This window comes from Sphingopyxis macrogoltabida (assembly GCF_001307295.1).
Classification (GTDB): domain Bacteria; phylum Pseudomonadota; class Alphaproteobacteria; order Sphingomonadales; family Sphingomonadaceae; genus Sphingopyxis; species Sphingopyxis macrogoltabida_B.
The window spans coordinates 2437888-2668573 of the sequence record NZ_CP012700.1 but is presented as its reverse complement, the minus strand read 5'-3'; the positions used below and the strand labels follow the sequence as shown (position 1 = coordinate 2668573).

209 protein-coding genes, 3 tRNA genes, 1 other RNA gene, 1 pseudogene and 2 riboswitches (2 of these 216 running past the window's edge) are annotated in these 230686 nt (G+C 65.8%); of the genes and pseudogenes, 126 read left to right on the top strand and 88 right to left on the bottom strand.

The features are described from left to right. The 28 genes from AN936_RS12550 to AN936_RS12415 all read left to right on the top strand — a co-directional run. Positions 1-285: the final stretch of a hypothetical protein gene (locus AN936_RS12550; RefSeq protein ID WP_054588459.1), read on the top strand. The gene continues 324 nt to the left of window position 1, outside the view; 285 of the gene's 609 nt are visible here — the last part of the coding sequence; its start codon lies beyond the left edge, outside the window; the stop codon is at positions 283-285. A gap of 6 nt (positions 286-291) precedes the next feature. After that, positions 292-1986, top strand: a complete 1695-nt coding sequence (locus AN936_RS12545) for a peptidoglycan D,D-transpeptidase FtsI family protein (protein ID WP_054588458.1) — start codon at positions 292-294, stop codon at positions 1984-1986. After that, entirely contained in the window at positions 1986-3425 is a 1440-nt protein-coding gene (locus tag AN936_RS12540; protein ID WP_054588457.1) for a UDP-N-acetylmuramoyl-L-alanyl-D-glutamate--2,6-diaminopimelate ligase, read from the top strand. The genes AN936_RS12545 and AN936_RS12540 overlap by 1 nt, the downstream gene beginning before the upstream one ends. Beyond that, entirely contained in the window at positions 3422-4798 is a 1377-nt protein-coding gene (locus AN936_RS12535) for a UDP-N-acetylmuramoyl-tripeptide--D-alanyl-D-alanine ligase (protein WP_054588456.1), read from the top strand. The genes AN936_RS12540 and AN936_RS12535 overlap by 4 nt, the downstream gene beginning before the upstream one ends. Next, entirely contained in the window at positions 4798-5868 is a 1071-nt protein-coding gene (gene mraY, locus AN936_RS12530; protein WP_054588455.1) for a phospho-N-acetylmuramoyl-pentapeptide-transferase, read from the top strand. The genes AN936_RS12535 and mraY overlap by 1 nt, the downstream gene beginning before the upstream one ends. Beyond that, positions 5865-7169, top strand: coding sequence for a UDP-N-acetylmuramoyl-L-alanine--D-glutamate ligase (gene murD, locus AN936_RS12525; protein WP_054588454.1), 1305 nt, complete (start codon positions 5865-5867; stop codon positions 7167-7169). The genes mraY and murD overlap by 4 nt, the downstream gene beginning before the upstream one ends. 133 nt (positions 7170-7302) lie before the next feature. Continuing rightward, a complete protein-coding gene (locus tag AN936_RS12520; protein WP_173585657.1) occupies positions 7303-8541 on the top strand; it encodes an FtsW/RodA/SpoVE family cell cycle protein in 1239 nt (412 codons plus the stop codon). 10 nt (positions 8542-8551) lie between these two features. After that, positions 8552-9736, top strand: a complete 1185-nt coding sequence (murG, locus tag AN936_RS12515; RefSeq protein WP_054588452.1) for an undecaprenyldiphospho-muramoylpentapeptide beta-N-acetylglucosaminyltransferase — start codon at positions 8552-8554, stop codon at positions 9734-9736. After that, positions 9736-11166, top strand: a complete 1431-nt coding sequence (gene murC / locus AN936_RS12510) for a UDP-N-acetylmuramate--L-alanine ligase (RefSeq protein ID WP_054588451.1) — start codon at positions 9736-9738, stop codon at positions 11164-11166. Before murG ends, murC begins: the two co-directional genes overlap by 1 nt. Continuing rightward, the gene (gene murB / locus AN936_RS12505) at positions 11163-12095 is read left to right on the top strand and encodes a UDP-N-acetylmuramate dehydrogenase (protein WP_054588450.1); all 933 of its coding nucleotides are present in this window, start codon (positions 11163-11165) and stop codon (positions 12093-12095) included. The genes murC and murB overlap by 4 nt, the downstream gene beginning before the upstream one ends. Next, entirely contained in the window at positions 12092-13018 is a 927-nt protein-coding gene (locus AN936_RS12500; RefSeq protein ID WP_054588449.1) for a D-alanine--D-alanine ligase, read from the top strand. Before murB ends, AN936_RS12500 begins: the two co-directional genes overlap by 4 nt. Beyond that, on the top strand, positions 13015-13956 hold the full coding sequence (locus AN936_RS12495) for a cell division protein FtsQ/DivIB (RefSeq protein WP_054588448.1): 942 nt from the start codon (positions 13015-13017) through the stop codon (positions 13954-13956). Before AN936_RS12500 ends, AN936_RS12495 begins: the two co-directional genes overlap by 4 nt. Positions 13957-13960: 4 nt before the next feature. Then, complete coding sequence (gene ftsA, locus AN936_RS12490; protein WP_054588447.1) at positions 13961-15217, top strand: cell division protein FtsA; 1257 nt, start codon at positions 13961-13963, stop codon at positions 15215-15217. Between the two features lie 152 nt (positions 15218-15369). Next, positions 15370-16830 carry a cell division protein FtsZ gene (ftsZ, locus tag AN936_RS12485; protein WP_054588446.1) on the top strand — a complete coding sequence of 487 codons (1461 nt, stop codon included), beginning with the start codon at positions 15370-15372 and terminating at the stop codon, positions 16828-16830. A gap of 99 nt (positions 16831-16929) precedes the next feature. After that, positions 16930-18753, top strand: a complete 1824-nt coding sequence (locus tag AN936_RS25825; RefSeq protein WP_261340007.1) for a tetratricopeptide repeat protein — start codon at positions 16930-16932, stop codon at positions 18751-18753. Next, positions 18750-19922: a deoxyguanosinetriphosphate triphosphohydrolase gene (locus tag AN936_RS12475; RefSeq protein WP_054588445.1), complete on the top strand. Its 1173-nt coding sequence runs from the start codon at positions 18750-18752 to the stop codon at positions 19920-19922. Before AN936_RS25825 ends, AN936_RS12475 begins: the two co-directional genes overlap by 4 nt. Next, a complete protein-coding gene (locus AN936_RS12470) occupies positions 19915-20562 on the top strand; it encodes an NAD-dependent epimerase/dehydratase family protein (RefSeq protein WP_054588444.1) in 648 nt (215 codons plus the stop codon). The genes AN936_RS12475 and AN936_RS12470 overlap by 8 nt, the downstream gene beginning before the upstream one ends. Before the next feature lie 58 nt (positions 20563-20620). Then, positions 20621-20719, top strand: a riboswitch (glycine riboswitch). Continuing rightward, positions 20720-20834, top strand: a riboswitch (glycine riboswitch). Between the two features lie 54 nt (positions 20835-20888). After that, a complete protein-coding gene (gcvT, locus tag AN936_RS12465; protein WP_054590271.1) occupies positions 20889-22025 on the top strand; it encodes a glycine cleavage system aminomethyltransferase GcvT in 1137 nt (378 codons plus the stop codon). A 3-nt stretch (positions 22026-22028) separates the two neighbouring features. After that, entirely contained in the window at positions 22029-22400 is a 372-nt protein-coding gene (gene gcvH, locus AN936_RS12460; RefSeq protein ID WP_054588443.1) for a glycine cleavage system protein GcvH, read from the top strand. Between the two features lie 37 nt (positions 22401-22437). Continuing rightward, positions 22438-23256 carry a glycosyltransferase family 2 protein gene (locus tag AN936_RS12455; protein WP_234715551.1) on the top strand — a complete coding sequence of 273 codons (819 nt, stop codon included), beginning with the start codon at positions 22438-22440 and terminating at the stop codon, positions 23254-23256. Between the two features lie 3 nt (positions 23257-23259). Continuing rightward, on the top strand, positions 23260-24618 hold the full coding sequence (gene gcvPA / locus AN936_RS12450; protein WP_054588442.1) for an aminomethyl-transferring glycine dehydrogenase subunit GcvPA: 1359 nt from the start codon (positions 23260-23262) through the stop codon (positions 24616-24618). A 32-nt stretch (positions 24619-24650) separates the two neighbouring features. Beyond that, entirely contained in the window at positions 24651-26210 is a 1560-nt protein-coding gene (gene gcvPB, locus AN936_RS12445) for an aminomethyl-transferring glycine dehydrogenase subunit GcvPB (protein ID WP_054590269.1), read from the top strand. 40 nt (positions 26211-26250) lie between these two features. Next, on the top strand, positions 26251-27165 hold the full coding sequence (locus AN936_RS12440) for a hypothetical protein (protein WP_149037657.1): 915 nt from the start codon (positions 26251-26253) through the stop codon (positions 27163-27165). A 36-nt stretch (positions 27166-27201) separates the two neighbouring features. Continuing rightward, positions 27202-27552 (top strand): hypothetical protein, encoded by a 351-nt coding sequence (locus AN936_RS12435; RefSeq protein WP_149037656.1) that lies wholly within the window; start codon positions 27202-27204, stop codon positions 27550-27552. 18 nt (positions 27553-27570) lie between these two features. Further along, positions 27571-28020 carry an ABA4-like family protein gene (locus AN936_RS12430; RefSeq protein WP_054588439.1) on the top strand — a complete coding sequence of 150 codons (450 nt, stop codon included), beginning with the start codon at positions 27571-27573 and terminating at the stop codon, positions 28018-28020. Further along, positions 28017-28652, top strand: a complete 636-nt coding sequence (locus AN936_RS12425) for a DUF938 domain-containing protein (RefSeq protein WP_054588438.1) — start codon at positions 28017-28019, stop codon at positions 28650-28652. The genes AN936_RS12430 and AN936_RS12425 overlap by 4 nt, the downstream gene beginning before the upstream one ends. A gap of 101 nt (positions 28653-28753) precedes the next feature. After that, positions 28754-30313, top strand: coding sequence for a fatty acid--CoA ligase (locus AN936_RS12420; protein ID WP_054588437.1), 1560 nt, complete (start codon positions 28754-28756; stop codon positions 30311-30313). Further along, on the top strand, positions 30310-30726 hold the full coding sequence (locus AN936_RS12415) for a GFA family protein (protein WP_054588436.1): 417 nt from the start codon (positions 30310-30312) through the stop codon (positions 30724-30726). The genes AN936_RS12420 and AN936_RS12415 overlap by 4 nt, the downstream gene beginning before the upstream one ends. Positions 30727-30744: 18 nt before the next feature. Here the strand turns inward: AN936_RS12415 and AN936_RS12410 are convergent, their stop codons facing one another. From AN936_RS12410 to hutI, 6 genes are all read right to left on the bottom strand, one after another. After that, complete coding sequence (locus tag AN936_RS12410) at positions 30745-32547, bottom strand: diguanylate cyclase (RefSeq protein ID WP_054588435.1); 1803 nt, start codon at positions 32545-32547, stop codon at positions 30745-30747. Between the two features lie 107 nt (positions 32548-32654). Then, positions 32655-33218: a HutD family protein gene (locus AN936_RS12405; RefSeq protein WP_054588434.1), complete on the bottom strand. Its 564-nt coding sequence runs from the start codon at positions 33216-33218 to the stop codon at positions 32655-32657. After that, on the bottom strand, positions 33215-34885 hold the full coding sequence (hutU, locus tag AN936_RS12400) for a urocanate hydratase (RefSeq protein WP_054588433.1): 1671 nt from the start codon (positions 34883-34885) through the stop codon (positions 33215-33217). Before hutU ends, AN936_RS12405 begins: the two co-directional genes overlap by 4 nt. Next, positions 34882-35688 (bottom strand): N-formylglutamate deformylase, encoded by an 807-nt coding sequence (gene hutG / locus AN936_RS12395; protein ID WP_054588432.1) that lies wholly within the window; start codon positions 35686-35688, stop codon positions 34882-34884. The genes hutU and hutG overlap by 4 nt, the downstream gene beginning before the upstream one ends. After that, the gene (gene hutH / locus AN936_RS12390; protein WP_054588431.1) at positions 35685-37214 is read right to left on the bottom strand and encodes a histidine ammonia-lyase; all 1530 of its coding nucleotides are present in this window, start codon (positions 37212-37214) and stop codon (positions 35685-35687) included. Before hutH ends, hutG begins: the two co-directional genes overlap by 4 nt. Continuing rightward, positions 37211-38410, bottom strand: coding sequence for an imidazolonepropionase (hutI, locus tag AN936_RS12385; protein ID WP_054588430.1), 1200 nt, complete (start codon positions 38408-38410; stop codon positions 37211-37213). The genes hutH and hutI overlap by 4 nt, the downstream gene beginning before the upstream one ends. 82 nt (positions 38411-38492) lie before the next feature. Here hutI and AN936_RS12380 point away from each other — a divergent pair, with 82 nt between their 5' ends. Next, positions 38493-39875, top strand: a complete 1383-nt coding sequence (locus AN936_RS12380; protein WP_054588429.1) for a formimidoylglutamate deiminase — start codon at positions 38493-38495, stop codon at positions 39873-39875. Beyond that, on the top strand, positions 39872-40582 hold the full coding sequence (hutC, locus tag AN936_RS12375; protein WP_054588428.1) for a histidine utilization repressor: 711 nt from the start codon (positions 39872-39874) through the stop codon (positions 40580-40582). Before AN936_RS12380 ends, hutC begins: the two co-directional genes overlap by 4 nt. Positions 40583-40584: 2 nt before the next feature. On the opposite strand, the gene fdhD is transcribed toward hutC, so the two are convergent. From fdhD to AN936_RS12335, 8 genes are all read right to left on the bottom strand, one after another. Further along, positions 40585-41361, bottom strand: a complete 777-nt coding sequence (gene fdhD, locus AN936_RS12370; protein WP_054590268.1) for a formate dehydrogenase accessory sulfurtransferase FdhD — start codon at positions 41359-41361, stop codon at positions 40585-40587. Between the two features lie 5 nt (positions 41362-41366). Then, complete coding sequence (locus AN936_RS12365) at positions 41367-41609, bottom strand: formate dehydrogenase subunit delta (protein ID WP_234715550.1); 243 nt, start codon at positions 41607-41609, stop codon at positions 41367-41369. After that, on the bottom strand, positions 41609-44455 hold the full coding sequence (gene fdhF / locus AN936_RS12360) for a formate dehydrogenase subunit alpha (RefSeq protein ID WP_054588426.1): 2847 nt from the start codon (positions 44453-44455) through the stop codon (positions 41609-41611). The genes AN936_RS12365 and fdhF overlap by 1 nt, the downstream gene beginning before the upstream one ends. A 4-nt stretch (positions 44456-44459) precedes the next feature. Beyond that, the gene (locus AN936_RS12355; RefSeq protein ID WP_054588425.1) at positions 44460-46055 is read right to left on the bottom strand and encodes an NADH-ubiquinone oxidoreductase-F iron-sulfur binding region domain-containing protein; all 1596 of its coding nucleotides are present in this window, start codon (positions 46053-46055) and stop codon (positions 44460-44462) included. Further along, the gene (locus tag AN936_RS12350) at positions 46052-46519 is read right to left on the bottom strand and encodes a formate dehydrogenase subunit gamma (RefSeq protein WP_054590267.1); all 468 of its coding nucleotides are present in this window, start codon (positions 46517-46519) and stop codon (positions 46052-46054) included. Before AN936_RS12350 ends, AN936_RS12355 begins: the two co-directional genes overlap by 4 nt. A 214-nt stretch (positions 46520-46733) precedes the next feature. Next, a complete protein-coding gene (locus AN936_RS12345) occupies positions 46734-47636 on the bottom strand; it encodes a LysR family transcriptional regulator (RefSeq protein ID WP_054588424.1) in 903 nt (300 codons plus the stop codon). Positions 47637-47654: 18 nt separating this feature from the next. Next, positions 47655-47906, bottom strand: coding sequence for a hypothetical protein (locus AN936_RS12340; protein WP_054588423.1), 252 nt, complete (start codon positions 47904-47906; stop codon positions 47655-47657). After that, positions 47906-48958 carry a Glu/Leu/Phe/Val dehydrogenase family protein gene (locus AN936_RS12335; protein WP_054588422.1) on the bottom strand — a complete coding sequence of 351 codons (1053 nt, stop codon included), beginning with the start codon at positions 48956-48958 and terminating at the stop codon, positions 47906-47908. The genes AN936_RS12340 and AN936_RS12335 overlap by 1 nt, the downstream gene beginning before the upstream one ends. A 125-nt stretch (positions 48959-49083) precedes the next feature. Here AN936_RS12335 and AN936_RS12330 point away from each other — a divergent pair, with 125 nt between their 5' ends. The 8 genes from AN936_RS12330 to AN936_RS12295 all read left to right on the top strand — a co-directional run bounded on the left by AN936_RS12330 (position 49084) and on the right by AN936_RS12295 (position 58527). Continuing rightward, complete coding sequence (locus AN936_RS12330) at positions 49084-49548, top strand: Lrp/AsnC family transcriptional regulator (protein ID WP_054588421.1); 465 nt, start codon at positions 49084-49086, stop codon at positions 49546-49548. 96 nt (positions 49549-49644) lie between these two features. Further along, positions 49645-51123, top strand: coding sequence for a carboxylesterase/lipase family protein (locus tag AN936_RS12325; protein WP_173585656.1), 1479 nt, complete (start codon positions 49645-49647; stop codon positions 51121-51123). A 4-nt stretch (positions 51124-51127) separates the two neighbouring features. Then, positions 51128-51901, top strand: coding sequence for an SDR family NAD(P)-dependent oxidoreductase (locus tag AN936_RS12320; protein WP_054588419.1), 774 nt, complete (start codon positions 51128-51130; stop codon positions 51899-51901). A gap of 189 nt (positions 51902-52090) precedes the next feature. Further along, positions 52091-54268: a TonB-dependent receptor gene (locus tag AN936_RS12315; protein WP_054588418.1), complete on the top strand. Its 2178-nt coding sequence runs from the start codon at positions 52091-52093 to the stop codon at positions 54266-54268. A 2-nt stretch (positions 54269-54270) separates the two neighbouring features. Beyond that, positions 54271-55674, top strand: coding sequence for an FAD-binding oxidoreductase (locus AN936_RS12310; protein WP_054588417.1), 1404 nt, complete (start codon positions 54271-54273; stop codon positions 55672-55674). Further along, positions 55674-56996, top strand: a complete 1323-nt coding sequence (locus AN936_RS12305; protein WP_054588416.1) for an MFS transporter — start codon at positions 55674-55676, stop codon at positions 56994-56996. The genes AN936_RS12310 and AN936_RS12305 overlap by 1 nt, the downstream gene beginning before the upstream one ends. Before the next feature lie 50 nt (positions 56997-57046). Further along, positions 57047-57802 (top strand): helix-turn-helix domain-containing protein, encoded by a 756-nt coding sequence (locus AN936_RS12300; RefSeq protein ID WP_234715549.1) that lies wholly within the window; start codon positions 57047-57049, stop codon positions 57800-57802. After that, complete coding sequence (locus AN936_RS12295; protein ID WP_054588415.1) at positions 57799-58527, top strand: FadR/GntR family transcriptional regulator; 729 nt, start codon at positions 57799-57801, stop codon at positions 58525-58527. The genes AN936_RS12300 and AN936_RS12295 overlap by 4 nt, the downstream gene beginning before the upstream one ends. Positions 58528-58601: 74 nt before the next feature. Here the strand turns inward: AN936_RS12295 and AN936_RS12290 are convergent, their stop codons facing one another. Together AN936_RS12290 and AN936_RS12285 are read right to left on the bottom strand one after the other, a co-directional pair. Then, positions 58602-60317, bottom strand: a complete 1716-nt coding sequence (locus AN936_RS12290) for a sulfatase-like hydrolase/transferase (protein ID WP_054588414.1) — start codon at positions 60315-60317, stop codon at positions 58602-58604. A 69-nt stretch (positions 60318-60386) separates the two neighbouring features. Further along, positions 60387-62657, bottom strand: a complete 2271-nt coding sequence (locus tag AN936_RS12285) for a TonB-dependent receptor (RefSeq protein ID WP_054588413.1) — start codon at positions 62655-62657, stop codon at positions 60387-60389. 471 nt (positions 62658-63128) lie between these two features. On the opposite strand from AN936_RS12285, the gene leuC reads away from it, so the two are divergent. Then, positions 63129-64547: a 3-isopropylmalate dehydratase large subunit gene (leuC, locus tag AN936_RS12280; protein ID WP_054588412.1), complete on the top strand. Its 1419-nt coding sequence runs from the start codon at positions 63129-63131 to the stop codon at positions 64545-64547. Here leuC and leuD read toward each other — a convergent pair. Continuing rightward, the gene (gene leuD / locus AN936_RS12275) at positions 64544-65131 is read right to left on the bottom strand and encodes a 3-isopropylmalate dehydratase small subunit (RefSeq protein ID WP_054588411.1); all 588 of its coding nucleotides are present in this window, start codon (positions 65129-65131) and stop codon (positions 64544-64546) included. The two genes, leuC and leuD, sit on opposite strands and share 4 nt — an antisense overlap. Before the next feature lie 199 nt (positions 65132-65330). On the opposite strand from leuD, the gene AN936_RS12270 reads away from it, so the two are divergent. Further along, positions 65331-65837, top strand: a complete 507-nt coding sequence (locus AN936_RS12270) for a MarR family winged helix-turn-helix transcriptional regulator (protein ID WP_054588410.1) — start codon at positions 65331-65333, stop codon at positions 65835-65837. 191 nt (positions 65838-66028) lie between these two features. Here the strand turns inward: AN936_RS12270 and AN936_RS12265 are convergent, their stop codons facing one another. Continuing rightward, entirely contained in the window at positions 66029-68395 is a 2367-nt protein-coding gene (locus AN936_RS12265) for a TonB-dependent receptor (RefSeq protein ID WP_158500083.1), read from the bottom strand. Between the two features lie 199 nt (positions 68396-68594). Between AN936_RS12265 and AN936_RS12260 the strand changes: the two genes are divergently transcribed. The 5 genes from AN936_RS12260 (at position 68595) to rpoC (ending at position 79174) form a co-directional block, all read left to right on the top strand. Further along, positions 68595-69221: a TetR/AcrR family transcriptional regulator gene (locus AN936_RS12260; RefSeq protein ID WP_054588408.1), complete on the top strand. Its 627-nt coding sequence runs from the start codon at positions 68595-68597 to the stop codon at positions 69219-69221. A 56-nt stretch (positions 69222-69277) separates the two neighbouring features. Beyond that, positions 69278-69946: a DUF4197 domain-containing protein gene (locus tag AN936_RS12255; protein WP_054588407.1), complete on the top strand. Its 669-nt coding sequence runs from the start codon at positions 69278-69280 to the stop codon at positions 69944-69946. Between the two features lie 66 nt (positions 69947-70012). After that, the gene (locus tag AN936_RS12250) at positions 70013-70387 is read left to right on the top strand and encodes a hypothetical protein (protein ID WP_054588406.1); all 375 of its coding nucleotides are present in this window, start codon (positions 70013-70015) and stop codon (positions 70385-70387) included. Between the two features lie 273 nt (positions 70388-70660). Beyond that, complete coding sequence (rpoB, locus tag AN936_RS12245; protein WP_054588405.1) at positions 70661-74839, top strand: DNA-directed RNA polymerase subunit beta; 4179 nt, start codon at positions 70661-70663, stop codon at positions 74837-74839. Positions 74840-74890: 51 nt separating this feature from the next. After that, complete coding sequence (rpoC, locus tag AN936_RS12240) at positions 74891-79174, top strand: DNA-directed RNA polymerase subunit beta' (protein WP_054588404.1); 4284 nt, start codon at positions 74891-74893, stop codon at positions 79172-79174. A 103-nt stretch (positions 79175-79277) separates the two neighbouring features. Here rpoC and AN936_RS12235 read toward each other — a convergent pair whose 3' ends face one another. After that, positions 79278-80000: a helix-turn-helix transcriptional regulator gene (locus tag AN936_RS12235; RefSeq protein ID WP_054588403.1), complete on the bottom strand. Its 723-nt coding sequence runs from the start codon at positions 79998-80000 to the stop codon at positions 79278-79280. Between the two features lie 94 nt (positions 80001-80094). Between AN936_RS12235 and AN936_RS12230 the strand changes: the two genes are divergently transcribed. Beyond that, positions 80095-80493: a VOC family protein gene (locus AN936_RS12230; protein ID WP_054588402.1), complete on the top strand. Its 399-nt coding sequence runs from the start codon at positions 80095-80097 to the stop codon at positions 80491-80493. A gap of 142 nt (positions 80494-80635) precedes the next feature. On the opposite strand, the gene AN936_RS12225 is transcribed toward AN936_RS12230, so the two are convergent. Together AN936_RS12225 and AN936_RS25755 are read right to left on the bottom strand one after the other, a co-directional pair. Beyond that, positions 80636-80815, bottom strand: a complete 180-nt coding sequence (locus AN936_RS12225) for a PspC domain-containing protein (RefSeq protein ID WP_054588401.1) — start codon at positions 80813-80815, stop codon at positions 80636-80638. Between the two features lie 59 nt (positions 80816-80874). Next, positions 80875-81003: a hypothetical protein gene (locus AN936_RS25755; RefSeq protein ID WP_257719779.1), complete on the bottom strand. Its 129-nt coding sequence runs from the start codon at positions 81001-81003 to the stop codon at positions 80875-80877. Between the two features lie 242 nt (positions 81004-81245). On the opposite strand from AN936_RS25755, the gene recF reads away from it, so the two are divergent. Together recF and AN936_RS12215 are read left to right on the top strand one after the other, a co-directional pair. Then, a complete protein-coding gene (gene recF, locus AN936_RS12220) occupies positions 81246-82355 on the top strand; it encodes a DNA replication/repair protein RecF (protein WP_054588400.1) in 1110 nt (369 codons plus the stop codon). Between the two features lie 76 nt (positions 82356-82431). Beyond that, positions 82432-83727 carry an Hsp70 family protein gene (locus tag AN936_RS12215; protein WP_054588399.1) on the top strand — a complete coding sequence of 432 codons (1296 nt, stop codon included), beginning with the start codon at positions 82432-82434 and terminating at the stop codon, positions 83725-83727. Here the strand turns inward: AN936_RS12215 and AN936_RS12210 are convergent, their stop codons facing one another. Continuing rightward, positions 83728-84345: a glutathione S-transferase family protein gene (locus AN936_RS12210; protein WP_054588398.1), complete on the bottom strand. Its 618-nt coding sequence runs from the start codon at positions 84343-84345 to the stop codon at positions 83728-83730. After that, on the bottom strand, positions 84342-85274 hold the full coding sequence (locus AN936_RS12205; RefSeq protein ID WP_054590265.1) for a DMT family transporter: 933 nt from the start codon (positions 85272-85274) through the stop codon (positions 84342-84344). The genes AN936_RS12210 and AN936_RS12205 overlap by 4 nt, the downstream gene beginning before the upstream one ends. A 108-nt stretch (positions 85275-85382) precedes the next feature. Here AN936_RS12205 and AN936_RS12200 point away from each other — a divergent pair. Next, positions 85383-85458 (top strand) — tRNA-Trp (locus tag AN936_RS12200). A gap of 172 nt (positions 85459-85630) precedes the next feature. Here AN936_RS12200 and AN936_RS12195 read toward each other — a convergent pair. From AN936_RS12195 to AN936_RS12170, 6 genes are all read right to left on the bottom strand, one after another. Then, entirely contained in the window at positions 85631-86221 is a 591-nt protein-coding gene (locus AN936_RS12195) for a discoidin domain-containing protein (RefSeq protein WP_054588397.1), read from the bottom strand. Positions 86222-86254: 33 nt separating this feature from the next. Continuing rightward, positions 86255-87523 (bottom strand): M24 family metallopeptidase, encoded by a 1269-nt coding sequence (locus AN936_RS12190; RefSeq protein WP_054588396.1) that lies wholly within the window; start codon positions 87521-87523, stop codon positions 86255-86257. Between the two features lie 26 nt (positions 87524-87549). Continuing rightward, a complete protein-coding gene (locus AN936_RS12185; RefSeq protein WP_054588395.1) occupies positions 87550-89808 on the bottom strand; it encodes a TonB-dependent receptor in 2259 nt (752 codons plus the stop codon). A gap of 62 nt (positions 89809-89870) precedes the next feature. Next, positions 89871-90656, bottom strand: coding sequence for a 2OG-Fe(II) oxygenase (locus tag AN936_RS12180; protein ID WP_054588394.1), 786 nt, complete (start codon positions 90654-90656; stop codon positions 89871-89873). A 113-nt stretch (positions 90657-90769) separates the two neighbouring features. After that, on the bottom strand, positions 90770-91894 hold the full coding sequence (locus tag AN936_RS12175) for an MFS transporter (protein ID WP_158500082.1): 1125 nt from the start codon (positions 91892-91894) through the stop codon (positions 90770-90772). 29 nt (positions 91895-91923) lie between these two features. Continuing rightward, entirely contained in the window at positions 91924-93153 is a 1230-nt protein-coding gene (locus tag AN936_RS12170) for a metal-dependent hydrolase family protein (RefSeq protein WP_084758309.1), read from the bottom strand. A 117-nt stretch (positions 93154-93270) separates the two neighbouring features. Here AN936_RS12170 and AN936_RS12165 point away from each other — a divergent pair, with 117 nt between their 5' ends. Next, entirely contained in the window at positions 93271-94197 is a 927-nt protein-coding gene (locus AN936_RS12165) for a LysR substrate-binding domain-containing protein (RefSeq protein WP_158500081.1), read from the top strand. Here the strand turns inward: AN936_RS12165 and AN936_RS12160 are convergent. Continuing rightward, on the bottom strand, positions 94187-95092 hold the full coding sequence (locus AN936_RS12160; protein WP_054588390.1) for an alpha/beta fold hydrolase: 906 nt from the start codon (positions 95090-95092) through the stop codon (positions 94187-94189). The genes AN936_RS12165 and AN936_RS12160 overlap by 11 nt on opposite strands. Before the next feature lie 293 nt (positions 95093-95385). On the opposite strand from AN936_RS12160, the gene AN936_RS12155 reads away from it, so the two are divergent. Next, positions 95386-96168, top strand: a complete 783-nt coding sequence (locus AN936_RS12155; protein WP_054588389.1) for an SDR family NAD(P)-dependent oxidoreductase — start codon at positions 95386-95388, stop codon at positions 96166-96168. A 28-nt stretch (positions 96169-96196) separates the two neighbouring features. On the opposite strand, the gene AN936_RS12150 is transcribed toward AN936_RS12155, so the two are convergent. From AN936_RS12150 to arsC, 6 genes are all read right to left on the bottom strand, one after another. Continuing rightward, the gene (locus AN936_RS12150; protein ID WP_201782915.1) at positions 96197-97402 is read right to left on the bottom strand and encodes a serine hydrolase domain-containing protein; all 1206 of its coding nucleotides are present in this window, start codon (positions 97400-97402) and stop codon (positions 96197-96199) included. 38 nt (positions 97403-97440) lie between these two features. Next, positions 97441-98649, bottom strand: coding sequence for an ABC transporter permease (locus AN936_RS12145; protein WP_054588388.1), 1209 nt, complete (start codon positions 98647-98649; stop codon positions 97441-97443). Further along, a complete protein-coding gene (locus AN936_RS12140) occupies positions 98646-99368 on the bottom strand; it encodes an ABC transporter ATP-binding protein (RefSeq protein ID WP_054590263.1) in 723 nt (240 codons plus the stop codon). The genes AN936_RS12145 and AN936_RS12140 overlap by 4 nt, the downstream gene beginning before the upstream one ends. Positions 99369-99372: 4 nt before the next feature. Beyond that, complete coding sequence (locus AN936_RS12135; protein WP_054588387.1) at positions 99373-100779, bottom strand: efflux RND transporter periplasmic adaptor subunit; 1407 nt, start codon at positions 100777-100779, stop codon at positions 99373-99375. Next, on the bottom strand, positions 100776-102182 hold the full coding sequence (locus AN936_RS12130; RefSeq protein WP_084758305.1) for an efflux transporter outer membrane subunit: 1407 nt from the start codon (positions 102180-102182) through the stop codon (positions 100776-100778). Before AN936_RS12130 ends, AN936_RS12135 begins: the two co-directional genes overlap by 4 nt. A gap of 112 nt (positions 102183-102294) precedes the next feature. After that, positions 102295-102639 carry an arsenate reductase (glutaredoxin) gene (gene arsC, locus AN936_RS12125; RefSeq protein ID WP_054588386.1) on the bottom strand — a complete coding sequence of 115 codons (345 nt, stop codon included), beginning with the start codon at positions 102637-102639 and terminating at the stop codon, positions 102295-102297. 270 nt (positions 102640-102909) lie between these two features. On the opposite strand from arsC, the gene AN936_RS12120 reads away from it, so the two are divergent. Further along, positions 102910-103593, top strand: a complete 684-nt coding sequence (locus tag AN936_RS12120; protein ID WP_234715548.1) for a murein L,D-transpeptidase catalytic domain family protein — start codon at positions 102910-102912, stop codon at positions 103591-103593. 172 nt (positions 103594-103765) lie between these two features. Here AN936_RS12120 and AN936_RS12115 read toward each other — a convergent pair whose 3' ends face one another. The 4 genes from AN936_RS12115 to AN936_RS12100 all read right to left on the bottom strand — a co-directional run bounded on the left by AN936_RS12115 (position 103766) and on the right by AN936_RS12100 (position 107733). Further along, positions 103766-105121: a L,D-transpeptidase family protein gene (locus AN936_RS12115; protein WP_054588384.1), complete on the bottom strand. Its 1356-nt coding sequence runs from the start codon at positions 105119-105121 to the stop codon at positions 103766-103768. A gap of 233 nt (positions 105122-105354) precedes the next feature. Beyond that, on the bottom strand, positions 105355-106716 hold the full coding sequence (gene accC / locus AN936_RS12110; protein WP_054588383.1) for an acetyl-CoA carboxylase biotin carboxylase subunit: 1362 nt from the start codon (positions 106714-106716) through the stop codon (positions 105355-105357). 8 nt (positions 106717-106724) lie between these two features. Then, positions 106725-107210: an acetyl-CoA carboxylase biotin carboxyl carrier protein gene (gene accB, locus AN936_RS12105; RefSeq protein WP_054588382.1), complete on the bottom strand. Its 486-nt coding sequence runs from the start codon at positions 107208-107210 to the stop codon at positions 106725-106727. 70 nt (positions 107211-107280) lie between these two features. Beyond that, entirely contained in the window at positions 107281-107733 is a 453-nt protein-coding gene (locus AN936_RS12100) for a type II 3-dehydroquinate dehydratase (RefSeq protein ID WP_054588381.1), read from the bottom strand. An 82-nt stretch (positions 107734-107815) separates the two neighbouring features. On the opposite strand from AN936_RS12100, the pseudogene thiS reads away from it, so the two are divergent. Next, a pseudogene (thiS, locus tag AN936_RS12090) lies at positions 107816-108791 on the top strand (sulfur carrier protein ThiS). A gap of 245 nt (positions 108792-109036) precedes the next feature. Next, positions 109037-109612, top strand: a complete 576-nt coding sequence (locus tag AN936_RS12085) for an NADPH-dependent FMN reductase (RefSeq protein ID WP_054588379.1) — start codon at positions 109037-109039, stop codon at positions 109610-109612. On the opposite strand, the gene AN936_RS12080 is transcribed toward AN936_RS12085, so the two are convergent. Continuing rightward, the gene (locus tag AN936_RS12080) at positions 109609-110043 is read right to left on the bottom strand and encodes a MarR family winged helix-turn-helix transcriptional regulator (RefSeq protein ID WP_054588378.1); all 435 of its coding nucleotides are present in this window, start codon (positions 110041-110043) and stop codon (positions 109609-109611) included. The two genes, AN936_RS12085 and AN936_RS12080, sit on opposite strands and share 4 nt — an antisense overlap. A gap of 153 nt (positions 110044-110196) precedes the next feature. Between AN936_RS12080 and AN936_RS12075 the strand changes: the two genes are divergently transcribed. From AN936_RS12075 to AN936_RS12050, 6 genes are all read left to right on the top strand, one after another. Further along, positions 110197-111831 (top strand): long-chain-fatty-acid--CoA ligase, encoded by a 1635-nt coding sequence (locus AN936_RS12075; protein WP_054588377.1) that lies wholly within the window; start codon positions 110197-110199, stop codon positions 111829-111831. Positions 111832-111951: 120 nt separating this feature from the next. Beyond that, a complete protein-coding gene (locus AN936_RS12070; protein WP_234715547.1) occupies positions 111952-113085 on the top strand; it encodes a lysophospholipase in 1134 nt (377 codons plus the stop codon). 1 nt (position 113086) lies between these two features. Further along, positions 113087-114067 (top strand): phosphotransferase family protein, encoded by a 981-nt coding sequence (locus AN936_RS12065; protein WP_054588376.1) that lies wholly within the window; start codon positions 113087-113089, stop codon positions 114065-114067. Next, a complete protein-coding gene (gene eno, locus AN936_RS12060; protein WP_054588375.1) occupies positions 114064-115362 on the top strand; it encodes a phosphopyruvate hydratase in 1299 nt (432 codons plus the stop codon). Before AN936_RS12065 ends, eno begins: the two co-directional genes overlap by 4 nt. After that, a complete protein-coding gene (locus AN936_RS12055) occupies positions 115359-116279 on the top strand; it encodes an NAD(P)-dependent oxidoreductase (RefSeq protein ID WP_054588374.1) in 921 nt (306 codons plus the stop codon). Before eno ends, AN936_RS12055 begins: the two co-directional genes overlap by 4 nt. After that, a complete protein-coding gene (locus tag AN936_RS12050; RefSeq protein ID WP_054588373.1) occupies positions 116279-116971 on the top strand; it encodes an alpha/beta fold hydrolase in 693 nt (230 codons plus the stop codon). Before AN936_RS12055 ends, AN936_RS12050 begins: the two co-directional genes overlap by 1 nt. 69 nt (positions 116972-117040) lie before the next feature. Here AN936_RS12050 and AN936_RS12045 read toward each other — a convergent pair whose 3' ends face one another. After that, entirely contained in the window at positions 117041-118075 is a 1035-nt protein-coding gene (locus AN936_RS12045) for a 5-methyltetrahydropteroyltriglutamate--homocysteine methyltransferase (protein WP_420496844.1), read from the bottom strand. A gap of 115 nt (positions 118076-118190) precedes the next feature. On the opposite strand from AN936_RS12045, the gene AN936_RS12040 reads away from it, so the two are divergent. Further along, positions 118191-119756 carry a long-chain-fatty-acid--CoA ligase gene (locus tag AN936_RS12040; protein ID WP_054588372.1) on the top strand — a complete coding sequence of 522 codons (1566 nt, stop codon included), beginning with the start codon at positions 118191-118193 and terminating at the stop codon, positions 119754-119756. A 12-nt stretch (positions 119757-119768) separates the two neighbouring features. Here the strand turns inward: AN936_RS12040 and AN936_RS12035 are convergent, their stop codons facing one another. The 8 genes from AN936_RS12035 to AN936_RS12000 all read right to left on the bottom strand — a co-directional run bounded on the left by AN936_RS12035 (position 119769) and on the right by AN936_RS12000 (position 125981). After that, complete coding sequence (locus AN936_RS12035; protein WP_054588371.1) at positions 119769-120401, bottom strand: glutathione S-transferase family protein; 633 nt, start codon at positions 120399-120401, stop codon at positions 119769-119771. A gap of 122 nt (positions 120402-120523) precedes the next feature. After that, complete coding sequence (locus AN936_RS12030) at positions 120524-121117, bottom strand: VOC family protein (protein WP_084758304.1); 594 nt, start codon at positions 121115-121117, stop codon at positions 120524-120526. A 24-nt stretch (positions 121118-121141) separates the two neighbouring features. Then, entirely contained in the window at positions 121142-121759 is a 618-nt protein-coding gene (locus tag AN936_RS12025; protein ID WP_054590258.1) for a glutathione S-transferase family protein, read from the bottom strand. Between the two features lie 63 nt (positions 121760-121822). Then, the gene (locus tag AN936_RS12020) at positions 121823-122737 is read right to left on the bottom strand and encodes an SMP-30/gluconolactonase/LRE family protein (protein WP_054588369.1); all 915 of its coding nucleotides are present in this window, start codon (positions 122735-122737) and stop codon (positions 121823-121825) included. Further along, entirely contained in the window at positions 122737-123384 is a 648-nt protein-coding gene (locus AN936_RS12015; protein WP_054588368.1) for a carboxymuconolactone decarboxylase family protein, read from the bottom strand. Before AN936_RS12015 ends, AN936_RS12020 begins: the two co-directional genes overlap by 1 nt. A 10-nt stretch (positions 123385-123394) precedes the next feature. Beyond that, positions 123395-123790: a nuclear transport factor 2 family protein gene (locus AN936_RS12010; RefSeq protein WP_054588367.1), complete on the bottom strand. Its 396-nt coding sequence runs from the start codon at positions 123788-123790 to the stop codon at positions 123395-123397. A gap of 11 nt (positions 123791-123801) precedes the next feature. Then, positions 123802-124689 (bottom strand): SDR family NAD(P)-dependent oxidoreductase, encoded by an 888-nt coding sequence (locus AN936_RS12005; RefSeq protein WP_054588366.1) that lies wholly within the window; start codon positions 124687-124689, stop codon positions 123802-123804. Further along, entirely contained in the window at positions 124686-125981 is a 1296-nt protein-coding gene (locus AN936_RS12000; RefSeq protein ID WP_054588365.1) for a spinster family MFS transporter, read from the bottom strand. Before AN936_RS12000 ends, AN936_RS12005 begins: the two co-directional genes overlap by 4 nt. 108 nt (positions 125982-126089) lie before the next feature. Between AN936_RS12000 and AN936_RS11995 the strand changes: the two genes are divergently transcribed. Continuing rightward, positions 126090-126857 (top strand): SDR family NAD(P)-dependent oxidoreductase, encoded by a 768-nt coding sequence (locus AN936_RS11995; RefSeq protein WP_054588364.1) that lies wholly within the window; start codon positions 126090-126092, stop codon positions 126855-126857. On the opposite strand, the gene AN936_RS11990 is transcribed toward AN936_RS11995, so the two are convergent. Genes AN936_RS11990 through AN936_RS11980 form a run of 3 tightly spaced genes read right to left on the bottom strand, consistent with a single transcriptional unit; the run spans position 126854 to position 130355 of the window. Then, the gene (locus AN936_RS11990) at positions 126854-127564 is read right to left on the bottom strand and encodes a glutathione binding-like protein (protein WP_054588363.1); all 711 of its coding nucleotides are present in this window, start codon (positions 127562-127564) and stop codon (positions 126854-126856) included. The two genes, AN936_RS11995 and AN936_RS11990, sit on opposite strands and share 4 nt — an antisense overlap. Further along, positions 127561-128058: a nuclear transport factor 2 family protein gene (locus AN936_RS11985; protein WP_054588362.1), complete on the bottom strand. Its 498-nt coding sequence runs from the start codon at positions 128056-128058 to the stop codon at positions 127561-127563. The genes AN936_RS11990 and AN936_RS11985 overlap by 4 nt, the downstream gene beginning before the upstream one ends. Beyond that, a complete protein-coding gene (locus AN936_RS11980) occupies positions 128058-130355 on the bottom strand; it encodes a TonB-dependent receptor (RefSeq protein WP_054588361.1) in 2298 nt (765 codons plus the stop codon). Before AN936_RS11980 ends, AN936_RS11985 begins: the two co-directional genes overlap by 1 nt. 123 nt (positions 130356-130478) lie before the next feature. Between AN936_RS11980 and AN936_RS11975 the strand changes: the two genes are divergently transcribed. Continuing rightward, complete coding sequence (locus AN936_RS11975; protein WP_054588360.1) at positions 130479-130985, top strand: DUF3237 domain-containing protein; 507 nt, start codon at positions 130479-130481, stop codon at positions 130983-130985. 1 nt (position 130986) lies between these two features. Further along, on the top strand, positions 130987-131712 hold the full coding sequence (locus AN936_RS11970) for a glutathione binding-like protein (protein ID WP_054588359.1): 726 nt from the start codon (positions 130987-130989) through the stop codon (positions 131710-131712). Positions 131713-131906: 194 nt separating this feature from the next. Here AN936_RS11970 and AN936_RS11965 read toward each other — a convergent pair whose 3' ends face one another. Both AN936_RS11965 and AN936_RS11960 read right to left on the bottom strand, forming a co-directional pair. Continuing rightward, complete coding sequence (locus AN936_RS11965; RefSeq protein ID WP_054588358.1) at positions 131907-132611, bottom strand: glutathione S-transferase family protein; 705 nt, start codon at positions 132609-132611, stop codon at positions 131907-131909. A 4-nt stretch (positions 132612-132615) separates the two neighbouring features. Further along, positions 132616-133773 (bottom strand): CaiB/BaiF CoA transferase family protein, encoded by a 1158-nt coding sequence (locus tag AN936_RS11960; RefSeq protein WP_054588357.1) that lies wholly within the window; start codon positions 133771-133773, stop codon positions 132616-132618. 136 nt (positions 133774-133909) lie between these two features. Between AN936_RS11960 and AN936_RS11955 the strand changes: the two genes are divergently transcribed. Further along, entirely contained in the window at positions 133910-134812 is a 903-nt protein-coding gene (locus tag AN936_RS11955; RefSeq protein WP_054588356.1) for a hydroxymethylglutaryl-CoA lyase, read from the top strand. Here AN936_RS11955 and mobA read toward each other — a convergent pair. The 3 genes from mobA to AN936_RS11940 are packed head-to-tail and all read right to left on the bottom strand — an operon-like array spanning position 134809 to position 137622. Further along, on the bottom strand, positions 134809-135345 hold the full coding sequence (mobA, locus tag AN936_RS11950) for a molybdenum cofactor guanylyltransferase (protein ID WP_054588355.1): 537 nt from the start codon (positions 135343-135345) through the stop codon (positions 134809-134811). The genes AN936_RS11955 and mobA overlap by 4 nt on opposite strands. After that, positions 135342-136580 carry an MFS transporter gene (locus tag AN936_RS11945; RefSeq protein ID WP_173585632.1) on the bottom strand — a complete coding sequence of 413 codons (1239 nt, stop codon included), beginning with the start codon at positions 136578-136580 and terminating at the stop codon, positions 135342-135344. The genes mobA and AN936_RS11945 overlap by 4 nt, the downstream gene beginning before the upstream one ends. 10 nt (positions 136581-136590) lie before the next feature. Further along, a complete protein-coding gene (locus AN936_RS11940; RefSeq protein ID WP_054588353.1) occupies positions 136591-137622 on the bottom strand; it encodes an AraC family transcriptional regulator in 1032 nt (343 codons plus the stop codon). Between the two features lie 97 nt (positions 137623-137719). Here AN936_RS11940 and AN936_RS11935 point away from each other — a divergent pair, with 97 nt between their 5' ends. From AN936_RS11935 to AN936_RS11925, 3 genes are read left to right on the top strand one after another with little or no spacing between them, the layout of a single operon-like run. Next, on the top strand, positions 137720-139225 hold the full coding sequence (locus tag AN936_RS11935) for a 4-hydroxyphenylacetate 3-hydroxylase family protein (RefSeq protein ID WP_054588352.1): 1506 nt from the start codon (positions 137720-137722) through the stop codon (positions 139223-139225). A gap of 26 nt (positions 139226-139251) precedes the next feature. Then, on the top strand, positions 139252-139929 hold the full coding sequence (locus AN936_RS11930; protein WP_054588351.1) for an alpha/beta fold hydrolase: 678 nt from the start codon (positions 139252-139254) through the stop codon (positions 139927-139929). After that, positions 139926-140354, top strand: a complete 429-nt coding sequence (locus AN936_RS11925) for an acyl-CoA thioesterase (RefSeq protein WP_054588350.1) — start codon at positions 139926-139928, stop codon at positions 140352-140354. Before AN936_RS11930 ends, AN936_RS11925 begins: the two co-directional genes overlap by 4 nt. On the opposite strand, the gene AN936_RS11920 is transcribed toward AN936_RS11925, so the two are convergent. The 7 genes from AN936_RS11920 to AN936_RS11890 form a co-directional block, all read right to left on the bottom strand. Then, on the bottom strand, positions 140351-141103 hold the full coding sequence (locus AN936_RS11920; RefSeq protein WP_054588349.1) for an RES family NAD+ phosphorylase: 753 nt from the start codon (positions 141101-141103) through the stop codon (positions 140351-140353). The two genes, AN936_RS11925 and AN936_RS11920, sit on opposite strands and share 4 nt — an antisense overlap. Further along, positions 141075-141449, bottom strand: coding sequence for an MbcA/ParS/Xre antitoxin family protein (locus AN936_RS11915; RefSeq protein ID WP_054590257.1), 375 nt, complete (start codon positions 141447-141449; stop codon positions 141075-141077). Before AN936_RS11915 ends, AN936_RS11920 begins: the two co-directional genes overlap by 29 nt. Before the next feature lie 71 nt (positions 141450-141520). Beyond that, positions 141521-142687, bottom strand: a complete 1167-nt coding sequence (locus AN936_RS11910) for a thiolase family protein (RefSeq protein ID WP_054588348.1) — start codon at positions 142685-142687, stop codon at positions 141521-141523. 1 nt (position 142688) lies between these two features. Further along, positions 142689-143918, bottom strand: coding sequence for an acetyl-CoA acetyltransferase (locus tag AN936_RS11905; RefSeq protein WP_054588347.1), 1230 nt, complete (start codon positions 143916-143918; stop codon positions 142689-142691). Between the two features lies 1 nt (position 143919). Then, complete coding sequence (locus AN936_RS11900) at positions 143920-145611, bottom strand: class I adenylate-forming enzyme family protein (protein ID WP_054588346.1); 1692 nt, start codon at positions 145609-145611, stop codon at positions 143920-143922. A 1-nt stretch (position 145612) separates the two neighbouring features. Continuing rightward, positions 145613-147109 carry a carotenoid oxygenase family protein gene (locus AN936_RS11895; RefSeq protein WP_054588345.1) on the bottom strand — a complete coding sequence of 499 codons (1497 nt, stop codon included), beginning with the start codon at positions 147107-147109 and terminating at the stop codon, positions 145613-145615. Next, on the bottom strand, positions 147106-148008 hold the full coding sequence (locus AN936_RS11890; RefSeq protein ID WP_234715546.1) for an NAD(P)H-dependent flavin oxidoreductase: 903 nt from the start codon (positions 148006-148008) through the stop codon (positions 147106-147108). Before AN936_RS11890 ends, AN936_RS11895 begins: the two co-directional genes overlap by 4 nt. Before the next feature lie 180 nt (positions 148009-148188). Here AN936_RS11890 and AN936_RS11885 point away from each other — a divergent pair, with 180 nt between their 5' ends. The 5 genes from AN936_RS11885 (at position 148189) to AN936_RS11865 (ending at position 154900) form a co-directional block, all read left to right on the top strand. After that, positions 148189-150477 (top strand): TonB-dependent receptor, encoded by a 2289-nt coding sequence (locus AN936_RS11885; protein ID WP_234715545.1) that lies wholly within the window; start codon positions 148189-148191, stop codon positions 150475-150477. A gap of 104 nt (positions 150478-150581) precedes the next feature. Next, positions 150582-151514: a winged helix-turn-helix transcriptional regulator gene (locus AN936_RS11880; RefSeq protein ID WP_054590256.1), complete on the top strand. Its 933-nt coding sequence runs from the start codon at positions 150582-150584 to the stop codon at positions 151512-151514. A 171-nt stretch (positions 151515-151685) separates the two neighbouring features. Beyond that, positions 151686-153143: an IMP dehydrogenase gene (guaB, locus tag AN936_RS11875; RefSeq protein WP_054588342.1), complete on the top strand. Its 1458-nt coding sequence runs from the start codon at positions 151686-151688 to the stop codon at positions 153141-153143. A 9-nt stretch (positions 153144-153152) separates the two neighbouring features. Then, complete coding sequence (locus AN936_RS11870) at positions 153153-154343, top strand: RsmB/NOP family class I SAM-dependent RNA methyltransferase (protein WP_054588341.1); 1191 nt, start codon at positions 153153-153155, stop codon at positions 154341-154343. 32 nt (positions 154344-154375) lie between these two features. Next, positions 154376-154900, top strand: a complete 525-nt coding sequence (locus AN936_RS11865) for a tetratricopeptide repeat protein (protein WP_054590255.1) — start codon at positions 154376-154378, stop codon at positions 154898-154900. A 4-nt stretch (positions 154901-154904) separates the two neighbouring features. On the opposite strand, the gene rsmA is transcribed toward AN936_RS11865, so the two are convergent. From rsmA to AN936_RS11845, 4 genes are all read right to left on the bottom strand, one after another. Further along, positions 154905-155741, bottom strand: coding sequence for a 16S rRNA (adenine(1518)-N(6)/adenine(1519)-N(6))-dimethyltransferase RsmA (rsmA, locus tag AN936_RS11860; RefSeq protein WP_234715544.1), 837 nt, complete (start codon positions 155739-155741; stop codon positions 154905-154907). After that, positions 155738-156757 (bottom strand): 4-hydroxythreonine-4-phosphate dehydrogenase PdxA, encoded by a 1020-nt coding sequence (pdxA, locus tag AN936_RS11855; protein WP_054588340.1) that lies wholly within the window; start codon positions 156755-156757, stop codon positions 155738-155740. Before pdxA ends, rsmA begins: the two co-directional genes overlap by 4 nt. Then, positions 156757-158097 carry a peptidylprolyl isomerase gene (locus tag AN936_RS11850; RefSeq protein ID WP_084758301.1) on the bottom strand — a complete coding sequence of 447 codons (1341 nt, stop codon included), beginning with the start codon at positions 158095-158097 and terminating at the stop codon, positions 156757-156759. Before AN936_RS11850 ends, pdxA begins: the two co-directional genes overlap by 1 nt. Before the next feature lie 134 nt (positions 158098-158231). Then, on the bottom strand, positions 158232-160532 hold the full coding sequence (locus AN936_RS11845; protein WP_054588338.1) for an LPS-assembly protein LptD: 2301 nt from the start codon (positions 160530-160532) through the stop codon (positions 158232-158234). Positions 160533-160662: 130 nt separating this feature from the next. On the opposite strand from AN936_RS11845, the gene AN936_RS11840 reads away from it, so the two are divergent. From AN936_RS11840 to AN936_RS11825, 4 genes are all read left to right on the top strand, one after another. After that, complete coding sequence (locus tag AN936_RS11840; protein WP_054588337.1) at positions 160663-162132, top strand: leucyl aminopeptidase; 1470 nt, start codon at positions 160663-160665, stop codon at positions 162130-162132. A gap of 18 nt (positions 162133-162150) precedes the next feature. After that, positions 162151-162600: a DNA polymerase III subunit chi gene (locus AN936_RS11835; protein WP_054588336.1), complete on the top strand. Its 450-nt coding sequence runs from the start codon at positions 162151-162153 to the stop codon at positions 162598-162600. Between the two features lie 85 nt (positions 162601-162685). Next, a complete protein-coding gene (gene ndk / locus AN936_RS11830) occupies positions 162686-163108 on the top strand; it encodes a nucleoside-diphosphate kinase (protein ID WP_054588335.1) in 423 nt (140 codons plus the stop codon). Between the two features lie 85 nt (positions 163109-163193). Beyond that, positions 163194-163826, top strand: coding sequence for a M23 family metallopeptidase (locus tag AN936_RS11825; protein ID WP_054588334.1), 633 nt, complete (start codon positions 163194-163196; stop codon positions 163824-163826). 14 nt (positions 163827-163840) lie between these two features. Here AN936_RS11825 and cls read toward each other — a convergent pair whose 3' ends face one another. From cls to purM, 3 genes are read right to left on the bottom strand one after another with little or no spacing between them, the layout of a single operon-like run. Then, a complete protein-coding gene (gene cls, locus AN936_RS11820; protein ID WP_054588333.1) occupies positions 163841-165286 on the bottom strand; it encodes a cardiolipin synthase in 1446 nt (481 codons plus the stop codon). Positions 165287-165339: 53 nt separating this feature from the next. Beyond that, positions 165340-166290, bottom strand: a complete 951-nt coding sequence (gene purN / locus AN936_RS11815) for a phosphoribosylglycinamide formyltransferase (protein ID WP_054588332.1) — start codon at positions 166288-166290, stop codon at positions 165340-165342. After that, complete coding sequence (purM, locus tag AN936_RS11810) at positions 166283-167389, bottom strand: phosphoribosylformylglycinamidine cyclo-ligase (protein WP_054588331.1); 1107 nt, start codon at positions 167387-167389, stop codon at positions 166283-166285. The genes purN and purM overlap by 8 nt, the downstream gene beginning before the upstream one ends. Positions 167390-167474: 85 nt before the next feature. Between purM and AN936_RS11805 the strand changes: the two genes are divergently transcribed. Genes AN936_RS11805 through AN936_RS11790 form a run of 4 tightly spaced genes read left to right on the top strand, consistent with a single transcriptional unit; the run spans position 167475 to position 173056 of the window. Then, a complete protein-coding gene (locus AN936_RS11805) occupies positions 167475-168746 on the top strand; it encodes a hypothetical protein (RefSeq protein ID WP_054588330.1) in 1272 nt (423 codons plus the stop codon). Then, on the top strand, positions 168746-169402 hold the full coding sequence (locus tag AN936_RS11800) for an HdaA/DnaA family protein (RefSeq protein ID WP_054588329.1): 657 nt from the start codon (positions 168746-168748) through the stop codon (positions 169400-169402). Before AN936_RS11805 ends, AN936_RS11800 begins: the two co-directional genes overlap by 1 nt. Further along, on the top strand, positions 169393-171561 hold the full coding sequence (locus tag AN936_RS11795) for an RNA degradosome polyphosphate kinase (protein ID WP_234715542.1): 2169 nt from the start codon (positions 169393-169395) through the stop codon (positions 171559-171561). Before AN936_RS11800 ends, AN936_RS11795 begins: the two co-directional genes overlap by 10 nt. 10 nt (positions 171562-171571) lie before the next feature. After that, on the top strand, positions 171572-173056 hold the full coding sequence (locus AN936_RS11790) for a Ppx/GppA family phosphatase (protein WP_054588328.1): 1485 nt from the start codon (positions 171572-171574) through the stop codon (positions 173054-173056). Here the strand turns inward: AN936_RS11790 and rnd are convergent. Next, the gene (gene rnd, locus AN936_RS11785; protein WP_054590252.1) at positions 173053-174267 is read right to left on the bottom strand and encodes a ribonuclease D; all 1215 of its coding nucleotides are present in this window, start codon (positions 174265-174267) and stop codon (positions 173053-173055) included. The genes AN936_RS11790 and rnd overlap by 4 nt on opposite strands. A 109-nt stretch (positions 174268-174376) precedes the next feature. Between rnd and AN936_RS25070 the strand changes: the two genes are divergently transcribed. From AN936_RS25070 to AN936_RS11750, 7 genes are all read left to right on the top strand, one after another. Next, positions 174377-174706, top strand: a complete 330-nt coding sequence (locus AN936_RS25070; RefSeq protein ID WP_054588327.1) for a hypothetical protein — start codon at positions 174377-174379, stop codon at positions 174704-174706. Beyond that, positions 174706-176217, top strand: coding sequence for an FAD-binding protein (locus tag AN936_RS11775; protein WP_054588326.1), 1512 nt, complete (start codon positions 174706-174708; stop codon positions 176215-176217). Before AN936_RS25070 ends, AN936_RS11775 begins: the two co-directional genes overlap by 1 nt. A gap of 102 nt (positions 176218-176319) precedes the next feature. After that, a complete protein-coding gene (gene aspS / locus AN936_RS11770; RefSeq protein ID WP_054588325.1) occupies positions 176320-178110 on the top strand; it encodes an aspartate--tRNA ligase in 1791 nt (596 codons plus the stop codon). A gap of 3 nt (positions 178111-178113) precedes the next feature. Further along, positions 178114-178992, top strand: coding sequence for an alpha/beta fold hydrolase (locus tag AN936_RS11765; RefSeq protein WP_054588324.1), 879 nt, complete (start codon positions 178114-178116; stop codon positions 178990-178992). Positions 178993-179066: 74 nt separating this feature from the next. Continuing rightward, the gene (locus AN936_RS11760) at positions 179067-180005 is read left to right on the top strand and encodes a hypothetical protein (protein ID WP_054588323.1); all 939 of its coding nucleotides are present in this window, start codon (positions 179067-179069) and stop codon (positions 180003-180005) included. 84 nt (positions 180006-180089) lie between these two features. Next, a complete protein-coding gene (locus AN936_RS11755; RefSeq protein ID WP_054588322.1) occupies positions 180090-180875 on the top strand; it encodes a polyphosphate kinase 2 family protein in 786 nt (261 codons plus the stop codon). A 54-nt stretch (positions 180876-180929) separates the two neighbouring features. Beyond that, on the top strand, positions 180930-181466 hold the full coding sequence (locus tag AN936_RS11750; protein ID WP_054588321.1) for a J domain-containing protein: 537 nt from the start codon (positions 180930-180932) through the stop codon (positions 181464-181466). A 159-nt stretch (positions 181467-181625) separates the two neighbouring features. On the opposite strand, the gene mtgA is transcribed toward AN936_RS11750, so the two are convergent. The 4 genes from mtgA to AN936_RS11730 all read right to left on the bottom strand — a co-directional run bounded on the left by mtgA (position 181626) and on the right by AN936_RS11730 (position 185498). After that, positions 181626-182336, bottom strand: a complete 711-nt coding sequence (mtgA, locus tag AN936_RS11745; protein ID WP_054588320.1) for a monofunctional biosynthetic peptidoglycan transglycosylase — start codon at positions 182334-182336, stop codon at positions 181626-181628. A gap of 31 nt (positions 182337-182367) precedes the next feature. Beyond that, complete coding sequence (locus AN936_RS11740; protein WP_054588319.1) at positions 182368-183504, bottom strand: M23 family metallopeptidase; 1137 nt, start codon at positions 183502-183504, stop codon at positions 182368-182370. A gap of 53 nt (positions 183505-183557) precedes the next feature. Then, on the bottom strand, positions 183558-184460 hold the full coding sequence (gene rpoH, locus AN936_RS11735) for an RNA polymerase sigma factor RpoH (protein ID WP_054588318.1): 903 nt from the start codon (positions 184458-184460) through the stop codon (positions 183558-183560). A gap of 81 nt (positions 184461-184541) precedes the next feature. After that, positions 184542-185498: an RluA family pseudouridine synthase gene (locus AN936_RS11730; RefSeq protein WP_054588317.1), complete on the bottom strand. Its 957-nt coding sequence runs from the start codon at positions 185496-185498 to the stop codon at positions 184542-184544. A gap of 239 nt (positions 185499-185737) precedes the next feature. Here AN936_RS11730 and AN936_RS11725 point away from each other — a divergent pair, with 239 nt between their 5' ends. The 9 genes from AN936_RS11725 to AN936_RS25250 all read left to right on the top strand — a co-directional run bounded on the left by AN936_RS11725 (position 185738) and on the right by AN936_RS25250 (position 193160). After that, positions 185738-186379 (top strand): histidine phosphotransferase family protein, encoded by a 642-nt coding sequence (locus tag AN936_RS11725; RefSeq protein WP_054588316.1) that lies wholly within the window; start codon positions 185738-185740, stop codon positions 186377-186379. 112 nt (positions 186380-186491) lie between these two features. Continuing rightward, complete coding sequence (locus tag AN936_RS11720) at positions 186492-188882, top strand: chemotaxis protein CheA (protein ID WP_054588315.1); 2391 nt, start codon at positions 186492-186494, stop codon at positions 188880-188882. Continuing rightward, positions 188879-189316, top strand: a complete 438-nt coding sequence (locus AN936_RS11715; protein ID WP_054588314.1) for a chemotaxis protein CheW — start codon at positions 188879-188881, stop codon at positions 189314-189316. The genes AN936_RS11720 and AN936_RS11715 overlap by 4 nt, the downstream gene beginning before the upstream one ends. Before the next feature lie 86 nt (positions 189317-189402). Then, positions 189403-189777 carry a response regulator gene (locus AN936_RS11710; protein ID WP_054588313.1) on the top strand — a complete coding sequence of 125 codons (375 nt, stop codon included), beginning with the start codon at positions 189403-189405 and terminating at the stop codon, positions 189775-189777. Positions 189778-189785: 8 nt separating this feature from the next. Continuing rightward, positions 189786-190898 (top strand): chemotaxis-specific protein-glutamate methyltransferase CheB, encoded by a 1113-nt coding sequence (gene cheB, locus AN936_RS11705; RefSeq protein WP_054588312.1) that lies wholly within the window; start codon positions 189786-189788, stop codon positions 190896-190898. Then, positions 190895-191752 (top strand): CheR family methyltransferase, encoded by an 858-nt coding sequence (locus tag AN936_RS11700; RefSeq protein ID WP_054588311.1) that lies wholly within the window; start codon positions 190895-190897, stop codon positions 191750-191752. The genes cheB and AN936_RS11700 overlap by 4 nt, the downstream gene beginning before the upstream one ends. A 66-nt stretch (positions 191753-191818) precedes the next feature. Next, on the top strand, positions 191819-192508 hold the full coding sequence (locus AN936_RS11695; RefSeq protein ID WP_054588310.1) for an N-acetylmuramoyl-L-alanine amidase: 690 nt from the start codon (positions 191819-191821) through the stop codon (positions 192506-192508). Between the two features lie 38 nt (positions 192509-192546). Then, positions 192547-192931: RNase P RNA component class A (gene rnpB / locus AN936_RS22260), an RNA gene on the top strand. A 73-nt stretch (positions 192932-193004) separates the two neighbouring features. Beyond that, positions 193005-193160: a hypothetical protein gene (locus AN936_RS25250; RefSeq protein ID WP_173585655.1), complete on the top strand. Its 156-nt coding sequence runs from the start codon at positions 193005-193007 to the stop codon at positions 193158-193160. A 9-nt stretch (positions 193161-193169) separates the two neighbouring features. Here the strand turns inward: AN936_RS25250 and AN936_RS11690 are convergent, their stop codons facing one another. The 3 genes from AN936_RS11690 to AN936_RS11680 all read right to left on the bottom strand — a co-directional run bounded on the left by AN936_RS11690 (position 193170) and on the right by AN936_RS11680 (position 196465). Next, positions 193170-193814 (bottom strand): hypothetical protein, encoded by a 645-nt coding sequence (locus AN936_RS11690; RefSeq protein ID WP_054588309.1) that lies wholly within the window; start codon positions 193812-193814, stop codon positions 193170-193172. Positions 193815-193942: 128 nt separating this feature from the next. Continuing rightward, positions 193943-194431 carry a transcription elongation factor GreB gene (gene greB, locus AN936_RS11685; RefSeq protein ID WP_054588308.1) on the bottom strand — a complete coding sequence of 163 codons (489 nt, stop codon included), beginning with the start codon at positions 194429-194431 and terminating at the stop codon, positions 193943-193945. Between the two features lie 6 nt (positions 194432-194437). Continuing rightward, positions 194438-196465 carry a lytic transglycosylase domain-containing protein gene (locus tag AN936_RS11680; RefSeq protein WP_054588307.1) on the bottom strand — a complete coding sequence of 676 codons (2028 nt, stop codon included), beginning with the start codon at positions 196463-196465 and terminating at the stop codon, positions 194438-194440. Between the two features lie 101 nt (positions 196466-196566). Here AN936_RS11680 and dapA point away from each other — a divergent pair, with 101 nt between their 5' ends. The 13 genes from dapA (at position 196567) to AN936_RS11615 (ending at position 211055) form a co-directional block, all read left to right on the top strand. Next, positions 196567-197442 (top strand): 4-hydroxy-tetrahydrodipicolinate synthase, encoded by an 876-nt coding sequence (gene dapA, locus AN936_RS11675; protein ID WP_054588306.1) that lies wholly within the window; start codon positions 196567-196569, stop codon positions 197440-197442. 9 nt (positions 197443-197451) lie between these two features. Next, positions 197452-197937: an SsrA-binding protein SmpB gene (smpB, locus tag AN936_RS11670; RefSeq protein WP_054588305.1), complete on the top strand. Its 486-nt coding sequence runs from the start codon at positions 197452-197454 to the stop codon at positions 197935-197937. Beyond that, a complete protein-coding gene (locus AN936_RS11665; RefSeq protein ID WP_084758297.1) occupies positions 197934-198563 on the top strand; it encodes a DUF2062 domain-containing protein in 630 nt (209 codons plus the stop codon). The genes smpB and AN936_RS11665 overlap by 4 nt, the downstream gene beginning before the upstream one ends. Before the next feature lie 126 nt (positions 198564-198689). Next, positions 198690-200729, top strand: a complete 2040-nt coding sequence (locus tag AN936_RS11660; RefSeq protein WP_054588304.1) for a M13 family metallopeptidase — start codon at positions 198690-198692, stop codon at positions 200727-200729. Positions 200730-200855: 126 nt separating this feature from the next. After that, positions 200856-203201 carry a response regulator gene (locus tag AN936_RS11655; RefSeq protein ID WP_054590250.1) on the top strand — a complete coding sequence of 782 codons (2346 nt, stop codon included), beginning with the start codon at positions 200856-200858 and terminating at the stop codon, positions 203199-203201. Continuing rightward, positions 203191-203544, top strand: a complete 354-nt coding sequence (locus tag AN936_RS11650; protein ID WP_054588303.1) for a response regulator — start codon at positions 203191-203193, stop codon at positions 203542-203544. Before AN936_RS11655 ends, AN936_RS11650 begins: the two co-directional genes overlap by 11 nt. 113 nt (positions 203545-203657) lie before the next feature. Next, a complete protein-coding gene (recA, locus tag AN936_RS11645; protein ID WP_054588302.1) occupies positions 203658-204737 on the top strand; it encodes a recombinase RecA in 1080 nt (359 codons plus the stop codon). A 255-nt stretch (positions 204738-204992) separates the two neighbouring features. Continuing rightward, on the top strand, positions 204993-205808 hold the full coding sequence (locus AN936_RS11640) for an agmatinase family protein (RefSeq protein WP_054588301.1): 816 nt from the start codon (positions 204993-204995) through the stop codon (positions 205806-205808). Positions 205809-205828: 20 nt separating this feature from the next. Next, the gene (locus AN936_RS11635; protein ID WP_054588300.1) at positions 205829-206455 is read left to right on the top strand and encodes a glutathione S-transferase family protein; all 627 of its coding nucleotides are present in this window, start codon (positions 205829-205831) and stop codon (positions 206453-206455) included. Beyond that, positions 206445-207032, top strand: a complete 588-nt coding sequence (locus tag AN936_RS11630) for a hypothetical protein (protein ID WP_054588299.1) — start codon at positions 206445-206447, stop codon at positions 207030-207032. Before AN936_RS11635 ends, AN936_RS11630 begins: the two co-directional genes overlap by 11 nt. A 91-nt stretch (positions 207033-207123) precedes the next feature. Then, positions 207124-207864, top strand: coding sequence for a hypothetical protein (locus tag AN936_RS11625; RefSeq protein WP_054588298.1), 741 nt, complete (start codon positions 207124-207126; stop codon positions 207862-207864). A gap of 63 nt (positions 207865-207927) precedes the next feature. Further along, positions 207928-210582, top strand: a complete 2655-nt coding sequence (alaS, locus tag AN936_RS11620) for an alanine--tRNA ligase (RefSeq protein WP_054588297.1) — start codon at positions 207928-207930, stop codon at positions 210580-210582. Continuing rightward, positions 210579-211055 carry an SRPBCC family protein gene (locus AN936_RS11615; protein ID WP_054588296.1) on the top strand — a complete coding sequence of 159 codons (477 nt, stop codon included), beginning with the start codon at positions 210579-210581 and terminating at the stop codon, positions 211053-211055. The genes alaS and AN936_RS11615 overlap by 4 nt, the downstream gene beginning before the upstream one ends. A 114-nt stretch (positions 211056-211169) precedes the next feature. Here the strand turns inward: AN936_RS11615 and AN936_RS11610 are convergent, their stop codons facing one another. Together AN936_RS11610 and AN936_RS11605 are read right to left on the bottom strand one after the other, a co-directional pair. Beyond that, positions 211170-211583: a holin family protein gene (locus tag AN936_RS11610; protein ID WP_054588295.1), complete on the bottom strand. Its 414-nt coding sequence runs from the start codon at positions 211581-211583 to the stop codon at positions 211170-211172. Between the two features lie 58 nt (positions 211584-211641). After that, positions 211642-212217 carry a glycoside hydrolase family 108 protein gene (locus AN936_RS11605; protein WP_054588294.1) on the bottom strand — a complete coding sequence of 192 codons (576 nt, stop codon included), beginning with the start codon at positions 212215-212217 and terminating at the stop codon, positions 211642-211644. A gap of 73 nt (positions 212218-212290) precedes the next feature. On the opposite strand from AN936_RS11605, the gene AN936_RS11600 reads away from it, so the two are divergent. Together AN936_RS11600 and AN936_RS11595 are read left to right on the top strand one after the other, a co-directional pair. Continuing rightward, on the top strand, positions 212291-213268 hold the full coding sequence (locus AN936_RS11600) for an NADPH:quinone oxidoreductase family protein (RefSeq protein ID WP_054588293.1): 978 nt from the start codon (positions 212291-212293) through the stop codon (positions 213266-213268). A 98-nt stretch (positions 213269-213366) separates the two neighbouring features. Further along, a complete protein-coding gene (locus AN936_RS11595) occupies positions 213367-213684 on the top strand; it encodes an EF-hand domain-containing protein (protein ID WP_054588292.1) in 318 nt (105 codons plus the stop codon). A gap of 38 nt (positions 213685-213722) precedes the next feature. Here the strand turns inward: AN936_RS11595 and AN936_RS11590 are convergent, their stop codons facing one another. Next, positions 213723-214466: a TSUP family transporter gene (locus AN936_RS11590; RefSeq protein WP_054590249.1), complete on the bottom strand. Its 744-nt coding sequence runs from the start codon at positions 214464-214466 to the stop codon at positions 213723-213725. A 78-nt stretch (positions 214467-214544) separates the two neighbouring features. Continuing rightward, a tRNA-Pro gene (locus tag AN936_RS11585) sits at positions 214545-214621 on the bottom strand. A gap of 273 nt (positions 214622-214894) precedes the next feature. Here AN936_RS11585 and yajC point away from each other — a divergent pair. From yajC to secF, 3 genes are read left to right on the top strand one after another with little or no spacing between them, the layout of a single operon-like run. After that, the gene (gene yajC, locus AN936_RS11580) at positions 214895-215224 is read left to right on the top strand and encodes a preprotein translocase subunit YajC (RefSeq protein WP_054588291.1); all 330 of its coding nucleotides are present in this window, start codon (positions 214895-214897) and stop codon (positions 215222-215224) included. A gap of 50 nt (positions 215225-215274) precedes the next feature. Then, a complete protein-coding gene (secD, locus tag AN936_RS11575) occupies positions 215275-216888 on the top strand; it encodes a protein translocase subunit SecD (RefSeq protein ID WP_054588290.1) in 1614 nt (537 codons plus the stop codon). Positions 216889-216901: 13 nt separating this feature from the next. Beyond that, entirely contained in the window at positions 216902-217882 is a 981-nt protein-coding gene (gene secF / locus AN936_RS11570; RefSeq protein ID WP_054588289.1) for a protein translocase subunit SecF, read from the top strand. Here secF and AN936_RS11565 read toward each other — a convergent pair. Beyond that, entirely contained in the window at positions 217879-219045 is a 1167-nt protein-coding gene (locus tag AN936_RS11565) for a glycosyltransferase (protein WP_054588288.1), read from the bottom strand. The two genes, secF and AN936_RS11565, sit on opposite strands and share 4 nt — an antisense overlap. 34 nt (positions 219046-219079) lie before the next feature. After that, positions 219080-219640 (bottom strand): helix-turn-helix domain-containing protein, encoded by a 561-nt coding sequence (locus AN936_RS11560; RefSeq protein WP_054588287.1) that lies wholly within the window; start codon positions 219638-219640, stop codon positions 219080-219082. A gap of 163 nt (positions 219641-219803) precedes the next feature. Here AN936_RS11560 and AN936_RS11555 point away from each other — a divergent pair, with 163 nt between their 5' ends. Continuing rightward, positions 219804-220211 (top strand): DUF6456 domain-containing protein, encoded by a 408-nt coding sequence (locus AN936_RS11555; RefSeq protein WP_149037785.1) that lies wholly within the window; start codon positions 219804-219806, stop codon positions 220209-220211. Between the two features lie 176 nt (positions 220212-220387). On the opposite strand, the gene AN936_RS11550 is transcribed toward AN936_RS11555, so the two are convergent. Continuing rightward, positions 220388-222163 carry an ABC-F family ATP-binding cassette domain-containing protein gene (locus AN936_RS11550; protein WP_054588285.1) on the bottom strand — a complete coding sequence of 592 codons (1776 nt, stop codon included), beginning with the start codon at positions 222161-222163 and terminating at the stop codon, positions 220388-220390. A 400-nt stretch (positions 222164-222563) separates the two neighbouring features. Here AN936_RS11550 and AN936_RS11545 point away from each other — a divergent pair, with 400 nt between their 5' ends. Then, a complete protein-coding gene (locus AN936_RS11545; RefSeq protein ID WP_084758295.1) occupies positions 222564-223310 on the top strand; it encodes an SIMPL domain-containing protein in 747 nt (248 codons plus the stop codon). 106 nt (positions 223311-223416) lie between these two features. Here the strand turns inward: AN936_RS11545 and AN936_RS11540 are convergent, their stop codons facing one another. Next, the gene (locus AN936_RS11540; protein WP_054588284.1) at positions 223417-224097 is read right to left on the bottom strand and encodes a prolyl hydroxylase family protein; all 681 of its coding nucleotides are present in this window, start codon (positions 224095-224097) and stop codon (positions 223417-223419) included. Between the two features lie 114 nt (positions 224098-224211). On the opposite strand from AN936_RS11540, the gene AN936_RS11535 reads away from it, so the two are divergent. The 9 genes from AN936_RS11535 to AN936_RS11500 all read left to right on the top strand — a co-directional run. Continuing rightward, positions 224212-224288, top strand: a tRNA-His gene (locus tag AN936_RS11535). A 96-nt stretch (positions 224289-224384) separates the two neighbouring features. Continuing rightward, a complete protein-coding gene (locus tag AN936_RS11530; RefSeq protein ID WP_054588283.1) occupies positions 224385-225437 on the top strand; it encodes a Glu/Leu/Phe/Val family dehydrogenase in 1053 nt (350 codons plus the stop codon). A gap of 147 nt (positions 225438-225584) precedes the next feature. Continuing rightward, positions 225585-225938 carry a YbaN family protein gene (locus AN936_RS11525; protein WP_054588282.1) on the top strand — a complete coding sequence of 118 codons (354 nt, stop codon included), beginning with the start codon at positions 225585-225587 and terminating at the stop codon, positions 225936-225938. 326 nt (positions 225939-226264) lie between these two features. Next, complete coding sequence (ccmC, locus tag AN936_RS11520) at positions 226265-227005, top strand: heme ABC transporter permease CcmC (RefSeq protein WP_054588281.1); 741 nt, start codon at positions 226265-226267, stop codon at positions 227003-227005. Then, complete coding sequence (locus AN936_RS25245; RefSeq protein ID WP_173585654.1) at positions 227002-227157, top strand: hypothetical protein; 156 nt, start codon at positions 227002-227004, stop codon at positions 227155-227157. Before ccmC ends, AN936_RS25245 begins: the two co-directional genes overlap by 4 nt. Next, positions 227154-227591 (top strand): cytochrome c maturation protein CcmE, encoded by a 438-nt coding sequence (ccmE, locus tag AN936_RS11515; protein WP_054588280.1) that lies wholly within the window; start codon positions 227154-227156, stop codon positions 227589-227591. The genes AN936_RS25245 and ccmE overlap by 4 nt, the downstream gene beginning before the upstream one ends. Further along, positions 227588-229546: a heme lyase CcmF/NrfE family subunit gene (locus AN936_RS11510; protein ID WP_054588279.1), complete on the top strand. Its 1959-nt coding sequence runs from the start codon at positions 227588-227590 to the stop codon at positions 229544-229546. The genes ccmE and AN936_RS11510 overlap by 4 nt, the downstream gene beginning before the upstream one ends. A gap of 273 nt (positions 229547-229819) precedes the next feature. Beyond that, complete coding sequence (locus AN936_RS11505) at positions 229820-230350, top strand: DsbE family thiol:disulfide interchange protein (protein ID WP_054588278.1); 531 nt, start codon at positions 229820-229822, stop codon at positions 230348-230350. Between the two features lie 14 nt (positions 230351-230364). Continuing rightward, positions 230365-230686, top strand: the 5' portion of a protein-coding gene (locus tag AN936_RS11500; protein ID WP_054588277.1) for a cytochrome c-type biogenesis protein. 92 nt of this gene lie beyond the right edge of the window; 322 of the gene's 414 nt are visible here — the first part of the coding sequence; its start codon is at positions 230365-230367; its stop codon lies beyond the right edge, outside the window.

Here is a 230686-nt window from a genome sequence, read left to right as displayed (position 1 = left end):
GCGCCGGTGCTGATGGCGATGGTCAGCCCCGTTGGCACGCCGGCAGTTGGCACACCGGCAAAGGCCGAAACGAAGCCCGAAGCGGTCAAGGCGTCGGCCGCGAAGCCCGTGCAGCTCGCGCAGGCCGATATTCGCGGCGACGACGTACGCAGCGACGCGGCGCCGCGCCTCGCGCCGACCCGCCGCCGCGAACAGCTCAAGATGATCGAGGACCAGCTCCTCGCCGAATCGACGCTCGCGGACCTCAAGCGCGCCGCGGCGCGCGAAGCGATGGGAGGGCAGTAAGCCGCAATGAACACGCTGGTCGTCCGTCCGGCCCGGGTACGTACCGCGGGGGTGCGGCAGCAGATATTGCTGACCGCGCAGCAGCGACTGATGATCCTGATGCTGCTGTTCATGGCGGCATTTTTTCTCGTGTCGATGCGCCTGCTCTATTTCGCGGTTTTCGATACGTCGACCGGCCGCGGATCCGGGTCGTCGGCGTTCGTGCCTGCGCGCGCCGATATCGTCGATCGCAACGGCGTGCCGCTCGCGCGCACGATCGATGGCTATTCGATCCGCGTCGTTCCGGAAAAGCTGCTCAACAACCGGCAATATCTCGCCGACGAGCTGGTCAAGATCTTCCCCGACACGCCGCGTGAGGAATTTCTCGCCAAGCTCAGCGGGCCGCGCCCGACCTATATTCGCCGCCGTGCGCTGCCCGATCAGGTCGCTGCGGTGAACGCGATCGGCGATGTCGGCTTCGACTTTCCGCGCGAAAAGGAACGCCTCTATCCGCAGCTTTCGCTGGCGGCGCACGTCCTGGGCTTCACCAATGCCGAAGGACATGGGGTTACCGGGGTCGAAGGCGCGTTCGACGATCGCCTCGTCAACAAGGCGACGCGCGGCGAACCGATGGCGCTGTCGATCGACGCGCGCGTGCAGGGCGTGCTCGAAAGCGAACTCGGCAATGCGGTGACCAATCTCGAGGCGATCGGCGGCGCGGGGATCATTCTCGACGTGCATTCGGGCGAAGTGCTCGCCATGGCGTCGCTGCCGACGTTCAACCCGAACAAACTGACCGGCAGCGATCCCATGACGCGGCGCAACGCCGTGACCTATAATCTTTACGAGCTCGGTTCGACCTTCAAGCCGCTGACCATCGGCGCCGCGATCGACAATGGCGTCGTGACGAGCATGGCCAAGCGCTATGACGCGACCAAGCCGCTCGCCATCGCCGGTTTCAAGATCCGCGATTCGCACAGCATGGGCCGCTGGCTCAACGTGCCCGAAACGCTGATCCACAGCTCGAACATCGTCACCGCACAGATCGGCGACCAGCTTGGCCGCGAGAAGATGGAGCATCTGTTCCGCGATCTCGAATTCGACGGCCGGCCGCATATCGAACTCAAGGAACGCGCCTTTCCGCTCTGGCCCAAGGACTGGGGCCGCGTCACGACGATGACGGCAAGCTATGGCCATGGCATCGCGGTCACGCCGCTGCACCTCGCCAGCGCCTATGCCGCACTGGTTAACGGCGGCATCTGGCGCCCGGCGACGCTGATGAAGCTCGGCGACAAGGCGCCGCCCCAGGGGCGCCGCGTCTTCAAGGCGTCGACGAGCGCGCGGATGCGCCAGCTCCTTCGCCTGATCGTCTCCGACGGCACCGGGCGCCAGGCCGACGCGCCGGGTTTCCGGGTCGGCGGCAAGACGGGCAGCGCCGAAAAGCCGGGCGTCGGCGGCTATAACCGTACGTCGGTCGTTGCGACCTTTGCAGCCGCCTTCCCGATGGACAATCCGCGCTATGTCGTGCTCGCGATGATCGACGAGCCCAAGGGCAATGCCTTCAGTTCGGGTCAGCGCACCGCGGGCTATACTGCGGCGCCGGTCGTCAAGAAGGTCGTCATGCGCGCCGGGCCGATGCTTGGCGTCTTCCCCGACGAAACGCGCGACGTCGACGTGTCCGAACTCACCCCCTTGCTGTGGAAAAACGGGGAAAAGGAGTAATGCGTCTGGCGGCGCTGCTCGACGATCAAAGGCTGGCAGGCGCCGACCCGGTGGTGACCGGGCTCGCCATCGACCATCGCAAGGTCGCGCCGGGAACGATCTTCGGCGCATTTGTCGGCGAAAAGTTCAACGGCGAGAATTTCATTGCAGAGGCGATTGCGGCGGGGGCGATTGCGGTCGTCGCGCGGCCCGAAGCCAAGGTCGATGGCGCGGTGCATGTCGCCGACGCGAATCCGCGCCGCGCCTTTGCGCATATCGCCGCGCGCTTCTTCCATCGCTTTCCCGCGACCTGCGTTGCGGTGACGGGCACCAACGGCAAGACCTCGACCGTCGAGATGACGCGCCAGTTGTGGCGGATGGCCGGATTCAACGCCGCATCGATCGGGACGCTCGGTATCACGACGTCGCAGGACAGCGCCTCCACCGGGCTGACGACCCCCGACATCGTGACCTTCCTCGGCAATATGGCGGGCCTCGCGGCCGAAGGCGTGACGCACGCGGCGTTCGAGGCATCGAGCCATGGCCTCGACCAGTATCGCACCGAGGGATTGAAGGTGAAGGCGGCGGCTTTCACCAACCTCAGCCACGACCATCTCGATTACCATGGCACGATGGAGGCCTATCTCGCCGCCAAGCTGCGGCTGTTCGCCGAAGTCGTCGAGGCAGATGGAACCGCAGTGGTGTGGGCCGACGACATATATTCGCCGGCGGTAATCGATGCGGTGAAAGCGCGCGGCGTGCGGCTGGTGACGGTGGGGGCAGGAGGTGCGGATCTGCGCCTCGTCTCGCGTGAGCCGACGCAACTGGGACAATCGCTGGTGATTGCGGCCGGAGACGCGACCTGGAAGGTCGATCTGCCGCTGATCGGGGCCTATCAGGTGGCCAATGCACTGGTGTCGGCAGGGCTGGTCATCGCAACGGGCGGCGATGTCGGCCAGACGCTGGCCAATCTCGCGCGCCTCCAGCCGGTGCGCGGGCGCCTCGAACGCGCTGCGATTACCAAGGCCGGCGCGCCCGTGTATATCGACTATGCCCACACGCCGGACGCCATCGAAGCGGCGCTCGACGCGCTGCGGCCGCATGCGGCAGGGCGGCTGATCCTCGTTTTCGGCGCAGGCGGCGACCGCGATCAGGCCAAGCGGCCGGAGATGGGGCGGGTTGCCGCCGCCAAGGCCGACCTTGCGATCGTCACTGACGACAATCCGCGCGGGGAGGATGCCGCGCTGATCCGCGCCGCGATTGCCGAGGGTGCGCCCAATGCGCAGAATATCGGTGACCGCCGCGCCGCGATTGCTGCGGCCATCGCGGAGGCTGGCGCCGAAGATATCGTCTGCATTGCAGGCAAGGGGCACGAGCAGGGCCAGATTGTGGGTCGCGGCGACGCGATGCGCGTCATCCCGTTCGACGACGTCGCGGTCGCGCGCGAGGAGGCGGCATGAACCCGCTGTGGACCGCGCGCGCCATCGCTTCGGCCACCGGCGGCGACGCCAGCGCCGATTTCACCGTGCAGGGCGTCGCTTTCGATTCGCGCGAGGTGACGAAGGGCGATCTCTTCATCGCGATGAAGGGCGAGTTCGCCGACGGGCACCAGTTCATCGACAAGGCAATCGCGGCGGGCGCGGCCGGCATCGTCTGCGAAACGGCGATCGACCATCCGCACGTCCGCGTCGCCGACAGCGCCGCCGCGCTGGACGCGCTGGGCATTGCGTCGCGCGCGCGCAGTCACGGCCGGATCATTGGCGTTACCGGGTCGGCGGGCAAGACCGGGACCAAGGAAGCCTTGTTCGCCGCGTTCGACCGTTTCCGCCCCGGCAAGGCGCACCGCTCGGTCAAAAGTTACAACAACCATGTCGGCGTGCCGCTCAGCCTGGCACGCATGCCCTCGACCGCCGATTATGGCGTGTTCGAAATGGGGATGAACCATGCCGGCGAACTCGCCGCGCTGACCCGGATGGTCCGTCCGCACGTCGCCATCGTCACCACCATCGCCCCCGCACACATGGAATTTTTCGGCAGCGAGGAAGCGATCGCCGACGCGAAGGGCGAGATTTTCGAGGGGCTCGAGCCCGGCGGCACGGCGATCGTGCCGTTCGACAGTCCGCATTATGCGCGGCTGCGCGCCAAGGCCGAGCGGCACGCGGCGCACGTCGTGAGCTTCGGCCTCGGCGACGGCGCCGACGTGCGCGCGGTCGATTGGCTGTCCGATGGGCAGGGCGGTTCGCTGGTAACGGCACAGGTGCAGGATGCGCTCCTCTGTTTTACTATTGCGCAGGCGGGCGCGCATTGGGTTTCGAACGCGCTTGCGGTGCTCGCTGCCGTAAAAGCCGTCGGCGGCGACCTGCCTGCTGCGGGACTGGCCTTCGCCGAGATGGCGGGGCTCGCAGGACGTGGGGCGCGGCATCGGGTCGGGGTTTCCGGCGGCGATATCCTCGTCATCGACGAAAGCTATAATGCCAACCCGGCCTCGATGGCGGCGACCATAGAGCAGTTCGGCAGCGAATCCGCCGGGCGCCGCGTCGCGATATTGGGCGCGATGCGCGAACTCGGTGCGGGCAGCGAAGCCTATCATGCGGCGCTTGCCGCTCCGCTCGTCGCGGCCGGGGTGCAGTTTGCCTTGCTCGTCGGCGAAGAGATGGCGCCGCTCGCCAAAGCGCTTGAGGGGCGCATCGATTTCGCGCATGTGGCCGACCACAAAGCCGCCAAGGAGCGGCTGGGCGAATTGATCCGCGCCGGCGACGCCGTGCTGGTCAAGGGGTCGAACAGCGTTGGCCTGTCGCATATCGTGACGGCGCTGACCAACGGGGATTATTGATGTTATACTGGCTGGCGGAATGGCTTGGCTTTCCGGGGGTGCTCAACCTCATTCGCTATCTGAGCTTCCGGTCGGGCGCTGCGGTTGCAACCGCGCTGATCATCGGCCTGTGGATCGGCCCGCGTTTCATCCTGATGCTGCGCATGCGGCAGGGCAAGGGTCAGCCGATCCGCGACGACGGCCCGCAAAGCCATCTCGCGAAGAAGGGCACGCCGACGATGGGCGGGCTGATGATCCTGATTTCGCTGATGATCTCCGCGCTCTTGTGGATGGATCTGTCGAATCGTTTCGTCTGGGCGTGCCTGTTCGTGACCGGCGGTTTCGCGATCGTCGGTTTTCTCGACGATTATGACAAGGTGACCAAGTCGAGCCACCGCGGCATTCCGGGGCGCGTGCGGTTGCTGATCGAGTTCGTGATCGCCGGGGTCGCGGTGCTGCTGATCGTTTCGCGCACCGGTACCGACCTGTATCTCCCGTTTTTCAGCGACGTCTATATTCCGCTCGGGCCCTTCTATTATGTCTTTGCCATGGTGCTGATCGTCGGTTTCGGCAATGCGGTGAACCTGACCGACGGGCTCGACGGGCTCGCGACCTTCCCGGTGATCATCGCCAGCCTGGCGTTTCTGGTCATCGTCTATCTGTCGGGTAACGTGAAGTTCGCCGAATATCTGGGCATCCCGCATGTGCCGGGCGCCGGCGAGCTGGCGATCTTCGCCGCCGCGATCATCGGTGCCTGTCTGGCCTTTCTGTGGTTCAATGCGCCCCCCGCCGCGGTGTTCATGGGCGACACCGGCAGCCTTGCGCTCGGCGGCGCGCTGGCAACGATCGCGGTGACCGCGCAGCATGAACTCGTGCTCGTCATCATCGGCGGGCTGTTCGTGGTCGAGGCGCTGTCGGTGATCATCCAGGTCTTCTGGTACAAGCGCACCGGCAAGCGGGTGTTTCGCATGGCGCCGATCCATCACCATTTCGAACAGCTCGGCTGGCCCGAATCCACCGTCGTCATCCGTTTCTGGATCGTCTCGATCGTCCTCGCGCTCGCAGGGCTCGCGACCTTGAAGCTGCGGTGATCGTCTCGCGCGCCTTTGCCGGCCGCCGCTATGCGGTGCTGGGACTGGCGCGCTCGGGTCTGGCGACCGTCGAGGCGCTCGTCGCCAGCGGTGCGGGCGTTACCGCGTGGGACGACCGCGAGGCCGCGCGCGACGAGGCGATGGCGCTGAACGCCGACATCGGCGACCCGCTGGCGGTTGACCTGATCGGGTTCGCGGGCGTCGTCGTGTCGCCGGGCGTACCGCTCAACCGCCATCCGATCGTCGCGCACGCGCGCGAGGCGCATGTGCCGGTGATCGGCGATATCGAATTGTTCGCCGAAGCGCGCGCCGACCTGCCGCCGCACAAGGTCGTCGGCATCACCGGCACCAATGGCAAGTCGACGGTCACCGCGCTCGTTACCCATATGCTCGAAAGCGCGGGTATCCCCACGCTGATGGGCGGCAATATCGGCCTGCCGATCCTGTCGCGCGATCCGCTGCCCGAAGGCGGGGTCTATGTGCTCGAACTGTCGAGCTACCAGATCGACCTGTCGCACAGCCTCGCCTGCGACGTCGCGGTGCTGACCAATATCACTCCCGACCATCTCGACCGTTATGATGGTTTCGAGGGCTATGCCGCGTCGAAGGCGCGGCTGTTCGGGCTGCAGCATCGCGATCAGGTTTCGATTGTCGCGGTCGATGACGGCCCGTCGAAAGCGATCGCCAGCCGTATCAACCACCGCCTCCATCGAGTTTCCGGCAAGGATATCGATCCCGCCGACCAGGCCCGCTGGCCCGCGCTGCAGGGGCCGCACAATGCCCAGAATGCGGTGTGTGCGATCGCGGTGTGCCGCGTGCTGGGATTGAACGACGAACAGATCGAACGCGGCCTCGCGACGTACAAGGCGCTGCCGCATCGCATGGAATTGGTCGGCGAAGCCGCTGGCGCCCGCTGGTACAACGACAGCAAGGCGACCAACGCGGCTTCCGCTGCACCGGCGCTCGCGGCTTTCCCGCCGGCGCCGGACCAGCGTTTGCACTGGATTGCCGGGGGACAGGCTAAAGGCGATGGGCTGGAGGCCTGTCGTCCCTGGTTCGGGCATGTCAAATGCGCCTATCTGATCGGCGAGGCGATGGAGCCGTTCGCGGCCGAAATCGGCGATGCCATCCCGGTAGACCGGTCGGGCGACCTTGCGACCGCCGTCGCGCATGCCGCCGCGGCGGCGGGGCCCGGCGATATCGTCCTGCTGTCGCCGGCCTGTGCGTCGTTCGACCAGTTCAAGGATTATGAGCAGCGCGGCGATGTTTTTCGTGGGCTGGTCAAGGGGCTCGGCACATGATGCTCCTCCACCCCCGTTCGCGTCGAGCGAAGTCGAGACGCCCATCGGCCGTGTGCGCCTTCGGGGCATCTCGACTTCGCTCGATGCGAGCGGAAGAGGGGAAACGCCGTTTGACGCTGCCAGGATTTGGGGCATGAGCGGGGGAATGGACAATATGGACGCGACGTCGGAACGGCCGGTCATCGCCACAACCCGCACCGTCAAGCGCCGCGGGCCGCGGCTCAGCCGCGCCGACCGCACGCCGCTGGGGCTGTGGTTCTGGGAAATCGACCGCGTGCTGTTGTTGCTGGTGTCGATGCTGATCGCCGTCGGGCTGGTCGCGGTCGCTGCGGCATCGCCGGTCGCGGCACAGAAATTGTCCACGACAACTGCCAGCCTCGACCCGCTCTATTATTTCTATCGCCAATTGATGTGGGTGATGGTCGGCGTCCCCGTCATGCTTGCCGTGTCGATGCTGCCGAAGCCGCAGGCGCGGCGCTTTGCCATCTACGGTACGGTGGTCTTCCTCGTGCTGTTGTTCCTCGTCCCGCTCGTCGGCACGTCGGTCAACGGCGCGCAGCGCTGGCTCGGCAGCGGAGTGCTTCGCCTCCAGCCGTCGGAATTCCTGAAACCCTTCTTTGCGGTGTCGCTCGCGTGGATCCTTTCGCTGCGGCTGCATGACCAGAGCCTGCCGGTGGTGCCGCTCTCCTTCGTGCTGACCGGGGTGATTGCGTTACTGCTGATGGGGCAGCCCGATCTTGGCCAGACGATCATCTTCGCCGCGACGTGGTTCGTGCTGGTGCTCGTCGCCGGCCTGTCGATGCGGATCATGGGGATGCTTGCGGGGGCCGGCCTCGCCGGCATCGTGCTCGCCTATTTCTTCTATCCGGTCGCGCAGCAGCGGATCAACATCTGGCTGTTCGCGGAGGGCGACAGCTTTCAGGTCGACAAGGCGCATGCGACGCTGACCGCGGGCGGGCTGATCGGCACCGGTCCCGGCGCGGGGCTTGCGAAGTTCCAGCTCCCCGAAGCGCACACCGACTATATCTTCTCGGTCATCGGCGAGGAATTCGGAATGATCGCGTGCATCGCGATCGCGATCCTCTATCTCGCGATCATCGTCCGCGTTCTCGTCCGCCTGCTCGACGAGGAAGACAGCTTCCTGATCCTCGCGGTCGCGGGGCTGATCGCACAGTTCGGTGGGCAGGCGACGATCAACATGGCGGTGAACACCCAGCTCTTTCCGTCGAAAGGCATGACCCTGCCGTTCATCAGCTATGGCGGCTCTTCGTTCCTCGCGCTGTCGATGGGCATGGGTTTGCTCTTGTCGCTGACCCGGCGAAACCCCTATGCGGCGCGGGTATCGATGACCCGCAACTGGAACAAAAGATGAGCGCCCAAACATGACAGCAACGCGCCACTTCCTGCTCGCCGCCGGCGGGACGGGGGGACATATGCTGCCTGCCTACGCCCTTGCCGGCGAATTGATCGCGCGCGGCCACCGCGTGGCGCTGGTCAGCGACGATCGCGGGCTGAAAATTCCGGGCGCTCCCGCCGAACTGGAAACGCATGTCCTTCCTGCCGGCCGGGTCTCCGGCGGCCCCGTCGGCTGGCTGAAGGCGGCGCTGGCGATCCGCAAGGGGCGCCGCATGGCCATCGACCTGATCGGTGAATTCGATCCGGCGGTCGTCGTCGGCTTCGGCGGCTATCCCTCGCTCCCCAGCCTGCTCGCAGCGGGCGCGACGCGGCGGCCGCGCGTGCTGCACGAACAGAATGCGGTGCTTGGCCGAGTCAACCGGATGATGGCGCCGCGCGTCGACGCGGTCGCGGTCGCCTATCGCAATATCCAGCGTTTTCCGGCGGGACATGAGGCCAAGCTGCACATCACCGGCAACCCGGTGCGCGACGAGATTATCGCGATCCGCGACGACGGCTTCCCGCCGCTGCCCGAGGACGGCATATTCCGCCTACTCGTAGTCGGGGGCAGTCTCGGGGCGACGGTGCTGAGCGAGGTCGTTCCCGCCGCGATCGCGATGTTGCCGCGCGCGCTGCTCGACCGGTTGCAGGTCGTCCAGCAGTGCCGCGAGAACGATCTGGAGACGGTGCGCGCCAAATATGCCGAACTGGGCGTGGCCGCCGAATGCGCTTCGTACATCACCGATTTCCCCGAGCGGCTGCGCTGGGCGCATCTGGTCATCGCGCGCGCGGGCGCGTCGACGGTCGCCGAACTCGCCTGCGCCGGCCGGCCGGCGATCTTCGTTCCCTATCCGCACGCGATGGACGATCACCAGACCTATAATGTCGTCGACATGGTCGAGGCGGGCGGCGCGATCGCCTTTGCGCAAGGCGATTTCAAGGCCGGCGAGGTCGCCAAGCACATCCAGCGCATGGCGCTTGAACCCGGTGCGCTGGAAGATGCGGCCGAACGCGCTGCAAGCTGCGGCTTGCCCGATGCGACGCCCGACCTTGCCGACCTTGTCGAATCGCTCGCCGCGCCGCCGATGATGGACGTCATCCGCGTCGGCGCATCGTCGCGTAGCGCCGCGGTCGCCGCCGGTGTCGCCGCCACGCGCGCGGGAGGCGAATGATGCGCGGCGTTGCGACCGACATCGGCACCATCCATTTCATCGGCATCGGCGGGATCGGCATGTCGGGCATCGCCGAGGTGATGCACAACCTCGGCTATCAGGTGCAGGGCAGCGATATCGCCGACAGCTATGTCGTCGAGGGCCTCAGGAAACGCGGGATCAAGGTCGCGATCGGGCACGAGGCATCGAACGTCGACGGCGTAGCGGTGGTGGTCACCTCGACCGCGGTCAAGCGCGGCAATCCCGAAGTCGAGGCCGCGCTCGCACACCGCATTCCGCTGGTTCGCCGCGCCGAGATGCTCGCCGAACTGATGCGGCTCAAATCGACGGTCGCGATCGCGGGGACGCACGGCAAGACGACGACGACGAGCCTTGTCGCGGCGCTGCTCGACGCGGGCGGGATCGACCCCACGGTGATCAACGGCGGCATCATCAACAATTACGGGTCGAACGCGCGCCTCGGCGCCAGCGACTGGATGGTGGTCGAGGCCGACGAGAGCGACGGCAGCTTCCTGCGCCTCGACGGGACGATCGCGGTCGTCACCAACATCGATCCCGAACATCTCGACCATTATGGCAGCTTCGACGCGATCAAGGACGCTTTCGTCGAGTTTATCGAGAATGTGCCCTTCTATGGCGCCGCGATGCTCTGTCTCGATCATCCCGAGGTGCAGGCGATCATCCCGCGCATCCGCGACCGCCGCATCGTCACCTATGGCTTTTCCGCTCAGGCCGACGTGCGCGGTACCAATGTGACGCCGGGGCCCGACGGCAACCGCTTCGACGTCGTCGTGCGCGACCGCGACGGTAACAGCCGGACGATCGAGGCCATTCACCTGCCGATGTCGGGCCGCCACAATGTCCAGAATGCGCTCGCGGCGATCGCGGTCGCGCTGCACATGGGGGTTTCGGACGACAAGATCGCTTCGGGCTTCAAGGGCTTTGCCGGGGTCAAACGCCGCTTCACCAAGGTCGGCGAGATCGTGACCGGGGAGGGTGTCGTCACCGTCATCGACGACTACGGACACCATCCGGTCGAGATCCGTGCCGTGCTGTCGGCGGCGCGCGAGGGCGCCGGGGCCGGACGCGTCGTTGCCGTGGTCCAGCCGCACCGTTTCACCCGGCTGCGCGACCATATGGACGATTTCCAGCAGGCGTTTAACGACGCCGACATGGTGCTGGCGCTGCCGGTCTATGCGGCGGGCGAAAGCGCGATCGACGGCGTCTCGTCGGATGAGCTGGTGCAGGGGCTGCGCGATCGCGGGCACCGGCAGGCCAATGTCGTCGCCGACGCGGGTGCGCTTGCCGCGAGCATCGCCGCGAGCATCAAGGCCGGCGATCTTGGCGCGGGCGATATGGTGATCTGTCTCGGCGCGGGGGATATTACGAAGATGGCTGCGGGTCTCGCCGCGGCGGTCGAGGCGGCATGAGCGTCGCCGAGACTCTTCCCGCCGTGCGCGGCAAGCTGACGGCACAGGCGCCGCTGGCACCGCTCGTCTGGTTCAAGTCGGGCGGCCCCGCCGACTGGCTGCTCGAGCCGAAGGATGCCGACGATCTTGCCGATTTTCTGCGCGATCTCGACCCCGCGATCCCGGTGATGGCGCTGGGCCTCGGGTCGAACCTGATCGTTCGCGACGGCGGCTTTCCGGGCGTCGTCGTCCGGCTCGGCAAGGCGTTCGCTAAGGTCGAGGCGATCGATGCGACGACCTTGCGCTGCGGCGGCGGCGCGTCGGGCATCCTCGTTTCATCGACCGCGCGCGACTCGGGCATCGCAGGGATGGAGTTCCTGCGCTCGATCCCCGGCACCGTCGGCGGTTTTGTCCGCATGAACGGCGGCGCCTATGGCGGCGAGGTCAAGGATATCCTGATCGATTGCGACGTCGTGCTGCGTTCGGGCGAGCAGCGGACGCTGCCGCTTGCCGACCTCGGCTACACCTATCGCCACAGCGAATTGCCCGAGGGCGCGGTTGTGATCGGCGCGACCTTCCGCGGCCGCCCCGGCGAGCCTGCCGCTATTCAGGCCGAAATGGACCGCATCTCGGCGAGCCGCGAGGCGTCGCAGCCGCTGCGCTCGAAAACCGGCGGCTCGACCTTCAAGAACCCTGACGGGCACAAAGCGTGGCAGCTTGTCGACGAGGCCGGTTGTCGCGGCTTTGCCGTCGGCGGGGCGCAGGTCAGCGAAAAGCACACCAATTTCCTCATCAACACGGGTGAGGCGACGAGCGCCGATATCGAGGCGCTCGGCGAGGAAGTCCGCCGCCGCGTCAAAGCGAAGAGCGGCATCGAACTGCAATGGGAGATTCAGCGCGTAGGCATCTTTGCCGGAGCGCCAAAGGAGAATGTGGGAGTGGCGAAGTGAGCCGGGGTCCGTGGCATGTGGCTGTCCTGATGGGCGGCTGGTCGGCAGAGCGCGAAGTGTCGCTGATGAGCGGCAAAGGCGTTGCCGACGCACTCGAAAGTCGCGGCCACAAGGTCACGCGCATCGACATGGACCGCGACGTCGCTTTGCGGCTGGCCGAGGCGAAACCCGACGTCGTGTTCAATGCGCTCCACGGCGTCCCGGGCGAGGACGGAACGGTGCAGGGCATGCTCGACCTGATGGGGCTCAAATATACCCACAGCGGGCTCGTCACCTCGGTGATCGCGATCGACAAGGAATTGACGAAGCAGGCGCTCGTCCCGCATGGTATCCCCATGCCGACGGGGACGATGGTCGACAGTGAAAGCCTCTTCTCGATCGACCCGCTGCCGCGCCCCTATGTTCTGAAGCCGGTCAACGAAGGCTCTTCGGTCGGCGTCGCGATCGTCCGGGACGACAGCAATTACGGCAACCCGATCGCGCGCGACGCCGTCGGGCCGTGGCAGGAATTCGACCGCCTGCTCGCCGAACCCTTCATCAAGGGGCGCGAACTGACCGTCGCGGTGCTCGCCGATACGCCACTCGCCGTCACCGAATTGCGGGTGAAGTCGGGCTTCTATAACTATGACGCCAAATATACCGACGGCCTGACCGAGCATGTGTGCCCGGCGGACGTGCCCGAAGATGTCGCGCAGCGGATGAAGGACCTCGCGCTGCAGGCGCATCGTCTGCTCGGCTGCAAGGGCGCGTCGCGCTCCGACTTCCGCTGGGACGACGAACATGGCCTCGCGGGTATCTTTCTGCTCGAGGTCAATACCCAGCCCGGCATGACGCCGCTCAGTCTGGTGCCCGAACAGGGGCGCGCCGTCGGCATGGATTATGCCGAACTCGTCGAACGCATCGTGGGGGAAGCGTTGTCATGAGCAGTACGAAGATCAAGCGCGCCAAGGCGCCGCCACGGCGACCGGCGCGCGCGCCGAAGAAGCGCAAGACGATCAAGACCTCGCGCGTCAACGCGCTGATCAATGCGCTGCCGGTCAGCCCGCAGCGGCTGCAGAAAATCGCCAACTGGACGATCGGGCTCAGCCTCGCCGCAGTGCTCGGCCTTGCCGCGCATGCGACCGGGGTGACGGCGAAGGTCAATGAGGAATGGGCGCAGGCGGTCGGCCGCGTCGGCTTCCAGGTCAAAAAGGTAGAGGTTGTCGGCGCCGACCGCATCGACCGGCTGAAGGTTTATGACATCGCGCTGGCGCAAAGGGACCGCTCGATGGCGGCGGTCGATATCGCCGAAGTGCGCCACGATCTGATGCGCTATGGCTGGATCAAGGATGCGCGCGTGTCGCGGCGGCTTCCCGACACGCTGGTCGTCGATATCGTCGAACGCACCCCGGCGGCGATCTGGCAGCATAACAACCGGCTGTCGCTGATCGACGAAAAGGGTGTCGTGCTCGAACCCGTATCGGTCGCGACGATGCCCGACCTGCCGCTGGTCATCGGGCCGAAGGCGAACCAGCGTTCGCAGGATCTCGACCGGTTGCTGGCCGAAGCGAGCAGCCTCAAGGAATTGCTCGCGGGGGCGACCTGGGTCGGCAATCGCCGCTGGGACCTCCGCTTCCGCAGCGGCGAAACGCTGTCGCTCCCTGAGGGCGAGACCGAAGCGAAGGCGGCGCTGGCGAAGTTCGCGCATATGGACGGCGCCAACCGCCTGCTCGGGCGCGGCATATTGCGTTTCGACATGCGCGATCCCGAACGGTTCGTGCTACGCCTGCCGCACGAAGGACAGGTGGCGCCCGCGAAGCTCGACGATGCGCGCGCCGCGGTCGATGCCGTCGCCGCGGCAAGCGCGGCGGAGAAGGGATAAGGTCATGGCGCCGCCGCGGATCGAAAAGATCATCACCGCGCTCGATGTCGGGTCGTGGAAAGTCTGCGCGCTCATTGCTGGGCAGACCGCCGACGGCCACCTTCACGTCCTCGGCACCGGGCAGCGCGAAAGCCGCGGCGTCCAGCGCGGCTATGTCGCCGACATGGAACAGACCGAACATATCGTGCGCGAGGCGATCGAACAGGCCGAACGCATTGCGGGACTGAACATCGACGACGTCTGGGTCAGCTTTTCGGCGGGCAGCCTGCTCAGCGACGTCGCGCCGATCGAGAGCGAACTCGGCGGCCACCGCATCGAGCAGGAGGATGTCGACGACCTGCTCGCGGCAGGCCGCGCGGGCATCGACCCCGAAGGCCGGATGATCCTCCATGCCCAGCCCGCGCTCTACACGCTCGACGGACTGACCGGGGTCAAGAACCCGATCGGCCTCCACGCCGACCGGCTGGGCGTCGATATCCATATCATCATGGCCGACGGGGCGCCGGTACGGAACCTCGAGGCGGCGGTGCGGCAGGCGCATCTCGACGTCCGTGCGGTGGTCGCGTCGCCGATCGCGGCGGGGCTGGCGTGCCTGTCCGACGAGGAACGCGACCTTGGCGTCGCGCTCGTCGAGCTTGGCGCTGCGGTGACGACGGTTTCGCTTTATGCCGGCGGCATGCTGGTCGAAATGGCGTCGCTGCCGTTCGGCGCCAGCGATATCACCGACGATATCGCCTCGGCGTTCGGCATCCGTCGCAGCCAGGCGCAGCGGCTGCAGAGCTTTTACGGTTCGGCTTCGGCGAGCCCGCGCGACAATAACGAGATCATCGAACTCGAACCCGGCGCCCCGGCGGGCAGCGATTCTCCGCGGATCACGCGTGCCCAGCTTGTCTCGGTCATCCGCCAGCGGCTCGACGCGATGATGGGAGAGATCGGCAGGACGCTGAAAGACCTGCATTTCGTCGGGCCGATCGGTCGCCAGGTCGTCCTGGTCGGCGGCGGTGCCGACCTGAAAGGGCTTGCCGACTATACCCAGAGCGCGCTCGGCCGCGCGGCGCGCGTCGGGCGACCGCGCGGCTTGCACGGCCTGCCCGATGCGCATTCGGGACCGGCTTTCGCAACGCTCGCGGGTCTGGTTCTCTATGCCGCGTCGGACCCCGTAGACCTCCGTGACCTGCCGATGATGGGTCAGGATGTGTACCGGCCGAAGGGTGCGGGCATCATTCACCGCTTGATGGCGGCACTCAAGAGCAGTTTCTGAATGCAGAGCGACGAAAAGGTTAATTTTTTGGGTGATTCCCGCGTAACAATAGTGCAATGCACGGAAAGAAAGCCGGGCGGTCCGACCACCGAACGGCAGGGTCGCATGGTGAGGGAAGCGGCGCCGGTTCGCCGCTGCAGGGAGATCGATTGATGAGCATCAATATTGGCCCGCCGCAGGTCGATGAGCTGAAGCCGCGGATTGCGGTGATCGGCGTCGGTGGCGCAGGGGGCAATGCCATCGCCAACATGATTGCCGCGCGTGTCGAGGGCGTCGATTTCATCGTCGCCAACACCGATGCGCAGGCGCTCAACGCCTCGCCGGCCGAACGGCGCATCCAGCTGGGGACGCAGATCACCCAGGGTCTGGGTGCGGGGTCACGGCCCGAGGTCGGCCGCGCCGCAGCCGAAGAAAGCATCGCGCAGGTCGAAGAGGCGCTGAACGGTGCGCACATGTGCTTCGTCGCCGCCGGCATGGGCGGCGGTACCGGTACCGGTGCTGCCCCGGTGATCGCCAAGGCGGCGCGCGACCGTGGCATTCTGACCGTCGGCGTCGTGACCAAGCCCTTCACTTTCGAGGGCCAGCGCCGCATGCGGTCCGCAGATGCCGGCATCGCCGAGCTGCAGGATCATGTCGACACGCTGATCGTCATTCCGAACCAGAATCTCTTCCTCGTCGCCAACCCGAACACGACGTTCAAGGAAGCGTTCACGATGGCCGACGAAGTGCTCCAGCAGGGCGTTCGCGGGATTACCGACCTGATGGTCATGCCCGGCCTCATCAACCTCGACTTCGCCGACGTGCGCAGCGTGATGCGCGAAATGGGCAAGGCGATGATGGGCACCGGCGAAGCGGAAGGCGACGGCCGCGCGCTCGAAGCCGCGCAGAAAGCCATCGCCAACCCGCTGCTCGACGGTGTGTCGATGGCGGGCGCAAAGGGCGTCATCATCTCGATCACCGGCGGCGAAGATATGCGCCTGATGGAAGTCGACGAAGCCGCGAACCATATCCGCGAGCTGGTCGATCCCGACGCCAATATCATCTGGGGCAGCGCCTTCAACGACAGCCTTGACGGCAAGATTCGCGTTTCGGTCGTCGCGACCGGCATTGACAGCAATGGCGAAACGGCGGCGCAGGCTTCGCCTGCGACGCGCAGCTTCTCCTTCGCGCCGGCGCGCACGGCGGCGCCGGCGCCGGTCGTCGAGGAAACGATTGAGCCGGTTGTGGCGGAGGAACCCGTCGCAGAAGCGGCGCCGGCAACCGACAACGATCCGGCGCCGGGTTTCTCGCTCAACGACGATGTCCAGCCCGAAGCTCCGGCGGCTGAAGCCGAAGAAGAGCCAATGGTCTTGTCGGAGGTCGCGGCGACATACGACGACACCGCCGACGAACTGGTGCTCGGCCAGCCCGAAGCGCCGGTTGCCGAATATCGTCCGGCGCCGTCGCCCGCTGCTCCGGCCGCCGAATCGCCGGCACGCGGGGTCGGCGGCGGGACGCTGTTCGAGCGGATGTCGCGGCTGTCGCGCGGATCGACGCAGGTCGATGGCGAAGAGGCAGAGAAGGAAGACGGGGTGGATATTCCGCGCTTTCTTGGGCGGCAGAACAACCAGTAACGGGGCTCGCACGGCCGCAGCGATTTGATGGGCAAGGCGGCCGGAACTCGGGATGATTTGCCCATGCGGCGAGTAAACTGGACGGGCAGGCGGGGACGCGTGCGGCATCTCGCCCGCGCGTTCTTCGCCCTGTCGCTCGGTACGGCGATCGTATCGCCGGCGCTGGCCATGCAGGTCACGCCGCCAGATGCGGCGACCAAGGCCGCGATGGACAAACGCACCGCGGCGCGGACGCTGCTGTCGTCGGCGCTGGCGCGCATTGCGGCGAACAATAGCGATCCTGCCGCGCTGCTCGACGCCGGCCGGGCTTCGATCGACCTTGAGGATTATCGCGCTGCGCTGGGATTTCTCGCTCGCGCCGAGCAGGCCAACCCGCGCGATGGCGCGGTCAAGGCGGCGCTTGGATCGGCGGCGGTCCACATGGAAAATCCGACCCGTGCGCTCGACTATTTCGGCGAAGCCCAGCTTCTCGGGGCGCCGGAACGGCTGTTCCTCGCCGATCGCGGACTGGCGCGCGACCTGCTCGGGCAGCAGGACGCGGCGCAGCGCGACTATCAACTCGCGCTGTCGATCGCGCCCAATGACGAATTGACGCGCCGCTTTGCGCTGTCACTGGCGATCAGCGGGCAGGCGGATCGCGGTATCCAGCTGCTGACGCCGCAATTGCGGGCGCAGGATCGCGGTGCCTGGCGGCTGCGCGCGATGATGCTGGCGATTGCGGGGCGCGAGGATGAGGCGACACAGGTCGTCAATGCGACGATGCCGCCGCAACTTGCGCAGAATATTCTGCCTTATCTGACCAAGATGGACCGGCTCAATCCGGCGCAACAGGCCGCCGCGGCACATTTCGGGCGCTTCCCTGCCGGCGAGTTGGGGCCACGGCGCAAACCGGTGCAGGTCGCGGCGGCAACGCCCGCTCCGGCCCCCGCCCCGGCATCGACATCGGGTAAGCGACGGCAGGGCAGCGATCGTGAACGGGCGCGCGAAACGGTGCCGGCAGCTCCCGTCCGCCGCATTGCCGAAGCACCCGCCGCGGCGCCGCGAACCCCGATCCAGATGGCGCCGGCATCGACACCCGCGCCGCGGCCGGCACCCGCGCCGACACCGACACCGACACCGGCCCCGGCCCCGACCGTTATCGCAGCTCTTCCGACCCCGGCGCCAACGCCGACTCCGACACCGACATTCGCTCCTGCGCCGACTCCAACGGCAGCGCCGATCGGTGTGGCGGTGAACCGTGATGCCGGGCCGGTCGGACCGGGCTTCTCGATTGCCGATATCCGGTCGTCGCCAACGCCAGCACCAGTGCCTGCTCCGGCGGCGCAGCCTTCGTCGACGTCGCCGCAGCCTGCGGCCGTGCCGCTGCCTTCGACGCCGGCCCCCGCGCCTGCTGCTGCCGTCGCTGCGCCAGCACCCGTCAATGCTGCGCCGCTCGCGTCGCTCGCCGATATCGCTGGATCGATCGAGATTCCGGCCGAGGAACTGGCGCGCCCGGCCGATGCAATCGGCGCCGACACGCTGGCAAAGCTGCAGGAAGATCGCCGCCGCGCCGAAGCCGCAGAGGCGGCGAAGCGCGAGAAGGAAGCCGCTGCGGCGAAAGCGAAGGCCGAAGCCGAGGCCAAGGCGAAAGAGGAAGCGGCCGAGAAAAAGGCCAACCCGGCGCGCATCTGGGTGCAGGTCGCGACGGGCGCCAATGCCAGGGCGCTGGCGACCGATTTCGGTAAATTCGCCAAGAAGAGTCCCGATATTTTCAAGGGCAAGTCGGCCGCTACCGCCGAATGGGGGCGGACCCGCCGCCTGCTCGTCGGACCGTTCAAGGACCGTAAGGCGGCGCAAGACTGGCTTGCGAGCTACAAGAAGGCGGGCGGCGACGGCTTCCTGTTCAACAGCGAGGCCGGCCAGGAAGTCGATCCGGTCAAGTGAGTGTCGCGGAGTGCGCCAGCGATCCCGCGCAGAGCCGCGGACGCCGTTATGAAGAGGTCGGCCGCGTCGTCCGCGGGCCGCGCGATGCCTTTCAGCGCGATCGCGACCGGATCATCCACTCGATCGCTTTCCGCCGCCTGCGTCACAAGACCCAGGTGTTCGTCGCGCCCGATGGCGACCATTATCGCGTCCGCCTGACCCACAGCATCGAGGTCGCACAGATCGGCCGCGGCATCGCGCGCGCGCTGGGGCTCAACGAAGATCTGACCGAGGCGCTTTGCCTTGCCCACGATATCGGCCATCCCCCCTTCGGCCATGCGGGCGAGGATGCTTTGAAGGCCGCGATGGCCGCGCACGGCGGCTTCGACCATAATGGCCATACGTTGCGCACGCTCGCGCGGCTCGAATGTCCCTATCCGCGCTTCGACGGGCTCAATCTGACGTGGGAAACGCTCGAAGGGCTCGCAAAGCATAATGGTCCGGTGACCCGGCCGGGCTGGGCGCTGTCCGAAATCGACGCGGACTTTCGGCTCGACCTGTCCAGCCATGCCAGCCTTGAGGCGCAGATCGCGGCCGTCGCCGACGACATCGCCTATGACAATCACGATATCGACGACGGCCTGCGCGCGGGGCTGCTCGATCTGGGTCAGTTGATGGAGCAGCCGTTTGTCGCCGCCAATTATCGCGCCGTCGAGGATCGCTTTCCCGGGGCGCCGCGCGACCGTCTGCTGCGCGAACTTGTCCGCGACCAGATCGGCGTGATGGTCAACGACGTCATCGCGTCGACGCAGGCAAATGTCGCGGCGGCGGGCGTCGCGAGCGTCGAGGAGGTGCGCGCCGCCGGGCGGCCGCTCGGCGGGTTTTCGGCAGGCCTTGCCGCCGAAGAGCGCGAACTCAAGCGTTTCATGTACACCAATCTTTATCACCATCCCGAACAGCTTGCCGCGGCGGGGGCGGCAAGCGAGGTGATCGGGCGGCTGTTCGCGGCCTATGCCGACGATCCCCGGTTGATGGGCGAAGACTGGTCATCGCGCTTGCCCGGCGAAGAAGGCGCGACAGTGCGCCATATCGGTGACTATATTGCCGGGATGACCGACCGCTTTGCCATCAACCGCTATGCCGACATCTTTGGCCGCGATGCCGTGCCGGGGGCGTTGGCGCATGCCTGACGCATTGATCGTCGGCGCGACCGGCATGATCGGGCGATCGGTCGCCGAGCAGGCGACAGCACAGCCGCTGACGATCCTCGCGCGGCGCGATACGGGAGATTTTCCCCCACAGCACCGGCTGCAGCGCGCCGCGCCCGATCGCTGGCCCGGCATCATCGCGGCCGAGAGGCCGGCCATCCTCATCTCGTGCCTCGGCACAACTATCCGTCAGGCGGGGTCGGAAGCGGCATTTCGCGCCGTCGATCATGATCTGGTGCTGGCGGTCGCGGCGGCGGCGAAAGACGCCGGGACGTCGCATCTGATCGCGGTCAGCTCGGTCGGCGCGGCGGCGAAGAGCCGCAATTTCTACCTGCGCACCAAGGGCGAGGTCGAGGAGGCGCTGCGCGGGCTCGGTTTCGAGCGGCTCGATATCCTGCGGCCCGGCCTGCTGACGGGCGACCGGCAGGGGCCGCCGCGGCTGGGCGAGGGGATCGCGATGCTCGCAGCGCCGCTCACCGACGCATTGATGCACGGATCGCTGCGCCGCTATCGCTCGATTCCCGGCGCGACCGTGGCCGCGGCGATTGTCCGGCTTGCCGGAACGGGCGGGTCCGGCGCCCATGTGCACGAAAACGACGCGATCCGCGCGCTCGCCGATTGACTCCTTTGCCGGGCGGCGCCAAGGCTCGGGCGTCTGTCGGGTTCCGTCACGGGATTCGACCGGCCGCGCGGGAGAGCGTGGGGCAGGGCAACCGGCACCCACCACCGAAGGAGCAACCGCCCCGGAAACTCTCAGGTCAAAGGACCGCGCTGGCTGGAACGGACACTCTGGAAAGCGTTCCGGCGGTTGCCGGAACCACCGAAGGGGTAACCCCGGCGCCATATTCGGCCCAAGGGGGAAAACTCTCAGGTTCCCGTGACAGAGGGGGCATGGCGGAAACCGCGGCAGAGGGCCGCGCGTTCGTCATGCAACCGCGGGAGACTGACATGACCGAAAATGAACAGACGGGCGAAGAGTTTGCGGTGCCGACCGCGACCCTGCCGCTCGACGCCTGGCACCGCGACCACGGCGCGCGAATGGTCGAGTTCGCCGGATATTGGATGCCGATCCAGTATGAAGGCATCATGGCCGAGCATCTGTGGGTGCGCGAGAATGCAGGTCTGTTCGACGTCAGCCATATGGGCCAGCTTTCCCTGTTTGGTGAAGGTGCCGAAGAAGCTTTGGAAGCCCTCGCTCCGGGAGACTTCGTCAAGCTCGGCGAGAACAGGATGCGCTATTCGCTTCTGTTGGCCGACGACGGAGGCATTCTCGACGATTTGATGGTCACGCGCACGGAGCATGGCCTCTATGTCGTTGTGAACGGCGCGGTTAAATATGATGATATTGCCCATCTGCGTGAGCATCTGCCGGACGAGATCGTCCTGAATCACGCTGACGAACAGGCGCTTCTCGCCCTGCAAGGGCCGCAAGCTGTCGCTGTGCTATCCCGACTTGTTCCCGGGGTTGAGAAGCTTGTTTTCATGCAGGGCGACGAGTTCCGCTGGATTGACGTAGATCTGTGGATCAGTCGCTCCGGCTATACCGGTGAGGATGGGTTTGAGATCTCCATATCGGCCGATTGGGTCGAGGAGTTTGTAAATCGCCTGACAGCGGAGCCCGAAGTGAAGCCGATCGGCCTTGGCGCGCGCGACAGCCTGCGGCTTGAAGCCGGCCTGCCGCTTTACGGCCACGACCTCGACCCGACGACCGACCCCATCGAAGGCGATCTGGCGTTCGCGATCAGCAAGCGCCGCCGCGAGGAAGGCGGTTTCCCGGGCGCGGCGCGCATCCTCGGTCATTTGGCCGACGGCAGCCCGCGCAAGCGCGTCGGTCTGCTGGTCGACGGCAAGCTGCCGGTGCGTGAGGGCGCGAAGCTGTTCGACGGCAACACCGAAATCGGCATCGTGACCTCGGGCGGCTTCGCGCCGAGCGTCGGCGCGCCGATCGCCATGGGTTATGTCCCCCGCGACCATGCCGCACCCGGCACGGCGATCGCCGCCGAGGTGCGCGGCAAGCGGGTGCATTGCACCGTCGCGGCGATGCCCTTCGTTCCCCATAATTATGTCCGTAAACAGGGAGGCTGACCGATGCCGCGTTATTATACCGAAGAGCATGAGTGGATCGACGTCGATGGCGACATCGCGACCGTCGGCATCACCGATTTCGCGCAGGGCCAGCTTGGCGACATCGTCTTCGTCGAGGTTCCCGATACCGGCGCCGAACTGACCGCGGGTGGCGATGCCGCGGTGGTCGAATCGGTGAAAGCGGCGAGTGACGTCTATGCGCCGGTCGACGGCACCGTCACCGAAGGCAACGGCCAGCTCGAGGAAGATCCCGCGCTCGTCAACTCGGACCCCGAGGGCGAAGGCTGGTTTTTCCGCATGACGCTGGCCAACAAAGGCCAGCTCGACGGCCTGATGAACGCGGCGGCTTACAAGGCCTTCTGCGACGATCTGTAATCCAGCGCCCCTCCCGCGCGGGAGGGGGGGAGGAAGCGTGACGACCACCGACGCCCTAGCCAACTGCCGCCTGATGGTGGCGACGCCCATCTATGACGGGGCGCAGGGCACCTATGTCCGCGCCGCGCTCGACCTCGCGCTGAAGGCGCAGGCGGCGGGGGTGCCGGTACGGTTCGAGTTCATCCTCTACCAGCCGTCGATCACCCGCGCACGCAACATGCTGACGGCGATGTTCCTCGCCAGCGACTGCACGCACTTGCTGTTCGTCGATGCCGATATCGATTTCGCGGCGGAAGACGTTTTTTCGATCGTGCGCGCGATGGACGGCCATCCGGACTGCGGCGTGCTCGGCGCCGCCTATCCGCGGCGGATGACGAACTGGCGGAACGTCGCCCGTGCAGTCGAAGCGGGGCTGGCAAAGGATAATCCGTCGGACCTGCAGCGCTTCGCAGGCGAGTTCGCGCTGCAGTTTCTTCACCCCGAACAGGGGTTTGCGCTCTCCGACCTCGTCGAACTGGCGCATGTCGGGACCGCGATGATGCTGATCCGCCGCGACGTGCTCGAAGGGATGCGGGCGCGCTACCCCGACACGGCCTTTCGTCCCGACCCGGCCGAGCGGCAGGCGCACCGGCTGGGCGAGGAGGTTCACGCGTTTTTCTATCCGATGATCGACCCTGAAACGCGGTCGCTGCTCTCCGACGACTATGCCTTTTGCCGCCGTGTCCGCGACGCGGGTTTCCGCATCTGGCTCGCCCCGTGGGTCAAGGTCACCCACAGCGGCCCCGCAATCTTCCGCGGCTCGCTGACCGATGTGGCCCAGCTTCTCGCCGCCAATTCCGCTTCTTCTCCGGAGTAACATATGCGCTACCTCCCTCTCACTGCCGACGATCGCAGCGCGATGCTCGGTGTCATCGGCGCGTCGTCGATCGACGACCTGTTCGCCGACGTCCCTGCCGAGGCGCGGCTCGCCGGCCCGATCGAGGGGCTGCCGATGCAGGCCAGCGAACTGGCGGTCGAGCGTCATATGGGCGCGCTGGCGCGCAAGAACCGCGCCGCCGGTGACGGGCCATTCTTCCTCGGCGCGGGGGCGTATCGCCACCATGTGCCCGCCAGCGTCGATCATCTGATCCAGCGCGGCGAGTTCCTGACCGCCTATACGCCCTATCAGCCCGAAATCGCGCAGGGCACGTTGCAGATGCTGTTCGAATTCCAGTCGCAGGTCGCGCGGCTCCTCGGCACCGATGTCGCCAATGCGTCGATGTACGACGGATCGACCGCCTGCTGGGAGGCGATCGTCATGGCGCGGCGCGTCACGCGCCGGAACAAGGCGCTACTGTCGACCGGGCTCCACCCGCATTATCGCAGCGTCGCGCGGACGATGGCGAAATATACCGGTGATGTGCTGGTTGACGGTGACCCGAGCCTCGAAACCGGGACCGATTGGGCGGCGCTCGCGGCGGCGATCGACAAGGAGACGAGCTGCGTCGTCGTGCAATATCCCGATATCCTCGGCCGCATCGACGATATGAGCGCGCTGGCCGCGGCGTGTCAGGCCGCCGGCGCGCTGCTGATCGCGGTGGTCACCGAACCGGTCGCGCTTGGGCTGATCAAGTCGCCCGGCGAAATGGGCGCCGACATCGTCGTTGGCGAGGGCCAGTCGCTCGGCGTCGGGCTCCAGTTCGGCGGGCCCTATGTGGGGCTGTTTGCGTGCAAGGCCAAATATGTCCGCCAGATGCCGGGGCGCCTGTGCGGCGAGACGGTCGACGCGAACGGCAAGCGCGGCTTCGTGCTGACGCTGTCGACCCGCGAGCAGCATATCCGCCGCGAAAAGGCGACGAGCAATATCTGTACAAACTCAGGCCTTTGTGCGCTGGCATTCAGCATCCACATGACCTTGCTCGGCGAAGCCGGGTTGCGCCAGCTTGCGGCGATCAACCATGGCCGGGCGAAGGCGGCGGCCGCGGAGCTGGCGAAGCTCCCCGGCGTATCGGTGCTGAACGAGAGCTTCTTCAACGAGTTCACGCTGCTGCTGCCGACGGCGGCCCGCCCCGTGATCCACAAGCTCGCGGAAAAGGATATCCTCGGCGGGGTCTCGCTCGGACGTCTGTATCCCGACAACGCGGCGCTGGAAAATGGCCTAGTCGTCGCGGTCACCGAAACCGTCACCGAGGCGGATATTGCCGCCTTTGCGACCGCCCTGAAGGAGGTGCTGGCATGACCGCGCTCAACCGCGCCGGATGGCGCCCCGAAATGAACGCCGCGGGCGGGGCCGATGACAATGTCACCTTCACCGGCAATCGCGCGCTGATGCTCGAAGAGCCGCTGATTTTCGAGATCGGGTCGAACGAGACGACCGGCGTCGATTTCGACGAGGCCGCTCCCGCGGCCGATCTCGGCGCGCTCGCGCGCACTGCGCCGATCGGCCTGCCGGGGCTCAGCGAGTCCGAAACGGTGCGTCATTATACGCGGCTGTCGCGGCAGAATTATGCGATCGACCTCGGGCTTTTCCCGCTCGGAAGCTGCACGATGAAGCATAACCCGCGGCTCAACGAAAAGGTCGCGCGGATGGCAGGGTTCGCCGATGCGCATCCGCTGCAGCCGCAGGAGACGGTGCAGGGTGCCTATGCGGTGATCCACGAGCTTGCCGAATGGCTGGTGACGCTGACGGGCATGCACAGCGTCGCGATGTCGCCGAAGGCTGGTGCGCATGGCGAACTGTGCGGCATCCTCTGCATCAAGGCGGCGTTGGAAGCGCGCGGCGAGGACCGGCGCGTGCTGCTCGTTCCCGAAAGCGCGCACGGCACCAATCCGGCGACCGCCGCCTTCGCGGGTTTCACGGTCGAGGATATTCCCGCGACCGCCGAGGGCCGGGTCGACCTGGCGGCGCTGAAGGCGCGGCTCGGGCCCGACGTCGCAGGGGTGATGGTCACCAACCCGAACACCTGCGGGCTGTTCGAGCGCGACATGAAGGCGATTTCCGACGCGGTCCATGCGGCGGGCGGTTATGTCTATTGCGACGGCGCCAATTTCAACGCGATCGTCGGCCGTGTGCGCCCCGGCGACCTTGGCGTCGACGCGATGCACATCAACCTGCACAAGACCTTCTCGACCCCGCACGGCGGCGGCGGTCCCGGCTCGGGTCCGGTCGTGCTGTCCGAAGCGCTCGCACCGTTCGCGCCGCTGCCTTTCGTGACGAAGCAGGCGGACGGCGGCTTTCGCCTGATCGAAGAGGAAAGCGTCGGCGAGGATCATCCGCAAACCTTCGGCCGGATGACCGCGTTCCACGGTCAGATGGGCATGTTCACCCGCGCGCTGACCTATATCCTGAGCCACGGCGCCGACGGGCTGAAGCAGGTCGCCGAGGATGCGGTGCTCAACGCCAATTATCTGCTGCGCAGCCTCGACGATGTACTCGATGCGCCGTTCGGCGGTTCGGGGCCGTGCATGCACGAGGCGCTGTTCAGCGATCGCGGGCTCGCCGAGGGCTTCTCGACGCTCGACATCGCCAAGGGGCTGATCGACGAGGGCTATCACCCGATGACGGTCTATTTCCCGCTCGTCGTCCATGGCGCGATGTTGGTCGAACCGACCGAGACCGAAAGCAAGGCGGTGCTAGACCAGTTCGTCGGTGCGCTGCGCAGCATCGCGCTGCGCGCGAAAAACGGCGATCCGGTGCTGAAGTCGGCGCCGCATTTCGCCCCGCGCGCGCGGCTCGACGAAACGGCGGCGGCGCGCAAACCGGTGCTGGCGTGGAGCGAGCCTGACGTCGCGCCGGGCGTGCCAGTAGCAAGCGAGATCGGCGGCGGCTGAAGGCATTTGCGTCCTTCGCCGGCAGGGAGTGGAGGGGACTATGCGGCAGTGGGCAATATATGTGGCGGCGCTCGCAGCGGTTCCGGTGACCGCGCAGGCGCCGGCGACGACCAGCGCGGTTGCGCCTGATCCCGCGGCGGCGCTTTCTGAGATGGTCGCCGCCGACCGTGCTTTCGCGGCGGCCGCGGAAGGCACGCTCTTGCCCGACGCGATCGGTGCGATGCTCGCCGCCGATGCGATCATGCCGGCGCGCGGCGACAAGCCTTTTCTCCGTTCGCGGGGCGAGATTATCGCCTATCTGCGGTCAAATCCCGCGGCGAGCGGCGCACGCATCGGCTGGTTTCCGGTTCGCGGCGGTATTTCCGCCGACGGGCAGCATGGTTTCACCGCGGGATATGTCATCGTCACCCAGCCCGATGGCGCGACGCAGCCCGGCAAATATTTGGCCTATTGGGGACGTACCCCCGATGGCTGGCGTGCCCTGGCCTATAAGCGCGCGCCGCGGCCCGAAGGCGCGGTCGGCACCGAATTTCGGGCGCTCGGCATGCCAAAGGCCGATGCATGGCAGAGTGGGGCAGGGGCGGACGCGCTTGCAAGCCTGCTCGCGGCCGAGCGCGCCTTCGCGGCGAGGGCGCAAGTGATCGGGATCGGGCCGGCCTTTGCCGAATATGGCCATGCCGATGCGATCAACATGGGCGCCGGTACCCTCACCGAAGGAGCGGCCGCGATTGCGGCGGGTTTCGATCCCGAAGCGCAGCCCGGGCAGGCGATCGACTGGGGTCCCGATTTCGCAATCGTCGCCGCGTCGGGCGACCTCGGTATCAGCTTCGGGCGCATCGTGCCGAAGCGGCGCCCGCCCGAATTGGCAGCCGACGCACCGCTTCCTGCATCGCCCTTTTTTACCATCTGGCATCGTGATACGCCTGCCAGTCCATGGCGATATATCGCCGAATAGGGGGTGCATGATGGCCGGGGCGGGGCTTTCGATTCGATGTCGACACTGATCCCCGATCCCGCTCCCGACGATATCCGTCGCCGCGCGGGCGGCTGCCTGCTCGCGGGCACGCTGTTCGTGACGAGCTTCATCGTCGCCTGGCTCGCCGCGATCATGCTCTACGGCCTTGTGGTCGAGCAGTGGGAGATGATCCGCGTCCGGCGCGAGTTCAGCTATGACTGGGCCTTTCTCTACGCGCCGCTCTTTGCCTTCGGTTGCGGCACGGCCGCCGCTTTCTGGGCGACGCGGCGACAGTCGGCGGTGCGGATCACCGTGCTGATCTTGGTCGCCAGCCTGGCCGCCCTGTTCGCGGGCATAATATTGTTCGGCCTTGGCGGCCTGATCTAGAAAACCGGGGGAGGATCGATGAGCTGGGATACGCTGTTCCTGTTGTTCAACTATTGGGCGTTCGTCGGCTGGGCGTTGCTCGCCTTTGCGCCGCGCGGGCCGAAGATGCTGGCGCTGATCCTTTACGCCGGGGTGTTCCTGCTCTGCCTCGCCTATACGGTCCTGATCGTGGGCTTCCTGACCGGTGGGATCGACCCCGGCGGCAGCGGCGGCGGCGATTTCACGACTTTGGCGGGGGTGATGAGGCTGTTCGACACGCCGGGCGGGGCGACTTTGGGGTGGGTGCATTATTTGGCGTTCGACCTGTTCACCGGGATGTGGATCGCCCGCGACGCCGACCAGAAGGGCTTTGGCCGCATCGTGCAATTTCCCTTCCTGTTCCTGACCTTGATGGCGGGGCCCGTCGGCCTGTTCCTGTGGTTGATCGTCCGCGAACGCCGGGCCCGAGCCACGAGCAAGGCGGCGTGACGGCGAAGCCGTGGACACCGCGCGAGGGCGGCGAAGCGGACAAGCGTCATGCACCCGCTACCGTGCGCAACCGCGATGCGATCGCCGCCGTGCTCGCCGACTGGCTGCCCGAAAAGGGCTTGGTGCTGGAGGTTGCGAGCGGTTCGGGCGAGCATGTCGTCCATTTCGCGGCCGCCTTTCCCGGGCTCCTCTGGCAGCCAAGCGACCCCGATCCCGCGGCGCTGACTTCGATCGCGGCGTGGAGCGGTGAGGCCGGGCTGGCGAATATCGCCCTGCCGCTGCCGCTCGATGCCGCGGCGCCCAACTGGCCGCTTGCGGCGGCGGATGCGGTGCTTTGCATCAACATGGTGCATATCAGCCCGTGGGAAGCGACGGCCGGGTTGTTGGCGGGCGCGGCGCGGCTTTTGCCGCCCGGCGCGCCGCTGATCCTTTATGGCCCCTATGTCGAGGCCGATGTGCCGACTGCCGAAAGCAATCTTGCCTTCGACGCGAGCCTGCGTGCGCGAAATCCGGATTGGGGTTTGCGCGATACGGCGGCTGTGAAGGAAGCCGCGGCGGCGGCGGGGTTGGCCTTTGCCGAACGCCGCGCGACGCCTGCGAACAACCTGATGCTGCTGTTCCGCCGTACCTGACGGTCCTGACAGGGCGGCGCATGGGCGCTTTACCTGCGGCGCGCAGCCGCTAGCCTTGCTTGCGATTGCGCGAAACGACGCGATTCGAGGAGAGCGATACGATGGCCCGCGACGTTTCGGACCTTTTTACCTTCGACGAGTTCATCACCCATTGGGCCGAGGACCGGCCCGAACGGCTGGCGCTGCGCGAGGAGGGCCGGGTCTATAACTATGCCGAACTCGAAGATCGTACAGCGCGTGTTGCAAGTGCGTTGCTAGCCGCGGGACTGGTAAAGGGCGACCGGGTCGCGTGGATCGGCAAGAACAGCGATCTCTACTTCACGCTCTTCTTCGGTGCTGCCCGCGCCGGCATCGTGATGGCGCCGATCGGCTGGCGGCTGTCGCCTGCCGAATGGGCGTTCATCGTCAACGACACGCGGGCGAAGATCGTCTTTACGGGCCCCGGGTTCGAGGCGGTTCCGGAGCAGCTTGCCGGCAAGCTCGCGCACGATGCGCGGATCGTCGGCGCCGACGAGGCACGGGCGATGATCGAAGGCGCGGTGCGCGCGCCATTTGAGCCTTCGAGGCGCGACGACGCGGTGCTGCAACTCTATACCTCAGGCACGACGGGCAACCCCAAGGGTGCGGTGCTGTCGAACCATAATCTGTTCGCGCTGCGCAAGCATTCGGCCGACAGCGAGCTCGCCTATACCAAATGGGAGGATGACGAGGCGGTGCTGGTCGCTATGCCGTGCGCGCATATCGGCGGCACCGGGCTCGGCGTCATGGCGCTGGTGTCAGGCCTGCCGGGCGTCGTCCTTGCCGAATTCAATCCCGACGGCGTGTTCGACGCGGTCGAACAGCATGGCGTAACGCGCTTCTTCATCGTCCCCGCCGCCTTGCAGATGCTGCTCCTCCACCCGCGCTGCGCCAGCGTCGATTACAGCCGGCTCAAATATATCCTCTATGGCGCGGCGCCGATCCCGCTCGAACTGCTGCGCCAGTGCATCAAGATGTTCGGCGCGCAGTTCATCCAGGCCTATGGCATGACCGAGACGACGGGCACGATCTGCATGCTGCCGCCCGAAGACCATGATCCCGAAGGCAATGCGCGCATGCGTTCTGCAGGCAAGCCGCTGCCGGGCGTCGAGGTGCGTATCCTCGGGCCGGACGGCGACGACGTGCCGCAGGGCGAGGTGGGCGAGGTCGTCACGCGATCTTCGAACAACATGATCGGTTACTGGAACCTGCCCGACGCGACGTCGAAGACGATGACCGCCGACGGCTGGATCCACACCGGCGATGCCGGCTATCTCGACGAAGACGGATATCTGTTCATCCACGACCGGATGAAGGACATGATCATCTCGGGCGGCGAGAATGTCTATCCGGCCGAGGTCGAGAGCGCGATCTTCGGCCACCCCGCAGTGCAGGAGGTCGCGGTGATCGGCATCCCCGACGCGAAATGGGGCGAAACGGTGAAGGCGGTGTGTGTCGCGAAACCCGGCATGACGGTCGAGGAGGCCGACATCATCGCGTGGGCGCGCGATCGTATTGCGGCCTTCAAGGCTCCGCGCAGCGTCGATGTGATCGACGCGCTGCCGCGTAACGCGAGCGGGAAGATTTTGCGCAAGGACCTGCGCGCGCCCTATTGGGAGGGCTATGAGCGGATGGTCAATTGAGTGACGCCGCCGTCCTGCAAGGGACCTGTGCGTGCGGCGATGCGGCGTGGACGCTGAAGGGCGATCCGGGATCGATCACGGCGTGCAACTGCACGCTTTGCCGCCGCTACGGAGCGCTCTGGGCCTATGACTATGAGAATGAACGGATCGCCCTGTCAGGAAGCACGCGGTCGTTCACGCGGCCCGGAAAAGCCGATCCGGCGCTCGAAATCCACTTCTGTCCGACCTGTGGCAGTGTGCTGTGCTGGCGCGGGTTGCGGCTCGAAGCGGACGGGCGCCGCCGGATGGCCGTCAATATCCGCCTCGCGCCGCCCGAGGCGGTGGCGGATTTGCCGATCGATCATTTCGACGGGCTGGACAGCTTCGACGATCTGCCATCCGACGGCCGCCGCGTTCGCGATTTGTGGTTCTAGACGACGGGTTGCGGGCGTTTACGCACTGGCTGCATTGCGCAGTTTCGCTATTTCGACCCGGTCGCGGCCAAGCGTCTTGGCGCGGAGCAGGGCGGCATCGGCAGTCCGGACGAGGCGGTCGTAGGCGCAATGGTCGGGCGCCACGGCAACGCCGACCGAAATCGTGACGGGCCCCAGATCGGTGTCGCCGTGTCCGAGCCGCAACGCGGCGATGCGCGCGCGAATATCCTCGGCGCGTTCTTCGGCCTGCACGACCGACAGTGTCGGCAGCAAGACCAGAAACTCCTCGCCGCCATAGCGGAAGGCCAGCCCGGTTTCGCGCGTCACATTGGCGAGTAGCTGCCCGACGGCGCGGAGGACGGCGTCGCCGGCCTCGTGACCATGGACATCGTTGAAGCGCTTGAAATGATCCACATCGATCATCAGGCAGCCGAGCGGTTCGCCGAGGCGCTCCGCTTGCGCGATCTGCGTTTCGAGCGCGGGGCCGAGTTGGCGGCGATTGGCGAGGCCGGTGAGCGGGTCGGCCATCGCCATTTCGCGCAGCGTGTCGCGAAGCTGCAAATTGGCGATCGCGAGCCCGACATTTTCGGCGAGCATGTCGAAATAAATGAGCTGCGCGGCGCTCGCGGCACCGTCAGTCGGCATTTCGAAATAGAGGAGGCCCAGCGTCTCGCGCTGCGCGGTGAGCGGCAGGCAGAGCGTGTCGACCGGATGCCCCCCGTCCCATGCAACATGATCGCAGGGGACATCGACATTGTCCCCCGCCGGCCGATGGCGCAGCCCGCGGCGCAAGGCCCAGCAGGACAGCGCCGAAAATTGCGTGCCCGACTGCACCGGGCCCAGCCAGCTGCACGCCTCGACGACGAGACCCCGTTGCCGGTCTAGCAGATAGAGCCGGCCGGGCATGTCGGGGGCGATCTCGGGCACGAAGCGCTGGACGACTTCCTTGAGGTCGTGGAGCGAGTCGCATCCTTGCATCCGCTGTGTCATTCGCGACAGGAGGTCGCGCATCGTCCAGTCGGCGTCGCGCTCGGCCTCGAGCCGCTGGCGTTCGAGGCCGTTCTCGCGAAAGATGCGGATTGCCTGCGCCATGTCGCCGATCTCGTCGATATGGCTGACTTCGGGTGGTTCGGCGGCGAAATCTTGCACCGCAAGCCGGTTAACGACGTCGCTGAGCTTGACCACCGGGTGGAGTACCCGCTGCTTGAAGACGAAATAGAGCACGCAAAGGACGAGGAGCGCGGTCAGCGCCAGCACGACCTCGGATATGCGTTTCCAAAGCTGCGAAATATCGGTGGCGTCGCGGACCTGTGCCTCGATCCGGCTGTCGAGCCGGTCCTGGAAACGCTGGACTTCCAGCTCGGCGCGGTCGAGCTGGCGTTCATATTCGGCCCCGAACAATATCTGGCGGGCGAGCGCGGCGTTTCCATTTTCCTGAGCCGTTAGCGCCGATTGCTGCTCGTCGTGCAGCGTATCGGCGAGGGCGACGGCCTTTTTCAGCGCGTCGAGTTCGCCGGGGGTGGCGCCGGCATCCCCGATATGGCGGATGCGGGCCTCGACGGCTTCGAGCGCCGCCACTTCGCTGCGATAGGCGGCGAGGTAGGTGGGATCGCCGGTGTTGACGAACTGGCGGGCGCGGTCGCTGAGCGCATAGATTTCGGTGCCGAGGTCGCTGGTGGCCTTGTCGAGCGCGTATCTCTGTTCGACTGCCGCCCGTTCACGCTCTTGTGCGTTCGAGGCGAGGATCATCGTGGTGCTCGACACGATGGTCAATACGACCGTGGCGCCGTAAGCCCAGTTGGTGATGGTCGCCAAACGCATGATGGCGTCGTAACTAGCCAATCGTTGGAGCGAGGTTAACCCCTGCTGCGTGGATTTTGCTATTGCGGCGATCTTTTAATTAAATTCATTATTTTGGTCAGTGATATTCAGCAGATATCGAAGAAAGATCCCGCAACCGCGCAAGGTTCGATATCGATCGCGCCAAGCTGTCCGTCGTCGATCAGCAGCGCATCATAGAGTTCCAGATCGAAGGCTTTCGCGGCTTGGCGCACCGTCGTTCTTTCGGTCGCGAGCAGCAAGATCGCGTTGGCGGTACCCGGCACCGCCTGCATACAACGATCCAGTTCGGCGCGCATGGCGCCGCGCCGGACCATGATGTTGAGGACGCGGACCGGTCTATCGCGCGGCGCAGCCGTCACGGCGGTTTCGCCCGCGAAGGCGAGCGCAGGGTCGCCGGGCCGAAGGCGACGGTCGCCCAGTCCGTCGATCGTCAGGTCCAGCGTGCCCTCGATCGGCAACAGGAGACGGTCGACGCCGGCGAAGGTCGAGAAAGGCCCGGCGGACGCGATCGTCGCGATGCTCGCACGCCAGAGGAAGCCGTCATCGCCCGCGCCCTCCGGATAAACGGCGATGTCGCATGTCGTGCCGCCGCCGTTTCGCCACGGACGAGCCTGGCGCCCGTTCGCTCGTAACAGCCGGATGTCCTTCACCCGAGGATGCCGGGCAGGTCCAGTTGCTTGGCGCGGGCATGGTCGAGCGCGATGTCATAGCCCGCGTCGGCGTGGCGCATGACGCCGGTCGCCGGGTCGTTCCACAGCACGCGTTCGAGCCGCGCCGCAGCTTCGGGGGTGCCGTCGGCGACGATCACCATGCCGCTGTGCTGCGAGAAGCCGATGCCGACGCCACCGCCGTGGTGCAGCGACACCCAGGTCGCGCCGCTGGCGGTGTTGAGGAGGGCGTTGAGCAGGGGCCAGTCGCTGACCGCGTCGCTGCCGTCGCGCATCGCCTCGGTCTCGCGGTTCGGCGAGGCGACCGAGCCCGAGTCGAGATGGTCGCGGCCGATGACGACGGGGGCCTTGAGTTCGCCCTTCGCCACCATCTCGTTGAAGGCGAGGCCGAGCCGGTGGCGGTCGCCGAGACCGACCCAGCAGATGCGCGCGGGCAGGCCCTGAAAGTGGATTTTCTCGCGCGCCATGTCGAGCCAGCGGTGGAGATGCGCATTGTCGGGCAGCAGCTCCTTCACCTTGGCGTCGGTCTTGAAGATATCCTCGGGATCGCCCGACAGCGCCGCCCAGCGGAACGGGCCGACGCCGCGGCAGAAGAGCGGGCGGATATAGGCGGGGACGAAGCCGGGGAAGTCGAAGGCATTTTCGACGCCCTCGTCCTTCGCGACCTGGCGGATATTGTTGCCGTAATCGGTCGTCGGCACGCCCGCCGCCTGAAAGTCGAGCATCGAACGGACATGCTTCGCCATCGATGCCTTGGCCGCCTTCGCGACCGCCTGCGGGTCGCTCTCGCGCTTTTCGATCCATTCGGCGACGCTCCAGCCCTCGGGGAGATAGCCGTTGACCGGGTCGTGCGCGCTCGTCTGGTCGGTCAAGAGGTCGGGGCGGATGCCGCGGGCGTAGAGTTCGGGGAGGAGCTCGGCGGCGTTGCCGAGCAGGCCGACCGAAACGGGCTTCTTCTCGGCGCAGCTCTTTTCGATGATCGCCATCGCTTCCTCGATCGTCGTCGCCGAGGCGTCGAGATAGCCGGTGCGCAGGCGCATCTCGATACGGCTCGGCTGGCATTCGATCGCGAGGCACGAGGCGCCCGCCATCACCGCGGCGAGCGGCTGGGCGCCGCCCATTCCGCCGAGCCCGGCGGTGAGCAGCCATTTGCCCGCGAGGTCGCCGCCATAATGCTGGCGGCCCATTTCGACGAAGGTTTCGTAAGTGCCCTGCACGATGCCCTGCGTGCCGATATAGATCCACGAGCCGGCGGTCATCTGGCCGTACATGGCGAGCCCGCGCTTATCGAGTTCGTTGAAATGATCCCAGTTCGCCCAGTGCGGGACGAGGTTGCTGTTCGCGATCAGCACGCGCGGGGCGTCGGCGTGGGTGCGGAACACGCCGACGGGTTTGCCCGACTGGACGAGCAGCGTCTGGTCGTCCTCAAGCCGCTTCAGCGTCTCGACGATCCGGTCATAGCTTTCCCAGTCGCGCGCGGCGCGGCCGATGCCGCCATAGACGACGAGTTCCTCGGGGCGCTCGGCGACGTCGGGATGCAGATTGTTCATCAGCATGCGCAGCGGCGCTTCGGTGAGCCAGCTTTTCGCGTTGAGTTCGGTGCCGGTGGGCGCCTTGATGATCCGGCTGTTGTCGAGACGGGTGGTCATGCTTGTCCTTTCGCAAAGTCGAGGGTCGCGGCGATCACCTGTTCGAGCACGGGCCGGATCGCGGGGCGGGGGTCGAGGGGAGAGGGCCAGTTGGCGTCGGTCAGTTCGGCGGGCTCGGCCATGTAGCCGCGTTGCGCGAGTTCCATCTGGATGGCGTGGATACCCTCCTCGGGGCGGCCGTAGTGGCGCGTCGTCCAGCCGCCCTTGAAGCGGCCGTTGACGACATGGCTGCGGCCGCTGGTCGCGCAGATCGCCGCGATGGTCGTTTCGAGCGCGGGGTCGCAAGTGGCGCCGCCGTTGGTGCCGATATTGAACTGCGGCAGTTCGCCGTCGAACAGCCGCGGCACGTGGCTGCGGATCGAGTGGGCGTCGTAGAGGACGACGCGACCGTGAAGCGCACGCAGGCGGGCGAGTTCTGCCCCCAGCGCCTCATGATAGGGGCGGTGGTAGAGGTTCAGGCGCTGCATGATTTCCGCCTCGTCGGGTTCGCCGAAGCGATAGAGGGGTTCGCCGTCGAAGGTCGTCGTCGGGCAAAGCTCGGTCGTCGCCTGCCCGGGATAGAGCGAGGCACCCGACGGATCGCGGTTCATGTCGATGACGCTGCGCGAGATGTCCGTCGCAACCAGCGTTGCGCCCAGATCGGCAGCGAAGGCGTAAAGGTCGGCGATCCACCAGTCGGTGTCGAGCTGCGCAAGCCAGGGCGAAACATATTGTTCGTCGAGCCCTACAAGCCCGGTGCCGCCGTGGGGGAAGGCGATCACCAGCGGCGCTTCGCCGCGCCTTATGTCGAGCCAGCCGGTCATGCGACGCCGGGCAGCGCGCCGTCGGCGGTCGCGGCGAGCGCGCCTGATCCGATCAGCGCGTTCGCCGCCTCGATATCGGGATGGAAATGGCGGTCGTCGGCGAGCGTCGGAACGGCATCGCGGAGCAGTCGGTGCGCGCGTTCGAGCACGGGGCTCGATTGCAGCGGCGCGTGGAAATCGACGCCCTGCGCCGCGGCGAGCCATTCGATCGCGACGACGGCAATGGCATTGCGCGCCATGGCGTGCAGGCGGCGGGCGCCGTGCGCGGCCATCGAGACATGGTCTTCCTGATTGGCCGAGGTCGGGATCGAATCGACGCTGGCGGGGTAGGCCTGTTGCTTGTTTTCGCTGACCAGTGCGGCGGCGGTGACCTGCGGGATCATGAAGCCCGAATTCAGCCCCGGCTTCGGGGTCAGGAAGGCGGGAAGACCCGACAGCGCGGGATCGACGAGCATCGCGATGCGGCGTTCGGATATCGAACCGATCTCGCAAATCGCGAGCGCGATCATATCGGCGGCGAAGGCGACGGGTTCGGCGTGGAAGTTGCCGCCCGAGAGCGCTTCGTCGGTGTCGGGGAAGATCAGCGGATTGTCCGAAACGCCATTCGCCTCGATTTCCAGCGTCGCCGCCGCCTGACGCAGCACATCGAGCGCGGCGCCCATCACCTGCGGCTGGCATCGCAGGCAATAGGGGTCCTGCACGCGGGTGTCGTTTTCGAGATGGCTGGCGCGGATCGGTGATCCCGCCATCAGGCCGCGCAGTGCCGCCGCGACTTCGATCTGGCCGCGATGGCGGCGCAGGTTATGGATGCGTGGATCGAACGGGGTGTCGGAGCCTTTGGCGGCCTCGGTCGACAGCGCGCCGGTGACCAGCGCCGAACGAAAGAGCAATTCGGCCTCGAACAATCCCGCGAGCGCGTTCGCGGTCGAGAATTGCGTGCCGTTGAGCAGCGCGAGCCCTTCCTTTGCGGCGAGCTCGATCGGGGCAAGTCCGGCGCGTGCGAGCGCGTCGGCGGCGGGGAGTCGTTCGTCGCCGGCGAAGATTTCGCCCATGCCGATCATCGTCACCGCCATGTGCGAGAGCGGGGCGAGGTCGCCGCTGGCGCCGACCGAACCCTGCGCGGGGATGACGGGGGTCAGGCCATGGACGAGCATCGCCTCGAGCAGCGCAACGGTTTCGGGGCGGACGCCCGAGGCGCCTTGCGCAAGGCTGGCGAGTTTCAGCGCCATCATCAGGCGGATGACCGGCACCGGCGACGGGGCGCCGACGCCCGCAGCATGGCTGAGGACGATGTTCCGTTGCAACGTTGCGAGGTCGGCGTCATCGATGCGCACGCTGGCGAGCTTCCCGAAGCCGGTGTTGATCCCGTAAACGGGCTCGCCATGCGCGAGGATGCGGCCGACCGCCGCGGCGCTTTCGGCGATCCGCGGCGCCGACGCCGGGTCGAGCCGTGCAGCGGCGCCGCGATAGATGGCGCGCCAGTCGGCGAGCGATGCGGCGCCGGGAACAAGCAAGATATCGGTCATCGACCACTCCAGATGCGGGCATGGAGCGGGTTCAGCCCCATGCGATAGACGAGTTCGGCGGGACGTTCGACGTCCCAGATGGCGAGGTCGCAGCGCTTGCCGGCTTCGAGCGTGCCGATCCGGTCGGCGAGGCCCAGCGCGCGCGCTGCATTGCGGGTGACGCCGGCGAGGCATTCGGAAACGGTCAGGCGGAACAAGGTCGCGCCCATGTTCATGACGAGGAGGAGCGAGGTCAGCGGCGAGGTGCCGGGGTTGCAGTCGGTCGCGAGCGCGATTGGCACGCCCGCGGCGCGCAGCGCGTCGACCGGCGGCAGCTTCGTCTCGCGCATGAAATAATAGGCGCCGGGGAGCAAAGTCGCGACGGTGCCGGCCTTTGCCATCGCGGCGACGCCCGCTTCGTCGAGATATTCGAGGTGGTCGGCCGACAGCGCACCATATTGCGCTGCAAGCGCCGCGCCATGCTGGTTCGATAATTGCTCGGCGTGGAGCTTGACGGGCAGGCCCGCCTGCCTGGCGGCATCGAAGACGTGCTGCGTCTGCGCAGCGGTGAAGCCGATGCACTCGCAAAAGGCATCGACGGCATCGGCAAGGCCGCGCCGCGCGATTTCCGGCAGCATCGTATCGACGATCGTCGCGATATAGGCATCGGGGTCGCCGGCATATTCGGGCGGCAGCGCGTGCGCGCCGAGAAAAGTCGTGGCGATCCGCACCGGCCGTTCCTCGCCCAGCCGCCGCGCGGCGCGGAGCATGCGGATTTCGCTGGCGGTATCGAGGCCATAGCCCGACTTGACCTCGACCGTCGTCACCCCTTCGGCGATCAGCGCGTCGAGGCGGGGCAGGGCGGTCGCGACGAGTTCGTCCTCGCTCGCGCCGCGCGTGGCGCGCATCGTCGACACGATGCCGCCGCCGGCGCGGGCGATGTCTTCGTAGGACGCGCCGTCGAGCCGCATCTCGAATTCCTGCGCGCGGTTGCCGGCGTGGATGAGGTGGGTATGGCAGTCGATCAGCCCCGGGGTGATCCAGCGCCCGTCGCAGCCGATGCTTTCGGCGGCGTCGAAGGCCGGCGCGTCGTTCGCCGGGCCGGCATAGACGATGGCGCCATCGCGCGCCGCGACGACGCCTTGCTCGACGACGCCCATGCCGCCGTCGGCCATCGTCGCGAGCCTTGCGTCTTTCCACAGCTTATCACAGCGCATCGGATTGCCTTCTCTCTTCCCGGTTCCAATGATTGCACAAATCGGGCAATAATGTATAGACATAATTTCACGACGGGAGACGATGATGGATTCGGTGCAGCAAACGGACGATCTTCACCTGTTTTTCGATCATATGTTGTTGCCCGCCGGCTTCGCGCGCGGCGTCCGGCTGACGGTCCGGGACGGGCTGATCGCGGCGGTCGAGTCGGATGCCGCGCCGCTGCCCGGCGACGAGCGCCATGGCTGCGGAGTGCCGGGAATGCCCAATCTCCACAGCCATGCCTTCCAGCGCGGCATGGCGGGGCTGGCCGAACGGCGCGGGCCCTCGGGCGACAGTTTCTGGACGTGGCGCGAGGTGATGTACCGCTTTCTCGGCCGCATGACCCCCGACGACCTGCGCGCGGTTGCGGCGCTCGCCTATATGGAGATGCTCGAGGGCGGCTTCACGCGCGTCGGCGAATTCCATTACCTCCACCATGATATTGGCGGAGCGGCTTTCGCCGACCCGGCGGAAATGAGCCGCGCGATCGTCGCGGCCGCGGATGAAAGCGGCATCGCGCTGACCTTGCTGCCCGTTCTCTATTCCTATGCCGGTTTCGGCGCGCAGCCGCCGCAGCCCGCGCAGATGCGCTTCGTCATGGATATCGAACATTATGCGCGGCTGATCGACGGCGCCGATGCCGCTGCGCGCCCCCTGCCCGATGCGGTGGTCGGCATTGCGCCGCACAGCCTGCGCGCGGTGTCGCCCGACCAGCTGGGCGCGCTCGCCGAGATCGGCGGCGGGCGTCCGGTCCATATTCATATCGCCGAGCAGGTGAAGGAGGTCGCCGACTGCCTTGACTGGAGCGGGCAGCGGCCGGTCGAATGGCTGCTGGCTCACGCTGCGGTCGACAAGCGCTGGTGCCTCGTCCATGCGACGCACATGACCCCCGACGAAAGCGTAGCCATGGCGAAAAGCGGCGCAATTGCCGGGCTCTGCCCGATCACCGAGGCCAATCTGGGCGATGGTCTGTTTCCGGTCGAGGTCTTTCTGGCGGCGGGCGGGCGTTTCGGCGTCGGGAGTGATTCGAACGTGCTGATCGATGCGAGCGAGGAATTGCGCTTGCTCGAATATGGCCAGCGGTTGCTGCATCGCGGCCGCAACATGCTGGCGCGCGGCGAAGGGCGCTCGACCGGGGCGGACATCTATACCGCGGCGGTCGATGGCGGCGCGGCGGCGCTCGGCGTCGCGGGCGGCCTGACGGTGGGGGCGCCCGCCGATATCGTCAGCCTCGACCTCGGGCACCCTTCGTTTGCGGGGAAAGCGGGTGACGCGTTGCTCGATGCCTATGTGTTTGCTGCGGGGCGGCGGGCGATCGACAGCGTCTGGCGGCGCGGCGAACGGCTGGTCGAGCGCGGACAGCACCGGCACCGCGCCGGGATCGTCCAGCGCTACGTGGCGACGCTCGACCGGCTGACCGCGTGAAGCGGCCGCTCCACGACCGCATCCGATCGGATTATGAGGCGCGTATCCTGTCGGGGGCGCTGCCGCCGGGCGAGCGGCTGCCGACCGAGCAGGAACTGATGCGCCACTACGACTGTTCGCGGATGACGGTGAACAAGGCGCTGTCGGCGCTGGCCGCCGCGGGGCTGATCGACCGGCGCAAGCGCGCGGGCACGTTCGTCGCGCGGCCGCGCGTCCATTCGATGGTGCTCGACGTCCCCGATCTCGAACAGGAGGTCGTCCAGCGCGGGCAGCATTATCGCTACGCGCTGTTGCGGCGCGAGGTCCGGGCGCCCGACCCCGACAGCGCCGAAGAGATGCTGCTGGCGGGCAAGGGGCGGCTGCTGGTGCTGGACGGCGTGCATCATGCCGACGGGGTGCCGCTCGCCAGCGAGCAGCGGCTGATCAGCGTGTTGGCGGTGCCCGAGACCGAAGGCGTTGATTTCGAGGGGGCTTCGCCGGGCGCGTGGCTGCTGAAACATGTGCCGTGGACGCAGGCGGAGACGCGCATTGCTGCGGTCGGCGCCGACCGCGAAACCGCCGCGGCGCTGAACCTGCTGCCCGGCGCGCCCTGTTTGCTGATCGAGCGGCGGACGTGGCGGGGCGACGACGGCATCACGCTCGTGCGGCAGCATTTCGTCGGATCGGCCTATGACCTGATCGCGACCTTCGGGCCGGCGAAGGGTTAGGCTCAGCGCGGGACCGCTAGCATTGCGTCGGGCCGCGCAAGGACGCGAAGTTCCAGTCCAGCCTCGACGGCGCGTTCGACGGCGAGGCGGGTCGGGGCCGAGATGGTCACCAGCAACGGGCAGTCGGCGAGGATGGCCTTTTCGACCAGTTCGAACGAGCAGCGCGACGAGAGCAGGGCGAAGCCGCCGTCCCACGTCGATCCGGTGCGGTGCATCGCGCCGATGAGCTTGTCGAAGGCATTGTGGCGCCCGACGTCCTCGCGGACCAGCCTGATCGTGCCGTCGGCATCGGCCCAGGCGGCGGCGTGGACGGCGCCGGTACGCCGGTTGAGCGTCTGATGTTCGGCAAGGCCCGCAAGGGCACGAAACACGGCAGCTTCGCTTGCCGAAGAGGTGGCCGTGACTTGCGGCAGCGGGCGGATCGCCTGTTCGAGATTTTCGATCCCGCAGAGGCCGCAGGAGGAGTCGGTGGCGCGATGGCGCACGCGGTCGAGCAACGCGCCGGTGCGCTCGGCGGGCAGGTTGGCGCGCGCGACGATACCCCGCTCGGTGCGATGGAGCGCGACGTCGACCACCGCGTCGCCGGGCAGTTGCAGCCGCTCGGCGATCAGGAAGCCGGCGACCAGATCCTCGATATCGGCCGGGGTCGCCATCAGCACCGCATAGCCGATGCCGTTGAATTCGAGTGCGATCGGGACTTCTTCGGCGAGTTCGCGCGTCACGTCGTCGCGCTCGCCGTCAGGCGTCAGGCGGACGAAAGGTTGCCCGGCGGCCGGCATATCGTTCAAGATGCGGCGATCCGTCCGACCGCAGCGGCGGCGATCGGCGACAGCGCTTCCGGCCGTTCCCCGGCGAGCCTTATGATGTTGCGGCGCATCGCGGGGTCCCAGAAGCTGCGAATATGATCGGCCACCATGTCGGTCGCGCGCTCTTCGCCTTCGGCCGCCAGATTGCGGGCGATCTGGTTCGCCATATAGACGAGCCGGTCGGCGGTCGACATGACGCCCTCTTCGTGCGCGCCCATCATTATTCGGCCGCCTCTACCGACATGATGCGGCGGCTCTGGCGGGCTTGCTCGGCATAATCCTCCTGCCAGTCCGACGGGCCGTTCGACAGGCCGACCTGTACGGCGGTGACCTTATACTCGGGGCAATTGGTCGCCCAGTCCGAATAGTCGGTGGTGATGACGTTGGCCTGGGTATCGGGGTGGTGGAAGGTCGTGTAGACGACCCCCGGCGCAACGCGTTCGGTGATCAGCGCGCGCAACGTCGTTTCGCCGGCGCGGCTCTTGAGGCTCACCCAGTCGCCGTCCTTGATCCCGCGATTTTCGGCGTCGAGCGGATGGATTTCCAGCCGGTCCTCGGGATGCCAGGCGGTGTTCGCGGTGCGCCGCGTCTGCGCGCCGACGTTGTAATGGCTGAGGATGCGCCCGGTGGTGAGCAAGAGTGGAAAGCGCGGTCCGGTCTTCTCGTCGGTCGGCACATAGTCCGTAACGACGAACTTGCCCTTGCCGCGCACGAAACCGTCAATGTGCATCGTCGGCGTGCCGTCGGGCGCCGCGTCGTTCGCCGGCCATTGCAGCGAGCCTTCAGCCTCCAGCCGGTCGTAATGGACACCTGCGAAGGTGGGGGTGAGTGCCGCGATCTCGTCCATGATTTCGGACGGGTGCGTGTAGCTCCAGCCGAGCCCCATCGCGTTGGCGACGTTCTGGACGATCTCCCAGTCGGCATAGCCGTTGAGCGGCGCCATCACCCTGCGCACCCGCTGGATGCGGCGTTCGGCGTTGGTGAAGGTGCCGTCCTTTTCGAGGAAGGTCGATCCGGGCAGGAAGACATGCGCGTAGTTCGCGGTTTCGTTGAGGAACAGGTCCTGCACGACGACGCACTCCATCGCGGCGAGACCCGCCGCGACATGGTGCGTGTTGGGATCGGACTGGAGGATATCCTCGCCCTGAATGAACAGCCCCTTGAAGTTGCCGTCGGTTGCGGCGTCGAGCATGTTGGGGATGCGGAGCCCCGGCTCGCTGTCGAGCGCGACACCCCACGCCGCTTCGAACATCTCGCGCGCTGCCGTGTCGGAGACATGGCGATACCCCGAAAATTCGTGCGGGAAGCTGCCCATGTCGCACGCGCCCTGAACATTGTTCTGGCCGCGAAGCGGGTTCACGCCGACGCCTTCGCGCCCGATGTTGCCCGTTGCCATCGCGAGGTTGGCGATCGCCATCACCGTCGAGCTGCCCTGACTATGCTCTGTCACGCCAAGGCCGTAATAGATCGCCGCATTGCCGCCGGTCGCATAAAGCCGCGCCGCGGCGCGCAGGTCGGCGGCGTTCACGCCGGTCAGCGGCTCGATCGCTTCGGGCGAGCGGTTAGCTTCCGACACGAAATCGGCCCAGTCCTGAAATTCGTCCCAATCGCACCGTTCGCGGATGAAGGCTTCGTTGTAGAGCTTCTCGGTCACCACGACATGCGCCATCGCGGTCAGCAGCGCGACATTGGTGCCGGGACGCAGCGGCAGGTGATGCGCAGCCTCGATATGCGGCGATTTGACGAGGTCGATGCGGCGCGGATCGACGACGATGAGTTGGGCACCCTGCCGCAGCCGCTGTTTCATCCGGCTGCCGAAGACCGGATGGGCATCGGTCGGGTTGGCGCCGATGACGAGGATGACATCGGCCTGTTCGACGCTGTCGAAATCCTGCGTTCCGGCCGAGGTGCCGAAGGTCGTTTTGAGGCCGTAACCGGTGGGCGAGTGGCAGACGCGCGCGCAGGTATCGACATTGTTGTTGCCGAAGCCTTGCCGGACCAGCTTCTGGACGAGGAAAGTCTCTTCGTTGGTGCAGCGGCTCGAGGTGATGCCGCCGACGGCGAGGCGGCCATATTTGTCCTGAATGCGGCGGAATTCGCTCGCGGTGTGCGCGATCGCCTCGTCCCAGCTCACCTCGCGCCACGGTTCGCCGGCGCTGGCGCGGATCATCGGACCCAGGATGCGTTCCTGATGCTGGGCATAGCCCCAGGCGAAGCGTCCCTTGACGCAGCTATGGCCGTGGTTCGCCTTGCCGTCCTTCCACGGCACCATGCGCACCAGTTCCTCGCCGCGCATCTCGGCGCGAAAGGTGCAGCCGACGCCGCAATAGGCACAGGTGGTAACGACGGCGCGGTCGGGGGTGCCGGTTTCGACGACCTTTTTTTCGATCAGGCTCGCGGTCGGGCACGCCTGCACGCAGGCGCCGCACGAGACGCAATCGGAGGCGAGGAAGCTGTCGTTCTGCGATGCGGCGACCTTCGAGTTGAAACCCATGCCCTCGATCGTCAGCGCGAAGGTGCCCTGCACCTCGTCGCAGGCGCGCACGCAGCGCGAGCAGACGATGCATTTCGACGGGTCGAAATCGAAATAGGGGTTCGACTGGTCCTTTGGCTGGCCCATGTTGGTTGCGCCGTCATAGCCGTAACGCACATCGCGCAGGCCGACCGCGCCGGCCTGGTCCTGCAATTCGCAGTCGCCGTTTGCGGCGCAGGTCAGGCAGTCGAGCGGATGGTCGGAGATATAGAGTTCCATCACCCCGCGGCGGAGCTGCTTCAGCCGCTCGGTCTGGGTGCGCACGACCATGCCCTCGGCGATCGGCGTCGTGCACGAGGCGGGATAACCCGCGCGCCCTTCAACCTCGACAAGGCAGAGGCGGCACGAGCCGAAGCTTTCGACATTGTCGGTCGCGCAAAGCTTCGGGATCGCCCCGCCGCTCAGCGACGCCGCGCGCATGATCGACGTGCCTTCGGGGAGCGTGACCTGTTCGCCGTCGATGGTCAGCGTGACATTGCGGCCGGTTGCGAGCGCCGGGGGCGTGCCATGGTCGGTTTCGCGGGTGAAACCCATCTTCTTACTCCGCCGCTGCGAGGACCGGCGCGGGGGCGCCGAAATCCTCGGGGAAATGCCCAAAATCTTCCGGAAAATAATTCAGCGCGCTCAGCACCGGATACGGCGTAAAACCGCCGAGCGCGCAGAGCGATCCATATTTCATCGTGTCGCACAGGTCGCGGAGCAGCGCGGTCTGCGCGCCGAGGCTCACGTCGATGCGATCGGGCGCGCGCGAATATAGCGCCTTGCCGAGCATGCCGCCCTGCGCGGCGGCGCGGGCCGGCTCGGTCTCGCGTGCCGCGATGATGCGGTCGACGATCTCGACCCCCCGGGTCGAGCCGATCCGGCACGGCGTGCATTTGCCGCAGCTTTCCACCGCGCAGAATTCCATCGCGAAGCGCGCCATATGCGCCATGTCGACGCTGTCGTCGAAGACGGTAATCCCCGCATGGCCGATCAGCCCGCCGGCCTGCGTGAACGCCTCATAATCGAACGGCAGGTCGAACATCGACGGCGGGAAATAGGCGCCGAGCGGACCGCCGACCTGCACCGCGCGTACCGGGCGGCCGCTCGCGGTGCCGCCGCCAATGTCGTTCACCAGTTCGCCGAGCGTGATCCCGAAGCCGACCTCGAACAGGCCGCCATGTTTCACATTGCCCGCGAGCTGCACCGGCATCGTCCCGCGCGAGCGGCCGAAGCCGACGTTTGCATAGGTTTCCGCGCCCTCGGCGAGGATGAAGGGCACGGCGGCAAGGCTCAGCACATTGTTGATCACCGTCGGCTTGCCGAACAGGCCGGAGAGCGCGGGAAGCGGCGGTTTTGCGCGGACCTGCCCGCGCTTTCCCTCGATGCTGTCGAGCAGCGCGGTTTCCTCGCCGCAGACATAGGCGCCGGCGCCGGCGCGCACTTCGAGCGTGAACGGCGCAATGCGCCCGGCCGACAGCGCAATCGCGTCGCGCATCGTCTGGATCGCGAACGGATATTCGCTGCGGATATAGATATAGCCGTGGCTGGCACCGACGGCATGTGCGGCGATCGCCATGCCCTCGATCAGGCAAAAGGGATCGCCTTCCATCAGCATGCGGTCGGCGAAGGTGCCGCTGTCGCCCTCGTCGGCGTTGCAGACGATATATTTCGTTGCGCCGGGCGCATCGAGCACGGTCTGCCATTTGATGCCGGTCGGGAATCCGGCGCCGCCACGGCCGCGCAGCCCGCTGGCCTTGACGGCGTCGACCACCGCCTGCGGTTCGGCGGCGCGCGCGATGTCGAGGCCGATCCAGCCGCCATGCGCAGCATAGTCGGCGAGGCTCAGCGGGTCGACGATGCCGCAGCGCGCGAAGGTGAAGCGTTGCTGTCGGGCGAAAAAGGGCAGGGCGGCGATTTCGCCGAGGCAGTTCGGATGGGTGCCGTCGAGGATGGCGGCGACGTCGGCGGTCGTCACCGGGCCATAGGCGATGCGGCGGTCCCCGGCTTCGACCTCGACCAGCGGCTCGATAGCGAACAGGCCGTGCGATCCGGTGCGCACGACCTCGCAGCCGGCATCGGCAAAGGCGCGCGCGACCTCGTCGGCGCCGAGCGCCACCGACGCCATGTCGCGGCTGATGAAGACGCGCGTCATGCCGCGACCTCGGCGGCGATGCGGTCGAGCGCCGCGGTGTCGATCCGCGCCACCGGGCGTCCATCGACCAGCGCATTGGGGCCGATCGCGCACAGGCCAAGGCAATAGACGGGTTCGAGTGTCACCTGTCCGTCGCGGCGCGTCTCGCCCATCGCGACGCCCAGCCGTTCGGCAGCGGCGGCCTCGACCGCCGCGCCGCCGCGCGACTGGCAGCTTTCGGCGCGGCACAGCTTGACGATGTGGCGCCCCGCCGGCTGGCGGCGATAGTCGTGATAGAAGGTCAGCACGCCGTGGACGTCGGCGCGGCTGAGGTTCAGCGCCGCCGCGATGGCCGGGACGAGGGCGTCATCGATATATCCTATCTCATCCTGCACCGCGTGCAGCAGCGGCAACAGCCGGTCGCGCCCGGCGCCTTCGTGCTGCGCCCAGCTATCGATCAGCGACTTTGCTTCGTCCAATCCCATATACGCCATCCTTTTGCGGAAAAATCAGTGGCGCAGAGACGGGCGCAGGTCAAATCGATCTGCGCCATGTTTGATAGGGTTTGTCTATCATGAGCTTGTCATACCTCAATCGTCATCCCGGACTTGATCCGGGATCCACTGCGGCGTCGAAGTCATGGACCCCGGATCAAGTCCGGGGTGACGAGGGAGGGCGAAGCGAGTGTAGCGTTTGGTTCTAAGAAAGCCGATACCCCTGCGGCAGCCGCAACTCGCGTGCAACGGCCAGCACGCTTTGCGCGAGCGGGCCCATCGGGGTGCGGTCGGAGACGATGACGCCGATCCGGTTCGCTTCGCCGGTTTCGGGCAGCGGGGTGATCCGCGCCCAGTCGAGGCCTTGCAGCAGTAGCGCATGATTGTCGGGCATGATCGAACAGAGATGGCCCTGCCGGACGATGGCAAGCAGCGCGATATAGCTGTCGGCGGTGACGATCGGCCGCAACGCAAGCCCGAGCGCGGCGAGATGGGCGTCGAGAATCCGCCGGTTCTGCATACCCTGATGCAACAGGCAGAGCGGCAGGCGCGCAAGGTCGTGCCAGTCGGGCCGTTCGGGCACTGCGATGCCGTCCTTTGCGCTGACCAGCCGGCTGCGCTCGCTGTAGAGCGGGACGGCGAGGGCATGCGCGGGCGGCTCGAAATCGAGATAGGTGACCCCGGCGTCGAGTTCGAACGCCGCCAGTTCGCGTTCGATCTGGCGCGAGGTGAGCGCGCGCACCTGGACGTTGAGGTCGGGAAAGCGCGCGCGGATCGCCTCGACGAGAAAACCGGTCGCAGGCATCGAGGCCGGGATCGCGCCAAGCCGCAATTCTCCCTTGAGCGGTCCGTGCGCGGTGCCCGCGACCTGTTCGAGCGCGTCGGCCGCAGCGACCAACTGCCGCGCCCATGGCAGGATCGCTTCGCCTTCGGGCGTCAGCCCGGCATATTTGCGGTCGCGGACGATCAGCCGCTTGCCGAGCTGCCCCTCGAGCGTTGCGATTCCGGCGGAGAGCGTCGGCTGCGACACGTTGCAGCTTGCCGCGGCGCGGCCGAAATGCCGTTCGCGATGGAGCGCGAGGAAATATTCGACAAGGCGCGTCTGCATCGGCGGCTTGTGCCGGTCTCAGGCGGCCGCGACAAGCCTCTCGTGCCGGTAGACGCGCACCGCGAGCACGGTGAACCCTTCGCGCAGCTTGGCGGCGCAGCATTCGGCCTGATGGCGGTCCATCGTGTCGACCGCGACCTCGATCCGCATCCGGTCACCATCGACCTGCGCCTTCAACTGCGTCGGGACGATCGAGCGCTGCGCGAAGAAACCGGCAATCCGCGGCAGGACCTGCGGATCGACCACGGCATCGATTCCGAAATGCCACATCAGGCGGCCACCCGCTGGGCGCCGGCGATGACCTGTTCGGCCATTTCGTCGGCGACGGCGGCGGGCGAGCGGCCTTCGCGTGCCGCGCGTTCGAGGATCGCCGCCACGCGCGGCCCTATCTGTGCGACGCGCTGCGCGACATGCGCTTCGTCCTCGCCGAGATATTCGGCCGAGACGTTGATGATGCCGCCGGCGTTGACGACATAATCGGGCGCGTAGGTGATGCCGCGTTCGACGAGCAGACCGGCTACTTCGGGCGTGGCGAGCTGGTTGTTGGCGCCGCCGCACACGAGCTTTGCCTTCAGCCGCGCGACGCTGTGCGGCGTCAGGGCGCCGCCGAGGGCGCAGGGCGCGAAGATATCGGCGTCGACCTCGGCGATCTCTTCGACATCGACGACCTTCGCACCGAGGATATGCTGCAGCCGGTCGCGGCGCGCCGGGCTCGGGTCGGCAATGACGAGATGCGCGCCGGCATCGGCGAGGCGGCGGCAGAGGTCGGCGCCGACATTGCCGGTGCCCTGCACCGCAACCGTCAGGCCGTCGAGGTCACTGTCGAGCGCGAAGCGGGCCGCGGCGCGCATCGAGTCGAAAACGCCTTTGGCGGTCCATGGCGACGGATCGCCGCCCGCCAGGCCCTCGAGCGGCTTCAGCCCCGCGACATGGCGCGACACGCTCGCCACCTCGTGCATGTCGTCGACCGTCGTGCCGACGTCTTCGGCAGTGATGTAAGAACCCCCGAGATCCTCGACCGCACGGCCGAAGGCGCGGAACAGCGCGGCGCGGTCGAACGGGCCTTCGGGCCTCCGCAGCACCGCCTTGGCGCCCCCCAACGGCAAACCGGCAAGCGCATTCTTGTAGCTCATGCCCTCGGCAAGCCGCAGCGCATCGGCAAGCGCGGCGTCGACGTCGGGATAGGTCCAGAAACGGCATCCGCCTGCGCCGGGGCCGAGGGTCGTCGAATGAATCGCAATCACCCCGTCGAGCCCCGTCTGCGCGTCGTGGAGGCGGACACACTCCATCGGCGGGTTCAGGCGGCTGGGACGGGTGACCATGACAATTCTCCTTTGGGTAGGAGAAGGGTTATCGCGGCAAAAGCGGGAAAAAACTTGATCGGATTTGCGTTCGTGGATGAGGATTGGGGATGGTATGATCTATAAATTGCAATTATGAGGATAAAATGACCGAACTTGATCCTTTCGAGATAAAGATCATCCGCGAATTGCAGCGCGATGCGAATCAGACGACGGCCGAGATCGCCGAACGTGTCGGCCTGTCGACCTCGCCCTGCTGGCGGCGGATCGACCGGCTCGAGCGCGAAGGCGTGATCCGCAAGCGCGTGGCGGTGATCGACCGGCGCAAGGTCGGCCTCAACGCCCATATCTTTGCGCAGGTCAAGCTTAACGCGCACGGGCGTGCCAACCTCGACGAGTTCGGCGAGGCGATCCGTTCCTTTCCCGAGGTGCTCGACGCGTATGTCCTGATGGGGACGACCGATTTCATGCTGCGCATCGTCGCCAAGGATATCGACGCTTACGAGCGTTTTTTCTTCGACCGGCTGAGCAAGCTGCCGGGGGTGCAGGAAATCAATTCCACGGTCGCCCTGTCGGAGATCAAGTCGACCAACGAGTTGCCGATCGGCTAGGCTTTGCCTGCGGAGCAAATATATTCCGACGCAGGGCATAGTCTCGGCCATGGCCCGTCTCGCCGCTTCGCGCTAGCCTGCGCCATGGACAGTAATATGGATTTCACAGCGGAGGTTGCCGTCGACGGCGGCATGGTCCGCGGCATCGTCGACGGCCCGATCGCCCGCTTCCTCGGCATTCCCTATGCCGCGCCGCCGGTGCGCTTCGCGCTTCCGCGGCCGCCCGTACCTTGGCAGGGCGTGCGCGACGCGGTCGAACCAGGGCCGGCCGCGCCGTATCGCATCAAGCCCTTTCCGAGGATCGACCCGACGCCGCTGGTCGGGCATGGGTCGGACGGCGGCGATGGCGATTATCTGCGGCTCAACATCTGGGCGCCGCGCGAAGCCAAGGCTGCTCCGGTGATGGTGTTCATCCACGGCGGCGGTTTCGTTGCCGGCAGCAAGGATGCGCCGGTGCACGACGGATCGGCGTTCGCGCGGTCGGGCGTGGTGTGCGTCGCGATCAACTACCGGATGGGGATCGACGGTTTCCTGCCGGTGCCGGGTGCACCGACCAATCTCGGGCTGCGCGACATGATCTTCGCGCTCATATGGGTGCAGCGCCATATCGCGGCGTTCGGCGGCGATCCGGGCAATGTGACCGTGTTCGGCGAGAGCGCAGGAGCGATGGCGATCGCCGATCTCGTGACGTCGCCGCTCGCCGACGGACTGTTTCGCCGCGCGATCATCCAGAGCGGGCACGGGTCGATGGTGCGCGAGATTGCGGTGGCGCAGCGCTTGGTGTGCAAGCTCGCGCAGATTTTGCGCATCGCCCCCGACGCCGACGGCTTTCGCACCGTATCGAACGAAGCCGCGATGGATGCGATCGAGAAAGTGGCCAAGCCGACCGCGCGGGTCGACCTGCGCGGGGCGGACGGGATCGAGCCGGTGTTCGGGATCAGCCGCTTCATCCCCGTTTATGGCGACGACGTGCTGCCCGAAAAGCCGCTCGACGCGCTGCGCAAGGGGGCGGGGCGCGATGTCGAGATTTTGATCGGCACCAATGTCGACGAGATGAACCTCTATTTCGTGCCGACGGGCGTGAAGCAGAAGATCGGCGGACTGCTGGCGCGCTGGCTGCTCGGCAAGTCGCTGCCGAACGCGGGCAAGGCGCTGCGCGCCTATGGATATAAGACGAAGGGCGTGCGGCCGGGCGAAGCGATGACCGATGCGATGAACGACCTCGTCTTTCGCTGGCCGGCGCGCCAATATGCCGCGGCGCATCAGGGCAAGACGTGGATGTACGAGTTCGACTGGCGCTCGCCCGCCTGCGGCGGCGAACTGGGCGCGTGCCACGGGATCGAGATGCCGTTCGTGTTCGATACGCTCGCCTGCGCCACCGGGCCGCAGGGGCTGGCGGGCGAGGCGCCGCCACAGGGGCTCGCCGATCGCGTCCACGGCATTTGGGCCAGCTTCGCGCGCGACGGGGGGCTGCCCTGGCCCGAGTTCGGGTCCTACCGGATGGTGTACCGGATGACGCACGGCGAAGCGGCTCACGAACCGGTGATGCCCGCCGCCGCTTTCCTGCCGGAGTAGCATCATGTATCTTGAAAAGCTGCGCCTCGACGGCCGCACGGCCTTTGTCACCGGCGGCGCGCAGGGGATCGGGCTTGCGACCGCCGAGGCGCTTGCCGAAGCCGGAGCGCGGGTGACGATTGCCGACCGCGACGCCGCGGCATTGGACGAAGCGGTCGCCAGCCTAGCGGCAAAGAGCCATGCCGTCTTCACGCAATCGCTCGACGTGACCGACAGCGCCGCCGTCGATGCCGCGGCGCAGGCGATGATCGAACGCGAGGGCCGGATCGATATTCTGATCAACAATGCCGGGATCGCGCGCAGCGAGACCGCCGCAGAGGATGTCGCCGACGAGCATTGGCGGCATGTCCTCGACGTCAATCTCAACGGCAGCTTCTGGTGTGCGCGCGCTTTCGGGCGGCACATGCTGGCGGCCGGATCGGGAAGCATCGTCAACGTCGGGTCGATGTCGGGGTTCATCGTCAACCGGCCGCAGCCGCAAAGCTATTATAATGCCTCGAAAGCCGCAGTGCACCAGCTTACGAAAAGCCTCGCCGCCGAATGGGCGGGCCGGGGCGTGCGGGTCAATGCGGTCGCGCCGACCTATATCGCGACCCCGCTCAATGCCTTCGCCGACAAGACGAGCGAGATGTACCGGCGCTGGATCGACGGCACCCCGCAAGCCCGGCTCGGCGAGCCCGAAGAGGTGGCAGCGGTGATCCTGTTCCTTGCATCAGACATGGCGAGCCTGATGACCGGGAGCATCGTCCTCGCCGACGGCGGCTATAGCTGCTGGTGAAGGCGCGTCCGGCGTTCAGCTCATTCCAATCGTCACCCCGGATCAAGTCCGGGGTGACGATGAAGGATAGCAGGATTCCCGGCAAACCCGGTCTGCGGATCGGCACAATCGCAGACCTTTCATATAGGTCAAATAGCTGTCATATAGGTATCGACGGGCGGCCGAGACCGCCGTTTTTGGGGATGCCTGATGACAAAGTTCCGATTTTCCGCCGTTTCGACGCTCGTACTCGCCGCGGCGCTGGGTGCGACGCCCGGCTTTGCGCAGGATAGCGCGGCCGCTGCCGCCACCGCCGAAAGCGAAGACGATGGCATCATCGTGGTGACGGCGCGCAAGCGTGACGAGACGTTGTCCGACGTGCCGATCGCGGTAACCGCGATCGACAGCGACACGCTTGTGGCGCGCGGCTTCAATTCGGTGCGCGAGGCAGCGGTGCTGTCGCCCGGCCTGAATATCAACAGCGACGGCACCGGCCGCGCCTTTGTGTCGATCCGCGGCGTCGGGGTGACGCTGGTACAGAGCGTCCAGCCGGGGGTCGGCCTGTTCATCGACGGCGTCTATCAGCCGAACACCGCCTATCTGAACAACCCGCTGACCGACGTCGAGCGCATCGAGGTGCTGCGCGGGCCTCAGGGGACGCTTTACGGCAAGAATACGATGGGGGGCGCGATCAATGTCATCACGCGCCAGCCGGGCAATGATCTGGAGGTGCGCGCGAACGCCAGCTACGCCGGTCCTGACGACGCGTGGATGGTGTCGGGTTCGGTGTCGGGACCGATCGTCACCGACAAGGTGGCCCTGCGCGTCGCGGCGGCGCATCGCCAGCAGGACGGATTCCTGACCAACAGCGTGATCGGCGGCAACGCCAACCCGCTGAACACCGACTCGATCAATGCCACGCTGCGCGTCACGCCGTCGGACGGCTTCGCGCTGACGATCAAGGGCTATTACGACAGCGTCAACGGCGTGAACGTCCCCTATTCGCGGGTCAGCGGGCCGCGCGACTATCGCCGCGACGTGCAGTTCAACACGCTCAATGAAGTGCGGTTCAAATATCGCGGCATCAACGCCCGCGCCGAGGCCGACCTTGGCGGCGGATCGCGGCTCAGCCTCATCGGCGCCTATGACATGCGCAATGGCTTCACGCCCGACGGTGAAGGCGATTTCGGTCCCGACAATACGGTGCGGACGATCGCGCGCGACAGCCTGCGCACGATGACGCTGGAATCGCGGCTCGACAGCGAATGGTCGGACGAGCTTTCGACGCTGTTCGGCGTCTTTTACAGCAACGAAATGGTCCGCGCACGTTCGCAGGACACGATCAACCTCGTCCATCCGCTGCTAGGCCCGGTGAACATCGTCCGCAACACCACCGCGAAGAATGTCGGCGATACTTATGCCGCTTTCGGTACGGTCTTCTGGAAGCCGAACCTCGACTGGGAAGTCGCGCTGGGCCTGCGCTATGACCATGAGGATCGCGTCGCAAACGGATCGGTCGTTTCGACCACGACGACCGTGCTGGGCGCGGTGACCGCGGGCGGGCTTGTCCCGACCGCGAAGATTAAGTCGGACGAATGGCAGCCCAAGTTGTCGATCACCCGCAAATGGACCCCGGACCTGATGACCTATGTGTCTGTCGCGCGCGGCTATCGCGGTGGCGGTTTTAACGCCCCGACGGCTCCGACGCGTACCTATCGTGGGGATTCGGCGTGGACGTACGAGGGCGGCGTCAAATATGCGACCCCGGGCCTCAGCCTGTCGGGAACCATTTTCTACAGCGATTACAAGGACTATATCGGCCTCAACTCGATTGCCCCCGCGGCCGGCGGCGGGCTGGTCACCGTCGATCTCAACACCGGCGATGTCGAAAGCTATGGCGTCGAACTCGAAGCGATGGTGCGCCCGGTATCGGCATGGACGATCCGCGGCGGCTTTACCTGGATGCACGCAAGGATCACCGACGACAGCGCCTATTTCGACACCACTGGCCGCCGTCTGTCGTCCGATCGCCTCACCTTCCAGCCCGATTGGACGGCCAGCCTGTCGAGTGACTATCGCATCGAGACAGGCGGCGACAGCGACCTGACGCTGAGCGCCGGACTGGTCGGCAAGGGCAAGCGCCTCGCGGCGACCCTCAACGAGACCACGCCCACCTTCCTCGACAGCTATTGGCTGACCAATGCGTCGGTCGCGTATCGCACCGGTCCGGTCGAAGTCGCGCTGTTCGCGAACAACATCTTCAACACCGAATATTTCGAATCCTATATCGAAAAGACGACGCTGGCGCTCGCGGGGCTGCCGGCCTCCGACCTCGGCATCACGGGCGACCGCCGCCGTTATGGCGTGCGCGCCAGCCTGAAGTTCTGACCATGGCGGGGACGGTGCCATCGGGGGAACGCAAACCGCTCCCCGCCAGCCTGGTGGGGGCGCTGGAGGAACGGTTCGCGGACCGTTTCCAGCGGGGCGAAGCGGTGCTCGGGCAGCATGGGGCCAGCGAAACACATTTCGCCACGGTGCTGCCCGACGCCGTCGTCTTTGCCCACTCGACCGACGAGGTGGTGGCGCTGGTCAAGCTGTGCGCCGCCGCCGATATCCCGATCGTGCCGTTCGGCGCGGGCACGTCGATCGAGGGCAATGCGGCGCCGATCCGCGGTGGCATCTCGCTCGACATGAGCCAGATGGACCGGGTGCTCGCGGTCCATGCCGAGGATTTCGACTGCGTCGTCCAGCCGGGGGTGCGGCGCGAGGAGCTGAATGTCCATCTGCGCGATCAGGGGCTGTTTTTTCCGATCGATCCCGGCGCCAATGCGACGATCGGCGGCATGGCATCGACGCGCGCGTCGGGCACCAACGCGGTCCGCTATGGCACGATGAAGGATGCGGTGCTGAGCCTTGAGGTGGTGACGCCGCAGGGCGAAGTGATCCGCACCGCGCGCCGGGCGCGCAAGTCGGCGGCAGGTTACGACCTGACGCGGCTCTACGTCGGTTCCGAAGGTACGCTGGGCATCATCACCGAAGTGACGCTGCGGCTTCATCCGGTCCCCGATACGATTTCGGCGGCGGTGTGCAGCTTCGACACGCTGGGCGGCGCCGTCGATACGGTGGTCCAGTCGATCCAGTGCGCGGTGCCGCTGGCCCGCGTCGAGATCCTCGACGCCAAGCAAATGACGGCGGTCAACCGCTGGTCGAAGCTCGATTATCCCGAGGCGCCGACGCTGTTCTTCGAATTTCACGGCAGCGCATCGCATGTCGCCGAGCAGGTCGAGACGGTAAAGATGCTCGCCGAAGCCAATGGCGGCGGGCGCTTTGACTGGTCGAACCTGCCCGAGGAACGGACGAAATTGTGGCGCGCGCGGCATGAGGCCTATTATGCTGCGGTCAACATGCGCGCGGGGGCGATCGGCTGGGCGACCGACGTGTGCGTGCCGATGAGCCGGCTGGCCGAATGCATCGCCGAAACGCACGCCGATCTGGAGGGCGCGAGCGTCCCGGCGACGATCCTCGGCCATGTCGGCGACGGCAATTTCCACGTCATCTTCTCGATCGACCCCGACGCGCCGGCTGAACTCGAAGAGGTCGAGGCGATCAACGCGAAGCTGGTCGAACGCGCGCTGGCGATGGACGGTACCTGTACCGGCGAGCATGGCATCGGCATCGGCAAGCAGGACTGGCTGGTCGCCGAACTGGGTGGGGCGGTCGAGCAGATGCGGGTGATCAAGCGCGCGATGGATCCGCAAAATTTGCTCAACCCCGGCAAGATTTTCGTGCTGTGATGGCAAGTGTGGCCGAACCTCTCGCGGCGCGCGCCACGCGGCTGACTGCGCCCGCGACGCTCGTTCCGCTGTTGCTGCTGGCGCTGGTGACGACGATGGGTTTCACCGCGCTCGGCAGCTTCGGCACGATTCAGGAAAGCGCCAAGGCCGAACTGGGGCTCGGCGACGATGCGCTGGCGCTGATCCAGGGGCTCGGGGCCGCGGTGCCGATGGTACTCTTTTCGGTGCCGATCGGCATCCTCGTTGATCGCCGCAACCGCGTGCGGTTGACGATCGGGCTGGCGCTGCTGTGGACGCTCGGCACGCTGCTGACCGCCTTTGCGCCGAGTGCGGGGCTGCTGACCGCGGCCCGCATGCTTGTCGGCATCGGCTCGACCGGGTCGCTGACCGCCGCGCTGTCGCTCTGCGCCGATTTCTGCGCACCCGAGCAGCGCGGCCGCGCGATGTTGATCGTCAATCTGGGCAAGGCGCTGGGGGTCGCGCTCGGTTTCGCACTGACCGGCTGGTTGTTCGGGCTGCTTTCGGACGCCGCGGGGCCCTCGTGGCTCGCGGGTCTGGCACCCTGGCGCAGCGCGCACGTCGTGCTCGCGGCAATTAGCGCGCTGTGCCTGCTGCCTCTGTTGCTGCTGCGCGAGCCCGCGCGCCGCGAGGTGGAGGCGGGCCCCGATGCGCCGTTTCGGATCGTCGCCGCCGAGCTTTGGGCGCGGCGCGCATTCCTCGGCCCGCTGTTCGCGGGGCAGGTCGCGGTGGTGATGGCCGATGTGGCGGCTACCGTGTGGGTCGCGCCCGTACTGTCGCGCGATTTCGGGCTGCAGCCGCAGGAATTTGCCGGCTGGGTCGGCGCGCTGATGTTCGGCACCGGGGTTGCCGGTGCGGTGCTCGGCGGGATTTCGGCCGATATGGGACAGCGGAGCCGCCGCAGCGGCGGCCTGCTGCTGGGCGCGGTCATCGCGGCGGGACTGGGGGTGCCCGCCGCGCTGTTCCCGCTGATGCCCGATGTGATGAGCTTTGCCGTCGCTCTCGGTGTCCTGTCGACCTGCGGCGCGGTGACCGGGCTGGTCGTGTCGGTGGCGCTGACCGTCTTCATCCCGAACGAATTGCGCGGGCTGTGCATCGGCGCCTTCATCGCGATTGCCGGGCTGATCGGCTTCGGCCTCGCGCCGTGGTTCGTCACGCAGGTGAGCGGCCTGATGGGCGGCGAGGCGATGCTCGCCGAGGCGCTGGCGCTGGTCGGAGTGACGGTGAGCGCGCTGTCCTTCTTTGCCTTCCTGCTCGCGATGCGGCGGGCGCCGGCATCGATTTTCGCAGAACCTATCAGATAGGTATTGTCAAAGCTGTCAGATAGGTCTAGAGCGAGATCGGGAGAAGCAGCATGACGACCAAACATCCGATCATCGTTTCGCACGAGATGACCACTTTCGTCGGGCCCGGCGCGTGCGACCGCCGGCTGTTGCCGCCCGATGCGCTGCTGCTCGGCTTTCACGATATCGGCGAGCCGGCGGTGAGCCTGCTCGATTTTCGCGATCTGGACGGCGCGGTCGATCACCATCTGCTCGTCTTTGCCGTCACGCGCGGCGCCTGCCGCCGCCTGTTCGGCGACCTGCCCGGGGAGGGCGCGCGCTGGTATCTGCCGTCGGACCTGCGCGCGCTGGGGCAGTCGATCGTCGAGCCTGGAAGCGACGATGCCGCAGCCGATACGCTGCGGCTGGCGCGGAGCATCGAACTGCTTTGCCAGCTTTTCGCCGCGCTGGCCGAGGGGCGGCTGATCGCGATCGAGGGGGCGACCAGCCTTGCCGAGACCGACATCGCACGGATCGCCGCGGCGCGGCGCATGATCGACGAGCGCTGGCACGAGAAGCTGACCCTCGACGATATCGCGCGCGGGTGCGGCATCAATCGCGACAAGCTGACGCGGGGGTTCCGCGAAATCTATCAGTGCACTGTCGCCGAAGCGCTGAGCGAGCGGCGGTTGAAACAGGCGCGGCGGTTGCTGGCCGCGAGCGACCTGCCGGTGGCGAGCATCGGCTATCGCTGCGGCTACCTCAATAATGCGAGTTTCACGCGTGCCTTTTCGCGCCGTTTCGGTATGGCACCGACCGAGATGCGCCGGGTGGGGATTGCGGCATGAACGAAGCGGTACAGACGATCGACGGCGCGCGTGGCTCGCTGGTCGAGCGGGCGATGGATTTCGTGCGCGACCATATCCGCGACCACGACCTTAAGGTCGGCGATACCCTGCCGGGCGAGGGGAGCTTTGCGGCCGAGATGGGGGTGAGCCGCCCGGTGATGCGCGAGGCGTTCGGTGCGCTCGCCGCGCTGCGGCTCGTCGATGTCGGCAACGGCCGGAAGCCGCGCGTCGGTGCGATGGACGGGTCGGTAATGGCGGCGTCGATGGGGCATGCGGTGAACACGGCACAGGTCAGCCTCGCCGACGTCTGGGAGGTGCGCCGGACGCTCGAACTGCGCACCGCCGAGATGGCGGCGACGAACCGCAGCGAGGAGCAGGCGCGCGCGATCCTGGCCGCGGCACACGGGCTGGCGATCGAGGGCGACGAGGCGGCGCGAACGGCGGCCGATACCGCGTTCCACCAGACGATCGCCGCGGCGAGCGGCAACCCGCTCTTCTACCAGATCGTGCGCTCGTTCGAGGAGCTGATGGAGCGTGCGATCCCGCGTGCCTGGCAGGGTCGGACGACCGAGGCCGAGCGCGAGGAAACGCTGGCGCTGCACCGCGAGGTTGCCGAAGCGATTGCGGCGCGCGAGCCGGCGCGGGCGCGGATCGCCATGGAGCGCCATTTCGCCAACTCGGTCGGCGAACTGCTCCGGCGCAATGCCGAATTCGGTTTGCCCTGATGTGATCGCGTGCATTGCGCCCGGCCCGCCGATACGGGAAGAAGGGGCAGGGGCAAAAGCGCTGCCCTGAATGGTCAACCCGGGCGGTTGTAGAGTTCGGTCGGCCCCGGATATTCGCGGCCGTCGTCGAGCCCGACGCCGATCTCGCGCTCCGACAGCGCATTGACCATCTTGTTGAGCCGCATCACCTCCTTGCGATGCTTCGGATTGTTCGCGAGGTTGACGAGCTCGCCGGGGTCGGCGTGGGTGTCGTAGAGCTCGAGGTCGTTGCGCTCGCTCAGCGTCTTCCAGTCCTTCGGCATATGATGGTGCGCCGGGGCGAAATAGCGCGCGAATTTCCAGCGGCCGTCGTGGACGCCGCGGTGCAGGCGCCGCTTTTCGAGATCGTAGATGGCGCTGTAGTCCGGCACCTTCTCGCCCGGCGGGCGGGGGCCGACGACGCGCGACGAATTGGGCTCCCACATATGCGCGACGGCATAGTTGAAGAAATGCCCGCGCCGGTCGCGCTCGGTCGGCGCCGCCGGCGACGACAGCAGCCCCGACACATCGACCCCCGGCAGGTTCGGGAAGCGGTTCTTTCCTTCGTCGGCCGACAGCCCCGCCATCGTCATCAGCGTCGGCGCAATGTCGATCGCGCCCATCAGGCCCTTGGTCGTCTGCCCGCCCTTCACATCGGGGTGCGCGATGATCATCGGGATATTGGTTTCCTCGCGGTACATCGTGCCCGCCTTCTGGCGTAGCCCGTGCGCCCCGGCACGCTCGCCATGGTCGCTGGTATAGACGATGATCGTATTGTCGACCTGGCCGCTTTCCTTGAGCGCCCACAGCAATTGCCCCAGCCGCCGGTCGACGTCGCGCAGGCAGTTGTAATAATAATTGTTGAAACGGTGCCAGCTTTCGAGGTCGCCGAGCGGCATCGGCCCATAGAAGAGATCGTTCAGCCGCTGGATGCCCTTGTGCGCCTCCGGCTTGGTGCTGAGATCGTCCTTGTAGAAGCTTTCGGGCAGGTCGAACTTGTTGTCGACTTCATAGATCGGATCGCCGGGTTCGCGGCGCAGCGGCGCGAGGATATCGGGGTGGGTGCGGTGCTTCGCCTGCTCGCCCGTCGCGTCGTAGAACATGATGTCGTGCGGGTTGATCAGGCCGACGACCATGAACCACGGCTTACCGCCCGCCTTGTCGCGGCGGACGAAGTCGAAGATGCTGCGTGCCGCGTCGCCCGCGACATACATGTCGGCGCGATAGCCGTCCCACGTCAGCCCCAGTTCCTCGCCGTCGAAGCCGTAGTCGTGGAAACCGTATTTCTCCATCGCCCGTTCGGTGCTGGGATAGATGCCGCCCGGCACGCGCGGCCAGTTGCGTTCGAAATTCATCCGGCTGAGATGCCACTTGCCCTTGTAGCTGGTGTAATAGCCCGCCGCCTGCATCATGTGGCCGAGCGTCGGCATATCCTCCGCCGCAACCGGATTGGGGGCGTTGTCGCTGTTGAGGAACAGCCCGGTCTGCTGTGTATGGTGACCCTGGAAGATCGTCGAACGCGACGGCGTGCAGGGGGTCGTGTGGACATGATAGTTTTCGACCAGCATCCCGCGTTCCATCAGTTCGCGGTGATGCGGCAGCTTTTCGAGCAGGCCCTTGGGATAGCTGGCGACGCTCTGTTCCTGATCGGTGACGATCATCAGGACGTTGAGCTTCTTGCCGTTCTTCGCATAGGTCGGCAGCGCGAGCCCCGCTGCGGCGAGCGCGCCCATGCCGCCGACGAAGGTGCGCCGATTCACATCCCAGCCCATGTCTCTCTCCCAGGTCTGTCTTGAAAACGGGGGCCGCGGCACGACAGGGCCGTGCCGCGGCTCAGTTCGTCAGAATTTGATCGCAAAGTCGACGCCGAACTCGCGCGGCGGCTGGTAGAATTGCGTGATCGGGGTGGCGCCGGCGTTGGTCGCGCCCGAAATCACGTCCTGATCGGTCAGGTTGCTGCCGTACAGCGTGACCTTCCAGCGGTCGTCCTGACCCGCGACCGCGATGCTCGCGTTGAGCAGCACGACTTCGTCGCGGTAATAGCCGGGCAGGTTGCTGCGGCCCCAGGTGTTGAAGCGGGCCGAATAGCGCGCATCGCTGTGCAGCTTGATCTCGCCGAAGCCGGTCGGGATCGCATAGTCGAGCGACAGGCTGCCGCTCCACTTCGGCGCGTTGGCGAGGTCGAGACCGGAGGAATCGGTCGGGACCGCGAAGGTGCCGTTGGGAACGCCGTTGATCAGGATCGGCACCGCCGGACCGCACTGGCCGACCTCGGGCGAACCGTCGGTGAAGACGCCGTTGGTGTCGGCGCAGAAGTCGGTGTAGCGCGCATGAAGATAGGCGACATTGGCGCCGATGGTGAAATTGTCCATCGGGCGCAGCAGGCTTTCGACCTCGAAGCCGTAGATTTTGGCCGCGGCGACATTGGTCGTGATATTCTCGGCGCGCACGGCACCCATCTTGGTCACCGAGCTTTGCAGGTCGCGGTAATTGTTGACGAAGCCCGCGACGTTGAAGCGCAGGAGCCGGTCGAACAGGTCGGTCTTTGCCCCGACCTCGAAGGCGTTGACGCGTTCGGGATTATAGGGGCCGACATTTTCGGGGATCGTGCCGCGCGAGTTGAACCCGCCCGCCTTATAACCCTGCGAATAATTGGCGTAGACCATGACGTCGGGCGTGACTTCGTAGTTGACCGTCAGGCGCGGCGTGAATTCGGCCCACGATGCCTTCAGGCTGCTCGCGAAGGACGAGGCCTGGTTGCCGTTCACGAACACCTGGTTCGCGATGTCGTATTTCTTGCGGTCGTGGCTGTAGCGGCCGCCGAGCGACAGCGTCAGCCCGTCGGCCGGATGCGCGTTGACGAGCGCGAAGATCGCGTAGCTTTCGGTGTCCTGGCGGAGCTGCGCGCGCGTCGTCGTGGTCGGGGTTGCGAGCACGGTGTTGAACTGGCGCCATTTGTCGGTCTGGTAATAGAGGCCGACGACGAAATCGACCGGCTCGCCGGCCGGCGACACATAACGCAGTTCGGCACTCTTTGAATTGCCGGAGAAGTCGCGAGTCACGTCGAGCTGCGGCGCTGGGGTGATCAGCCCGTCGAAGTCGCCGCGGGTCAGATAGGTAAGGTGGCGATAGCCGAGCACCGAAGTGATCGTGCCCCAGCCCACATCGAGGTTCGAAGTGAGCGAGCCGCCATAGGTTTCGGTGTTGGCGATCGGATCGAACAGCACCGCCGACTTGCGGATGTCGGTCTTCACGATGTCGGGGAGCAGATCCCAGTTGGGATCGCCGTTGTCGAGCACATGCGGCGCCGGACCGGTCGTCTTCTGCTTCAGCCAGTCGACGACGAGCGCCGAATCGAAGGCGCCGCCCGGATCGAAGTCGAGCGCGCCGCGCACCGACTTGACGTTGCTGCCGTTGAGACGGTTGCCGGTGATCACATTGCGGCTGTAGCCGTTATAATCGCGGAAATTGACCGCGACCTTCGCCGCGAGCATGTCGTTGGCGAAGCGGCCGCTGTTGACCTTGCCGCGGAACTGTTTGAGCCCGAACGAGCCCAGCGTGAAGCGCGCCTCGGCCCCGAAATCGTCGGTCGGGCGCGCGGTGATGACGTTGAGCGTGCCCGCAAGGTTGTTCTTGCCGAACAGCACGCCCTGTGGGCCCTTCAGCACCTCGACGCGTTCGATGTCGAACAGGTCGAGCATCGTGCTCGACACGAAGGGGATATAGACGCCGTCGATGATCGTGCTGACCTTGGGATCGGCATTGGGATCGGGATCGGCGGTGCTCATGCCGCGGATCGAGATCATCGGCACGTTGGCGACCAGGCCCTGCGTCTGCAGGACGACGTTGGGGGCGAGGCCGTTGAGGCTGGTGATATTGGTGCTGCCGCTGCTTTCGACCATCTCGCTGTTGAAGGCCGAGATGGCGATCGGCACGTCCTGCACGCTTTCGGAGCGGCGCTGCGCGGTCACCAGGATTTCGCCATAGGTGTCGTCGGCGCCCGTTGCCGTGTCGGTGGTGGCATCGCTGGCGGCGCCGGCGGTTTGCGCCTGCGCCGGCATGGCGGCCAAGGCGACGGCAGCCGTCGAAAGCAGAAGAAAAGCGGTCCTCATAACATCCTCCCGTTTGCGGCCGTGCCACGACGCGTTCCGCACGCGCCATCGCGTCGGAAATGCGGCGTACGCATCCGGCCTCGTCATGTCTTCGGAACAGGAGTTGCTGCTGGCTTCGGCCAGTCTTTCGTATCGGCGCAGGACATCTTCGGCGTCCTCGACTCGTGCCGTCAGTGCGTCGTCATCCTCCGTTCCCGCATCGGCTTTTAGCAAGTCGGGAAAATACTTCAAGTACTAAGTATTTCTTATTTGTGAAAAGCACATTTGGCGGAAAAGCGCTTGCCCGATGCGCTGTCCGTGCCATATAAGTTAGGTTTCTAAGTATTTTTGAGCCGTTGTCCGGCAGGAGATGGAGCATGGGGACGGGAGCGTCGGGGTGATGGATAGGGCAGCTTTTGGATTATGCGGCCATCGCGCCGGCGCGGCGAATCGCGGGCGCCGGCAAAGTGGCGCACGGCAGGGTAGGGCCTGATGGCGCGCCCGGTCCCTCGCACGCTTTATGACAAGATCTGGGATGCGCATGTCGTCGCCGAGGATGACGGCGAGACATTGCTCTATATCGACCTCCACCTGTTGCACGAGGTGACCTCGCCGCAGGCGTTCGCCGGGCTCGCTGCGGCGGGGAGGGCGGTGCGCCGCCCTGACCGGGTGCTTGCACTGTCCGATCACAATGTGCCGACCGAGGGGCAGGCGGCCGGCCCCGCCGGGGTCCCCGACGCCGAGGCGCGTGCGCAGCTCGAGGCGTTGGTGGCGAATACGGCGCAGGCGGGGATCGAGAATTTTCCGATGGGCGACCCGCGCGGCGGCATCGTCCATGTCGTCGGCCCCGAACAGGGGCGCTCGCAGCCGGGCATGACGATCGTCTGCGGCGACAGCCACACCTCGACGCATGGCGCGTTCGGCGCGCTCGCTTTCGGAATCGGCACGTCGGAGGTCGAGCATGTGCTGGCGACGCAGACGATCCGCCAGCGCCGGTCGCGCAACATGCGGGTGACGGTCGACGGAACGCTGGCGCCGCATGTCCACGCCAAGGACCTCGCGCTGCACCTGCTCGGCACGATCGGGGTCGACGGCGCCGGGGGCCATGTGATCGAACATGCGGGGGAAGCGATCCGGGCGCTGTCGATGGAGGGGCGGATGACGCTCTGCAACCTCAGCATCGAAATGGGCGCGCGCGCCGGGCTGGTCGCGCCCGACGCGGTGACCTTCGCCTATCTGGCGGGCCGGCCCGCGGCGCCCGCGGGTGCGGCGTGGGACTCCGCAGTCGCCCGCTGGCGGACACTGGCGAGCGACGACGGTGCGAGGTTCGACCGCGAGGTGCGGATCGACGCGCGCGACGTGCGGCCGATGGTGAGCTGGGGGACGAACCCGTCGCAGGTCGTTGCGGTCGACGGGGTCGTCCCCGACCCGGCGTCGCTGACGGGCGAGGAGGCGCGGGCAGCCGCAGAGCGGGCGCTCGCTTATATGGACATTTCGTCCGGCGCGCCGATCGCCGGGACGCGGCTCGACCGCGTGTTCATCGGGAGCTGCACCAACAGCCGGATCGAGGATTTGCGCATCGTCGCCGATGTCGTGCGCGGGCGCCGGGTGGCGCCGCACGTTCGCGCGATGGTCGTACCGGGGTCGGGGCTGGTCAAGCGGCAGGCCGAGGCGGAAGGGATCGACGCGGTGCTGCGCGACGCGGGTTTCGACTGGCGCGAACCCGGCTGCTCGATGTGCGTCGGCATGAACGCCGACCGGCTGCTTCCCGGCGAGCGCTGCGCCGCGACGTCGAACCGCAATTTCGAGAACCGGCAGGGGCGCGGCGGGCGGACGCATCTGATGAGCCCGGCGCTCGCGGCGGCGAGTGCGATCGCGGGCTTTATCGCGGCGCCGGACAGTCTCGGCTAGGTTGCCGTCTCGAACCGCGCGATCGCGTCGGCGTGGCGCAGGGTGCGGGCGATGTCGTCGAGTCCCTCGATGAGGATGCGGCGGTCGCCGGGATCGATGGCGAAATCGATCGCTTCGCCCGAAGCGAGGCGAATCTGCTGCGCCGCAAGATCGACCTCGATGGGAGCATATTGGGCGAGTTCGACCTCGCGGCGCAGCCGGTCGCACAGCGCCTCGGGCAGGCGGATGAGCAACAGGCCGTTCTTGCGCGCATTGCCCGCGAAGATATCGCCGAAGCTCGGTGCGATCACGCAACGGATACCGAAATCGCCGAGCGCCCACACCGCGTGCTCGCGCGACGAGCCGCAGCCGAAATTGCGGTCGGCGATCAATATCTGCGCATCGCGGCATGCCGGCCGGTTGAGAATGAAGTCGGGGCGTTCGCCGCCCGCTTCGTCGTCGAAGCGCAGTTCCCGGAACAGATGACGGCCGAGCCCGAGGCGGGTCAGCGCCTTCATATAGCGCGCGGGAATGATCATGTCGGTATCGACATTGGCGAGCGGCAGCGGTGCCGCGACGCCCTTGATCCGGACAAATTTCTCCACTTCACCTCCATTAACTTAGTATTCTAAGTAATGGAAGGTCGCGACCTTGTCCAACGATATCGACGGGTTGGTGCGGAGGCGCTGGTTGCCAGCGCCACGAAGAGGTTGCGGGGTGAATCTTCGCGTTCTAAGGTTTGCGCCAGGCTTCGGCGGGACGCGGGCAAATGCCCGATGCCGGGCCATCGCAGGGGAGCAGGTTTTGGCCAGGAACACGAAGACTTACCGGCATACGGCGGAATATTACACCGACCCGGAGAACAGTATCGGCTATCTGGCGCGCGTCGTTTTCCGGTCCTTTTCGCGTCTCCTCGAACGCCGCACGCTCACGCACGACGTTTCGGCGGGGCAATGGCGCTTCCTCCGCCAGTTGTGGCGCGAGGACGGGATCACCCAGCGCGAGCTCAGCGAACGCGTCGGGATGCGCGAGCCGACGACCGTCGTCGCGCTGAAGGGGCTGGAAAAAGCCGGGCTGATCACTCGCAAGAAGACCGAGGACGACCGGCGCAAGACCTTCATCCATTTGACCCCGCATGCGAAAAAGCTCGAACTTGTGCTCGCGCCGATGAACGCCGAGATCCACGAGATCGCGACCCGCGGGATGAGCGACGAAGAGGTCGAGATGCTGCAGGCGCTGATGCGCCGCGTGATCGACAATCTCGCCGACGAGACGCGCAAGCTGTCGGTGCTTTCCGACGTCAAGGCGTGATTGCTGTTTGTGGAAGGCGTGAGTGACGGGTTCCGGCCGGTTTCTGCCGTTTAGGCCAACCCCTAACCCGTTCGCATCGAGCGAAGTCGAGATGCCCCTCGGCTAGGCGCAACTTCGATGGGTGTCTCGACTTCGCTCGACATGAACGGGAATAGAGGGCGGTTTGGAAACCACCCCGGACCGGACGGGCCTCAGCCCCCGCCGAAGCGCGTCGTGAGTTGCAGGCCGATCACCCGCGGCTCGCCTGCGTAGAGCGTGTTGAACCCCAGGCTGTTGTCGAACTGGACCCCGGACACCGCATAATGGCGGTTGGTGAGGTTGGTGCCGAACACCGCAATCTCGCTGTTGATGCTGTCGATGTCGAGCGCGATGCGCGCGCCGAGCAGGCCGTAGGCGGGCTGGCGCAGGCTGTCGCGGTAGATCGCCGAACCGACGAGCTGGGTCGCGCTGCGCCAGTTCCAGTCGACGCTGAGCCGCAGGTCGCCGGCGCCGGTCGGGGTGCTGTAGGTGGCGGCGAGGCGATAGCTGTATTTGGGGAACTGGAACGGCTCGTTCGAGCGGTCGCCGGTGACGTCGGTGAAGTCGAGATATTTGGCGTCGTTGACCCCGAAACCGCCCGACAGCGTCAGCCCGTCGACCGGCACCGCGGTGATTTCGGCCTCGGCGCCGCGGATGCGCGCGCGCGCCGCGTTGGTGACGAGGCTGACGATCGCGCCGCCGGGCGACGCCTGAACGATCGTGCGCTGGATGTCGCTGTAATTGGCCTGAAACAGCGCGACGTTGACGCGCAGGCGGCGGTCGAGCAAATCGGCCTTGGCCCCGACTTCGTAATCGGTGACGACTTCGGGCGCGAAGGCGGCGAAGCTGTCGGCAGTGCCGGTGCCGCGCAGATTCTGGCCGCCGCCCTTGAAGCCGCGCGCGGTGCGGGCATAGACGAGGACGCCGGGCTGGATCGTCCAGTCGAGGCTGGCGAGGTAGGAGTAATCCGAGAAGCTGTCCTTGAAGCGTGCCTGGCAGGTGCCGCCGAGTTGCAGCGCCGACGGGATGTTGCACACCGCGCTGCCCGACGAGCGGTTGAACGAGCGCAGTTCCTTGCTTTCCTCGGTCCAGCGCAGCCCGCCGGTGAAGCGGACGCTGTCGGTGAGGTCGACGATGAGTTGGCCAAAGGCGGCCCAGCTGCTGTTCTTGACGAAGCCGTCGGTGATGTTGGGGTTGGTCGCGTTGATCGTCCCGAGTGCCGTCGCGCGCGAGAAGTCGCGGCCGGTTTCCTCGTTGAAATAGACCCCGGTGATCCAGTCGACGCGGTCGCCGATCTCGCCGCTGAACTGGAATTCCTGGCTGAGGTTCTTCGCGCGGCTCGCGAGTTCGGCCTCGAGCAGCGTGAAGGGCGAGCTGTCGAGGTCGACGTCGAGCCAGCGCTTCAGCCAGCGTGCCGCCGTGATCGAACGGAAGGACAAGGTTGGCGTCAGCTCGACCGCCAGGTTCGAGCTGACGCCATAGGTGCGCGCATAACTGCCCTGCGCGCCCGTTGCATCATTGTCGTAAAAGCCGCGCCGCCCGACGAGGCCGGTGAACAGCGCGTGCGCCTGCCCGAGTGCAGCGCCGATCGCGGCCGCATTGCCCTCCGGGTCGGCGAGCAGCGCCGGATCGAGGATGCCCTGGCTGATCGCGATGTCGATCAGCGCCGGGGCGGGGTTCGGTGTGCCCGGAGCGGGGCTGGGGAAGGGGCTGACGAAGGCGAGCTTGCTCACCGGCGCGTCGCCGCGGGTGCGGGTATAGTCGGCCGAGATCGCCCAAGTGACGCTGTCGTTCGGGGTAAACAGCCAGTTGGTGCGGAAAGCGGTCTGCTTCTTGCCGCCGATCCCGTCGCCGAGGCCGTTGACGCCGAGCGAGCCGTCCTCGATCCGTTGCGCGAGGATGCGCACGCCGAGCACGTCGTCGATGAGCGGCAGGTTGAGGACGCCGGTCGCGCCATAACGGTCGTGCGTCGCGGCGCTGAGTTTTACATAACCGCCGACCGCATCGAGATCGGGCTGGCGCGTCGTGATGTTGATCGCGCCGCCGGTGGTGTTCTTGCCGAACAGCGTCCCCTGCGGGCCGCGCAGCACCTCGACGCGTTCGACGTCGGTCAGCGCGGTTTCGAGGTTCGACGAGCGGATATAGTTGATGCCGTCGACATAGACGCCGATCGGCGACTCAATGGTCAGGATCGAATCCTGTTGCGACTGGCCGCGAATGGTGAGGAGGACGCCGGTCGGGTCGGCGCTCGACGTCTGGACGAAGAAGTTCGGCGTCTGCTGCGCAATATTCTCGATACCCTGGACGTTGGTGTCGGCGAGTTGCTGGCCGCCGAACACGCTGATCGCGAGCGGGATCGTCTGCGCGGCTTCGCTGGTGCGGCGCGCGGTGACGACGATGTCGGCAATGCCCGAGCTCTGGGCGTTGTTGTCATCGGCGGGGACGGGGGCATCGGCGGCCGTGGTGGCGCGGGCAGTCTGGGCCTGCGCGGCGGCGGCGATGCTGGCGCCGGCGAGGAGCAGCAATAGGCGTCGTGTCATTTCTCTCTCCCTCCCGTCCCGGACCGGCTGAAACCGGTCTCTCATTCATGAGACGTTGAAGTCCACTTATCACACTAAGTGAGACAAGCGCAAGAGTTTGCCTCATCAAGTGCGACATGATAGGCGAGGCGGCTCATCAAGGGAGGCTGGGATCGCAACAATCGACGCAAATCCGCGCGGTGGCGGAGCGGGCAGCGCCTTGGGCGGCCGCGAGGCGGCGCTCGATGCCGCTGCGATCGTCGTCGAACGCATCGGCTTTCGCGATGTCACGATCGACCATGTGGTGCGCGAATCCGGCGTGTCGCGCGCGACGCTCTATCGCTGGTTCGGCAATCGCGAGGGGTTGCTGCTCGCGCTTCTCCAGCATCTGGCCGGACCGTATCTCGAACGCAGCGGGCAGATTGCGGTCGGGCTCGGTCCGCTCGAGGAGCGGCTCGAACAGGTGATCGCGGGCGGGATCGAGAGCATCTGCAACACGCCGTGGATCCACAAGGTGGCGCAGGAGGGCCTGCTTCACGACGATTTCTCGATCTTCCTTGCCGCGCACAAGTCGATCACCGGGGCGCTGGTGCGCTCGATGCTCGAAGGCGCCGCGGCCTCCGGGCAATGGACGCCGCCCGACGCTCTCGAGCGCCTGCTCGAATGGCTGCTCCACCAGATGCTCGTGCTGGGCGCCGACGATTATGCGACGTTCGAAGAGGTGCGGCAGCGCGTCGCGATCTATATCATGCCGGTGCTCGCCTTGCCGGGCGGGGCGCAGGGCGAGGTTGCCGAACGATTGGAGCGGATCGAACGCAAGCTCGACGGGCTTGCCGATCGGCCATAGGGCGCGCCGGCTTTTGCTGATAGGTTCGCGGCCCGGACCGGTGGGAGAGAGTCGCGATGGACGATGGCACGGAAATGATCGCACGCAGGACGCTGATCGCGGGCGCGGCGGGGATGTTGGCAGTGGCGAACGCGCCCTGGGCGATGGCGAAGCTGCCGAAGAGCGGGGTGAAGGGCCTGATCGCGGGCGCCTCCGATGGCGCGCTCGACAAGCTCGCGGAGCCGGGCGCCTTCTATCGCGACACCGCGGTGCGTATCTTGTTGCCGGGCGCGGGCGGGAAGCTGGCGTCGAAGCTGTTCGGCATGGGCGACCAGCTCGGGCTCACCACCAACTTGACCAAGAGCCTGAACGACGCGGGCGGCAAGGCGGCGGGCGAAGCGAAGCCGATCTTCCGCACCGCGATCGACGATTTGCGCTGGACCGATGCGCCCGGACTGGTGGCGAAGAATGATGGCGCGACACGCTATCTCCAGCAGAGCGCGGGCAGCGTGCTGTTCACCAAAGTGTCGCCGCTGATCGGGTCGGCGCTGGGCGATGTCGGCGCGTATCGTCAACTCGACCAACTGTCGCAGGGCAGTCCGCTGCTGGCATCGGCCGGCCTGACGCGCGACGGGCTGACGCGATCGGTGACCGAACAGGCGCTGAAAGGGATTTTCCATTATATGGCGGGCGAAGAGGCGGCGTTGCGGCGGAATCCGGCGGGGTTGCTCAAGGGCATTTTTTGACGGGTGTAGGCGCATCGTCCGGTATCGACCGATTGCGGACATCGTGACATCCTATAGAAGAATACGATGCGCACTCATCCAACCAACATCGTTGACGCAATGACGGAGATGCTGACATTCTTCGAAAACCGGTGTGACGATAGCGACACGCTCCGCAAACTTCTCAGAATGATTTCGGATCGTGAAAGTTGGAAGGGCGCGCACGCGCTCTTCCAAGACATTAGGCAAAAGACGCTGAGGGCAGGAAAGCGCGACGATCAGCTGGGTTTGGCGCAATATGCTTTTGAGGAAATCTGCGCGAAGACCATTTACAATCTTAGCGATTCTCCTGCGCCATTTGATGCTGACTCGGCCTTCTGGGTGGTGCCTTTGGGCGTTGCGTTAGGGCGCCAATTGGGCCTTTCTGAACCTTCGCAGATCACGTCTCTATTGGTGATGTAGTCCCCGGCGAACGTCCGCTCCCCACCCCAAAGTCGCCGTGCACGCGATCGCTTCGCTGCGGTGCCGTTGACACCGCGCACCCCCGATCCTATATCGCCATCACACCCCACCGTCCGAGATAGAGCCTGACTTTGCGCAGCGGGCTGTACGGATAGGGCGGCAGGGATTTCGACAGGCGTAGGAAAGCTGCGGTAAACCGGCAACGGTTGCCTGCGGCTTTTTTCGCGTCGATGCGCTCGCGAGCTGATTTTTACTAAGGCGAGACAATCACTTATGGCGACCAAGGCGAAGTCGGTGGGCAAGGCCCTCGAAGCAACCGCGACCAAGCGAATCCGCAAGCTGTTCGGCAACATCCACGAAGCGGTGGAGATGCCCAACCTCATCGAGGTGCAGCGCGAATCCTATGAGCAGTTCCTGCGGTCCGACCCCTCGGTCGGTTATGTTTCGGGCCTCGAAAAGACGCTGCGCAGCGTTTTCCCGATCCGCGATTTCGCCGGTACCGCCGAGCTCGACTTCGTCCATTACGAACTCGAAGCGCCCAAGTATGACGTCGAGGAATGCCGTCAGCGCGGCATCACCTATGCGGCGCCGATGAAGGTCACGCTGCGCCTGATCGTCTTTGAAGTCGACAGCGAAACCGACACCCGTTCGGTCCTCGATATCAAGGAGCAGGACGTCTACATGGGCGACATGCCGCTCATGACCGAGAACGGCACCTTCTTCGTCAACGGCACCGAGCGCGTTATCGTGTCGCAGATGCACCGTTCGCCGGGTGTGCTCTTCGACCATGACCGCGGCAAGACCCACTCGTCGGGCAAGTTCCTGTTCGCCGCGCGCGTGATCCCGTATCGCGGTTCGTGGCTCGACTTCGAATTCGATGCCAAGGACATCGTCAACGTCCGTATCGACCGCAAGCGCAAGCTGCCGGTGACGTCGCTTCTCTATGCCCTCGGCATGTCGGGCGAGGAAATCCTCAACCATTTCTATGACCGCCTCGTTTTCGAGCGCGCCGAAAATGGCTGGAAGGTTCCTTTCGTCGTCGAAAACTGGCGCGGGTCGAAGCCGGCGTTCGACGTCGTCGACGCCAAGACCGGCGAAGTCGTCTTCGCCGCCGGCCACAAGATCAGCCCGCGCCTCGCCAACAAGGCCGCGAAGGATGGTCTCGACACGCTGCTGATCCCGACCGAGGAAATCTTCGGCCGCTACAGCGCCTATGACCTGATCAACGAAGCGACCGGCGAGATCTATATCGAAGCCGGCGACGAAGTGTCGGCCGACAATCTCGAAAAGATCGACGCGGCGGGGATCGACAAGCTCGTCCTGCTCGACATCGACCACAACAACACCGGCCCGTGGATCCGCAACACGCTGAAGGCCGACAAGGCCGAGGATCGCGACCAGGCGCTGAGCGACATCTACCGCGTCATGCGCCCCGGCGAACCGCCGACGCGCGAAACCGCCGAAGCGCTGTTCGGCGGTCTGTTCTTCGACCCCGAGCGCTATGACCTGTCGGCCGTCGGCCGCGTCAAGCTCAACATGCGCCTCAGCCTCGACGCCGAGGACACGGTCACCACGCTGCGCAGCGAGGACATCCTCGCCGTCGTCAAGGAACTGGTGAACCTGAAGGACGGCAAGGGCGAAATCGACGATATCGATAACCTCGGCAACCGCCGTGTCCGTTCGGTCGGCGAACTGCTCGAAAACCAGTATCGCGTCGGCCTGCTCCGCATGGAGCGCGCTGTGAAGGAGCGCATGAGCTCGGTCGACGTATCGACGGTGATGCCGAACGACCTGATCAACGCGAAGCCCGCGGTTGCCGCGGTGCGCGAGTTCTTCGGTTCGTCGCAGCTCTCGCAGTTCATGGACCAGACCAACCCGCTGTCCGAAGTCACCCACAAGCGCCGCGTGTCGGCGCTCGGGCCGGGCGGTCTGACGCGCGAACGTGCGGGCTTCGAGGTCCGCGACGTTCACCCGACGCACTATGGCCGTATCTGCCCGATCGAAACGCCGGAAGGCCCGAACATCGGTCTGATCAACAGCCTCGCGACCTTCGCGCGCGTCAACAAATACGGCTTCATCGAGACGCCGTACCGCCGCATCGTCGACGGCAAAGTGACGAACGACGTCGTCTATCTGTCGGCGATGGAAGAGCAGAAGCACACCGTCGCGCAGGCGAACGCCGACCTCAACCCCGACGGCAGCTTCATCGACGAGCTGATCTCGGCACGCGAAGCGGGCGAATTCCTGATGGCGCCGCGCGACCAGATCACCCTGATGGACGTGTCGCCGAAGCAGCTCGTGTCGGTTGCGGCGTCGCTCATCCCGTTCCTGGAAAACGATGACGCCAACCGCGCGCTCATGGGTTCGAACATGCAGCGTCAGGCTGTGCCGCTGCTGCGGGCGGAAGCGCCCGTGGTCGGCACCGGCATGGAAGAAACCGTTGCGCGCGATTCGGGGGCGGCCATCGCGGCCCGCCGCGGCGGCGTGATCGACCAGGTCGATGCGACGCGTATCGTCATTCGCGCGACCGATATGGTCGAACCCGGCAAGTCGGGCGTCGACATCTATCGCCTGCAGAAGTTCCAGCGGTCGAACCAGAACACCTGCATCAACCAGCGTCCGCTGGTGAAGGTCGGCGACGTGGTCAAAAGCGGTGACATCATCGCCGACGGTCCGTCGACCGAGCTCGGCGAACTGGCGCTCGGCAAGAATGTGCTCGTCGCGTTCATGCCGTGGAACGGCTACAATTATGAGGACTCGATCCTCATTTCCGAACGTATCGTGAAGGACGACGTCTTTACCTCGATCCACATCGAGGAATTTGAAGTCACCGCGCGCGACACGCGCCTCGGGCCGGAAGACATCACGCGCGACATCCCGAACGTCGGCGAGGAAGCGCTGCGCAACCTCGACGAAGCGGGCATCGTCTATATCGGTGCCGAAGTCGGTCCGGGCGACATTCTGGCCGGCAAGATCACCCCCAAGGGTGAATCGCCGATGACGCCGGAAGAAAAGCTGCTGCGCGCGATCTTCGGCGAAAAGGCCAGCGACGTGCGCGACACCTCGCTGCGCCTGCCGCCGGGCGTGTCGGGCACGGTCGTCGAGGTCCGCGTCTTCAACCGTCACGGTATCGACAAGGACGAACGCGCGATCGCGATCGAACGCGAAGAGATCGAACGTCTGAAGCAGGACGCCGACGACGAACGCGCGATCCTCAACCGCGCGACCTTCTCGAGCCTCAAGGACCTGCTGATCGGTCAGACGACCAGCGCGGTGCCGAAGGGCCTGAAGAAGGGCGATGTCGTCACCGAAGAGATGCTGGTCGAACTCGACCGCGCCGACTGGTGGAAGCTGGCCGTCGTCGAAGATAATGCGCAGACCGCATTGGAAGCGATCAAGGCGCAGTATGACGACGCGATCAAGCGGATCAACGCGAAGTATGAAGATCGCGTCGAGAAGCTGCAGCGCGGCGACGAACTCGCGCCCGGCGTGCTCAAGATGGTCAAGGTCTTCGTCGCGGTGAAGCGCAAGCTGCAGCCGGGCGACAAGATGGCCGGCCGTCACGGCAACAAGGGCGTCATCAGCCGCATCCTGCCGAACGAGGACATGCCGTTCCTCGAAGACGGGACGCATGTCGATATCGTGCTCAACCCGCTGGGCGTGCCGTCGCGCATGAACGTCGGGCAGATCCTCGAAACCCACCTCGGCTGGGCGTCGCGCGGTCTGGGCCGGCAGGTCACGCAGGCGCTCGATGAATGGCGCGACGCCAATCCCGACGCGGTCGGCGGGCAGATGCCCGAAGCCGTCCGCGATGCGCTCGAACATGTCTATGGCGCCGAATATGTCGATGACATCAAGTCGCGCGATGCCGACAGCATCGTCGAACTGGCCGACAACCTTCGCGTTGGCGTGCCGTTCGCGACCCCGGTGTTCGACGGCGCCAAGGAAGCCGACGTGTCGAACATGCTCACCCTTGCGGGCCTGCATGACTCGGGTCAGTCGGACCTGTACGACGGCCGCACCGGCGACAAGTTCGACCGCAAGGTGACCGTGGGCTACATCTATATGCTGAAGCTCCACCACCTCGTCGACGACAAGATCCACGCGCGTTCGATCGGGCCGTACAGCCTCGTCACCCAGCAGCCGCTGGGCGGTAAGGCACAGTTCGGTGGCCAGCGCTTCGGTGAAATGGAGGTCTGGGCGCTCCAGGCCTATGGCGCGGCATACACGCTGCAGGAAATGCTGACGGTGAAGTCGGACGACGTGATCGGCCGCACCAAGGTTTACGAAGCGATCGTCAAGGGCGACGACACCTTCGAGGCCGGCATTCCCGAAAGCTTCAACGTGCTCGTCAAGGAAATGCGCTCGCTGGGCCTCAACGTCGAGCTTTCGTCCTATGCGGACGAAGACCCCGACGAAGGTCCGGAAGCCCTTCCCGAAGCCGCCGAATAAGATTTTTCCTCACCCCTCTCGCGGCGCGAGAGGGGAAGATGGAGCAGACATATGAACCAGCTTACCAACTTCATGAACCCGGTCGCGAAGCCCGAAACCTTCGACATGATCAAGATCGGCATCGCGAGCCCCGAGCGCATCCGCTCGTGGTCGTTCGGCGAGATCAAGAAGCCCGAAACGATCAATTACCGCACGTTCAAGCCCGAGCGTGACGGCCTGTTCTGCGCGCGCATTTTCGGTCCGATCAAGGATTATGAGTGCCTGTGCGGCAAGTACAAGCGTATGAAATATAAGGGCATCGTCTGCGAGAAGTGCGGTGTCGAAGTCACGGTGACCAAGGTCCGCCGCGAGCGCATGGGCCATATCGAGCTCGCCGCGCCTGTCGCGCACATCTGGTTCCTGAAGTCGCTGCCGTCGCGCATCGGCCTGCTGCTCGACATGCAGCTGAAGCAGCTCGAGCGCGTGCTGTATTTCGAAGCCTATATCGTTCTCGAGCCCGGCCTGACCCCGCTCGAGAAGTTCCAGCTGCTGACCGAAGACGAACTGCTCGACGCGCAGGATGAATATGGCGAAGACGCTTTCTCGGCGGGTATCGGCGCCGAGGCGATCCGCGTGCTCCTCGAAAATCTCGATCTGGAGCAGGAACGCGTCGACCTGATGGAAGAGCTCGCGACGACCAAGTCGGAGCTGAAGCCCAAGAAGATCATCAAGCGGCTTAAAGTGGTCGAGAGCTTCATCGAATCGGGCAACCGCCCCGAGTGGATGATCCTCGAAGTCGTGCCGGTCATTCCGCCCGAACTGCGCCCGCTGGTGCCGCTCGACGGCGGCCGCTTTGCTACAAGCGACCTTAACGACCTTTACCGTCGCGTGATCAACCGCAACAATCGTTTGAAGCGCCTGATGGAGCTGCGCGCGCCGGACATCATCGTCCGCAACGAAAAGCGCATGCTGCAGGAAGCCGTCGACGCGCTGTTCGACAACGGCCGCCGCGGCCGCACGATCACCGGTGCCAACAAGCGTCCGCTGAAGTCGCTGTCGGACATGCTCAAGGGCAAGCAGGGCCGCTTCCGTCAGAACCTGCTCGGCAAGCGCGTCGACTATTCGGGCCGTTCGGTCATCGTGACCGGTCCCGAACTCAAGCTGCATCAGTGCGGCCTGCCGAAGAAGATGGCGCTCGAGCTGTTCAAGCCGTTCATCTATGCGCGCCTCGACGCCAAGGGTCTGTCGATGACCCTGAAGCAGGCGAAGAAGTGGGTCGAAAAGGAACGCAAGGAAGTCTGGGACATCCTCGACGAAGTCATTCGCGAGCACCCGGTCCTGCTGAACCGCGCCCCGACGCTTCACCGCCTCGGCATCCAGGCGTTCGAGCCCGTGCTGATCGAAGGCAAGGCGATCCAGCTTCACCCGCTGGTCTGCGCCGCGTTCAACGCCGACTTCGACGGTGACCAGATGGCGGTCCACGTGCCGCTGTCGCTGGAAGCCCAGCTCGAAGCGCGCGTGCTGATGATGTCGACCAACAACATCCTCAGCCCCGCGAACGGCAAGCCGATCATCGTTCCGTCGCAGGACATGGTCCTCGGTCTCTACTATCTCTCGCTGGAACGCGAAGGCGAACCGGGAGAGGGCATGCTGCTCGCCGACATGGCCGAAGTGCATCAGGCGCTGTTTACCGGCGCGGTGACGTTGCACACCAAGGTGATCAGCCGCGTTCCGCAGACCGACGAGCAGGGCAATGAGTATCTGAAGCGGTTCGAGACCACCCCGGGCCGCATGCTGATCGGCGAATGCCTGCCGAAGTCGCACACCGTGCCCTTCGACGTCGTCAACCGCCTTCTGACCAAGAAGGAAATCGGCGACGTGATCGATCAGGTCTATCGCCACACCGGCCAGAAAGAGACGGTGCTGTTCGCCGACGCCATCATGGCGCTGGGCTTCCGCAACGCGTTCAAGGCGGGCATCTCGTTCGGCAAGGATGACATGATCATCCCGGCGTCGAAGGAAGGGATGGTCGACGAAACCCGCGCGCTGGTGAAGGATTTCGAGCAGCAGTATCAGGACGGCCTGATCACGCAGCAAGAAAAGTACAATAAGGCCATTGATGCGTGGTCGCAGTGCGGCGACAAGGTCGCCAACGCGATGATGGACGAAATCCGCGCGACGCCGAAGCTGGAAGACGGCCGCATGGCCCCGATCAACTCCATCTATATGATGGCGCATTCGGGTGCCCGTGGTTCGCAGGCCCAGATGAAGCAGCTCGCCGGCATGCGCGGCCTTATGGCCAAGCCGTCGGGCGAGATCATCGAAACGCCGATCATCTCGAACTTCAAGGAAGGCCTGACCGTTCTCGAGTATTTCAACTCGACGCACGGTGCGCGTAAGGGTCTGGCCGATACGGCGCTCAAGACGGCGAACTCGGGTTACCTGACACGCCGTCTCGTCGACGTGTCGCAGGACTGCGTCGTCATCGAGGAAGATTGCGGCACCGAACGCGGCATGGAAATGCGCGCGATCATCCAGGGCGGTTCGACGATTGCCTCGCTCGGCGAGCGTATCCTCGGCCGCACCACGCTCGAAGATGTCGCCGACAAGGACGGTAACATCATCGCGCCGATCGGCACGCTGCTCGACGAAGCGACGACGCAGCGGATCGAGGACGCCGAAGTCCAGTCGGTGAAGATCCGTTCGCCGCTGGTCTGTGAAGCGACGCTGGGTGTTTGCGGCAAATGCTATGGCCGCGACCTTGCCCGCGGTACGCCGGTGAATATCGGCGAAGCGGTCGGCGTCATCGCCGCGCAGTCGATCGGTGAGCCCGGCACGCAGCTGACCATGCGTACGTTCCACATCGGCGGTGCGGCGCAGGTCAACGAGCAGTCGAACGCCGAAGCGATTTCGGACGGTACGATCGAATATCGCGACATGGCGACGATCGTCGACCAGCGCGGCCGCCGTCTGGCGCTGTCGCGTTCGGGCGAGATCGCGATCATCGACAGCGAAGGCCGCGAACGCGCGACCCACAAGCTGCCCTATGGTGCGCAGATCATGCACAAGGACGGCGAGAAGGTGAAGAAGGGCGACCGGATTGCCGAATGGGATCCGTTCACCATGCCGCTGATCACCGAAAAACAGGGCGTCGTGAAGTATCAGGATCTTGCCGACGGCAAGACGCTGGTCGAACAGGTCGACGAAGCGACGGGCATCGCCCAGCGCGTCGTGATCGAATATCGCTCGGCGGGCCGCGCCAAGAAGGAAGACCTGCAGCCGCGCCTGACCTTGCTCGACGACGCGTCGGGCGAAGCCGCACGCTACCTGCTCGCGGTCGGCACGATGCTGTCGGTCGAGGACGGTCAGGAAGTGCAGGCAGGCGACGTTCTGGCGCGTGTCAGCCGCGAAGCGTCGAAGACGCGCGACATCACCGGCGGTCTGCCGCGTGTTGCCGAGCTGTTCGAAGCGCGCATTCCGAAGGACAACAGCGTTATCGCGAAGATCAGCGGCCGCATTGAATTCGTCAAGGATTACAAGGCGAAGCGCAAGATCGCGATCGTTCCGGAAGAAGGCGATCCGATCGAGTATCTGATCCCCAAGTCGAAGGTGCTGGAAGTGCAGGAAGGCGACATGGTCAAGCGCGGCGACGCGCTGATCAGCGGTTCGCCGAACCCGCACGACATTCTCGACGTCATGGGCGTCGAGGCGCTGGCCGAATATCTGGTCGCGGAAATCCAGGAAGTCTATCGACTGCAGGGCGTGAAGATCAACGACAAGCACATCGAGGTGATCGTTCGCCAGATGCTGCAGAAGGTCGAGATCACGTCGGGCGGCGACACCACGCTGCTGCCGGGCGAACAACTCGATTATCTGGAGATGATGGAATATAACGCCAAGCTGCCGAAGAACGGCGTTCCCGCGGAGGGCCGTCCGGTCCTGCTCGGGATCACCAAAGCGTCGCTGCAGACCCGCAGCTTCGTTTCGGCCGCATCCTTCCAGGAAACGACCCGCGTTCTCACCGAGGCTTCGGTGCAGGGCAAGATCGACTCGCTGCAGGGCCTCAAGGAAAATGTCATCGTCGGTCGCCTCATCCCGGCGGGTACCGGCGCTGCCATGAACCGCGTCCGCGTCACCGCCTCGTCGAAGGATGCCGCGCTTCGCGCCGCCATGCGCGCCGCGAACCAGGAGCATCTGATCGCGCCGGCGGCCGCCGCCGAGGAACATGCCGCCGAACTGGCGCAGGGCCCCGAAGCGGCGATCGGCGACGATCCGCTGGGCAAGGTGCAGGGCGAGGACTTCACGACCGACGACGTGATGGTCGAAGAACGTCCCGAAGGCGAAGGCGAGGAATAAGCTTCTTCAAGGCCTTTGGCTGACCGAATAGAGCCCCGCCGGAGCGATCCGGCGGGGCTTTTTCGTTATGCACTCTTTGGGAAGACGTATTCCGACGGTCCCTTCATTTGGTTACCGAACCCACATGACCGGCGATCTGCGTCGCGCGCCAGCCTTGCCAGCGGAGGCGTAATTCCTTGCTGCCGATCCCGATCGCTTCGTCGAGCATCTCCGCATCGGTCATTCGGTCGGTGCGGAAATGACGAAAGTCCCGACGCAGTTCGCACCATGCGATCAACAGGCGCTCGGCTTCCGAAAAGCCGAGAACGACCGGCCATACCGTCCTTTCGGTCCTCTCTCCACCAACCGAGCGGTAACCAAGCCGCAGCTTCCGGCCTTCGCGAATGGCTTTTCGGAGGGGGGCGATATCGATCCCGCTGCCGGGGTCATCCTCCCTGTGAAGTTTGGGTTTCGCCGCGACGCCCGGGTCTTCGATGAAGGGACGCAGATGGTCGGGTACGACCGCGGCGATCTTTGCGATCACATCGCTTGCGGCCCTCGAAAGCAGCGGATCGCCGCGTTCGGCCACCCACTGCGAACCGAGGACCACGGCCTCGATCTCGTCGGGGGTGAGCATCAGCGGCGGCATGTCATATTCGGCGGCAAGCAGATAGCCGAAGCCCGGTTCGCCGGTAATCGGCACGCGCTGGCCGATCAGGTCGGCCATGTCGCGATAGACGGTGCGTATCGACACTTCCAATTCGGCGGCCAGAACGGCGCCGGTCACGGGCCGGTGCGACCGGCGGAGAATCTGGATGATCTGGAACAGGCGTTCGGCTCGGCGCATGGTTACTGACTCCTGCTGACATCATGCTGGCAACAGGCCTGTGCAACAAGGCGCTTCGGCGCTGCGCCGGAACAATCTTGTCAAGGAAGCCCCTATGAAATTCGCGTCCACTCGCCTGATCGCGGCCGATATTCACGCCATGGTCGACTTTTATGAAATGGTGACCGCCCGGCCGGCGGAATGGCTCGCACCGCAATTTGCCGAGATCGTCACGCCGGCCGCCACGCTTGCGATCGGCGCGGCGGAAACGGTGGCGCTGTTTCGGGACGGCAGCGCCGAGCCCGCAGCCAACCGCACGGCGATCATCGAATTCATGGTCGATGACGTCGATGCCGATTTCGTCCGTTTGAAGGATCGTGTCGAATGGGTGCACGAACCGAAGGCGATGCCATGGGGAAACCGCACGATGCAGTTCCGCGATCCGGAAGGGACGCTCGTCGCGCTGTTCACGCCCGCCACGACGGCTGCGAAAGAACGTTTTGGATCGCGGTGATGCGGGGGCCGGGTATGGACCCGTTGCCTTTCGGTTTGCCGCTGAATTGAAAAGGGCTCACCGGGTGGCCGGTGAGCCCTTGGTCCTGGAATTGTGCGGGCCGGTGCGACTGCGCTGTTGCGGCGGCCGGCCCGGTGCTGGCTTAAGGCGCGAGGATCGCCACGGTCAGATACACCAGCAATGGCAGGCCGAAGCCAAGCAGCGTCAGCGCCACAAAGGCGATGCGCGTCCACAAGACGTCGATGCCGAACTGGTCGGCCATGCCGGCGCAAACGCCGAAGACCATGCCATCGCGACGATTCTTGCGAAAACCCTGTTTCATTTTTTTCCTTTCTGTCCCGGCCTTCGGGGCCGGCGTTTTTAGCGGGGACGGGCGGCCGGTCAGATGACCAGCCGGCCGAGTTCCGCACCGTTCGGGCCGACAGCGGCGAGGAACATGATCGAGCAGTAGAGCGAGGCAACCGCAGCGATTGCGTAGCTTTTGAGCGAGTCGACATTGAAATGGGCCATGATGTGTTTCCTTTCTTACCTCCCTCCGGACCATCCCGGTGGATGCCGACACCAATGCAGGGGGCGTGCCAATTTAATTCATTGGCGGTTAAGCGCCGTTTTTGCGTTTTTGTAAGAATATTTCAGCGAAGAAAATGCAGAATGATGGGAAAAATATCATTCGGGCGAAAAATTTGCATTTCGATAATCGAGCGAGCCTGTGGACTGGCGTCGTACCGCTGCCTGCGGTAGGCGCCGTATAGATGACGCTGATCCGCCTTTCGCTGACCGATTTTCGCAATCACGCCGGCGCGGATCTGGCGGCGGAGGCGGGACTGGTCGCGCTGCACGGCGACAATGGCGCGGGCAAGACCAATATATTGGAAGCGATTTCGCTGCTCGCGCCGGGGCGCGGGCTGCGGCGGGCGCCTTTGTCCGACATGGTGCGCGACGGGGCAGGCGGCGGCTTTGCGATCTTCGCTGAGGTGCAAGCGGACAGGGAATTGCCGCCGGTCGCGCTCGGAACGGGGATCGAGGCCGCGCATCCCGGACGCCGGCTGGTGCGGATCAACGGCGCCGCCGCCGCCGCCGCCTCGCTCGGCGAGTGGATCGCGGTGCTGTGGCTGACCCCGGCGGTGGACCGGCTGTTCGTCGAGACGGCGGGCAATCGCCGCCGCTTCCTCGACCGGCTGGTGCTCGCGCTCGACCCGCGCCATGCGCAGCACAGCAACCGCTATGACGCCGCGCTGCGCGCGCGCGGCAAATTGCTCGCCGACCTTGCCGCGGCCGATCAGCAATGGCTGACCAGTCTCGAGGCGCAGCTCGCCGAGCATGGCGCGGCGATGGACGCGGCGCGCCAGCATATGCTCGCGGCGCTGGCGGGCGAACTGGCAGAGCAGCCCGACGCGCCCTTTGCCCGGCCGTTGCTGACGCTCACCGACAGCGACGGCGCAGCACGGGCGGGGCCTTACGAGCCGGAAGCGCTCAAGGCGCTGTTCGCCTCGCGTCGCCGGATCGACGCCGCGGCGGGCCGCGCGACCGCGGGGCCGCACCGCGACGACCTGTCCGCCATGCATGCCGCGACAGGGCGCGCCGCGGCGCGCTGTTCGACCGGCGAGCAGAAGGCGATGCTGCTGTCGCTCATTCTGGCGCACAGCGATTGCGTCGCGCGGCTGCGCGGGGCGCGGCCGGTGCTGTTGCTCGACGAGGTCGCCGCGCACCTCGATCCTCTCCGTCGCGCCGCATTGTACGAACGGTTGGCCGGGCAGGGCGGGCAGGCGTGGCTGACCGGGACCGAAGCGGCGCTCTTCGCCGACATGCCGGGACCAGTGACGCGCTTCCGCATCGCCGGCGGCCGGATCGCGCCGGGCTGACCCGACTTGCTCCGTGCGCCGCGTCGTGCAATAGGCGCCGGCCCCGCGCAGCGCCCGACCGGCACAGGAGCATCCCATGATCAGCGACGCCACCGCGCTCGGTCTCGATTTCGGGACAACGAACACCGTCGTTGCGCTCGCCGACGGGCAGAACGGATCGCAGCTTGTCGAGTTCGCGGGCGACGAGGCGACCGGCGCGGTATTCCGCTCAGCCCTGTGCTTCTGGGAAGAAGAGCGCGCCTGGCAGGGTGTCGCTCACGAGGCGGGGCCGTGGGCGATCGCCGAATATCTCCAGTCGCCGCTCGACAGCCGTTTCGTCCAGTCGTTCAAGAGCGTCGCGGCAAGCCCGTCGTTCGAGCGCGCGATGATCTGGGGCAAACCCTATCGTTTCGAGGATATGGGCCGCCTGTTCCTCCAGCGGCTGGTCGCGCACGCCGGCGGGCGGCTCGACACGCGGCCGCGCCGCGTCGTTGTCGGGCGCCCGGTCGAATATGCCGGCGCGCGCCCCGACGCCGCGCTGGCGCGCCAGCGCTACGACCTGATGCTCGCGGCGTTCGGGACCGAAGTCTATTATGTTCACGAGCCTCTCGGCGCCGCGCACAGCTATGCGGCGCGGCTGACCGAACCCGCGACGATCCTTGTCGCCGATTTCGGCGGCGGCACCACCGACTTTTCGATCGTCCGCGTCGCTGCGCCGGGCAGCCCGCGACGCTGCGTCCCGCTCGCCTCGTCGGGGATCGGGATCGCGGGCGACCGTTTCGACTACCGGATCGTCGATCGCCTGATCCTCCCGCTGCTCGGCAAGGGCGGCAGTTACCGTTCGTTCGATAAATTGCTCGAAATCCCGGGCGGCTATTTCGCCGACTTCGCCGACTGGTCGCGGCTGGCGCTGATGCGCAATCGCCGGACGCTCGACGAACTCAGGCGGTTGCAGCGCGACGCCACCGATCCCGAACCGATCGGCCGGATGATCGCGCTGATCGAGCATGAGCAAGGCTTTCCGCTGTATGACGCGGTCGGGCGGCTCAAGCGGGCGCTGTCGGATGTCGAGGCGGCCGAGTTCCGCTTTTCGGGCGACGGGGTGGATATCGCCGCCGAGGTGCGCCGCAGCGATTTCGAAGGCTGGATCGCCGACGACCTCCGCCGCATCGAAGCCGCGATGGACGCGGCGCTGGCGAAGGCCGGCGTCGACGCCGCTGGCATCGATCGCGTGTTCCTGACCGGCGGCTCGTCGCTGATCCCGGCGACCCGGGCGCTTTTCGACCGCCGTTTCGGCGACGAACGGATCGCGACGGGCGGCGAGCTGACATCGATCGCGCACGGGCTGGCGTTGATCGGTGCCGAGCCCGATCCGTCCGAATGGACGGCCTGACTACGGCTTTTGCCGCTCGCGTGCGCGCTGGAACCCCTCGCGCGCCGTACAGCGATCGAGCCAGACTTTCGTTGCGTCGCCCAGCACGTCGCCGGCGTCGAGCGTCGTCGCGAGGAAGGCGGCATAGCCGATTACGATATCGGCCGCTGTGAAACGCCCCGCGACGAGCCATTCGCGCCCGTCGCCGAGCGCCGCCTCGATGCTTCGCGCGCGGCCGCCGAAAAAGGCCTTATAGTCGGCGACCGCTTGCGCCAGCCGCCGCTCCTCGGGTTCGACGCGCGTGTAACGGAGCATGATCGCGAGCGGAAAGGTCAGCGTCGCGTCGCTGCGGTGCAGCCAGTTGCGCCATTCCCAATGGTCCGGCTCGTCGCGGCGGACCGCGAGCTCGGTCCCTTCGGCGATGCGTTCGCAAATCGCCGCCGATTCGGTCATTAGCCGCCCGTCCTCGATCCAGCCCGGCACGGTCATCAGCGGGTTTACCGCGCGATAACCGGGCTCGAAGGCGCGCGGCGGGAAGCGAAGCAGGCGAAGGTCGACGTCTATCCCCGCCTCTTCGACCGCCCACAGGCAACGCAGCGAGCGCGCGTCGGCGCAATGATAGAGGATCGGGAGCGTCATGCCGTAATGTCCTTCATCCGCTCGATATGCAGGCGATGCTCGCGCCACGCGATGAACAGCCCGCTCGCGATGATCAGCGGTGCGCCGATCCACGTCGTGTCGGCGGGCAAGGTGCCGAAGAACCACCAGCCGCAGACGATCGACCACAGGAGGCTCGAATAATCCATCGGCGTCACGACCGAAACGGGCGCCAGCCGGAGCGCGCCGGTGAGCGACAATTGCACCACCGCGCCCAGCAGGCCCAACCCGACGAGCAATCCCCATTCGCCGATGCTGTGCGGCGTCATCACGAAGGGGAGGGCGATGCCGAGCGGGACCAGCGACAGGAGGCTGAACCAGAAGACGATCGTCATCGCGTTTTCGGTGCGGCCGAGATCGCGGACCTGGATGGTGATCAGCGCCGTCATCACTGCACCGCCGAGCGCGATCAGCGTACCAAGCCCGTGATCGCCCTCGAAACCCTCATACAGCAGCGTCGTCGGGTTGAGCACGACGAGCACGCCGACGAAGCCGACGATCACCGCGCTCCACCGCGCTGCCCCGACCCGCTCGCCGAGCAATGCCGCAGCGAGGAAGACGCAGATGATCGGCACCGACAGGTTGATCGTGGTCGCTTCCGCCATCGGCAGGAAGATCATGCCGCCGAAATTGAGCGCCATGCCGGTCAGCCCCATCGCAGCGCGGCGAGCGTGCACGCCGATGCGCTGTGTCGCAAAGCTGCCGAGACCGCCGTGCGTCAACGCCCAGAGGATCAGCAGCGGCAACACGACGGCTTGGCGCCAGAACAGGCTTTCGACGATGTGGATGCCGGCTTCGGCGATATATTTGACGAGCACGAACATGACCGACAGGCTGAGCATCGCGAGCAGCCGGAGCGCGATTCCGCCCAGATAATGCTGCGGCGGATGGGAGGCGGTTGCGGCGGTCATGGGCAGACCCGCGCATATCAGTCCCGCGATGCTTTGCAAGCTATGCAATTTCGCCGCGCATAACCCTTGCTCCGCTCCGCCAATCGGGCTACGGGCGCACTCCGGCCTAGGGGTATAGCTCAGTTGGTAGAGCATCGGTCTCCAAAACCGAGGGTCGCGGGTTCGAGTCCTGCTGCCCCTGCCAGGCCGTTGCACGACGTTCGAAGACGTCTCATTTCCCGCGCTCGAAGATTCCCGTCAGGCCCTCTCACGCGGTTCCGGACGTCACGCGGGATTGCCGGAAAGCGGCTGTCTGTGGCGGCCGGCAGGCCAATACCGACAGATGCGGATCATACCGGTCTTGCCGGTGCTATAGTCTAAAGCGAACTGCCCGTTTTCAGGCCGCGGCGGCAATTGGCTTCGCGTCGCCGCACAGCGATGGGCAGGGCGGCGTTGCCCGACAGGATTTCTATCATCGCCAGTCCGGATGCCAATCCCGAGCCGCCAAAGGGGATTTCCGTCGTTGCGCTCACCCGGATATGGCGGGCGTTCACCGCCGTCAGCGGAAAGCGGGCAAGGAAGTTCGCGGGGTCGCCATGGTCGTCGGCATGCCAATCGACGAGCGGTCGGGTTTCTTCAAAGGCCGGGTCATCCGACCCTTCGATGCGAAAATGGATCGGGGACCGCTGTCGCGGTAACATCCCGATCTCTGCGGGGTGCAGCCGGATCGCATCGATCGGCCGGGTGACGCCGAGATCGATCTGGACCCACCCAAATTCTTCCCGGCGCATCCCGTCCGCGGGCGAAAGCCGGTAGTAGCGCGCCGTCGAAGCGACAATCGGTGGTGCGGCGTCCTGCCGGGCCGGTGCGGCTGCACGAGCAAATCCCGCTGGCATCAGCGGCGCGGCGACAAGGCCGAGCCCGCCGATCGCGGATCGCGCGATGAATTGCCGCCGGTTCGCCTGCATGTCCCGATCCTTTGAAATCCGATCACGCCATATTCAAAGATAGAGGGGCGTGTTCGTTATCTGCTCGCAGCCATCTGCGGTGACCAGCACATGGTCTTCAAGGCCGCTCATGCCCACGCCCGCATGCTTCATGAAGGCCTCGACTGCAATCAGCATTCCCGGCTCATAGGGTTCGTCGATCTTCTCATATTCCCTGACCATGATTTCATTCGCCGATGCGCCCTGTTTTTCCTCGATGGCCTCCAGCACGCCGGGATCGCCCGCCGGGATGATGTGCGGCCCATAAAAGGTGCCCATCTGATGTCCGAAAATCCCCAAATTCAGGTCGATTCCCGCGCCGGCATAGCGCGACGCCGCGCTTTCGCCGATTACGCCGAGCTGCCTCGCGGTAACGCCGGGGCGGATCGCCTTGATGATTGTCCGGCACACCTCGGTCGCGCCCTCAAGGATATGACGCTGCTCCTTCGTCGGGAGTCCTCCGCAAACGGCGGTCCGGCCGGGATCGAGCCAATAGCCCTGAAAGATCGGGCCCTGAATCCATCCGCGCACCATGTCGCCCTTTTGCGGCGCGCTGGTGTCATAGCCGTACAGCATATCGCCGAGCAGGAAGCGCTCCGCGTGTGGGCCGTGATGCATGTCGATGCGTGAAAAGCACCCGCCGCGCCGCATGATTTCCATCGCCGTCCGCGCCGCTGCTTCCGCCGAACTTTCGCCGGCGATCAGCGCATCCATACCCGCGGCGAGCGCGTGGGTGGTGATGTCGCCGGCGGTCCGGAAGGCCTCCTGTTCGCGTTTCGACTTCACGCGTTGCGGTTCGAGCAGGAACCATTCGTCGGTCACCCATTCGATTTGCGGGGTCAGGCTGCGCAGGCGCCGGTCGTAAAGCCCGGGGAGCACGTCGTCACCGACCACCGCCACGCGTCCCTCGATGCCATGCTTGCGGAAATATTCGGGCAGCCCTGTGATCAGGCTGGGCTCATGGACGATCAGTTCGCCGCAGACGACTTTGGCATATTCGGTTTCCTGCGGCGGTTGCGCGCTATGCAGTTCGGGTGCGCGGCCGTCCCTGAACAGCACCGCGGAAAAGGTCCAGGCGCCCATCTGGACGTCGTCCGCCCAATCCTGGCCGGTGCCGTTATTGGCGAAGTTCGTGAGCCAGAGACCATTGCCGAGCCGGTCGTAGGATCCGGCCCCCCGCGACCAGACCAGAAGATGGTCGTAACCCTTGGCGCGCATCGCGTCCCACACCCGCTTCCAGCGCCCCTCATATTCCTCGCGGGGGAAATAATTGCTGCTGGTCACGCCTCGCCTCCTCGCAAAATGGCCGGTCAGCCTTTGATCCGGACGCTGAGGCCGACGGTGCGCGGCGCGGCGTAAGTGACATTCTCATACGCCCCCACGATCGTGCTCACCGCGCCCGAGCCGATCGCGAGGATACCCCGCTTGTCGAATGCATTGCGAATGAACAGGCTGACTTCGACGCCGCCGTTCTCCGCCCCGATGTCGAAGTTCGCGATGTCGTACGCCGGCCGGAACCGCCCCGAACTGACGACGCCGTCGATAGCGAAGGGCGTCCTGCCGACATGTTGCCAGCTTCCGCGCGCATAAACTTCCCATGCATCGTTCACCGGATAGCGCAGTTCCGACGATAGCGCGAATTTCCAGCGGGGGGTTTCGGGGGTGCGATCGCCTTCGGTGTAGCCTGCCGCCGCGCCGAATGTGTCGGGGACGGAGGTAAAGCGGGCGTCGGCGTAGCTCAGCTGCCCGCTGACCGTCACGTGGCGCGACGGACGCAGGCTGACTTCCAGTTCGGCGCCGTCGATGCGCGCGTCGCCGGCGTTGGCGAAGAAGGTCGATCCGCACGGGTCGGGGATCGCGAGCTGAACGCCCTTTTGTTCGATGCGATAGGCGGCGCCGTTGACGGTCAGTACCCTGTCGGGCGTTTCGAGCTTTGCCCCCGCCTCATAGTTCCACACCGAATCGGGGCTGAAAATCGCGCCGACCGATTCGGCGAGCGAACAGCCTAGGGCAGGGGGTACCGTCGCATTGGCGCCGCCCGCCCGGAAGCCGCGCGAGACCGTCGCATAGAGGGTGGTGTGGTCATTGGGACGGAAATTGACCGTGAAGCGCGGGCTGGCGCTCGTCTTCGTCGCGGTGATCCGCGGCGTATCGGGACCGCAGAGGATGCCGGGCACGACCTCGGTACAGCTTGCCTCGAGCGTATTCTTCAGGCGGTAGACGCGGAGCCCGGCGATCAGTTCGACCGTTTCGCTGACATCGAAATTGACTTCGGCAAAGCCGGCGAGCTGCTGGTCGGAGGTTCGCTGGATATAATCGTAGGAAACCGGTCCTACCGGTCCCGTCGCGGGGCCAAAGGTCGCATCGATCAGGTCGGTAAAGGCCTGGCCGACGAAAATCTGGCCTAGTTCCTGGTCGGTATGGCTGAAATAGACCCCGGCGATCCAGTTGAACGGGCCGTCGTTCGACGACGTCAGGCGCAATTCCTGGACATAGGTGTCGGCCTTGGCCGGCGTCAGGCTGGCGAAAGGGGCGAACTCGCCGAGAATATTATAGCCGAGCGCCGTGTAATCGAGCGTCGCGTCGGATTTCTTGTGGAGATAGGAGCTCGACGAAACCAGCTCGACATTGCCGAAGCTCTTTTCGACCGTCAGGTTCGCGACGAGCAGATCGGTGCGCGACGGTTCGGGGCCGATCGCGCTCGCACGGCCGAACCCCGGCAGGTTGCTTTGCGTCGCGATCGGGTTGTCGGCATCGATGCGCTGGAAGAACAGGCTCGGCGTGATCGTCAAATCGTCCCCCGTTTCGAGCCGGAGCGCGCCGCGCAGGCTGAAGATCGTCGCGTCGTTGGCGTTTTTTTCGACGACCTCGTCATCCGATTGCGGCGATGTCAGCCCGGCGAGCGTGGCATCGTAGCGATCGATATAGCCCGCGATCTTCTCATAGGTGCCGGTCAGCCGCAGGGCGGCGTTGGCGGACAGCGGCACATTGACCGCGGCCTTGGCGCCATAGCTTTCGCCGCCGCCCCGGACGCTGTTGACGAAGGCCTCGCCATGCGCGTCGAATCCCGAAGGATCGGGTTCGTTGGTGATGTAGCGGATGGTGCCGCCGGTCGAACTCGACCCGAACAGCGTGCCCTGCGGCCCGCGCAGCACTTCGACGCGCTGCATGTCGAACAGGTCGATGTTGGGCGTGCCGCTATAGGCATCGGTCCGGAAATCGAACGGCGTGTCGTTGATATAGACCGCGACCGCCGGTGCGAGCCCGAGGTCGGTCGTCAGCCCGCGAAGCCCAACGTTGGACTCGCCCGGGCCGACGGGAGTGAAGGTCAGGCTGGGGGTGTTGCGGACGAGGCTTTCTGTGTCGCGGATCGCCAGCCGCTCCAGCGTTTCGCTGCCAAAGGCGGTCACCGCCTGCGGCACGTCCTGCAGGCGGCTTTCGCGCCGCTGGGCGGTGACGACGATATCGCCGCCCGATCCGTCTTCGACGCCGGCTTCGCTCTGCGCATGGGCGACCGGCGCGAATGCGCAGCCCGACAGCAAGGAAATCAGCAAGGTCCGCTTAAGCATATTGTCCCCTTTCGGTATTTTCTTGTTTTATGGTCGACGCGCCATCGGGCGCGATGCCGCGCCTATTGCGCGGCCAGCACTTCGGTCCGGCCGAGCCCGTTTTGCTTGACGCTATCGGCATAGATGAACCCGGGTTCGCGATGGTAGCTGAGCAAGGCGATGATCCGCTGCGTGTCCCCCGCCACCTCGGTCACCCGGTGCAACGCCCGGCGGCCGCGGAACAGCAGCAAGGTGCCGGCCCCGACCTTCTGGAGGCGGGTTCGGGGTGACACGCCATCGAGAATGGCGTGGATATCCTCCGGCGGGGCATCGTCGACGCCAGGCGCATATTCGAATGCGCCGCCGGTTTCGGCCTCCTGTAACAGCAGCGAGACGACGAAGTCATTGTCGTCGAAATGCCAGCCTTGCTGGTCGCCGACGCCCATATAGGTGAGGTTGATGTTGATCAGCGGATCGGCGATCGTGTGGAGGCTGTCGATATCGAGCGCGTCGCGGACGAGCGACATCAACTCCTCCGATTCATAGAAACGGCGCAGCGCGCCCGCCGGATCGAGCAGGTCCGATCCCAATATCCACATCGAATAGGGCGAGGTTCGGCTGCGCAGTTCCTCGTCGGCCATGTCCGCAATCGGTCCTTGCGGGTTGAAGCCGAGCCGCTGGTCGCGGCGATAGGCGAGCGGGAATTTCGCCGCCGCCTCGGCTACCATTTCGGCCAGCGCGCCCGGCGCAATGAAATCGGGAAAGGCGGCGGCGCCATCCTCCCCGAGCTGGACGGTCGCCCGGTCGACGATCGCGGCGCGGCGGTCGGGATCGGACAGGGGGTATAGCGTGGCGTTTACGATCGACATGAAGGCTCCTGACAAAGACGGCCGGAAAGATCGGGTTCCATGCAATAATCGCATGCACGATCTCATTCGCCAGCAGAGTATTTCGGGGTTAGGATATCAAAATGTGATGCAGTTCACGCTGGGCGCGCACGCAGCCTGATCGTCCCGCCGACCGCCGCGACCACACACACAAGGCAAAAGGCGGTGACCGCCCCCAGCGACAGATTCTCGAGCAACAGCCCGCCGATCGCCGGCCCGACCGCGAGGCCGCCGCCGGTCATCGCCGGGGTCAGCGCGATCAGCCGCCCGTCGCGATCGAGCGACGCCAGCAGGCCGAACTGAAAGGCATATTGAAAGGGCCAAGCAAAGGCGAACAGGCTGACCGAAAGGACGAAGGCCGCCGTGCCGGGCATGAACAGGAGCCCCCCGACCGCGCCGGCGAGCAGCCCAAGCCCGGACAGCAGGCCGGTCGTCCGCGACAGGCGGTCGGCGACCGCGCCCGCAACGAGCGAACCCGCCAGCCCGCCGAAAGCCGAAGCGGAGAGCGCAAAGGCAACGATGCCGGGCGAGAGGCCTTTGCCGACGCCGATACGTTCGAGAAACGGCCATAGCGAGGCCATGCCGATGAAATAGAGGAGGATGCACGCCAGCGCGCCGATGACGAGCGGGTTGCCCGGCGATCGGGCCGCGCGCGGCCCCGCGGCGGCCGGCTGCGCCCGGCCGATGACGGCGGCCAGCCAGAAGCCGGGGACCGCGATCGCCGAGAGGATCAGGAACAGCCACGGCCATCCGAGGCTGGCGGCGATCCAGCCGAAACTGCCCATTCCGATCATGCCGACGACCGACTGGCCCGCGAAATAGATGCTGATGCTGCGTTCGGGGCGTGCCGACCGGCCCATCGCCGCATAACAGATCCCGCCGACGACGCCCTCGCCGAGCCCCGAGAGAAGGCGCGTCGCAGCGACATAGCCATAATGGTCGTCGAGCATGGTCAGCAGGTTGCCGGCGATCATCACCGCAAGGCTGGCGCGAACAACCGCCGCCCAGCCAAAGCGTGCGGTGATGAGCGGGCATAGCAGGCTGCCGACAAGGATGCCCGCCATGTTGAGCGCGGCGACGGTGCCGGCGCCCGCCACGCCATAGCCGAAGCGATCGGCGAAAACGCCCACCATCACCGGGAGGACCGCCGGCAGCGTTGCCGCCGCCACGCCGAGATAGATCGCCGCCCATGTCGAGGCGCGCAGGGTCGCCGCTGGCATCGACGAGGGGGCGGACGACGGGTGGGCCGTCATGCGGGGAGCGGTTCGCGCTTGTGGAAGTTCCCCGCCTTCATGATGATGCGCAGGCGCCGGCCGTCCTCGGCAAGCAGCGCAATGTCGTCCAGCGGGTCGCCGTCGACGACGAGCAGGTCCGCCGTCGCGCTCGGAACGATGCGGCCGAGGTCGGGGCGCCCCAATATCTCGGCGCCGGTGACGGTTGCCGACCGCAAGACCTCCGCGGCAGGCTGAACCTCGCGGCGATAGAGGAACTCGCGCGCCTGCATGTCGAACACATCGCCGGGCAGGTCGGTACCGAAACCGAGCGGCAGGTCGGCGCGCCACGCGGTTTCGAAACCCTGCATCGCGAGATGGGCAATTTCCTTCGCCTTCGCCGCCGCCGCCGCGGGCAGGCCGAGCGCGTCGCCGCGCTCGGTCAGCGCCATCACGACCGACAGGGTGGGCACCGCAAATCCGCCGGCATCGCGCAGCGCTGCCGCGGCTTCCGGTGAAATCAGCGTCGCATGCTCGACCGTTCGCACGCCCAGTTGTGCCGCGCGCATCACCGCCTCGGCGGTGTGGGCATGCGCCGCGACATAGCGGCGCCACCGTGCCGCCTCCTCGACCGCTGCCTGTACCTCGTCATCGGTGAACTGCTGCATCCAGATGGGATCGGTGGGCGAAAGCACACCGCCCGACAGCATGATCTTGATGCAATGCGCGCCCATGCGCAATTCCTCGCGCGCGGCGCGGCGCACTTCGTCGGCGCCATCGACGACATGCGCGATCATGTTCATCCGGCTGCATCCGCACGGTTCGACATCCTCGTGGCCGGGCCGCAGGTCGCCATGACCGCCGGTCATCGACAGGGTGCGGCCGGCGTAGAAGAAACGCGGCCCGGGGATGAGGCCGTCTTCGATCGCCTGCGCAAGGCCCTGGTCGCCGCCGCCGACGTCGCGCAGGCTGGTAAAGCCGCAATCGAGCGCGTGGCGCAGCATTCGCGCGGCATGGGCCGAGGAATAGGTCGCCGGATGATCGAGAAGCTGGACCACATTGGCGCTGGAAAGCCGCGCGTGGATATGGACGTCGATCAGGCCGGGGAGCAGCGCGCCGCCGCGTACGTCGATGACCTCGGCATTGGCGATGCGCGCCGGGCCGGTGTCGACCGCCACGATCCGGCCGTCTTCCACCACGACATGGCAGTCCTCGCGATAGCCATCCGCGGTCTCGTTCAGCACGCGCGCATTTTCGAACACGATCATCGTCAATTCGTTTCCCCCGGCCGGTCGGCATCAAAGGCGGCCAACCTAGGCGGGGTGCGATCGTCCCGTAACAAGAGAAATGTGGACACTCGATGCCTTTTCGATATGAAGGCGGCGATGAGGAGCCTGCGCCAGTCCCTGCCACCGCTCAACGCCCTCGCGGTATTCGAGGCGGCAGCGCGGCACCACAGCTTCACCCGCGCGGCGGCCGAACTCAACATCGCGCAGTCGGCGGTCAGCCGCCACGTCGCCAATCTGGAAGCGGACCTGGGCGTCACGCTGTTCATGCGCAGCGGCAACCGGCTTGCCCTCACCAACCCGGGAGAGCGGTTGGCGGAGGCGATCCAGTCGGGGCTCGGGCGCATTCGCGACAGTGTGGAGGCGATCCGGCGGCGGCGCGGCGAGGCGGAAAGTTTCACCATCGCCTGTACCTATGCGATGGCGCACGACTGGCTGATGCCGCGCTTCGGCAGGTTGCGCGCGGTGCTGCCCAAGGCGCAGCTTCGGCTGATCACGTCGGACAGCTATCTGAACTTCGACGCCGACGATGTCGATTTGTCGATCCGCTATGGCGAACCGTCCGACTGGCCGGGCCTGCGGTCGCGCAAGCTGCTTGCGGAGGAAGTGTTTCCCGTCTGCGCGCCCGCGATGCTTGCCGAATTGCCCGGGCTGGCCGAGGACGATCGCGCGGCGTGGCAGCAGGCGCCATTGCTGCATCTGGCGCCCGACGCGCAGGGCCGGGTCGACTGGCTGGACTGGTTCGGCGACCTCGGCATCGCGCCGTCGCAGCATGGCCCGATGTTCAGCGCCTATACGCCGATGCTGCAGGAGGCGCTGGCCGGGCGCGGCGTCGCGCTGGGGTGGCGCGGCATCGTCGATCCCTATCTGGAAACGGGCCAGCTCGTGCGGCTTTCCCACCGCTCGCTGACGTCGGGCCACGGCTTCCATGTCGTTCACCGCGCCGACGCCCGCGAGGCGCTCGTCGAGGCGGTGATCGATGTCCTCGTCGATGTCCGGCCGCCGGCCGAACCGCCTATTTTTTGACGCCGCCGTCGAGGAAGCGTTCGACCTCGAGCGCGAATTTCTCGGGCTCCTCGACCTGCGGCGAGTGCCCGCTCCGTTCGAAATAGACGAGCCGGGCACCCGGTATGGTCTTGCTGATCTTGTACGCCACGGTCGGCGAGACGTTCGCGTCGAAGCGGCCGTTGATAACCAGCGTCGGCACATCGAGCCTGGCGAGGGCGGGATAAAGGTCGAGCTTCATCGCATCGAGCATGACCTCGGTGCAGACCTCCTGCGAGAAGGTGCCGGCATCGCCGCTTTCGAGGGCGCGGTTGCGCTGGTCGTAATAGGACATCCGGTCATAGGTGTCGATCGCGATGCACCCCATCTGCCCCGCCGGGCTGGAGTCGGGCGGGATGGCGGAGACAATCTCCGGATACAGCTTGTCGAAGAGAAATTCATGCTCGGCGGGTTTGGGCGCGCCCGACCCGACCAGAACCAGATGCGCGACATGGCGGGGGTAGCGGGCGGCATAGGCCATCGAGATGATGCCGCCGAAGGAATGGCCGAGCAGGTCGATCCGCTCGACCTTCAGCTGTTGCCGCAGCGCTTCGAGATCGCGGACCATGCGGTCGACGGTCATGTCCCCGGGGCCTCGCGCCGGGGGCGATTTGCCGGTGCCGCGCTGGTCGTAGAAGATGATCTGACGGCGGGCGGACATCTCCTTCCACGCCGGCGCATTGACGAGATAGCTGTGATCGAACCCCGGGCCGCCGTTGACGGCGACGAGCGGAACCTCGCCCGGCGTGCCGATCGCGACATGATAGAGCGTCTCGCCCTCCGGATCCGGTGCCGGTTGCTGCGCGGAAGCAAGGCCGGGAACCGCGAGGCCAAGGCACAGCGCGAGGACGAGATGGCGAGGCTTGCGGAAGGTCATGGGCGTCTCTCCGGGAAATCGGTCGTCCCAGCGATTAGGAAAGAAGCCGCGCGATGGCGACCGCAAAGATCAGATGCATGCATGACAACAGGCTATGCAATCGGTCGGGCCGCGCGCGCAACTGCTGATCGACACCGCCTATCGCGCGCTCGGCTATTCCTCGAATGCCAGCGGGGCGTGGGTTTGAAGGGCGGAGCGGCGTAGCTTCTTGAAACCCCGGCGGCGGGCGCCTTATGGAAAGGGTGACCGCGCGACAGAAAAGGATCGCGCATCGGCATCGCTAGGAGACAAAGATGGCTTTGGGGCTTTTCGACCTGACGGGCAAGGTCGCGCTGGTGACCGGCGGCAACGGTGGTATCGGCCTCGGCATGGCGAAAGGTCTCGCGATGCACGGCGCGACGGTCGTGATCTGGGGCAACAAGCCCGACAAAAACGAGCGGGCGGTCGCCGAACTCGATGCTTTTGGCGGCATCGTCCGCTGCGCGCAGGTCGACGTGGCCGACGAGGCGGCGGTGAAAGCCGGTATAGCGGCGATCCTCGAAGAGTTCGGCCGTCTCGATCAGGCGATTGCGAACGCCGGCGTCGGCATCGCGCGCCGCGACATGTTCGAGATCAGCCAGGCCGATTTCGATAAGCTTCAGTCGATCAACGTCTATGGTGTGTTCTACACCTTGCGCGAGGCGGCGGCGCACATGATCGAGCGCGGCAAGGCCGGCGAGCGCGGCGGCTCGCTCGTCTCGATCGCTTCCACCGCCGCCGTTCACGGCGCCGCGCGCAACGAGCATTATGGCGCGACCAAGGGTGCGGTGCTGTCGCTGACGCGCGCTATGGCGGTCGAACTCGCCCCGCACGGCATCCGCGTCAACAGCATCCTGCCGGGCTGGACGCGGTCGGACATGACCGAGCGGTTGCAGGGGTGGGACAAGTTCAACGACAATGTGATCAGCCGCGCGCCGGTCGGCCGCTGGGGTGACGGCGACGATTTTTCGGCCATCGCCGTCTATCTCGCCAGCCGTCACTCGAGTTTTCATCTGGGCGATGCGATCGTGATCGACGGCGGCTATACCATCTATTGAAGGTTTCTCGATCAGGCCTTGGCGTCGATCAGATCAGCGATTTCAACCGGTCGATTCCCGTTGCCTCCCGGACGATCCGCGACGCGAGCGCTTGTCCGTTCGCGCCGTTGGTAAAGACGACGATCGCGCGCCCGCTTCCGGCATCGCCGACGCCCAGCGTTCTGAATATCCCGTAATTGCTGCCGCTGTGCTGAAATAGCTGGCCCGCTGGGGATTGCTCGAGTTCCCAGCCCAGTCCCCGCGAAATATCGCGCCCGCGCACTTCGGTCTGCGGGGTGAGCATCGCTTGCCGCGCCGCCTCGCCGATCTCCCAGTCCGCCCGCGCTCGCCCGTCCATCATGAGCAGCATGAACCGTGCATAATCGGACGCGGTGGTCAGGAGACCGCCCGCCGAATTGACCAGCAGGTCGTGCGTTGACGGCGGCGTCTTCGGGTCCGCCTCGCGCATCGCCGCGACCGAATCTTCGTAGGTCCAGAACGCGATCGGCTTGCGCCATTTCGCCGCGACCGGCAACAGCCGGTCGCCGAGCTCGCGTGTCGGCTGGGGAGGGAGCATCCGTTCGCCTTCGGGCGGTTCGGAATGACCGAAGACCGCCGCCTTCGCGATATTCTCGTCCCAGCCGAAGCTGCTCCGCGACATGCCGGCCGGACCGAACAGCTTCGCCTGCATCACGCTGCCGAGGCCCATACCCGTGATCTGCTCGACGACGAGCTGGAGCCAGATGAAGGCTTCGCCCGAATAGCTGTAGCGCGATCCGGGCGCGCTGTTGGTGACCAGCGGACCCGAAGCCCAGTTGGGCAAGCCGGTCGAATGCCCCAGCACATGCCGGGTCGTGACCTGTTCGAGATTGGCGTCATCGCCCAAATGGGCCGGCCGGCGATAGGCGACGAGCGGCCGGTCGAGGTCGAGGCGCTGTTCGTCGGCGAGCCGCATCACGACATAGGCAAAGACCGGCTTGGTCATCGACGCAGCCTCGAACAACGTGTCGTCCTGCACCGGGTCGCGGGTGAGGGCGTTTTTGACCCCGAAGCCCTCGCTCCAGACGAGCGCCCCGCGGTCGACGACCGCGATGGCGATGCCGGGCACCCCGGCGATCTGCATGAGCCGCGGAATTTCGCGCACCAGTTCCGCGGACGGCACCCAGGCTGTATCGTCGTCCGCGCATTCGGGAGCCGGCCGCGCGCCGGTAGACGCCGAGCCGCCGGCGATCAGCGCCGCGGATCCGGCCAGCACTGCCCGTCGCCCGGGCATATGTACGGAAGCGCTCATCCCTATTCGTGCCGCAGCGCGTCGATCGGATTGAGGCTGGCCGCGCGGCGCGCCGGGAAATAGCCGAAGACGACGCCGATCAGCGCCGAAATCGCAAAGGCGATGACGTTGATCTGGGCGTCGAACATCCAGCTCACCTGCATCAGGGGCGAGAGGATCGCAATCGCGAGCTGCGCGATGACGAGACCGGCGAGCCCGCCGAGGCATGATAGGACGATCGCCTCGACCAGAAACTGCATCAGCACCTCGCGCGCGACCGCGCCAATCGCGAGCCTTATGCCGATCTCGCGCGTGCGTTCGGTGACCGATACCAGCATGATATTCATGATGCCGATGCCGCCGACGACGAGCGAGATTGCGGCGACTGCCGCGACAATCCGCGTCAGCAGGGTGGTCGTGCCGGTCAGCGTTTCCGAAATCTGCTTGGTGTCGAAGATGTTGAAATTATCTTCCTTGCCGCCATCGATCTTGCGGCGTTCGCGCAGCAGGTCGGCGATTGAGGCCTGCACCTGTTCGCTCGAATAGCTTTGATCGACGCCGACGAGCATCACCGAGATATCCTGATTGCCCGTGAAACGGCGCTGCACCGCCTTGACCGGCATGATCACGATATCGTCCTGATCGCCGCCGAAGCCCGCCTGACCGCGCGTCGACAGCACCCCGATGACGTCGCAGCTCACCCCCTTGATGCGGAAGCGCTGACCCACCGCGCTGCCGCCGCGAAACAGATTCTGGCGGATCGTGTTGCCGATGATGCAGACGCTTTTGCCGGCCTGCTCCTCGGCGGGGGTGAAGGTGCGGCCCTCGGCAAGCGGCCAGGGCTGGACGGTGAAATAGGCATCGGTGGTGCCGTTCACCGTCGTCGACCAATTGGCGCCTTCGTAGATCGCGGTGCCGCTGGTCTGCGCCTGCGGCGCGACGGCGGTCACCCCGCCGATCTGCTGCGCGATAGCTTCGAGGTCGGCCATTTCGAAATCGGGCGGGCGCGGGCCGCTGCCGCCGCGGCCGAAGCCCTGACCGGGACGGATCTGGAGGATGTTGGTGCCGAGCGCCGATATCTGGCTCTGTACGGCGGCGGTCGTCGCATTGCCGAGCGTGACCATCGTCACCACCGCGGCGACGCCGATGACGATGCCGAGCACGGTGAGGAAGGAACGCAGCACGTGGCGGCGGATCGAACGCAGCGCGAGGAAGAAGGTCGTGCCGATCATGCGCCATGCTCCGCCAGTCCCGGCGGGTGCGCGTTGGTTTCGATCCGCTCGACCAGCCCGTCCTTGAAATGGACGAGGGTGCGCGCGAATTCGGCCATGTCGGGTTCGTGCGTCACCATCAGCACGGTGATGCCGCTGTTGCGGTTGAGGTCGGACAGCAGTTCCATGATCTCGACCGAGCGTTCGGAATCGAGATTGCCGGTCGGTTCGTCGGCGAGCAGCACCTGCGGCCGGGTCACGATGGCGCGGGCGATGGCGACGCGCTGCTGCTGTCCGCCCGACAATTCGGCCGGAGTATGATCCCACCAGTCCTTGAGCCCGACCTTGTCGAGCGCCGCCATCGCCGCGTCGTGCCGCTCGGCCTTCGGGTCGCCGCGATAGACGAGCGGCAGTTCGACATTTTCAAGCGCGCTGGTGCGCGACAGCAGGTTGAAGCCCTGAAAGACGAAGCCGAAATATTTGCGGCGCAGCAGGGCGCGCTCGTCGCGCGTCAGCGCCTCGACATGGTGGCCGCGAAACAGATATTCGCCGCGCGTCGGCACATCGAGGCAGCCGAGGATGTTCATCGTCGTCGACTTGCCCGATCCCGATGCCCCCATCACCGCGACGAAATCGCCCGCGCCGATGTCGAGGTCGATGCCCTTCAGTGCCTGAAAGGCGGTCGGCCCTTCGCCATAGGTTTTGACGATGCCGCGCAGACGAATGATGGGGCCGGCCATCGCGTCAGCCGCCACCGCCGCGTCGTCCGCCGCCCGATCCGCCGGACCCGCCGCCCGATCCACCCGACGATCCGTCCGAAAGCTGGCCGGTGATGACCTTCGTGCCGGTGCGCAGGCTGCCCGATGTCACCTCGGTAAGGCTGCCGTTGGTGTCGCCGGTGGTGATCTGCATCGGCTGCGGCTGCCCTTCGGCGTCGAGGGTATAGACCGTCTGCTGCGCGCCCCGGTCGGCGGTGACCGTGCGTGCCGGCCTGTCGCCGCCGCGCCGCGGGCGGCGGGGGACGAGCGCGCCGGTGATCCCGCCGCTCGACGCGCCGGCGCCGTCCGCCTGGGCTGGACGGAAGCGCAGCGCGGCGTTGGCGATCAGCAGTGCGTTCTGCTTGTGCATGGTCACGATATCGGCGGTCGCGGTCATCCCGGGGCGCAGTTCCTGCTTGGCATTGTCGACCGACAGGATCGCCGTATAGGCGACGACATTGCCCGAACTCGCGCTGCTCGCCGACGAACCCGACGACGAGGAAGAGGACGAACTGCCGCTGTTGTTCGATCCGACGTTGACGCGGGTGATCTTCGCCGGGAAACGCTGGCCGGGAAAGGCATCGACGGTGAAGGTCGCGTCCTGGCCTTCCTTGACCTGACCGACGTCGGCCTCGTCGATCGACACTTCGAGTTCCATCTGGCTCAGATCCTCGGCGATCGTGAACAGCACCGGCGCGTTGAGCGAGGCGGCGACGGTCTGGCCGGGTTCGATATCGCGCGACAGCACGACGCCGGTGACCGGCGAATAGATGCGCGCCTTCGACAAATTGGTCTGCGCGGTGCCGAGCGCGGCGCGTTGCTGCGCCACCTGCGCGCGCGAGGCGGCGAGCGACGCGACGGCGCGTTTCTGGTCGGCGCGCGCCGCGTCGAGCTCGGTTTTCGACGGCACGCGGCCGCCCGACAGGCGGAACACCTCTTCCTGCCGCGCGAGGTTCGCGCCTGCCTGCGCCAGCGTCGCCTGCGCCTCGCCGACATTGGCGTTGGCGGCGGCGAGGCTCGCTTCGGCCTGGACGACCGAATCCTGCAGGCGCGCGGTGTCGAGCGACGCGAGCAACTGGCCCTTCGTCACACGGTCGTTCACATCGACATAGACGTTGGTGATCAGCCCGGACTGTTCCGAACCGACATCGACCTGGTTGATCGGCTTGATGTTGCCGGTCGCGGAGACGGTGACGGTCAGCGCGCCCTTGCGCACTTCCTCGGTCGAATAACGCACCGCATCATCGGGACCGAAGCAGCGATAGAGGACGAACAGGAAAAGAAGCGCCAGCAGCGCGACGCCGATCCATTTGCCGCGCCGCACCCACGGACTGGCGGGCTTGACGCCGAGGAAGTCGTCGAGAGTCTCATCGCGCTTGCTGTCGTCGGTCATCCGCCGGTTCCGTTCGTTTCCATGGACTGCCACCCGCCGCCCAGCGCATTGTAGAGCTGGACAATGGCCAGCGCCTGCGCCGCGCGCGAGCTCGCCAGACTGTTGCTCGACGACAGGAGCGAGGTTTCGACGCTGGACAGCGTCTGAAAGTCGGTCAGCCCCGATTGATATTGCAGCCGGGCAAGGATGGCGCTGTTGTTCGCCGCTTCGCGGGCGATCGCCAGTTGTGCGCTGCGTTCGTCGGCGGAGCTTGCCGCGACCAGCGCATTTTCGACGTCTTCGAGCGAGACGAGGATCGTCTGGCGATAGGCGGCGAAGGCGCCGTCCGCCGCCGCACGCTGGGCGCGGACCTGCGATGCGCGCGCGCCGCCGTCGAACAGAATTTGCGACAGGCCGGCAAACAGCGATCCGGTGATGGTATCGAACAGGCCGCGGGTGGTCAGCGCGCTGGTGCCGAGCGAGCCGGTCAGACCCAGCGAGGGGAGCAATTGCGCCTGCGCGACGCCGATGCGCGCAGTGGCTGCGGCGAGGCCGCGCTCGGCCGCGCGGACGTCGGGGCGCTGGCGTAGCGTATCGGCGGGAAAGCCCGCGGCGATGCCGGTCGGCGGGGCAGGGATGGGGGCGGCGGGTTCGAGCGCGGCGGTCGCCGTTCCGGGCGCTTCGGCGGTCAGCACCGCGATGCGGTTGAGCGCGCCGCGGATGCTGGTCCGGAACTCGGGAATGCTCGCTTCGGTCTGTGCCAATTGCGTACGCGCCTGTTGCTCGTCGAGCGAGGAGGCGAGGCCCGCCTGCACCCGCCAGCGCGCGATATCGTAATTGTCGCGCTGATAGCGGACCGTCTCTTCGGCGATCGCCAGTTGCTGCTGCGCAAGGCGAAGCTGGACATAGTTGGTGACGAGTTCGGCGATGATCGCGATCCGCACCCCGGCGAGGTCGTAGCGGGTCGCCGCTTCGTCGGCGCGGGCCGCCTCGAGCGCGCGCCGGCCGCCGCCGAACAGGTCAACCTGCCAGTCGGCATCGAGTCCGAGCGAGTAGCTGCTGCTGTCCTGTCCGTCGATCACGACATTGCGGCCGGCGCGGCCGCTGGCGCTCACCGTCGGCAGCAGGTCGGCGCCGGCCTGCACCGACGCCTCGCGCGCCTGCCGCAGTCGCGCCTCGGCCTGCGCGAGGTCGAGATTGACCGCAATCGCGCGTTCGACGAGCCGGTCGAGCATCGGATCGTCGAACTGCGTCCACCATGAAGCGAGCCCCGCTTCGTCGAGCGCCGCGTTGCGGCCGTCGCTGTAACCGGATGGCAGCGCCAGCTCACTCGCGGTGGCGGGGCGGTAGTCGGGGCCGACGCTACACCCGGCGAGCGATGCGGATACCAGAAGGACGATCGGATAGCGGTATCGCACGCTCATTTTCGGCACCTGCAGGGAGGCATGCGCCGGTTGTAGCGACTTGCAAAATCGTGTCAAAATTTCCGTGGACCGAATAATTCTGAGTCTGAACCGCTCGGCTGCCGGCCCGGCGTCAGAGGATTTCGTGCACCCGGTCCTGCGGGCGGCACAGCCGGACGCCCTTGTCGGTCTCGACGATCGGGCGTTCGACATAGGCGGGGTTGGCGGCCATCGCGGCGACGATCTCGTCTTCGCTGGCTCCGTCCAGCCCGCGTTCGGCCGCGTCGGTGCCGCGCAGGCGCAGCGCGTCGCGAGCGGCGATCCCGGCATCGGCGAAAAGCTGGCGCAGCTTCGCCTCGCTATACGGGGTTTTCAGATATTCGACGACGGTGACGTCGACGCCGGGCGTCTCCTCGAGAATCGCGAGAGCCTTGCGCGAGGTGCCGCAGGCGGGGTTGTGCCAGATCGTTGCTTTCATTCGGCCGCTCCTATCGCCGCGCCGCGCCGCCGACAATCCTGTCGTCGACAAGGCGCCCGGAAAAACTTCGGGCGCGTAAACCCGCTATTCATGGCGAATATGCCACATCTGCCCGCATGACAGGCATGGTAATATTGCCTTCGACCACCATCTTGGGGCTTATGACAAGCCGAGGGACCGTCAAAGGCGGCCAATGCGGGGTTGGGTTGCAAAGTGAATGAACTGATTGATCGCAGGGCGATATTGGCGGGGCTTGCAGGCGCAGGCGCGATGGCGGCGTTTCCGACGCGCGCCCAGACGCCGGACTGGATTCAGCAGCCGATCGCGCCGGTATCGCCGCCGGTCGACTATCTTACCGTCGCGCGCCGGCAATTGGCGATGCAGAATCGCAATATCCCGCAAGCCGACCGCGTCGGCATCGTCGATTTTGGCCTGCCGTCGTCGCGCCCGCGCTTCGCGCTCGTCGATATGGTCGCGGGAAAGATCGACATGTTTCCGGTCACCCATGGCCGCGGTTCGGATCCGCAGCACGACGGCTGGCTCAAAAGCTTTTCGAACCGTGTCGGCAGCCTAGCGACCTCGCGGGGCGCCTATCGCACCAGCGATTATTATTATGGCAGCAACGGCTCGTCGATGCGGCTCGCGGGGCTGGAACCCGACAATTACAGCGCCGACGCGCGCGCGATCGTCGTCCATGGCGCCTGGTACGCCGACCCGTCGCTGATCGCGACACAGGGCAAGCTGGGCCGCAGCGAGGGCTGTTTCGTGTTCGGCGAGGCGCTGCTGCCGATGATCCTCTACAAGCTCGGTCCCGGCCGGCTGCTGTTCGCCGACAAGCTGAGCGTGCCGCCGCCGGCACCGAAGTTCGAAATGCCGACCGAGCCGTTGCCGGGGACGGAGAATATGATCCGCACCGGCGCGACCAACGGGGCTATCCCAAAAACGGCCGATTAATAGCGCGCCGTGGGGAACTACCTCTAGGCTGCGTCATGCTGAACTTGTTTCAGCATCCATGGCCTGACATTCAATCCCACGCTGCGTCGAAGGAATCGGCAGGCGATGGACCCTGAAACAAGTTCAGGGTGACGAATAATGGGATGTCCGTTTCCGGCTGTTAACCAGCGCCTCAATAAATCCCCGACGTTCCCGGAGTCGTCGCGCGCGCGGTGGTCTGGACGGTCGGAACGACCTCCGGCGGCGGCGGCGCGATGAGCGCACCGGCCGGGCGGCCCTGCTTTGCGAAGCTCGCCACGACGGGCGCGTCGCGGCCGTAGATGTCGGCGAGCTTCTTCACGCCGCCCTTGCCGTCGGGAACGACGGTCCAATAGGCGACATAAACCGGGAAAGGCTGTTCGAAGCCGAAGCGCGTCGTCTTGCCGCTGGCGATCGCTTCGCCGAACTCCTCGGGGCTTTTGCCGGCGAAATAAACCGCCATCAGGCCCGAAAAATGCAAAGCGCGCTCGGTACGGATGCAGCCGTGGCTAAACGCCCGCGCCGCCGCGGCGAACGCGCCCTTCGACGGCGTGTCGTGCAAATAGATGGCGTGCGGGTTGAGCATTTCCATCTTCATCACGCCGAGCGCGTTGTTCGCGCCGGGCTGTTGCACGACCGAAAGCGTCTTGCCGCTGCCGGTCCACGTATAGCCCTGGCGGCGTGCCGACGCCGGATTGTTGGCGATGGTCGCGCCGATGCCTTCGTTGATGATGCTGCGCGGCAGCGTCCAGGTCGGGTTGACGATGACGCCCGTCGCCATCGGATTGAGCTGCGGCGTCGGGGTCGAGGCTTTGCCGACGACGGCCTTGTGCGTCGCGATCGTCGTGCCGCCGTGGATGACGCGGGTCAGATATTCGGGGACGTTGCTGACGACATAGCGTTCGCCGAGGTCGCGCGGCATCCAGCGCCAGCGTTCGATGTTCACCCGGATTCCATTGGCTTCGGCGGGGGTCTTGGCCTTCTTCAGCGACGCTTTCAGCACCGCGAAATCGGGATGGACCGGATCGAGGCCGGCGAGCGCCTGCGCGACGTTGTTCGTCGCCAGCGCGTTGGTGAGCAACGGCAGCAGCGGCTCGTCGGTGTCGTCGCTGTCGACCATGAACCATTGCTTGCGTGCGGCGTTCGGCGTCCGCCCGTCGCGCAGGTGCGTCGCGAGCAGCAGGAAGGCGTCGGTCGCGACCTTGTCGAGCCGTGCCTGATCCTTCGACATGATCGCCGCAGCGAGGTCGTCGGGATTGTAATCCTTGGCGAAAAGCCCTTCGTCGCCGGCGCCTTCGATGGCGCTGAGCAGCGCGGTCGCATTCGCTTCGGACCAGGCGGGAAGCGCGACCGGCGCGACGACGACAGGTGCATCGTCGGTGACCTTGTCGGGCTGGAGGACGACCGAATCCTCCTTCACTTCTTGCGCAAGGACGGACGGCGCGGCGAGCGCCAGCGAAAGGATCAGCGCCGCAGCGGGGCGCATCGACGGGAGAGTATTTTTGACCATGCGGGTGCCATAGCCAAAAAGATCACATAGTTAAAGTGAGCGGGGGCACAGGTTGCCGCACCCCAAGTCCCCCCTCCCGCAGGCGGGAGGGGTCGCGAGACTTGGTTCGGCGTAGCCGGGCCTAGTCGAAGCCGGGTGGGCACGTCCGAGGGGGTGTTGGCCCACCCCGCTGTGGCTAGGCAGCAAGCTGCCAAGCCTCGCTGCCCCTCCCGCCTGCGGGAGGGGAGGGGCTTTTACGCCGCGCCTTCCGCTTCCTCGCGCGCCAGCCATTCCTCGAGCCATTTGATCGTATAGTCGCCATGGATGACGTCGGGAGCGGCGAGCAGTGCCTGATGCAGCGGGATGTTCGTCTTGACCCCGCCGATCACCATTTCCTCGAGCGCGCGGCGCATCCGCATCATGCAGCTTTCGCGCGTGCGGCCATAGACGATCAGCTTGGCGATCATGCTGTCGTAATAAGGCGGGATCGAATAGCCGGCATAAAGCCCGCTATCGACGCGCACATGCATGCCGCCCGCGGCATGATAGTTCGTCACCTTGCCCGGCGAGGGCATGAAGGTGCGCGGGTCTTCGGCGTTGATCCGGCACTCCATTGCGTGGCCGCGGAACTCCAGATCCTCCTGCGTCACCGACAGGCCGCGGCCGTCGGCGATGCGGATCTGTTCGCGGACGAGGTCGAAGCCGGTGATCATCTCGGTCACCGGATGCTCGACCTGGATGCGCGTGTTCATCTCGATGAAGAAAAACTCGCCATTCTCCCACAGAAACTCGATCGTGCCGGCGCCGCGATAGCCCATCGCCGCCATCGCGTCGGCGCAGACCTTGCCCATGCGCGCGCGCTCCTCGGCCGAGATGATCGGCGAGGGGGCTTCCTCGAGCACTTTTTGATGGCGCCGCTGCAGCGAGCAGTCGCGTTCGCCCAAATGGATGGCATTGCCCTGACCATCGCCGAATATCTGAAATTCGATGTGGCGCGGGTTGCCGAGATATTTTTCCATATATACGGTCGGGTCGCCGAACGCCGCCGCCGCTTCGCTCGACGCCTGACCCATCAGGCTTTCGAGGCTCGCTTCGTCGGAGACGACCTTCATGCCGCGGCCGCCGCCGCCCGACGCCGCCTTGATCAGCACCGGATAGCCGGCTTCGGCCGCGATCCGTTTCGCCTCGTCGCCATAGGTCACCGCACCGGGCGAGCCAGGGACGACCGGCAAGCCGAGCTCGACCGCGGTGCGTTTCGCTTCGACCTTGTCGCCCATCGTGCGGATATGCTCGGGCTTCGGGCCGACGAAGCAGATATTATGCGCTTCGATGATCTCGGCAAAACGCGCGTTCTCGGACAGGAAGCCATAGCCGGGATGGATCGCGTTGGCGCCGGTCACCTCGGCGGCCGAAATGATCGCCGGGATGTTGAGATAGCTGTCCTTGGCGCTCGGCGGGCCGATACACACGGCTTCGTCGGCAAGACGGACGTGCATCGCGTCGGCATCGGCGGTCGAATGAACCGCGACGGTCTTGATGCCCATTTCGTGGCAGGCGCGGTGGATGCGCAGCGCGATCTCGCCGCGGTTGGCGATCAGCAGTTTTTCGATGGTCATCGGATCGTTCAGCCGATGGTGAACAGCGGCTGGTCGAACTCGACCGGCTGGCTGTTCTCGACATGCACCGCTTTCAGCGTGCCCGAGGTCGGCGCGACGATCGGGTTCATCACCTTCATCGCCTCGATGATCAGCACGGTATCGCCTTCCTTCACGGCCGAACCGACCGCCGCGAAATTCGGCGCGCTGGGTTCGGGGGCGAGATAGACGGTGCCGACCATCGGCGACTTTACCGCTCCGGCAAAACTGTCGGCCGCAGGGGCGGCCGCCGCCGGAGCGGCAGGGGCGGCGGGAGCTGCCGCAGCGGGGGCCGCAACGGGAGCGGGCGCGGCGGCATAGGCGACAGGCGCGGCGGTCAGGGTCCGTGCGACGCGGACCTTGCGATCGCCGTCCTCAACCTCGATTTCCGAAAGCTGCGTGTCGTCGAGCAGTTCGGCGAGCGCGCGAACAAACGCCGGATCGATGTTGATGCCATTGTCTTTATGGTCACCCATGAGAATTTTTCCTGTTGTTGCGGCGTCGCGGTTCCGACGCCCTGACCCCGTTTTTTGATGCGCCCTATTGTCAGAGACGGGCGGCGGCGTCCAGCGCCAGCGTATAGCTGTTCGCGCCGTGACCTGCAAAATGGTCCACCGCCGCCATGCCGACATAGCTCAAATGGCGGAACTCTTCGCGCTTCATCGGGTCCGACAGGTGAACCTCGATCACCGGCACCTTGATCGACTTGATCGCGTCGTGAATCGCGATCGAGGTGTGCGTATAGCCGCCGGCGTTGAGCAGCACCGCTTTGGCGCCCGCGACATAGGCCTCGTGCAGCCAGTCGATGAGCACGCCTTCATGGTTCGTCTGCCGGCATTCGAGCCGCAAGCCCAGTCCTTCGGCCTGCGCTTCCAGCCGCGCGTGAATGTCGTTGAGCGTGTCGTGGCCGTAAATCTCGGGCTCGCGGGTGCCGAGCAGGTTGAGATTGGGGCCGGAGAGGACATAAACTGTCGGCTTGTCGGAACGATCGCTGGTCAAGGGCAAGGTCTTTCGGTTGCGGCGACGGGCGCTCCCCCTATATGGGCTGCTCGGCAAAAGGCAAAGCAAGGCGGATTCCCCGGTGATATCGGTCATTCTCAACGGCGAACCCCGTCAGGTGCGCGAAGGCAGCATCGCCGACCTCGTCGCGTCGCTGGGGCTTGACGTGAAGAAGGTCGCGGTCGAGCGCAATCGCGCGATCGTCCCGCGCTCGACGCTCGCCGAAGTGGCGCTCGCCGAGGGCGACGCGCTGGAAATCGTTCATTTCGTGGGAGGCGGCTAAGGTGTCAGCGGATCAGTGGAGTGTCGCCGGGCGGACGTTTACGTCGCGGCTGATTGTCGGCACCGGCAAATATAAGGATTTCGAACAGAATGCGGCGGCGGTCGAAGCGTCGGGGGCCGAGATCGTCACCGTCGCGGTGCGCCGCGTCAACGTTTCTGATCCGACAGCGCCGATGCTGACCGACTATATCGATCCCAAGAAGATCACCTACCTGCCCAACACCGCGGGCTGTTTCAACGCCGATGATGCGATCCGGACGCTGCGGCTGGCGCGCGAGGCGGGGGGGTGGGATCTCGTAAAGCTGGAAGTGCTCGGCGAGGCGAAGACGCTGTATCCGAACATGCGCGAGACGCTAGAAGCGACCGAGGTGCTTGCTAAAGAGGGCTTCCTGCCGATGGTCTATTGCGTCGACGATCCGATCGCCGCGAAGCAGCTCGAGGATGCGGGCGCGGTCGCGGTAATGCCGCTCGGGGCGCCGATCGGGTCGGGGCTGGGCATCCAGAACCGGGTGACGATCCGTCTGATCGTCGAGGGGGCGTCGGTGCCGGTGCTTGTCGATGCCGGGGTCGGCACGGCGAGCGATGCGGCCGTGGCGATGGAACTCGGCTGCGACGGGGTGTTGATGAACACCGCGATCGCCGAAGCGAAAGATCCCATCCGTATGGCGCGCGCAATGAAGCTGGCGGTCGAGGCCGGGCGCGACGCCTATCTGTCGGGGCGGATGGGGCTGCGCAAATATGCCGACCCGTCGAGCCCGCTGGCGGGGTTGATTTAGGGGCGGGTATCGGCCGGCAGCTGTCGTAACTGGCATGCACCCCGGCGAAGGCCGGGGTCCAGGGCGCAAGTGCGCGGCGCCGGCTTTCCAATGCTCGGGACTCCGGCCTTCGCCGGGGTACATAAAACGGGCGAACGTTCGCTCCCCACCCCAAAATTGCCCTCGTGCTGATTGAGCCATGCAAAGTCGGTTGCCCATCTCCGATAAAATAGGTTAGTATTCTAATTATTTTGTCCGGAGGGAAAATGACCAGCATTGCGGTAATCGTCGGCAGCACGCGCGAGGGATCGTTCAATCGTATGCTCGGCGACCTCGCCGCCGCGAGTCTTGCGGCGCAGGGCGCTACCGTGACGCGCGTCGATCTGGCGACGTTCGATCTGCCGCTCTATTCGGCGGCGCTCGAGGCGGATGATTTTCCGCCCGACGCACAGCAGCTCAAGGACATTTTCGCGGCGCAGGACGGGCTGCTGTTCGTGTCGCCCGAATATAACGGGTCGCTGCCGCCGCTGCTCAAGAATGCGATCGATTGGGCGTCGCGGCCGACCGGGGGCGAGGGGCTCGTCGCGCTGACCGCCTATCGCGGCAAGGTGGCGGCGATCATGTCGGCGTCGATCAGTCCCTTCGGCGGGCTGCGCGGGCTGATGCATTTGCGCCAGATCCTGTCGACGATCCAGATGCTGGTGATCCCCGAACAGGTGGTGGTGCCGAATGCGCACGCGGCGTTCGCCGAGGATGGCAGCCTGAAGGAGGCGCTGCCGGCGTCGCTGGTCGAAATGACGGCCGGGCGGCTGGTCGCGGTCGCGAAGGCGCTGTCCGCCTAGCGCGTCCGCTCGATATTGTCGCCCCAGTCGGCTTCGAGCGTTGCCAGCAGCGCGTCGAAGCGTTCGTGGCCCAGCCGTTCGGCAAGCTGGTCGGACAGCGCATCCATCGCGCGCTGCGCGTCATGCCGCATCTTTGCACCGGTTTCGGTCAGCGACACGATCATGTGGCGCCGGTCGCCGGGGTCGGGCGCGAGTTCGACGATGCCGAGCTTGACCATCTGGCCGATCGTGCTGTGGATCGCCTGCCGCGACACGCCGAGGTTGCGCGCAATGTCCGACGGGCGCACGATGCCGCTGACGATGTTGGTCATCACCATCGATTGCGGGCGGCTGACATCGGGCCAGCCGCGATCGTGCAGTCGCGCCTGCAGGCCCTCGTCGAGCCAGCAGAAGCGTTGAAAAAGGGCGATAATAAGCTGATTGGTACGCATGAAGAGCCGCGATTTCCCCCGTTTGCCGGCCGAGCGCCAACCGCGGCACGCTAGAAGAAGGGCCGGGGCGAGGCAAGGCGGAGCGGCATTGCAAAAACAAAATACTTAGTATACTATGCTTTTAACGAATGGACGAGGGAGAGTCGTGCCGACATGGACGGATTGATGCAGAATGTGCCGCTGACGGTCGACCGGATCATCGATCATGCGGCGAACTGGCACGGCGACCGCGAGATCGTTTCGCGCGATGCCGAGGGGCGCGTCACCCGTTCGACCTATGCCGACATCCACGCCGATGGGAAGCGCGTCTCGAATGCGCTCGCCGGCGAGGGGATCAAGCCGGGCGACCGTGTCGCGACGATGGGCTGGAACGGCGCGCGCCATCTTGCGGCATGGTATGGCGCGGCGGGGATGGGAGCGGTGCTCCACACGCTCAATCCACGCCTGTTCCCCGAACAGATCGCCTATATCGCGGACCATGCCGGCGACCGGCTGCTGATCGCCGATCCGGCGGTTGCCGATCTGGTCGCGGACCTGCTGCCGCAGGTGCCGTCGATCGAAAAGGTGATCTTTTTTTGCGACGCGGCGTCGATGCCGGAAACTGATTTCGAGGCGATCGCCTTCGACGACTGGATCGCGGGGCAGCCGGCCGAATATGACTGGGGCGGCTTCGACGAAAATGCCGCCTGCGGGCTTTGTTACACCAGCGGGACCACCGGCAATCCCAAGGGCGTGCTCTATTCGCACCGCTCCAACTATATCCACGCGCTGATGACGTTGCAGCGCGACGCGCTGGCGCTGTCGGCGCGCGATACGGTTCTGCTGGTCGTGCCGATGTATCACGCCAATGCATGGGGCGTCGTCTACTCGGCGCCCGCGGTCGGCGCGAAACTCGTGTTGCCCGGCCAGCGGATGGACGGCGAATCGATCTATAACCTGATCGAGGAAGAGGGCGTCACCTATTCGGCCGCCGTACCGACCGTCTGGCAGATGCTGCTCACCTATATGCAGGAAAACGGCAAGCGCTTCACGACGTTGGAACGTGTGACGATCGGCGGCTCGGCATGTCCCGAATCGATCATCCGCACTTTCCGCGACGATTATGGCGTCGATGTCGTCCAGGGCTGGGGGATGACCGAAACCTCGCCGCTCGGGACGGTATCGGTGCCCAATGCGTCGGTTGCGGCGAAGGGCGATGACGCGCAGATGGCGTACAAGCTGAAGCAGGGGCGGCTGCTCTGCGGGCTCGAGATGAAGCTGGTCGACGACGCGGGAGATCGCCTGCCGCACGACGGCAAGACGCCGGGGCGGCTGATGATCAAGGGGCCGACGATCGCGCGCGGCTATTTCGGCGGCGAGGGCGGCGACGTGCTCGATGAGGAAGGCTTTTTCGACACCGGCGACGTCAGCACGATCGACGGCGAAGGCTATATGCAGATCACCGACCGCGCCAAGGATGTCGTGAAGTCGGGCGGCGAGTGGATCAGCTCGATCGAAATCGAGAATATCGCGATGGGGCATGACGCGGTCGCCAACGCCGCGGTCGTCGGCGTCGCGCACCCGAAATGGGACGAGCGGCCGATCCTGCTCTGTCAGCTCAAGGACGGCAGCACGGCGTCCGCCGACGATTTGAAGGCGTATCTCGACGGCAAGATCGCCCGCTGGTGGATGCCCGACGATGTGCTGTTCGTCGATGAAATCCCGCTCGGGCCGACCGGCAAGATCGACAAGAAGGCGATCCGTGCCGGGCTGGAGGGATATAAGCTGCCCTTCGAAGTGACCCGCTGATGCAAATTCTTCCCTTCGTCATGCCGGACTTGATCCGGAATCCATCGCTGCATGGACTCCGGGTCAAGTCCGGGGTGACGATGGTGGTGATCCGCAGATAAATTCAGATTAGGAGAGACGATGATGGTGGACCCGAACGGGATCGCAGGACTGGATGCGCAATTTATCGGGCGCGTGTCGCCGACCGCGCCGCGCATTCAGGCGGGCGGGCATCCGTGCCAGGGCATCTACTGGACCGAGGCGGGCAAGCGCCCGAAGGTGGCGGTCATCGCTACCCATTATAATGTCGATTTCTCCGAACATTATATCGCGCCCTATTTTGCGCGGCAGGGCATCGGGTTCCTCGGCTGGAACACGCGTTATCGCGGCTTCGAGGACCAGTTCCTGCTCGAACATGCCGTGCTCGACATTGGCGTCGGCATGAAATGGCTGAAGGAAGAGGCCGGGGTCGAACAGATCGTAATCCTCGGCAATTCGGGCGGCGGCTCGCTGATGGGCGCCTATCAGGCCGAGGCGATCGCGCCAACGTTGACCGACCGGCTTCCCCCGATCGGTCAGGATGCGCTGGCGCAGCTCATCAAGGGTGATCTCTATATCAGCTTTAACGCCCACCAGGGGCGTCCCGAGGTGCTGACCGACTGGATGGACGCGTCGGTGATCGACGAGAATGATCCGGTCGCGACCGATCCCGAACTCGATCCGTTCAACCCCGATAACGGCCCGCCCTATTCGGACGCGTTCATCGAAAAATATCGCGCCGGGCAGCGCGCGCGCAACCAGCGGATCACCGACTGGGCGAAGGCCGAACTTGCGCGGCTCAATGCCGCGGGCATTCCCGATCGCATCTTCCCGATGTTCCGTTGCTGGGGCGACATCCGCTGCGTCGATCCGGCGATTGACCCGTCGGACCGCAAGCCGAACTGGTGCTATCGCGGCGACCCCGCGACCGCGAACCGGACGCCGAGCATCGGCCGCGCCAACACGCTGAAGACCTGGCTCAACATGTGGAGCCTCGAAACCTCGCCATGTCAGGGGCAGCCGCACCTCGCCAAGCATGACACGCCCGCGCTGGTCGTACAGGGGACGGCCGACACGGGCGTCTTCCCGAGCGACGCGCGCAAGATCTTCGATTTCCTCGGCTCGACCGACAAGAAACTCGAACTGATCACCGGGGCGCATTATTTCGAGGATTCGATAGAAGAGCGCCAGAACGCCGCCGACCTCGTCGGCGCGTGGATCCGGGAGAAGCTGTGACGTGACGGCGGAGGCCGAAATCATTGCCGGATTGCGAAATGCCGGTTTGACGGGGGAGGGCGACGTCGTCCTTCAGCCGTTGACCGGCGGCGTGTCCTGCGACGTGTGGAAGGTCGAGACGCCGACCGGCCCGATCGTCGTCAAACGCCCGCTGCCCCAGCTTCGCGTCGCCGCCGAATGGCTCGCGCCGGTCGAACGCGGGACGAGCGAGGTGCGCTGGTTGCGGCGTGCGCGCGGCGTCGACCCGCGGCTCGCGCCCGAAGTGCTCGCCGAACTGCCGACGGGGCACGCCTTTGCGATGCGCTTCCTGCCCGGCTGTCCGGTGTGGAAAGACGAGCTGATGGCGGGGCGTGTCGACCTCGCTTTCGCCGCGCAGGTTGGTGCCGGTATCGCCGCGGTTCACGCCGCGACCGCGCATAACGACGGCGACCGCGGCGACTTCCCGAACGACGAGATGTTCCGCGCGCTGCGCGTCGATCCGTTCCTGCTCCATGTCGCGCGGCATGATGCCGAACTCGCGCCCATCCTCACCGCGCTTGCCGACGATCTTTCGGGACGCAAGATCGCGCTGGCCCATGGCGACGTCAGCCCGAAGAATATCCTCGTCAGCGCCGGTGGCCCAGTGTTTCTCGACGCCGAATGCGCGGTCTATGGCGATCCGGCCTTCGACCTCGCCTTTTGCACGACGCACCTGCTGCTGAAGGCGGTGTGGTCGGGCGACGCGCGGCTGAACGAGGCGGCGGCGGCGCTCGTCGACGCCTATCGCGCGGGGATCGACTGGGAAGATACGGGCGGGCTGATGCTGCGCGCGGGCAAATTGACCGCGGCGCTGCTTCTCGCGCGGGTCGAGGGCAAGTCGCCGGCGCCTTATCTGACCAACCCCGAACACAAGAACATCGTGCGCGATCAGGCGCGGGCGCTGATCGCCCGCCCGTCGCCGCTCGGCGAACTGGTCGCCAACTGGAAAAGGAACCTTGCATGACTTCGCGTATCGCCTCCGTCACCGGCCGCCAGCTCTGGGATTCGCGCGGCCGGCCCACCGTCGAGGCAGAGGTCGTGCTGGAATCGGGCGCCATCGGCCGCGCCATCGCGCCCGCGGGCGCTTCGCGCGGCGCGCATGAAGCGATCGACCTGCGCGACGGCGGCGCGGCATTCGGCGGTTTCGGCGTGAACGGTGCGGTTGCGGGGATCGGTGCCGAGATTGCGGGTGCGCTCGCGGGCATGGATGCGCGCGAACAGGTCGCGGTCGATATTGCGCTGTGCGATCTTGACGGCACGGCGAACAAGGCGCGGCTCGGCGCGAATGCCGTCGTCGCGGTGTCGATGGCGGTGCTGCACGCCGCCGCGGCGGACGCGCGCGAGCCGCTGTGGCGCTATCTGGCCGAAGGGCGCAAGGTGCGCGTGCCGCTACCCGAGATCCAGATTTTCGGCGGCGGCGCCCATGCCGGGCGGCGCACCGACGTACAGGATTTCATGATCATGTGTCCGCAGGCCGGAAGCTTCCGCCGCGCGCTCGAAATCACCGACGATGTCTATCGCGCCGCAGGCAAGCTGATGGAAGCCAAGGGGCCCTTGTCGGGGGTCGCCGACGAAGGCGGCTGGTGGCCGAACTTCGCGTCGAACGAGGATGCGCTCGACACGCTGACGAGGGCGATCGAGGCGAGCGGGCACCGCGCGGGCGAGGAGGTGTTCATCTCGCTCGACATCGCGGCGAACGAGCTGGGTGACGCCGACGGCTACACCCTCGCGCTCGACGACGGGCGCCTGTCGGGTAAAGCGATGGCGGCGCGGATCGTCGAATGGGCGGGGCGCTATCCGATCCTGTCGATTGAGGATCCGGCGGGACAGGACGACTGGACGACGATGGCGGCGGTCACCGCGGCGATCGGCGAGCGCGTCCAGATCATCGGTGACGACGTTCTCGTCACCGACGCGGCGCGCGTCGAACGAGCGGGCGAGGCGGCGGTGTGCAATGCCGCGCTGATCAAGGTCAATCAGGTCGGCACAGTGACCGAGGCAAAGGCCGCGCTCGACGCCGCCGTGACGCGCGGCTGGGGCGCGATCGTTTCGGCGCGCTCGGGCGAGACCGAGGATGTCACCATCGCGCATCTCGCGACCGGCTGGAACGCGGGGCAACTGAAGGTCGGCAGCTTCACGCGGTCGGAGCGTATGGCGAAGTGGAACGAGATGCTGCGGATCGAGGAAGCGATGGGCGGCGACGCCGAATTCGCGGGCTTTTCGGCCTTTGCCGGGTCGATCGGCCGGGTGACGGCATGATCGTCCTCCACGCCCGGCCGAGCCCCGGCTTTCGCGAGGCCGTCGATGAAATCTTCGGGCCGGGCGTCGTCGTGCATGTCGACGAGGCAGCACCGCTCGACGAGGTCGCGCCCGAGATTACAGCGCTGCTCCATGTGCTGACGCCCGTGACGCCCGAGTTCATCGCGTCGGCACCGAAGCTCAAACTGATCCAGAAGCTCGGCGTCGGCGTGAACACGATCGCGCTCGACGCCGCGCGCGACCATGAAGTCGCGGTGTGCAACATGCCCGGCACGAACAGCCAGGCCGTCGCCGAAATGGCGTTGTCGTTGATGATGGCGGTGCTGCGCCGCACCTGCTTCTTCGATGCGCGCACGCGCGCCGGCGAAGGCTGGAGTGCCGACCCGTCCGAACTCGACAGCGTCGGCGAGATCGGCGGGCGCACGGTGGGGCTGGTCGGTTTCGGCAATTCGGCGCAGCTCCTCGCGCCGGTGCTCGCGGCGCTGGGTGCGAAGGTCGTCTATACCGCGCGCAGCCCGCGCGACGTGCCTTACGACTATTCGCCGCTCGACCGCCTGCTAGCCGAAAGCGACATCGTGTCGCTGCACATGCCGCTGACCGACGAGACGCGCGCGAGCATCGATCCCTTCGCGATGAAGAAGGGTGCGGTGCTGGTGAACACCGCGCGTGGCGAGTTGGTCGATCAGGCCCGGCTGGTCGAGGCGATGGCGTCGGGGCATTTGCGCGGCGCCGGGCTCGATGTCTTCGCCGAAGAGCCGCTGCCGCGCGGCAATCCCCTGCTCGGCCTGCCCAATGCGGTGCTCGCGCCGCATATCGCCTGGCTCACTCCCGAAACGCTCGTGCGCAGCCTCACCGTGGCGCACGAGAATTGCCGTCGCCTCGCGGCGGGCGAATCTCTCCTTCATCAGGTGGTCTAATGTCGCTTCCCATCGTTCTGATTACCGGTCAGCTTTTGACCGACGCCGTGTGGCAGCCACTCCTCGATGCATGGGCGGACCGCGAGGTGATCGTCGCCGACAATCGCAGCGACGATACGATCGAGGGCTTCGCGCAGCGCCTGCTCGACAACGCCCCGCCCAAATTCGCGCTTGTCGCGCACGCGATGGGCGGCTTCGTCGCGTTCGATGTGATGCGCCGCGCGCCCGGACGCGTTGCGAAGCTTGCTCTGATCTCGACGCTCGCTTCGGCCGACGGCCCGGCGCAGACGGCGCGGCGGCAGGGCTATATCGACCTTGTCGAGAGCGGCAATTTCGATCAGGTTGTCGAAGAACGCATCCCGATCCTCTTTCCCGAAGAGAAGCGGAATGACGAACGACTGCTCGGAATCGCGCGGGCGATGGCGGCCGATACCGGCGCCGACACCTTCCTTGCGCAGCAGCGCGCGATCATGGCGCGTATCGACAGCCGCCCGCGGCTCGGGGAGATCGCGGTGCCGACGCTGCTGATCTGGGGCGAGAAGGACGGCATCACCAGCCGGGCGCATCATGACGAGATTGCAGATGCGATTCCGGGGGCGCGGCTCGAAGTGATTGCGGGCGCGGGGCATCTGCCGACGGTCGAGGCACCGGAGGTTTTGGTACCGTTGTTGACGGATTTTATCGACGCCTGACCAATTCGTCATCCCGGCGAAGGCCGGGATGACGACGGTGAGATCCCGGCCTTCGCCGGGATGACGCTGTCAGGCGAGTTCGGCCCGCACCAGTGCGGTCCCGTCGACCATTGTCTTCAGCTTGGCCTGGCTATGCTCGCGGCTGTGATATTTCATCCCGCAATCGGGCGCGATCCACAGCCGTTCGGCGTCGACATAACGCAGCGCCTCGCGGATGCGGCCGGCGACGACCTCGGGAGTTTCCACATCGGGAATCGACAGATCGAGCACGCCGTACATGATCGTCTTGGTGGGCAGTTCGGCGAGGATCGCCGGGTCGAGCCCCGGCTGTGCCGCTTCGATCGAGATGACGTCGATCGCCGACGCTTCGAGTTCGGCGAGAAAATCATAGGCCTTGGGCTTCGGCCCCGTTGCGCCGGCGCCATGGTGCACCATCGCATAGCCGAAACAGATATGCAGCGCGGTCGTGCCGCCGACCCCCTCGAGCGCGCGGTTGATCGCCTCGATCGCATAGCTGTTCGCCTCGGCGGCGCGTGCCTGCAGATAGGGTTCGTCGAGCTGGACGACATCGACACCCGCCGCGAACAGATCCTTCACCTCGGCATTGACCGCGTCGGCATAGTCCATCGCGAGCGCCCGCGCGTCGGGATAATAGCCATTTTCCGCTTGCTGCGTCATCGTGAACGGGCCGGGCAGGGTGAGCTTCACCGGTTTGGTCGAATGGCGGCGGAGGAACGCTGCATCCTGCGCCTCGATCGGCGCGACGCGGCGGATCGGGCCCGAGACGAGTGGCACCGGGTTGGCATTGCCGGTGCGGTCGACCGCGGTGCCGTGCTTTTCGCTATCGATTCCCGACAGCGCGGTCGCGAGGCGGTTCGAATAGCTTTCGCGGCGCATTTCGCCGTCGCCGACGATGTCGATGCCAAGTTCTTCCTGATCGCGAATCGCCATCAGCGTTGCCGCTTCCTGCGCATCGGCGAGCCACGGTTCGGGGATGCGCCACAGCGTCTCGGCGCGGACGCGCGGGGGCAGGCTGGCCTTCAGCCGTTCGCGGTCGATCAGCCAGTCGGGCTGGGGGTAGCTTCCGACGATCGTCGTCGGCAATATGGGGTGGTCGAACAAGGCCAATCCTCTCGATTTTCAGGCTGGCCAGTATTTACTTAGTATTCTATCTAATTCAAGCGAAACAGAAGCGCGAAATGAAATTGGGGAGAGCAAAATGATCGATCTGGACGCCATCCGGACGCTGGCCGACATACCGGCGGCGCAGGCGCGGGCACGGGGGCAAGCAACTGCGGTGAAGTTCGGGGCGCGCGAGACGAGTTTCGCCGAACTCGATGCGCGATCGAACCGCGTTGCGAACGCCCTGATCGCCTCTGGCATCGTGCCGGGCGACCGGGTCTCGGCGCTGACCAAAAATCATGACGGCTGGTATCCGCTGTTCTTCGGCACCGCGCGGGCGCGTGCCTGCTTTGCGCCGATCAACTGCCGCCTAGCGCCGGGCGAGATCGGCTTCATCCTCGGCGATGCGGGGCCGAAATTGCTGTTCGTCGGCGAGGATTTCTTCGATTGCGCGCTGGCTGCGGTCGCGGGGCTGGCTTCGCCGCCGCGGCTGATCGCGCTGTACGGCGACCATCCGGCGTTCGAACCGTTCGAGGCGTGGCTGGCGGGCGCATCCGACGCGCCGCCGGCAGACCCGCCGCAGCTCGCCGACGACGTACTCCAGCTCTATACCAGCGGCACGACGGGCCTGCCCAAGGGCGTCGTACTGACCAACGCCAATTACCGGACCTTCCTTGAGGCCGCGACCGAGGTCGACGGCTTTGCCTATGGCGAGGACGAGACGGTGATGATCGTCATGCCGCTGTTCCATGTCGCGGGGACGAACGTCAGTTTCTCGGGGCTGGCGCAGGGCGGGCGGTTGGTGCTGGTCAAGGATTTCACCGCCCCCGACGCGGTGCGGATGCTGCGCGAGGAAGGGGTAGCGCATGCTTTCCTCGCCCCGGCGATGATCCAGATGATGCTGCTCCAGCCCGATGCCGACGGCGCGGCCTATCCGGAGCTCAAATCGATCGCCTATGGCGCGTCGCCGATCGCCGAGGATGTATTGCGCCGCGCGCGGGCGACCTTCGGCTGCGATTTCGTGCAATTTTACGGGATGACCGAATCCGCCGGCGGCGGTTCCTATCTGTCGCCCGCCGCGCATGACCTGCCCGGCAAGCTGACCTCGTGCGGCCAGCCCTGGCCGGGGGCGGCGATGGCGATCCTCGATGGCGAGGGCAAGGAACTCGGCGAGGGCGAAATCGGCGAGATCGCGATCCGCGGCGGCATCGTGATGAAGGAATATTGGAACCGCGCCGCGGCGACCGAGGAAACGCTTGCTGGGGGCTGGCTCCACACCGGCGACGTCGGCTACCGCGATGCCGACGGCTTTTATTATGTTCACGACCGGATCAAGGACATGATCGTGTCGGGGGGCGAGAATGTCTATCCGGCCGAGGTCGAAAGCGCGATCATGGGGTGCCCCGGGGTCGCCGATGTCGCGGTGATCGGCATCCCCGACGACAAATGGGGCGAGGCGGTGATGGCGCTGGTGGTTGCGTCGGCGGACCTCCGCCCCGAACCCGCCGATGTCATCGCCTGGGCGCGCGAGCGGATCGCGGCGTACAAGGCGCCGAAGCGCGTCGACTATATCGATGCGTTGCCGCGCAACCCGTCGGGCAAGGTGCTGCGCCGCGAACTGCGCGCGCCTTATTGGGAGGGACGTGACCGCGCCGTAGGCTGAAGCGAGGGAGCTTCAGCGCTGGGCGTCGCCCGCCTCGAAATGGGCGATCTGGTCGGCATAGGCCTTCCGGAAGGCGGGGCGAGCGGTGACGCGCGCGACATAGGCTTCGGTCGCCGGCCGGTCGCCGAACGCGCGGACATCGGCAACGCGCAGTACGTCGGCCATCAGCAGGTCGGCGACGGTGAAGCGCCCGGCCGCCAGCCACTCGCGTTCGCTTAATATGTCCTCGAGCTGGCCGAGGCGCATGGTCAGCCATCCGGTCAGCTTGTTGTCGGCATCGCCCGAGATTTTCAGGAACCACCACGGCACCGAGACCATCTCGATCGAATTGAGCGCGGCGATCGACCATTGCACCGTTGCCGCTTCGCCCGCCGGGTCTCCGGGCATCAGCCGTTCGCTTTTGCGTGCGAGATGGAGCAGCCCGGCACCGCTCTCGAATATCTCGACCTCGCCGTCGCTGAGGAACGGCACCTGGCCGAAGGGTTGCTGTTCGAGGTGATTGGTCGCGCGATCGTCGAATGCGACGGTGCGGACGCTATAGGGAAGCCCCGCCTCTTCGCACGCCCAGCGGAGCCGCAGGTCGCGGACGAAACCGCGCGGCATTTCCGGCACCCAGTCATAGGTCCAGATGGTCAGTTCGCTCATAGCCGGACCTTTCCGTCGGTTGCCAATATGCTATCGCGCTTTCGTCGGGCCGCGACAAGGTCGCAAAAAAAGGCCCGGCGGTTGTGCCGCCGGGCCGGAGTGCTTCCCAGTAGAAACGCCTGTTATTCGGCGGGCACCGGGGTGCGGCCGGTGATGAAGCCTTCGCGCTTCGTACCGTCGGCCTGCACCGGATCGTGCGCGACGTCGCTCTCGTCAAACACCTTGGTCCATGCCGCGAATTCGAGGCAGACGCCGTCGGGGTCGAAGAAATAGACCGAGCGGACGTAGACGTCGTCGTTCATTTCGGGCGACGATTGGGTCGGCGAATTGTCGTGGTTGAGGATCGGCGTGACTTCGACGCCCTTGTCGACCAGCCGCTGATAATATTCGTCGAACTTTTCGGCGCGGACGTTGATCGCGATATGGTTCATCGAGCCGTGCGCCGAAACAAAGCTACCGCGCGTCGGCAGTGCGGCGGGGGCCGAAATGCCGGGAACCGCCTCGGGCGCGTTCGGGAACCAGAAGAAGGCAATGCTGTCGCCGTTGCCGACGTCGAAGAAGAAATGCTGGCCGCGCCCGCCGGGGAGATCGAGTGTCTTGAGCAGCGGCATGCCCAGAATGTCGCGATAGAATTCGACCGTCTTCGCCATATCCTTGCATACGAGCGCGAGGTGATTGACGCCGCAGAATTCGAATTCGGTATTGGTTGCAGCCATGATCCGTCTCCTATTTTTGGTAATCTATTTGAGGTTGGCGCTGGGGCGGGCCTTCATCCGTTCGTACCAGCCATTGACGTTGGCGAAGGCCGGGTCGACCGGCTGGCCGACCGACACGCCGAAATCGAGGAAAGCGAAAAGCATGAGGTCGGCGAGGCTCAGCCGGTCGCCGGCGATGAAGTCGCGGCCCGCGATCAGCGGATCGAGCCAGGCAATGCCGTCCTGCGCGATGGCTTTCAGCCCCGCCGCAGCCTCGGGCAGGCAGCGCATCCGCGGCTCGAACAGCGGCAGGCCTTCGGCAAAGCGGAAGCCGTTGGTCAGCGGCTCGCAGATCTTGATATCGACGCGGCGGGTCCACATGCGCGTGTTCGCGCGCTCCTCCGCCGTGCTGCCGATCAGCGGCGTTTCGGGAAAACGCTCTTCCAGATATTCGCAGATCGCGGTGATTTCGGTGAGGACGCTGCCGTCGTCGAGCGCAAGCGCCGGGGTCTGACCCGCGGGATTGACCTCGACATTATAGGGCGCCCGCCGGTTCTCGCCGCCGCGCAGGTCGATCATGACCTCGGGAATCTCGATACCTTTTTCGGCCATGAACAGCTTCACGACGCGCGGGTTGGGGCCGATGGAGTTATAGAATTTCATGCCCATCCTCTTCCTTGAGTCTTTCCTAGCACAGGAGGCTATAACTGTCAATTAAGTTGACGATTAATGCAATCGCGCGCCCGGTCGCGGCCAGCGGACGCGGCAAAGGGTGCCGGTGGTCGATGCGGTGATATAGGCGTCGCGCCGGTCGGCACCGCCGAACGCGATGTTGGTGATCCCGATGTCGGGCAGCGGCACGAACTCGGACGCGCGCCCGTCGGGGTCGAAGACGGTGATCCCGCCCTCGACCATCGTGCCGACGCAGATGCGGCCACTTTCCTCGACGGCGAGGCTGTCGAGCAGGCGGAAGGCGGGCGGCGTGCCGACGAAGCGGCCGGGCGCCCATGGCGGGGGCGGTGCGAGGGTGCCGGGGGCGACGATGTCCATCGCCCAGACGCGCGCGGTCATCGTCTCGCTGGCATAAAGCGTCCTGCCGTCGGGCGACAGGCCGATACCGTTGGGGCCCATCATCTCGGCGCGCTGGCGCGTGATCTTCGATCCGTCGGCGGCGGCGTGATAGATGGCGCCATGGTCGCGGCCGGTGCCGCGCACTTGGCCATGATCGGTGAACCAGAAGCCGCCGTCGGCGTCAAAGACGATATCGTTCGGGCCTTTCAGCCGCTCGCCCTCGAAGCTGTCGTAGAGCGTCGTCACCGCGCCGGTCGCAAGGTCGACGCGCTCGATCGATCCGCACGCATCGGGATTGGCGGCATGGCCGGGAAAGAGCAGGTCGCCCGCCTCGATCCACTGGAAGCCGCCATTGTTGCAGACATAGGCGGCGCCGTCGAGACCGATCGCGAGGCCGTTCGGCCCGCCGCCGAGCTCGGCGACGACCGACAGCGACCCGTCGGGCGCGACGCGCGTCAGTGTGCCGCGCGCGATCTCGACCAGCAGCACCGACCCGTCTGCCATCGGCACCGGGCCTTCGGGAAAGCGAAGGCCCGTCGCGACGACCTCGGGCGTGCCGTAGTCGCTCATCAGCCGTTCGCGGGGCGCGGCGCGCTGAGGAAGTCGGCGGCGCTGAAGCCTTCGGGGGCGGCGACTTCGACGATCGGGTCTTCGCGCGCGTCATATTCCATGCGCAGCGCGCGGGTGATCACGGCGTGCATGTCATAGAGGCAGGTGATGTAGGTGAATTCGAAAATCTGCTCATCGTTCCAGAAGGTCTTGAGCTTGTCGAACACCTCGAGCGGGACGCGGCCGCCGGCCTGGCTCAGGCAGTCGGCATAGGCGAGCACCGCACGTTCCTGATCGTTGTAACAGTCGGCGACGGTCCAATAGGCGATGGCGGCGATCTTCTCTTCGCTGACGCCGAGGCCGCGGAGCGACTTGCAATGCTGCGAAAAGACGAACTGGCTGCCCTTGACCCAGCCGGCGCGCGTCTGGCCGAGTTCGCGCAGCACCGGATCGATCGTCCGCGCGGGGTTGCGATAGACGGCAAAACCCTTGACCGCATGTTCGAATATATCGGGCGACAGCGCGAACACCGTCCACCAGTCGCCGGGCGTGCCGGTCGCGGTGCCGGGTTCGGCGACGGGGTCGCGGTCGCCGAACAGGCGGTTGTAATAAGCGGTGACGGTTTCGTCGGTGACTTCCGAACGGGGAACCTGGCGCAGGACGGGCATGGCTAACTCCTCAGGCGTTCGCAAATTTGCGGAATTCGGCGACGTGCGCGCTGTCGAAATATTCGTCGAGGCGGGTGATCTTGCCGTCCGTCACCTTGCACACGATCGCGCACGGCAGGCGGACTTCGCCGTCGTCGTGGACGCGGCGGCCCTTCAGGACATGCTGCTGGACGAAGCCGCCGGGAAAGGTGGTGAGCCGGCGGTCGGCATATTCGCGGTCCTTGATCCGCGCGACCATGCCGGTCAGCGTCTGCGCGGTCTGGTCACGGGTGACGATCAGTTCGTCGGTGTTGTGCCAGATTTCGGCATCGGGGGTGAAGCTGCCGCGCATCGTCTCGATATCGCCCGCCTCGATCGCGTCGAAGAAACGCTGCGCCATCGCGCGGATGTCGTCCTGTTCTGCCATATGTCTGCTCCTCAAGATTTCGCGCCGAACATGCGGCCGCCGTTGGCCGCGATCAGCCCGTCGATATCGTCGCCCTTGTACGCGGGATCAGCCGAGGGACCGAAGGACGCCAGCATGTCCTGCGTCACCAGTTCGGCCATCGCCTTCCATTCGGGGTGGGTGAAGATCCAGTAATCTCCATTTTCGATCGCCTGCACGACGCGCGCGCCGATCCGGTCCGGCGACATGCCGCCCGCGAGGACGCCCTGCATCGCCTGGCTCGTGGCCGCGGCCTTGCCGACTTCGACCTCGACCGGGCGGAGATCGCGCGTTGTCTCGACGATCCGCGTCGCCGACATGCCCGGCATCAGCACCGAAATGTCGACGCAGGTCTCGGCGAGTTCGTTGCGCAGCGCCATCGCGATGCCGAGCGTTGCATATTTGGAGCTGATATAGGCGACCGAGATCGGCGGCGGCACGATCGCGACCATCGAGCTGGTGATGACGAGATGGCTCGGCTCGCCCGATGCCTTCATCTCGCCGAGGAAGGTGCGGCAGGCATAGAGATGCGCATGCGCGTTGACGGCATAGTTCCAGCGCCAGACGTCGGTGTCATATTGTTCGAACGGACCCGAGCCGCCGCCGACCCCGGCGTTGCTGAACAGGATGCGCACCGGCCCGAAATCACGGGCCTTGGCGCCGGCTGCGGCCCAGCTTTCCTCGCTGGTGACGTCGAGTTGGAGGCCGAGGGCGTTGGCGCCGCCGCGGCTCAGGTCTGCGGCGGCAGCCTCGGCGCCCGCTCCGTCGATGTCGGCGAGGATCACCGCCGCGCCTTTTGCGGCGAGCGCCTTTGCGGTGGCGAGGCCGAGCCCGCTTGCGCCGCCTGTGATGAAGGCGGTTTTGCCTGCGACGTCGGTCATTCGGCGAAATCCTTCTCGAGATAGCGCGTCATGCGATACTGCGCGATCCCCGCAGCGGCGGCGAAGGGCATTAGCGCCATCAGCGCCCAGCGCAGGCTGTCGACGTCGTGCGCGGGTTTGAGTGCGTCGCTGACGATCCCCGCGAACAGCGGCCCGAGACCGAGGCCGACGATATTGAACATCAGCATCAGCACGGCGGCGGCGGTCGCGCGGCTGCGCGGCGGGGTGAGGTTCTGCACCAGCGCCAGCGCCGGCGCGACATAGGCGGTGCACGCCGCCATCGGGATCAGCATCAGCGCGAGCGAAAGCTGCCAGCTATCGACGAGCAAAGCGGCAATGAAGGTCGGGATCAGCACCAGGGTCGCGAGTGCGGGGATGGTGCCATAGGCGCGCGCCGATATCTTCGCGCGGTGGCTGACCAGCCAACCGCCGCCGAGGATGCCGATGCCGAAGGTGATGCCCGCAGCGGGACCAAAATATGTCGCCATAGCTTCCAGGGGCATCTTCTGCGTGCGCATCAGGAAGGCGGGGATCCAGTTGAGCATGCCATAGCTGACGAAAGCCGCGAGGCCGCTGCCGATCATCACCATGCGCAGCGATGGACGGCGCCAGAACATCGCGAGGCTTTGGCTGAAGGGAAGCGCTTCGTCGGCGGGCTTGTGCGTGTCCATCGCGCCGCGCGCCGGTTCGCGGACCAGCCAGATGAGCAGGGGAGCGACGAGGATGCCGACGATGCCGATGACGATGAAGGCGTTGCGCCAGCCGATATTGGCCGCCGCCCACGCGCCGAAGGTCGCGCCGACGAAGACGCCGAACGGGCCGTTGCAGGTGAAGAGGCCGATCGCCAGCGGGCGCTGTGCGGGGGGATAATAGTCGGCGATCACGGACAGCGACGGCGCGGTGCCGCCCGCTTCGCCCGCGCCGACGCCGAAGCGCATCAGCGCGAGTTGCCAGAAGTTGGAGACCATGCCGCAGGCCGCGGTAAAGCCGCTCCACACGACGCAGGCGATGCCGATCAGTTTGACTCGGTTCCAGCGGTCGGCGACCATCGCGACCGGAACCCCCATTGCGGCATAGAAAAGCGCGAAGGCGAGACCGGTGAGCAGCCCGAACTGGGTGTCGCTGAAATCCATCTCGGCTCGGATCGGTTCAACAAGGACCGATAGCAGTTGGCGGTCGACGAAGTTGATCGTGCCGACCACGAACAGCATCGCGAGCGCGACGTTGCGGCGCAGCGCATGGCCGCTGTCGGACGCTGCGGCGCCGGCATTGAGCGCGGTGGCTTCGGTCATAACTCTCCCCAAAAACGCACGAGTCTTCTCGGTCGAAAAATACTTAGGTATTTAAGTTTATCTGTCAATGTGCTTTACGGTAGCGGCAAGATAGACGGGAGAGAAGAGATGGATATCCGGGGCAAGAGCGCAATCGTCACCGGTTCGGCAGGCGGCATCGGCCGTGCGACCGCGGTGATGCTGGCGAACCGCGGCGCGGCGGCGGTGGCGCTGGTCGACGTCAACGAAGCAGGGTTGACGGAGACGGCGCGGCTGGTCGAGGCAGCGGGCGCGCAGGCCACCCTGCACCAGCTCGACCTGTCCGACATTCCGGCCACCGAGGCATGGTTCCGCGCGCATGGCGACGTCGATATTTTGCACAACAATGCCGGAGTCGTCTCGGGCCTGCCGCAATTCCCCGATGTCGATGCGGCGCGGATCCGCTGGATCATCGACGTCAATATCACCTCGCTGGTCGCGGCAACGCAGATCGCCGTGCAGGCGATGAAGGCGCGCGGCGGCGGGGTGATCGTCAACACCGTCTCGACCGTCGCGCTCGGCACCGGCTTTTACGACGCGATGTATGCGACGACCAAGGCGGCGGTGATGATGTTCACGCGCTGCTGCGCTTCGCTGAAGGACGAATGCAACGTCCGGGTCGCCGGGATGCTGCCGGGGCTGGTCGACACCCCGATCCTCGATACGACGGGCGCGGGCGGCAAATCCGAATGGATGAAGACGGTGCTGGCGAACAACGAGGCTTGCTTGCCCGAGGATATTGCGGGCGGGGTGATCGCGCTGATCGAGGATGACAGCCTTGCGGGCGGCGACTGGGTCGCGGTGCGACGGCTGGACGGCAAGGTCGAATATCAGTGGGGCCACGCCGACACGGTTTAGCGTTTCGGCGCCTCGAGCATATTCTTGCCGAACAGGTTCGACCATTGCTCCTCGGTCAGTACCGGGCGGGCACTCGACAGGTTGGCGGCATTCTTGACGTCGGTGCCGGCGATCACTGCCGGGCGTTCGCCGATCCGCGCGAACCAGTCGGCGACCGCCGGATAATCGTCGAGGGTCAGCCCGATCGCGCGGATCGCGCGCGTCCATGGCCAGCATGCGATGTCGGCGATCGAATATTCGCCCGCCAGATAATCGGCTTCGCGTAGCCGGCCGTCGAGGACACGGAGCAGGCGCAGCGTTTCGTTGCGATAGCGTTCGACGGGATAGCTCTGCCCCTCGGGCGCATAGCGGATGAAATGATGCGCCTGGCCCTGCATCGGGCCAAAGCTTGCCATCTGCCACATCAGCCATTGTTGCGCCTGCGACCGGCGGCGCGGATCGGCGGGGAGCAACTGCCCGCTTTTCTCCGCGAGATAGAGCAGGATCGCGCCGCTTTCGAACACCGGCAGCGGCGCGCCGCCACCGACGGGGTCGTGATCGACGATGGCGGGCAGGCGGCCGTTGGGGTTGATGCGGCGATATTCGGGGGTCAGATGATCGCCCTCAAGCATGTTCATCGCGATCAGATTATGCGCCAGCCCGGTCTCTTCGAGCATGATCGACACTTTGTGGCCATTCGGAGTGGGGGTGAAATAAACATCGATCATCCGGTACTTCCTTCGGCGAAAATGGCGCGCGCGGCTGCGAAGGCGTCGTCGAACGCCTCCTTTCCGGCAGGATAGCCGACGACGGTCAATGTCACGCCGGCGATCCTCCACCCGTCCCCCCGCACCAGTCGATGGGTGTAGCGCCCGATCAGGTCGCCGAGCAGGGCGCGGTCCTCGATTCCGACGAGATGGACCGCATCGACGATGCTCGCGACCGTCGCATGATCGCCTTCGATCGTCGCGACGATATTGTGCAGCCGGTGCGCGGTCGCGTCGAAACCTTCGAGCGTCTTGCAGCGGTTCGTCCACTCGTCCGCCGGCACCGTCGCGACAAGCGAGCCGATCGCGCCATAATCGATCGCGATCTCGTCGGTGAAGAGGGCGCGATACGCGACCCAGTCGCGCGCATCGAGCGCCGACGCATAGGAGGTCACGACCGCGACCGCCGCTTCCCTGTCGAGGAAAGCGTCGATCGCGGCCGGGCCCCGGCACATCAGAACTTGAACCCGGCCTCGACCGAAATGTTGCGGGTGGGTTCGAGGTAGAGGATCGCGCGCGGAACCGGCGTGATCGGTGCGGGCAGGTTGAACGCGCTGCCGATCGTCTTCTGGTTGGTCAGGTTTTTGCCGACCAGCGCCAGATGCCAGCGATCGTCCTGATCGGCGAGCTGGACGCGCAGGTCGAGCTTCACATAGCCGCCCTGGACGCCGAAGATCGGGCTCTGGTTGTCCGAATTGAAATATTTCGAGCGGCCGGCCGCGACGCCGGTGATGTCGAGCTTCATCGCATCGGACATGTCGAAGCGTGCATGCGCGGTGACGCTGCCCGTCCACTTCGACGAATAGGCGACCGGGAAGCCGGCAAGGTTGTTCGTCGCCGGGGTGCAGGTCACCGGCTGCGACGCGAGGCACGCGGCGCCCGGATAATCGTCATATTTGATATCCGAATAGGCGGCCGAGGCGCTGATGTCGAAATTGGGGATCGGGAAGATGCTGAGCGATCCTTCGACCCCCTTCGACGTCGCGGCGGCGGCATTGCCGGTCAAATAGCTCGAGGTTGCGGGCTGATAGACCGAGACCTGCAGGTCCTTGAACTTCGTCTTGTAGACCGAGACGTTGGCGACGACCTTGCCGTCGAGCAGCGTCGACTTGATGCCCGCCTCGAAATTCTCCGACCGTTCGGGTTCGAAGGTGAAGGTGCTGTCGACGGTGCCGAGCGTGTTCGACACGAAGCCGCCCGATTTCGAACCGCGGCCCCAGGTGCCATAGAGCATCACGCGCGGCGCGATATCATATTGCAGCGTGACCGAAGGATCGACATTGCCCTCGCTGATCGAGCCGTCGGCGTTGGTGATCGGACGTAGCGCAAAGGGGTTGCCGTTGACGCCGTCCGAAGCATAGGCGAGCGTCGTGCGGAAGCTGCCGTCCTTCTTGGTGTGCGTGTAGCGCAGGCTGCCGATCGCACGGAAAGCGTCGGAGATGTTGAGCGTGCCTTGTCCGAACACCGACCAGCTTTCGGCCTTCTGGCGAAAAATGCTGTCGATGCGTGCGAAATAGGGGCCGTCGAAGATCGGGATGCGCGGATCGGTGGGCGTCGCGCCCGGGATGGTCAGCAGCAAATAGGGGATGTTGAACCCCTGATATTGCTCCAGCGTGTAGTCGGACTTGTCGTAATAGGCGCCCGCGATAAATTCGAACGTCTCGCCGACCGGCGACAGGATACGGATTTCCTGCGAGAACTGGTCGAAGCGTTCGGGGAAAGCGTTGTAGACCGAGTTGGCGGTGAAGGCGCCGCCGCTGTTCGGGATCGTCTGATCGAAGCCGTTGGTGATCTTCGACTTGAACCAACTGTAGCCGGTGACCGAGGTCAGAGTGAAATCGCCGAGCGCGAGGTTGCCGACGCCCGAGATCATCACCGATTCATTGCGGTTGCCTTCGCGGCCGAGCGCCGAGCGTTCGAGATAGCGCGTGTCCTGCGGGTCCTGACCGCTGGTCAGCGGGCTCGACACGGTGATCCCGCCGACGATGTCGCGGTTCCCATATTCGGCCTTCACCGTATAATCGAAGTCGCTCGATGGTTCCCATTTGACCGTCAGGCGCGCGAGCTGCGACTTGGTTTCGGGATCGTCGTGGTTGGTCGCGAGGTTGCGGATATAACCGTCCTGCTTGACGATCTTGTACGCAAGGCGCGCCGACAGCGTGTCGCTGATCGGTCCCGAGACATAGCCCGAAACGTCGAAGCCCTTGTGGTCGAAATTATAGAGCGCCGTGAAGGCGCCTTCGGCTTCGCGCGTCGGTCCCGCCGACACGACGCTGACCGCGCCCGCCGCGGTGTTCTTGCCGAACAGCGCGCCCTGCGGGCCGCGCAGTACCTCGACGCGTTCGAGGTCGAAGAAGGGCGCCTGCGCCTGGCGGCTGCGGCCGGCGTAGATGCCGTCGACATAGAGCGAGACCGACTGGTCGAAGGCGAAGTTCGCCGGTGGCGAGCCGAAGCCGCGGATATAGATGACGTCGTTGCCCGCGGTCGACTGAACGAAGACGTTCGGCGTGTAGTTCATCACCGCTTTAATATCGCTGGTGTTGAACTCGGCGAGCTTGGCGCCGCTGACGACTTCCATCGAGATCGGCACATCCTGCAGGCTCTGTTCGCGCTTTTGTGCAGTGACGATGATTTCGTTCGTGTTGCTGTCGTCGGCTTCCGCGGCCGCCGTCTGCGCCAGCGCCGGCGCGGCGAATGCCGTCATCGCGACCGTCGCGACCCCCGACAACAGAATCTGGTTGAACGCCTTCATGCTACCCTCCCTTGGAACGATGCCGACGGTGCCGGGGAGGGGACCCCGATCCGTCAATCTGATTGACCCTTAGTATACTAATGGTTTTATACTTGTCCATAGCTTTGGAAGAGGATTCGCAAGATGAACGAGGAAAATGGAGAAGCCGGTCATGCCGCCCTCGCAAGCGCCCATCTATGCACGGTGGAGTTCGAGGTCGGCGGCGGCATCATCGGCATGGGGGTGTCGCCATTCGGCGATCATCGCATGGGATATATCAGCGGCGGGCGGTTTTTCGGACCGCGAATCAACGGTATCGTCCTGCCCGGCGGCGGCAACTGGTCGCGCAGCGGACGGCTGGGGGAGGCGGCTTCTGTCGGCACCTTCGATGCCCGCGCGGTATGGCAGACCGATGACGGCGAACTCATCTATCTGTCCTACACCGGGCGCAACGTCATTCCCGACGATGTCCGCGCCGCCTTTGCCGACCCTGCGGCGCCTTATGTCGATCCGTCGCGATATTATCTGCGAATCGCGCCGGTGTTCGAAACCGCGAGCGCGAAATATGGCTGGCTGAACGGCCTGCTCGCGGTCGGGGTTGGCGAACGCACCGATTTCGGCGTCCGCCACGTCCTTCACGAGGTGCGCTGAGATGATCGACCTTCATTATTCGGCGACCCCGAACGGGCAGAAGATCGCGATCATGCTCGAGGAGATCGGCGCGGCCTATCGTGTCATTCCCTATGACATCTTCGAGGGCGACCAGCTCACCGCGGCGTTCGGGCGAGTCAATCCCAATCACAAGCTGCCGGCGATTGTCGATAACGACCCCGGCGAAGGCGGCGAGCCCATCGCGGTCTTTGAATCGGGCGCGATCCTGCAATATCTTGCCGAAAAAAGCGGATGCTTTCTGCCCGCATCGGGTGCAGCGCGCGCGGTGACGCTGTCGTGGCTGACCTGGCAGGTCGCGGGGCTCGGCCCGATGGGCGGACAGGCGAGCCATTTCCTGCGCTATGCCCCGACGGGGCAGGATTATGCGATCGAACGCTATACGAAGGAATTGCAGCGCCTGCTCACCGTACTCGAAAAGCGGCTGGAGAAGAGTGCCTATGTCGCGGGCGACGACTATACGATCGCCGATATGGCGATCTGGCCCGGGCGTGCCTCGGCGTTCGTCATGGGCATGGGGTTGGAGGAATGGCCCGCGATGCACGGCTGGTTCGAACGCATCCGGGCGCGGCCCGCGGTGGCGCGAGCGATGGCGCGCGAGGATCTGAAGGCGCCGGCGAAATATGTCGGACGGCACCAAGTGCTTGATGAGAAGGAGTGGTCGAACATGTTCGGCGATGCCAATCGCGCCGCCGTGAAGGGGGATTGAGGGAAGCTGGTTTCGGCCGATAGCTGCCGTCTCTTTCATCGTCATCCTGAACTTGTTTCAGGATCCATGGTCTGTCGTTTACTTCGGCGCTGCGCCAAATTCGAGTTCAGGCCATGGATGCTGAAACGAGTTCAGCATGACGAGATTTGAAGGGCAACTCTCCACCCCCAAGCCGGCTTGCACCGTGCTCCGCTTCACCGTTTCACATGCTGGCGGTCGCCCCACAGGATCGCGCGATGTTCGTCGGTGAAACCGGTCAGCCCGCCCTCGATCGTCTCGGCGCGGGCGACCCCGACCTTCATCCCTTCGGCGACGGCAGGCCGTTCGAGCATCGCGGCGCCCCAGCGCTCGACATTGGGGAAGCGTCCGGCCTTGTCGATGAACTGGCGGCGGAGATAGGGCAGGGTGGCCATGTCGGCGATGCTATACTCGTCGCCCGCCAGCCACTCGGCCTCGCCGAGGCGCTTGTCGAGCACCATCATCAGCCGGTCGACCTCGCGGCTGTAGCGCTCGATGGGGTAGTCGTGCCGCTCGCTGGCATAATGGGTGAAATGCGCCTCCTGCCCGAACATCGGGCCGACGCCCGAGACCTGAAACATTAGCCATTGCCAGCAGATCGCGCGCTTCACCGGATCGGCGGGCAGGAAGCGGCCGGTCTTTTCGGCGAGGTAGAGCAGGATCGCGCCGGTTTCCCACAGGACGAAGCCGGGGCCGCGCGGGCCTTCGTCGTCGACGATCACCGGCGTCTTGTTGTTCGGGTTAAGCGCGAGAAATTCCGGAGTGAGCTGATCGCCCGCCAGGATATCGACGGGCTCAAGCTGCCAAGCGAGCCCCATTTCGAGCAGCGCGATTGCGATCTTGCGCGCATTGGGGGTCGGGCCGCCGTAGAGGGTGATCATCGTCCTATCCTTCGCGGCAGAGCCAGCGACGGAGGACGTCGTCGGTGTCCTGCCCCACGGTAAGCGGGGCGGGGCGGCGGACGCTGCCGGGCGTCGCCGAAAGTTTCGGGAACACCCCCTGCATCCTGATCTCTCCCAGTTCCTCGTCGGCGACCGTCACCAGCGCCTCGCGCGCGGCGAAATGCGGGTCGGCGAGCATGTCTTCGGCATCGAAGACGCGGCCCGCCGGAACGCCCGCCGCGACCATCTTGGCTTCCAGCTCGGCGATCGTCATCGTTGCGGTCCAATCGCCGATCAGTGCGTCGAGTTCCTCCTGCCGCACACCGCGGGCGCGGTGCGTCGCGTACCGCTCGTCGCTGGCCAGTTCGGGGCGCCCCATTGCCGCAGCGAGCCGGGCGAAAACACCGTCCTGATTGGCGCCGATCAGATATTCGCCGTCGCTGCACGGATAGACGTTCGACGGCGCAATCGCGGGGAGGGTCGACCCCGTCCGGCGCCGCTTGGTGCCGCTGGCCGAATAATCCGATACGGTCGATTCCATCACCTGCAGCACCGCTTCGTACAGCGCCGAGTCGACGATCTGGCCTTCGCCGGTCTTGCTGCGATGATGAAGCGCGGCGAGCGCGCCCATGCAACCGTAAGTGGCGGCGAGCGTATCGCCGATCGACACGCCCATGCGGGCGGGCGGCAGGTCGGGATAGCCGACGATGCCGCGCCAGCCGCCCATCGCCTCGCCGATGCCGCCGAAACCGGCGCGCGCCGAATAGGGGCCGGTCTGGCCATAACCCGACACGCGGACGACGATCAGCCCGGGGTTCGTCTTGCGGAGATCGGCGGGGTCGAGGTTCCATTTTTCGAGCGTGCCGGGGCGGAAATTCTCGATGAGGATGTCGGCCTTGGCGATCAGTTCGCGGGCGAGCGCCTGACCTTCCTCGCTGCGCAGGTCGACCGCCACTGAATATTTGTTGCGCGCGATGACGCGCCACCAGCTCGGTTTGTCGCCCTGACCCCAGTTGCGCATCTGGTCGCCCGTGCCCGGCGGTTCGAGCTTGACGATCTCGGCGCCCATGTCGCCGAGCAACTGGCCGCAGAAGGGACCGGCGATGAGCTGCCCCATCTCGACCACCTTAATGCCGTCCAGCGCTCCCCCTGTGTTCGTCATTCCATTCCTTTCGGTGCCCCGGCCGGGTTATGACGCATATTGCGGCGGCTGGGCATCACTCTTGTGGATTCGATATACTTAGAATGCTATGTAATTTTCAACCTGCAAAATGACTCGGACGGAAACGGAACGCGAAATGGCGGAAAATCGGGCGGTGGAAATGGTCGAGGTCGGCCCGCGCGACGGGCTGCAGAATGAAGCGACGGTCGTGGCGACCGCCGACAAGGCCGAACTGATCCGCCGCGCGATCGATTATGGCGCGCGCCGCATTGAGGTGACGAGCTTCGTCAATCCGAAGAAGGTGCCGCAACTCGTCGACGCCGAGGAACTGGTCGCGATGCTGCCCGAACGCGAGGACGTCACCTATATCGGGCTGGTGCTCAACCAGCGCGGCGCCGAGCGCGCGCTGGCGACCGGGCGGATCGACGAACTGGGCGCGGTCTGCGTGACGAGCGACACGTTCGGCATCCGAAATCAGGGGCAGTCGTCGGGCGAATCGCTCGCCGCGGCGATGGAGATCGTCGCACTGGCGAAAGCGGCGGAACTAAGCGGACAGATCACGATCGCGACCGCCTTCGGCTGTCCTTTCGAGGGCGAGATCGCGATTGCCCGCGTCGTTGAAATAGCAAAACGTGCCGCCGATGCGCAGCCGCGCGAGATCGGGCTGGCCGACACCATCGGCGTCGGTGTGCCGTCGCAGGTGAGCGAAATGGTCGGACGGGTGCGCGAAGCGGTCGGCGGCCTGCCGGTGCGGGTGCATTTTCACAACACGCGCGGGACCGGCCTTACCAATGTGTGGGCGGCGGTCGCGGCGGGCGCGGCGACGGTCGATGCCTCGCTCGGCGGGCTCGGCGGCTGCCCCTTCGCGCCCGGAGCAGCGGGCAATGTCGCGACCGAGGACGTGGTGTACATGCTCGAACGCAGCGGGATCTCGACAGGCCTGGACCTGCCGCACGCGGTCGATGCGGCCAATTGGTTTACCGGCGTGATGGGCCGCCCATTGCCGGCGATGGTCAGCCGGGCGCCGGCCTTCCCCTAGCGACGGGTCAGTCGCTCGAAATCCTCGACGCTGTTGATGTTGGCGATCTCTTCGCCGTCGATCGCGGTTGCGCCCTGCGCGTCGGCCCATGTGCGCACCGAGCGCCGACCGCCCGCCGCAAGATGCCTTGCCAGCGGTTCGGCCTGTTCGACGGGCCACAGGCCGATGACGGGACAGGCGGTCAGATAGGCGCCGTCCCCGGCCTTACAAAGGCGCGCGAGCTGATCGGCGGGGACATGCGGCGTGTCGCACGGCAGCGACAGTAGGTGGGTACAGCCCGCCGTCTTCGCTGCAAGCATCGCCCCCGCGATGCCGCCGAGCGGGCCCATGCCGGTGTCCGGCCGATCGGGTGCCCACCGATAAGGCGGATAGTTGCGGCCTGCGATCAGGATCGTGTCGACGAAGGGCTCCAGCGCCGCAATCGACCAGTCGATCAGCTTGCGGCCGTCATAGACCTCTTCCGCCTTGTCGCGGCCGAAGCGCTGCGACCGTCCGCCCGCCAGCACCACCCCGGCGACGCGCCGCGTCGTCATGGCAGTACCCGCCCTTCGTCGCGGGTCGGCATCGGCGCCACGATGCGCAGCACGACCGCCGCGACCGCAAGCCAGGCGCCCGAGACGAGAATCGCGGTCGGCAGGGTGGTCAGGTCGGCGAGCAGTCCGAGCAGATAGGCGCCGAGCGCCAGTGCGCCGAAGGTCACCGCCTGATAGATCGACAGGCAGCGGCCGAGGATATCCTCGGGCGAACGGAGCTGCATCGCGACGTTGAGCGTCGTGAAGGTCGTCACCCACGCACCGCCGGCGACGAAGGCCGCCGCGATCACCACGAGCAGATTCTGCGTCAGCGCGACCGGGATCATCATCGCCGCGAACGCCATCGCGGCAACGCCGAGCACGCGGTCGCTGCCCCAGCGCCGCCGCGCGCTGCCGATCCATAGCGCGCAGAAGATCGAACCGATACCGAATGCGCCGAGACAGAGGCCGTAGGTGATTTCGCTGCCGTGCAGGCGGTCGCGGACGAGCGACGGCAGCAGCGCCTGAAACCCAGCCGCGCCGAGCCCGAACGCGAAACCGCGCATCAGCACGCGGCGCACCGGGCTCGACCCCATGCAAAAGCGGATGCCGACCGCGATCGCCGCCAGCATCGGGGTGCGGCGCGGCGGTGTCACCTCCGGGTGCCAGCGCAGCAGCACGATGATCAGGGCGACATAGCTGACCGCGTTGAGCGCGAAGGCGGCGGTCGGCCCGGTGAGCGAGATCAGCAGCCCGCCGAGGGCGGGTCCGACGCTGCGCGCGAGGTTAAAGGCGATCGTATTGAGGGCGATCGCCTGCGGCAGGTCGGCGTGCCCGACCTGCAACCGCACCGACGCTTGCCATGCAGGCGAGTTGAGCGCGGTGCCGCAACCGACCGCGAGGGTGAAGGCGAGGAGGGCGACCGGGGTCAGCACGCCAGCCCATGTCGTCAGCGTCAGCAGCGCCGAGGCGATGAGCATGAAGCCCTGTGCCGCGAGCATCACCGCGCGGCGGTCGAAATTGTCGGCGATCGCGCCGGCGAACACGCCGAGCAGCAGGATCGGGATCGTGGCGCTCGCCTGCACCGCGGCGATGAAGAGATGAGACTCGGTGAGCTCGGTCATCAGCCATGCGGCGCCAACCGACTGGATCATCGACCCCATGTTCGATGCGAGGTTCGCGGTCCAGATGGCGCGAAAGGCAGGGAAGCGGAAGGGGGCCAGCGATGCTGGCAGGGGACGCTTTGCCGGACTCACAGCAAGGCGACTAGACCCGCCGGCGGGGCGCGGCAAGGCTTGTCTGATGCGCCCCGCCGCCCGCGCGCCATGCCGATGGCGACAGCCCGGTCCAGTGGCGGAAGGCGCGGGTGAACGACCGCGCCTCGGCATAGCCGAGCGCCTCGGCGATCGCCTCGACCGTCGCATTGCTCGATGTCAGCAGCCGCGTCGCGCGGTCGCGCCGGACATTCTCGCGCAGCGTCGCAAGGCTGGTTCCCTCGGCGCGCAAGCGGCGGCGCAGCATGTGGGGCGACAGGTGCGTTTGCGCCGCGAGTTCATCGAGCGTCAGGTCGGGGCTGCACGTCAGAAGCTGACGCACGCGCCGCGCCGCGCTGCTGTCGCTCGCCGGGATCGTCATGATGTCGAGCGGCGCGGCCGCCAGCATCGCTTCTAACTCGCTCGGCGTGCGCCGGATCGGCGCGTGCAGCGCATGCGCATCCATCACGATCCGGCGTGCGCTACCATCGAAGCGATGGCGGCAGGGGAAGAGATATTTGAACTCCTCGAAATAGGTGCCGGGACGGCGGTAATCGAACTCGGCCGACAGCAGCGAGATGGTCTCGCCCCCCAGCCAGCAGGCGAGACGGTGCCAGATGATCATCCAGAATTCGCTGAAATAATGATCGGGATCGCGGTTCGGCTCGGCAAAGCGAACCTCGACGATCAGCCCGGCCTCGGCGGCATGGATATCGGTGGCAATCCCGGCATCGAGCAGATTGTAAAAGCGCGCCGCGCGGCGGAGGCCGTCGGCGACGTCGCTGCCTTCGAGCGCCAGTTCGCAGGCGAAGGCAAAGCTGCCGGGCGCGGCGCGGCGGGCGGTGTAACCCATATATTCGTCGTCGAGCGCCGCCCAGATATTCCGAACGAGCAGGGCCATCGCTTCCACCGGCCCGCGCCAGCCGGGACGAGCGAAATCGGTCGGTGAAAGACCCGTACCTGCGACAAGCCCGTCGAGCGAGCGGCCCCGCCGTTCGGCTCCCTTGGTACAGACGTTGAAATAATAGCGGTCGATCGTGGCCATGACCTGCACATTATGGTGAGTTTTTATCGCCTGTCATGACCTGTTTTGCCCGTGGCTGGCGATTAGCCTTGCCGCTAACAGATCAGGAGACTGCACTATGACCGACCAAGCCACTCGTCCGCGCGAGGAGAGCGCCGCCGCCCGCTGGGCCCGCTTCAAACCGATCCGCACCGGCGACGACTATGTCGAATCGTTGCGGGGTCGCGATGTCGAGGTCTGGTTGTTCGGCGAGCGCGTCGAGGAACCCGTCGACCATCCGATCATCCGGCCGTCGATCAACGCGCTGAAGATGACCTATGACCTCGCCATCGACGATCCCGAGCTGGCGACCGCACACAGCGATTTGATCGACGCGCCGGTCAACCGCTTCCTCCACATCGTCGGTTCGCCGCAGGATCTGGTGATGAAGAACCGGATGCAGCGCCGCATGGGGCAACTCACCGGTACGTGCTTCCAGCGCTGCGCCGGGCTCGACACGATCAGTGTGCTCCACTCGATCACTTTCGACATCGATGCGAAGCACGGCACGTCGTACCACCAGCGCTATCTCGATTTCATGGCGGAGGCGCAGCGGAACAACATCATCCTCGGCGCCGGGATGACCGACCCCAAGGGCGACCGGTCGAAGCGTCCGCACGAACAGGCCGACCCCGACATGTTCATGCATGTGACCAGGCGGACCGACGCGGGGGTCTATGTCACCGGGGCGAAGGCGCATATGACCGGCGGGCTCAACTCGCACTGGATCTGCGTCATGCCGACGATGAACATGGGCGAGGCCGATCGCGACTTCGCGATCGTCGGGCTCGTCCCCGGCGATGCGGCGGGCATCACCTATATCTACGGCCGCCAGTCGTGCGACACGCGCGCGATGGAAAAGGGCGACATCGACCAGGGCAATGCGCGCTTCGGCGGGCAGGAGGTGCTCGTCGTCTTCGACAATGTCTTCATCCCGCAAGAACATGTGCTGATGGACGGCGAATATGAATTTGCGCAGGACATGGTCGCGCGCTTCACCGCCTATCACCGTGCGTCCTACGTGTGCAAAACCGGGCTCGGCGACGTGATGGTCGGCGCCGCGGCGCAGGTTGCCGATTACAACGGCGCCGAGGCGGCGAGCCATATCAAGGACAAGCTCGTCGAGATGACGCACCTCAACGAGACGATCTATTCGTCCGCAATCGCGTCGAGCCACGAGGCGAAGCAACTGCCGTCGGGCATCTTCATGAACGACGCGATGCTCGCCAATGTCTGCAAGCATAATGTGACGCGCTTTCCCTATGAGATTTCCCGGCTGGCGCAGGATCTGGCGGGCGGGATCATGGTGACGATGCCGTCGGATGCCGATTTCAAGAATGAGCAGATCGGCCCGATCCTCGAGAAATATATGAAGGGCAAACACAATGTCCCGGTCGAGTTTCGTCAGCGCATCCTGCGGCTGATCGAGAATATGACGCTCGGCCGCAACGCGGTCGGCTATCTGACGGAGTCGTTGCATGGAGCGGGGTCGCCGCAGGCGCAGCGCATCCAGATATTGCGCGGCATGGAAGTCGAGCGGAAGAAGGGGCTTGCGCGCGACCTTGCAGGAATCGCGGAAGAATAACGGCGTCGCGGCCGGGAGGAGAGACGATGGACGTTCCGGTGATCGCGATCTGCGGCATCGCGACCGACGAGGCGAGCTGGCAGGGCATGCCCGTCGATCGCATCTTCGTGCCCGTCGAACCGACGATCGACGCGATGGCCGATGCGATCGCTGCCGAGCTTCCCGCCCGCTTCGCGCTCTGCGGCCATTCGATGGGCGGCTACGTCGCGCTCGAAATCGCGGCGCGGATGCTGGAACGGCTTGCGGGCCTCGCCTTGCTGAGCAGCGCCTGCACCGCCGACGGTGACGCGGCGAAGGCGGGACGCCGCACGGCGATCGAGCAGGCACGCGCCGATTTTCCGGCGCTCGCCAATCGCCTCGCCCGCGCGATGCTGTCGCGGACGAGCCGCGCCGATGCCGGCCTGCTCTCCGATACGCACGCGATGCTGCTGCGCTGCGGCGGCGAACGCTTCGCCGGGCAGCAAGCGGCGGCGATGACGCGCGCTGATCGCTGCGGATTGCTGGCAACGCTGGCGGTCCCCGCCTTGGTGCTGGCGGGTGAGGACGATGCCATCGTTCCGCCCGACCGGTCGCGCGAGATGGCGGCGGCCCTGCCTGAGGCGCTGTTGCACCTCATTCCCGGCTGCGGTCATATTCCCCAGCGTGAAGCGCCCGTCGCGACGGCCGCAGCGATCGCCGCCTGGCGCGAAAGGATGGCGTCATGAAACCCGAAGCATATAGGCTCGATCCGGCCACCTATCCGCGCCTTAAGGCGGTGCCGATCCGCTTTTCCGATGTCGACATGTTCCGCCACCTCAACAATGTCGCGACCGGACAATTTTACGAAGAGGCGCGTTTCGAACTGCTCGCCGAGGCGCGCGAACTGGTGACGAAGGACGACCGCAGCGCCCTCGTCATCGCGAACGTCAACACCAGCTTTCTCGGGCAGGCGCGCTATCCGGGGACGATCGACGTCGGGACGGGGATATTGCGCATTGGCGAGCGTTCGCTCGTGATCGCGCAAGGCCTGTTCATCGATGGCAAATGCATCGGTATCGCCGACAGCACGGTGGTATCGACGGGGCGGGCGGGTGCCGCTCCGATCGCCGAAGCGATCCGGGCCTTCCTGTCGTCGCTGGCGATCGCCTAGCCCGGCGGTTCAAGCCCGAACTGTTCGAAGGTGAAGCTGTGGCGCGCGTTCGACGGCAGCGCCGCGAGCGCGGTCATCGTGCCGTTCTCCAGCCGGAAATGCCAGGTCTGCTCGATCTTCGGCGCGCGCGCGGCAAAGGCGGCGGGATCGAGCAAGGCTATATTGGCGCGGTGGTCTGGGTCGCGCACCGAGGCATAGCGGATCGACTGTGCATCGATGCTGCGCGCGTCGGCGGCAAAGGCCTGGCACGCCGTGTAGTCGTCGGGGTGCATCCACAGCGTCGCGTCGTCGGTAAAGGGCGCGGCGGTCAGGTCGAGCCCGCGGTCGAGGGCCACGGGGACCGAAATCGCCGAATGCTCGACCGTCGTGCGTGGCGGCTGGAACCCCGGTGAACGCGAAAAGAACAGCAGCCGCCAATAGGCGGTCTCGGCGACCGCGGTCGCGGCCTGTTCGGCGGCGTAGAAGATGCCGGGGCGCTCGTTCGCCCGGCGAAAGCGCGATGCCTTTTTATAGCCGTAGCGAAAGGGGGTGGCGAGAAGATAGTGCAGATCGCGCGCCGCGCGGGGCAGGGGCGGCTTCACCTCCTCGACGAGCTGTTCGAGCACCGCCTGATCGCCGGCGGTTCCCGTGAGGCGATTGGTCGAGATCCGGTGCTGCGCCTCGACCAGCCGCCAGAGCTTGGCGCGATAGGGCCAGAAATTGGCCGCCGTCGGGACGATGTCAGACCTGCGCGCGATAGTCGTCGACATAGTCGGCCACATCGCTGAGACCGCGGATCGAGCGGACAAGGTCGATCGGCCGGCCGCCGAGGTCGAGGTTCGCGGTCTTGAGCCACGAAATCGACGCGGCATCGTCGCTGCCCATCAGCGCGTCGAGGCTGCGGAACAGGCGAACCAGATACTGGCCGAGCTCGAATTCCTTGCCCGACCGGTCGAGCCGCACGCTGCCCGACCGCAGCCGCGACGCGGTGGCGGACGAGAGGCCGAGGATCGCGCCGAGCTGTTCGTTGGTCAGCCGCCAGCAGGCGGCGATGCGCACGACCGCTTCGGAGAGGATGCGGCCCTGATCGGCCTGCTTGGCGAGTTGGGTTGCCATGTCATTCATCCGAACAAAATATATACAAGTCATTCATAGGAATGACTGTGTCATTTTGCAAGGGGTAGGTGTCAGCCGCCTGCACCATCCAGCCGTTCGACGATCATCGCGGCGCCCACGCCCATCGCGCCGGTCAGCACGACAAGGCCGTATCGACCGGCGCATGCATCGAGCGCATCGAGCAGGGTCGAAGTCAGGATCGCGCCGCTGGCGCCCATCGGATGGCCTTTGGCGAGATGGCCGCCGCTGACGTTGACGCGTGAGGGGTCGGCGTCGCGGTCGCGGAGGAATTTGGCGATGGTGACCGCGAACGCCTCCATGAATTCGATGCGATCCATGTCGGCCAGCGTCATGCCGGTGCGCGCCAGTACCTTGTCCATCGCCGCGAACCCGGCGGTCAGCGAGGCGGCGGGGTCGCCGCCGCTTTCGGCAAAGGCGACGACGCGGGCGCGCGGCGCGGGGCCGAGGCCTTCGGCGCCGACGAGCGCGAGACCCGCGCCATCGCAGATCGGCGGCGCGTGCGCGATACCGTGGCGCGGTTCGAAGCGTGCGTCTTCGAGCGCGCCCGCATATTCTTCCTGCAGTGCGCCGAAGACCGGCGGTGCGGCGGCAAGCGATTCCGCCGTGGTTTGTGGCCGGATACACTCCTCGCCGGCGAGCGCACCGGTCGCGATGCGCGAATGCTGGAGCAGCGGATTGCGTTCGGTCGCCGCCGCTTTCTGCTGCGACGCGAGAGTGACTGCATCGAGTTCGGCGCGCGTGATCCCCTCGGCCGACGCGAGCCGATCAGCGGCAAGCACTGGCGGCACGAAACGCGCCCGCGGGGGCAGTTCCGCATTCGCATAGAAGCTCGCCTGATCGCCGAGGAACGGGCTCTGGCTCATCGACTCGACGCCGCCCGCGAGAATGACGGCGGCTTCGCTGCTCGCCACCTTCGCCACCGCCTGACCGATCGCCGACAGCCCCGAGGCGCAATAATTGTTGATGCTGTGCGCGGCGCAGGCGTCGGGCAGTCCCGCATGCAGCTTCGCCAGCATCGCGATATGTCCGCCCTGTGCGCCGCTCTGCGTGACGCAGCCGAGGATCAGCGCCTCGGGCGCGAAGTCGCCGCAACGCGTGACCAGCGCCGCTACTTGCTGGCGCACCAGTTCATGCGGGCTCAGGCCCGCGAGCCCGCCATCGGGCCGCGCCTTGCCGCGCGGCGTGCGGACCGCGTCGTAGATGTAAACGTCGATCAAATCACGTGCCGACGACGAAGCTGACCGCGGTCGTCGCGCTGCCGCCGACGTTGAAGGTCGCGAAATTCTTCGCGCCTTCGACCTGATAATCGCCGGCATTCCCGGTGACCTGCCGCCAACTGTCGAGCAGCATTCGCACCCCCGTCGCGCCCACCGGGTGCCCCAGCCCGATCAGCCCGCCCGACGGATTGACTGGCAGCTTGCCGCTCAATGCAATCGTCCCGTCCTCGACCGCGCGCCAGCTTTCGCCCGGCTTGGTGATGCCGAAATGGTCGATCGCCATATATTCGGTGATCGAGAAACAGTCGTGCACCTCGACCCCGTCGCAGGCATAGATGTCGGGCATCTCGGCGCGGCGCAGCGCGTCCATCATCGCCTTGCGCACGCTCGGGAAGACATAGTCGCCGCCGCGGCTGTCCGCGACCTTGGTCGAATAGAGCAGCGGCGCGGTGGCGTGGCCCCAGCCCTTGATGCGCGGAATGCTCTCCAAGGGGATACTGCGGCGCTTCGCATATGTTTCGGCGACCTCACGCGAGGCGAGGAAGATCGCGGCAGCGCCGTCGGTGACTTGCCCGCAATCGGACTTGCGGAGCGAACCTTCGATCAGCGGATTAACCTCGTCATTCTCGCCGAGATGATCGTCAGTCACCGCCCAGCCGCGGGTCTGCGAGTTCGGGTTCCTCTTGGCATTGGCAAAATTATTGGCCGAAATGCCGCGCAGATGCACGCGGTCGAGCCCGAAGCGTTCCTCATATTCCTCGGCAACGCGCGCGAACATATACGGCCAGAGGTACCGCGCCTCCTGCGCCTCGCGGCCAGCCCAAGCCGCGGCGCCGAGATATTCGGCGGCGCGCTGGCCGGGAACGTTGCGCATCAGTTCGATGCCGAGCACGAGCGCAAGGCCATAGCGTTCAGCTTCGATTTCCGCCGCGGCGGCGAGGATCGCGATGCTGCCCGACGCACAGGCGGCCTCGTGGCGCGATGCGGGGATGCCCGCGAGGTCGGGGTGGACATGACCGAAGAAGCCGCCGAGCTGGCCCTGTCCCGCGAAAAGCTCGCCGACGAAATTGCCGACATGCGCGGTCTCGACTTCCTTGGGCTCGATCCCCGTCGCGACGAACGCTGCTTCGGCAACGTCGCGAAACAGCTCGAACAAGCCGCCGCCTTCGCGTTCGAGGTTGCGCGAAAAATCGGTCTGCGCGCCGCCGAGGATGAAGACGTCCTTTGCCATGTCAGGCTTCCTTTTCGAGAGTGGCGAGCGCCATTTCGCGCACTTCGCTGCGCATCACCTTGTTGGTGACGTTGCGCGGCAGTGCGTCGAAGCGGAACAGGTGCTCGGGCAGTTTGAACACTGCGAGGTCGTGGCCGCGCAGATAGTCGGCAACCTCGCCGATCCCGACATCGTCCGCCCCGCGCGGGACATAGGCGAGGCCGATACGCTCGCCCATCGTCGGGTCGGGGAGCGAGAAGGTGCAGGCTTCGGCGAGGAGCGGATGGCCGCCGAGCAACTGGTCGATCTCCTCGGGCGAAATGTTCACCCCGCCGCGGATGATCAGGTCCTTGCAGCGGCCGACGAAGCGATAGAAGTCGCCGCCCCCGGCGATCTCGAACAGGTCGCCGGTGCGGAACCAGCCGTCGTCGGTGAAGGCCTCGGCGGTGCGCTCGGGCGCGTTGTAATAGCCCTCGAACAGCGTCGGCCCGCGGATCTGCAATTCGCCCGACACGCCGTCGGCCTCGATCGCATCGCCGCCGCCGGGCGGGACGAGGCGGCTTTCGATATTGGGCGCGCGGCCCTCGCCATAGGGGCGCTGATAGGTGCCGCGCCGCGGGAACAGGCTCGCGCGCTTGTCGGGGTCGGGCATGTCGCACTCGCCGGTGATGAAGCTCATCCCCTCGTTCGATCCGAAGACGTTGACGATGATGATGCCGAGCTTTTCCTGAAAGCCGCGCACCATCGCGGGCGCGAGCGGCGCCGAGCCCGAGGCGATGACGCGCAGGCTGGAGAGGTCGACCGACGCCAGCAACGCCTCATTCTGGAGCAGCATGTTGAGCACCGCGGGCGGCGCGATCGTCAGGCTCGGCCGCTCGGTCGCGATCTGTTTGAGGTAGATGCCGGGGTCGAAGGGGTGGTGCAGCACCATCGTCCCCGCGCTGGTCAGCCAGCACATGGTGATGCCGCCGATGCTCGCCATGTTGATGAGCGGGAAGGGGTTGAGCAGCACATCGCCGGGCCCGACCTTCATCGCTTCATAGCCCGCGCCCGCAACCGCGATCCAGTGATTGTGGCTGCGCGGGACGCCCTTGGGCACGCCGGTGGTGCCCGAGGTCCAGCAGATGGTGAAGATATCGTCGGCGTCGACCGGGTTCGCGGCGACATGCGCGGCCAGGGCGGCTTCGTCGCCCGCGGCGGTCGAGAGGTCGAGTGCGTCGGCAGGTGGGTTGGGACCGAAAGTCATTAACCGGATGCCGTCGAGCAATGGCGCCGCGACGCCGACATGGTCGCATCCCTTGACCTGCGTCGCGCAAACGAAGGCTTTGGGCTCGACCACGCTGATCATGCCCTTCAGCTCATGGCTGCGATATTGCACCGCTGCCGGGCTGACGATTGCGCCGATCTGCGCGGCCGCAAAATAGAGCGCAACGAACTCGCTGATATTGGGAAGCTGGACAAGCAGCACGTCGTCCTTGCCGATTCCCGCCTTGACGAGCGCGCCCGCGAGCCGGTCGATCTCGGCTGCCAGTTCGGCGTAATTCAGCCGCTGCGGCTCACCGAAAGCGAAGTCGCCGCGATTGGGGGCATCGACCAGCGCCAGCCGGTCTGGATGCGTTACGGCATTGGCCGCGAACAGGCTGGCGAAGGTCTCGTCGCCCCACCAGCCGCTCTCGCGATGTCGCCGCCTTTTATCCTCTCCCGCGACGATCATCTCAGGCGGCCAGCACGCTGTTTTCGCCCATGCCGATATCGTCGCCGCTCGCCCAGACGCTGTGCGTGCCCGAGCAGATACGTTCGGGCAGGATGATCCGGCACACCGGGCCTGCGCCGACATTCTTGGCGTCGATCAGCACGCATTCGCTGGTGTCGGTCTCGAGATCGGCGATGAAGGAGACGAGATAGCCGTCGTCCTCGTCTTTGGCATCGATGCGCGGTGCAAAGGGCGCCTCGCTGCCGAAGCGGCCGGGACCGAATTCATACTCCTCGCTCGTCCCCGCATCGAGGTCATGCTTCACCAGCCCGCGGAACAGGAACCAGCCCGGCTCGGGGATCGCGCTATAGGCGTAGCGATAGGGCTTGCCCGCATAGCGGTGGTTGAACATGCCGAATTCGAGATCGCGATCGTCGAGCCTTTGCTCGGTCGTCTCGCCGGTCTTCAGGTTGAATCGCCAGCGGTGAAGGCGTGGTTTGAGCAACCCTTGGTCGAGATAGGCCATCATCCGCTCCAATCCTTCCGGGGCATTGGGATAGGACTTCGGCATCGGCTCTTCCTGATAATAGCCGTCGAGGATGATCTCGTCGCTTTCCTCCCACGCGTTGAGCCAATGCAGCGTGTAGGTCGGCTCGGCCTCGAACCAGCGGATATCCTCGGGCTGCCCATGCCGCGGGATGATCGCGAAGCGCGTCTTTTCGTCGGGGTGGAACTGGACGACGTGCAGCTGTCGCTCAAGCAGTTCCTCGTTCCAGTAGAGCGGCATGTCGTTGAGGATCGTGTAATTCTTCGTGAACGCCATGTCGTGCGGCAGGCGCGGCCCCGCGAGCGGCACCGGGATATAATGCTTCAGCTTGTTGTCCGACCCCACGACGCCATAATGCATATAGGGCGCGTGCTTCGAATAGTTGAAGAACATCAGCTCGCCGGTCGCGAGGTCGACCTTGCAATGTGCAGAAATCCCGTCGAGCGGCACCCAGCTTTCGGTGCCAAACTGTTCGAGCGTGAAGGGGTCGAGCCGGTACGCCTCGCCGCACTGGTAGAAGGTCGAGATAATCTTCCCCGCGTGGATCGCGACGTCGGTCGAGGATGAATCCTTGAGCCACTCCTGCGCCCCCCAGCCGTGGCGGGTAGACTTGTGCGGCGGTTCCATCAGCCCGGCCCATAGCGAACGGCCGGCTTCCTTCTCGGCCTCGAACCCCTTGGTGCGCACGAAGCGGCTGCGATAGCTCGCGCGGCCGTCCTTGAACGAGATGGCGTGGATGAAGCCGTCGCCGTCGAACGGATGATAACGCCCGATCGGCTCGTGGATCTGGTTCTCGCCGGTGCGCACGTAAACGCCGTCGATGTCGGTCGGGATCTTTCCGATCACCTCGGCATCGCCATTGGCGAAGATCGCGTTCCACTCATTATAGGTCGGGCGCCACGCGTCCTTCATATAGGGGTGATCGTTCGGCTGGATCGTGGTCCGGATCGTGTCGACGAGTTCGGCGGTCATGCGGGGACTCCTTCGGCGGCAGCAAAACGCGGCCTTGCGGCGGCGGCATCATATTCCTCGACGAGGCGGTCGACGATGGTCGCGACGGGTTCGACCGCGCGGACGGCGCCGACGCCTTGCCCGGCGGACCAGACATTTTTCCATGCCTTGGCATCGTCCTGCGCGTCGGAGAAGTTCGGGCGCTTGTCCTCGGGCATGTTCGCTGGGTCGTAGCCCGCAGCGATCAGGCTCGATTTCAGCCAGTTGGCGGTCACCCCGGTGATGCCCTTTGAAGGAATGATATCCTCCGCGCCGGCGGCGACAACCATATCCTTATAGGGCTGCACCGCCATGCTCTCGGCGCAGGCAATCAGCGAGGTGCCGAGATAGGCGAGGTCGGCGCCCAAAATCTCCGCCGCGCGCACCGCATGTCCGGTCGAGATCGCGCCGCCGAGCACCAGCGGGCCGTCCCAGAACTGGCGGACCTCCTCGACAAAGGCGAAGCCTGCGGTGGCGCCGGTATGTCCGCCGGCACCCGCGGCGACGAGCACCAGCCCGTCGACTCCCGCAGCAGCGGCCTTGCGCGCAAAGCCCACCGAATTGACGTCGGCGAACACCAGCCCGCCATACGAGTGGATCTCCTCGACCACCCGCGCCGGGCTGCCGAGCGCAGTGATCACCAGCGGTACCTTGTGACGCACGACGCAGGTGAGATCGTCGGGCAGGCGGCTGTTCGACGGATGAACGACGAGATTGACCGCCCAGGGCGCCGCATCGGGATTGTTCGAGAGCGCCGCGTTGATCCGGCTCACCCAATCCTCGAGGTCTGCCGACGTGCGCGCGTTGGGGGCGGGGAAGCTGCCGATGACGCCCGAGCGCGACGCTGCGATCACCATCTCGGGACCTGACACGAGAAACATCGGCGCGGCGATTGCCGGCAGCCGAAGATTGCGCGTGAGCGCCGGTGGAAGGCCGTTTTTCGGCACTGTTATGCTCTCCCGAATTATCTGACTTGCATAACGATACTTAAAGACGATAAGAGTCGCAAGGCCAGAAAAACATCGCGGGTGCCCCCGACGATGGTGGGAGGGAGAGAGATTATGAAAACCAGCTTTGCTGTGCTGTTCGCCGCGACCGCGCTCGCCACGCCCGGAATCGCCCTTGCGCAGGAAACGGCGCCTGCCGACACGCAGGGCGGGCTCGAGGAAATCATCGTCACTGCACAGAAGCGCGCCGAGGGCCTGTCGGACGTGCCGATCTCGATTTCCGCGATCAGCGGCAAACAGGTCGAAAATTATGGCCAGACCAACCTCGAACAGATCAGCTCGTCGGTCCCGAACCTGAAGATTACCCAGACCGCGATCGCCAACCGCATCGCGATCCGCGGCATCGCGTCGGGCGACAACAAGGGCTTCGAACAGTCGGTCGCGATGTTCGTCGATGGCGTCTATTACGGCCGCGACCAGCTATCGCGCCTGCCGCTCATCGACATGGAGCGCGTCGAGGTGTTGCGCGGGCCGCAGCCGACCCTGTTCGGGAAAAATGCCATCGCCGGCGCGGTCAACATCACGACGCGCAGCCCGACCGACGAATTCGAAGGCATGGTCAGCGGGCTGTATGAATTCAATCACAAGGAATTCCAACTCAGCGGCGTGCTCTCGGGGCCGCTGACCGAGGGCGTCGAGGCGCGCGTCGTCGGCTATTACCGGACGATGGACGGCTATTTCTATAACCAGAAGCTCGACCGCAACGAACCGAACGTCGACGAGAAATATTTCCGCGGTAAGCTGGAGTTCGATCGCGGCGGGCCGTTCGTCGCCGAACTCAAGCTCGAATATGCCGACTTCGAGGCGAAGGGCCAGCCGCGCGATGTGTTCGGCGCGGTCGGCAACTATAACGCCGTGTTCCAGGGGCCCTTCTTCGTTAGCACCGACCCCGACTATGTCCGCGAGGACAATGGCTATCAAAGCCGCAACAAGGTGTTCGGCGCGACGCTGAACATGGACCTCGAAGTCGGCGAACATACGCTGACCTCGGTGTCGTCGCTGCTCGACTACAAGACGCGCGAGATCGTCGACGTCGATTTCTCGGGCATCAGCTTCCTCGACGGCACCAATTTGCGCGAGGATTACCGGCAATTTTCGCAGGAGCTTCGCCTGACCTCGCCCGGCGGCGAGACGTTCAACTATATTGCCGGCGTCTATTACCAGCACGCAAAGCTGGATGTGCAGGACTTCACTCTGTTCAACCCGACCTTCCTTGCCTTGGGCGCGCCGTTCAGCGCGCTCGGCGACACGCGCAACGACCGCGATTATAACCAGAAGTCGGACCTGATTTCGGCCTTCGCGCAGGGCGAACTCGCGCTCAGCGACCGCTTTCGCATCACCGCCGGCGCACGCTTCAACCATGAGAAGAAGAGCGGCAGCCGCACGCTTGCGATCGTTCAGGGCCCGCTTAGCACCGCGCCCGCGCCGGTCGTTGCCGCGGTGTTCCGCGCCCTCAATATCGAGGCGCACAGCATCTCGGGCAAGCTCAGCGAAGACAGCTTCAATCCGATGGTCAATGTCCAGTATGACGCCACTGATGATCTGATGCTCTACGGCTCCTATGCCAAGGGCACCAAGGCGGGCGGCTTCGACATTCGCTCGAACTCGCTGCCGACGTCGACCACGGTGGCCAAGCCGGGGGCTTTCGAGTTTCAGGATGAGAGCGCGGACAATTTCGAGGCGGGGCTGAAATACAAGGGCCCCAATGTCGCGTTCAACCTCTCGCTCTACCGCACAACCTACAAGGATCTGCAGGTCAATATTTTCGACGGCACGCTGAACTTCAACGTTCGCAACGCTGCGGGCGCGCGGACGCAGGGTGTCGAGGCCGATTTCCGCGCTGCGCTTGCCGATGGGCTGACGGTCAGCGGTGCGGTCGCCTATCTCGACTTTACATTCACCAACTTCACCGATGGCCAATGCTATTATCTGCAGGTTCCGGGGCCGAACGGCTTCTGCGACTATTCGGGCAAGCGCAATGCCTTGAGCCCCAAATGGTCGGGCAACCTCAACGTCGACTATACGACCCCCGTTACGAGCGGGCTGAAGGTGGCGCTCAACGTGAATGCCGACTTCTCCTCCTCCTATATTGCGTCGGCCAATCTCGATCCGCGGACGCATCAGGACGGCTATGTGAAGCTCGGCGCGCGGCTGGCGCTCGCCGAAATCGAGGACCGCTGGGAAATCGCGCTGATCGGCCGCAACCTGACCAACCAGCGGATTCTGCAGACGGCGAGTTCGATGCCGCTCGCGACGACGATCACGCGCAATGCGGGCAATGCCTATAACGGTATCGTCGATCGGCCGCGGACGATCGCAGTACAACTGACCGGGCGCTTCTGATGGTTGCGGGGAGGGCGGTTCGCCGCCCTCCCGCCATGGGTGCCGGCCTTGCCGCTGCATCGCCCTTGGTCTAGGGGCGGCACGGATTGAAGGATGGCGACGGCTTGAAACACGAACGCACGATCAGGGCCTGTTCGATCTGGCGCGCGCTCGATGTCGTCGGCGATGTCCCGGTCCTGCTGATCATGGAGCAGGCGTTTCTGGGCACCCACAGCTTCGACGAGTTCGTCGCGCGCACAGGCCTTGCGCGGTCGGTCGTCAACGGGCGGCTCAAGAAGCTGGTCGAGGAGGACTGCCTTGCCAAGGTCGCCAAGAAGGGCGCACGCGGTTTTCATTATTTCCTGACTCCGAAGGGCCGCGACCAGTTTCCCAACGCGCTGATGATGCTGCGCTGGCAGCACAAGTGGGAAGCAGCGAGCCGCGATTTTCAGGTCCGGTTGCACCATGCGAGTTGCGGCCATGCGACCGAACCGGTGCCTGCGTGCGAACATTGCCGTGCCGAAATCGACGCGCGCGACGTGTCGTGGCGCGAAGGGCCGGGGCTGGTACAGGTCACACCTGCTTATGAACGCCGTCGCTTCTGCGGCGAGGTCGGCGCGCGGCGGCCGGGCGGTCGCCCGCTCGTCGACACGATGATCGAGCTGTTCGGCGACCGCTGGGCGACGCTCGTCGTCCGCGCGATGTTCACACGGATCAACCGCTTCGACGATATCCAGCGCGATACGCTGATGGCGACGAACATCCTGACCGGGCGGCTCGAACGGCTCGTCAGGCAGGGCATCTTGCGGACTGCGCCCTATTCGGCGCACGCCGACCGGGTCGAATATAAACTCACCGAAAAGGGCCGCGATCTCTATCCCGTGATCCTCGCGCTGCTCCAGTGGGGCGACCGCTGGTTCTCCGACGAGCGCGGGCCGCCGGTGCTGCTGACGCACAGCCCGTGCGGCCACGACCTGCATATGATCGCGGCGTGCAGCCATTGTGGCGACGAACTGACGCTGGCGAACAGCCGCTTTACCATCGAGGAAGCAGGCTGAGCAGGCCGCGTGCGGGACAAGTCACCGGCCCGCCCGAATGCCGCGAAATAATCGTGCGTCACCCACTGGCGCCCGCGCGCCCGACTGGTTACATGGGCCGCCACCGAACGAATCGCGTGCGCCGCCCCGAAAGCGGGAGCGGGCGCCGCCAAGAGCAGAAAGTGGCGCCCCATGGAAATCATTACCGGCCTGACCTTCGACGATGTACTGCTGGTACCCGGGGCGTCGGACATCCTGCCGTCGGACGCCAATCTGTCGACCCAACTGACCAGCGAGATCAACCTCAATATCCCGATTCTGTCGTCGGCGATGGACACGGTGACCGAAGCCGACATGGCCATATTGATGGCGCAGATCGGCGGCATCGGCGTCCTCCACCGCAACCTCACGGTCGAGGAACAGGCGGCGGCGGTGCGGCAGGTCAAACGCTTCGAAAGCGGCATGATCGTCAACCCGATCACCATCACCCCCGACGCGCCGCTTTCCTATGCCACCGCGCTGATGGCGCAGCACCGTATTTCGGGCATTCCCGTTGTCGAAACCGGCGGCAAGCTCGTCGGCATCCTCACCAATCGTGACGTGCGCTTCGCTGACAACCCGGGCCAGCCGGTGCGCGAGCTGATGACCGCCGACAATCTTGCGACCGTGCGCCCCGGCGTCGGGCAGGATGAGGCGCGCAAGCTGCTCCACCAGCGCCGCATCGAAAAGCTGCTCGTCGTTGACGACGATTATCGCTGCATCGGCCTGATCACCGTCAAGGATATGGAAAAGGCCGTGAACTTCCCTGACGCGACCAAGGATGGCAGCGGTCGCCTGCGGGTCGCGGCGGCGACGAACACCGGCGACACTGGCGTCGAGCGTGCCGAGGCGTTGCTCGAGGCCGAATGCGACCTGATCGTCGTCGATACCGCGCACGGCCACAGCAAGGGTGTCGGGGTTACCGTCGAACGCATCAAGAAACTCTCGAACCGTGTGCAGGTGCTTGCGGGCAACGTCGCCACCGGCGATGCGACCAAGGCGCTGATCGACGCGGGCGCCGACGGCGTGAAGGTCGGTATCGGCCCCGGCTCGATCTGCACGACGCGCATCGTCGCGGGTGTCGGCGTGCCGCAGCTCACCGCAATCCTCGACAGTGTCGAGGCAGCGGCGAAACTCGGCGTCCCGGTGATCGCCGACGGCGGCCTGCGCACGTCGGGCGATGTGGCCAAGGCGCTGGCGGCCGGCGCATCGAGCGTGATGGTCGGCTCGATGCTTGCGGGCACCGCAGAGGCGCCGGGCGAAACCTTCCTTTATCAGGGGCGCACCTATAAGAGCTATCGCGGCATGGGCAGCGTCGGCGCGATGGCGCGCGGCAGCGCCGACCGCTATTTCCAGCAGGATATCAAGGACCAGATGAAGCTGGTTCCCGAAGGCATCGAGGGTCAGGTGCCGTTCAAGGGGCCCGCAAAGGACGTCATCCACCAGATGGTCGGCGGCGTGAAGGCGGCAATGGGCTATACCGGCAGCCGCACGCTTAAGGACTTCCGCGAGCGCGCCAAGTTCGTGCGCATCACCAATGCCGGGCTGCGCGAAAGCCATGTCCACGACGTCGCGATCACGCGCGAAGCGCCGAACTATCCGGCAGGCTAAGGGCGGCGGATGACGCCCGCGGCGCGTATTCAGGCGGCGATCGAGATTCTCGATGCCATCGCCGCAGCCGCGCGCGAGGGCGGCGCGCCCGCCGATGCGATCTTCGCCGAAGCGATGCGCGCGCGGCGCTATGCCGGGTCGAAAGACCGGCGCGCGATCCGCGCCCACGTTTATGATGCGATCCGCCTCGTTCGGTCGGCGCCCGCGTCTGGCCGCGCCGCGATGCTTGCCCTTGCCGACGCCGATCGGGATGTCGCGGCATTGTTCGACGGTTCCGCCTATGGCCCGGCACCCATCGCGCCCGGGGAAGCACGCGCCGAAAGCGGGGTTGCCGCGGAGGCCTTGATCGGCCTGTTCGACCCGCTGGTGGGTGAGCACGAGCATGAAGCGATGCTCGTCCGTGCGCCGCTCGACCTTCGCGCCAACCGGCTCAAGGCGGTACGCGACGAAATTACGGCTCTCTTCCCCGAAGGCTCGGCTATCCGGGGCGCCGACGACGGCTGGCGTCTGCCACCCGAAACCGCCGCCGTTCAGCATCCGGCCTATGCGGATGGCCTGTTCGAGGTGCAGGATGCGGCGAGCCAATATGCCTCGGCCGCGCTCGACGCCGGCCCCGAGCAGGCGATCGTCGATCTCTGTGCGGGCGGCGGCGGCAAGACGCTCGCCATCGCCTCGCTGGCCGGGAATGGCGCCGATATTCTCGCAAGCGACACCAATCGCGCGCGGCTCCAGCAATTGCCGCCGCGCGCGACACGCGCCGGAGCGAGCAACATCGAGACGCGCCTCCTCGACCCCGGCAAGGAAGCCGACATGCTGGCGGACCGGCGGGGCCGCGCGGACCGGGTCTTCGTCGATGCGCCCTGCTCGGGTAGCGGCACCTGGCGGCGTAGCCCCGAATTGCGCTGGCGGTTGACCCCGTCGCGGCTCGAACGCCACCTTGCGGACCAGCGGAAACTGATCGACCTCGGTGCCGATCTTGTGGCGCCGGGCGGCAAACTCCTCTATGCTGTCTGCTCGGTCATCGAGCGCGAGGGGCGGGCACAGGTGGACGATTTTCTGAACCGGCACAGCGGCTGGACGGCCGACAGCGGCTATTTGCCCGATGGTATCGGCCGCGCGGCGGGCGCGGGATTTTTGCTGACTCCGGCGCACGACGGATGTGACGGATTTTTCCTCGCGCGGTTGACACGGCCATGTTAGCATCGCCCCGAATGAAGAAATGGGAGAATGCGATGCGTGTCGGTTTCCTGGCTCTTGGCGCCGGCCTGATCCTTGCCAGTCTGCCCACCGCCTCCGACGCGCAGCGCGCCGACAACGACATCCTCCCGCGTTCGGTGGCACTCCAGCAGGAAGGCGTGAAGGCGCAGGGCGCCGGGGACCTCGACGGCGCGATCGACTATTTTGAATCGGCGCTCGCCGCCGACCCGCGCAACCGTTCGGCAATCATTGCATTGGCGCAGGTCGCGCGCGCGCAGGGCCTGCCGGGCAAGGCGATCGGGCTGTACCGCGAGGCGCAGCTTCTCGAACCCAATGACATCGTCGCCTTGACGGGCGAGGGCGAAGCGCTGGCCGACAAGGGCGCGCTCGAACTGGCGCGCGAGAAGCTGGCGGCGGCACAGCGCATCTGCAAGGCGAACTGCCCGCAGGCCGCGGCGCTCGAAAAAACAATTCAGTCGAGCGCGTCGAAGCGCGTTGTCGCGGCCGAAACGCTGGCGCCGAAGCCCGTCGTCACCACCGTGACGACCGGCCAGAACTGACCCGCTAGGCGCTGAGCGTCCGCGCCAGCGCCACCCATTCGGCAACGCTGACCGTCTCGGCGCGTCGCGTCGGATCGATGCCCAGTTCGTCGAGCGCCTCGACCGCCCCCGCCATGCCCTTCAGGCTCTGACGCAGCATCTTGCGGCGCTGGCCGAAGCCCTTTTCGGTGAGCTGCGACAGGATTTTCGGATTGACGCCTGCGGGCTGCTCGGCGGGCACGACATGGACGATCGCCGACATGACCTTGGGCGGCGGAGTGAAGGCCGAGCGATGGACCTTCATCGCGATTCTGGCGGTCGAGCGCCACTGTGCGAGGACGCTGAGGCGTCCGTAGGCGTTGGTTCCGACCGGCGCGACGATGCGTTCGGCAACCTCGAGCTGGAACATCAAGGTCAGTGACAGCCATAAAGGTGGCCAGCTTGCCGGCTCGAGCCAGCGTGTGAACAGCGCGGTGCCGACATTATAGGGCAGGTTTGCGACGATATGATACGGCCCGCCGGCTTGGCGGTCGGCGTCGATCACCATCGCATCGTCGGCGACGACCTGCAAATGCCCGTCGAAGGCTTCCGAAAGCTCGCCGAGCAGCGGCAGGCAGCGGTCGTCGCGTTCCACCGCGATGACGCGCGCTCCGGCACGGAGCAGCGCCCGCGTCAGACCGCCGGGCCCGGGCCCCACCTCGAACACCGTCTGCCCGTCGAGATCGCCGGGCAGTGCGGCGACGCGGTCGAGCAATTGTTCGTCGAAGAGGAAATTCTGCCCGAGCGCCTTGCTGGCCGACAGGCCGTGCGCGCGGACCGTTTCGCGGAGCGGCGGCAGCGGGTGCGTCGGCTGGCGCGTCACTTGGCGGGGGCGCAGCTGCGTTCGCGTGCTGTCGCCATGCGCGCCGCCATCGCAATGGCCGCGATCGTCGGCCCCGGATCGGCCTTGCCCTTGCCCGCGATGTTGAACGCTGTGCCATGGTCGGGCGAGGTGCGGATGATCGGCAGCCCCAGCGTCAGATTGACGCCGTCGTGAAAATGCAGCGCCTTGAACGGCGCCAGCGCCTGATCGTGATAGCAGCAGAGCAGCGCATCATATTGGTCGCGGATACCCGGCGCGAACAGCGCATCGGCGGCAAGCGGGCCGTCGATGGCGATTCCTTCGGCGGCAAGTTGCTCGACGGCGGGCGCGATGATCCGGATTTCCTCGCCGCCAAGCTGGCCGCTTTCGCCAGCATGCGGATTGAGTCCGGCGACGGCGAGACGCGGCTCGGCAATACCGAAATCGCGCTGCAGCCCGCGCGCCACCATCCGCGCCTTGGCGACGATCAGGTCGCTCGTCAGACGTTCGGGGACCTCGGACAGCGGGATATGGACGGTCAGCGGGACGACGCGCAGGGACGGCCCGGCCAGCATCATCACTGCATTGGTCGCCGTCACGCCGCAGCGTTCGGCAATGAATTCGGTCTGGCCGGGGTGTGTATAGCCGATCCCGTGGAGCGCGTGCTTCGACACCGGCCCCGTCACCAACGCGGCACTGGCTTGGGTGCGGGTTAGCCCGATCCCGGTTTCGAGCGCGTGGAGGGCACAGGTCGCGCCGGCGGGCGTCGGCTTGCCAGGTTCCAGCGGTCCGCTGTCTTCGAGATGCCAGACGGGAAGCGCGGCGTCGAACGCGCGGACCGCCTCGTCCATATCGCCGATACGCGAGACCGGGCCATCCCAGACGGCTTCGATCGCCGCAATATCGCCGATCGCGACAAAGGGCGGGAGCTTGTGTTCGCGCCGTGCTGCCCACGCACGCGCCGCAACTTCGGGTCCCACGCCCGCCGGGTCACCCATGGTGACCGCGATCGGACGCGGGGCGGATTGTTCGGACATCAGCTATATTCGATCACAGCGTCCCGGCGCAGGTCGCGAAGATAACGCTGCGCCCGCTTGTTGACCTTTTCTTCGAGCAGCCGGTTCTCGATCTGCTGGACATCGGGTGCGGTCGCGGTCTGCGGCATGTCGCGACCGCAGAGCACCAAGACGCTGATCCCCTCGTCGGGGGCGCCGAAGGGCTGGGTGGTCTGACCGATCTGCAACGTCGCCAGCGTCTGCTGCAACGGACCCGGGAGCGAACGCATCTCGATATTGTCGCGCGACACCACGGTGGCGCCCAGACGCTGCGCCACCTCGTCGGCGGCGCCGCAGCCGGCGATGGCGCGCGTCGCTTCGGCGAACTGGCCGGCGAGTTCGGTCGCGCGGGCCTGCGTCGTGCCGGGCGCGAATTCCAGCGACAATTGCTTCAGGCTGAGCACCGCGTCGCGCGGATCGGCGGTCAGGACCTGGCGCCGGTCGATCATCAGCATGATCGAGAGGCCGCCGGGCACCTCGATCGGGCCGACGAGCTGGCCGGGCTGCATCTGCGCGGCCGCTTCCGACATCGATTGCGGAAGCTGGCCAGCCTTCACCCAGCCGAGGTCGCCGCCGACGACGGCCGTCGAGGCCTCGGAAAACTGGCGCGCATAGGCGGCGAAACTGCCGCCCGCCTGCAACGCCTGAATGATCTTTCCGGCGTTTTCAGCCACCGCCGCGGCATTTTCCGGGGTTGCCGACAGGTAGATTTCGCCGAGGTGGAATTCGTCCTGGCCCTTGGCTTCGTTCATCCGCTTGACGACCGATTCCACCTCTTCGGTCGACACGTTGGTCGTCGACTGGATGTTACGCGACAGCAGGCGGTCCCACGCGAACTCGCCGCGGATCTGCTGCTTCACCGCCCCCGCCGACGAGCCCTTCGAAGCGAGATATTGCGAGAACTGGTCGGGCGTCTGCTTGAAACGCGTCGCAAGCCGCGCGAACTGTTCGTTGACCAGGTTCTCGTCGATCGTGATCTCGGCCGCCTTGGCTTCCTGAATCTGGAGCTTTTCGTCGATCAGGTTGCTGAAAACCTGCTGACGCAGCCGCTGCAATTCTTCGGGCGGCAATTCCAGATTGTTGTTCGCGATGCGGATCAGCGCCATGCGCTGTTCGATATCGGTCGAGGTGATAATCTCGCCGTTCACCGTCGCCGACGGACGATAGACATTGGGCTTGGCATCTCCGAAAATCTGGACGTTGCCCGGAATGTTCAGGCTGGTGGTCGGAACCTCCTGATCGGCAACGGTCTGTGCCACCACTGGTGTCACACCCACGGCCGTTGCGGCAATCAGGCCGATCATGGTCGAAAATCTGGTCATTGCTACCCTATTCGAGAAATGAGGCATGCTCCGTATCAGCGGACACGCCCGATGGTCCAGCGCAATCCGCCATCCGGACCTGTTGTCGACGTGATAGCCCGGCGACACTGAACGCAGGCTGAGCGGATCGGAGATCAGAAACCAAGGTTACGGAAGGCGATGCGGAAGGAAAAGCTGTTGCCGCGCCGCGCGTCGCCGGTATCGATATAGTCGCGCCGCCAGGTCAGCGCGATCGACAGGCATTCGTCGTCATACGCGATCCCCAGCCGGTGGCGAATCGGATCGAACCCGTCGGCGACGCTCAATGGATCGTCCTTCTGGTCGGTCAGGTCGACGATTGCCGAGCCGAAGATCGACCAGTTCCGCGCCACTGCGACACGGCCGCCGACGCGGGCCTCTTCCCGATCCTGCAAATCTTCGCCGAGCAGCAGGATGTCGCGATTGAGCCGCGAATAGCCGAGCACGGCGTAGGTCGACTGGCTGCCGATCGTCGCGTCGAGCTCGTTCCGGCGGATCGCCAGGCTGTCCTTGTCGAGCCGGTAGCGGTGGGTGAAGCGCAGGAAGTCCTTGTAGGCGACCGTCGTCCGCCCGACGATATCCGAGGTGCGGTCGGTCAGCCCGGTGCCGTCGGGAAACAGGGTGGGCTTGTTCGACAGGCGATAGCTTTGGCCGACGATGCTGTTGATGTTGAAGCCCGGGCGGCTGAAATTCCACTCGAGGCCATAGGTGACGCGCGCGCCGTCCTCGAACCGGTCGTAGCCGTTGAAGCGGTTGATCGCGAACAAATTGCTGTCTTCGAGGTCGAAGGCACGCGAATCCTCGTTCGGGATGTCGATATTTTCGATCGGCGGGGTCGCGACGAACTGGATGCGCGGGGTCAGCGTTTGGGTGCCGCCCAGGAATTCGCCGACGAAGGGCCAGCGCATATCGGCGGCGACCGCTGCAATGCCGCGCGCCTGCCAGCCCGATTTGCCACGATAGCCGGGGATACCGGTCAGCAGATTCTCGTCGCTGTGATACACATCGCCGCGAACCAGCGCGGTCAGCGTGACTTCCTGACCCATGCCGGTCAGTCGCCGCAAATCCCAGCGCGCGCCGGCAAAGGCGCGCTGCGTGTCCTGACCCGCGGTCCGCGCAATCGCCAGCGTGTTGAGCTGCAATTCGAACTGGCCGCCGAACAGCGGATCGTCGAACCGCTGGCGATAGTCGATCACCGGCAGTGCGATCGGCTGTTGCCCCTGCACATCGTTGCGGCGGAGCGTCTGGGTCGCCCAGCCGGCGATCGACAGATAACTCTGGTTGCCGATGCGTTCGACCTCGAACGTCGAGCGCAGCCGGTCGTCGCGGCTGATGTCGTAACGGCGCATGAACGTGCGATCGGTCGCGATGCGGCCCGAATAGGTCAGGCTCCAGCGGGGGTCGAACTGGAACTTGCCGGCGCTTTCCAGATAACCGCGAAAGCGCTTGCGGCGGTTCGGATCCTCGCCGGTCAGCGGGACGAGCGACCCATAGGTCGCATAGCCGTTGATCCGGAACGATCCGATGTCGGTCAGCGCGCGGGCCTCGCCCTCGATCATCGGTGCCGCACCGGTGTAGATGTGCGGGGTGATCGTCAGGTCGCGATCGGGAGCGATGCGCAGATAATAGGGCACCGCAATCTCGAAGCCGTTCGACCGGTCGAGGCGGATTTCGGGAACGAGGATGCCGCTGCTCGGTTCGTTGTTGAGCGGGTGGCTGAGCCCCGGCAGCGGGATCAGCGGCAGTCCGAAAATCTCGATCCGCGCGCCCTTGTAGCGGACCTTGTTCTTGGCCTTGTCGTACAGCACCTTGACGGCGCGGACCTGCCAGCTCGGATTCTTCGGGCAGCCCTCGTTATCCTCGACCGGGCAGGGGGTGTAAGCGGCGTTTTCGAGCTCGATATTGCCATTGTCGAAGCGCGTCCCGCGAACCGCGGCGAGCCGCGATCCATTGTCGAGCACGACGAGCATATTCTCGACCACGCCGTCGCGCAGCGAGTCGGTCAGCTCGATCTTGTCGCCATAGGCGGTATCGCCTTCGGGGTTCTTGATCGCGACATTGCCTTCGGCGAAGACCTGACCGGTTTTGCGGTTCCACGTGACCTTGTCGGCGCGCATCGAAATGGTGTCGCGGTTCATCGCGACATTGCCCTCTGCCACCACGACGTCGGTGTCGCTGTCGTAATTCAGATTGTCGGCGGCAAAGCCGATCTGGTCCTCGGCGGCAGAATCGGGCGCATCGGTGACGACCGGAGCGACATCGGGGGTTTGCAGGTCGGGCGTTCCGGGGGCCGCGGGGGGCGACGATTCGCTGGGCTCCTGCGCCAGCGCGGGCGACGCGAGCAGCGCGCACAGGCTTGCCGTTGCGAGCCACAAGGGCCGCAGGGCCGATTTTCCATGGAACAAAGCCAAGGTCATTTAGTCACTTTGTCCCATACCCTTAGAAAGTCCACCCGGACCGGACCGGCTGCTTTATTTTGCAACTCGCAGGCGAAACCCCTATCGGTCCGCCACGTTGCAATCAATCATCACATAAGAAAGTCATCGCATGGACATTCAGTTTGTCGCGCAAATCAATGCGTCTGCCGACGTCGTCGCCTTCCCGGTCCGCAAGGGCGGCCTCGCCGCGCTCGTCCAGGCGCTCGGCGATCCGCACGGCGCATTGCTCGGCGGCGCGGCGGCACAGGCGCGCTTCGAGGGCGCGGCGGGCTCGGTGGCCGAAACCGCCGCCGTCGACGGTGGCCGGGTGCTGCGTCTGTTGCTCGTCGGGATCGGCGAGGGCGATGTCCACGATCTCGAACGCGGCGGCGCGGCGCTTATTGCGCGGCTTCAGACGAGCGGTGCCAGTGCGGTCCACGTCGATTTCGCGAGCGCGGGCGAGAGCGACGCCGACGATGTACTTGCCTTCGCGATGGGCGCTCGGCTGCGCAACTGGCGTCTCGACACCTATCGCACCCGCCTTGCCGACAAGGCGAAGCCCAGCCTCCAATCGGTGACGATTGCTTCTGCTCACGGCGATTTGACGGGCCGTTGGGCCGAGAATGAGGCGATTGCCGACGGTGTGGCGCTCACTCAGACGCTGGTCGCCGAGCCGCCGAACATCCTCTATCCCGAAAGCTTCGTCGAACGCTGCCAGCATCTCGCCGACCTCGGGGTCGAACTCGAGGTGCTCGACGAGCGCCAGATGAAGGCGCTCGGCATGGGCGCGCTGCTTGGCGTCGCGCAGGGTTCGACGCGGCCGCCGCGGCTGCTCGCGATGCGCTGGAACGGCGGCAAGCCGGGCGAGGCGCCGGTGGTGTTCATCGGCAAGGGCGTCACTTTCGACACCGGCGGCATCAGCCTGAAGCCCGGGCCGGGCATGGACATGATGAAGTGGGACATGGGCGGCGCCGGCGCCGTCGCGGGCGCGATCAAGGCGATCGCCGGCCGCAAGGCGAAGGCGAATGTCGTCGGCGTCGTCGGCCTCGTCGAGAATATGCCCGACGGCAATGCGATGCGCCCCGGCGATATCGTGACGACCATGTCGGGCCAGACGGTCGAGGTGCTGAACACCGACGCCGAAGGCCGCCTCGTCCTTTGCGACGCGATCAGCTGGGCGCAAAAAGCCTATGATCCCAAGGTGATCGTCGACCTCGCGACGCTGACCGGCGCGATGGTGATCTCGCTCGGCCATGAATTTGCCGGCATGTTCGCCAATGAGGACGAGCTTGCTGCCGACCTGCTCGCGGCGGGCGAGGCGTCGAACAACAAGCTGTGGCGCTTCCCGCTGTCGGCCGCATACGACAAGCTGATCGACAGCCCGATCGCCGACATGAAGAATATCGGCCCGCGCGAGGCCGGATCGATCACCGCGGCGCAGTTCCTGAAGCGTTTCGTGAACGACGGCGTCGCATGGGCGCATCTCGACATCGCGGGCATGGCATGGGCCGACAAGGACGGACCCGTCTATGCCAAGGGCGCGACGGGCTATGGCGTGCGCTTGCTCGACCGCTTCATCGCGGCCAATTTCGAAGGCTGAGGCCGGCGGGGCGGGATCATGGCGCGCGTCGATTTCTATCGTCTCACCCGCGATCCCGTCGAGCGGGTGCTGCCCGCGATTGCGACGCGCATTTTGGGCGCAGGCGACCGGTTGCTGGTCGTCGCGGCCCCGGCACTCCAGCGGCAGGCGATCGACGAAGCGCTGTGGACGCACGCACCGGCGAGTTTTCTGCCGCACGGCGCGGCGGGCTCCCCCGACGAAGAGATCGAGCCGATCCTGATCGCGGGAACCCTCGATCCTTCGCCGGCAAATCGCGCGCGACACGTTGCGCTTGCCGACGGCGAATGGCGCGACGATGCGCTCGGGTTCGACCGGGCTTTCCTGCTCTTCGACAACAGCCGGATCGACGACGCGCGCGCAACTTGGCGCAAATTGAGCGCCACGGAGGGCGCCGAAATCCATTTCTGGAAGCAGGACGAAAACGGCCGCTGGGCGGAAGGGCCGTAGCGTCCGACGCTCTGTCCTTGCGGCGGCGCAAAAGCGCGGCTAGAGGCGCGCGCATCGCAAATCATAACAACGCAGGAGCTTTCCCATGGCGGTCACCCGCACCTTTTCGATCATCAAGCCCGACGCGACGCGCCGCAACCTGACCGGCGCCGTCACCAAGATGCTGGAAGACGCCGGTCTGCGCGTCGTCGCGTCGAAGCGCATCCACATGAGCCGCGAGCAGGCCGAAGGCTTTTACGCGGTCCACAAGGAACGTCCCTTCTTCGGCGAACTCGTCGATTTCATGATCAGCGGCCCCGTCGTCGTCCAAGTCCTCGAGGGCGAGAATGCGATGCAGGCGAACCGCGACATCATGGGCGCGACCAATCCCAAGGACGCGGCGCCGGGCACGATCCGCAAGGAACTCGCCGAGAGCATCGAGGCGAACACCGTCCACGGCAGCGACAGCGACGAAAATGCGGCGATCGAGATCGCCTATTTCTTCAAGCCCGAAGAAATCGTCGGCTAAGCCGGCCCGGCACGACCGGACAAGCAAAGGCCACCGGATCATTCCGGTGGCCTTTTTCGTTGGACACCCGAAAAAGGAGCAGGTCATGCTGGGAAAGCCGATTTTCGCCATCGCGGCGGCGGCGCTGCTGGCATCGGACGGGCCGGCCGCCGATACGCCGAAGATCGCCGAATCCGAAGGGCTCTACCGGCTTCCCTTCGCCGACGGCACGGAGGTTTCGGTGTTTGACGACGCTGTCACGCACCGCCCGGTGGGCGCAATCGATCTGGTCGGCGAGCCGCGCGAAGGGAAGGTTCACCGCGTCGTGGCGGCGGCCGATGGTATAGTGATGGCGATCGAGGACCATTATTCGGAGCAGCAGAGCGGCCGGGCCGCGGCCGATTGCCGGAACAATTTCGTGTGGCTTGCGCATCCGGGCGGCGAATGGACGCTTTATGGGCACATGGCGACCGGGACGACAAGCGGCAAGGCGGCGCTGAAGGTCGGCGACCGCGTCCGGGCGGGGCAATATCTTGGGGACGAAGGCGCCGTCGGCTGCGCGATGTTGTTGCACGTCCATTTCGAAGTCGCCGTGCCGCAGGCGAGCGATCCCATCGACAAGGGCGGCTTCCTCAATGGCAACGCCGACCGGCAGCGGATGCGCATCCCGCGCTTCTGCGCGATTCCGGATCATCTGGTCCGCAAGGACGCGCATTATATGGCGGCCGCCTGTCCTTGATCATTCGCGCTGCTTCAAAGAAGCGGGCTGAGCGTCGCCAGCAGGTTTTGCCACAGCCGCCGCAACATGCCGTCGCGTGCGACATCTTCGGCCGTGACGCGCTCGGAATCGGCCAGATATTCGTCCTGCCTCGCGCGAATTTCGGCGACGAAACCGGCGTCAGCGAACAGGATATTATTCTCGAAATTGAGCTCGAAGCTCCGCCGGTCGAGGTTTGCCGAGCCGATCAGCGCGACGGCGCCGTCGACCACCATTGTCTTCGCGTGGAGCAGGCCGGGGCGATATTCATATAGCTGGACACCCGCGCCGATCATCTCGTCATAATAGCTGCGGCTGGCATTGGCGACGATGCGGCTGTCGTTGCGCTGCGGCAGGATCATCACTGTGCTGACCCCGCGCCGCGCGGCGTCGAGCAGCGCGCAGATCAACTGTTCGTCGGGGACGAAGTAGGGCGTCGTGATCACCAGTTCGCGTCGCGCCGAATGAATCAGCGAGGTGAAGCAGGCGGTCATCGCAGGATAGGGCAGGTTGGGACCCGTGCCGACGACCTGCGCGACGATGCCCGGCTTGGCGACGGCCGGTTGTTCGGCATCTTCGCAGAGCAGGGCGCTGATATCGTCACCATGTTCCGACTCCCAGTCGGCAGCGAAGATGAACTGGCAGTCCTGCACCACCGGGCCTTCCCAGCGTGTCATCAGGTCGACCCACGGCGCATAGCGCGATTTTACCCGGAATTCGGGGTCGGCAAGGTTCTGGCTGCCGCACCAGGCGATGCGGTTGTCGATGATCAGCTGCTTGCGGTGGTTGCGCAGGTCGAAGCGGCCGCGGATCAGCGTCCAGATCAAACCACCGATCGGCAGCGCAATCCGCGCGTCGACCCCGGCATTTTCGAGCTCGATCCAATAGGCCGAGCGGATGAAGCCGCGCGACCCGAGCGCGTCGGCCAGCACGCGCACCTTGACCCCGCGCCGCGCGGCGCGAACCAGCGCGTTCTTGATCCGGAAACCGTTGTTGTCGGCGAGCCAGATGTAGAAGCAGAGATGGACGGTCGAGGTCGCCGCGTCGATATCCTCGACCATCTCGCGGATCGCGCTGTTGCTGTCAGCCGACAGGCGCGCCCGGTTGCCGCGCGTCGGCGGCAGCGCATTGGCGGTCTCGGCGAGCGCGAAGGGCGCTGCATAAGGTGTCTTTGCGAGGGCGCGGCGGATTGTTTCATTCTGCGCCGGGTGCGGGAGGTGGGCCTCGATCGCGCGATAACGGGCGCGGCGCTTCGCGCTGATCCGAGCCTCGCCGAGCAGCATATAGGCGATCACCCCGACGACGGGCACCATGATCGCCGCGATCAGCCAGGCGATCCGCGACGCAGGCTCGCGCTGGGGCCGCAGGATGATGCGCCCGATCACGACAATATGAACCGCGAGGAACAGCAGCGACAGGATAAGGGCGGCGTCGAATGCCATCGCGGCAGTTCAACCGGCTTTCAGGAAAAAGGCCAGCGCCAATTTGCGGCCGGTCAGAATTCCTCGGCGATGCCCATCAGCCCAGCGAGCTTTTTCGGCGCCACCGCGAGCCAGCTCTTGCGGAGCCATTCGCCGATCGCGTCCCAGTCGGTTTCGCCAAGGTCGAGACGGATGCCGACCCAGCCGTCGCCGAAATAGGCGGGGCGGTAATAGCGGTCTTCGTCAAGTTCGATCAGTTGCGCCTGTTCGTCGGCGCCGCTGATCTTGACGAGCAGCGCGATCTTGCCGTCGCCGTGATGATCCTCGGTGAAATAGGCGAATTTCTTGCCCTTCGCGATGCCGAAGCATGGCATGCCGTGCGAGCTGACCTCATCGGCTTCGGGCAGCGCCATCGCGAGCTCGCGCACGCGGCCGAGCAAGTAGACGGGCGACCGTTCGCGCGTCACGAAGGCGGCGAGGGTTTTGGGATAAAGCTGATGCTCGGCAAACTGCACCCGCTGCGTCAGGCTTTCGACCGTTTCGCCGGGGACGATCGCGACCGGCGTCTGCGCGAGCACCGGCCCGTCGTCGAGCGCCGGGGTCACGACATGGATGCTGCACCCGCCGTGGCTGTCACCCGCATCAATGGCTTGGCGGTGCGTGTTCAGCCCCTTGTATTTCGGTAGCAGGCTGGGGTGGATATTGAGCATCCGGCCTTGCCAGTTTTCGACGAAGGCATCGCTGAGAATGCGCATATAGCCCGCGAGCGCGACATATTCGGCGCGTGCTTCGTGCAATTGCGCGTCGACGAGCGCGTCGAACGCATCGCGGTCCATGCCCTTGTGAGAGAGGCCCCAGGTCGTAATGCCTTCGGCCTCGGCAATCTTCAGTCCCGGCGCTTCGGGATCGTTCGCAGCGACCAGCACGATCTCGTACGGGCAGTCGTCGGCTTTCGCAGCATAGAGCAGCGCCGCCATATTGGTCCCGGCGCCCGAGATCAGGACGGCGACGCGCGCCTTAGGCATTATGCGTGGCCGACCACGCCGCCATCGCACTCCACGTCTCGGATCCGCCCGACACGGTGCAGCCCTTCGCCCCTTCGGCGATGTGGCCGATCCGGAACACCGTTTCGCCTGCGGCTTCGAGCGCGGCGGTGACTTCGGCGACGTCGGCTTCGGCGACGACGACAGCCATGCCGATCCCGCAATTGAAGGTGCGCGCCATTTCCTCGGGCTCGATATTACCCTGCGCCTGCAGGAAGGCCATCAGCCGCGGCTGCGCCCACGCATCGGCGTCGACATGCGCGTGGAGCGTTTTCGGCAGCACGCGCGGGATATTCTCGAGCAGCCCGCCGCCGGTGATGTGGGCCAGCGCATGAATCTTGCCGGTTTTCACCAGCGGCAGCAGGCTCTTCACATAAATGCGCGTCGGCGCCATCAGCGTGTCGATTAGCAGGATGTTCTGGTCGAACAGCGCGGGGCGGTCGAGCTTCCAGCCCTTGTCCGCGGCCAGCCGCCGCACGAGCGAAAAGCCGTTCGAATGAATGCCCGACGAAGCGAGGCCGAGGATCACGTCGCCTGCGGCAACCTTGTCGGCGGTCAATACCTGGTCGCGCTCGACCGCGCCGACGCAGAAACCGGCAAGGTCGTAATCGCCGTCCGAATACATGCCCGGCATTTCGGCAGTTTCGCCGCCGATCAGCGCGCAGCCGGCCTGCTTGCAGCCTTCGGCGATGCTCGCGACGACTTCGGTCGCGACGTCGTTGTCGAGCTTCCCGGTCGCATAATAGTCGAGGAAGAATAAAGGCTCGGCACCCTGCACGATCAGGTCGTTGGCGCACATCGCGACGAGGTCGATGCCGACGCCGTCGTGCTTGCCCGATTCGATGGCGAGTTTCAGCTTGGTGCCGACGCCGTCGTTCGCCGCGACGAGCAGCGGATCGTTGAACCCCGCCGCCTTGAGGTCGAAAAAGCCGCCGAAACCGCCGAGGTCGGCATCGGCACCGGGACGGCGCGTCGCACGGGCGAGCGGAGCAATGGCACGGACCAGCGCGTTGCCGGTCTCGATCGATACGCCGGCCTCGGCATAAGTGTAGGAGGCGGGTTGGTTGTGCTTGGAATCCATGGCCAGCGCGACTAACGACTCTGGCCACGAAATGCCATGATTTCCTTGTCCGGCGTCGAGCTTTTGGGCAAAGCATAGAGAAGATATGATTTCGGTCGCTTTCCCCCGCTTCGCGCCCCGTTTCCCCTTCGATGCCGCGCGCCCGCGCGACTGGCGCTGGGCGGCGCTGTTCGGGCTGCTCTTTGCGATTCTGGTCGTCGGGGTGGTCGAAGGACAGATCAGCCGCGGCGATCGCGGCATTACCCCGATCAACAGCAGCGGCGACTTCCTCGCCAGCGGCATCCTTGTCGACGTCACCGGCGACAACGCCGAGGATGCGCGCGAAAAGGGCTGGCGTGAGGCGCAGCGCAAGGGCTGGGCACAGCTTTATCGCAAACTGAACGGCAGCGACGGTCCGACGCTCGGCGATTCGGTGCTCGACGGCATCGTCACCGCGATCGTCGTCGAGGACGAACAGATCGGTCCGCGCCGCTATGTCGCGCGGCTCGGTGTCCAGTTCGACCGCGTCCGCGCCGGACAGATTTTGGGCGTCAGCGGTCGAACGCTGCGCTCGCCGCCTTTGCTGGTCATCCCCGTCTATTCGGTCGACGGCATTCCGCAGGTGTTCGAACAGCGCAGCGCCTGGCAGCGCGCCTGGGCCGAATATAACACCGGGCAAAGCGCGATTGACTATGTCCGCACCGCGGGCACCGGCGCCGATACGCTGCTGATCAACGCCGGCCAGACGGGACGCCGCGGGCGCGTCTGGTGGCGCGTCATTCTCGACCAATATGGCGCCGCCGATGTCCTCGTGCCGATGGCGCGGGTCGAATACAGCTATCCCGGCGGGCCGATCAAAGGCTATTTCACCGCGCGTTTCGGTCCCGACAACAAGCTGATTTCCAGTTTCACCATGACCGGTCCCAATCCCACCGCGCTGCCCGACATGATGGAAAAAGCGGTCGCGCGCATGGACCGCATCTATATCGATGCGCTGGCGGCGGGCGTGCTCAAGACCGATACCTATCTCGTTCTCGAAAAGCCGGTCGAGAAGGAAGACCTGCCCGAAGAGGTCGCGACCGACGCCGACGTCCTGCCGACCGAAACCGATGCCAGCGTCCCGGCGACGGCGGCGGTCGGCGTATCGAGCTTCACCGTCCAGTACAGCTCTCCCGACGTCGAATCGGTGTCGGCGACCGAGCGCGCGATCGCGGGCATCGCGGGCGTCCAGTCGGCCTCGACCACCAGCCTTGCGCTGGGCGGTACGTCGGTGATGCGGGTCAGCTTCCGCGGCGACATCGCGGCGCTCAAGGCCGCACTCGCCGCACGCGGGTACAAGGTACAGGAAGGCGGCAGCACGCTCAGGATCAGTCGCTAATGGCGCGGGCATCGGGACAGATCGCGCTCCCGCTCGACTGGAGCGCTGGCGGAGCGAACGACGGTCCGTTGATCGTCGGCACCAGCAACGCCGATGCCGTTCGCTACCTGCGCCATGTATCGACCTGGCCGGTACGCACCGCGGTTCTCGTCGGCCCTCGCGGGTCGGGTCGCAGCCTGATCGGCCGATTGTTCGCGCGCGATACCGGTGGGCGCGTGATCGACGGGCACGACAGCGTTTCGGAAGAAGAGCTTTTTCACGCGTGGAACGCCGCGCAGGCTTCGGGGACGCCGCTGCTGGTCATCGCCGATAGGCCGCCTGCCGAATGGCAGATCGCCTTGCCCGATCTGGCATCGCGCCTCGCGGCGGTGCCGGTACTGACCATCGGCGATCCCGACGATTGCCTCGCGCGCGACCTGATCGAGGCCCTGTTTGCGCAGCGCGGCATCGCCATCGCGCCCGAGGTCGCATCCTATATCGTGCCGCGGATGGAGCGCAGCTATGCGATGATCCATCGCATCGTCGCGGTGCTCGATGCCACTTCGCTTGAACAGGGAAGGCGCCTCGGCGTTCGTCTTACTCGTGAAACATTACTGTCACAGGGGCTGATCGATCCCGATCTCCTCGAAAGGCAGGACAGCGATATATGTCGATAGCAAATGGCCCCCTTCGCGCCGACAATGACGCCCTGACGGAACCGCCGAGTTTCGGTCCCGAGCGCTTCTTCAATCGCGAACTGAGCTGGCTCGCCTTTAACCGCCGGGTGATGGAAGAAGCCCGCAATCCCGCGCATCCGCTGCTCGAACGCTTACGCTTCCTGTCGATTTCGGGCAGCAACCTCGACGAATTCTTCATGGTCCGCGTCGCGGGGCTGAAAGGGCAGCAACTGCAGGGCATCGACGATCCGTCGGCTGACGGCCGCTCGCCGGGGCAGCAACTCGCCGAGATCGAGGCCGAGGTGAATCGCCTCGTCGACGAGCAGCAAAGCGAATGGCAATTGCTCCACCGCCTGCTCGCCGAACAGGGAATCGTCGTCCACGGCACCGGATCGGATGCCGATGCGCTACGCGCCCGTCTCCGCCAATATTTCCTCGACCAGATTTTCCCGATCCTGACGCCGCAGGTCCTTGACCCGGCGCATCCCTTTCCCTTCATTCCGAACCGCGGTCTCGGTATCATCTTCGACCTGCAGCGCAAGGCGACCGGCGATACGGTGCGCGAACTGGTGATGATCCCGGCTTCGCTGCCGCGCTTCGTTCCCGTTCCCGGCGAAACGACCGCGTTCGTGCCGATCGAATATCTGATCGAGATTTTCGGCGGCCTGCTGTTTCCGGGCTTCACCATCCGCTCGCTCGGCGTTTTCCGGATCATCCGCGACAGCGACATCGAACTGGAGGAAGAAGCGGAGGATCTCGTCCGCCTGTTCCGCACCGCGATCCGCCGCCGCCGCCGCGGCCGTGTCATCCTGCTCGAACTCGAAGCCGACATGCCGGGCGAGATTGCGGCGGTGCTCAATGCCGATATCCAGGGGCATGAAGCGATCGTCGCCAAGATCGGCGGTTTCATCGGGCTCGCCGCACTGTCCGCGCTGGTCGATGTCGATCGTCCCGACCTCAAGTTTCCGGCCTATTCGGCGCGCTTCCCCGAACGCATTCGCGAACATGGCGGTGACTGCTTCGCGGCTATCCGCAGCAAGGACATCCTTGTCCATCACCCGTACGAGAGCTTCGATGTCGTGCTGTCCTTCCTGCGGCAGGCGGCGGCGGACCCCGATGTCGTTGCGATCAAACAGACGCTCTACCGCGCCGGCAACCAGTCGCCGGTCATCCGCGCGCTGATCGAGGCGGCCGAGGCGGGCAAGTCGGTCACCGCGGTCGTCGAACTCAAGGCGCGCTTCGACGAAGAGCAGAACCTGCTCTGGGCGAACCAGCTCGAACGCGCCGGCGTGCAGGTCGTCTACGGCTTTATCGAGTGGAAGACGCATGCGAAGATTTCGATGGTCGTGCGCCGCGAAGGGCAGGGCTATCGGACCTACTGCCACTTCGGGACCGGCAACTATCATCCGGTGACCGCGCGCATCTATACCGATTTGAGCTTCTTCACCGCCGACCCGCGCGCCGGGCGCGATGCCGCGCAACTGTTCAATTACATCACCGGTTATGTCGAGCCCGAACGGCTCGAACTGATCACCATGTCGCCGCTCAACATGCGCGCGCATCTGTGCGACCTGATCGACGCCGAAATCGCGGCCGCAAAGGCCGTGCAGCCGTCGGGCGTCTGGGCGAAGATGAACAGCCTTGTCGATCCCGACATCATCGATCGCCTCTATGCGGCAAGCGCCGCCGGGGTACCGATCGAGCTGATCGTGCGCGGTATCTGCTGTCTGCGGCCAGGGGTCGCGGGTTTGTCGGAAACGATCCGCGTCAAATCGGTGGTCGGTCGCTTCCTCGAACACAGCCGCGTGTGGGCTTTCGCGAACGGCGCGCCGCTGCCCCACCAGCGCGCCAAACTCTATATTTCCAGCGCCGACTGGATGCCGCGCAACTTCGATCGCCGCGTCGAATATATGATTCCGATCGAAAACCCGACCGTTCACGACCAGATCCTCGATCAGGTGCTCGTCGCGAACCTCATCGACAATGAACAAAGCTGGGTGCTCCAGCCGGACGGTACCTATGCGCGGGTAAGCCCGGGCGACAAGCCCTTTAACCTCCACCATTATTTCATGACGAACCCTTCGCTGTCGGGTCGCGGCACCGCGCTGCACAAGCGCCACGACGTGCCGACGCTCGCCATCGATATGCGCGAAGATTGAGACGATAGATTTGGGTTTGCTGCGCTCCTCGAAACTGGCGGTCCACCGCTCGGCGGTCATCGATATCGGTTCCAACTCGGTCCGCCTCGTCGTGTATGAAGGGCCGCGCCGCGCGCCGGCGGTGATCTTCAACGAAAAGGTTGCGGCAGGGCTGGGCCGTGGCCTGTCGATCGACGGACGCATCGCCGACGAAGATGCCGCGCGCGGACTGACCGCCTTGCACCGCTATGCGTTGCTCGCGCGTCACATGGAGGTCAAGGACCTGCAATGCGTCGCGACCGCGGCGGTGCGCGATGCGGCCAACGGCCCGGACTTCATCGCGAGGGCGGCCGAAGCGGGTCTCAAGATCCGCCTTCTGTCGGGCGAGGAAGAAGCCGAAGCAGCGGGGCACGGCGTGATTGCCGCGATCCCCGACGCGCACGGCATCGCGGTGGACCTTGGCGGCGGCAGCCTCGAACTGGCGGAGGTCGCGGGCGGCGAGGTCGGCCGGCGGGCATCTTTCCCGCTCGGCGTGCTACGCTTGCCCGCGCTGCGCAAGGATGGCGAACAGGCGTTCGAGCGCGCGGTGCGCCGGATGCTGAAAAGCGCCGGATGGCCGGCGCTGCTCACCGGTCTGCCGCTCTACCTCGTCGGCGGATCGTGGCGTGCGCTGGCGCGTCTCGACCTCGAACTGACGCACGATCCGCTTGCCGTGCTCGACCAGCACACGCTGCCCCGTGCGGCGCTCCGCCGGCTGGTGCGCGCGACGAGGCGGCTGAGTTTCGAGGAAATACGTGCGATTCCCGGCATGGCGTCGACGCGTGCATCGACGCTGCCCGACGCGGCCGCGCTGCTGGCGGCGCTCGCCAATATCATCGATGTTCCCGAAATGACCGTCTCGTCGTCGGGGCTGCGCGAAGGCCTGCTGTATCAGACGCTCGACGCGGCGACGCAGGCGCAGGACCCGCTGATCGTCGCCGCCGAATTCGAAGGCCGCCGCCTCGCGCGCTTCGCGCCGCATGGCCCGGCGATCGCCGACTGGATCGCGCCGCTGTTCGCGAGCGAGGCGACGGCCGACAGCCGTATCCGGCTCGCCGCCAGCCTGCTCAGCGACGTCGCCTGGTCGGCAAATCCCGATTTTCGTGCCGAACGCGGGACCGAGATCGGCCTGCACGGCAATTGGCGCGGCATCGACATCCCCGGCCGGATCCTGCTGGCGCGTGCGCTCCACGCCGGGTTCGGCGGCGCCGATGGCGATTTCCCCGCGATGGGCGCGCTCGTCGAGGCCGAGCGCCTCGCGCGGGCGCGGCAATGGGGGCTTGCGATCCGTCTTGCCCAGCGGTTGACCGGCGGGGTCGAGGCGCCGCTGAAAGCCAGCGCAATCGCCCATGTCGACGGAAAGTTGCGGCTCAGCCTCGATCCGGGCTGGCATCATCTGGCCGGCGAGTCGGTCGAACGCCGGCTGCGCTCGCTTGCGCAGGCGCTCGATGCCAAGCCCGAACTGATATTGCGCTAAGCCGGTTTGCTTTCGCCTGCGTCGTCGATCGGGGCGGCAGCGGCGGCGTCGATTTCGCTCATCACCAGCTTGCCGTTCTTGACGGCAAAGCCCATCCGGCCTTCGACAAGGTCGAGCGCGGCATGGCCGAAGACGTCGTAGCGCCAGCCCTGCATCATCGGGATATCGTCGCGGCGCCCGGCCGCGAGCGCCTCGAGGTCGTCGCTGCGTGCGATAAGCCGCGACGCGACATTGAGTTCGCGGGCCCGTATCTTGAGGAGCAGTTTGAGGAGGTCGGCGACGAGCACGCCTTCCTTGCCGAGCCCGGGGCCGCGTGGCGCGCGATCGGGCATGTCGTCCTTCGGCAGCGGCTTGGCATTGTCGAGCGCGTCCATCAGCCGCGCGCCGATGTCGTTCGACTTCCACGTCGCCGACAGCCCGCGCACGCGGCCGAGCCCGTCCTGATCCTTGGGCGGATGCGCGGCAAGATCGCCGAGCGTCTCGTCCTTGACGATGCGGCCGCGCGGCAGGTTCTTTGTCCGTGCCTCGCGCTCGCGCCACGCGGCGAGCGCTTTCAGGCGGCCGAGCACGTCGGGCTTGCGCGACGGCACCTTGATCCGCAGCCAGGCCTTTTCAGGGTCGACGTTGTAATTGGCGGGGTCGGCGAGCTTTTCCATCTCTTCGTCGAGCCAGTGGCCGCGCCCGGTCTTGACCAGCTTTTTCAGCATCATCGGGAAAATCTCGGCGAGGTGCGTCACATCGCCGATCGCATAGTCGATCTGGCGCTTGTCGAGCGGGCGGCGGCTCCAGTCGGTGAAGCGCGCGCCCTTGTCGAGAACGATACCGAGCCACGCCTCGACGAGGTTCGAATAGCCGACCTGTTCGGCCTGCCCGAGCGCCATCTGCCCGATCTGCGTGTCGAAGATCGGGTGCGGCGTCTTTCCGGTCAGGTTGAAGATGATTTCGACATCCTGCCCGCCGGCGTGGAAGACTTTCAACACCTCCTCATTGTCGACAAGCAGGTCGAGCAGAGGTTTGAGGTCGATGCCGTTCGCCATCGGATCGATCGCCGCGGCATGTTCGCTGTTTGCGACCTGGATCAGGCAGAGTTCGGGCCAGAAGGTATTCTCGCGCATGAATTCGGTATCGACCGCGATGAAATCGCTGTCCTTGATGAGGCCGACGAATTCGGCGAGCGCGGTACTGGTTTCGATGAGCGGATGGACTTGCATGATGGGCCTATACATTTAGTTGATGCAGACGGGCAGGAAAAATTGCCCGCACTCTTCGGGTCGCGGATCCGCAACAGCGGACAGGGGAAAACGCGAAGGGGTCTTGGCGATGATGTGGATCGGTTGGGGGCTGGCGGCGCTCGGTTTTGCGCTGCTTTTCGGGCAATATATGGCGGGGCAGGCCGATATTTTCGTATCGATCGCCAACCCGCGCCCGCTCGACGAGGAGCGGCTGGTGGTGACGCTGAAGGGCTGGGGTTTCGCCAGCGCGGCGGCGCAGCCGTTCATCGCGCCCGAATCCGATCACGGTCTCTGCGATGTGCGCCTCTTTGCGACGCGGCGCCAGATGCTTGTCGCGCTCGCCAGTTTCGGTTTCCTGCGTCCGGTCACCGTCGCGTGGCGCGCGCATGCCGGCATCCAGCCGCTGGGAGACGCCTGATGCCGGTCGTCCAGCTCGGCGACGAAGGTCGCTGGACCAACTATCACGGCACCGGCACCTGCGAGGCAGCGACGCGTTTCGCCCTGCGCAGCGGCGATGCCGTGCGCGGCCGCGACGAACTCGCGCTCGCGGCGAAGGCCGTACAGGACTGGCTGGCGGCCGCGCAGGCGGCGGGGCGGCGGGTTCGCCCGCTCGGTGCGGGGTGGTCGCCGTCGAACGTCAACATCTGCTCGCAAAGCTGGCTGCTCCACACGCGGCGTTTCAATCGCTGTTTCCGAATCGGCGCCTACGACGTCCGCCCCGGCGTCGATGCGGACGAGCTGATGCTCGTCGAGGCGGGGGCGCTGGTCGACGAAGTCTCCGACAAGCTCGAGGAACAGGGGCGCTCGCTCTGGACGAGCGGCGCCGGCAACGGTCAGACCTTTGCCGGCGCCTGCGCGACGGGAACGCACGGATCGATGATCGCACGCGGCGGCATTCAGGATCACATCCGCGCCGTGCAGGTGGTGACGCCGGGCGGCGTCCATTGGGTCGAGCCGGCGGCAGGTGTGATGAGCGACGCCTTCATCGCCGCAACGGGCTCGACGCCGCTCCGCGACGATGACCTGTTCGCCGCGCTTCAGCTTCCGGTGGGTGCGCTCGGTATCGTCACCGCGCTGGTCGTGGACAGCGTGCCGAAATTCCTCGTCCGCCCGATCCAGAACCTGCGCACCGTCGACCGTACCGCGCTCGATTGGCTGGCCGCAGGTGACTTCCAGCGCTTTTCGGCCGCCTATGCGCTCGATCGGGACCCCGATTTTGTGCAGATGATCGTCAACCCGTACAAGCCGTTCAAGCGCCCGGCGATGCTGCGCTTCCTCTACCGCGAACCGTGGCGCGACGATTATCCGCACGCAACGCCGGGCGAACTGGGGGCGGGCTATGACGCGCTCAGCCTGCTCGGGCGCTTGCTCGACGACTATCCCTGGGCACGCGGCGCGCTGCTGCAATATGCGATGAAGCTGGGCTATGCGAGCGGCCCCGACGTCGACGACCCGCCGGTTTACGGGAGCTGGGGCGAGGGGCTCGACACACACCGGCCGCTCGCCGACCTGTTCAATGCGTCGGTCACTATCGACCGCGCCGATCTGGCGCGGGCGTTGGAGATGATATGCACCGTCTATGCGCGCCATGGCGGCTCGACCGTCGTGACATTGCGCTTCATGGCGCGCGCCGAAGGACTGCTTGCGCCGGCGCGCTATTCGCACAATGCGGTGATCGATTTCGACGGGCCGCGCAGCGAACGCACGGCTGCGGCTTATGCGCGCGTCGTCGAGGTGCTCGACGCACAGGGGATCGGTTTCACGCGCCACTGGGCGAAAAGCTGCCGCCTCGATGCGGTGCGTGTCGCCGCCGACTATGGCGAGGATTTCCGCCGCTGGCGCGCCGCCCGCGACCGCCTGATGCCCGATCCCGCGCATCGCGCGCTGTTCGGCAGCGAGGTGCTCGACGGGCTCGGCCTGACCTGCTGAATCGACCGTCCACCCTTGACAAATGGCGCGCCGACCTGCCTTAGGCGCGGCCATATCGGCGCGTAGTTCCGCGCGCCTTCCCGGACATTGAAAGACAGAAGAATGCACGCCTATCGCACCCACACCTGCGCAGACCTTCGCGCCGCCAACGTCGGTGAGGAAGTCCGTCTTTCGGGCTGGGTGCACCGGACGCGCGAGCATGCCAATGTGCTCTTCGTCGATCTTCGCGACCATTATGGCATCACCCAGATCGTGGTAGAGACCGGTTCGGATCTCTATCCGACGGTCAATGCGTTGGGTCCTGAATCCGTCCTGACCTTCACCGGCAAGGTTGCGGGGCGCTCGCCCGAGACGCTCAACCCGAAGCTGGCGACCGGCGAGATCGAAATCTATCCGACCGCGGTGACCGTGCAGTCCGCCGCCGAACGCTTGCCGCTGCCGGTGTTCGGCGAAACCGAATATCCCGAGGAAATCCGCCTCACCAACCGCTTCCTCGATCTCCGCCGCGAGCGGCTGCACAAGAATATCGTGCTGCGCTCGAACGTCATTTCGTCGCTCCGCCGCCGGATGATCGATCAGGGCTTCACCGAATTCCAGACGCCGATCCTGACCGCGAGCAGCCCCGAAGGCGCGCGCGACTATCTGGTCCCCAGCCGCGTCCACCCGGGCAAATTCTACGCGCTGCCGCAGGCGCCGCAGATGTTCAAGCAGCTGCTGATGGTCGCGGGCTTCGACCGCTATTTCCAGATCGCCCCCTGCTTCCGCGACGAGGACGCGCGCGCCGACCGGTCGCCCGGCGAATTCTACCAGCTCGATTTCGAGATGAGCTTCGTCACTCAGGATGACGTATTCAACGCGATCGAACCCGTGCTGCACGGCGTGTTCGAGGAGTTCGCCGATTTCGATGGCAAGGGCCGCACCGTGTCGCCGATGCCGTTCCAGCGCATTCCGTACCGCGAATCGATGCTGAAATATGGCAGCGACAAGCCGGATCTCCGCAACCCGCTGCTCGTCCACGACGTGGGCGATTTCTTTAAAGGATCGGGCTTCGGCCGCTTCGCCTCGATGGTCGAGGAAGGGCAGGTCGTTCGTGCCGTCGCCGCCCCCGAAACGCACGAGAAGAGCCGCAAATTCTTCGACGAGATGAATAGCTGGGCGCAATCGGAAGGTTTCCCGGGCCTCGGCTATGCGACGCAGAAGGACGGCGTCTTCGGCGGCCCGATCGCCAACAATCATGGCCAGGAGGGCATGAAGGCGATCGCCGACGCGATGGGTCTGGGCCCGAACGACGGCATCTTCTTCGCCGCGGGTGTCGAAGCAAAGGCGGCCAAGCTCGCCGGTCTTGCGCGGACACGCGTTGCTGATCAGCTGGGGCTGATCGACAAGAGCCGCTTCGAGTTCTGCTGGATCGTCGACTTCCCGATGTTCGAGACCGACGAGGACACCGGCAAGATCGATTTCAGCCACAACCCCTTCTCCATGCCGCAGGGCGAGATGGACGCGCTGGTGAACAAGGATCCGCTCGATATCCTCGCCTACCAGTATGACATCGTCTGCAACGGCGTCGAACTGTCGTCGGGTGCGATCCGCAACCATCGCCCCGACATCATGTATAAGGCCTTTGAAATTGCCGGCTATTCGCAGGCCGACGTCGACGCGAATTTCAGCGGCATGATCAACGCCTTCAAGTTCGGCGCCCCGCCGCACGGCGGTTCGGCACCGGGTGTCGACCGCATCGTGATGCTGCTCGCCGACGAGCCGAACATCCGCGAAGTGATCGTCTTCCCGATGACCCAGAAGGCCGAAGACCTGATGATGGGCGCGCCGGCGCCGGTCAGCGAAAAGCAGCTCAAGGAACTCAGCATCCGTCTCGTTGACGGCTCCAAGAGCTAGGGCGTGGACGGCGGGCCCCGCGAACACCGGCTGGATACGCCGGAAGGCGAAATCTGCTGGTTCGAATGGGGCGAGCCTTCGCCCGGCCGGGCATCGCTGCTGTTGCTTCACGCGACCGGCTTTCACGCCCGGTTGTGGGATCGGGTCGTTGCAGCGCTGCCCGCCGGAACGCACGTCGTCGCCCCCGATCATCTCGGGCACGGCCGCAGCGCCAAGCCCGCCTCGCTGTCCGATTGGGCGGCGACTTCGGACGCGCTGCTGCCGCTGGTCGATCGGTTGACCGGAAGTCCGCTGGTGGGCTGTGGCCACAGCATGGGCGGCTATGTCCTTACCCGCCTTGCCGCGCGCCGCCCCGCGGCCTTCCGTCATCTCGTGCTCGTCGATCCGGTCATCATGGAGCCGGCGCTGTATGACGAGGCGGCGGGGCAGCCCGTGCCCGATCCGGCCGGGCATCCCGTCGCACGCCGTCGCGCCCGCTGGGACGGGTGGGAAGCGATGAACGCCCATTTTGCGCAGCGGCCGCCCTATACCCATTGGCAGCCGGAGGTGCTCGCCGATTATTGCCGCTTCGGCCTGTTGCCCGCCGCGGAAGGCGAAGGCTTCGACCTGGCCTGCCCGCCAGCACTCGAGGCGTCGGTCTATCTGAATGCGCTGCGGACCAGCCCCTATCGCTGGCTCGAAGACATGGTGGCACCGGTCAGCGTGATCCGCGCCCGGACGGGCGAACGGACAAGCGCGCTCGACTTCTCGGTCAGCCCCACCTGGCCCGGCCTTGGCGATGCCCTGGGCGCGGTGCGCGACGAGCAATGGAGCGAGCATAGCCATTTTATCCCGATGGAAGCGCCCGAGCGCCTCGCTGCCTTGCTCGCCGACCTGCTCTGAAGAGGCGGCCGCGCTTTGACAGCCGTACCGGGCTGCGATAGCCCGTCGCGGGGTTGATCGGGGGAAGGAATATCATGGTCGATGCGCGTGCAGCCTTGGCGGCTGTTTGTCTGTGTCTCGCAGCGCCGGCGGGTGCCGAGGTGCTGACGATCGCGGCCGCCGAACCGGCGAATGCGGAGGCGAACGACCTCTATCGCCTTGCGGTCGAGCGGTTCGAAGGGCGCGACGGCGCTGTGTTCGCGCAGGCGCTGGAGGCTGAGCTTGGCGCCGCCGAGTTCGACGGGCGCCCCTACTTCCGGATCGTTGCGCCCGAATCGGGGGCGCCGGTCGATGCGCTGGTGACCGGCACGGTGCGCAGCAACGTCGAGGAGGTGCCCGTCACCGAAAAGCGCGACCGCTGCACCGAATATGATCCCGCCGACAAGAAGAAATGCCTGAACGAGGTGGAGGTCGAAATCCGCTGCCGCCGCCGCATCGCGACCGCCGCGACGACGGTACGGCTGGTGGCGATCGCCGACGGGTCGGTGCGCTATTCGCGGCCGCTGAACGCCCGCGACGAAATCACCTATTGCCCCGACCGCAGCGCATCGCGGACGGTCGAACAATTCGTCAATGCGACGCGCAAAAAGCAGGTCGAGGCGATCCGCGACGACCTTGCGCCGCGCCGCTATGTCCTCGACGTGCGCGTCGACGAGAATCGCAAGGGGCTGGCCAAGCCGGCGGCCGAGGCGTTCAAGAACGCGATCCGCCAGACCAAGAGCGACCAGGCCGGAGCGTGCGCGGCATGGACCGCGCTGACCCGCGATGCGGTGCCGACCGCGGCGCTTGCCTTCAACCTCGGCCTTTGTTCCGAAATGCAGGGCGATTTCGATGCCGCGATCGACTGGTACGGCGAGGCACAGCGGCAGGGATTGCGCGGCGAGGCCATTCCGGCGGCGTTGACGCGGATCGAACGCCATCGGCAAGCGATCGCCGACTGGCAGGCGCGCAAGCAGCTGATGGGTTACCAGTAAGGAAATAGCGGGTCGCTGTGCCAGAACACGACAATGGCGTTCCGCCCCTTGGTAAGCGCCCTATCTGTGGTCTAGGAAAGCCGCATGACCATTTCGCTTTCGGACCATGAATCGGGCGCCAAATATGACGGCGACTATGGCGACGACCTCAAGGCGCTGCAGGAGCGGCTCGAACGCGTCCAGGCCGCGCACATCACCCATGGCCAGCGCAGCATCATCATGTTCGAGGGCTGGGATGCCGGCGGCAAGGGCGGCATCATCAAGCGCCTGACCGCGCTGCTCGATCCGCGCTATTTCGAGGTATGGCCGATTTCTGCGCCGACCGAAGAAGAAAAATCACGCCATTTCCTGTGGCGCTTCTGGAAACGGCTACCCGGCAATCGCGAAATATCGATCTTTGACCGGAGCTGGTACGGGCGGGTTCTCGTCGAACGTGTCGAGGGCTTTGCGAGCGAAGCCGAGTGGCGCAAGGGCTATGACGAGATCAACGAGTTCGAGGCACAGCTCACCGGCAGCCGCACCAATCTCGTCAAGCTGTTCATCCACATCACGCAGGAAGAACAGGACAAGCGTTTCGCCGACCGGCTCGACGATCCGTGGAAGCGGTGGAAAACCGGCGCCGAAGATTATCGCAACCGGGCCAGGCGCAAGGACTATCTCGCCGCGATGGACGAGATGTTCGCGCAGACCGACACGCGCTGGGCGCCGTGGAAGGTGATCGACGGCAACAATAAGAAAGCGGCGCGGATCGCCGCGCTGACCCATGTCGCCGAGGCGCTGGAAGCCGCGGTGCCGATGACGCCGCCCGATCTCGATCCCGCAGTGGTCAAACTGGCGCACAAAGCCTTCGGCTACGCGGCAAAAGACTAGGTTTCTGGCGGCGCCCGGCTAGCAATCCCGGCGCCCAGCCGCTACATGGGGTTGATGAGCCGCGCCAAGAGATCCGATGACTGGGGTTTTCCCCGCTGGCGCCCCTATGGCTCGTCGCGCGAGGCGCAGAAGGTCCGGCTGTGCGACCGCCATGGCTGTGCCGAACCGGGCAACTGCCCCGCGCCCAAGTCGCCGAACAGCCCCGACCGCTGGTATTTCTGCGAGGCGCACGCCGCCGAATATAATCGCGGCTGGGACTATTTCGAAGGATTGAGCGCCGAAGATGCCGCGGCACGCGCCGCCGACGAAGCGCGCGGCGCGCGCAGCTATGCCCGCGCCCAGCATTATGCATGGGGCGGGTCGGGCGACGGCGGCCGCAGCGCCGACGAAATGCGCGCGCTCGAACTGCTCGGGCTCGACCCCGACGCCGATTTCGACGCGACGAAAAAGGCGTGGCGCGCCTATGCCAAGGAATGCCACCCCGACGTCAAGCCGGGCGACGAAGAGGCGGCCAAGCGCTTTGCGGCGGGGCAGGCGGCGTTCGAGGTGCTCAAACAGGCCGAAGAGCGAAAGAGCTGGAAGCCGGCCTAGCGCGTGGAGATATCCGCAAGCGGCTTGGAGTGGGAATATTCGCCTTCGTCACCCCGGACTTGATCCGGGGTCCACGACTTCGGCGCCGCAGTGGATCCCGGATCAAGTCCGGGATGACGAAAGTGTCGGAAGCAATGGCCGCTCCCCACTCCAGCACTGCTATTTATAGATGCACGCATCCAGCCCGTCGCGCTTCACGACGCCGATCCGCGCGCGGATCGTGTTGCCGTAGCGGCGGGTGAAGCCCGAGGGGCTCACCGCTTCGCGTTTCTTGGGCAGGGGCAGGATCGCAGCGATCCGCGCGGCTTCTGCCGGGGTAAGCTTAGCCGCGCCATGTTTGAAATAGCGCTGCGCTCCGGCCTCGACACCATAGGTTCCAAGCCCCGTCTCGGCGACGTTCAGATACACCTCCATGATCCGGCGTTTGCCCCAGATTTTTTCGATCAGGAAGGTGAACCACACCTCGGGCACCTTGCGCACGTAACGCGTCCAGCCGCTGCCTTGCCACAGGAAGACATTCTTCGCCGTCTGCTGGCTGATCGTCGACCCGCCGCGCATCCGCTTGCCCTTCGCGTTGCGCTCGATCGCCTGCTCGATCGCGTCGCGGTCGAAGCCGTCATGGCTGCAGAATTTGCCGTCCTCGGCCGCGATCGCCGCGGCGACCATGTTGCGGTCGATGTTGGGCAGGCCGGTCCAGTCCTTGGTGATCCCATTGCCGTCGGCTAGCATGGTGAAGGTCACTGGCGGCGGCACCACTGCATAGACGAGCACCCATAGGACCGAGGCGACGATGAACCAGAACAGCCATTTGAACGGCCGCAGATACCAGGGCAGCTTGCGGCGTTTGGCTTTCGGCGAGGCAGGACTCATCGCATCGTCTCTATCGCCGCGGCGGCGATGGTCAATCGGGGAAGCGGACGACGCTGTTGCTGGGGGGCAATGAGGGGCCCGTTCCCGCGGCGGTGACCGGCGGCCACGGCCCTTTGCCGAGATCCCCGATCGCGGCGTAGCGGCCGATCGTCCGGTAGCCGTCCAGCAGGAACGGCAGCCCCTCGGCGCCCAGCGGCGATGGGCTCGACGCGACGTGGAAATGGAGATGCGGTGACGATCCTTGCCCGGTCAGCCCGACGCGGCCGATTACGTCGCCCCGCTTTACCCGGTCGCCGACCTTGACCCGGACGCCCGGTTGCAAATGTTCGTAAAAGGCGAAGCGGCTGTCGCCAAGGTCGAGCGCGATATAATTGCCGGTCGCATCCCCGATCGCGACCTTCGGCAGGTCGGCGCGCAGTACCGGCTCGGCAAAATCGTTGCGAACCGCCGCAACGACCGCGTCGGCGACGGCGAGGACCTCGCTGCCGTGGCTGTAGGAATCGGCCAGCGACTTGCCGTCGCTGCGATCGAGCCGCCCGTTCGCATCGGCCTTCATCCAGTCGATCGCAAACCGCCCGGGGATCGTCGCCCGGCCGGCGGTTGCATAGACGACGCGGCGGTGGCCGCGTTCCATTTCGGGCCCATAGACCGCGACCCACGGGCCGCCGCGCAAGGGCGGGCCGAGCACCGGCAGCGGTCGGTCGTCGACGCCGATCGAACCGGCGTCGATTGCCGCTGCGCCAGCGCTCGTACGGATCGCTGCGCGGTGGCTCAGCGATTTTGGCGGCGCGCCTTCGGTCAGAGCGATGTCGAGATAGACGATAGCTCGCATGCCCGGTGCGATAACGACGCCGGAATCGCCGTTGCCGGCAGAAATCCCGCCTACCGCCGCCGACAGCGCGTCGCCCGCCAGTGTCGCCAGCGGCGCGCCGGTGACCGCATCGCTCACCGTCAGGCCATCGAGGCCTAATGGTGTCGAGGCAAAATTGGTGAGATGCAATTCATAGACCAGATGGACGCGATCGCCGATCCGCACCGGCGCCGGGCGGTAGGGCAACTGGGCGTTGAAGGCCTGGAGCACCACCGGGGCACCCGATGTCGCCGCCGGAAGCGGCGACGAAGGAACGGCCGCGACAGCCAGCAGGGTCAGAGCTTCAAGCGGCGTCATCCGCTTACTCTATGCCCTGCCGGATAGTTGGCAAGTGGCTCCGATGCCCCGGCTCAGGCGCCCACCAGCCGGCGGTCGCCCGCCAGCTTCAGCATCGCCTTTTGCAGCTTTTCGAAGGCGCGCACTTCGATCTGGCGCACGCGTTCGCGGCTGACGTCGTAAATCTGGCTCAAATCCTCAAGCGTCTTGGGATCGTCGGTCAGCCGGCGTTCGGTCAGGATATGGCGTTCGCGCTCGTTCAGCGTTTCGAGCGCTTCGCTGAGCAGCGAATGTCGGACGTCGCGTTCCTGCGCCTCGGCGACGCGCTCATCCTGCAACGGACCTTCGTCGCCGAGCAGATCCTGCCACTGGCTGTCGCCATCCTCGCCCATCGGGACGTTCAGCGAGGTGTCGCCGCCCATCGCCATGCGGCGGTTCATGCTGACCACCTCGTCCTCGGTCACGCCGAGGTCGGTCGCGATCTTCGCGACATGCTCGGGCGACAGGTCGCCGTCCTCGAACGCTTCGAGGTTGTTCTTCATCCGGCGGAGGTTGAAGAACAGCTTTTTCTGCGCGGCGGTGGTGCCCATCTTCACGAGGCTCCACGACCGCAGGATGAATTCCTGGATCGAGGCGCGGATCCACCACATCGCATAGGTGGCGAGGCGAAAGCCGCGTTCGGGGTCGAACTTCTTCACGCCCTGCATCAATCCAATGTTGCCTTCGCTGATCAGTTCGCTGACCGGCAGGCCATAGCCGCGGTATCCCATCGCGATCTTCGCGACGAGGCGGAGGTGCGAGGTGACGAGCTGCGCGGCAGCTTCATTGTCGCCATGCTCCTGGAAACGCTTTGCGAGCATATATTCCTGCTCGGGCGTCAGCAGCGGAAATTTGCGGATTTCGGCCAGATAGCGGTTCAGGCTCGCCTCACCGCCGAGCGCGGGCACCGTGGCCGGAACATTGCTTTTATTAGCCATTGTTAGCGTCTTCCCTAATTTTTCAGAGGAGAAATATGCCGCGGTTGGGTCCGGCGGTCGAGATAGATTTTCATTCGAAACTTAAACGCGCAATGCATCGATCAGTTCCCGCATATCGGCGGGGATTTCGCTGTCGAGCGCGATCCTGTTACCGGTCACCGGATGAATAAAGCCCAAATGGGCCGCGTGCAATGCCTGCCGCGCGAAATTCCGGGCTTTCAGCACCTCCGACAGCGGCTTTTTGGCGCGGCCGTAGACGGGATCTCCGACAAGCGGGTGGTCGATATGCGCCATGTGGACGCGGACCTGATGCGTGCGCCCCGTTTCAAGGCGACATTCGACCAGCGTCGCCCCTTTCAGTGGCTCGATCGTCCGGTAATGGGTAATCGCATGTTTGCCGCGCCCTTCGGCGACCACCGCCATCTTCTTGCGGTTGGTGCTCGACCGGCCGAGCGCGGCGTTTACCGTGCCGTTCGCGGGCATCGGCCGCCCGGTCGCGAGCGCGAGATAGCGGCGATCGATGCTGTGCGCGGCGAACTGCCTTGCCAGCCCTTCGTGCGCCTTGTCGTGCTTTGCGGCGACGATCAAACCGCTCGTATCCTTGTCGATGCGGTGAACGATTCCGGGCCGGGCGACGCCGCCGATCCCCGACAACTGTCCTGCGCAATGATGGAGCAACGCATTGACCATCGTCCCGTCGAGATTGCCCGCAGCGGGGTGGACCACCATTCCGGCGGGCTTGTCGACGACGATCAGATGTTCGTCCTCGAACGCAATCACCAAGTTCATGTCCTGCGCGACATTGTGCGCGGGCGCGGCTGCGGGAACGCGAACTTCCAGCGTAGCGGGCGCCGCCGCCTTGGCAGAGGGATCCCACAGCACCTGGCCGCTCGCATCGGCCACGCGTCCGCCCTTGATCAGCGTCTTCAGCCGCTCGCGCGAAAGTTCGGGGAGCGCTTCGGCAAGCGCGCGATCCAGACGCAGTCCGGCGGCATTGTCGCCAAGCGCAACGGTCAGTATTTCGTCGTCCCCCAACATTGGTTCGAATGTGGTGGTGAGGCATGGAATTTCAAGGGAAGGTCAGCCCATTCTCCTTCGTCATGCCGGAGTTGATCCGGCATCCATTCAGCCTCGCTGCTATGGACCGCGGATCAAGTCCGGGGTGACGAACGAAAGGGATTTGGCCTCGACGCATCAGGCTTGCCCTTAACCATATCCCTGCCGTAGGGAGCGTTCGCGAGCCGGAAATGTCCGGTCTGCGGGGAGCCCATTCATCCATGACCGACGATCGCGTCGATTTCGCCTCCATGCTGGCCTCGCGCCTGTGTCACGACCTGCTGAGTCCGGTGGGGGCGTTCGCCAACGGGCTCGAACTGCTCGCGGACGAAAAAGACCCCGAAATGCGGGCGCGCTGTATCGACCTGCTCGAACAAAGCGCGCGCACATCGGCCAACAAGCTCAAATTCTTCCGGCTGGCCTTCGGTTCGGCCGGGGGGTTCGGCGAGCGCGTCCCCGCCGACGAGGCGAAGTCGGCGATCGAGGGGATTATCGGCGACCGCGCGATCGATCTCAACTGGATGATCGGGAGCGAACCGCTGCCCAAGCCGGCGGTCAAGATCATCCTCAACCTGTCGCTGATCCTCGTCGATGCGCTGGTGCGTGGCGGGCGGCTCGACGTCGGCTGCGAAACGCAGGGTGACGGAATCGAAATTGCCCTGCATGTCGAGGCCGAGCGCCTGTTCCTCGACGCCGATGTCGAACGGATCTTGCAGGAAGGCGAGGGGGCGACCGCGATGACGTCGCGCACCGCGCCCGCCGTGCTCGTCCAGGCGGTCGCGGCGCAGAATGGCGGGACCGTCATGCTCGCGCGCGAAACCGCGACATCGCTGCTGGTCGGGGCGGTCCTCAAGGGGCGCTGAGCCCGGCGATTTTGGCTCCACGATTTTCTGTCGCCGCGCTGCCGCACAAACGCTCCATTAACCATTGTCCGCCATGGTCGTGCCAAGGAATTTGGGGCGCGCCGTTACCGTCATGGACGATCTGCTGAACGACTTTTTGGCCGAAACGGCCGAAATTCTCGCCGAAGCCGGCGGGGCGCTGGTCGCGTGGGAAGCCGATCCGACCGATCGAGCCCAGCTCGACGCGATTTTCCGCCTCGTTCACACGATCAAGGGCAGCTCGGGTTTCCTGGCGCTGCCGCGCGTCACCGCACTTTCACACGCCGCCGAGGAGGCGCTCGATCAGGTCCGCCGCGACACGCGTGCCGCTGACAGTGCGCTCGTTTCGGCGGTGCTGGCCGTCGTCGACCGGTTGTCGGAGCTTTGCCGGGCTCTCGGTAGCGATGGCGTCGAACCGGCGGGCAACGATGCCGATGTCATCGAGCCGCTCGCGATAGCCGAGGTCGTGCCCGAAGTGCCGGTGGAAGTCGCCGGGATCACCCTCCGCCGCGAGGATGATTTCGCCGCCGAATTACAGAGCTGGCGCTCGATCCGTGTTCCCCTGCCGCTGCTCGACACCGTGATGACCGGGGTCACCGACATCGTCCTCGCGCGCAACGAATTTGCCCGCATGCTCCGGGAATCGGGCGCCGATGTATCGCTCATCGCGTCTTTCGACCGCTTGTCGGACTCGATCGCCGGGATGCGCCAGTCGGTCAGCCAGATGCGGATGCAGCGCATCGACAAATTGTTCGCGCCACTACCGCGCATCGTCCGCGACCTCGCGCAGGATCTCGGCAAGAAGGTCAAATTCACCACCAGCGGCGGGGAGGTCGAACTCGACCGCGAGATGATGGAAAATATCCGCGACCCGTTGATCCACATCGTCCGCAACGCGATCGATCACGGGATCGAGCCGCTCGACGAACGCGTCGCGGCGGGCAAGGGGATCACCGCGACGATTTCGGTCGCGGCGCGCCAGTCGGGCAACCAGATCGAGATTGCGGTGCGCGACGACGGCCGCGGCCTGTCTGCAGACATGCTGGTCCAGAAGGCGATCGCGGCGCGCATCGTCACCGCCACCGAGGCGCGCGCGCTGACCGCGAAGGACAGGCTTGAGCTCATCTTTCGCCCGGGGTTTTCGACCGCGGCCAAGGTCACGGCGATTTCGGGCCGCGGCGTCGGCATGGATATCGTCAAGGCGAACCTCGAAAAAATCGGCGGCGTCGTCGAATTGCGTAACGACGAGGGGCGGGGCCTGACCATATTGCTGCGCGTCCCGATGACGCTGACGATCATCTCGGGCCTGATGGTGCGCGCGGCCGGACAATATTTTGCCCTTCCGCGGGGCGCGGTGCGTGAAATCCTGCTCGAAACGAGCGATACCGTCCGCATCGATCGCGTCGGCGGCGGCGAGCTGGCGACAGTGCGCGGCGAACAATTGCCGCTGCTGCGGCTCGAGGACGTTCTCGGCTGCACGCGCGACGAACAGGACGACGTCGATGATCGCGCGCTCGTCGTGATCCGGCCGGGGCAGGGGCAAAGCTATGCGCTCAGCGTCGCGGCGATCCACGACCATGAGGAACTGGTGATCAAGCCGGCGGCGCCGATGATCATGGCGACGGGCCTCTATGCAGGCACCACCTTGCCCGACAACGGCCGGCCGGTGTTGCTCCTCGATGTCCAGGGCATGCTCGCCGCGTCGGGGATCGACGCGTCCGAAGAGGGCCGCAGCGGCGATGCCGAGGCGGCGGCCGCCGACGAAGCGGAAAGCGCGCGTCATGCCACCCAATTGCTGCTGTTCCGCGATATGAACGGGCGGACGCGCGGCGTCCATCTCTCTGCGATTGAACGTGTCGAGGAGGTGCCGGCGGCATCGATGTTCGAAAGCGCGGGCAGGGTTCAGGTCCGGATTGGCGAAGATATCTTCCCCGTTCACGCGACAACGCATGAGGGCGGCGGCGAGACGCTCAAGCTTCTGCGGATTCACGACGGGCGCGCCGTCCTTTGCTATCCGATCGCATCGGTGGTCGATATCGTCCGTCTGCCCGACGTCATCCAGCCGGCGGCGGCACCGGGTCTCATCGCCGGCGTCATTCTTGTCGGCGATGAGCCGGTCGAACTCCTCGATCCCTTCTGGCTGATGGCACAATATGGCGCCGGCCATCCCGCGCCGATGCTCCGTCAGCCGCTCTGCCGCCTTGCCGGCGACGATGACGGCTGGGGCAGCAATTTTCTGACGCCGATCCTGCTCAACGCGGGGTACCGCGTCATATCCGGGGACGAAGCCGGCGAAGCGCCCGATGTGCTGCTTTGCCTGTCGGATGAAGCCGATGCCTGCGTGCACCCCGGTGACGCGATCCCGGTCATTCGCCTGCGTGCTTCGCTCTCCGCAAGCGGACCGGGTGACGAAACCGTCTATCGCTACGATCGCGCCGCGCTGCTCGACGCGCTGCGCAGCCGGGTCGGGGGAGGCCGGGCATGATGGAAAAACTCTATCTGATCGCGCGTATCGCCGACACCCGCGTCGCGCTGCGCAGCCAGTCGATCAATTCGGTGGTCACCGTCGGAACGCCGGTCGAGGTGCCTGCGGCGCCGCCGCACGTTGCGGGGCTCTTCGCGCTGCGCAGCCGCGTCTTCACGCTGATCGATCCGCATGTCGTTGTCGGGCTTGCGCCCGTCCCCGTGGTGCCGGGGCAACGGGTCATCGTCGTTGATGTGGCCGAGCATGGCTATGCGCTGCTCGCCGACGAGATCGAGGATGTCTGTTTTATCGACGCGCCGGAGACGCGGGTGGTGGGCAAGCTGCTGCCCGGGTGGGCGCGCGTGGCGGAGGCGGTGATCGAACATCGCGGCGCTTCGCTGCTGGTCGTCGATCCGTCGCATTTCGTCACTCTGCCGGTTCAGACGGCAGCGTGACCCCTATCGTAATTAATCGGGTCGTTAACGGGCTGGACACCCCTTCGCCATAACGTGGCGGAAATCCCCGGGGGTCGGAGGTCAATATGTCGAAATCGTGTCTGGTCGTCGATGATAGCAAGGTGATTCGCAAGGTCGCCCGCCATATTCTTGAAAGCATGTCTTTTGCGGTGGAGGAGGCGGCCGACGGGCAGGAGGCGCTAACCTTTTGCCGCGCACATCGTCCCGACGTGATCCTGCTCGACTGGAACATGCCGGTGATGAGCGGGATGGAATTTCTCGGGGCGTTCAACGACCTCGACTATGGACGGGCGGAACGGCCGCGCGTCGTTTTCTGCACCACCGAAAACAGCATCGACCATATCCGCGCTGCGATCGAAGCTGGCGCCGACGAATATGTGATGAAGCCGTTCGATCGCGAAACGCTGGAAGGAAAATTGCAGCTCGTCGGGGTCGCCTGACGCGCGGCATGGCGACGACGCGGCGCCTTCTTCCCGAAAATCCGCCGGATGCCGACCTGCCGGCGACGCGTGCGGTTCGCGTGATGCTCGTCGACGACAGCCTCGTCGTGCGCAGCATCCTCGAACGCATCGTCGACCAGCACCCCGGGCTCAAGATTTGCGCCTCGGTCGCCTCGGCGCACGACGCGCTGGCCTTTCTCGCCTGTGAGCCGGTCGACGTCGTCATCCTCGACATCGAAATGCCGGGAATGAACGGCATCGACGCGCTGCCGCACATTATCGAGCGGGCGGACAACGCCCGCGTTCTGATCCTCTCGTCGAACTGCGTCGAGGGCGGTCCCGCGGCGATCGAGGCGCTGGCGCTCGGCGCGAGCGACACGCTCGCCAAGCCCGGCCGCGGCAGTTTTTCGGGGCGCTTCGCCGAAGTGCTGACCGAGCGTATCCTGTCGCTGGGGCAGCTGCCGATGCCTGCCGTCGCGCAGGTGGCGCGGCAGGCGATGCGCCCGCCGGCTCCCGTCGCGGTCGACGCCATCCAGTCGATCGACTGCATCGCGGTCGCCGCGTCGACGGGCGGCATTCCGGCGTTCGCGACTTTCCTCGCGCATCTCGATCGCCGGATCACTGCGCCGATCCTGCTGACCCAGCATCTGCCCGACGCCTTCATGGAATTTTACGCGCGACAGATCGCGACGATGACCGAACGTCCCGTGCATGTCGCGGCGGCGGGCATGCCGATCGAGCGCGGCCATATCTATCTGGCGCCCGGCGATGCGCATCTGACGGTGGTTGCCAGCGGCCGGCGCCGCGAGATTGTGCTCGATCGCCGCCAGACCGACAACGGCTGTTGTCCGTCGGCCGACCCGATGTTCGCCTCGGTCGCCGAAACTTATGGCGAGGGCGGGGTGGCCGTGGTCCTCAGCGGCATGGGACGCGACGGCGCGAGCGGCGCGGCGCGGCTGAAGGCCGCGGGCGGTACCGTTTTCGCGCAGGCGCCCGAAAGCTGCGTGATCTGGGGCATGCCCGGCGCGGTGGCGAAAGCGGGCGTTGCTGCGGCAACGCTCAACCCCGATGCGATTGCCCTGATGCTGGGCAGCTTCCTCGCCGGACGGCGTGGGTCATGATGGGGAGCAGCGCCAGCGAATCGGCGTACCGCGTCCTGATGGGCGTGCTGGAATCGCGCACCGGCCAGACGCTGTCGCCGAACCGGATCTGGCGGATCGAAATGTCGCTGAAGCCGGTAATGCAGCGCCACGGCATCGCCGACCTCGACGCGCTGGTGGCGGCGCTCTTGACCTCGAACAGTCGCGGACTGCTTGACGACACGGTCGATGCGATGCTCAACAACGAAACCTATTTCTATCGCGAATATAGTGTCTTCGATGACATTGCTTCGACAGCGCTCGAACAGTTGCGCAAGATCAACGCGGCGCAGCGGCGGGTCACCATCTGGCACTGTGGCGTGTCGACCGGGCAAGAAGCCTATTCGATGGCGATGCTACTCGCCGAACAGGATGCCCGGTGGGCGGGCTGGCAGGTCGACATCGTCGGCACCGATGTCAGCCGGCACGCGGTTTCGCGAGCGCGGATCGGGCTGTATAGCCAGTTCGAGATCCAGCGCGGGCTACCCGTCCAGCGCATGGTGCGCTGGTTCGACCAGGCCGACGGTGGCTGGCTTGCCAAGGCCGAAATTCGCCGCCGCATCGATTTTTCGGTGCAGAACATGCTCACCGACCGGCCGCCGCTGGGCAGTCCGGCCGACCTCATCTTCTGCCGCAACCTGCTGCTTTATTTCTCGCTGCCGATGCGGCAGAAGGCGTTCGCGCGGCTGCGCGCCATGGCGGCGCCGCACAGCTTCCTCGTCCTCGGGGCGGGTGAGACCGTGCTCGGCCAGACCGACCAGTTCGTCGCCAGTCCGCGGCTGCGTGGTCTCTACGAGCCCGCCGACCAGCAGGCGAGGCGGGCGACCGCTGCCTGAGCTTGCAATTTGTCCGGCGCTGGCGCAATCGGGGCGGGGGCTGATTGAGGACGGGCAACGACACGCATGAGCGATTTCATCGAACGCTGGTCTCCCAATTTCGACGACCGCGCCCTGCCTGTCTCGATGATCGTGCTGCATTATACCGGTATGAAGACCGGCGCCGAAGCCATTGATCGGCTTGCCGATGCCGAGGCCAAGGTGTCCGCGCACTATGTCGTCAGCGAGGACGGGCAGATCACCCATATGGTGCCCGAGGAGAAGCGCGCCTGGCACGCCGGAAAATCGCACTGGCGCGGGGTCAGCGACATTAATTCGGCGAGCGTGGGGATCGAGATCGTCAATCCAGGGCACGAATGGGGCTACACGCCCTTTCCCGATCCGCAAGTCGCCTCGGTCGTGCGCCTCGTCCACCTGATCAAGGACCGCCACGCGATCACGCGCGGCAACGTCGTCGGCCATTCGGACATTGCGCCGACGCGCAAGCAGGACCCCGGCGAGCTGTTCCCTTGGGAGGAACTGGCGCGCCGCCGCCTCGCTCTGCCGCGCCCGACCAAGAAGCTGACCGACCCCTTGTGGACCGACGCCGGTTTCCTGTTGGCGCTCGAACGTTTCGGTTATGACGTGACCGACGGTTTCGCCGCGACGGTCGCCTTCCAGCGCCGGTTCCGCCCCGAACTGATCGACGGGACGATCGACGGCGAATGCCGCGCCATCCTGCTCGCGCTGCTGTTGCCACAGCCCGAAGGCAATTGACTCGTCAAACCCGGCCAAAGGGCCTATAATCGTCCGCGCCAGAGGGTCGGGCGATCGCCGCCGCGCAAGCGGGGGAGGAAAGTCCGGGCTCCACGGAAACCACGGTGCCGGATAACGTCCGGCGGCCTCCGCAAGGGGGTTAGGGAAAGTGCCACAGAGAGAAGACCGCCAACGGCTTCGGCCCGGCGAAAGGTGAAAGGGTGCGGTAAGAGCGCACCGCGCGGACGGTAACGGACGCGGCATGGCAAACCCCACCGGGAGCAAGGTCGAATAGGGATGGCACGGATTTATCCAGGGTCGGTTCCGGCCCCGCCGTCCGGGTTGACTGCTTGAGCGTTCGGGTAACCGTCCGCCTAGAGGAATGATCGCCTATCCCCCGTCAAAGGGGGTGGACAGAACCCGGCTTACAGACCCTCTGGCATTTCTCTCCCGAAGCAAGGCGCGGAACCCCGCGCCGCAGGTCCGCGTATTAACCGGACCAGAAGGGAGACGAACCATGAAAGTCGTCGAGGATCATGTCGAAGTCACCGAGACCGAGGCGAGCAGCGGGGTCAAGGGACATAATGTCCGCTATGTGCTCGCCATTTCGCTGATCGCGGCGATTGTCGTGCTATCGGCGGTATGGATAATCCCCGCACTGCTGCAGCCCTAGGTACTGCTGCTATTTCGCCTTGGTAAAGGCGACGAGCTGTTCCTCGGGATCGGGCGTATCCGCCATATAGACAGGTTTCGAGGGACGTTTGAAGCGGGTCACGAACGCATCCTCATAGGTCGGGTCCTCGCCCTCGCCGGTCAGCTTCAGCGTCTTGGTCTCGACGTCGCCGGTGAGGAGGTTCCAGCTCATCTCATTGCCGTCATGGGCATAGGTACGGCTGTAGACGGTGGCGTCGAGCCCGATCAGCCGCAGCTTCGGCTCGACCTTGTCGGCGCGATAGCGGTAGGTCGCCGAAAGCGCGGTGGTGCCGCCGGTCAGATTCTTGATCGTGAGCACCCCCTTGCTGATCGACAGCTCGGCGGGGCCCAGCGCGTCGGGCGCCAGCTTGAAATCGCCGCCGGGCTGATGCCCGAAATCGACCTCGCTGCGATAGCTGAGCACGACATAGACATGCCGCTCGTCGGGGCTCGCGACGATAAACGCCGTGTCGGGATCGCCGTCGCTGTTGAGATCGCCATCGACGCGGCCCTCGATCTCCTCGCCAAGCTCGAGCTGGTCGAAGAGGAACTGGTCGGTGATCGGCGGGCGTGCCGGTGCAGCATGGGCGGCGCCCTGCAGAAGCAGCGTCGCCAGAAAGATCGCTTTTCTCATCCCCGCATTCTCCCCTCCGCCGCCAGCTTATCAGCGATTAACCGATCGTCCAGTTGCCATCGGTGATAGTCAGATTGGCGGTCGGTCGATGCCGGTTTTTGGGTGGGGGAGGGATAGCGCCTATGGTGTCAATTTTGGGGATAATCGACGCGGATCACTTCCCATTCCTTCGGTCCGGCCGGGAGTTGCACGGTTCTGAGGTCAGCGACCGCCGCGCCGCGCAGGGCGCGGGCGAGGGGGCTGTTCCAGCCGATGCGGCCGTCGCCCGCGTCGGCCTCGTCGTCGCCGACCAGCGTGACGATGCGCCGTACGTCATCGTCGTCGGCGAGCTCGACGGTCGCGCCGAACCAGATACGGCTCTTGTCGGGCTGTGCCGCCGGATCCACGACGCGCGCCGCTTTCATACGCCGGGCGAGAAAGGACAGGCGCCGGTCGATCTCGCGCAGCCTTTTGCGGCCGTAGATATAGTCGCCATTCTCGCTGCGGTCGCCGTTGCCGGCTGCCCAACTGATCGTTTCGACCAGCTTCGGGCGTTCGGTCGCGAACAGCGCATCATATTCGGCGCGCAGCGCGGCGAAGCCCGCCGGAGAAATGATGTTGGTCTTCTCCCCCGCCACCGGCGCTTATCCCGGCGTGCGTTTGCCGAGATAGAAGCTGAGCGGTGCCTGCGGCAGCGTCCGCCCGTCGCGCAGCGTGTCGTAGACGACGGCGTTTTCGAGCACGCGCTGGACATAGTTGCGCGTCTCGAAGATCGGAATCGCCTCGATCCAGTCGACCATTTCGACGCCGCCGCCGCGCGGGTCGCCGTTGGCGCGCAGCCATTTGTTCACATTGCCGGGGCCGGCGTTGTACGCCGCGACCGCCAGCGGATAGCTGCCGCCGAAATAGCTCAGCATCTGCTGGAAATAGGTCGAGCCCAGCATCATGTTGTAATTGGTGTCGGTCGTGAGCGATCCGGCGTCATAGCTGAGCCCCAGCTTGCCCGCGACCTCGCGTGCCGTGCCCGGCATCAACTGCATCATCCCGCGTGCCCCGGCGTGACTGATCGCCTGCCGGTCGAACTGGCTTTCCTGCCGGGTGATCGCGTGGATGAAGGTCCAGTTGCTTTCGTGGCCGGCCGGGACACGGACGGTCGGAAAGCCCGATACTTCGACGGCGTCGAGGCTGTTCGCTTGCGCGCTGCGGCCGATCATCACGCCGAGGTCGGGGCGGCCGATCTGCGACGCCAGTTGGCCGGCGAGGACATGGTCGGCGGGCGAGGTCGCCTTCTGCGCTAGCGCACGCAGGAACAGCGACTGTTCGCGCCAGGCGCCGATCTCGCCCAGCGCGCGGGCGGCGCGGACGAGGCGGTCGTCGCCGAACGCCCGCTTTTCGTCTTCGCTCACCTGGATCGAGGGAACCGGCGTCGGCTTCGGTTGCGGCCGGTTCAGCCGCTCGAGCGACAATTGTCCGTAGAACTGGTCATAATGCTGGGCGGCATCGGCAAAGGCCGCATTGGCGGTCGCGGGATCGCCCGCGGCCAGCGCCGCACGGCCTGCCCAATAGAAGCCCTTCGTCCGCGTCTGCGCCGAGCGCGCCGCTTCGCCATAATTGCGGAACAGGCGTACCGCCTCGGCAGGTCGGCGGAGGTTCTTGTAGGCGAGCTGGCCCGCCAGCCAGGCGAGCGACGTATAATCGTCGCGGATGCCGAGCGGCGTCTCGCGGATCACCGTGCCGGGCGGCAGCGCATCGTCGAGCTGCCGCGCGATATTATAGGCCGTCTGCTTGTCGCCCGCGGCATCGGCTTGCCGTGCATTGGTGAGCAACGTTTCGAGCCATTCCTCGGCATCGGTCGGCGCGGCGGCGAGCGACCGCGGTGCGGCGAGCAAAGCACGGGCTTCGCCGACCCGGCCGCCCTTGCGCAGCCACGTCGCCTTGTCGGTGATATAGCCGGCGTCGGTGCGGGTGAGCGACGGGTTCGCGCTCTCGACCGCCATCGCCTGCATCGCGGCGTCGACCGCGCCGCTGCGCATCGCGAGGCGGGCGGCAAAGATGTTGCGCTTCTCGGGCGACGTATAGGCAAGCTGGCGGCCCGCCGCCGCGGTGGCGCCGAGCCACAGCAGCCGGTCCATTCGCGCATCGTGATCGGCGGGCGTCAGCGCGCCGGGAAAGAAGCTCAGCGCCCGGCTCGCTTCATAATCGTCGAGCGCGCCGCTCGTCCATGCGCGGCGGACGGCGGCATTGGCCTCGTCGCGGCGTCCGGTCGCGTTGAGCGCGAGCGCCATGCGCAGGTGGCCGCTCGCAGTCTGCGGCGGATAGGCGGCGAAATAGGCGAGGGTGCGCGACGGGTCGAAACTGTCGAGCGCGATCGCCTTTTCGGCGCGATTGCGCATCTTGTCGGCGTCGGGCCAGCCCTTGTTCGCCATCAGGAAGCGCGACAACTGGTCGAAGGAGGCGCCCGTGTTCGCGGTCAGCCGCCGCCATTCCATCACCGCGTCGCCGACCGAACTGGTCGCGGGCGGCGGACCCGAGGCCGACGCGAGCCCCATCTGGGCGCGGTACCAGGCCATTTGTTCGGGGGTGAGTTCGCTGGCGGTGGCAGCAGTGGGGACGAGCAGGGCCGCGGCGAGCGCGAGGCGGGAAATCCTGGGCAGCGAGATCATAGCGGCCATACTAATGCCAAACTCCTTGCGGGGCGCTGAATAGACGTCCATTAGGCGGCGCGCCTGAGATTCCTATCGGTCGCGGGCCTGTTTTTGTAAAGGAGCGGAGCATGTTCTCGGGTTCGATTCCCGCCTTGGTGACGCCATTTCGCGATGGAGCGTTCGACGCGCCGGCCTTCAAACGGCTGGTCGAGTGGCAGATCGACGAGGGAACGAGCGCGCTGGTCCCGTGCGGCACGACCGGCGAGAGCCCGACGCTCGGCTTCGACGAGCATTATCAGGTCATCGACGCCTGCGTCGAGGCGGCGGCGGGCCGCGTCCCGGTGATCGCCGGCTGCGGGTCGAACGACACCGCGACCGCGATGCGCCACATGCGCCACGCGCAGGCCGCCGGAGCCACCGCGGCGCTGGTCGTCGCGCCCTATTACAACCGCCCGACGCAGGAGGGCATGCTCGCGCATTTCAGGGCGCTTGCCGATGCGTCGGACCTGCCGATCGTCGTTTATAACGTCCCCGGCCGCACCGTCGCCGACATCAGCGCCGAGACGATGTGCAAGCTCGCCGAAATCCCCTCGGTCGTTGCGATCAAGGATGCGAGCGGCGACCTCGCCCGCGTGACGGTTCATCGTGCGGGCGCGGGGACGGACTTCTGTCAGCTTTCGGGCAACGACGATCTATGGCTGCCGCACGCCGTCATGGGCGGCGTCGGCTGCATTTCGGTCACCGCCAATGTCGCACCGCGGCTCTGCGCGGAGTTTGCTGCGGCGTGTGCCGCCGCCGACTGGGCGAAGGCGCTGGCGTTGCATGACCGGCTGTTCGATCTCCACAAGGCGATGTTCTCCGACGCGTCGCCGGGACCGGCCAAATATGCGCTGTCGCGTATCCATGACTGGTTTTCGCCCGAAGTGCGCCTACCTATCATTCCGGCGTCGGACGCATCGCGTGCCGCCGTCGATGCCGCGCTGTCGTCGGCAGGAGTGATCTGAGCTTTCGTCATGGCCCGTCCGCAGTCCGCCGCCGAATTCGACAAGAAGAAGGTCGTCGCCGAGAACCGGCGCGCGCGCTTCGACTATGCGATCGAACAGGTGTTCGAAGCGGGGATCGCGCTGCAGGGCACCGAGGTGAAGTCGCTGCGCTTCGGCGAAGGGACGATCGCCGAAAGCTATGCCGAGGTGACCGGCGGCGAGGTTTGGTTGATCAACGCCAACATCCCCGAATTCAGCCACGGCAACCGCTTCAACCATGAGCCGAAGCGGCCGCGCAAACTGCTGCTCAACGGGCGCGAGATCAACAAGCTGCACGCGGGCGTGATGCGGCAGGGCATGACGCTGGTGCCGCTCAGCGTCTATTTCAACAGCCGCGGCCGGGCGAAGGTCGAACTGGCGCTCGCCAAGGGCAAGAAGGCGCACGACAAGCGGGAATCGATCAAGGAACGCGACTGGAAGCGCGACAAGCAACGGCTGATGAAAGAGCGCGGATGAGCGGGGCAGGAAAGAAGCCGCGCGACAAAGCCGCGGTGATGAACTGGATTCGGCGCAATTCCCCCAGCCGCGAGGAATTGCTGGAAAGCCGTTTCATCAAGCCGTTTGCCCACCGCGTCGCGCACAGCCATCTGTGGCGTTTCACGCGGACCTCGGTCCGCCGCGGCACCGCGCTTGGACTGTTTGTCGGCATTTTTTTCCTGATCCCCGGCGTGCAGATATTGGGCGTCGCGCTGCTTGCGCTACCGTTTCGCGCCAATATTCCAGTCGGGGCGGCGATGACCTTCCTGTCGAATCCGGTCACCACGCCGCTGATTCTCGCGGCGTCGGTGTGGCTGGGCAGCGCGCTGTTCGGCATGCACACCAACGTGTCGAACCTCTATATCCTCTATGACGAAGGCGCTTCGCTGGTCGAATGGTGGCACTGGTTCACCGCCAACGCGGGAACGGCGCTGCTCGGCGGCCTTGCCGGGCTGTTCGTCATCTCGGTTGTTTCGGCGGTCGTCGGCTATGTCCTCGCCTCGGTGATTTGGGATAGCTGGATTCGCCTACGCTGGCGGCAAAAGATTCGCCGCGCTCGCGACAAACGACTTGAGGCATCGACGAGCGACACGGCCGCCGGTTGAACCCTCGAAGACGCGGCGTATAGCTGGTCTATCGCTCAAGACCGGCCTGCATGGGCGGGGCGGCCTTTCGAAATGTCTCGAAATCCGGGGAATAAAATGTCTCGTCTCAATGTCTCTTCGCGCCTGATGGCGACCGCTGCGCTTGGCGCAATCCTGACCGGCATCGTCCCGGCGACCAGCGCCGCGGCACAGGAAAGCGCGCCCGCCGCGTCTGTCGGCACGGATGCCGGCAAGCCCGAAATCGGCGATTTCGGGTTCGACACCAGCGGCATGGACAAGAGCGTCCAGCCCGGCGACGATTTCTACGCCTATGCCAACGGTACCTGGGCGAAGAACACCCAGATTCCGGCCGACAAGTCGAACTATGGCATGTTCACCGCGCTTGGCGACCTGTCGCAGAAGCGCACGCAGGAAATCCTCGAGGCAGCGAAGGGCGACCCGAACAGCATGATCGGCCGCGCCTATGCGTCGTACCTCGATTCTGCCGCGGTGGAGGCCAAGGGGCTTGCACCGATCGAGCCGTGGCTGGCGAAGGTCCGCGGTGTCGATAAGGCCGGCCTCGCCGCGCTGCTCGCCGAAGCCGACCGCAACGGCATTCCGCATTTCTTCGGCGGTTATGTCGGGCAGGACGACAAGAATCCCGAAGTCTATATCTATTCGATGGGGCAGGGCGGCATCGGCATGCCCGATCGCGATTTCTACCTGAAGGACGGCGAACGCAACACGAAGCTGCAGGCTGCTTATCTCGCGCATCTCCAGAATGTTCTGACGCTGGCGGGCGAGAAGGATGCCGCGGCGCGCGCCAAGGCGATCTATGATTTCGAAAAGCAGGTCGCGACCGTCCACTGGGACAAGAACGACAGCAGCGACGCGGTCAAGGTCTATAACAAGATGACGGTCGCCGAGCTGGCAAAGGCGGCGCCGGGCTTCGACTGGGCGACCTTCATCCGCGGCGTCGGGGTCAAGGAAGACACACTGCTGGTCGCGCAGCCGAGCGCCTTCACCGGCGAAGCCAAGCTGCTCGCCGATGCGCCGATCGGCGTCATCCGCGACATATTGATCGTCCGCAGCCTCGACGGCTTCTCCGACGTGCTGCCCGACGCGGTCGCACAGGAAGCCTTTGCCTTTTATGGCACCGCGCTGTCGGGCACGCCGCAGATGCAGGAGCGCTGGAAGCGCGCGGTCGATTTCACCACGGGCAATATGGGCGAGGCCGTCGGTCAGGATTATGTCGCCAAATATTTCCCGCCCGAAACCAAGGCAGCGATGGACGTGCTGGTCAAGAATGTCCTCGCGGCGCTCGACACCCGCATCGGCAACCTGAGTTGGATGCAGCCCGAAACCAAGGTCAAGGCGAAGAAGAAACTCGCCAACTTCACGACCAAGATCGGCTACCCCGACCAGTGGAAGAATTACAGCGCGCTGGAAATCAAGGCCGACGACCTGTTCGGCAACGCGCTTCGCTCGAACCAGTTCGCGCACGACGACAATATCAGCCGCCTTGGCGGTCCGATCCGTCGCTGGGAGTGGGGGATGACCCCGATGGAAGTGAACGCCTATGCCAATTTCGGCATGAACGAGATCGTCTTTCCCGCCGCGATCCTGCAGCCGCCCTTCTTCGATCCCAACGCCGACGCCGCGATCAACTATGGCGGCATCGGCGCCGTCATCGGCCACGAGATCAGCCACCATTTCGACGATCAGGGCGCGAAGTATGACGAGACCGGCAAGCTCGCCGACTGGTGGACCCCCGCCGACGTCGCGGCGTTCGAGGCGGCGGGCAAGGCGCTCGTCGCGCAATATGACGCCTATGAGGTGCTGCCCGGCGAACATCTCGACGGAACCTTCACGCTTGGCGAGAATATCGGCGACCTCGCCGGGCTGACGATCGCCTATGATGCGTACAAGAAGTCGCTTGGCGGCAAGGAAGCGCCGGTGATCGACGGGCTGAGCGGCGACCAGCGCTTCTTCCTGGGCTGGGCGCAGGTCTGGCGGCGCAACTATCGCGACCAGAATCTGTCGCAGCGGATCACCACCGATCCGCATTCGCCGTCGATTCAGCGGTCTTGGGTCTCGCGCAACCTTGACCCGTGGTATAAGGCCTATAACGTCAAGGAAGGCCAGAAGCTTTATCTGGCGCCGAAAGATCGCGTCCGCATCTGGTAACGCCAACAGGAAAGATTGTCATTGACCGCGCAAAGCCTGCCTGCCGCTGAGGAAGATTTCAGCAGGGAGGCGGGCCCGGGCGGCCCGTTGCTGGTCCCGCCGACCCTGTCGCGCATCGATTATGCGATGCTCGGCGCGCTGGCGCTGCTGTCGGTCGCGCTGCTGTTCTGGGTCACCGGCAATGCGCCGCTCGCGGCAGGTTTCCTCGCCGGGCTGGCGATCGCGGTCGGCGGGGTAGTGCTGGCGCGCCGATTGTTTCCGGTCGCCGCGGCGGGCGAGGCCCCGCTTCCCGACTGGACGATGCTGCGCGCCGCGGTCAATCACGACGATGTCGCGATCGCGGTCACCGACCGCGCCGGCCGGCTGGTCTGCGCCAACGACCTGTTCGCGACCTGGTTCGGCGGCTTCATTACGCCGCCGGGCCTGCCGGTCGACGGACGCGGGGCCGAATTGCTCAAGAATGCCGGACGCGCGGCGTGGCGTGACGGCGAAGGCCGGGTCGACGATCTGGCGGTGGGGCCGCTGCAATTGCGCGCGCAGGTGACGCGGACCGGGCAGGCCGAGGATTATCTCGTGTGGCGCTTCGCGGCGCTCGAACGGCTCGACCTCGTGTCGGAAATCGTCCGCCACCTTGATGGACCGGCGGGACGGACGCTGGGGCAGGCGGGGGTGATGGCGGCGCTCGTCAGCGCCGAGGGGCGGCTCCGGGTCGCGAATCAGGCGTTTCTGCTGCGCGCATTGGGCGAAGGCGACGTCACCCATTATGCCGGCCGCGACGTCGCGCCGATGCTGCGCCTCGACGATGGCGGCTCGCTCTATTTCGCGCGCGAGGGCGACCGTGCGACACCCGTGCGCATGCTCCAGATTCCGCTCGCGCCCGCCGACAGCCACACGCCGATGCTCCTCGCGATGCTCGACGAGGAAATGGGGCCGACCGATCGCGGCACGGCGCAGGGCTATGTCGAAACCTTGCTGTCGCTGCTGCCCTTCGGGCTCGCGATGGTCGATCGCGACGGACGCTTCCTCTACATGAACCGGGCTTTCCTGCGCGCGGCAGGGCTCGCCGAAGGCAAGATGCTCCGTTATCCCGGCGACCTGGTGGTGGGCGAGGATAAAGGACCGCTCGCCGACATGATCCGCCGTCACAGCAGCGGGCAGCAGGTCGGCGGCGACCTGTCGATCCGGCTGGCGGGGCAGAGTGACGAGCCGGTGTCGATGCGCGTTGTAGGCGTGCGCGGACTAGGCGAGGCGGCAGTGCTGCTGAGCCTGAAGGATTCGAGCGAGGAATCGCGGCTCAAGCGGCAGGTGGCGCAAGCGTCGAAGATGCAGGCGGTGGGCCAGCTCGCCGGCGGCGTCGCGCACGATTTCAACAATATCCTGACCGCGGTGCTCGGGGCGTGCGACCTGATGCTGATGCGCCATACGCCCGGTGACAGCGATTATGACGATATCCAGCAAATCCGCAGCAACGCCAACCGTGCCGCCAGCCTGACGCGGCAGCTTCTGGCCTTTTCGCGTCAGCAGACGTTGCGGCCGCAAATTCTCCAGCTTCCCGACGTCATCTCCGAAGTCTCGCATCTTCTGAAGCGGCTGATCGGCGATACGGTGAAACTGTCGGTCCATCATGGCCGGGGGCTCGGCGCGGTGCGCGCCGACCCCGGTCAGCTCGAACAGGTGATCATCAACCTCGCCGTCAATGCACGCGACGCGATGCCGGGCGGCGGCACGCTGACGATCGAAACCTATCCGGTCTCGGCCGCCGAAGCGCGGCAGATGGGCAGCGAGATCATGCCGCCTGCCGACTATAGCGCACTCAAGGTCAGCGATACCGGCACCGGCATCGCCGCCGACGTGTTGCCGAAGATTTTCGAACCCTTTTTCACCACCAAGGATGTCGGCAAGGGAACCGGGCTCGGCCTGTCGACCGTCTATGGCATCATCAAGCAGTCGGCGGGTTTCATTTTCGCCGACAGCAAGCCGGGGCAGGGAACCAGCTTCACCATCTACCTCCCCGTCCACCGTGCGGAAGGCGACGCGCCGGTCGTGGCTGCGCCGCCGCCCAAGCCGAAGAAAAGCCAGTGGGGAACCGGCACCATCCTGCTCGTCGAGGACGAGGATATGGTGCGTGCGGTTGCCGAGCGCGCGCTGGTCCGGGCGGGCTACACCGTCGTCACAGCGTCGCAGGGCGAAGAGGGGCTCGAACGCTTCGGCCAGATGGACAAGGTCGATCTGATCGTCAGCGACGTCGTGATGCCGACGATGGACGGGCCGGCGATGGTTCGCGCCATGCGCGCGAAGCGTCCGGCGCTACCGGTGCTCTTCATGTCGGGCTACGCCGAGGAACAATTGCGCCAGTCGATCGATATTGACGACGTGGCTTTCCTTCCCAAACCCTTTTCCGTCGCGCAGTTGACCGAAGCCGTGTCGGCGGCGCTCGACGACGCGGCGCATCGGGTGTCCGATGCCGGATAATCGCCGCATCTTGCTCGTCGAGGACGATGTGCTGATCGGCATGATGCTCGTCGACATGTTCGACGCGCTCGGCTTTCCCCAGCCCGAGCAGGCGACAAGCAATCAGGAGGCGCTGGCGATCATCGGCGCCGGGCCGCTCGACGGTGCGCTCGTCGATATCAACCTCGGCGACGAAAAGGGCTGGCCAGTCGCCGATGCGCTCGCCGAACGCGGCGTTCCCTTTGCCTTCACGACCGGCGGCGGCGACGTCATTCCGCCCGCGCACGCGCACCGGACACTGGTGACCAAGCCGTTCCGGATCAGCCAGATAGAAGCCATCCTCGACGAATTTTTCGCGGATTAGCTCGCTGGCGATTTTTCTTTTGTTCCACTCTTGTTCTGTAAGAACAAATGACGTACACAGCTTCGACGTTGCGATGGTCGGGCCGTCGCTCTAGAGCTGGAAAGGGACGGCAAATGGCCGGACAATTGTCACTCGTGGAATCGGGGAAATCAGTGAACGGAACGGACAGGCAGAAGGCGCTCGACGCCGCGCTGGCGCAAATCGATCGCGCCTTCGGCAAGGGCTCGGTAATGAAGCTCGGCCAGAAGGAAACGATGCAGGTCGAGGCGGTCTCGACCGGTTCGCTCGGGCTCGACATCGCGCTCGGCGTCGGCGGCCTGCCGCGCGGCCGCGTCATCGAAATCTATGGTCCCGAAAGCTCGGGCAAGACGACGCTGGCGCTGCACACGCTCGCCGAGGCGCAAAAGACCGGCGGCACCGTCGCTTTCGTCGACGCCGAACATGCGCTCGATCCCGTCTATGCCCGCAAACTCGGCGTCAACATCGACGAACTCATCGTGTCGCAGCCCGACACCGGCGAACAGGCGCTCGAAATCGTCGACACGCTGGTGCGTTCGAATGCGATCGACGTGCTTGTCGTCGACTCGGTCGCGGCGCTTGTGCCGCGCGCCGAAATCGAGGGCGAGATGGGCGACAGCCACGTCGGCCTGCAGGCGCGCCTGATGTCGCAATCGCTGCGCAAGCTTACCGGTTCGATCAGCCGCTCGCGCTGCATGGTGATCTTCATCAACCAGCTCCGCATGAAGATCGGCGTGATGTACGGTAATCCCGAAACGACGACCGGCGGCAACGCGCTGAAATTCTATGCCTCGGTCCGTCTCGACATCCGCCGCACCGGCCAGATCAAGAATGGCGACGAGATCGTCGGCAACACGACGCGCGTCAAGGTCGTCAAGAACAAGGTCGCGCCGCCGTTCAAGCAGGTCGAATTCGACATCATGTACGGGCAGGGCATTTCGAAGATCGGCGAGATCCTCGACATCGGGGTCAAGGCCGGACTCGTCGAGAAATCGGGCGCCTGGTTCAGCTATGACTCGATCCGTATCGGGCAGGGCCGCGAAAATGCGAAGACCTTCCTGACCGAAAATCCCGAACTTCGCGAACGGCTCGAAGCCGCCATCCGCGGCCGCACCGACGCAGTGGCCGAAGAGATGATGGCCGGTCCCGACGATGAGGGCGACGACGATAATTGATGCGATTGCCATCCGGTCGGCTCGCCTTGCTCGAACCGGCCGGCCGACGGCGGCGGGCCACCAGCCCCTCAGGCCTGCACTCACCTCTCCCATGCAGGTCGGCCCGCCAGCCGTTGATGGTGCACCCGGCACAAGAGATGGCCTCTAACCCCCTTTTTTTATGCCGGGTGGTTGACAAGTTGCGCGGGCGCGCCGGGGTCCGGCCCCCCTGATCGTCGGCCTTGCGCGACCCCGGTCAGCAGCTAAAAGCGGCACATGCCCGCGATCCGCCTCTTCGGCCTGCCCACCGACATCAACAGCAGCTTCGAACGCGGTGCGGCCGCCGGCCCGGCGGCGATCCGTACCGCGCTGCGCAGCGACCGCGGCAATCTGGCGAGCGAGCTGGGCCCCGAGATCGGCGTCGATATCGCCTTCGCCGACGACGGTGACCTTCCGCTCATCGAAGACACGCCGCGCGACGACGCCGCGATCCGCCGCCATGTCGCGATGCTACACGAGGACGGCGAGATCCCGCTCGCGCTCGGCGGCGATCATGCCGTGAGCTTTCCGCTCGTCGAGGCGGCGGCAAATTGCTTCGGGCCGCTGAACATCCTCCATTTCGATGCGCACCCCGATCTCTACGACGATTTCGGCGGCAATCCGCGCAGCCATGCTTCGCCCTTTGCCCGCATTTGCGAGGCGGGCCACGCCGCGCGGCTGGTTCAAGTCGGCATTCGCACGCTGGGCGGCCATTGCCGGGCGCAGGCCGAGCGTTTCGGGGTCGAAATCATTCCGATGGCCGGCTTCACGCCCGATCAAGTGCCGGTGCTCGGCGGTCCGCTCTATATCTCGATCGACCTCGACGGCCTCGACCCGTCGGCGGCGCCCGGCGTCGCCCATCCCGAGCCCGGCGGGCTGACGGTTCGCGAAATGCTGGCGGCGCTGCACCGGCAGACCGCACCGATCGTCGGCGCCGACATCGTCGAGCATCATCCCGGCCGCGATATCGGCGACGTCACTGCGATCGTCGGCGCCAAGCTGGTCCGCGAACTCGCGGCGCTGATCGACCGCAACGGCACCTATCGGCCCTGACATAAAATGAGGAACGCGCCATGACCCTGATCGTCCACCACCTGAACAACAGCCGCTCGCAACGCATATTGTGGTTGCTCGAAGAAATCGGCGCCCCCTATGAGATCAAATTTTACGACCGCGACCAGGCGACCAACCTTGCACCGCCCGAACTGCTCGCGGTCCATCCGCTCGGCAAGTCGCCGCTGATCGAGGATGGCGGCCGCGTGATCATGGAATCGGGGGCGATCACCGAATATCTCTGCGAGCGGCACGGCGGCGGGCATCTCGTGCCCGAGCGCGGTAGTGACGATCATGTCAGCCATCTCGAATGGCTGCATTTCGCCGAGGGATCGGCGATGACGCCGATCCTGCTGCGCATCTATACCGCGCGCCTTGGTGAAGCGGCGGCGCCGCTCGAACCGCGCATCGCGCAGCAGCTCGACGCGCATTTCGCCTTCATGGAAAGCCGCGTCGGCGACAACGGCCATTTCATCGGCGATAGCCTGTCGGCGGCGGACATCATGCTGAGCTTTCCGGCCGAAATCGCGGTGATGCAGGGCATGGCGCCGCGCTATCCCAAGCTCGCGGCCTTCGTTAACGCATGCCACGCCCGGCCGGCGTGGCAGCGCGCGCGCGAAAAGGGCGGCGCCTATTATGGCTATTGATCGCCGGTTGATGGGGTGCATTGCGGCAGCGCTGATCTGGACGCCCGCCGCGCTCGCCGCGCCGTCGCTGCTCGCGCCCGGAGTGGAGCGCGAAGTTGTGGCAGGCGACGGCGTGACCTTCGCGCCGACGGCGGTCGACGAGGAAGGTGCGATCGACCGGTTCGCTGCCTATACGATGGCGCTTGCCAAGCGCGATTATGATGCCGCCTATGCGATGCTGCGCCTGTCGTTCCAGGCGTCAAACCCGCGTCTCGAATGGGAGATGAACCTCCGCAAGCGGCCGGCCTTGTGGGCCGATGGGCAAATTCGCGTCATCAGGGCGAGCTGGTATCCCGATCCCGCCGGCCAGCCCGCCGGGTTGTACGCGGCGTTCGATTTCCGCGGCGACCGCAAGGACGGGACGATGGATTGCGGCTATGTCGTCGTCCATCGTTCGGCGCCGGGGTCCGATTTCACCGTTGTCCGCACCGATGCCTCCGAAGTGCCGCCCGACCTGATCGAGGACGGCGTCCCGAAGGCCGACGTTCTGCGGCAACTGCCCTGTTATCTGGGCAAAGGGATCGCGACCGATTTCTGATATTGCGGAAATAAATTGGGTTGCGGGCGCGGGGGCGTTCGCGGGGTAGAGCACGGGACCGGCGCCCGCGCCGGGATTTGGCGGGGGACTTATGACGATGATCGCACTCGCGTTGTTCGCAGCGGCGGCGGCCGGCCAGCCCGAGATCAAGCTCGAGCCGGTGCCGGGCAAAGGCTATTCGGCAACGGTGGCGATGATCGACGCCGACCAGTACGATCCGACGATCAAGCGTATCACGGCGTTGGCGAGCGAGCGCTGCGGCAAGCTGAAGGTACGGTTCGGGCGCTATTATTTCGACAACCAGATCGATGTCGACCGCGGCGTCACGGTGATCAAGGATTTTCGCCAGAGCTTTTCCTGCTACGATCCCGCGACCGATCCCTACAAGCCGGTGCCCGCCGACTGGAAGGCGAACGAGGCCGAAATCGGGGCGGCGACCAGGGTGGCGGCGGATTTCGTCTCCTATCTGGACAGCGGCAACGGGGCCGCGCTTGCGAAGCTCATGGACCCGGCGCTCGAAGCGACAACGGCGGAAATGAAGCGCTTCAGCGACGAAGCGAAAATGCACCAGACCGGTGCGGGCGAGTTTACCGTCCGGCTCGACGGCTGGCTCAACAACCCCCCAGATGCGGCCTATCCCGGCGCTTACGCCTATTTCGCGGTCATCAGCAGCCATCCCGGAATCGCCGGAACCTGCGGCGGCTTGCTGCTTTATCGGGTCAGCAGCGGTGTCTATACGATCTCGCAATATGACGTTCGTTATATCTCGCAGGCGTTGATCGACGAGGCAGGCTATAGCGACGAAGAGCTCAACCGGCTTTGCCAGCGCTGACGAAAGGGCCGCGGCGCGCGTATCCTGCTTGAGAAACGCGCCGCGCCGCACTAGATCGCGCGAATGACATCGACCAACGACATTCGCCGCTCTTTCCTCGACTATTTCGCGGGGGCGGGACATCATATCGAACCGTCGGCGCCGCTGGTGCCGTACAACGACCCGACGCTGATGTTCGTCAACGCGGGCATGGTGCCGTTCAAGAATGTCTTCACCGGCCTCGAAACGCGGCCGTACAAGACGGCGGTGTCGGCGCAGAAATGCGTGCGCGCGGGCGGCAAGCACAATGACCTCGACAATGTCGGTTATACGGCGCGCCATCATACCTTCTTTGAAATGCTGGGGAATTTCTCCTTCGGCGATTATTTCAAGGAACAGGCGATCGAGCATGCCTGGACGCTGATTACGAAAACCTGGGGGCTCAAGCCGGAAAAGCTGACCGCGACCGTCTATCACACCGACGACGAGGCATATGATCTGTGGAAGCGGATCGCGGGCTTGCCCGAGGATCGCATCATCCGCATTCCGACCAGCGACAATTTCTGGTCGATGGGCGACACGGGGCCGTGCGGTCCGTGTAGCGAAATCTTCTATGACCATGGCGACCATATCTGGGGCGGCCCGCCGGGATCGCCGGAGGAAGACGGCGATCGCTTCGTCGAGATCTGGAACCTCGTGTTCATGCAATATGAGCAGTTGCCGGGCGGCGAGCGCGTCGACCTGCCGCGGCCGAGCATCGACACCGGCATGGGGCTGGAGCGCGTTGCCGCGGTGCTGCAGGGTGTCCACGACAATTACGACACCGATACCTTCAAGGCGCTGATCGCGGCGTCGGTCGACCTGACCGGCGTTTCGGCCGAGGGCGCCACGCAGGCCAGCCACCGCGTCATCGCCGACCACCTGCGCGCATCGAGCTTCCTCGTCGCCGACGGCGTGCTGCCGTCGAACGAAGGCCGCGGCTATGTGCTGCGCCGGATCATGCGGCGCGCGATGCGTCATGCGCATCTGCTCGGCGCGAAGGATCCGCTGATGCACCGGCTGCTGCCGTCACTGACCGCCGAGATGGGCGCCGCCTATCCCGAGCTCATTCGCGCGCAGCCGCTGATCGCCGAGACGCTGGAGCGCGAGGAAACCAAGTTTCGCCAGACGTTGCAGAATGGCCTGCGCCTGCTCGACGAGGCGACCGCCCAAATGGGCAAGGGCGACACGCTGCCGGGCGAGGTCGCGTTCAAGCTCTACGACACCTATGGCTTCCCTTACGACCTGACCGAGGACGCGCTGCGCGCCAACGACATCGCGGTCGACCGTGCGGGTTTCGATGCCGCGATGGCGCAGCAGAAGGCGGCAGCGCGCGCGGCGTGGAAGGGCAGCGGCGAAAAGGCGTCGGACGAAATCTGGTTCGACCTTGCCGAGACCAACGGCAGCACCGAATTTACCGGCTACGGATCGACCGTCGGCGAGGCGACGGTGATTGGGCTGGTCAAGGACGGCAAGCCGGTCGAGGAGGCGAAGGCGGGCGACGAGGTCGTCGTGCTGACCAACCAGACGCCTTTTTATGGCGAAAGCGGCGGCCAGATGGGCGACGCGGGCAGGATCGCGACGCTGGAAGGCGCCAAGGCTTCGGTCAGCGACACGGGCAAGCCGCTCGGCCGCCTGCACACGCATCAGGCAAAGCTGGAGGCCGGGACGCTGAAGGTGGGCGATACGGTGCAACTCACCGTCGATGCCGAGCGCCGCGACCGTATTCGTGCCAACCACAGCGCGACGCACCTGCTGCACGCGGCATTGCGCAACCGGCTCGGCGGACATGTGACGCAAAAGGGCAGCCTTGTCGCCGAGGACCGCTTCCGCTTCGACTTCTCGCATCCCAAGGCGCTGACCGCCGAAGAGATTGCCCTGGTCGAAGCCGATGTGAACGCGCAGATCCGCGCCAACGAAGCCGTGTCGACGCGGCTGATGACGCCCGACGATGCGATCGCGGCGGGTGCGATGGCGCTGTTCGGTGAGAAATATGGCGACGAGGTTCGCGTGCTCAGCATGGGGAAGGCCGACGATCAGCATTATTCGGTCGAACTTTGCGGCGGCACGCACGTCCGTGCGCTTGGCGATATCGCCCTGTTCAAGATCGTCAGCGAAAGCGCGGTCTCGTCGGGGGTGCGGCGCATCGAAGCGCTGACCGGCGAAGCGGCGCGCGCCTGGCTGAACGGCCGTGACGAAGCGCTGAAGGCGGCAGCGGCGGCGCTCAAGACCTCGCCCGACGAGGTTCCGGCGCGCGTCGCGGCGCTGGCCGAGCAGCTCAAGAAGGCCGAGCGCGAGCTTGCCGATGCGAAGAAGGCGCTGGCGCTTGGCGGCTCCGGCGGTGGTGGCGGCGCGGCTGCCGGTCCGGCGATCGAAAAGGTCGGCGACACCGCCTTCCTCGCGCAGGTCGTCGACGGGCTCGATCCCAAGGAATTGCGCGGCACCGTTGACGGGCTCAAGAAGCAGGTCGGCAGCGGCGTCGCGATGCTTGTCGCGGTGAACGACGGGCGTGCTTCGGTCGCGGTCGGTGTCACCGACGACACCACCGGCAAGCATAGCGCCGTCGACCTGGTCAAGGCGGCGGTCGCGGCGCTCGGCGGGCAGGGCGGCGGCGGCCGTCCCGACATGGCGCAGGGCGGCGGTCCCGATGGCGGTGCGGCCGATGCCGCGGTCGCCGCGGTCAAAGCGGCGCTGGCTTGAAACAGAGCAAGAAGACGCGGCGCACCGATCATGCCGAGAGGCTGATCAACGCGCCGCTGGTCGATGTCTTCGCGGCCTTCACCAGCGCCGACAAGCTCGCGCGCTGGCTGCCGCCCGAGGACGCTACCGGCGAATTCGAGCATTGCGACCTCAGCGAGGGCGGCGGCTTCAGGCTGCGATTGACCTTCGACGACCCCGATGTCGAGACCAAGAGCGACGACGACAGCGATGTGGTCGAAGTCCATATCCCGGTGCTCGACGACGGCCGGTTGATCGTCTGGGAAGTCGAATTCGAATCCGACGATCCGCGCTTTTCGGGTACGATGGCGATGCACTGGTATCTGTCGCGGAAAAGCGGCGGGACGCTGGTGACGATCGATGCGCATCATGTCCCGCCGGGCATTTCGGCGAAGGATCATGAGGCGGGGCTGAACTCGTCGCTGGCGAATCTTGCGGCGGAGGTTGAGGGTTGATTCCTGTGTCTCCGCGAAGGCGGGGACCCAGAGCGATACAACGCCATTGTAGTGTTGGCCCCTCTGGGCACCCACCTTCGCGGGTGCACATAGCTTTTTGTTTCGGCCACGGAATCAGCCTTCGACCCCCTTTGCCTTCCCCCACGCCCTAGCGGCGGTGTAGCCCAGATAGCCGGTGCCGAAGAGCGCGTAGAGCGGTTCCGGAATGCCCGCGAGATAGGTGTTCATGCCCTCGGCGATGCCTTTCGCCATTTCGGGGCGCGCGGCGGCGATCAGGCCCATCGGAATCGCCCACAGCAAAAGCGCGTACATCACATAGAGGAAGCTCGGCCGCGCGCGGCTGGTCCACGGGTCGGCGCTGCCCGCTTCGGCAACGATCGCGGTCATCCGGGTGCGGATCGCTTCCATTTCCTGACTGCCCTCCAGCTTGAGCAACTCGAGCTTGGCGCGGTCGCGGGCGTCGGGGTCGGGAATGATCTTGTCGATCAGCGTGGCGATGGGGCCGATCAGGCCTTCGATGATGCTCATTTTCTGGCGTTCCTTTCATCCTTAACTTGTCAAACTTGCCACCGGGTGGTGTTATTAATCAGTGGCTTGCGTCGCCGATGCGGTTCGCCAGCCAGCCGTAGAGAAAGGCTTCCTGGCTCGGGCGCCGTTCGGCGAGCGCGATGTAGCGTTCGCCCTGCAGCGCCTCCATCGCGCGGAGGAGCACCGTCTCGCCGCCTTTGCCGCGCGCCTTCAGGAAGCCGTCGAGCGCCGCCAGGGTGCGCGGGCCGACATCGCGGTCGACCGCGATGTCGGGATAGTCGCGCGCGGCCCGGTTGAGTGCGTTGAGCGCGCGCTGGAGAAAGCCGGCCGCGGTGCCGGTCCCCATGTTGACCCCGGTATCGAACAGTTCGGCGGCGATCTTCGGCGCGCGCAGCGCGACCCGGTCGAAGCCGGGGCGCAGCCAATAGAGGCGGCGATAGATCGATACCGCCTCCGCGCGGGGAAGGTCGCGCATCGCCCCGTCATAACCCTGCGCGCGTGCGACCGCTTCGGTAATCCCCCAGCAGGTCGGGCCGCCGCGATCGGCGGGGTGGTTTACATATCGGCCTTCGCGGTCGATGACGGCATCGACCAGCGTGTCTACGTCGGAGGTCGAAGGGTAGGCTTTCGGCATGATTCGCTCCTGTGGTTCGCTTGAGAAAATAAAACGAACCATATTGGAATATTGTAGGAAAGGATTTTTGCCGATGCGGGCGCTGCAGGTGCGTGAATTGCTCCCCGATCATGCCGGCGCCGGGCTGGTCGATCTGCCGGTGCCCGAGCCCGGCCCGGGCGAAGTGCGGGTGCGGGTGGGCGCGGCGGCGGTGAATTTCCCCGACCTGCTGATGACCCGCGGCGCCTATCAGCTCAAACCCGAATTGCCCTTCGTCTCGGGGCTCGAATTTTCCGGCGAGGTCGATGCGATCGGTCCGGGCGTGACGGGATGGCGCGCCGGCGATGCGGTGGTTGGCGGCAACCGCTTTGGTGCGATGGCCGAATATTGCATCGTTCCGGCGGGCGCGTTGCGCCGCAAGCCCGCGGCGCTGGGCTGGGAGGAAGCGGCTGCCTATCCGGCCGCCTATCTCACCGCCTGGGTTGCATTGGTCCGCTGCGCGCGGGTCGAGCCGGGTGAGTGGGTGCTGGTCCATGGCGCGGCGGGCGGGGTCGGGCTCGCAACGGTCGATCTGGCGCGGACGCTGGGGGCGCGGGTGATCGCCGCGGCAAGCAGCGCCGGGAAACGCGCCGCGCTGGCCGAACTATACGCTCCCGAAGCCGTAATCGACGCGGCGCCGGGCTTTCGCGAAACGGTCAAGGACCTGACCGGCGGACGCGGCGCCGACGTGATCTTCGATCCGGTCGGCGGCGACGTGTTCGACGAATCGACGCGCTGCATCGCGTTCGGCGGCAGGCTGTTGGTGGTCGGCTTTGCGTCGGGGCGCATACCCGAGGTGTCGGTGAACATGCCGCTGATCAAGGGATTCTCGGTCGTCGGGGTGCGCGCGGGCGAATATGGGCGCCGCTTTCCCGACCGCGGCGCCGAAAATCTCGCGGCGATCGACGCGCTCGCGGCGGCGGGGAAAATCCGCCCGCACGTGCACGCCGCGCTTGACCTCGCCGATTGGCGCGAGGGCTTTGCGATGCTCGAACGGCGCGAGGTGGTGGGCAAGGTCGTGCTGAAACCGTGACGAACCGAGCGGCGCCCGCATGGCCTTGCGGCGCGTGAACTGGCATGTCGGCGGCGGGGCATCCCGGCAGCTTTGCCGATCTGACCAGAGGATTTTGCATGAAGAAACTGACGATCATCGCCGCTTCGCTCGGCTTGGCCCTTCCGGCCGCTGCCGCGGCGCAGCCGCAGGACGATAACGGCCGGATGTTTGCGGCGATCGACACCAACGGTGACGGCAAGCTCGACAAGGCCGAAGTCACCAAGATGGCCGAGATGCGCGCGAAGGAGAAGGGCGATCCGTCGCTGGCGGCACCCGAAAAGATCGACAGCTTCATCAAGCATATCGATACCAATGGCGACGGCGCGATCGACAAGGGCGAGATCCAGGCGATCCGCGACTCGCGCGCATCGCCGCCGCCGTCGGAAAGCGAATGAGCGGGCGGGGCGGCGGATAAGGCCGCCCCGTTTTCCCGTCAGACGAGGGCGATCCGCGCCGCCTGCAGAAGAAATGACGCGCCGATCAGCGTTACCAGCCATCGGCGGACGAACCGGAATTGCGCCTCGCTGATCCGGTCGAGCAGTATGCCGCCCACCATGATACCGGCCATCGATGCCGCGATCGCGATCGCCATGGCGGGCAGCGCGATCGCATCCCGCGCCGCAGCGCTCAGCAGCACGCCGCCATAAACGACGATCTTCGACGCATGGCCGATCGCCTGCATCACCGCCTTGGTCGCCACCACCTGATGCCGGTTCAGCCGCGAATGGATGAAGAGCAGGTCGGTGACCGGCCCCGATACGCCCGACACCAGCGCCAGCCCTGTCGAGACGAAGCCGCCGCCGACTGCATGCGCGGGCCGCGCCGCGTCGAGGCGCAGCCAGCGTTCGGGCAGCCAGACGAGAATCGGCATCAGCCCGAGGCCGAGGAACACGTAAAATTTCGTCGGGGCGAAGATCAGCAGCGAGAAGAGCGCGATCGCACCCACCGAACCGAGCGCGAACCACAGCAGCACCGGCCACACGACATGCCGACGATGCAGGGTCGCGCGCCAGAGATTCGACGCGAACTGGATGACACCGTGCAATGCCAGCGCGGTGGCCGCAGGGAGCAGCCACGCGAGCAGGCCCATCAGCAGCAGGCCGCCCGCCATGCCGAAAATGCCCGAGAGAATGGAGGTTGCAAAGGCCGCGATGACGATCAGCACGCTTGTCTGCATCGTGCGCCGCTTTCCGCGAAATGCCGCGCGGCGCATCACGCTTGTGCGGTAGGACCGCACGGGGCGGCGGTGGAAAATTGGTCGGGACGAGAGGATTCGAACCTCCGACCCCCACACCCCCAGTGTGATGCGCTACCAGGCTGCGCTACGTCCCGACCGGCCCTGTTGGGCAGGCGAGGCCCCTAGCGCGGCTTCGCGGGCGATGCAAGGCTCTCCTGAGCAAAGTCGAAGCGGAAGCGCGGGCGTGGTACACTTTGCTATCGAGCCTTGACCTTCGCCCCGCAGTCCCCATTTGCAGGACGCTTGCCGTCGGGGGAGGGCGCAGCGACGGTTGCGTGCGGGCCCCCTGCGTGATAGGCGCCCCGCCATATTCTTGCGTGGCCGTTCCGTGGGGGACGGCGGCGTATCGAACGGAAAGTCTTTCATTCATGTCGACGCAATTGCTTCTGACCCAAGCGGCCGGATCGGGCGGCGGGGCCGCCGGTTTGCTCATGCTGGTGCCCTATCTGCTGATCTTTGTCGTTTTCTGGTTCTTCCTGATCCGCCCGCAGCAGCAGCGCGCAAAGGAACATCGCGCCAAGGTCGCGGCGGTCAAGCCGCGCGATCAGGTCGTGACCGGCGGCGGCATCGTCGGCAAGGTGACGCGCGTCGACGATGATTTCGCCGATGTCGAAATCGCACAGGGCGTGAAGATCAAGGTCGTGAAATCGACCCTCGCCGACGTTCTCCAGCCCGGCGGCAAGCCCGCCAACGACTGACGCGGCGCGGCTCGCTGCGGCGGGCCGGCCCAGGCCATCGGATCGACCCCATGCTAGATTTCCCGCGCTGGAAGACCATCGGCATCAGCATCATCCTGCTGCTCGGTATCCTGTTTTCGATTCCCAGCTTCGTGCCGGAAAAGACCTTCAACAGCCTGCCGTCGATCGCGCAGACGAAGGTCAATCTGGGCCTCGACCTTGCCGGCGGCAGCCACCTGCTGCTCGAAGCCGACATTGCCGACCTGCGCAAGACGCAGCTTGCGAATATGGAAAAGACGGTGCGCGCCGCAATGCGCGGCGAACGCGGTCCCGACGACGATATCGCGATCGGCGAACTGCGCGTCGCGAGCAACCAGATCAGCTTCCTCGTTCGTGATCAGGCGCAGCTCGACGACGCGCGCGACCGGCTGTTCAACGAGACGCAGGGCGCGGGGCTGACCGGGCAGCGCGACTGGAGCATCAACATCGTCGATACGACGCGGATCGTGCTGACACCGACGAGCGCGGGACAGACACAGGCGATCGCGCATGCGATGGATACGGCGCGCGACATCATCGACCGCCGCGTCAACGCGCTCGGCACGCGCGAGCCCACGATCATCCGCCAGGGCAACGACCGCATCGTCGTCCAGGTGCCGGGGCTGCAGGACCCCGCGGCGCTGAAGGAATTGATCGGCAAGACCGCGCGCCTCGAATTCCGTATGGTCGACGCCAACGCCGACCCGAACGAGGCCGCCGCCGGCCGCGTGCCGGTGGGCAGCGAAATCGTCCCCTATGCCGAAGGCGAAGGCAATGGCGCCGCATTCGAGGTGCTGCGCCGGCAGGTGATGATCAGCGGCGAACAGCTGATCGACGCCAAGCAGAGCTATGACCCGCAGTCGAACCAGCCGGTCGTGTCGATCCGCTTCGATTCGGGCGGATCGAACACCTTCGCGAAGGTTACGGCGCAGAGCGTCGGCAAAAGATTCGCGATGGTGCTCGACGGCAAGGTGCTGTCGGCCCCGTCGATCAACGAGCCGATCCTTGGCGGCAGCGCCCAGATTTCGGGCAGCTTCAGCGTCGCGAGTGCCAACGCGCTGGCGATCTCGCTGCGCTCGGGCGCGCTGCCGGTGAAGATGGCGGTGGTCGAGGAACGCACCGTTACCCCCGAACTCGGCGCCGACTCGATCCGCAAGGGCGCGATCGCAGGGATCATTGCGACCGTTTCAGTGCTGACGCTGATGCTCGTCGTCTACGGCCGCTTCGGCGTCTATGCGTGCATCGGTCTGGTCTTCAACGTCTTCCTGATCATCGCGATCATGGCGGCCTTCAACGCAACGCTGACATTGCCGGGTATCGCAGGTTTCGTGCTGACGATCGGCGCCGCGGTCGACGCGAACGTGCTGATCAACGAACGAATACGCGAAGAACTCGCGCGCGGGCGCAAGGTGTTCCAGGCGGTCGAGCTCGGCTATTCCGAGGCCAGCCGCGCGATTTTCGACGCCAACGTCACCAACGTTATCGCGGCATCGCTGATGTTCTGGTTCGGGTCGGGCCCGATCAAGGGCTTCGCGGTCGTGCTGACCATCGGCATCGTCACCAGCGTCTTCACCGCCGTCACCGTCACGCGCATGTTCGTCGCCCACTGGCTGCGGACCAAGCGTCCGACGTCGATCAATATTTGAGGAAGGCGATATCATGCGCTTGCTGAAACTCGTCCCCGACAACACCAACATCGACTTTCTGCGCTGGCGAAAGTTCGCCTCGTTCATGAGCTTCTTCCTCGTCGCGGTGTCGATCGCGCTCGTGGCGGTGAAGGGCCTGAACTTCGGCGTCGATTTCGTCGGCGGCCAGTCGGTGCGCGTCGAATTCACGCAGGAAATGCCGCCGATCGACGAAATTCGCGAAAAGGTCGGTCAGATCGGCCTCGGCGAAGCGACGATCCAGCAATTCGGGTCGGACAAGGCGGTATCGATCCGCACCGCGCTGCCCGAAGGCGACAAGACGGTCGCCGAACGCGCGGGGCAGCAACTCGTCGCCGGCATCCAGAAAGCCTTTCCGACCGCCAAGACCGGCTCGGTCGAAACCGTGTCGGGCAAGGTGTCGGAAGAACTGATCCGGACCGGCGCGCTCAGCCTCGGTCTCGCGATCATCGGCATTTCGATCTACATCTGGATCCGCTTCGAATGGCAGTTCGGCGTCGGCGCGCTCGGCCGCCTCTTCCATGAGGTGTCGCTGACCTTCGGGCTGTTCGCGGTGACGCAGATGCAGTTCGACCTCAACAGCGTCGCGGCGCTGCTGACCATCGTCGGCTATTCGCTCAACGATACCATCGTCGTCTATGACCGGATTCGCGAGAATCTGAAAAAATACCGCAAGATGGAAATCATCCCGCTGCTCAACCTCAGCATCAACGAGACGCTGTCGCGCACGGTAATGACCACCGTCGCGATGGTGCTCGCGCTCGGCATGCTGCTGATTTTCGGCCCCGACGTGATTTTCGGCTTCACCGCCGCGATGCTGTTCGGCGTGTTCATCGGCGGCTATTCCTCGGTGTTGATGTCGACCCCGGTGCTCGTGTGGCTGAAGGTCGGTCCGGGCAGCTTCGTGCCGCGGACCAGCGCCGGGATCGAAGGCGGCGAACGCATCGAACGCAAGGACGACGGCGCGGTCGTCTAACGGGCGGCGAGCCGGCGGAGATGCTCCGCCAGTTCGCGGCCGTTGCGGTCCCAGTCGAAACGGCCGCCCAAGCTCGCCGCGACATCGGCCGGTGATGGCGGCGCGGCAAGGATGCTCTGTACGGCGGTCGCAATCGCCGGCGGGGTGCGCTCGACAATGCGTCCTGCGACCGGAGACGTGACCAGTTCCGCGGCGCCGCCGGCGTCGCTGATCACGATCGGCGTGCCGCAGGCGAGCGCTTCGACCCACGCATTGGCCAGGCCTTCGCTGACCGACGGCATGACCACCGCATCGGCGGCACGGTAAAGCTGCGGCAATTCGGCATTGGCGATCGGTCCCATGAAACGGACCCGCTGCGCGACGCCGAGACGCGCAGCCAGCGCTCGGTAGCTTGCTTCTTCCTCGCCCGCGCCCGCGAGCCAGTAATGGACAGTGGGCAGCGCGGGCAGCGCCTCGATCACCAGCGCCTGCCCCTTGCGCGGGATCAGCGCGCCGACGGTCAGGATCGCGCGTTCGGCGCCGATGCCGAGCGCAGCGCGGGCGGCGGTGCGGTCGCCGGGGTGGAAGCGCGCGGCATCGATGCCGGTATAATGGACCGCGATCTTCGCCCGATCGATGCCGATCGCCGCCATGTCGCGCCGCATCGCGTCCGACACCGCGAGCAGACCCGCTGCGCGATCCGCGGCGGCGAGCAGTTGCGGCGTGGTGGCGGGATCATGGCCGAAATGGCTGATGTCGGCGCCGCGCGCCTTGATCGAGAAGGGGAGACCGAGCGCGTCCGCAACGCGCATCGCGGCGGGGCCGTCGGGATAGAAAAATTGCGCATCGACGACGTCGAAACGGTCCGCGCGCGCGATCGGCATCACGGCGCGCGCGATCGCGGCGGGATTGAAGCGGGCGCCGATCCGCGGCAGGAGGCGGAAGCGCGGGCGGTGGACGGTGAGGCCGTGCCGATCCTCGCGGCGCGGCAGCGTGCGCAACGTGCGGTAACGGGGGTGGAGCGACAGCGGGAAGGGCGGCAGCCCGACCGGGGCGACGACCGTCAAATCGATCTCCGGCTGCGCTGCTAGCGCACGCAGGCTCTTCTCGACGAACAACCCGAAATTGGGGCGCGCGGCGTCGGGGAAGAGCGTCGCGATGGACAGGACGCGTAAGGGTGTCATGGCGAGCCTGCGACCCGTTCGTCAGGAAGCGCTCTCACAGCGTGCGGATCAGCCGGACCGCGACCGCCGCCCACGGCGGGTTGCTTACCACCTGTTGCCGCTGGCCGGTGCCGAGCGGCAGCAGATGCAGCTTTTCACCGTCGACGTTGAGCAGCCGCGCGAAGAAGAAGCGGCCGGCGGGGCGGGGCACGAGCAGGTCGCGGTTGAGGGCATGGGCCCAGTCGCCCTCGATCCGCCGGCACCAGATTTCATCCCCCGAACGATAGTCGCCGATCGACGAGGTGACCCGGACGGCGACCATATCCTCCCCCGGCCGCGCGGTCAGCGCCTGCTCGACGCGCGTCGGCGCTTGCGCGCCCTCGGTGCCGAGCAGCGCGGTGATCGTAAGCTGCGTGTCCTGCGGCAATTGCACGAGTTCGGCGGCTTCGACACCAAGCGCCTTGGCGATGCGGTTCATCCAGCCGAGCGACAGGGTACGCGTTCCCGTTTCAAGGCGGCCGATCGTCTGCGCGGTCGTCGGCGGGTCGCAGCGCGCGCCCACTTCCTCCAATGTGAGGCCCTTGGCCCGGCGGACGGCGCGGATGCTGTTGATCATGGCGAACTTCCATATAACCAAATCGGTTTCTTCTTTCCTACAAAATATCCCAATGTCAAGCCCGGCGTGCAAGCCAAAGGAGAATCGCATGCCGACAGGCCGCCTCGAAACCCGCCTTCACCCCGACGACCGGATCGACCCGGGAAAGGCAGGGCCGCAGGTGATGCGCCACGTGACGGTGAATGTCGCCGAAAGCCCGATCGCCTGGCTCGCATCGCGCGGGCATCTGACCGATGCGCAACTGCGCGCGGGTGAACGGCTGCGCGCCGATTATGAGCGCGCGGGACTGGCGGCGCGGGTCACGATGCGCTGGGACGCCGCGCCGCCGGGCAAGAGTCGCGGCGGCGCCCGCGCGGCGGATGCCTCGCTGGCGCGGATCGATGCCCGCCGGCGCTTTCATGCGGCGCTCGATACGGCGGGGCCGGGGCTGGCCGACATTTGCTGGCGGGTGATCTGCGCCGGCGAGGGGATCGGGTGCGCCGAAAAGGGGCTGGGCTGGCCGGCGCGGTCGGGCAAGCTGGTGCTGGGACTGGCGCTCGACCGGCTGGCGCGGTTTTACGGGACGGGGTGACGATATTGGCGGGGTGTCGACCGGTAGCGGGGTCGATCGGCCTCGCGCAAGGCCGATCGACCCCACCCACTGCGACTAGGCAGCAAGCTGCCAAGTCTCGCTGCCCTCCCCTGAAGGGGAGGGCCGGAGTTTGCTCGAACGTCCGCTCCCCACCCCGAAGCCGTCCGCAGCTTTGCTTATCCCAGTGCTTCGACCTCTTCAGCGAGCGCGAGCCAGCGATCTTCGGCCGCAGCCTTTTCTGTGCGCAAAGCGTCGAGCTTCGCGGTGAGCGCCGTGAAGCGCGCATTGTCGCGGGTGAAGAGGGTGCCATCGGAAAGCTCGGCTTCGATCCCCGCCATTTCCTTCTCGATCGCCTCGATCCGACCGGGGAGCAGGTCGTAGTCGCGCTGGTCCTTGTAGCTGAGCTTCTTGCGCGCGGTTGGCGGGGGCGGCGGTGCGGCGGTCGCGGCCTTGGTTTTGGCGCTATTGGGTTTCACGCGCTTCGCTTCCCAGTCGGCATAGCCGCCGGCGACGATATCGACCTTGCCCGATCCGTCGAGGCCGAGCGTCACCGTTACGGTGCGGTCGAGGAAATCGCGGTCGTGGCTGACGAGCAGCACGGTGCCGGCATAGTCGGCGATGACTTCCTGCAACAGGTCGAGCGTTTCGAGGTCGAGATCGTTGGTCGGCTCGTCGAGGACGAGCAGGTTCGATTCGCGGGCGAATTCGCGCGCGAGGAGGAGTCGCGAGCGTTCGCCGCCCGATAGCGCGCCGACGCTTGCCTCGACAACGCCGGGGTCGAAGAGAAATTCCTTGAGATAGCCCTGGATATGCTTCTTGACGCCGCGCACCTCGACCCAGTCGCCGCCGTCGGCGAGCACGTCGCGGACGCGCTTTTCGGGCGAAAGCAGGCTGCGCTGCTGGTCGATGACGATACCGTCGAGCGTCGGGGCAAGCGTGATGCTGCCGCTGTCGGGCGCGATCTCGCCGGTCAGCAGCTTGAGCAGCGTCGACTTGCCCGCGCCATTGGCGCCGACGATGCCGATGCGGTCGCCGCGCTGGACGCGGAAGTCGAAATTCCTGATGATCGACCGGTCGCCGAAGCTCTTCGAGACATTTTCGGCGACGATCACCGATTTCGAGCGCACATCGTCGTTGGCAAGGCCCAGCTTGGCGACGCCGGGACCGCCGATCATTGCCGCCCGCGTCGCGCGCATTTCCTTCAGCTTTTCGAGGCGCCCCTGATTGCGCTTGCGCCGCGCGGTGACGCCGCGTTCGAGCCAGTGCGCCTCGAGCCGCAGCTTCGAATCGAGCTTCTGGGCGGCGCGCGCTTCCTCGGCGGCGACCGCATCGCTCCACTCCTCGAAGCCGCCGAAGCCGATTTCCTTGCGGCGGATGCTGCCGCGGTCGAGCCACAGGGTCTGGCGCGTGAGCCGGGTCAGGAAGGTGCGGTCGTGGCTGATCGCGACGAAGGCGCCGGTGTAGCGCGCGAGCCAGCTTTCGAGCCAGTCGATCGCCGCGAGGTCGAGGTGGTTGGTCGGCTCGTCGAGCAGCAGCACGTCGGGGTTCTGCGCCAATGCCCGGGCCAGCGCGGCGCGGCGCCGCTCGCCGCCCGAGGCGCTAGCGGCGGTGCGCGACATGTCGATACCGAGCTGGTCGGCGATGGCGGCGACTTCGAAGGCTTCGGGTGCATTGGGCGCCGCGACGGCGAAATCCATCAGCGTCGCGAACGGCCGGAAATCGGGCTCCTGTTCGAGCATCACGACATGGGTGCCGGGGACGATCGTGCGCTTGCCCTTGTCGGGATCGATGCGCCCTGCGAGCAATTTGAGCAGCGTCGTCTTGCCGGCGCCGTTGCGACCGATGAGCGCCAGCCGGTCGCGCTCGCCGACATAGATGTCGAGATCCTGGAACAGCCAGCCGCTGCCCTGCACAAGGCCTAGGCCTTCATATGAAAGAATGGGAGCTGCCATTGGATCAGGGTCTGCTTCTTGCACGTTCGAGGCGTCGAAATGGCGAAGGTATCGACTTCGTGCGACCGCCGCGGATGGTGGTTCCATCTGCAAGGGCGCATGGAGCCGAGACCGAAGCCATTTCGACGTCCCTGCGGGATTTGATCGATTTCGTCCATGGCCGCGTCAGCGAGCCTTGGAATATAGTCATATGCCTGCGTCCCGCTTCCTCGCCCTGAACGAAATCGCTTCAAACCTCCGACGCGCAAGAAGCAGACCCTGATCCATATGAACGGCGCGCTACCGATACGTTCAGCATCATGCAAGCGCGCCGCGTACAAAGGCAGGAACGGGTCCACTCCGTCTGCGTTACGGGGTGACGATCGGACATGGCCGGAACCCCGGTTCACAGGAGAATGAAATGACGAAGCAAATGTTCGCCGTTATGGCATCCGGACTGGCGCTGATGGCGGCGACGCCCGCGCTCGCACAGCAAGGAGGTTCGACGGTGACCGCAGCGACGACGCAGGGACCGATCCTGAGCTTTTCGGTCAGCGAGGAAGTACGTTCGCGTCCCGATCAGGCGACCGTCGGTGCCGGGGTGACGACGACCGCGCCGACCGCGGTCGAGGCGATGCGTCAGAATGCCGCCGCGATGGACAAGCTGATCGCCGCCGCCAAGGCGCGCGGAATCAAGACCGAGGATATCCAGACGAGCGGCATCAACCTGTCGCCGCAATATGACTATAACAATCAGACCCCCGGCCAGCCGCCGCGCTTCCTCGGCTATCAGGTGTCGAACAGCGTTCGCGCGACGACGCCGAAAATCGAGGATATCGGCCCGCTGCTCGATGCGCTGGTTGCCGCCGGGGGCACCAACATTGAGGGGCCGTGGTTCGGGATGAAGGATGCCGATGCGCAGCTCGTTGGCGCGCGCGGCACCGCGATCAAGGAAGCCGAGGCGAAGGCCGCCGACTATGCGCGGCTTGCCGGTTTCCGCGGCGTCGAGCTGGTCTCGATCAGCGAGGGCGGCAGCTTTGCCAGCCCGCCGCCGCCGATGCCGCCCATGGTGCGCCTGCAGGCCATGGACGCCAAGGCGACTCCGGTCGAGCCGGGCCAGGTGTCGAATACGCTGACGCTGAGTTTCCAGTACCGGCTGGTGCGGTAAGGACCGACCAATTCCGTTCGTGTCGAGCGAAGTCGAGACACCGTGAGGGTGTAACTGCCGATTGGCATCTCGACTTCGCTCGATGCGAGCGGATTTTATAGCTGGCCTACCCCAGTTCCCCCTCCGCCCACGGCCACGGCCGTTCGCGGAACCATTTGGTGATGATATATTTGCGTCCCTTGCGCACCTTCATCCCGTGGTGGAGCGTGTCGGGGTTGGCAGTGCCGTCGGTGCGGACATTGTTCCACGCGAGCAGCTTGCCCGTTTCCGGCTGATGCATCTTGCCGTTGGCGAGGAAACGCGTCGCGCCGCCCGCCGCGGGTTCGTTGAGATAGATCATCAGCGTCCAGCTCCGCTGGCCCGGAATCGCGCAATAGGTTTCCCAGTCGCTACCGTGCGGGTCGAAATAGTCGGTGTGCGCCTTGAACTCCTGCCCGACATCATAGCGCTGCCCCTGCATCGGTTCGCCATATTCGAGCGGGATGCCGGTCAGCTCGTGGAGGCGGTTGTTCACCGCGATGACAAGCGGGTCGCGGTGGTCGAGGTCGCACGTCGTGCTCGTCCGGAATGCGTCGTCGCCATTCGGGTCGGCGATCGTCGAGGGACGGACGTCGCGGTCGATCTGCGCGATCAGCGCGGCGCAGGTTTCGGCGTCGAGAAAGCGCGCGAGCATGAACTGCTCCAGCTTTGGCGTGGGCGCACGGCGGATGCCGGGCACGGCGGAGAGCTGCTCCGCGGTCCTGTCGGCGCCCGAGGTGCTCATGTCGACATGTTCGTTGTCAGCCATGGCGCGCGTTTTAGCAGGGAAGCGCGTGCGAACAATGCTTGACGAGCGGGGGGATGCACGCCTATTCGCCGCGCGCTGTCGAGGCTGCTTCGTGCGGCTCTCTTCGCTTATGTGGCGACCATAGCTCAGTTGGTTAGAGCGCCGGTTTGTGGTACCGGAGGTCGCGGGTTCGAGCCCCGTTGGTCGCCCCATTTTTCCTATCTTCAGGCATAGCGGCTTTTGGGGTGACTCGTCGCCCCTGTTTCATTATTACGCCTCCACGTAATTTTTTAACGTGAGGATGAAATATGTCCGCTGTCTGGGATTTCGCCGATTTCGACGATCATGAGCATGTCCACATGTTCCGCGATCGCGCCAGCGGGCTTACGGCGGTCATCGCGGTTCATTCGACGCACCTCGGCCCCGGCGCCGGCGGCGTGCGCTATTGGCATTATCCGCAGCGCGCCGCGGCAATCACCGACGCGCTGCGCCTGTCGCGCGGCATGAGCTACAAGAACGCGATGGCCGGTCTGCCGATGGGCGGCGGCAAGGGCGTGATCCTTGCCGACGAACATGGCGCCAAGACCCCCGAATTGCTGGCGGCGTTCGGCCGCGCGGTCGAATCGCTCGGCGGCGCCTATGTCACGGCCGAGGATGTCGGGATCACCGACGCCGATATGGTCCAGATTGCGAAGCAGACGAAGCACGTCAGCGGCCTGCCGGTGGAGAGCGGTGCGGATGCCGGCGGCGATCCAGGACCGTTTACGGCGCTGGGCGTCTATCTGGGGATCAAGGCCGCGATCAAACAAGGTCTCGGGACCGACGATGCCAAGGGCGTGCATGTCGCGATCCAGGGTGTCGGCAGCGTCGGCGGCGGCGTCGCGCGGCGATTGGCAGCGGAAGGTGCGAAGCTGACCCTCGCCGACATCAATCTGACGCGCGCCAAGGCGCTCGCTGAAGAACTGGGGGCCGATCTGGCCGATTCGGCGGCGATCATGGAGATCGAGGCCGATGTGCTGAGCCCCAACGCGCTCGGCGCGATCTTGACCGAGCAAAGTATTGAAAAGCTGCGCGTGCCGATCGTGGCGGGCGGTGCGAACAACCAGCTCGCGACCGCTCAGGATGGGCAACGCGTTCACGATCGCGGCATCGTCTACGCCCCCGACTATGTGATCAACGCGGGCGGCATCATCAACGTCGCGCTCGAATATCTGGGCCAGGGGAGCCGCGAAGAGGTCGAAAGCCGGATCGCGCAAATTCCCGGCCGGCTCGCCGAAATCTGGGCCGAGAGCAAGGCGAGCGGGACGCCGGCTTCGGTGGTCGCCGACCGCATGGCGCAGAAGCTGATCGGGCGGGGCTGAGCGTCCTGAGGAGAATCATTTTCGTCATCCCGGCGAAGGCCGGGATCTCGCCGTTACTTTAGAACGAGATGGTGAGATCCCGGCCTTCGCCGGGATGACGATATTGTTGGCTGGTCTGACCGTCGATTTCCGCTAAGCCTCCCCGCGATGAAGCGGCATTTCTATTTCGTCGCGGGCTGGCTGTCGCTCGCTCTGGGAGCGATCGGCGCCGTCCTGCCGCTGCTCCCGACGGTGCCGTTCGTGATCCTCGCAGCCTTTTGTTTCGCGCGATCGTCGCCGCGGCTCGAGGCGTGGCTGGTCGAACACCCGGCCTTCGGCCCGCATATCGTTGCGTGGCGCGAGAAGGGCGCGATCAGCCGCAAGGGCAAGATCGCAGCGACGCTGGCCTTCGCTTTCAGCATCGTCCTTGCCGTGGCCTTTGCGCCTTGGCCGTGGATGATGGCGCCGGTCGTCGCGGCAGCGGTGACCGGAAGCTGGATCTGGACGCGGCCGGAAGGGTGAGCTTTGGCGACTTCGGGCTGGAGAGCTGTCGCTTGTTTAAGTCGTCACCCAGGGCTTGACCCGGGGCCTGCCTTTTCTTTGATCTGACGTAGAAAGAAGGAAGGCGGGTTCCGGGTCAAACCCGGGGTGACGGATATGATTTACGCCGGCATCGCCTCCCAGCCGACGGCGGACTCAATTCGCTATTTGTCGTTCGCGACCGGACCTGGACAGCAGGGCAGGCAAAGCCTTGACGCTCCGCCACACGCAGGCGACAAGAGCGGCGCCGGGTCGCGCCGGGCAAATTGCTGGACCGTCAAGCCCGGCTCCCCTAAGGACGCGAACCGATGCACGCTTATGCGAATCCGACCCGTTTTCTGGCGATCGCCCGGCCGCTCACGCCGTGGCTGCTGGGAGTCGGCTTGTTGCTGCTGCTCGGCGGCGCGTGGGCGGGGCTGACGCAGGTTCCGGGCGATTACAAGCAGGGCGAAACCGCGCGAATACTGTATGTCCATGTTCCGTCGGCCTGGCTCGGCATGGGCGGCTGGACGTCGCTGGCGGTCGCCGGGCTGGTCCAGCTTGTCTGGCGCCACCCGCTCGCGGGGATCGCGGCGCGCGCGATTGCGGTGCCGGGGATGCTGTTCACCGCGCTGTGTCTTGCCACCGGATCGATCTGGGGCAAGCCGACCTGGGGCACCTGGTGGGAATGGGACGGGCGGATGACCTCGATGCTCGTCCTGCTGTTCCTCTATGCGGGCTTCATCGCGCTCACCAGCGGCGACGACGGGCAGAAACAGGGCGGCACGCTGTCGCGTGGCGCCGCCATCTATGCGCTGGTCGGTGCAATCAACATCCCGATCATCAATCGCAGCGTCGTGTGGTGGAACAGCCTGCATCAGGGGCCGAGCATCACGCTTCGCGGATCGAGCATCGACGGGGCGCTGCTCTGGCCTTTGGGCTTGACCGTGTTCGGCTTTTCGCTGTTATTCGGGGCCATCGTGCTGATGCGGATGCGGCGGATCATCGCCGACAACCGCGTTGCGGCACGGCTGCGGCGGCTGGCCGACGACGAGGGATCTAGGGCGTGACCGGGGTGATCAGCGGGGGTGGCCAATGGGCCTATGTGGCGGCCGCCTATGCGCTGACCGCGCTGCTGACCGGCGTGGTCCTGTGGTCGAGCTGGCGCGCGATGACGAAGGCCGAGAAACGCAGCGACGCGCTGCGAAAGGACCGCAAGTGAAGGCGAAGCATCAGCGACTGATCCTGGCGCTGGTCGCGCTCGTCGGCGTCGGCGGCGCGGGCGTGCTCGCGGCGAGCGCGCTGCGCGACGAGGCCGCCTATTTTCGTACGCCGGTCGAGGTCGCGGCCGGCAAGACCGAGGTCGGCGAAGCGATGCGGCTCGGCGGCATGGTCGCCAAGGGCAGCATCGCGCGGCAGGCCGACGGCCTGACGATCCGTTTCGTCGCGACCGACGGCAAGGCGTCGGTCCCGGTCGAGTATAAGGGGATCGTCCCCGACCTGTTCAGCGAGGAATCGGGGATGGTCGCCGACGGCCGGATGCGCGGCGACGGCACTTTCGTCGCCGACCGCATCCTCGCCAAGCATGACGAACGCTATATGCCGCCGCAGATGGGCGACATGCCCAAGGATATGAAGGCGGCGCCGAAGGCATGATCGCCGAACTCGGTCTTGCCCTGCTCTGGATCGCGGCGGCGCTCGCCTGTCTGTCGCTGGTCGCGGGTGCGTTGTTCCTGCGCGGCGGACCGAAGGACCTCGCCGCGCTCGTCCGGCCGGCGAGCGTGGCGCAGGGCGTGCTCACCGCCGTCGCCTTCGCGCTGCTGATCGCGCTGTTCGTCCGCTCCGACATGTCGGTCGAACTGGTGGCGCGCAACAGCAACAGCCTGAAACCAATGCTGTTCAAGGTCGCCGGCACCTGGGGCAACCACGAAGGGTCGATGCTGCTGTGGCTGACGATCCTCGGCTTGTCGGGCGCACTGATCGCGGTTTTCGAGAAACGGTTGCGCGAGGATACGCTGGTCGCGACGCTGGCGGCGCAGGCGGCGCTGAGTCTTGGTTTCTTCGCCTTCCTCATTTTTTCGTCGAACCCGTTCAAACGCTTGCCGGTGGCGCCGCCCGACGGGCAGGGGCTCAACCCGTTGCTCCAGGACCCGGGTCTCGCCTTTCATCCCCCGACGCTCTACGTCGGTTATGTCGGGCTGTCGGTGGCGTTCAGCTTTGCCGTCGGCGCGCTGATCACGCGCGAGATCGGCCCGGCCTTTGCCCGCGCGATGCGCCCGTGGGTGCTCGGCAGCTGGATTTTCCTGACCCTCGGCATCACCGCGGGCAGCTACTGGGCCTATTACGAGCTAGGCTGGGGCGGCTGGTGGTTCTGGGACCCGGTCGAGAATGTCTCGCTGGTGCCCTGGCTCGCGGGCGCAGCCTTGCTTCATTCAGTCGCGGTGACGGCGACGCGCAATGCGCTGCGTGCTTGGACGGTGATGCTCGCGGTGATCGGTTTCTCGATGTCGATGGTCGGCACCTTCATCGTCCGCTCGGGGCTCTTGACCAGCGTCCACAGCTTTGCCGTCGACCCTGAGCGCGGCACGTTCCTGCTCGTGCTGATGGCGGTTTATATCGGCGGCGCGCTCACCCTGTTCGCGCTGCGCGCCGGGAGCGTCGCCGAGGGCAAGAAATTCGCGCTGCTCAGCCGCGAAGGATCGCTGGTGATCAACAATCTGTTGCTGACGACGATCCTCGCGCTCGTCCTGCTTGGCACCCTCTACCCGATCGTTGCCGAGGCGATGGGCGAGAAGATTTCGGTCGGGCCGCCCTATTACAACCGCGTCGCCGGGCCGCTGGCGCTGATCCTTTGCCTTGTCATGGTCGCGGGCCCGCTGCTCGCATGGCGCAAGGACGACGGCAAGAAACTCTGGTCGCGGTTGCCGCTGGCGATCTTCGCCGGGGCGGCGGTACTGTTCGCGCTGATCCTGTTCGGCGGCAAGGTCGGCATATTGCCGCTGCTCGGCATGACGGTGGCGGGTGTCGTTGCGGTGGCGAGCCTTGCGCCGCTGTGGGGCCGCAACCTCCGCCGCACCCCGCTGCCGACCTGGGGCATGGTGATCGCGCATTTCGGCGTCGCCGTCTGCCTCGCCGGGATGGGCGCCGAAAGCGCCTTCATCAAGGAGCGGCTGGTTGCCGCGGCGCCGGGCGATGTGGTGAAGGTCGACGATTTCGTGGTGAAATTCGTCGGGGTAAAACCGATCGCCGGGCCAAACTATACCGCGATCGAGGGCACGCTGGTCGCGACGACGCCGTCGGGGCAAAGCTTCATGCTGCGGCCCGAGGCGCGAACCTTCCCCGGGCTGATGGGGACCGCGCCGACCGAAACCAACGAGGCGGCGCTGCTGACGCGGCCGGGCGGCCAGCTCTACGCCGTGCTCGGCCAGCCGGTGCCGAGCGATGACGGGACCGCCGACCGATACCAGCTCCGCCTGTGGTGGAAGCCGCTGGTGTGGTGGATCTGGCTCGGCGGCGCGCTGATCGCCGTGGGCGCAGCGCTGTCGATGCTCGGGCGCGCGCAGTTGCTGGCGATCTGGCGCACGCGCCGCACCCGCAAGGTGTGGCGGTGAACACAGATATGACGCGTTCGAGGTTTGAAGCGATTTTGTTCAGGGCTAGGAGGCGAGGCGTAGGCATATGAATATATTCCAAGGCGCGCCGACGCGGCCATGGACAAAATCGGTCAAATCCCGAAGGGACGGCGAAATGGCTTCGATCTCGGCTCCGCGCGGCCTTGCAGATGGAACCACCATCTGCGGCGGCCACCCGAAGCCGATATCTTCGCCATTTCGCCGCCTCGAACGCGTCATATCTGTGTTCACCGCCAAGGAGCGATTTGCGCCATGAAGAACCGCTGGGTCCTGTTCGTGCCGCTGGCGATCATGGGGCTGCTGTTCGGCGCCTTCATCTATCGGCTGGTGACGCCCGCCGAGACGCTGATCCAGTCGCAATGGATCGACAAGCCGATGCCGCTGTTCGACCTGCCGCCGGCGACGGCGGGGGTCGAGGGCCTCAAGAGCAGCCAGCTTGCCGACGGCCGGCCGCGGCTGGTCAACGTCTTTGCCAGCTGGTGCATCCCGTGCCGCGCCGAGGCGCCGCAGCTCGAGGCGCTGAAGGCAGCCGGCGTACCGATCGACGGCATCGCGATCCGCGACCGGCCCGAGGACGTCGCGGCTTTCCTCAATGAATTCGGCAATCCGTTCGATCGCATCGGATCGGACATGCAGTCGAGCGTCCAGATTGCGCTGGGTTCGTCGGGGGTCCCCGAAACCTTCCTGATCGACGGCAAGGGCATCATCCGCGAACAGATCCAGGGTGTGATCCTCGCCGATCAGGTGCCCGAAATCGTCGCGAAGCTCGAGGCGATGAAGTGAGGCTGCGGCTCGCCATGCTTTGCCTTCTCGGCACGTTGGCATCGCCCATCGCCGCGCAGGACCGGCTGCCGCCCGCGCCCTATGCCTATCAGCAGCTCAACGACCCCGCGAAGGAAGCGCGGGCGAAAGCGCTGATGGAGGAACTTCGCTGCCTCGTCTGTCAGGGCCAGTCGATCGCCGATTCCGATGCGCCGCTTGCCGGCGACATGCGGCACGAAGTGCGGAGCAAGATCGCCGCGGGCGAAAGCCCCGCCGGGATCAAGAAATGGCTCGTCGCGCGCTATGGCAACTGGGTGAGTTACGATCCGCCGTTCGACAGCGCGACAGCGCTACTCT

Excerpts from the sequence above, each read along its gene's own strand:
- AN936_RS12545 (WP_054588458.1), top strand. The coding sequence starts at position 292 with ATGAACACGCTGGTCGTCCGTCCGGCCCGGGTACGTACCGCGGGGGTG.
- AN936_RS12540 (WP_054588457.1), top strand. The coding sequence starts at position 1,986 with ATGCGTCTGGCGGCGCTGCTCGACGATCAAAGGCTGGCAGGCGCCGAC.
- AN936_RS12535 (WP_054588456.1), top strand. The coding sequence starts at position 3,422 with ATGAACCCGCTGTGGACCGCGCGCGCCATCGCTTCGGCCACCGGCGGC.
- mraY (WP_054588455.1), top strand. The coding sequence starts at position 4,798 with ATGTTATACTGGCTGGCGGAATGGCTTGGCTTTCCGGGGGTGCTCAAC.
- AN936_RS12520 (WP_173585657.1), top strand. The coding sequence starts at position 7,303 with ATGAGCGGGGGAATGGACAATATGGACGCGACGTCGGAACGGCCGGTC.
- murG (WP_054588452.1), top strand. The coding sequence starts at position 8,552 with ATGACAGCAACGCGCCACTTCCTGCTCGCCGCCGGCGGGACGGGGGGA.
- murC (WP_054588451.1), top strand. The coding sequence starts at position 9,736 with ATGCGCGGCGTTGCGACCGACATCGGCACCATCCATTTCATCGGCATC.
- murB (WP_054588450.1), top strand. The coding sequence starts at position 11,163 with ATGAGCGTCGCCGAGACTCTTCCCGCCGTGCGCGGCAAGCTGACGGCA.
- AN936_RS12495 (WP_054588448.1), top strand. The coding sequence starts at position 13,015 with ATGAGCAGTACGAAGATCAAGCGCGCCAAGGCGCCGCCACGGCGACCG.
- ftsA (WP_054588447.1), top strand. The coding sequence starts at position 13,961 with ATGGCGCCGCCGCGGATCGAAAAGATCATCACCGCGCTCGATGTCGGG.
- ftsZ (WP_054588446.1), top strand. The coding sequence starts at position 15,370 with ATGAGCATCAATATTGGCCCGCCGCAGGTCGATGAGCTGAAGCCGCGG.
- AN936_RS12470 (WP_054588444.1), top strand. The coding sequence starts at position 19,915 with ATGCCTGACGCATTGATCGTCGGCGCGACCGGCATGATCGGGCGATCG.
- gcvT (WP_054590271.1), top strand. The coding sequence starts at position 20,889 with ATGACCGAAAATGAACAGACGGGCGAAGAGTTTGCGGTGCCGACCGCG.
- gcvH (WP_054588443.1), top strand. The coding sequence starts at position 22,029 with ATGCCGCGTTATTATACCGAAGAGCATGAGTGGATCGACGTCGATGGC.
- gcvPA (WP_054588442.1), top strand. The coding sequence starts at position 23,260 with ATGCGCTACCTCCCTCTCACTGCCGACGATCGCAGCGCGATGCTCGGT.
- gcvPB (WP_054590269.1), top strand. The coding sequence starts at position 24,651 with ATGAACGCCGCGGGCGGGGCCGATGACAATGTCACCTTCACCGGCAAT.
- AN936_RS12440 (WP_149037657.1), top strand. The coding sequence starts at position 26,251 with ATGCGGCAGTGGGCAATATATGTGGCGGCGCTCGCAGCGGTTCCGGTG.
- AN936_RS12435 (WP_149037656.1), top strand. The coding sequence starts at position 27,202 with ATGTCGACACTGATCCCCGATCCCGCTCCCGACGATATCCGTCGCCGC.
- AN936_RS12430 (WP_054588439.1), top strand. The coding sequence starts at position 27,571 with ATGAGCTGGGATACGCTGTTCCTGTTGTTCAACTATTGGGCGTTCGTC.
- AN936_RS12420 (WP_054588437.1), top strand. The coding sequence starts at position 28,754 with ATGGCCCGCGACGTTTCGGACCTTTTTACCTTCGACGAGTTCATCACC.
- AN936_RS12410 (WP_054588435.1), bottom strand. The coding sequence starts at position 32,547 with ATGCGTTTGGCGACCATCACCAACTGGGCTTACGGCGCCACGGTCGTA.
- hutU (WP_054588433.1), bottom strand. The coding sequence starts at position 34,885 with ATGACCACCCGTCTCGACAACAGCCGGATCATCAAGGCGCCCACCGGC.
- hutG (WP_054588432.1), bottom strand. The coding sequence starts at position 35,688 with ATGACCGGCTGGCTCGACATAAGGCGCGGCGAAGCGCCGCTGGTGATC.
- hutH (WP_054588431.1), bottom strand. The coding sequence starts at position 37,214 with ATGACCGATATCTTGCTTGTTCCCGGCGCCGCATCGCTCGCCGACTGG.
- hutI (WP_054588430.1), bottom strand. The coding sequence starts at position 38,410 with ATGCGCTGTGATAAGCTGTGGAAAGACGCAAGGCTCGCGACGATGGCC.
- AN936_RS12380 (WP_054588429.1), top strand. The coding sequence starts at position 38,493 with ATGATGGATTCGGTGCAGCAAACGGACGATCTTCACCTGTTTTTCGAT.
- fdhD (WP_054590268.1), bottom strand. The coding sequence starts at position 41,361 with ATGCCGGCCGCCGGGCAACCTTTCGTCCGCCTGACGCCTGACGGCGAG.
- AN936_RS12365 (WP_234715550.1), bottom strand. The coding sequence starts at position 41,609 with ATGATGGGCGCGCACGAAGAGGGCGTCATGTCGACCGCCGACCGGCTC.
- fdhF (WP_054588426.1), bottom strand. The coding sequence starts at position 44,455 with ATGGGTTTCACCCGCGAAACCGACCATGGCACGCCCCCGGCGCTCGCA.
- AN936_RS12355 (WP_054588425.1), bottom strand. The coding sequence starts at position 46,055 with ATGACGCGCGTCTTCATCAGCCGCGACATGGCGTCGGTGGCGCTCGGC.
- AN936_RS12350 (WP_054590267.1), bottom strand. The coding sequence starts at position 46,519 with ATGGGATTGGACGAAGCAAAGTCGCTGATCGATAGCTGGGCGCAGCAC.
- AN936_RS12345 (WP_054588424.1), bottom strand. The coding sequence starts at position 47,636 with ATGCAGACGCGCCTTGTCGAATATTTCCTCGCGCTCCATCGCGAACGG.
- AN936_RS12340 (WP_054588423.1), bottom strand. The coding sequence starts at position 47,906 with ATGTGGCATTTCGGAATCGATGCCGTGGTCGATCCGCAGGTCCTGCCG.
- AN936_RS12335 (WP_054588422.1), bottom strand. The coding sequence starts at position 48,958 with ATGGTCACCCGTCCCAGCCGCCTGAACCCGCCGATGGAGTGTGTCCGC.
- AN936_RS12330 (WP_054588421.1), top strand. The coding sequence starts at position 49,084 with ATGACCGAACTTGATCCTTTCGAGATAAAGATCATCCGCGAATTGCAG.
- AN936_RS12325 (WP_173585656.1), top strand. The coding sequence starts at position 49,645 with ATGGATTTCACAGCGGAGGTTGCCGTCGACGGCGGCATGGTCCGCGGC.
- AN936_RS12320 (WP_054588419.1), top strand. The coding sequence starts at position 51,128 with ATGTATCTTGAAAAGCTGCGCCTCGACGGCCGCACGGCCTTTGTCACC.
- AN936_RS12315 (WP_054588418.1), top strand. The coding sequence starts at position 52,091 with ATGACAAAGTTCCGATTTTCCGCCGTTTCGACGCTCGTACTCGCCGCG.
- AN936_RS12310 (WP_054588417.1), top strand. The coding sequence starts at position 54,271 with ATGGCGGGGACGGTGCCATCGGGGGAACGCAAACCGCTCCCCGCCAGC.
- AN936_RS12305 (WP_054588416.1), top strand. The coding sequence starts at position 55,674 with ATGGCAAGTGTGGCCGAACCTCTCGCGGCGCGCGCCACGCGGCTGACT.
- AN936_RS12300 (WP_234715549.1), top strand. The coding sequence starts at position 57,047 with ATGACGACCAAACATCCGATCATCGTTTCGCACGAGATGACCACTTTC.
- AN936_RS12295 (WP_054588415.1), top strand. The coding sequence starts at position 57,799 with ATGAACGAAGCGGTACAGACGATCGACGGCGCGCGTGGCTCGCTGGTC.
- AN936_RS12290 (WP_054588414.1), bottom strand. The coding sequence starts at position 60,317 with ATGGGCTGGGATGTGAATCGGCGCACCTTCGTCGGCGGCATGGGCGCG.
- AN936_RS12285 (WP_054588413.1), bottom strand. The coding sequence starts at position 62,657 with ATGAGGACCGCTTTTCTTCTGCTTTCGACGGCTGCCGTCGCCTTGGCC.
- leuC (WP_054588412.1), top strand. The coding sequence starts at position 63,129 with ATGGCGCGCCCGGTCCCTCGCACGCTTTATGACAAGATCTGGGATGCG.
- AN936_RS12265 (WP_158500083.1), bottom strand. The coding sequence starts at position 68,395 with ATGACACGACGCCTATTGCTGCTCCTCGCCGGCGCCAGCATCGCCGCC.
- AN936_RS12255 (WP_054588407.1), top strand. The coding sequence starts at position 69,278 with ATGGACGATGGCACGGAAATGATCGCACGCAGGACGCTGATCGCGGGC.
- AN936_RS12250 (WP_054588406.1), top strand. The coding sequence starts at position 70,013 with ATGCGCACTCATCCAACCAACATCGTTGACGCAATGACGGAGATGCTG.
- rpoB (WP_054588405.1), top strand. The coding sequence starts at position 70,661 with ATGGCGACCAAGGCGAAGTCGGTGGGCAAGGCCCTCGAAGCAACCGCG.
- rpoC (WP_054588404.1), top strand. The coding sequence starts at position 74,891 with ATGAACCAGCTTACCAACTTCATGAACCCGGTCGCGAAGCCCGAAACC.
- AN936_RS12235 (WP_054588403.1), bottom strand. The coding sequence starts at position 80,000 with ATGCGCCGAGCCGAACGCCTGTTCCAGATCATCCAGATTCTCCGCCGG.
- AN936_RS12230 (WP_054588402.1), top strand. The coding sequence starts at position 80,095 with ATGAAATTCGCGTCCACTCGCCTGATCGCGGCCGATATTCACGCCATG.
- AN936_RS12225 (WP_054588401.1), bottom strand. The coding sequence starts at position 80,815 with ATGAAACAGGGTTTTCGCAAGAATCGTCGCGATGGCATGGTCTTCGGC.
- AN936_RS25755 (WP_257719779.1), bottom strand. The coding sequence starts at position 81,003 with ATGGCCCATTTCAATGTCGACTCGCTCAAAAGCTACGCAATCGCTGCG.
- recF (WP_054588400.1), top strand. The coding sequence starts at position 81,246 with ATGACGCTGATCCGCCTTTCGCTGACCGATTTTCGCAATCACGCCGGC.
- AN936_RS12215 (WP_054588399.1), top strand. The coding sequence starts at position 82,432 with ATGATCAGCGACGCCACCGCGCTCGGTCTCGATTTCGGGACAACGAAC.
- AN936_RS12210 (WP_054588398.1), bottom strand. The coding sequence starts at position 84,345 with ATGACGCTCCCGATCCTCTATCATTGCGCCGACGCGCGCTCGCTGCGT.
- AN936_RS12205 (WP_054590265.1), bottom strand. The coding sequence starts at position 85,274 with ATGACCGCCGCAACCGCCTCCCATCCGCCGCAGCATTATCTGGGCGGA.
- AN936_RS12195 (WP_054588397.1), bottom strand. The coding sequence starts at position 86,221 with ATGCAGGCGAACCGGCGGCAATTCATCGCGCGATCCGCGATCGGCGGG.
- AN936_RS12185 (WP_054588395.1), bottom strand. The coding sequence starts at position 89,808 with ATGCTTAAGCGGACCTTGCTGATTTCCTTGCTGTCGGGCTGCGCATTC.
- AN936_RS12180 (WP_054588394.1), bottom strand. The coding sequence starts at position 90,656 with ATGTCGATCGTAAACGCCACGCTATACCCCCTGTCCGATCCCGACCGC.
- AN936_RS12175 (WP_158500082.1), bottom strand. The coding sequence starts at position 91,894 with ATGCCAGCGGCGACCCTGCGCGCCTCGACATGGGCGGCGATCTATCTC.
- AN936_RS12170 (WP_084758309.1), bottom strand. The coding sequence starts at position 93,153 with ATGATCGTGTTCGAAAATGCGCGCGTGCTGAACGAGACCGCGGATGGC.
- AN936_RS12165 (WP_158500081.1), top strand. The coding sequence starts at position 93,271 with ATGAGGAGCCTGCGCCAGTCCCTGCCACCGCTCAACGCCCTCGCGGTA.
- AN936_RS12160 (WP_054588390.1), bottom strand. The coding sequence starts at position 95,092 with ATGACCTTCCGCAAGCCTCGCCATCTCGTCCTCGCGCTGTGCCTTGGC.
- AN936_RS12155 (WP_054588389.1), top strand. The coding sequence starts at position 95,386 with ATGGCTTTGGGGCTTTTCGACCTGACGGGCAAGGTCGCGCTGGTGACC.
- AN936_RS12145 (WP_054588388.1), bottom strand. The coding sequence starts at position 98,649 with ATGATCGGCACGACCTTCTTCCTCGCGCTGCGTTCGATCCGCCGCCAC.
- AN936_RS12140 (WP_054590263.1), bottom strand. The coding sequence starts at position 99,368 with ATGGCCGGCCCCATCATTCGTCTGCGCGGCATCGTCAAAACCTATGGC.
- AN936_RS12135 (WP_054588387.1), bottom strand. The coding sequence starts at position 100,779 with ATGACCGACGACAGCAAGCGCGATGAGACTCTCGACGACTTCCTCGGC.
- AN936_RS12130 (WP_084758305.1), bottom strand. The coding sequence starts at position 102,182 with ATGAGCGTGCGATACCGCTATCCGATCGTCCTTCTGGTATCCGCATCG.
- arsC (WP_054588386.1), bottom strand. The coding sequence starts at position 102,639 with ATGAAAGCAACGATCTGGCACAACCCCGCCTGCGGCACCTCGCGCAAG.
- AN936_RS12120 (WP_234715548.1), top strand. The coding sequence starts at position 102,910 with ATGGCGGCGTTTCCGACGCGCGCCCAGACGCCGGACTGGATTCAGCAG.
- AN936_RS12115 (WP_054588384.1), bottom strand. The coding sequence starts at position 105,121 with ATGGTCAAAAATACTCTCCCGTCGATGCGCCCCGCTGCGGCGCTGATC.
- accC (WP_054588383.1), bottom strand. The coding sequence starts at position 106,716 with ATGACCATCGAAAAACTGCTGATCGCCAACCGCGGCGAGATCGCGCTG.
- accB (WP_054588382.1), bottom strand. The coding sequence starts at position 107,210 with ATGGGTGACCATAAAGACAATGGCATCAACATCGATCCGGCGTTTGTT.
- AN936_RS12085 (WP_054588379.1), top strand. The coding sequence starts at position 109,037 with ATGACCAGCATTGCGGTAATCGTCGGCAGCACGCGCGAGGGATCGTTC.
- AN936_RS12080 (WP_054588378.1), bottom strand. The coding sequence starts at position 110,043 with ATGCGTACCAATCAGCTTATTATCGCCCTTTTTCAACGCTTCTGCTGG.
- AN936_RS12075 (WP_054588377.1), top strand. The coding sequence starts at position 110,197 with ATGGACGGATTGATGCAGAATGTGCCGCTGACGGTCGACCGGATCATC.
- AN936_RS12070 (WP_234715547.1), top strand. The coding sequence starts at position 111,952 with ATGATGGTGGACCCGAACGGGATCGCAGGACTGGATGCGCAATTTATC.
- eno (WP_054588375.1), top strand. The coding sequence starts at position 114,064 with ATGACTTCGCGTATCGCCTCCGTCACCGGCCGCCAGCTCTGGGATTCG.
- AN936_RS12055 (WP_054588374.1), top strand. The coding sequence starts at position 115,359 with ATGATCGTCCTCCACGCCCGGCCGAGCCCCGGCTTTCGCGAGGCCGTC.
- AN936_RS12050 (WP_054588373.1), top strand. The coding sequence starts at position 116,279 with ATGTCGCTTCCCATCGTTCTGATTACCGGTCAGCTTTTGACCGACGCC.
- AN936_RS12040 (WP_054588372.1), top strand. The coding sequence starts at position 118,191 with ATGATCGATCTGGACGCCATCCGGACGCTGGCCGACATACCGGCGGCG.
- AN936_RS12035 (WP_054588371.1), bottom strand. The coding sequence starts at position 120,401 with ATGAGCGAACTGACCATCTGGACCTATGACTGGGTGCCGGAAATGCCG.
- AN936_RS12030 (WP_084758304.1), bottom strand. The coding sequence starts at position 121,117 with ATGGCTGCAACCAATACCGAATTCGAATTCTGCGGCGTCAATCACCTC.
- AN936_RS12025 (WP_054590258.1), bottom strand. The coding sequence starts at position 121,759 with ATGAAATTCTATAACTCCATCGGCCCCAACCCGCGCGTCGTGAAGCTG.
- AN936_RS12020 (WP_054588369.1), bottom strand. The coding sequence starts at position 122,737 with ATGAGCGACTACGGCACGCCCGAGGTCGTCGCGACGGGCCTTCGCTTT.
- AN936_RS12015 (WP_054588368.1), bottom strand. The coding sequence starts at position 123,384 with ATGCCCGTCCTGCGCCAGGTTCCCCGTTCGGAAGTCACCGACGAAACC.
- AN936_RS12010 (WP_054588367.1), bottom strand. The coding sequence starts at position 123,790 with ATGGCAGAACAGGACGACATCCGCGCGATGGCGCAGCGTTTCTTCGAC.
- AN936_RS12005 (WP_054588366.1), bottom strand. The coding sequence starts at position 124,689 with ATGACCGACGTCGCAGGCAAAACCGCCTTCATCACAGGCGGCGCAAGC.
- AN936_RS12000 (WP_054588365.1), bottom strand. The coding sequence starts at position 125,981 with ATGACCGAAGCCACCGCGCTCAATGCCGGCGCCGCAGCGTCCGACAGC.
- AN936_RS11995 (WP_054588364.1), top strand. The coding sequence starts at position 126,090 with ATGGATATCCGGGGCAAGAGCGCAATCGTCACCGGTTCGGCAGGCGGC.
- AN936_RS11990 (WP_054588363.1), bottom strand. The coding sequence starts at position 127,564 with ATGATCGATGTTTATTTCACCCCCACTCCGAATGGCCACAAAGTGTCG.
- AN936_RS11985 (WP_054588362.1), bottom strand. The coding sequence starts at position 128,058 with ATGTGCCGGGGCCCGGCCGCGATCGACGCTTTCCTCGACAGGGAAGCG.
- AN936_RS11980 (WP_054588361.1), bottom strand. The coding sequence starts at position 130,355 with ATGAAGGCGTTCAACCAGATTCTGTTGTCGGGGGTCGCGACGGTCGCG.
- AN936_RS11975 (WP_054588360.1), top strand. The coding sequence starts at position 130,479 with ATGAACGAGGAAAATGGAGAAGCCGGTCATGCCGCCCTCGCAAGCGCC.
- AN936_RS11970 (WP_054588359.1), top strand. The coding sequence starts at position 130,987 with ATGATCGACCTTCATTATTCGGCGACCCCGAACGGGCAGAAGATCGCG.
- AN936_RS11965 (WP_054588358.1), bottom strand. The coding sequence starts at position 132,611 with ATGATCACCCTCTACGGCGGCCCGACCCCCAATGCGCGCAAGATCGCA.
- AN936_RS11960 (WP_054588357.1), bottom strand. The coding sequence starts at position 133,773 with ATGACGAACACAGGGGGAGCGCTGGACGGCATTAAGGTGGTCGAGATG.
- AN936_RS11955 (WP_054588356.1), top strand. The coding sequence starts at position 133,910 with ATGGCGGAAAATCGGGCGGTGGAAATGGTCGAGGTCGGCCCGCGCGAC.
- mobA (WP_054588355.1), bottom strand. The coding sequence starts at position 135,345 with ATGACGACGCGGCGCGTCGCCGGGGTGGTGCTGGCGGGCGGACGGTCG.
- AN936_RS11940 (WP_054588353.1), bottom strand. The coding sequence starts at position 137,622 with ATGGCCACGATCGACCGCTATTATTTCAACGTCTGTACCAAGGGAGCC.
- AN936_RS11935 (WP_054588352.1), top strand. The coding sequence starts at position 137,720 with ATGACCGACCAAGCCACTCGTCCGCGCGAGGAGAGCGCCGCCGCCCGC.
- AN936_RS11930 (WP_054588351.1), top strand. The coding sequence starts at position 139,252 with ATGGACGTTCCGGTGATCGCGATCTGCGGCATCGCGACCGACGAGGCG.
- AN936_RS11925 (WP_054588350.1), top strand. The coding sequence starts at position 139,926 with ATGAAACCCGAAGCATATAGGCTCGATCCGGCCACCTATCCGCGCCTT.
- AN936_RS11920 (WP_054588349.1), bottom strand. The coding sequence starts at position 141,103 with ATGTCGACGACTATCGCGCGCAGGTCTGACATCGTCCCGACGGCGGCC.
- AN936_RS11915 (WP_054590257.1), bottom strand. The coding sequence starts at position 141,449 with ATGGCAACCCAACTCGCCAAGCAGGCCGATCAGGGCCGCATCCTCTCC.
- AN936_RS11905 (WP_054588347.1), bottom strand. The coding sequence starts at position 143,918 with ATGGCAAAGGACGTCTTCATCCTCGGCGGCGCGCAGACCGATTTTTCG.
- AN936_RS11900 (WP_054588346.1), bottom strand. The coding sequence starts at position 145,611 with ATGATCGTCGCGGGAGAGGATAAAAGGCGGCGACATCGCGAGAGCGGC.
- AN936_RS11895 (WP_054588345.1), bottom strand. The coding sequence starts at position 147,109 with ATGACCGCCGAACTCGTCGACACGATCCGGACCACGATCCAGCCGAAC.
- AN936_RS11890 (WP_234715546.1), bottom strand. The coding sequence starts at position 148,008 with ATGTTTCTCGTGTCAGGTCCCGAGATGGTGATCGCAGCGTCGCGCTCG.
- AN936_RS11885 (WP_234715545.1), top strand. The coding sequence starts at position 148,189 with ATGAAAACCAGCTTTGCTGTGCTGTTCGCCGCGACCGCGCTCGCCACG.
- guaB (WP_054588342.1), top strand. The coding sequence starts at position 151,686 with ATGGAAATCATTACCGGCCTGACCTTCGACGATGTACTGCTGGTACCC.
- AN936_RS11870 (WP_054588341.1), top strand. The coding sequence starts at position 153,153 with ATGACGCCCGCGGCGCGTATTCAGGCGGCGATCGAGATTCTCGATGCC.
- AN936_RS11865 (WP_054590255.1), top strand. The coding sequence starts at position 154,376 with ATGCGTGTCGGTTTCCTGGCTCTTGGCGCCGGCCTGATCCTTGCCAGT.
- pdxA (WP_054588340.1), bottom strand. The coding sequence starts at position 156,757 with ATGTCCGAACAATCCGCCCCGCGTCCGATCGCGGTCACCATGGGTGAC.
- AN936_RS11850 (WP_084758301.1), bottom strand. The coding sequence starts at position 158,097 with ATGACCAGATTTTCGACCATGATCGGCCTGATTGCCGCAACGGCCGTG.
- AN936_RS11845 (WP_054588338.1), bottom strand. The coding sequence starts at position 160,532 with ATGACCTTGGCTTTGTTCCATGGAAAATCGGCCCTGCGGCCCTTGTGG.
- AN936_RS11840 (WP_054588337.1), top strand. The coding sequence starts at position 160,663 with ATGGACATTCAGTTTGTCGCGCAAATCAATGCGTCTGCCGACGTCGTC.
- AN936_RS11835 (WP_054588336.1), top strand. The coding sequence starts at position 162,151 with ATGGCGCGCGTCGATTTCTATCGTCTCACCCGCGATCCCGTCGAGCGG.
- ndk (WP_054588335.1), top strand. The coding sequence starts at position 162,686 with ATGGCGGTCACCCGCACCTTTTCGATCATCAAGCCCGACGCGACGCGC.
- AN936_RS11825 (WP_054588334.1), top strand. The coding sequence starts at position 163,194 with ATGCTGGGAAAGCCGATTTTCGCCATCGCGGCGGCGGCGCTGCTGGCA.
- cls (WP_054588333.1), bottom strand. The coding sequence starts at position 165,286 with ATGGCATTCGACGCCGCCCTTATCCTGTCGCTGCTGTTCCTCGCGGTT.
- purN (WP_054588332.1), bottom strand. The coding sequence starts at position 166,290 with ATGCCTAAGGCGCGCGTCGCCGTCCTGATCTCGGGCGCCGGGACCAAT.
- purM (WP_054588331.1), bottom strand. The coding sequence starts at position 167,389 with ATGGATTCCAAGCACAACCAACCCGCCTCCTACACTTATGCCGAGGCC.
- AN936_RS11805 (WP_054588330.1), top strand. The coding sequence starts at position 167,475 with ATGATTTCGGTCGCTTTCCCCCGCTTCGCGCCCCGTTTCCCCTTCGAT.
- AN936_RS11800 (WP_054588329.1), top strand. The coding sequence starts at position 168,746 with ATGGCGCGGGCATCGGGACAGATCGCGCTCCCGCTCGACTGGAGCGCT.
- AN936_RS11795 (WP_234715542.1), top strand. The coding sequence starts at position 169,393 with ATGTCGATAGCAAATGGCCCCCTTCGCGCCGACAATGACGCCCTGACG.
- rnd (WP_054590252.1), bottom strand. The coding sequence starts at position 174,267 with ATGCAAGTCCATCCGCTCATCGAAACCAGTACCGCGCTCGCCGAATTC.
- AN936_RS25070 (WP_054588327.1), top strand. The coding sequence starts at position 174,377 with ATGATGTGGATCGGTTGGGGGCTGGCGGCGCTCGGTTTTGCGCTGCTT.
- AN936_RS11775 (WP_054588326.1), top strand. The coding sequence starts at position 174,706 with ATGCCGGTCGTCCAGCTCGGCGACGAAGGTCGCTGGACCAACTATCAC.
- aspS (WP_054588325.1), top strand. The coding sequence starts at position 176,320 with ATGCACGCCTATCGCACCCACACCTGCGCAGACCTTCGCGCCGCCAAC.
- AN936_RS11760 (WP_054588323.1), top strand. The coding sequence starts at position 179,067 with ATGGTCGATGCGCGTGCAGCCTTGGCGGCTGTTTGTCTGTGTCTCGCA.
- AN936_RS11755 (WP_054588322.1), top strand. The coding sequence starts at position 180,090 with ATGACCATTTCGCTTTCGGACCATGAATCGGGCGCCAAATATGACGGC.
- AN936_RS11750 (WP_054588321.1), top strand. The coding sequence starts at position 180,930 with ATGAGCCGCGCCAAGAGATCCGATGACTGGGGTTTTCCCCGCTGGCGC.
- mtgA (WP_054588320.1), bottom strand. The coding sequence starts at position 182,336 with ATGAGTCCTGCCTCGCCGAAAGCCAAACGCCGCAAGCTGCCCTGGTAT.
- AN936_RS11740 (WP_054588319.1), bottom strand. The coding sequence starts at position 183,504 with ATGACGCCGCTTGAAGCTCTGACCCTGCTGGCTGTCGCGGCCGTTCCT.
- rpoH (WP_054588318.1), bottom strand. The coding sequence starts at position 184,460 with ATGGCTAATAAAAGCAATGTTCCGGCCACGGTGCCCGCGCTCGGCGGT.
- AN936_RS11730 (WP_054588317.1), bottom strand. The coding sequence starts at position 185,498 with ATGTTGGGGGACGACGAAATACTGACCGTTGCGCTTGGCGACAATGCC.
- AN936_RS11725 (WP_054588316.1), top strand. The coding sequence starts at position 185,738 with ATGACCGACGATCGCGTCGATTTCGCCTCCATGCTGGCCTCGCGCCTG.
- AN936_RS11720 (WP_054588315.1), top strand. The coding sequence starts at position 186,492 with ATGGACGATCTGCTGAACGACTTTTTGGCCGAAACGGCCGAAATTCTC.
- AN936_RS11715 (WP_054588314.1), top strand. The coding sequence starts at position 188,879 with ATGATGGAAAAACTCTATCTGATCGCGCGTATCGCCGACACCCGCGTC.
- AN936_RS11710 (WP_054588313.1), top strand. The coding sequence starts at position 189,403 with ATGTCGAAATCGTGTCTGGTCGTCGATGATAGCAAGGTGATTCGCAAG.
- cheB (WP_054588312.1), top strand. The coding sequence starts at position 189,786 with ATGGCGACGACGCGGCGCCTTCTTCCCGAAAATCCGCCGGATGCCGAC.
- AN936_RS11700 (WP_054588311.1), top strand. The coding sequence starts at position 190,895 with ATGATGGGGAGCAGCGCCAGCGAATCGGCGTACCGCGTCCTGATGGGC.
- AN936_RS11695 (WP_054588310.1), top strand. The coding sequence starts at position 191,819 with ATGAGCGATTTCATCGAACGCTGGTCTCCCAATTTCGACGACCGCGCC.
- AN936_RS25250 (WP_173585655.1), top strand. The coding sequence starts at position 193,005 with ATGAAAGTCGTCGAGGATCATGTCGAAGTCACCGAGACCGAGGCGAGC.
- AN936_RS11690 (WP_054588309.1), bottom strand. The coding sequence starts at position 193,814 with ATGAGAAAAGCGATCTTTCTGGCGACGCTGCTTCTGCAGGGCGCCGCC.
- AN936_RS11680 (WP_054588307.1), bottom strand. The coding sequence starts at position 196,465 with ATGGCCGCTATGATCTCGCTGCCCAGGATTTCCCGCCTCGCGCTCGCC.
- dapA (WP_054588306.1), top strand. The coding sequence starts at position 196,567 with ATGTTCTCGGGTTCGATTCCCGCCTTGGTGACGCCATTTCGCGATGGA.
- smpB (WP_054588305.1), top strand. The coding sequence starts at position 197,452 with ATGGCCCGTCCGCAGTCCGCCGCCGAATTCGACAAGAAGAAGGTCGTC.
- AN936_RS11665 (WP_084758297.1), top strand. The coding sequence starts at position 197,934 with ATGAGCGGGGCAGGAAAGAAGCCGCGCGACAAAGCCGCGGTGATGAAC.
- AN936_RS11660 (WP_054588304.1), top strand. The coding sequence starts at position 198,690 with ATGGCGACCGCTGCGCTTGGCGCAATCCTGACCGGCATCGTCCCGGCG.
- AN936_RS11655 (WP_054590250.1), top strand. The coding sequence starts at position 200,856 with ATGCTCGGCGCGCTGGCGCTGCTGTCGGTCGCGCTGCTGTTCTGGGTC.
- AN936_RS11650 (WP_054588303.1), top strand. The coding sequence starts at position 203,191 with ATGCCGGATAATCGCCGCATCTTGCTCGTCGAGGACGATGTGCTGATC.
- recA (WP_054588302.1), top strand. The coding sequence starts at position 203,658 with ATGGCCGGACAATTGTCACTCGTGGAATCGGGGAAATCAGTGAACGGA.
- AN936_RS11640 (WP_054588301.1), top strand. The coding sequence starts at position 204,993 with ATGCCCGCGATCCGCCTCTTCGGCCTGCCCACCGACATCAACAGCAGC.
- AN936_RS11635 (WP_054588300.1), top strand. The coding sequence starts at position 205,829 with ATGACCCTGATCGTCCACCACCTGAACAACAGCCGCTCGCAACGCATA.
- AN936_RS11630 (WP_054588299.1), top strand. The coding sequence starts at position 206,445 with ATGGCTATTGATCGCCGGTTGATGGGGTGCATTGCGGCAGCGCTGATC.
- AN936_RS11625 (WP_054588298.1), top strand. The coding sequence starts at position 207,124 with ATGACGATGATCGCACTCGCGTTGTTCGCAGCGGCGGCGGCCGGCCAG.
- alaS (WP_054588297.1), top strand. The coding sequence starts at position 207,928 with ATGACATCGACCAACGACATTCGCCGCTCTTTCCTCGACTATTTCGCG.
- AN936_RS11610 (WP_054588295.1), bottom strand. The coding sequence starts at position 211,583 with ATGAGCATCATCGAAGGCCTGATCGGCCCCATCGCCACGCTGATCGAC.
- AN936_RS11605 (WP_054588294.1), bottom strand. The coding sequence starts at position 212,217 with ATGCCGAAAGCCTACCCTTCGACCTCCGACGTAGACACGCTGGTCGAT.
- AN936_RS11600 (WP_054588293.1), top strand. The coding sequence starts at position 212,291 with ATGCGGGCGCTGCAGGTGCGTGAATTGCTCCCCGATCATGCCGGCGCC.
- AN936_RS11595 (WP_054588292.1), top strand. The coding sequence starts at position 213,367 with ATGAAGAAACTGACGATCATCGCCGCTTCGCTCGGCTTGGCCCTTCCG.
- AN936_RS11590 (WP_054590249.1), bottom strand. The coding sequence starts at position 214,466 with ATGCAGACAAGCGTGCTGATCGTCATCGCGGCCTTTGCAACCTCCATT.
- yajC (WP_054588291.1), top strand. The coding sequence starts at position 214,895 with ATGTCGACGCAATTGCTTCTGACCCAAGCGGCCGGATCGGGCGGCGGG.
- secD (WP_054588290.1), top strand. The coding sequence starts at position 215,275 with ATGCTAGATTTCCCGCGCTGGAAGACCATCGGCATCAGCATCATCCTG.
- secF (WP_054588289.1), top strand. The coding sequence starts at position 216,902 with ATGCGCTTGCTGAAACTCGTCCCCGACAACACCAACATCGACTTTCTG.
- AN936_RS11565 (WP_054588288.1), bottom strand. The coding sequence starts at position 219,045 with ATGACACCCTTACGCGTCCTGTCCATCGCGACGCTCTTCCCCGACGCC.
- AN936_RS11560 (WP_054588287.1), bottom strand. The coding sequence starts at position 219,640 with ATGATCAACAGCATCCGCGCCGTCCGCCGGGCCAAGGGCCTCACATTG.
- AN936_RS11555 (WP_149037785.1), top strand. The coding sequence starts at position 219,804 with ATGCGCCACGTGACGGTGAATGTCGCCGAAAGCCCGATCGCCTGGCTC.
- AN936_RS11550 (WP_054588285.1), bottom strand. The coding sequence starts at position 222,163 with ATGGCAGCTCCCATTCTTTCATATGAAGGCCTAGGCCTTGTGCAGGGC.
- AN936_RS11545 (WP_084758295.1), top strand. The coding sequence starts at position 222,564 with ATGACGAAGCAAATGTTCGCCGTTATGGCATCCGGACTGGCGCTGATG.
- AN936_RS11540 (WP_054588284.1), bottom strand. The coding sequence starts at position 224,097 with ATGGCTGACAACGAACATGTCGACATGAGCACCTCGGGCGCCGACAGG.
- AN936_RS11530 (WP_054588283.1), top strand. The coding sequence starts at position 224,385 with ATGTCCGCTGTCTGGGATTTCGCCGATTTCGACGATCATGAGCATGTC.
- AN936_RS11525 (WP_054588282.1), top strand. The coding sequence starts at position 225,585 with ATGAAGCGGCATTTCTATTTCGTCGCGGGCTGGCTGTCGCTCGCTCTG.
- ccmC (WP_054588281.1), top strand. The coding sequence starts at position 226,265 with ATGCACGCTTATGCGAATCCGACCCGTTTTCTGGCGATCGCCCGGCCG.
- AN936_RS11510 (WP_054588279.1), top strand. The coding sequence starts at position 227,588 with ATGATCGCCGAACTCGGTCTTGCCCTGCTCTGGATCGCGGCGGCGCTC.
- AN936_RS11505 (WP_054588278.1), top strand. The coding sequence starts at position 229,820 with ATGAAGAACCGCTGGGTCCTGTTCGTGCCGCTGGCGATCATGGGGCTG.